Annotated in this window: 181 protein-coding genes, 4 tRNA genes and 3 rRNA genes (2 of these 188 only partly in view); 99 read left to right on the top strand and 89 right to left on the bottom strand. The window is 35.2% G+C overall.

What is annotated here, in order from left to right; translation table 11 throughout:
- The 7 genes from groL to miaB form a co-directional block, all read right to left on the bottom strand.
- A protein-coding gene (gene groL, locus M666_RS02340) for a chaperonin GroEL (RefSeq protein WP_024478974.1) crosses the window boundary here: on the bottom strand, window positions 1-1,623 show its 5' portion. 6 nt of this gene lie to the left of the window's left edge; only the first 1,623 of its 1,629 coding nucleotides appear in the window; its start codon is at window positions 1,621-1,623; the stop codon falls past the left edge of the window.
- A 108-nt stretch (window positions 1,624-1,731) separates the two neighbouring features.
- Window positions 1,732-2,010 carry a co-chaperone GroES gene (locus M666_RS02335; protein WP_024478973.1) on the bottom strand — a complete coding sequence of 93 codons (279 nt, stop codon included), beginning with the start codon at window positions 2,008-2,010 and terminating at the stop codon, window positions 1,732-1,734.
- A 146-nt stretch (window positions 2,011-2,156) separates the two neighbouring features.
- Window positions 2,157-2,492: a preprotein translocase subunit SecG gene (gene secG, locus M666_RS02330; RefSeq protein WP_024478972.1), complete on the bottom strand. Its 336-nt coding sequence runs from the start codon at window positions 2,490-2,492 to the stop codon at window positions 2,157-2,159.
- Entirely contained in the window at window positions 2,489-3,424 is a 936-nt protein-coding gene (locus tag M666_RS02325; RefSeq protein ID WP_024478971.1) for a DUF8458 domain-containing protein, read from the bottom strand. Before M666_RS02325 ends, secG begins: the two co-directional genes overlap by 4 nt.
- 4 nt (window positions 3,425-3,428) lie before the next feature.
- Window positions 3,429-3,947: an LptE family protein gene (locus M666_RS02320; RefSeq protein WP_024478970.1), complete on the bottom strand. Its 519-nt coding sequence runs from the start codon at window positions 3,945-3,947 to the stop codon at window positions 3,429-3,431.
- A 37-nt stretch (window positions 3,948-3,984) separates the two neighbouring features.
- Window positions 3,985-5,256 carry a sigma-54 interaction domain-containing protein gene (locus M666_RS02315; protein WP_025613746.1) on the bottom strand — a complete coding sequence of 424 codons (1,272 nt, stop codon included), beginning with the start codon at window positions 5,254-5,256 and terminating at the stop codon, window positions 3,985-3,987.
- Between the two features lie 9 nt (window positions 5,257-5,265).
- Window positions 5,266-6,708, bottom strand: a complete 1,443-nt coding sequence (miaB, locus tag M666_RS02310) for a tRNA (N6-isopentenyl adenosine(37)-C2)-methylthiotransferase MiaB (RefSeq protein ID WP_024478968.1) — start codon at window positions 6,706-6,708, stop codon at window positions 5,266-5,268.
- A 153-nt stretch (window positions 6,709-6,861) separates the two neighbouring features.
- Here miaB and M666_RS02305 point away from each other — a divergent pair, with 153 nt between their 5' ends.
- The 9 genes from M666_RS02305 (at window position 6,862) to M666_RS02265 (ending at window position 18,762) form a co-directional block, all read left to right on the top strand.
- Window positions 6,862-7,530, top strand: a complete 669-nt coding sequence (locus M666_RS02305) for a class I SAM-dependent methyltransferase (protein WP_029444936.1) — start codon at window positions 6,862-6,864, stop codon at window positions 7,528-7,530.
- 66 nt (window positions 7,531-7,596) lie between these two features.
- Complete coding sequence (locus tag M666_RS02300) at window positions 7,597-8,832, top strand: LVIVD repeat-containing protein (RefSeq protein WP_029444935.1); 1,236 nt, start codon at window positions 7,597-7,599, stop codon at window positions 8,830-8,832.
- A 151-nt stretch (window positions 8,833-8,983) separates the two neighbouring features.
- Window positions 8,984-11,494 carry a type I DNA topoisomerase gene (gene topA, locus M666_RS02295; RefSeq protein WP_029444934.1) on the top strand — a complete coding sequence of 837 codons (2,511 nt, stop codon included), beginning with the start codon at window positions 8,984-8,986 and terminating at the stop codon, window positions 11,492-11,494.
- Between the two features lie 120 nt (window positions 11,495-11,614).
- On the top strand, window positions 11,615-12,772 hold the full coding sequence (locus M666_RS02290; protein WP_029444933.1) for a formimidoylglutamase: 1,158 nt from the start codon (window positions 11,615-11,617) through the stop codon (window positions 12,770-12,772).
- 113 nt (window positions 12,773-12,885) lie between these two features.
- Window positions 12,886-14,253 carry a T9SS ring complex lipoprotein PorK/GldK gene (gene porK / locus M666_RS02285; protein ID WP_024478963.1) on the top strand — a complete coding sequence of 456 codons (1,368 nt, stop codon included), beginning with the start codon at window positions 12,886-12,888 and terminating at the stop codon, window positions 14,251-14,253.
- An 80-nt stretch (window positions 14,254-14,333) separates the two neighbouring features.
- Window positions 14,334-14,987, top strand: coding sequence for a type IX secretion system motor protein PorL/GldL (porL, locus tag M666_RS02280; protein WP_024478962.1), 654 nt, complete (start codon window positions 14,334-14,336; stop codon window positions 14,985-14,987).
- Between the two features lie 55 nt (window positions 14,988-15,042).
- The gene (gene porM / locus M666_RS02275) at window positions 15,043-16,602 is read left to right on the top strand and encodes a type IX secretion system motor protein PorM/GldM (protein ID WP_029444932.1); all 1,560 of its coding nucleotides are present in this window, start codon (window positions 15,043-15,045) and stop codon (window positions 16,600-16,602) included.
- A 103-nt stretch (window positions 16,603-16,705) separates the two neighbouring features.
- Window positions 16,706-17,608 (top strand): type IX secretion system ring subunit PorN/GldN, encoded by a 903-nt coding sequence (porN, locus tag M666_RS02270; protein ID WP_024478960.1) that lies wholly within the window; start codon window positions 16,706-16,708, stop codon window positions 17,606-17,608.
- Window positions 17,609-17,694: 86 nt separating this feature from the next.
- Window positions 17,695-18,762 (top strand): NAD(P)/FAD-dependent oxidoreductase, encoded by a 1,068-nt coding sequence (locus M666_RS02265; protein ID WP_029444931.1) that lies wholly within the window; start codon window positions 17,695-17,697, stop codon window positions 18,760-18,762.
- Here the strand turns inward: M666_RS02265 and M666_RS02260 are convergent.
- Window positions 18,759-19,163 (bottom strand): DUF983 domain-containing protein, encoded by a 405-nt coding sequence (locus tag M666_RS02260; RefSeq protein ID WP_029444930.1) that lies wholly within the window; start codon window positions 19,161-19,163, stop codon window positions 18,759-18,761. The genes M666_RS02265 and M666_RS02260 overlap by 4 nt on opposite strands.
- 90 nt (window positions 19,164-19,253) lie before the next feature.
- Here M666_RS02260 and abc-f point away from each other — a divergent pair, with 90 nt between their 5' ends.
- From abc-f to M666_RS02220, 8 genes are all read left to right on the top strand, one after another.
- Window positions 19,254-21,170, top strand: coding sequence for a ribosomal protection-like ABC-F family protein (gene abc-f / locus M666_RS02255; protein WP_025613738.1), 1,917 nt, complete (start codon window positions 19,254-19,256; stop codon window positions 21,168-21,170).
- 169 nt (window positions 21,171-21,339) lie between these two features.
- The gene (locus tag M666_RS02250) at window positions 21,340-22,239 is read left to right on the top strand and encodes a leucine-rich repeat domain-containing protein (RefSeq protein ID WP_039325024.1); all 900 of its coding nucleotides are present in this window, start codon (window positions 21,340-21,342) and stop codon (window positions 22,237-22,239) included.
- Between the two features lie 20 nt (window positions 22,240-22,259).
- Window positions 22,260-23,147, top strand: coding sequence for a leucine-rich repeat domain-containing protein (locus M666_RS02245; RefSeq protein ID WP_025613736.1), 888 nt, complete (start codon window positions 22,260-22,262; stop codon window positions 23,145-23,147).
- Window positions 23,148-23,317: 170 nt separating this feature from the next.
- Window positions 23,318-24,202, top strand: a complete 885-nt coding sequence (locus M666_RS02240) for a leucine-rich repeat domain-containing protein (RefSeq protein WP_029444928.1) — start codon at window positions 23,318-23,320, stop codon at window positions 24,200-24,202.
- 163 nt (window positions 24,203-24,365) lie between these two features.
- Window positions 24,366-25,496: an efflux RND transporter periplasmic adaptor subunit gene (locus tag M666_RS02235; RefSeq protein ID WP_024478953.1), complete on the top strand. Its 1,131-nt coding sequence runs from the start codon at window positions 24,366-24,368 to the stop codon at window positions 25,494-25,496.
- Window positions 25,496-28,720: an efflux RND transporter permease subunit gene (locus M666_RS02230; protein ID WP_029444927.1), complete on the top strand. Its 3,225-nt coding sequence runs from the start codon at window positions 25,496-25,498 to the stop codon at window positions 28,718-28,720. The genes M666_RS02235 and M666_RS02230 overlap by 1 nt, the downstream gene beginning before the upstream one ends.
- The gene (locus tag M666_RS02225) at window positions 28,720-30,069 is read left to right on the top strand and encodes a TolC family protein (RefSeq protein ID WP_029444926.1); all 1,350 of its coding nucleotides are present in this window, start codon (window positions 28,720-28,722) and stop codon (window positions 30,067-30,069) included. The genes M666_RS02230 and M666_RS02225 overlap by 1 nt, the downstream gene beginning before the upstream one ends.
- A 1-nt stretch (window position 30,070) precedes the next feature.
- Entirely contained in the window at window positions 30,071-30,253 is a 183-nt protein-coding gene (locus M666_RS02220; RefSeq protein ID WP_029444925.1) for a CPXCG motif-containing cysteine-rich protein, read from the top strand.
- A gap of 4 nt (window positions 30,254-30,257) precedes the next feature.
- Here the strand turns inward: M666_RS02220 and M666_RS02215 are convergent, their stop codons facing one another.
- The gene (locus M666_RS02215) at window positions 30,258-30,887 is read right to left on the bottom strand and encodes an SDR family oxidoreductase (RefSeq protein WP_029444924.1); all 630 of its coding nucleotides are present in this window, start codon (window positions 30,885-30,887) and stop codon (window positions 30,258-30,260) included.
- A gap of 99 nt (window positions 30,888-30,986) precedes the next feature.
- Window positions 30,987-31,208 (bottom strand): hypothetical protein, encoded by a 222-nt coding sequence (locus M666_RS02210; protein WP_024478948.1) that lies wholly within the window; start codon window positions 31,206-31,208, stop codon window positions 30,987-30,989.
- A 290-nt stretch (window positions 31,209-31,498) separates the two neighbouring features.
- On the opposite strand from M666_RS02210, the gene M666_RS20455 reads away from it, so the two are divergent.
- Window positions 31,499-31,645: a hypothetical protein gene (locus tag M666_RS20455; protein ID WP_155854683.1), complete on the top strand. Its 147-nt coding sequence runs from the start codon at window positions 31,499-31,501 to the stop codon at window positions 31,643-31,645.
- A 60-nt stretch (window positions 31,646-31,705) separates the two neighbouring features.
- On the opposite strand, the gene M666_RS02205 is transcribed toward M666_RS20455, so the two are convergent.
- On the bottom strand, window positions 31,706-32,095 hold the full coding sequence (locus M666_RS02205; RefSeq protein ID WP_024478947.1) for a DUF983 domain-containing protein: 390 nt from the start codon (window positions 32,093-32,095) through the stop codon (window positions 31,706-31,708).
- 148 nt (window positions 32,096-32,243) lie between these two features.
- Between M666_RS02205 and M666_RS02200 the strand changes: the two genes are divergently transcribed.
- A complete protein-coding gene (locus M666_RS02200) occupies window positions 32,244-33,119 on the top strand; it encodes a helix-turn-helix domain-containing protein (RefSeq protein WP_029444923.1) in 876 nt (291 codons plus the stop codon).
- Between the two features lie 141 nt (window positions 33,120-33,260).
- On the opposite strand, the gene M666_RS02195 is transcribed toward M666_RS02200, so the two are convergent.
- Window positions 33,261-35,381, bottom strand: coding sequence for a thioredoxin domain-containing protein (locus M666_RS02195; protein ID WP_029444922.1), 2,121 nt, complete (start codon window positions 35,379-35,381; stop codon window positions 33,261-33,263).
- A 254-nt stretch (window positions 35,382-35,635) separates the two neighbouring features.
- On the opposite strand from M666_RS02195, the gene M666_RS02190 reads away from it, so the two are divergent.
- The 8 genes from M666_RS02190 (at window position 35,636) to M666_RS02155 (ending at window position 54,408) form a co-directional block, all read left to right on the top strand.
- Window positions 35,636-38,095 carry a DUF5060 domain-containing protein gene (locus M666_RS02190; RefSeq protein ID WP_029444921.1) on the top strand — a complete coding sequence of 820 codons (2,460 nt, stop codon included), beginning with the start codon at window positions 35,636-35,638 and terminating at the stop codon, window positions 38,093-38,095.
- Window positions 38,088-42,254 (top strand): hybrid sensor histidine kinase/response regulator transcription factor, encoded by a 4,167-nt coding sequence (locus M666_RS02185; protein ID WP_029444920.1) that lies wholly within the window; start codon window positions 38,088-38,090, stop codon window positions 42,252-42,254. The genes M666_RS02190 and M666_RS02185 overlap by 8 nt, the downstream gene beginning before the upstream one ends.
- Window positions 42,255-42,587: 333 nt before the next feature.
- Window positions 42,588-45,584: a SusC/RagA family TonB-linked outer membrane protein gene (locus M666_RS02180; protein WP_029444919.1), complete on the top strand. Its 2,997-nt coding sequence runs from the start codon at window positions 42,588-42,590 to the stop codon at window positions 45,582-45,584.
- 14 nt (window positions 45,585-45,598) lie between these two features.
- Complete coding sequence (locus M666_RS02175; protein WP_029444918.1) at window positions 45,599-47,086, top strand: RagB/SusD family nutrient uptake outer membrane protein; 1,488 nt, start codon at window positions 45,599-45,601, stop codon at window positions 47,084-47,086.
- Window positions 47,087-47,184: 98 nt separating this feature from the next.
- Window positions 47,185-50,484: a VCBS repeat-containing protein gene (locus tag M666_RS02170; RefSeq protein ID WP_029444917.1), complete on the top strand. Its 3,300-nt coding sequence runs from the start codon at window positions 47,185-47,187 to the stop codon at window positions 50,482-50,484.
- Between the two features lie 233 nt (window positions 50,485-50,717).
- Complete coding sequence (locus M666_RS02165) at window positions 50,718-51,989, top strand: carbohydrate binding domain-containing protein (protein WP_082007875.1); 1,272 nt, start codon at window positions 50,718-50,720, stop codon at window positions 51,987-51,989.
- 23 nt (window positions 51,990-52,012) lie between these two features.
- On the top strand, window positions 52,013-53,374 hold the full coding sequence (locus M666_RS02160) for an endo-1,4-beta-xylanase (RefSeq protein ID WP_029444915.1): 1,362 nt from the start codon (window positions 52,013-52,015) through the stop codon (window positions 53,372-53,374).
- Between the two features lie 65 nt (window positions 53,375-53,439).
- Window positions 53,440-54,408 carry a glycoside hydrolase family 16 protein gene (locus M666_RS02155; RefSeq protein ID WP_029444914.1) on the top strand — a complete coding sequence of 323 codons (969 nt, stop codon included), beginning with the start codon at window positions 53,440-53,442 and terminating at the stop codon, window positions 54,406-54,408.
- On the opposite strand, the gene M666_RS02150 is transcribed toward M666_RS02155, so the two are convergent.
- Genes M666_RS02150 through M666_RS02140 form a run of 3 tightly spaced genes read right to left on the bottom strand, consistent with a single transcriptional unit; the run spans window position 54,405 to window position 58,052 of the window.
- Window positions 54,405-55,442, bottom strand: coding sequence for a glycoside hydrolase family 43 protein (locus M666_RS02150; RefSeq protein WP_029444913.1), 1,038 nt, complete (start codon window positions 55,440-55,442; stop codon window positions 54,405-54,407). The genes M666_RS02155 and M666_RS02150 overlap by 4 nt on opposite strands.
- Window positions 55,443-55,449: 7 nt before the next feature.
- Entirely contained in the window at window positions 55,450-56,871 is a 1,422-nt protein-coding gene (locus tag M666_RS02145) for an MFS transporter (RefSeq protein ID WP_029444912.1), read from the bottom strand.
- A gap of 41 nt (window positions 56,872-56,912) precedes the next feature.
- Window positions 56,913-58,052, bottom strand: a complete 1,140-nt coding sequence (locus M666_RS02140) for an endo-1,4-beta-xylanase (protein WP_029444911.1) — start codon at window positions 58,050-58,052, stop codon at window positions 56,913-56,915.
- Between the two features lie 634 nt (window positions 58,053-58,686).
- Between M666_RS02140 and fsa the strand changes: the two genes are divergently transcribed.
- Genes fsa through M666_RS02105 form a run of 7 tightly spaced genes read left to right on the top strand, consistent with a single transcriptional unit; the run spans window position 58,687 to window position 66,527 of the window.
- Entirely contained in the window at window positions 58,687-59,340 is a 654-nt protein-coding gene (fsa, locus tag M666_RS02135) for a fructose-6-phosphate aldolase (protein ID WP_029444910.1), read from the top strand.
- A 2-nt stretch (window positions 59,341-59,342) separates the two neighbouring features.
- On the top strand, window positions 59,343-60,185 hold the full coding sequence (locus M666_RS02130; RefSeq protein WP_029444909.1) for a transketolase: 843 nt from the start codon (window positions 59,343-59,345) through the stop codon (window positions 60,183-60,185).
- A gap of 36 nt (window positions 60,186-60,221) precedes the next feature.
- On the top strand, window positions 60,222-61,175 hold the full coding sequence (locus M666_RS02125) for a transketolase family protein (RefSeq protein WP_029444908.1): 954 nt from the start codon (window positions 60,222-60,224) through the stop codon (window positions 61,173-61,175).
- Between the two features lie 60 nt (window positions 61,176-61,235).
- A complete protein-coding gene (locus M666_RS02120; RefSeq protein ID WP_029444907.1) occupies window positions 61,236-62,219 on the top strand; it encodes a Gfo/Idh/MocA family protein in 984 nt (327 codons plus the stop codon).
- Window positions 62,220-62,232: 13 nt separating this feature from the next.
- The gene (locus M666_RS02115; protein WP_029444906.1) at window positions 62,233-63,771 is read left to right on the top strand and encodes an MFS transporter; all 1,539 of its coding nucleotides are present in this window, start codon (window positions 62,233-62,235) and stop codon (window positions 63,769-63,771) included.
- 11 nt (window positions 63,772-63,782) lie between these two features.
- Window positions 63,783-65,375: a glycoside hydrolase family 43 protein gene (locus M666_RS02110; RefSeq protein ID WP_029444905.1), complete on the top strand. Its 1,593-nt coding sequence runs from the start codon at window positions 63,783-63,785 to the stop codon at window positions 65,373-65,375.
- 18 nt (window positions 65,376-65,393) lie between these two features.
- Complete coding sequence (locus M666_RS02105) at window positions 65,394-66,527, top strand: glycoside hydrolase family 26 protein (RefSeq protein ID WP_029444904.1); 1,134 nt, start codon at window positions 65,394-65,396, stop codon at window positions 66,525-66,527.
- Window position 66,528: 1 nt separating this feature from the next.
- Here the strand turns inward: M666_RS02105 and M666_RS02100 are convergent, their stop codons facing one another.
- The 3 genes from M666_RS02100 to M666_RS02090 all read right to left on the bottom strand — a co-directional run bounded on the left by M666_RS02100 (window position 66,529) and on the right by M666_RS02090 (window position 70,262).
- Window positions 66,529-67,557, bottom strand: coding sequence for a LacI family DNA-binding transcriptional regulator (locus tag M666_RS02100; protein WP_029444903.1), 1,029 nt, complete (start codon window positions 67,555-67,557; stop codon window positions 66,529-66,531).
- Window positions 67,558-67,814: 257 nt separating this feature from the next.
- Window positions 67,815-68,483 (bottom strand): DNA-binding response regulator, encoded by a 669-nt coding sequence (locus M666_RS02095; RefSeq protein ID WP_029444902.1) that lies wholly within the window; start codon window positions 68,481-68,483, stop codon window positions 67,815-67,817.
- A 9-nt stretch (window positions 68,484-68,492) separates the two neighbouring features.
- Entirely contained in the window at window positions 68,493-70,262 is a 1,770-nt protein-coding gene (locus M666_RS02090; protein ID WP_029444901.1) for a tetratricopeptide repeat-containing sensor histidine kinase, read from the bottom strand.
- Window positions 70,263-70,572: 310 nt separating this feature from the next.
- Between M666_RS02090 and M666_RS02085 the strand changes: the two genes are divergently transcribed.
- Complete coding sequence (locus M666_RS02085) at window positions 70,573-71,337, top strand: hypothetical protein (RefSeq protein ID WP_029444900.1); 765 nt, start codon at window positions 70,573-70,575, stop codon at window positions 71,335-71,337.
- Between the two features lie 147 nt (window positions 71,338-71,484).
- Here the strand turns inward: M666_RS02085 and M666_RS20450 are convergent, their stop codons facing one another.
- Complete coding sequence (locus M666_RS20450; RefSeq protein ID WP_155854880.1) at window positions 71,485-71,661, bottom strand: hypothetical protein; 177 nt, start codon at window positions 71,659-71,661, stop codon at window positions 71,485-71,487.
- Between the two features lie 356 nt (window positions 71,662-72,017).
- Between M666_RS20450 and M666_RS02080 the strand changes: the two genes are divergently transcribed.
- Window positions 72,018-72,758, top strand: coding sequence for a hypothetical protein (locus tag M666_RS02080; RefSeq protein ID WP_029444899.1), 741 nt, complete (start codon window positions 72,018-72,020; stop codon window positions 72,756-72,758).
- Window positions 72,759-72,784: 26 nt separating this feature from the next.
- Here the strand turns inward: M666_RS02080 and M666_RS02075 are convergent, their stop codons facing one another.
- The 17 genes from M666_RS02075 to M666_RS01995 all read right to left on the bottom strand — a co-directional run bounded on the left by M666_RS02075 (window position 72,785) and on the right by M666_RS01995 (window position 92,009).
- Window positions 72,785-73,180: a DUF3761 domain-containing protein gene (locus M666_RS02075; RefSeq protein WP_029444898.1), complete on the bottom strand. Its 396-nt coding sequence runs from the start codon at window positions 73,178-73,180 to the stop codon at window positions 72,785-72,787.
- Between the two features lie 308 nt (window positions 73,181-73,488).
- Complete coding sequence (locus tag M666_RS02070) at window positions 73,489-73,806, bottom strand: GIY-YIG nuclease family protein (RefSeq protein WP_024478939.1); 318 nt, start codon at window positions 73,804-73,806, stop codon at window positions 73,489-73,491.
- A 130-nt stretch (window positions 73,807-73,936) separates the two neighbouring features.
- Entirely contained in the window at window positions 73,937-74,923 is a 987-nt protein-coding gene (locus tag M666_RS02065) for a type II toxin-antitoxin system HipA family toxin (RefSeq protein ID WP_029444897.1), read from the bottom strand.
- Window positions 74,923-75,249, bottom strand: a complete 327-nt coding sequence (locus tag M666_RS02060; protein ID WP_024478937.1) for a HipA N-terminal domain-containing protein — start codon at window positions 75,247-75,249, stop codon at window positions 74,923-74,925. The genes M666_RS02065 and M666_RS02060 overlap by 1 nt, the downstream gene beginning before the upstream one ends.
- A complete protein-coding gene (locus M666_RS02055; protein ID WP_024478936.1) occupies window positions 75,249-75,458 on the bottom strand; it encodes a type II toxin-antitoxin system RelB family anti-toxin in 210 nt (69 codons plus the stop codon). The genes M666_RS02060 and M666_RS02055 overlap by 1 nt, the downstream gene beginning before the upstream one ends.
- Before the next feature lie 237 nt (window positions 75,459-75,695).
- Window positions 75,696-76,004, bottom strand: coding sequence for a hypothetical protein (locus M666_RS02050; RefSeq protein WP_158400200.1), 309 nt, complete (start codon window positions 76,002-76,004; stop codon window positions 75,696-75,698).
- A gap of 206 nt (window positions 76,005-76,210) precedes the next feature.
- Entirely contained in the window at window positions 76,211-79,114 is a 2,904-nt protein-coding gene (locus tag M666_RS02045) for a type I restriction endonuclease subunit R (protein WP_029444895.1), read from the bottom strand.
- A gap of 4 nt (window positions 79,115-79,118) precedes the next feature.
- Window positions 79,119-80,336 carry a PDDEXK-like family protein gene (locus M666_RS19875; protein ID WP_029444894.1) on the bottom strand — a complete coding sequence of 406 codons (1,218 nt, stop codon included), beginning with the start codon at window positions 80,334-80,336 and terminating at the stop codon, window positions 79,119-79,121.
- 145 nt (window positions 80,337-80,481) lie between these two features.
- Window positions 80,482-81,876, bottom strand: a complete 1,395-nt coding sequence (locus M666_RS02035; RefSeq protein WP_029444893.1) for a restriction endonuclease subunit S — start codon at window positions 81,874-81,876, stop codon at window positions 80,482-80,484.
- Window positions 81,876-83,456: a type I restriction-modification system subunit M gene (locus M666_RS02030; protein ID WP_029444892.1), complete on the bottom strand. Its 1,581-nt coding sequence runs from the start codon at window positions 83,454-83,456 to the stop codon at window positions 81,876-81,878. Before M666_RS02030 ends, M666_RS02035 begins: the two co-directional genes overlap by 1 nt.
- A gap of 93 nt (window positions 83,457-83,549) precedes the next feature.
- Complete coding sequence (locus tag M666_RS02025) at window positions 83,550-84,122, bottom strand: PD-(D/E)XK nuclease family protein (RefSeq protein ID WP_158400198.1); 573 nt, start codon at window positions 84,120-84,122, stop codon at window positions 83,550-83,552.
- 49 nt (window positions 84,123-84,171) lie between these two features.
- Window positions 84,172-84,711 carry a TerB family tellurite resistance protein gene (locus M666_RS02020; RefSeq protein ID WP_029444890.1) on the bottom strand — a complete coding sequence of 180 codons (540 nt, stop codon included), beginning with the start codon at window positions 84,709-84,711 and terminating at the stop codon, window positions 84,172-84,174.
- A 1-nt stretch (window position 84,712) separates the two neighbouring features.
- Complete coding sequence (locus M666_RS02015) at window positions 84,713-86,485, bottom strand: AAA family ATPase (RefSeq protein ID WP_029444889.1); 1,773 nt, start codon at window positions 86,483-86,485, stop codon at window positions 84,713-84,715.
- Window positions 86,486-87,031: an SH3 domain-containing protein gene (locus tag M666_RS02010; RefSeq protein WP_029444888.1), complete on the bottom strand. Its 546-nt coding sequence runs from the start codon at window positions 87,029-87,031 to the stop codon at window positions 86,486-86,488. It lies immediately after the preceding gene.
- Window positions 87,032-87,042: 11 nt separating this feature from the next.
- The gene (locus M666_RS02005; RefSeq protein ID WP_029444887.1) at window positions 87,043-89,568 is read right to left on the bottom strand and encodes an Hsp70 family protein; all 2,526 of its coding nucleotides are present in this window, start codon (window positions 89,566-89,568) and stop codon (window positions 87,043-87,045) included.
- Window positions 89,569-89,578: 10 nt separating this feature from the next.
- A complete protein-coding gene (locus M666_RS02000) occupies window positions 89,579-90,520 on the bottom strand; it encodes a hypothetical protein (RefSeq protein WP_029444886.1) in 942 nt (313 codons plus the stop codon).
- Between the two features lie 7 nt (window positions 90,521-90,527).
- The gene (locus tag M666_RS01995) at window positions 90,528-92,009 is read right to left on the bottom strand and encodes a hypothetical protein (protein ID WP_029444885.1); all 1,482 of its coding nucleotides are present in this window, start codon (window positions 92,007-92,009) and stop codon (window positions 90,528-90,530) included.
- A gap of 164 nt (window positions 92,010-92,173) precedes the next feature.
- Between M666_RS01995 and M666_RS01990 the strand changes: the two genes are divergently transcribed.
- Together M666_RS01990 and M666_RS01985 are read left to right on the top strand one after the other, a co-directional pair.
- Window positions 92,174-92,752, top strand: a complete 579-nt coding sequence (locus M666_RS01990) for a thermonuclease family protein (protein ID WP_052206678.1) — start codon at window positions 92,174-92,176, stop codon at window positions 92,750-92,752.
- Window positions 92,753-92,965: 213 nt separating this feature from the next.
- Complete coding sequence (locus M666_RS01985) at window positions 92,966-94,540, top strand: oleate hydratase (RefSeq protein ID WP_151198016.1); 1,575 nt, start codon at window positions 92,966-92,968, stop codon at window positions 94,538-94,540.
- Between the two features lie 171 nt (window positions 94,541-94,711).
- Here the strand turns inward: M666_RS01985 and M666_RS01980 are convergent.
- A tRNA-Met gene (locus tag M666_RS01980) sits at window positions 94,712-94,784 on the bottom strand.
- Window positions 94,785-95,016: 232 nt separating this feature from the next.
- Between M666_RS01980 and M666_RS01975 the strand changes: the two genes are divergently transcribed.
- From M666_RS01975 to M666_RS01965, 3 genes are all read left to right on the top strand, one after another.
- The gene (locus tag M666_RS01975; protein ID WP_029444882.1) at window positions 95,017-96,498 is read left to right on the top strand and encodes a Na+/H+ antiporter NhaC family protein; all 1,482 of its coding nucleotides are present in this window, start codon (window positions 95,017-95,019) and stop codon (window positions 96,496-96,498) included.
- Window positions 96,499-96,546: 48 nt separating this feature from the next.
- On the top strand, window positions 96,547-97,434 hold the full coding sequence (gene era, locus M666_RS01970) for a GTPase Era (protein WP_029444881.1): 888 nt from the start codon (window positions 96,547-96,549) through the stop codon (window positions 97,432-97,434).
- An 86-nt stretch (window positions 97,435-97,520) separates the two neighbouring features.
- Window positions 97,521-99,041, top strand: a complete 1,521-nt coding sequence (locus tag M666_RS01965) for a choice-of-anchor I family protein (protein ID WP_029444880.1) — start codon at window positions 97,521-97,523, stop codon at window positions 99,039-99,041.
- A gap of 50 nt (window positions 99,042-99,091) precedes the next feature.
- Here M666_RS01965 and M666_RS01960 read toward each other — a convergent pair whose 3' ends face one another.
- Window positions 99,092-99,586, bottom strand: a complete 495-nt coding sequence (locus M666_RS01960) for a hypothetical protein (RefSeq protein WP_029444879.1) — start codon at window positions 99,584-99,586, stop codon at window positions 99,092-99,094.
- Between the two features lie 166 nt (window positions 99,587-99,752).
- On the opposite strand from M666_RS01960, the gene der reads away from it, so the two are divergent.
- On the top strand, window positions 99,753-101,060 hold the full coding sequence (gene der / locus M666_RS01955) for a ribosome biogenesis GTPase Der (RefSeq protein ID WP_024478919.1): 1,308 nt from the start codon (window positions 99,753-99,755) through the stop codon (window positions 101,058-101,060).
- Between the two features lie 83 nt (window positions 101,061-101,143).
- Here the strand turns inward: der and M666_RS01950 are convergent, their stop codons facing one another.
- Genes M666_RS01950 through M666_RS01925 form a run of 6 tightly spaced genes read right to left on the bottom strand, consistent with a single transcriptional unit; the run spans window position 101,144 to window position 104,819 of the window.
- Window positions 101,144-101,611, bottom strand: a complete 468-nt coding sequence (locus tag M666_RS01950) for a hypothetical protein (protein WP_151198015.1) — start codon at window positions 101,609-101,611, stop codon at window positions 101,144-101,146.
- Window positions 101,612-101,667: 56 nt separating this feature from the next.
- Window positions 101,668-102,465 (bottom strand): TPM domain-containing protein, encoded by a 798-nt coding sequence (locus tag M666_RS01945; protein WP_029444877.1) that lies wholly within the window; start codon window positions 102,463-102,465, stop codon window positions 101,668-101,670.
- Window positions 102,446-102,883 (bottom strand): TPM domain-containing protein, encoded by a 438-nt coding sequence (locus tag M666_RS01940; protein WP_029444876.1) that lies wholly within the window; start codon window positions 102,881-102,883, stop codon window positions 102,446-102,448. Before M666_RS01940 ends, M666_RS01945 begins: the two co-directional genes overlap by 20 nt.
- A gap of 8 nt (window positions 102,884-102,891) precedes the next feature.
- Entirely contained in the window at window positions 102,892-103,491 is a 600-nt protein-coding gene (locus tag M666_RS01935) for a LemA family protein (protein ID WP_029444875.1), read from the bottom strand.
- A gap of 21 nt (window positions 103,492-103,512) precedes the next feature.
- Window positions 103,513-103,842: a MerR family transcriptional regulator gene (locus M666_RS01930; protein WP_024478914.1), complete on the bottom strand. Its 330-nt coding sequence runs from the start codon at window positions 103,840-103,842 to the stop codon at window positions 103,513-103,515.
- On the bottom strand, window positions 103,842-104,819 hold the full coding sequence (locus M666_RS01925; RefSeq protein ID WP_024478913.1) for a M23 family metallopeptidase: 978 nt from the start codon (window positions 104,817-104,819) through the stop codon (window positions 103,842-103,844). Before M666_RS01925 ends, M666_RS01930 begins: the two co-directional genes overlap by 1 nt.
- Before the next feature lie 190 nt (window positions 104,820-105,009).
- Between M666_RS01925 and alaS the strand changes: the two genes are divergently transcribed.
- The 3 genes from alaS to M666_RS01910 all read left to right on the top strand — a co-directional run bounded on the left by alaS (window position 105,010) and on the right by M666_RS01910 (window position 109,295).
- A complete protein-coding gene (alaS, locus tag M666_RS01920; RefSeq protein ID WP_029444874.1) occupies window positions 105,010-107,625 on the top strand; it encodes an alanine--tRNA ligase in 2,616 nt (871 codons plus the stop codon).
- A 105-nt stretch (window positions 107,626-107,730) separates the two neighbouring features.
- Window positions 107,731-108,687: a GSCFA domain-containing protein gene (locus M666_RS01915; RefSeq protein WP_029444873.1), complete on the top strand. Its 957-nt coding sequence runs from the start codon at window positions 107,731-107,733 to the stop codon at window positions 108,685-108,687.
- The gene (locus M666_RS01910; protein ID WP_029444872.1) at window positions 108,684-109,295 is read left to right on the top strand and encodes a DUF4230 domain-containing protein; all 612 of its coding nucleotides are present in this window, start codon (window positions 108,684-108,686) and stop codon (window positions 109,293-109,295) included. Before M666_RS01915 ends, M666_RS01910 begins: the two co-directional genes overlap by 4 nt.
- Window position 109,296: 1 nt before the next feature.
- Here M666_RS01910 and M666_RS01905 read toward each other — a convergent pair whose 3' ends face one another.
- The 3 genes from M666_RS01905 to M666_RS20445 form a co-directional block, all read right to left on the bottom strand.
- Entirely contained in the window at window positions 109,297-111,048 is a 1,752-nt protein-coding gene (locus M666_RS01905) for an aromatic amino acid hydroxylase (protein ID WP_029444871.1), read from the bottom strand.
- Window positions 111,049-111,182: 134 nt separating this feature from the next.
- Window positions 111,183-111,737 (bottom strand): DUF4136 domain-containing protein, encoded by a 555-nt coding sequence (locus tag M666_RS01900; RefSeq protein ID WP_029444870.1) that lies wholly within the window; start codon window positions 111,735-111,737, stop codon window positions 111,183-111,185.
- A gap of 75 nt (window positions 111,738-111,812) precedes the next feature.
- On the bottom strand, window positions 111,813-111,974 hold the full coding sequence (locus M666_RS20445) for a C1orf53 family protein (RefSeq protein WP_158399903.1): 162 nt from the start codon (window positions 111,972-111,974) through the stop codon (window positions 111,813-111,815).
- A gap of 179 nt (window positions 111,975-112,153) precedes the next feature.
- Between M666_RS20445 and M666_RS01895 the strand changes: the two genes are divergently transcribed.
- The 6 genes from M666_RS01895 to M666_RS01870 all read left to right on the top strand — a co-directional run bounded on the left by M666_RS01895 (window position 112,154) and on the right by M666_RS01870 (window position 118,142).
- Window positions 112,154-112,477: a hypothetical protein gene (locus M666_RS01895; RefSeq protein WP_024478907.1), complete on the top strand. Its 324-nt coding sequence runs from the start codon at window positions 112,154-112,156 to the stop codon at window positions 112,475-112,477.
- Window positions 112,478-112,558: 81 nt separating this feature from the next.
- Window positions 112,559-113,401, top strand: a complete 843-nt coding sequence (locus M666_RS01890; RefSeq protein WP_220466907.1) for a 1-aminocyclopropane-1-carboxylate deaminase/D-cysteine desulfhydrase — start codon at window positions 112,559-112,561, stop codon at window positions 113,399-113,401.
- Entirely contained in the window at window positions 113,398-114,234 is an 837-nt protein-coding gene (locus M666_RS01885; RefSeq protein WP_029444869.1) for a glucosaminidase domain-containing protein, read from the top strand. Before M666_RS01890 ends, M666_RS01885 begins: the two co-directional genes overlap by 4 nt.
- A gap of 8 nt (window positions 114,235-114,242) precedes the next feature.
- Window positions 114,243-115,532, top strand: a complete 1,290-nt coding sequence (gene hemL, locus M666_RS01880) for a glutamate-1-semialdehyde 2,1-aminomutase (protein WP_024478904.1) — start codon at window positions 114,243-114,245, stop codon at window positions 115,530-115,532.
- Window positions 115,533-115,776: 244 nt separating this feature from the next.
- Window positions 115,777-116,775 (top strand): glycosyltransferase family protein, encoded by a 999-nt coding sequence (locus M666_RS01875; protein ID WP_029444868.1) that lies wholly within the window; start codon window positions 115,777-115,779, stop codon window positions 116,773-116,775.
- Entirely contained in the window at window positions 116,775-118,142 is a 1,368-nt protein-coding gene (locus tag M666_RS01870; protein WP_029444867.1) for a GH1 family beta-glucosidase, read from the top strand. Before M666_RS01875 ends, M666_RS01870 begins: the two co-directional genes overlap by 1 nt.
- A 59-nt stretch (window positions 118,143-118,201) precedes the next feature.
- Here M666_RS01870 and M666_RS01865 read toward each other — a convergent pair whose 3' ends face one another.
- The 5 genes from M666_RS01865 to lysS form a co-directional block, all read right to left on the bottom strand.
- Window positions 118,202-118,660: a DUF4890 domain-containing protein gene (locus tag M666_RS01865; RefSeq protein WP_029444866.1), complete on the bottom strand. Its 459-nt coding sequence runs from the start codon at window positions 118,658-118,660 to the stop codon at window positions 118,202-118,204.
- A 138-nt stretch (window positions 118,661-118,798) separates the two neighbouring features.
- On the bottom strand, window positions 118,799-118,975 hold the full coding sequence (locus M666_RS20440) for a hypothetical protein (RefSeq protein WP_155854678.1): 177 nt from the start codon (window positions 118,973-118,975) through the stop codon (window positions 118,799-118,801).
- A gap of 194 nt (window positions 118,976-119,169) precedes the next feature.
- Window positions 119,170-119,328, bottom strand: coding sequence for a hypothetical protein (locus tag M666_RS20435; protein ID WP_155854876.1), 159 nt, complete (start codon window positions 119,326-119,328; stop codon window positions 119,170-119,172).
- 117 nt (window positions 119,329-119,445) lie between these two features.
- Window positions 119,446-121,944 carry a zinc-dependent metalloprotease gene (locus M666_RS01860; RefSeq protein WP_029444865.1) on the bottom strand — a complete coding sequence of 833 codons (2,499 nt, stop codon included), beginning with the start codon at window positions 121,942-121,944 and terminating at the stop codon, window positions 119,446-119,448.
- A 386-nt stretch (window positions 121,945-122,330) separates the two neighbouring features.
- Complete coding sequence (gene lysS / locus M666_RS01855) at window positions 122,331-124,022, bottom strand: lysine--tRNA ligase (RefSeq protein ID WP_024478899.1); 1,692 nt, start codon at window positions 124,020-124,022, stop codon at window positions 122,331-122,333.
- A gap of 167 nt (window positions 124,023-124,189) precedes the next feature.
- Between lysS and M666_RS20190 the strand changes: the two genes are divergently transcribed.
- Together M666_RS20190 and lipB are read left to right on the top strand one after the other, a co-directional pair.
- The gene (locus M666_RS20190; RefSeq protein WP_074538220.1) at window positions 124,190-124,348 is read left to right on the top strand and encodes a YqaE/Pmp3 family membrane protein; all 159 of its coding nucleotides are present in this window, start codon (window positions 124,190-124,192) and stop codon (window positions 124,346-124,348) included.
- Between the two features lie 35 nt (window positions 124,349-124,383).
- On the top strand, window positions 124,384-125,100 hold the full coding sequence (gene lipB, locus M666_RS01850) for a lipoyl(octanoyl) transferase LipB (protein ID WP_029444864.1): 717 nt from the start codon (window positions 124,384-124,386) through the stop codon (window positions 125,098-125,100).
- 22 nt (window positions 125,101-125,122) lie between these two features.
- Here lipB and M666_RS01845 read toward each other — a convergent pair whose 3' ends face one another.
- The 3 genes from M666_RS01845 to M666_RS01835 all read right to left on the bottom strand — a co-directional run bounded on the left by M666_RS01845 (window position 125,123) and on the right by M666_RS01835 (window position 129,041).
- Window positions 125,123-125,821 carry a TapB family protein gene (locus tag M666_RS01845; protein ID WP_029444863.1) on the bottom strand — a complete coding sequence of 233 codons (699 nt, stop codon included), beginning with the start codon at window positions 125,819-125,821 and terminating at the stop codon, window positions 125,123-125,125.
- A 110-nt stretch (window positions 125,822-125,931) separates the two neighbouring features.
- The gene (locus tag M666_RS01840) at window positions 125,932-128,388 is read right to left on the bottom strand and encodes a hypothetical protein (protein WP_029444862.1); all 2,457 of its coding nucleotides are present in this window, start codon (window positions 128,386-128,388) and stop codon (window positions 125,932-125,934) included.
- A 56-nt stretch (window positions 128,389-128,444) separates the two neighbouring features.
- Window positions 128,445-129,041, bottom strand: a complete 597-nt coding sequence (locus M666_RS01835; protein ID WP_029444861.1) for a ribonuclease HII — start codon at window positions 129,039-129,041, stop codon at window positions 128,445-128,447.
- 368 nt (window positions 129,042-129,409) lie between these two features.
- On the opposite strand from M666_RS01835, the gene M666_RS01830 reads away from it, so the two are divergent.
- From M666_RS01830 to rrf, 11 genes are all read left to right on the top strand, one after another.
- Window positions 129,410-132,535: a SusC/RagA family TonB-linked outer membrane protein gene (locus M666_RS01830; protein ID WP_029444860.1), complete on the top strand. Its 3,126-nt coding sequence runs from the start codon at window positions 129,410-129,412 to the stop codon at window positions 132,533-132,535.
- Between the two features lie 21 nt (window positions 132,536-132,556).
- Window positions 132,557-134,209, top strand: a complete 1,653-nt coding sequence (locus tag M666_RS01825) for a RagB/SusD family nutrient uptake outer membrane protein (RefSeq protein ID WP_029444859.1) — start codon at window positions 132,557-132,559, stop codon at window positions 134,207-134,209.
- 601 nt (window positions 134,210-134,810) lie between these two features.
- Window positions 134,811-138,074 carry a SusC/RagA family TonB-linked outer membrane protein gene (locus M666_RS01820; RefSeq protein ID WP_029444858.1) on the top strand — a complete coding sequence of 1,088 codons (3,264 nt, stop codon included), beginning with the start codon at window positions 134,811-134,813 and terminating at the stop codon, window positions 138,072-138,074.
- 14 nt (window positions 138,075-138,088) lie between these two features.
- Window positions 138,089-139,597: a RagB/SusD family nutrient uptake outer membrane protein gene (locus tag M666_RS01815; RefSeq protein WP_029444857.1), complete on the top strand. Its 1,509-nt coding sequence runs from the start codon at window positions 138,089-138,091 to the stop codon at window positions 139,595-139,597.
- A gap of 128 nt (window positions 139,598-139,725) precedes the next feature.
- Window positions 139,726-142,962 carry a VCBS repeat-containing protein gene (locus M666_RS01810; protein ID WP_029444856.1) on the top strand — a complete coding sequence of 1,079 codons (3,237 nt, stop codon included), beginning with the start codon at window positions 139,726-139,728 and terminating at the stop codon, window positions 142,960-142,962.
- A gap of 228 nt (window positions 142,963-143,190) precedes the next feature.
- On the top strand, window positions 143,191-145,191 hold the full coding sequence (locus M666_RS01805; RefSeq protein ID WP_029444855.1) for a putative porin: 2,001 nt from the start codon (window positions 143,191-143,193) through the stop codon (window positions 145,189-145,191).
- Window positions 145,192-145,581: 390 nt separating this feature from the next.
- A 16S ribosomal RNA gene (locus tag M666_RS01800) occupies window positions 145,582-147,100 on the top strand.
- Between the two features lie 139 nt (window positions 147,101-147,239).
- Window positions 147,240-147,313, top strand: a tRNA-Ile gene (locus M666_RS01795).
- Window positions 147,314-147,486: 173 nt separating this feature from the next.
- Window positions 147,487-147,560, top strand: a tRNA-Ala gene (locus M666_RS01790).
- A gap of 236 nt (window positions 147,561-147,796) precedes the next feature.
- Window positions 147,797-150,629: ribosomal RNA gene (locus M666_RS01785) — 23S ribosomal RNA — on the top strand.
- Between the two features lie 178 nt (window positions 150,630-150,807).
- Window positions 150,808-150,919 (top strand): 5S ribosomal RNA (gene rrf / locus M666_RS01780).
- The 16S, 23S and 5S rRNA genes sit together here with 2 tRNA genes alongside, the layout of an rRNA operon.
- Window positions 150,920-151,441: 522 nt before the next feature.
- Here rrf and M666_RS01775 read toward each other — a convergent pair.
- On the bottom strand, window positions 151,442-151,906 hold the full coding sequence (locus M666_RS01775) for an RNA polymerase sigma-70 factor (protein WP_024479208.1): 465 nt from the start codon (window positions 151,904-151,906) through the stop codon (window positions 151,442-151,444).
- Window positions 151,907-152,094: 188 nt separating this feature from the next.
- Between M666_RS01775 and M666_RS19870 the strand changes: the two genes are divergently transcribed.
- The 5 genes from M666_RS19870 (at window position 152,095) to M666_RS01750 (ending at window position 160,791) form a co-directional block, all read left to right on the top strand.
- Window positions 152,095-153,258, top strand: coding sequence for a FecR family protein (locus tag M666_RS19870; protein ID WP_024479209.1), 1,164 nt, complete (start codon window positions 152,095-152,097; stop codon window positions 153,256-153,258).
- 173 nt (window positions 153,259-153,431) lie between these two features.
- Window positions 153,432-157,046, top strand: a complete 3,615-nt coding sequence (locus M666_RS01765) for a SusC/RagA family TonB-linked outer membrane protein (protein WP_029445240.1) — start codon at window positions 153,432-153,434, stop codon at window positions 157,044-157,046.
- 10 nt (window positions 157,047-157,056) lie between these two features.
- The gene (locus tag M666_RS01760; RefSeq protein WP_029445241.1) at window positions 157,057-158,535 is read left to right on the top strand and encodes a RagB/SusD family nutrient uptake outer membrane protein; all 1,479 of its coding nucleotides are present in this window, start codon (window positions 157,057-157,059) and stop codon (window positions 158,533-158,535) included.
- A 19-nt stretch (window positions 158,536-158,554) separates the two neighbouring features.
- Window positions 158,555-159,439, top strand: a complete 885-nt coding sequence (locus tag M666_RS01755; protein WP_029445242.1) for a substrate import-associated zinc metallohydrolase lipoprotein — start codon at window positions 158,555-158,557, stop codon at window positions 159,437-159,439.
- Window positions 159,440-159,447: 8 nt separating this feature from the next.
- Window positions 159,448-160,791, top strand: a complete 1,344-nt coding sequence (locus tag M666_RS01750; protein WP_029445243.1) for a DUF4302 domain-containing protein — start codon at window positions 159,448-159,450, stop codon at window positions 160,789-160,791.
- A 135-nt stretch (window positions 160,792-160,926) separates the two neighbouring features.
- On the opposite strand, the gene M666_RS01745 is transcribed toward M666_RS01750, so the two are convergent.
- The 3 genes from M666_RS01745 to M666_RS01735 all read right to left on the bottom strand — a co-directional run bounded on the left by M666_RS01745 (window position 160,927) and on the right by M666_RS01735 (window position 168,377).
- Complete coding sequence (locus tag M666_RS01745) at window positions 160,927-162,396, bottom strand: glutamate synthase subunit beta (protein ID WP_029445244.1); 1,470 nt, start codon at window positions 162,394-162,396, stop codon at window positions 160,927-160,929.
- Between the two features lie 9 nt (window positions 162,397-162,405).
- Window positions 162,406-166,914 carry a glutamate synthase large subunit gene (gltB, locus tag M666_RS01740; protein WP_029445245.1) on the bottom strand — a complete coding sequence of 1,503 codons (4,509 nt, stop codon included), beginning with the start codon at window positions 166,912-166,914 and terminating at the stop codon, window positions 162,406-162,408.
- A gap of 320 nt (window positions 166,915-167,234) precedes the next feature.
- Window positions 167,235-168,377 carry an acyl-CoA dehydrogenase family protein gene (locus M666_RS01735; protein WP_029445246.1) on the bottom strand — a complete coding sequence of 381 codons (1,143 nt, stop codon included), beginning with the start codon at window positions 168,375-168,377 and terminating at the stop codon, window positions 167,235-167,237.
- 324 nt (window positions 168,378-168,701) lie between these two features.
- Between M666_RS01735 and M666_RS01730 the strand changes: the two genes are divergently transcribed.
- The 8 genes from M666_RS01730 to M666_RS01695 all read left to right on the top strand — a co-directional run bounded on the left by M666_RS01730 (window position 168,702) and on the right by M666_RS01695 (window position 176,519).
- Window positions 168,702-169,928 (top strand): Glu/Leu/Phe/Val dehydrogenase dimerization domain-containing protein, encoded by a 1,227-nt coding sequence (locus M666_RS01730; protein ID WP_024479217.1) that lies wholly within the window; start codon window positions 168,702-168,704, stop codon window positions 169,926-169,928.
- 13 nt (window positions 169,929-169,941) lie between these two features.
- The gene (gene nhaD / locus M666_RS01725; protein ID WP_024479218.1) at window positions 169,942-171,303 is read left to right on the top strand and encodes a sodium:proton antiporter NhaD; all 1,362 of its coding nucleotides are present in this window, start codon (window positions 169,942-169,944) and stop codon (window positions 171,301-171,303) included.
- A 48-nt stretch (window positions 171,304-171,351) separates the two neighbouring features.
- A complete protein-coding gene (locus tag M666_RS01720) occupies window positions 171,352-172,044 on the top strand; it encodes a MotA/TolQ/ExbB proton channel family protein (RefSeq protein ID WP_024479219.1) in 693 nt (230 codons plus the stop codon).
- A 9-nt stretch (window positions 172,045-172,053) separates the two neighbouring features.
- Window positions 172,054-172,440 carry an ExbD/TolR family protein gene (locus tag M666_RS01715; protein ID WP_024479220.1) on the top strand — a complete coding sequence of 129 codons (387 nt, stop codon included), beginning with the start codon at window positions 172,054-172,056 and terminating at the stop codon, window positions 172,438-172,440.
- A complete protein-coding gene (locus M666_RS01710; protein ID WP_024479221.1) occupies window positions 172,440-173,327 on the top strand; it encodes an energy transducer TonB in 888 nt (295 codons plus the stop codon). The genes M666_RS01715 and M666_RS01710 overlap by 1 nt, the downstream gene beginning before the upstream one ends.
- A gap of 3 nt (window positions 173,328-173,330) precedes the next feature.
- Window positions 173,331-174,542, top strand: coding sequence for a bifunctional folylpolyglutamate synthase/dihydrofolate synthase (locus M666_RS01705; protein ID WP_029445247.1), 1,212 nt, complete (start codon window positions 173,331-173,333; stop codon window positions 174,540-174,542).
- A 79-nt stretch (window positions 174,543-174,621) separates the two neighbouring features.
- Window positions 174,622-174,696: transfer RNA gene (locus M666_RS01700), tRNA-Val, on the top strand.
- Window positions 174,697-174,869: 173 nt separating this feature from the next.
- Entirely contained in the window at window positions 174,870-176,519 is a 1,650-nt protein-coding gene (locus tag M666_RS01695) for a glycerol-3-phosphate dehydrogenase/oxidase (protein ID WP_029445248.1), read from the top strand.
- Between the two features lie 61 nt (window positions 176,520-176,580).
- Here the strand turns inward: M666_RS01695 and M666_RS01690 are convergent, their stop codons facing one another.
- Both M666_RS01690 and gldJ read right to left on the bottom strand, forming a co-directional pair.
- The gene (locus M666_RS01690) at window positions 176,581-177,855 is read right to left on the bottom strand and encodes a UDP-N-acetylmuramoyl-tripeptide--D-alanyl-D-alanine ligase (protein WP_029445249.1); all 1,275 of its coding nucleotides are present in this window, start codon (window positions 177,853-177,855) and stop codon (window positions 176,581-176,583) included.
- A 65-nt stretch (window positions 177,856-177,920) separates the two neighbouring features.
- On the bottom strand, window positions 177,921-179,582 hold the full coding sequence (gene gldJ / locus M666_RS01685) for a gliding motility lipoprotein GldJ (protein WP_029445250.1): 1,662 nt from the start codon (window positions 179,580-179,582) through the stop codon (window positions 177,921-177,923).
- A gap of 427 nt (window positions 179,583-180,009) precedes the next feature.
- Here gldJ and porV point away from each other — a divergent pair, with 427 nt between their 5' ends.
- The 9 genes from porV to M666_RS01640 all read left to right on the top strand — a co-directional run bounded on the left by porV (window position 180,010) and on the right by M666_RS01640 (window position 189,833).
- A complete protein-coding gene (gene porV, locus M666_RS01680) occupies window positions 180,010-181,158 on the top strand; it encodes a type IX secretion system outer membrane channel protein PorV (protein ID WP_029445251.1) in 1,149 nt (382 codons plus the stop codon).
- Between the two features lie 112 nt (window positions 181,159-181,270).
- Complete coding sequence (gene cdd, locus M666_RS01675; RefSeq protein WP_024479227.1) at window positions 181,271-181,750, top strand: cytidine deaminase; 480 nt, start codon at window positions 181,271-181,273, stop codon at window positions 181,748-181,750.
- A 194-nt stretch (window positions 181,751-181,944) separates the two neighbouring features.
- Window positions 181,945-182,943, top strand: coding sequence for a pyruvate dehydrogenase (acetyl-transferring) E1 component subunit alpha (gene pdhA / locus M666_RS01670; RefSeq protein WP_024479228.1), 999 nt, complete (start codon window positions 181,945-181,947; stop codon window positions 182,941-182,943).
- 4 nt (window positions 182,944-182,947) lie between these two features.
- Window positions 182,948-184,579 carry a pyruvate dehydrogenase complex dihydrolipoamide acetyltransferase gene (locus M666_RS01665; RefSeq protein ID WP_029445252.1) on the top strand — a complete coding sequence of 544 codons (1,632 nt, stop codon included), beginning with the start codon at window positions 182,948-182,950 and terminating at the stop codon, window positions 184,577-184,579.
- Window positions 184,580-184,660: 81 nt separating this feature from the next.
- A complete protein-coding gene (locus M666_RS01660) occupies window positions 184,661-185,719 on the top strand; it encodes a M28 family metallopeptidase (RefSeq protein ID WP_029445253.1) in 1,059 nt (352 codons plus the stop codon).
- A gap of 1 nt (window position 185,720) precedes the next feature.
- A complete protein-coding gene (locus M666_RS01655) occupies window positions 185,721-186,401 on the top strand; it encodes an SDR family NAD(P)-dependent oxidoreductase (RefSeq protein ID WP_029445254.1) in 681 nt (226 codons plus the stop codon).
- A 233-nt stretch (window positions 186,402-186,634) separates the two neighbouring features.
- Window positions 186,635-187,237, top strand: coding sequence for a SprT-like domain-containing protein (locus M666_RS01650; protein ID WP_024479232.1), 603 nt, complete (start codon window positions 186,635-186,637; stop codon window positions 187,235-187,237).
- Window positions 187,238-187,241: 4 nt separating this feature from the next.
- Window positions 187,242-188,321 carry a mannose-1-phosphate guanylyltransferase gene (locus M666_RS01645; RefSeq protein WP_029445255.1) on the top strand — a complete coding sequence of 360 codons (1,080 nt, stop codon included), beginning with the start codon at window positions 187,242-187,244 and terminating at the stop codon, window positions 188,319-188,321.
- Between the two features lie 3 nt (window positions 188,322-188,324).
- Window positions 188,325-189,833 (top strand): DUF389 domain-containing protein, encoded by a 1,509-nt coding sequence (locus tag M666_RS01640; RefSeq protein ID WP_029445256.1) that lies wholly within the window; start codon window positions 188,325-188,327, stop codon window positions 189,831-189,833.
- Window positions 189,834-189,835: 2 nt separating this feature from the next.
- Here the strand turns inward: M666_RS01640 and M666_RS01635 are convergent, their stop codons facing one another.
- Both M666_RS01635 and M666_RS01630 read right to left on the bottom strand, forming a co-directional pair.
- Window positions 189,836-190,603, bottom strand: coding sequence for an ABC transporter ATP-binding protein (locus tag M666_RS01635; RefSeq protein ID WP_024479235.1), 768 nt, complete (start codon window positions 190,601-190,603; stop codon window positions 189,836-189,838).
- Window positions 190,603-191,340: an MlaE family ABC transporter permease gene (locus M666_RS01630; RefSeq protein ID WP_024479236.1), complete on the bottom strand. Its 738-nt coding sequence runs from the start codon at window positions 191,338-191,340 to the stop codon at window positions 190,603-190,605. Before M666_RS01630 ends, M666_RS01635 begins: the two co-directional genes overlap by 1 nt.
- Before the next feature lie 199 nt (window positions 191,341-191,539).
- Between M666_RS01630 and pafA the strand changes: the two genes are divergently transcribed.
- Window positions 191,540-193,225 carry an alkaline phosphatase PafA gene (gene pafA, locus M666_RS01625; RefSeq protein ID WP_029445257.1) on the top strand — a complete coding sequence of 562 codons (1,686 nt, stop codon included), beginning with the start codon at window positions 191,540-191,542 and terminating at the stop codon, window positions 193,223-193,225.
- Here pafA and M666_RS01620 read toward each other — a convergent pair.
- The gene (locus M666_RS01620) at window positions 193,217-194,068 is read right to left on the bottom strand and encodes a glycosyltransferase family 2 protein (RefSeq protein ID WP_029445258.1); all 852 of its coding nucleotides are present in this window, start codon (window positions 194,066-194,068) and stop codon (window positions 193,217-193,219) included. The genes pafA and M666_RS01620 overlap by 9 nt on opposite strands.
- A 245-nt stretch (window positions 194,069-194,313) precedes the next feature.
- Here M666_RS01620 and M666_RS01615 point away from each other — a divergent pair, with 245 nt between their 5' ends.
- From M666_RS01615 to M666_RS01605, 3 genes are all read left to right on the top strand, one after another.
- Complete coding sequence (locus tag M666_RS01615) at window positions 194,314-195,549, top strand: TolB family protein (RefSeq protein WP_025613942.1); 1,236 nt, start codon at window positions 194,314-194,316, stop codon at window positions 195,547-195,549.
- 81 nt (window positions 195,550-195,630) lie between these two features.
- Window positions 195,631-197,445, top strand: coding sequence for a PorP/SprF family type IX secretion system membrane protein (locus M666_RS01610; protein WP_024479240.1), 1,815 nt, complete (start codon window positions 195,631-195,633; stop codon window positions 197,443-197,445).
- Between the two features lie 814 nt (window positions 197,446-198,259).
- A complete protein-coding gene (locus M666_RS01605; protein WP_024479241.1) occupies window positions 198,260-198,898 on the top strand; it encodes a response regulator transcription factor in 639 nt (212 codons plus the stop codon).
- A 69-nt stretch (window positions 198,899-198,967) separates the two neighbouring features.
- Here M666_RS01605 and M666_RS01600 read toward each other — a convergent pair whose 3' ends face one another.
- Together M666_RS01600 and M666_RS01595 are read right to left on the bottom strand one after the other, a co-directional pair.
- A complete protein-coding gene (locus M666_RS01600) occupies window positions 198,968-200,665 on the bottom strand; it encodes a GMC oxidoreductase (RefSeq protein WP_029445259.1) in 1,698 nt (565 codons plus the stop codon).
- Window positions 200,666-200,774: 109 nt separating this feature from the next.
- On the bottom strand, window positions 200,775-201,287 hold the full coding sequence (locus M666_RS01595; protein WP_029445260.1) for a VOC family protein: 513 nt from the start codon (window positions 201,285-201,287) through the stop codon (window positions 200,775-200,777).
- A gap of 119 nt (window positions 201,288-201,406) precedes the next feature.
- Between M666_RS01595 and M666_RS01590 the strand changes: the two genes are divergently transcribed.
- Entirely contained in the window at window positions 201,407-201,718 is a 312-nt protein-coding gene (locus M666_RS01590) for a winged helix-turn-helix transcriptional regulator (protein ID WP_024479244.1), read from the top strand.
- 54 nt (window positions 201,719-201,772) lie between these two features.
- Here M666_RS01590 and M666_RS01585 read toward each other — a convergent pair whose 3' ends face one another.
- The 6 genes from M666_RS01585 to gcvP all read right to left on the bottom strand — a co-directional run bounded on the left by M666_RS01585 (window position 201,773) and on the right by gcvP (window position 208,393).
- A complete protein-coding gene (locus M666_RS01585) occupies window positions 201,773-202,660 on the bottom strand; it encodes a PhzF family protein (RefSeq protein ID WP_029445261.1) in 888 nt (295 codons plus the stop codon).
- Between the two features lie 56 nt (window positions 202,661-202,716).
- Window positions 202,717-203,253: a sigma-70 family RNA polymerase sigma factor gene (locus tag M666_RS01580; protein WP_029445262.1), complete on the bottom strand. Its 537-nt coding sequence runs from the start codon at window positions 203,251-203,253 to the stop codon at window positions 202,717-202,719.
- A 27-nt stretch (window positions 203,254-203,280) separates the two neighbouring features.
- A complete protein-coding gene (locus M666_RS01575; RefSeq protein WP_029445263.1) occupies window positions 203,281-203,703 on the bottom strand; it encodes a hypothetical protein in 423 nt (140 codons plus the stop codon).
- A gap of 75 nt (window positions 203,704-203,778) precedes the next feature.
- The gene (locus tag M666_RS01570; RefSeq protein ID WP_029445264.1) at window positions 203,779-204,300 is read right to left on the bottom strand and encodes a methyltransferase; all 522 of its coding nucleotides are present in this window, start codon (window positions 204,298-204,300) and stop codon (window positions 203,779-203,781) included.
- A 14-nt stretch (window positions 204,301-204,314) separates the two neighbouring features.
- Window positions 204,315-205,373, bottom strand: coding sequence for a 3-oxoacyl-ACP synthase III family protein (locus M666_RS01565; RefSeq protein WP_024479249.1), 1,059 nt, complete (start codon window positions 205,371-205,373; stop codon window positions 204,315-204,317).
- A 170-nt stretch (window positions 205,374-205,543) separates the two neighbouring features.
- A complete protein-coding gene (gene gcvP / locus M666_RS01560) occupies window positions 205,544-208,393 on the bottom strand; it encodes an aminomethyl-transferring glycine dehydrogenase (protein ID WP_029445265.1) in 2,850 nt (949 codons plus the stop codon).
- A 138-nt stretch (window positions 208,394-208,531) separates the two neighbouring features.
- Between gcvP and M666_RS01555 the strand changes: the two genes are divergently transcribed.
- Window positions 208,532-209,356, top strand: coding sequence for a UbiA prenyltransferase family protein (locus M666_RS01555; protein WP_025613953.1), 825 nt, complete (start codon window positions 208,532-208,534; stop codon window positions 209,354-209,356).
- Here the strand turns inward: M666_RS01555 and M666_RS01550 are convergent.
- Both M666_RS01550 and M666_RS01545 read right to left on the bottom strand, forming a co-directional pair.
- A complete protein-coding gene (locus M666_RS01550; RefSeq protein ID WP_024479252.1) occupies window positions 209,353-209,583 on the bottom strand; it encodes a hypothetical protein in 231 nt (76 codons plus the stop codon). The two genes, M666_RS01555 and M666_RS01550, sit on opposite strands and share 4 nt — an antisense overlap.
- Entirely contained in the window at window positions 209,580-210,140 is a 561-nt protein-coding gene (locus tag M666_RS01545) for a sigma-70 family RNA polymerase sigma factor (RefSeq protein WP_024479253.1), read from the bottom strand. Before M666_RS01545 ends, M666_RS01550 begins: the two co-directional genes overlap by 4 nt.
- Window positions 210,141-210,217: 77 nt before the next feature.
- Here M666_RS01545 and M666_RS01540 point away from each other — a divergent pair, with 77 nt between their 5' ends.
- Window positions 210,218-210,574: a rhodanese-like domain-containing protein gene (locus M666_RS01540; protein WP_029445266.1), complete on the top strand. Its 357-nt coding sequence runs from the start codon at window positions 210,218-210,220 to the stop codon at window positions 210,572-210,574.
- 1 nt (window position 210,575) lies between these two features.
- Here M666_RS01540 and M666_RS01535 read toward each other — a convergent pair whose 3' ends face one another.
- The 5 genes from M666_RS01535 to M666_RS01515 are packed head-to-tail and all read right to left on the bottom strand — an operon-like array spanning window position 210,576 to window position 213,826.
- Window positions 210,576-211,484, bottom strand: coding sequence for a TIGR01777 family oxidoreductase (locus tag M666_RS01535; protein ID WP_029445267.1), 909 nt, complete (start codon window positions 211,482-211,484; stop codon window positions 210,576-210,578).
- 7 nt (window positions 211,485-211,491) lie between these two features.
- The gene (locus tag M666_RS01530; RefSeq protein ID WP_029445268.1) at window positions 211,492-212,379 is read right to left on the bottom strand and encodes an SAM-dependent methyltransferase; all 888 of its coding nucleotides are present in this window, start codon (window positions 212,377-212,379) and stop codon (window positions 211,492-211,494) included.
- Between the two features lie 10 nt (window positions 212,380-212,389).
- A complete protein-coding gene (locus M666_RS01525; protein ID WP_029445269.1) occupies window positions 212,390-212,830 on the bottom strand; it encodes a hypothetical protein in 441 nt (146 codons plus the stop codon).
- 53 nt (window positions 212,831-212,883) lie between these two features.
- Entirely contained in the window at window positions 212,884-213,270 is a 387-nt protein-coding gene (locus tag M666_RS01520) for a hypothetical protein (RefSeq protein WP_029445270.1), read from the bottom strand.
- Window positions 213,271-213,322: 52 nt separating this feature from the next.
- Window positions 213,323-213,826 carry a GbsR/MarR family transcriptional regulator gene (locus M666_RS01515; RefSeq protein WP_025613959.1) on the bottom strand — a complete coding sequence of 168 codons (504 nt, stop codon included), beginning with the start codon at window positions 213,824-213,826 and terminating at the stop codon, window positions 213,323-213,325.
- Window positions 213,827-214,255: 429 nt separating this feature from the next.
- On the opposite strand from M666_RS01515, the gene M666_RS01505 reads away from it, so the two are divergent.
- Genes M666_RS01505 through M666_RS01485 form a run of 5 tightly spaced genes read left to right on the top strand, consistent with a single transcriptional unit; the run spans window position 214,256 to window position 218,131 of the window.
- The gene (locus M666_RS01505) at window positions 214,256-215,032 is read left to right on the top strand and encodes a hypothetical protein (RefSeq protein ID WP_029445271.1); all 777 of its coding nucleotides are present in this window, start codon (window positions 214,256-214,258) and stop codon (window positions 215,030-215,032) included.
- A gap of 11 nt (window positions 215,033-215,043) precedes the next feature.
- Entirely contained in the window at window positions 215,044-215,607 is a 564-nt protein-coding gene (locus tag M666_RS01500) for a DUF6620 family protein (protein WP_029445272.1), read from the top strand.
- Between the two features lie 20 nt (window positions 215,608-215,627).
- Window positions 215,628-216,614 carry an SPFH domain-containing protein gene (locus tag M666_RS01495; protein ID WP_024479263.1) on the top strand — a complete coding sequence of 329 codons (987 nt, stop codon included), beginning with the start codon at window positions 215,628-215,630 and terminating at the stop codon, window positions 216,612-216,614.
- 4 nt (window positions 216,615-216,618) lie between these two features.
- Window positions 216,619-217,239: a tetratricopeptide repeat protein gene (locus M666_RS01490; RefSeq protein ID WP_151198014.1), complete on the top strand. Its 621-nt coding sequence runs from the start codon at window positions 216,619-216,621 to the stop codon at window positions 217,237-217,239.
- Window positions 217,232-218,131 (top strand): hypothetical protein, encoded by a 900-nt coding sequence (locus M666_RS01485; RefSeq protein WP_029445274.1) that lies wholly within the window; start codon window positions 217,232-217,234, stop codon window positions 218,129-218,131. The genes M666_RS01490 and M666_RS01485 overlap by 8 nt, the downstream gene beginning before the upstream one ends.
- Before the next feature lie 337 nt (window positions 218,132-218,468).
- On the opposite strand, the gene M666_RS01480 is transcribed toward M666_RS01485, so the two are convergent.
- The 5 genes from M666_RS01480 to M666_RS01460 all read right to left on the bottom strand — a co-directional run bounded on the left by M666_RS01480 (window position 218,469) and on the right by M666_RS01460 (window position 222,805).
- Window positions 218,469-218,852 (bottom strand): DUF3037 domain-containing protein, encoded by a 384-nt coding sequence (locus M666_RS01480; protein ID WP_029445275.1) that lies wholly within the window; start codon window positions 218,850-218,852, stop codon window positions 218,469-218,471.
- Window positions 218,842-219,621 (bottom strand): HipA family kinase, encoded by a 780-nt coding sequence (locus M666_RS01475; RefSeq protein ID WP_024479267.1) that lies wholly within the window; start codon window positions 219,619-219,621, stop codon window positions 218,842-218,844. The genes M666_RS01480 and M666_RS01475 overlap by 11 nt, the downstream gene beginning before the upstream one ends.
- Window positions 219,622-219,670: 49 nt before the next feature.
- Window positions 219,671-220,075 carry an OsmC family protein gene (locus M666_RS01470; RefSeq protein WP_025613966.1) on the bottom strand — a complete coding sequence of 135 codons (405 nt, stop codon included), beginning with the start codon at window positions 220,073-220,075 and terminating at the stop codon, window positions 219,671-219,673.
- 179 nt (window positions 220,076-220,254) lie between these two features.
- The gene (locus tag M666_RS01465) at window positions 220,255-221,613 is read right to left on the bottom strand and encodes a S41 family peptidase (RefSeq protein ID WP_029445276.1); all 1,359 of its coding nucleotides are present in this window, start codon (window positions 221,611-221,613) and stop codon (window positions 220,255-220,257) included.
- A gap of 85 nt (window positions 221,614-221,698) precedes the next feature.
- The gene (locus M666_RS01460) at window positions 221,699-222,805 is read right to left on the bottom strand and encodes an AraC family transcriptional regulator (protein ID WP_029445277.1); all 1,107 of its coding nucleotides are present in this window, start codon (window positions 222,803-222,805) and stop codon (window positions 221,699-221,701) included.
- A 346-nt stretch (window positions 222,806-223,151) separates the two neighbouring features.
- Here M666_RS01460 and M666_RS01455 point away from each other — a divergent pair, with 346 nt between their 5' ends.
- Window positions 223,152-224,045 carry a hypothetical protein gene (locus tag M666_RS01455; protein WP_029445278.1) on the top strand — a complete coding sequence of 298 codons (894 nt, stop codon included), beginning with the start codon at window positions 223,152-223,154 and terminating at the stop codon, window positions 224,043-224,045.
- Window positions 224,046-224,187: 142 nt separating this feature from the next.
- Here M666_RS01455 and M666_RS01450 read toward each other — a convergent pair whose 3' ends face one another.
- From M666_RS01450 to M666_RS01430, 5 genes are all read right to left on the bottom strand, one after another.
- Entirely contained in the window at window positions 224,188-225,660 is a 1,473-nt protein-coding gene (locus M666_RS01450) for a fibronectin type III domain-containing protein (RefSeq protein WP_029445279.1), read from the bottom strand.
- 551 nt (window positions 225,661-226,211) lie between these two features.
- Window positions 226,212-227,372: an alpha/beta hydrolase gene (locus tag M666_RS01445; RefSeq protein WP_029445280.1), complete on the bottom strand. Its 1,161-nt coding sequence runs from the start codon at window positions 227,370-227,372 to the stop codon at window positions 226,212-226,214.
- A 168-nt stretch (window positions 227,373-227,540) separates the two neighbouring features.
- Window positions 227,541-228,143, bottom strand: a complete 603-nt coding sequence (locus tag M666_RS01440) for a class I SAM-dependent methyltransferase (RefSeq protein ID WP_029445281.1) — start codon at window positions 228,141-228,143, stop codon at window positions 227,541-227,543.
- 141 nt (window positions 228,144-228,284) lie between these two features.
- Complete coding sequence (locus M666_RS01435; RefSeq protein ID WP_029445282.1) at window positions 228,285-229,016, bottom strand: PA3715 family protein; 732 nt, start codon at window positions 229,014-229,016, stop codon at window positions 228,285-228,287.
- A gap of 175 nt (window positions 229,017-229,191) precedes the next feature.
- Window positions 229,192-230,686, bottom strand: partial view of a S41 family peptidase gene (locus M666_RS01430; protein WP_029445283.1) — the 3' portion only. The gene runs 14 nt beyond the window's last position; the window shows 1,495 of its 1,509 coding nt (coding positions 15-1,509); its start codon lies beyond the right edge, outside the window — the gene reads right to left on this strand; its stop codon occupies window positions 229,192-229,194.

Genomic DNA, 230,686 nt, shown 5'->3' with positions numbered 1-230,686 from the left:
CATTCCTGGCATACCGCCACCCATTGGTGGGCCTGCAGGAGCTTCTTCTTTAATATCGATTAAAGCACACTCGGTAGTTAAGATCATACCAGCAACAGATGCAGCATTTTCTAATGCAACTCTAGTTACTTTCTTAGGATCAATAATACCAGCTTTCATCATATCTGTGTAAACTTCAGCTTTTGCATCGTAACCAAAGTCACCTTTGCCTTCTAATACTTTAGAAACAACAACAGAGCCTTCGCCACCCGCATTTTCAACGATTGTACGTAATGGAGCTTCAATGGCTCTAGCTACAATTTGCATTCCTGTTTCTTCGTCAGCATTTTCAGCTTTTAATTTAGAAAGAACAGCTTTTGCGCGAACAAGAGCAACACCACCACCGGCAACGATACCTTCTTCAACAGCAGCTCTAGTCGCATGCAATGCATCATCAACTCTGTCTTTTTTCTCTTTCATTTCTACTTCAGAAGCAGCACCAACATAAAGAACAGCAACACCACCAGAAAGTTTAGCTAAACGTTCTTGTAATTTTTCTTTGTCGTAATCAGAAGTTGTAGACTCAATTTGAGCTTTAATTTGATTTACTCTTCCTTTAATATCTTTAGCAACACCAGCACCGTTAACGATCGTTGTGTTGTCTTTATCAATAGATATTTTTTCACAAGTACCTAATAAATCTAATGAAGCGTTTTCAAGAGAGAAACCTCTTTCTTCAGAGATTACTGTACCACCAGTTAAGATAGCGATATCTTCAAGCATTGCTTTTCTTCTGTCTCCAAAACCTGGAGCTTTTACAGCAGCAATTTTTAAAGAACCTCTTAATTTGTTAACTACTAAAGTGGCTAATGCTTCTCCATCAACATCTTCTGCAATAATTAAAAGAGGTTTTCCTGATTGAGCAACCGGCTCTAAAACAGGAAGAATATCTTTCATAGAAGAAATTTTCTTGTCAAAAAGTAAAATGTAAGGATTCTCTAATTCAGAAACCATTTTTTCTGAATCGGTAACGAAGTAAGGAGAAAGGTATCCTCTGTCGAACTGCATTCCTTCAACAACATCAACATAAGTATCAGTTCCTTTAGCTTCTTCAACAGTAATAACCCCTTCTTTACCAACTTTTCCAAAAGCTTTAGCGATTAACTCACCAATAGTTTCGTCATTGTTAGCAGAAATTGAAGCTACTTGTTTTATTTTATCAGAAGAATCACCTACTTTTTTTGCTTGCTTAGCTAGGTCTTCTACGATAGCTTCAACAGCCTTGTCAATCCCTCTTTTTAAATCCATTGGATTAGCGCCGGCAGCAACGTTTTTTAATCCTTCTTTTACGATAGCTTGCGCTAAAACTGTAGCGGTAGTAGTACCATCACCAGCTAAATCGTTGGTTTTAGAAGCAACTTCTTTAACCATTTGAGCACCCATGTTTTCAAGTGGATCTGCTAATTCTATTTCTTTAGCTACGGTAACACCATCTTTAGTAACTGCAGGAGCACCAAAAGATTTACTGATAATTACGTTTCTACCTTTAGGTCCTAAAGTTACTTTTACTGCATTTGCAAGTGCATCAACGCCTCTTTTTAGTCCGTCACGTGCATCTATATCAAACTTTATATCTTTTGCCATTTTTGAATTTTGTTTTAAGTCGTTCTCAGCATACGCCGAGAATTTGTTTAATTAATCGTATAATTTAATTTAGTAGATTTCCGGATTAAGGGAAATAAAAAAAGTAATTTATATAATTGCTAAAATGTCGCTTTCACGCATCATTAAAAAGTCAGTACCTTCTAATTTAAGCTCAGTACCTGCATATTTACCATAAAGAACAGTGTCACCAACTTTAACAGTAACAAGCTCGTCTTTAGTTCCAGGACCAACTGCAACAACTTTTCCTTTTTGAGGTTTTTCTTTTGCAGTATCCGGAATATAAAGTCCAGAAGCAGTTTTTGTTTCAGCTGCCATTGGTTCAATAAGCACTCTATCTGCCAATGGTTTAATATTAACTTTAGCCATATGATTAAATTTTATTAAATTAATTTTATTTTATCCATCTATTAATGGCAGAAATTATGCCATTGCTAAATACCTGACATATTGTAAAATAAAAATGCCAGCTTGTCATCCAAGCTGGCATTTTTTAATATGTATTGTCGTATTGTTTATTCTGAATCAGGAGTAGAAATAGGATCTGGTAATGTATCAGGAACCGTATTTTCTATCTCACCACCTTGTAAAAGTTTAGAGTCTGTTGCTGCATAATTCTCTTTCAAAGAAATGTTTGATAAAAGAATTAATACGATAAGTAAAGTTGCAAGAGTCCAAGTACTTTTATCTAAAAAGTCTCCAGTCTTTTTAACTCCACCAACTACTTGGCTACCACCACCTCCTAAAGTAGAAGATAATCCTCCGCCTTTTGGGTTTTGTACCATTATAACCAGCATCAATAAAAGACTCACAATGATTATAAGGATTAAGAATATTGTAAACGTGCTCATTTATTTTCTTTTTGTATTTTTTGTACTAATTTTATTTGGTTTGCAAAGAAACTACTTTTTTCTGGATATTTCAAACTTAAAATTTTGTAAGCTTGAATCGCTTTTTTAAACTTTTTTTGTTCTAGATATACTTTGGCTAAAGTTGCTGTCATTAACTCTGTGGTATCAATCTTTACAGGGTCATTGATAGGCACGGGAATTGCATTTTTTTCTTTAGGTACAATCTTAGGATTCTTTTCAATAAATTGATCTATTAAATCAAATTTCTTCTTTCTAGAAGCTTTTTTAATCCCAGTTTTTGGCTGTTCTTTTAATGATTTTGGTACTTCTTCTTTCTTGGTAAGGATTTTTTGGCTTCTATCAATAGGTTTTTTAGAAGCTAATTGCATCCATTCTGTAAAAGAATACTTTTCTTTCTTTGTAAAAGGGAGTGGCTCACCAATCGTTAGTTCCTCCTCTTTTTTTTTAGCATCCGCAATCGCTATGTCTATTTTAGGATCTTTAGAAGCAAATAATGCAGGGTCTAATATTTGTTCTGCATCTTTCGTGTTTTGAGGAAGTGCTTTGTCTTCTACGGTTTCGTCTAATAAAGGTTTCTTTACGGCCTCAGGAGTAATCGTTTCAAATTCAATTTCTTTTTCTTCGATCGGAGTTTGTCTCCCGGAAATACTATCTGCAATGCCGTTCTGTAAGAACTCTTTAGAAGTGATAAAATCAAATAAAACCTCACGATCTGTAGTATACGCTGCAGTAGTTTTTAGTGCACTATTGTATTTAAAACTATTGAGGTTTTTGAGGCCTTTTAATTGCAATGCGCGCGCAGCTTGAAAATAAGGAAACTCCTCTAGAATATCATCCAACTGATTCGTCTGCACGGGTGAGACCAATTTTTCTGGATGTTGCAAAAGATATGTAAAGTCTGATACATTCATAGGCTTACCAATCTGCTAATGATGCGTTGAAAATATCTTGAGTGATACGCTCAAAAATCTCCTCTAAAGCGGTTGATTTTATAGAGCTATAACTCGTGGTTGCCCCGTAATCATAGAAGAAAGAGAAGCGTTGATCAAAATCTACGTCTTCTTTTTTATTATTGAAAAACCTAACAGTTACGGTCATCGTTAGTCTGTTTTGTGCAGAGGTCTGATTTGCAGTTGCAGTCATTGGAGTAATTCTGTATTCTGTAATCTCTCCTTCATACACCAGGTCACCGCCGGAAGAAACTAAATCTAGACTGGTTTGGTTCAAGATTAAATCTTGTAAATCTCTAGTGAAATCACGATCTAAACCTGGTTCAAAGGTAGACCCTGGACTCTGAGCAGCATAGTTTTGAAATAATCGTACTTCAAAGGTTTTTGCCTCGCCAACATCACCCCCTGTAAAGTTGTAAATACCACATCCATTTAAGCTAAGAGCTGTAAATAGTATTGCAATTAAGTAGCTTATTTTTTTCAATTTATTTTAATTAAGGTTTAATTTTTTATAGGTCCTATTACAGATCATATTGTTTGATCTTACGGTATAAAGTACGCTCAGAAATGCCCAGTTCTGCTGCGGCAGCTTTTCTTTTGCCTTTATTTCGTTCCAGAGATTTGGTAATTAATTCAATCTCTTTTTCCTGTAAAGATAGGGTTTCTTCTACTTCAATTTCTTCCGCAAAGTGGTATTTGTCCTCTACGATAGGTTTAGTATAGTTGCTCTCTGTTTGCGGTTCGGGAAGGTGAAGCATTTCATTCTCTTCTTCTGTTTCATTAGAAAAATCATCATCGTCATGATTTCCATATATTTTACGGATGAGGTTTTCATTATCTTTCTGTACCTCTTCGCTATCATTATTTTTAAGTAGCTCTAAGGTTAATTTTTTAAGATCATTCAGATCGGCCTTCATGTCAAATAATACTTTGTAGAGTATTTCTCGTTCATTACTAAAATCGCCATCTTTTTTCTGTTTGTCTACGATAGCAGGAAGATTAGAGCCTCCAAAATTGGGCAAGTAGCCATTTAAGGTGGCAGCAGAAATACTTCTGTTCTCTTCTAATACAGAGGTTTGTTCTGCAATATTTCGCAATTGACGGATGTTACCTGGCCAGCGGTATTTTAGCAAAAGCTCTACCGCATTATCTTCTAAGCGGATGGTAGGCATTTTATATTTCTGCCCAAAATCTGATGCAAACTTTCTAAAAAGTAAGTGTATGTCTTCTTTGCGTTCTCTAAGTGGCGGCAGTGCAATTTCTACCGTACTTAGGCGGTAATATAAATCTTCACGGAATTTTTCTTTTTTTATGGCATCAAACATATGAACGTTTGTAGCGGCCACAATTCGCACATTTGTTTTTTGAACTTGCGAAGACCCTACTTTTAAAAATTCACCATTTTCTAGCACACGAAGTAAGCGCACTTGGGTAGTTAAAGGAAGTTCTCCAACTTCATCCAGGAAAATTGTTCCGCCATCGGCAACTTCAAAATACCCGCTTCGCGTAGCTGTTGCTCCTGTAAATGCACCTTTTTCATGTCCAAAAAGTTCACTGTCAATAGTTCCTTCTGGGATTGCTCCGCAGTTAACAGCAATATATTTTGCGTGTTTTCTGTGGGAGAGTGAATGTATAATTTTAGGAATAGCTTCTTTACCAACACCACTTTCACCGGTAACTAATACAGAAATATCTGTAGGGGCAACTTGTATTGCTTTTTCTATAGCACGATTAAGTTTTAAATCGTTACCAATGATTTCAAATCGTTGTTTTGTTGCTTGTACTGATTCCATTTTAAAATCTTAATTATCTGCTAGTTCAATAGCCTCGCCAAGTAATGTAGCAGAGGTACAATCGGTTATTTTTACGCGTACTAAATCGCCTATATTATAATTTCCTTTAGCAAAAATTACTACGGCATTTTGAGAATTTCTTCCCATCCAATCTTGGTCCGATTTTTTTGAGGAACCTTCAATTAAAACTTCTTCAATTTTACCTAGATGTTGTCTGGTTTTTATATGTCCGTTTTCTCTTTGAACGGCAATAATTTCTGCAAGACGTCTCTTTTTTACTTCCTCAGGAACATCATCTTCTAATTTACGTGCAGCCATGGTTCCAGGGCGTTCTGAGTAAGAATACATGTATCCAAAATCATATTGTACCCGTTTTAAAACATCAAGGGTGGCTTGGTGGTCTTCTTCTGTCTCCGTAGGGAAGCCAGAAATCATATCTTGTGAGATAGCACAATCGGGTAAAATTCTTCTAATATTATCAATGAGCGCTATATATTCCTCGATGGTATGTAAACGATTCATTTCTTTAAGAATACGATTACTACCACTTTGTACCGGTAAATGAATATGGTTACAAATATTCTTATGTTTTGCTACAGTTTCAATAACATCAAGCGTCATATCTTGAGGATTTGAAGTAGAAAAGCGAATTCGCATTTTTGGAAATTTTTTCGCTACCATATCTAAAAGGGCAGAAAAATTTACAGCCGTTGCTTTTTGCATGTCTGTTGCTTTTTCAAACTCTTTTTTTAAGCCGCCACCATACCATAAGTAGCTATCTACGTTTTGTCCTAAAAGTGTAATCTCTTTAAAGTTTTTATCATGAAGGTCTTGAATCTCTTTTAAGATAGATTGTGGTTCTCTGCTTCGTTCACGTCCGCGAGTAAAAGGTACTACGCAAAAAGTACACATATTATCACATCCTCTCGTGATAGATACAAATGCGCTTACCCCATTACTTTGTAAACGAACAGGGCTAATGTCTCCGTAAGTTTCTTCTTTTGATAAAATTACGTTTACGGCATCTCTACCTTCATCAATCTCTTGGATTAAATTAGGTAGGTCTTTGTAGGCATCTGGACCTACAACCATATCTACGATTTTTTCTTCTTCAAGAAATTTACTCTTTAAACGCTCTGCCATACACCCTAAAACACCCACTTTCATATGGGGTCGTGTTTTTTTTACAGCATTGAATTTTTCCAAACGCTTACGAACGGTAAGCTCTGCTTTTTCTCGAATAGAACAGGTATTCACTAAAACAAGATCTGCTTCTTCTAAAATTTGAGTAGTATCAAATCCTTCTTTAGAAAGAATTGAAGCAACAACCTCGCTGTCAGAAAAATTCATGGCGCACCCGTAACTTTCAATATAAAGTTTGCGGGTATTTCCAGTAATTTTATCAAGAGCAATAGATTGTCCTTGGTTTTCTTCATTAATAATTTTCTCCATGTACTATGATAATCAACAGAATATTTTTCTTAGGATTGCAAAGATAAGATTTTTAAGAGTGTTCTGTCAAATTGGCAGTTAAAAATTAGTGAAATTTGTGATCTGGATTTATTTTATGAAATTTAACCTCTCAATAGAATTGCGCTATTTAAAATGAAAGAAGAAGGAAATCAATCGAATAAAAAAAGATGGCCCACTAAGGCTGTTATGGCTCAGATTTATGAAGAACATTTATGGGGAGGTCAAGAGTTTGATTTTTATTCTGGTGAAGGTTCTCATGATAAAGCGATAATTACACCTTATATAAAGGAGGTGTCTGCGTTTTTAAATTCTTTTGAAAGTCCGCTTATAGTTTGTGATGTAGGTTGTGGCGATTTTAATATTGGAAAGCAGCTATTAGCCTATACCCAAAAATATATTGCAATAGATATTGTTCCTGCTTTGATAGAACGGAATAAGAAAAAATTTAAGGATGACAAACTAAGCTTTTTATGTGTAGATATCTGTAAAGAAGATCTGCCTGTGGCCGATTGTATTTTTGTAAGGCAAGTATTGCAGCATCTTTCAAATGCAGAAATCCAATCTTTTTTATCCAAGCTTAAAAGCTATAAATACGTGGTGCTTACAGAACATGTTCCGCAGGGCAATTTTGTGCCAAATAGAGATATGGTAACCAGTATGGGGAACCGTGTTAAGAAAAATAGCGGTGTAGTAATTTCGGAGCACCCGTTTAACTTTAAGGCTTTGACTTCCTATGAGTTGGTGCAGGTTGTTTTGAAAGATGCTAGTAGCATCCAGACAGTGGTATACCAAAATTTTTAATTTTTTTCGCAACCATTATAGTAATTGAGTATCTATCTGGTAACCAACTCATAAAATGAGAACCTCATGAAAACAACTTTGAAAATAGTACTTTTTATAGTAGCCATTGGATTTATAGCCTGTGATGATAAAGAAGATGATAAATATGCGGATTATCTTGTGGCAAAGCCTTTGACTATTTCTAAAGAAGAATTTAAAACGGGAGTAGCAATTTTGCCGCCGAAGTTTATAGAAGAATCTGGGAAAATCTATACCTATGAAAATTATATTTTTATCAATGATAAATACCAAGGCGTTCATGTAATTGATAATAAAAATCCTGAGGCACCAGAGAAAATTGCTTACATAAAAATTCCTGGTAATGTTGATATTTCTGTTAAGGGTAACTATTTGTTTGCAGATAGTTTAACAGACTTGGTGGTTCTTGATATTTCTAATATCACTGCTATTAAAGAAGTAAATAGATTGGAAGGAGTTTTAGGGAGTTCTATTATTTGGCCTATGGCCGATTTTTATGAATATGATGACGTAGATTCTGAAAATGAGATGGTAATAGGATGGGAAACAGTATCGGAACCTAGACTAATATCAGAATATGAAGCACGTTTTGTGGGTGATATTATGTTAGATGCGGTAACCAATAGTGCTTCGGTAGGTCAAGGAGGCTCTTTAGCACGTTTTAAAATTGTAGAAGACTATTTATATGCCGTAGATAGTCATACTATCAATGTTTTTGATATTGTTAATTTAGAAAGTCCTAAAATGCTAGAAAGTGTTTTCGCAGGTTTTGATATTGAAACAATTTTTAATCGCGGAGACTACTTATTTCTAGGCAGTAGGAGTGGAATGTACATCTACGATATTTCTTCGCCAAGTGTACCGCAATTTGTTTCAGAATTTCAACATGGTACCGCCTGTGATCCTGTGGTGGTAGATGATAAGTACGCCTATGTGACCCTGCGTGGAGGTAATTCTTGTGGAGCAACAGAAAGCGGATTGTTTGTTATCGATATTCAAGATATTGAAAATCCAACACTTTTAAAATCTTATGAGATGGAAGAACCGTATGGTTTGGGTCTAAAAGATAATTTACTATTTGTGTGTGATGGAAAAGCCGGATTAAAGGTATATGATAAAACAGATGTTGAAAATTTAGGAATGCTAAATCATTTTAAAGACATTGTTACTTTTGATGTTATTCCGTTGGAAAATAGCCTTTTAATGGTTGGTGATGATGTATTGTATCAATACCAATATCAAGAAACTTCGGTAACTTTACTAAGTACGTTTTCTTTGCGATAAATTTTAGGAGTAGGTGCTTTACTGTGGTTCTAGATAGACGATTTTTAAGTGGTTTTTTAGTTCCTGAAAAATGCTAATTATCACCTATATACTAAGGATAGCAGATAAAATAAAAAAATTGGTATACTTTTGTAATACCAAAAACTAGTCAATGGCAAAGAATTTAGTAATCGTAGAGTCTCCTGCAAAAGCAAAAACAATAGAGAAATTTTTAGGAAAAGACTTCCAGGTAGAATCCAGTTTTGGTCATATAGCAGATTTACCTTCTAAAGAATTAGGGGTAGATGTCGAAAATGATTTTGAAGCAAAGTATATTGTGAGTAAAGATAAATCTGCGTTAGTAAAAAAGCTAAGAGATTTATCAAAGAAAGCAGAAACTATATGGTTAGCGAGTGATGAGGATCGAGAGGGAGAAGCAATCTCTTGGCACTTAGAACAAGAATTAAAATTAGATAAAAGTAAAACCAAACGAATTGTTTTTAACAGTATTACAAAATCTGCAATACAAAAAGCAATAGAAAACCCAAGAGAGATTAATTATGATCTTGTAAATGCACAACAGGCAAGAAGGGTTTTAGATAGATTAGTAGGGTATGAGTTATCTCCGGTTCTTTGGAAGAAAATAAAACCAGGTCTTTCTGCAGGTAGAGTACAATCTGTTGCCGTACGTTTAATCGTAGAGCGCGAAAGAGATATTGAAGGATTTACTCCAGAGGCAGCATTTAAAATTACAGCGCAGTTTAAAACCAATGAAGGCAGTATTTTTTCGGCCAAACTGAATAAAACATTTGCAACAAAAAAAGAAGCAGAAGCTTTTCTATCAGAAAACATGAATGCTACCTTTGCTGTAGCAAGCTTGGATAAAAAACCTGCAAAAAAATCTCCTGCAGCACCTTTTACTACATCAACCTTACAGCAAGAAGCTTCACGTAAATTATATTTTTCAGTAGGACGAACAATGCAAGTAGCGCAACGTCTGTACGAAGCGGGTTTAATAACCTACATGAGAACAGATAGTGTAAACTTATCTAAAGAGGCTTTAGATGCAGCTAAAGAAGCTATTGTAGAAAATTACGGAAAAGAGTATAGTAATACTCGTAATTATAAAGGAAAAAGTAAAGGAGCACAAGAGGCGCATGAGGCTATTAGGCCTACAGATATGAAACTTCAGAATGTTTCATTAGAGCGCGATCAAGAGAAATTATATGAACTTATCTGGAAACGTACCCTTGCTTCACAAATGAGTGATGCGCAGTTGGAGCGTACCAATGTTAAGATTAGTTGTTCTGGACATAATCAAGAGTTTACAGCAAACGGAGAGGTGATCAAATTTGATGGTTTCCTTAAAGTATATATGGAAGATGTAGATGATGAAGATGTTGCTGAAGATCAAGAAGGAATGCTTCCTGCCATGAAAAAAGGTGAAGCATTGATAAATAATTACATTACGGCTACAGAGCGTTTTAGTAGACCTCCATACCGTTTTACGGAAGCGTCACTAGTAAAGAAATTAGAAGAATTAGGTATTGGTAGACCATCTACATATGCACCTACAATTTCTACAGTTCAGAATAGAGGTTATGTGGAAAAAGGAACTATTGAAGGGGTAGAGCGTAAGTATGTGCAGTTAGTTCTTGAAAACAATGCTGTAGCGACCAACAATCTAACCGAAAACGTAGGATCTGATAAAGGAAAACTAGTGCCCACTGATATTGGGATGATTGTGACCGACTTTTTGGTTAGTCATTTCTCTGGTATTATGGAATATAATTTTACGGCTAAAGTAGAAGAAGATTTTGATGAAATAGCAGAAGGAAAAGAAGATTGGAAAAAAGTGATGAAGAACTTTTATAAAGATTTTCATCCTAAAGTAATAGATGTAGAAGAAAATGCAGATCGGGCTAGTGGAGAACGTATTTTAGGAAAAGATCCAAAATCTGGCAGACAAGTACTGGTACGTTTAGGTCGTTTTGGGCCTATGGTGCAAATAGGTTCTTCGGAAGAGGAAGAGAAACCTGTTTTTGCAAGTTTATTGCCAGAGCAATCTTTGAATACCATAACGTTCGAGGAGGCCATGGAGCTTTTTACTTTACCAAGAGCATTGGGAGAGTATAAAGGAGAAGAAGTTTTAGCAAATGTTGGAAGATTTGGTCCTTACGTTAAATTCGGAGATAAATTTATTTCATTAGAAAAAGGAGAAAGTGCTTTTGATGTGGTCTTTGATAGAGCGGTTGAGCTCATTAAAGCTAAGGAATTGGCAGATGCGCCAATTGCTCATTATGAAGATAAAGAAGTTACAAAAGGAACTGGCCGTTTTGGTCCATTTATTAAATGGGACGGCATGTTTATCAACGTGAATAAGAAATACGATTTTGATAATCTGTCAAATGATGATATTATTGAACTTATCGAAACCAAAAAACAAAAAGAGATTGATAAGGTTATTCACGATTGGAAAGAAGAAGGTATTCGTGTAGAAAAAGCACGTTGGGGTAGACACAATGTAATAAAAGGAAAGATTAAAGTAGAATTGTCAAAAGAAGTTGATGCTACAAAAATTACATTGAAAGAAGCTCAGGCAATGATTGAGAAGAAAACGCCTAAGAAGAAAGCCAAAGCAGCACCAAAGAAAAAAGCTGCGCCTAAGAAAAAGGCAAAATAAAACTACACTACTAATTTTTAGATACACCTTCTTGATGCGTATTTTTTTGCGACAATTCAAGAAGGTGTATTATATTTGAGTCAATAAGTTTATAGTAATCCTCAAAACATTCAATTTTTAATGGCATTTGATTTTTTAGTTCCTGTTGATGATAAATTAATAGCACATTGCGAATTACTTCCGGCGCAAGCATTAGGGAATAAAATTCATAAGCATACACAACGTAAAGGCTTGCCTGTATTGGCTAATGCTTCCTTTGCTGTTATTGGTGTAAATGAATCCAGAAATGCATTTGAGAAGAAAACAGAAACTTTAGACCTGTTTGAGGTACGCCGTCAGCTTTATAAGTTAATGATGGGGAACTGGAGTAATACCATCGTAGATTTAGGAGATATTAATGAAGGAGAAGCGGTTACAGATACTTATTTTGTTGTAAAAGAAATAGTAGCAGAGCTTATTGAAGAGGATGTGGTGGCTATTATTATAGGCGCAACACAGGACATAACTTACCCCTCGTATAGAGCTTTTGATGGCTTGCGTAGTATGGTAAATTTGGTGTCTGTAGATAGTCGATTTGATTTTGGTGATGCAGATGAACTTATTTCTTCGCATTCGTATTTAAGTAAGATTATTACAGACAAGCCTAATAATCTTTTTAATTTTTCTAATGTTGGCTATCAGAGTTATTTCTGTGCTCAAGAAGAAATAGATTTAATGGAGCATCTTTTCTTTGATGCGTATCGTTTGGGAGAAATTTCAGCTAACATTACCTTGGCAGAGCCTATATTACGTAATGCTAATATTGTAAGCATAGATTTACGGTCTATTAAAGCGAGTGAAATTTCTATGTCAGAGAATTTTTCACCTAATGGATTTAATGGAAAAGAAATTTGTGCGATTGCTCGTTACGCGGGAATTAGTGATAAAGTAAATGTTTTCGGGATTTATGAAGGAGAAAATACACCCCAGTCTTTTCAGTTAACAGCGCAAATTATTTGGTATTTTATAGAGGGGCATAATTATAGGGTAAAAGAATCTCCTTTTGTGAAAAGTGAGGACTTTACCAAGTTTATAGTACCTACAGATGATGAGGATTTAATATTTCATAAAAGTAATCTTACCAACAGATGGTGGGTAGAGGTGCCAACTATTTTATCTTCACATAATAAATCAAATATACCTGCGTTATTATCTTGCATGGAACAGGACTATTTTGATGCTTGCAATCAAATTATTCCAGAACGATGGTTTAAAGCTTATAAAAAGGGCTTTAATTAAAATAAAAAAAGTAAAGGATAATACAATTGACACAATATTTTAATCAAAACGTAGTTTTAGAGAATAATAAAAGTGTTTTTAAATTACAGTCTTAATCGAAATTTAACCTAAGTATGAAGAAGCTATTGTTATCATCTATAGCGTTTGTTGTTTTACTCAGCAGTTGCGGATCTAAAACAAAAGGAGAACTAGTTGGAGTCCAAGGAAAAAAATGGTATCCAGAAAAGCCTCATGGTATGGAATTGATCCCCCAGGGATCCTATATTATGGGTAAAAGTGAAGAAGATCAGGCTAAAGTTCTCAACGCGCCAACCAAAACAGTTACTGTACGCTCTTTCTATATGGACGACACAGAAATTACGAACAGTGAATACCGACAATTTGTAGAGTGGGTGCGAGATTCTATCGTAAGAACCAAGCTGGCCATCCTAGCAGATGAATTAGGTTTAGGTCCAGATGATGGAGGAATTGGTGACTATGCATTTAAAGATGCGGATACCACTAAATTATCATCTTATGACAAGTATATGCTTGATAACTACTCAGGAATGGGTGATACCGGATATGAAGGTAGAGGGTTAAACCTTGATCAAGATTTAGTTTGGGATACTTCGGAGTATCCAGATGAATATTATGTTGAAGTAATGGATAAATTATATATTTCTGAAGAAGAAGCTTATAATGGACAACGTACTATAGACGTAACACAATTAAAATACAAGTATTCTTGGATGGATATTGAGGCAGCTGCTCGTGCTAAAGGTAAGGGTAGTAGAAAAGACTTCATTAAACAAGAAGAATTAGAAATATACCCAGATACAACGGTTTGGATTCGAGATTTTGAATACTCTTATAATGAACCAATGCATAATGATTATTTCTGGCATGACGCTTACAGTGAGTATCCTGTAGTTGGTGTGAGTTGGAAACAAGCAAAAGCATTTTGTAACTGGAGAACTAAGCTTAAGAATGATGATCAAAAATCTAAAGGAGCTCAGTTTGTAAATCAATTTAGATTACCAACAGAGGCAGAATGGGAATATGCAGCAAGAGGTGGTATTGAAAGTGGAACATACCCTTGGGGTGGACCATATGTGATAAGTGACACCGGTTGCTTTATGGCAAACTTTAAACCACAACGTGGAGATTATGCCGCAGATACAGCATTATATACTGTAGAAGCAAAATCTTTTGAGCCAAATGATTATAACTTATATAATATGGCTGGTAACGTTTCTGAATGGACAGATTCTAGTTATGATCCTAACTCTTACGAGTATGTTTCAACAATGAACCCGAATGCTGGTTCTGGACAAAATGCAAGAAAAGTTATCCGTGGAGGATCTTGGAAAGATGTTGCTTATTTCCTACAGGTAAGTACAAGAGATTACGAATATCAAGATTCAGCACGTAGTTATATTGGATTTAGAACCGTACAAGATTACATGGGCGTTGAAGAGAATAAGCCTTTAAATAAGTAATACAATAAATTTTACATAAAGTCGAATTAAATTAAACCAAATCGTTATTATTAACATTAACCTGAAATTAAATTAAAATTATGGCACAGTCAAAAGCAACAAAGAAATTATTTAACATGGCCTATGGGCTAGGAGCATCAATCGTAATTATCGGTGCATTATTCAAGATTTTACACTGGGAATTAGGACCATTAAATGGTGGTGTTCTTCTTGCAATTGGTCTTATTACAGAGGCACTTATTTTTGCTATTAGTGCATTTGAACCATTAGAAGACGAATATGATTGGTCTTTAGTATACCCAGAATTAGCTGGTGGTGAAGGTGTTGCAAGAGCTAACAGCGTTGCTGCAGAAGTACAAGAATCAGAAGCTTCATTATCTAAAAAATTAGATGATTTATTAAAAGAAGCTGGTGTAGATGCAAGCTTAATGGAAAGCTTAGGAACTAGCATTAGAAACTTTGAAGGTGCTGCAAAAGGTATCGCTCCTACAGTAGATGCAATGGAATCTACTCGTAAGTATTCTGATGAAATGGTACAAGCTGCTTCTCAAATGGAATCTTTAAACAGTCTATATAAAGTACAATTAGAAAGCGCTAGCAAACAAGCTTCAATTAATGAAGAAGTTGTTCAGAATTCTACAGCTTTAAAAGACCAAATGGCATCGTTATCTACAAACTTATCGTCTCTTAACGGAGTATACGGTGGTATGTTATCTGCAATGACAAGAAACTAATTAGTTTTAGTAATAATCAAACCCCAAAAATTAACTAAAATTTAATTAGAAAAACATGGCAGGAGGAAAACAGTCACCACGTCAGAAAATGGTTAACTTAATGTACTTAGTGTTCATTTGTATGTTAGCCCTGAATATGAGTAAAGAAGTTCTAGCGGCATTCGGTCTTATGAATGAGAAGATGGAAGTTTCTAACCAAAAAACTTCAGATAACAATTTAGCATTCTTAGATGGTCTTGAAACAAAGGCTTCCGAAGATGCAGCTAAATACGCTGAAGATTTCAAAAAAGCACAGACAGTACAAAAATTATCTCAAGAGTATTATGATTATTTAGAAGCTCTTAAGAAAGATATGACTGCTGGTGTTGAAGACCCAAAGGATTATCAAGTAATGGATAAGTCTGACTTTTTAGATCAAAAATTCTTCGCAGGAGATAATTTGGCAGAAGGCGGTAAAGAGTTCATGAAAAAAATCGAAGAGTACCGTTCTAAAGTTTCAGTATTAGTACCGGCTAAATTAAAATCATCTGTTATTGCTAGATTTGAAACTGGTGATGCTAATGGTAAAGTTGAAAAGAAAGATAAGACAAAGCAAGATTGGTTAAACTACCATTATGAAGGCTTTCCTTTAATTGCTTCTTTAACTAAAATTACAGCTTTACAAGCTGATATCAAGTCTACGGAAGAAGATGCTTTAAAATCGATGTTAGAAGGTAACTTAACAGATCAAGTTTCTTTAACAAACTTTAAAACTTCTCTTTTTGGATCTAAATCTGCTTTTTATTCTGGAGAAAAATATGATGGTAAAATTATCATTAGTAAAACAGATAACTCTTCTACACCTGTTAGAGCAGAATTAACTCTTGATGGTAAGAAGTTAACAGCAGATACAGATTACAAGCTTGAAGCTGGTGGTGTTAAAATGTTGATCAGTACTGGTAACCCAGGAGATCACGTAGTAGCAGGTACAATCTTCTTTATGCAAGATGGTACAGAAGTTCCTGTAGAAGTGAATAATTCATTCGCTACAATTTCTAAGCCAGGAGCTGCTTTAATTGCTGCTGACAAAATGAATGTAGTATATCGTGGTGTTGCTAACCCAATGTCTATATCTATACCAGGTATTCCTGATAATAAAGTAAGTGCTAATGCAGCAGGTTTATCTAAGCGTAGCGGTAGTAGTTATGTTATGAATCCTGGAACTGGAAGATCAGTTACTATTAGTGCATCTGGTAAATTACCTGACGGACAGGTAGTATCTTCTAAATCTGAATTCAGAATTAAAGATATTCCAAGACCTAATGGATCTATTAGAGGAGAAACTAACTCAGCTAAAATGCCAAGAACTAACTTAGAAATATCTACGGTTGGTGCATTATTAGAAGATTTCGATTTCGATTTAAATCTTGCTGTAAGTGGATTCAAATTTAAAGTTCCTGGGCAACCAACAGTGGTAGTTAGTGGTAACAAATTAAATGGTGCTGCTAAGTCTGCTTTGAAAAGAGCTGGTCGTGGAGATGCTGTTCAGATATTTGATATTGAAGCTTATATAACAAATAACAAGTCTTACAGGTTGAAAAAAGTATCACCAGTAGTGGTTGAACTTACAAACTAGTAATAAAATTTATTGAAAAGCGTTATAAGTTAATAAGAACGTAAATTCTAAACGACTTATAACGAATTTCAGTAAAGGTGTAAAAACAAATAAATTTTTAAAAATGAATTGGAAAAATGTTTTATTAATTGGTGCGGTAGCTTTATTGCCAATATCTACAATGGCTCAGGCAAACATATTAAATGCCAAAAGACCGGAAGAGATAGGTAAGAAGACTGAATCTCAAATAGAGAAGGATAATGACGCTCCTTTAGAATACGGTTATGTTGATGATAGAGATATTCTATGGTCAAAAACAGTATGGGAAGTTATCGATTTAGATGAAAGAGTTAACTTTCCGCTATACTACCCAATTGATACTGTAGATATAGGTTCTGATAGAAGATCTTTATACGATGTTTTAATTAAAAACATTAAAAACGGTAAAATTAAAGATATCTATGCCGATTCTTATTTTACTGAAAAAAGAGAATTCGCAGACTTACAAGCTACAATGCAAAAAGTTGATACGACCGATTATGGTTATGAACAATATAATGCAGGTGAGCAAGTATCTCCAGAATACATTAACAGAAGAGATTTAGCAGCTGCAGATTTAGAAGAGTACTTAGTTAAAGGTATTTGGTATTTTGATAAGCGTCAAGGCGAATTAAAATATAGACTTCTAGGTATTGCTCCAAGAGCTCCAGATGTTAACTTTATCGATGATGAGTCTATGGATCAAGAAGAAAACAAAGTTGCCTTATTCTGGGTATGGTACCCAAGTGCAAGACAAATTCTTCATGAAGCTAAAGTATTTAATCAAAGAAACTCTGCACAACCTATATCTTTTGATATGTTGTTAAATGCAAGAAGGTTTAATGCAACAATTTATAAAGAAGATAATGTTTATGGTGATCGTGCTATTAAAGATTACATTTCAGATAACTCTTTATTCCAATTGCTAGAATCTAATCGTATTAAAGAAACAATTAGAGATAAGGAACAAGATATGTGGAGTTATTAATTTAAAAATTCCAATTCAACATAAAACAAAAAAGTCTTAGCCAATGGTTAAGACTTTTTTTTATGCCAATTAGCTACCTTTGCAGTATGATAGATTATTTAATTGTAGGCCTTGGGTTGGCAGGGATTTCTTTTTGTGAACAACTGGAAGAAAATCATAAAACATATCGTGTAATTGCAGATAAATCGCAAACATCGTCGGTAGTTGCAGGGGGTTTATATAATCCAGTAATTTTGAAACGTTTCACCTTGGCATGGAATGCAAAAGTGCAATTAGAAACGGCACTACCTTTTTATGAGAAATTAGCTAAAAAGTTACATACGCAGTTAGATTTTAAAGTTCCAGTACTGCGCAGATTCGCCTCTATCGAAGAGCAAAATATGTGGTTTGAAGCTTCAGATAAACCTCAATTAGGGTATTTTTTAGCGACGAATATCAAAAAAAACGAAAATACATGTATTGATGCTCCATTTGGCTATGGAGAAGTAAACTATACCGGAAGGATCGCAACCAAAGTACTTTTGGCTAGTTATGAGAAATACCTTTTGACTAATATGCTCTTGCAACAAGAGACTTTTGATTACGAGGCACTGGAAATAAAAGCAGATCATATAGCATATCAAGGCATAGCGGCAAAAAGAATCATTTTTGCAACAGGATTTGGCCTGCATGAGAATCCATTTTTTAACTACTTACCTTTAAATGGTACTAAGGGAGAATTACTAACGATAAAGGCCCCAGATCTAAAGGAAGAGAATGTTATAAAATCATCTGTGTTTATCATTCCGTTAGGAGATGATTTATACCGAGTAGGGGCCACGTATAAATGGAAAGATAAAACAAACTTACCTACGGCAGAATCTAAACAAGAACTTCTAGAAAAGCTAGAAACGTTTTTGACTTGCAAATACGAGGTTGTAGATCATGTGGCAGGTATTCGCCCAACGGTAGCAGATCGTAGACCTTTAGTAGGGCAGCACCCAGAGGAGGATAAGTTATTTATTTTAAATGGTTTTGGCTCTAGAGGAGTTATGATTGCGCCAACAGCATCCGCCTCCTTATACCAATTTATTGAGCATGCTACTGCAATTCATCCCGAGATGAATAGTGCGCGTTTTACTAAAAAATACTATCAGAAAAAACAAAGAAATTAAGAGGTGGTTTTTTTGTCATGATTTACAATCGCACTAGGATCATAACTGATAAACATATTGATCCATATATTACGAGATAAACGCATGATAAGTGGCATGAAAACAACTAACGTGCTCATGATTGCAAAAAAACTAGTTTTTAATCCAGTACCCATAAATAAAAATGTGATAACAAAAGCGGCTACAGCAAAAGCAATTCCAACACCATAACTAACATACATTGCACCATAAAAAAAAGAAGGTTCTATTTTGTATTTAGTGCCACAATGAGAGCAACGCTCATGCATTTTAAAAATTTTGGTCAAATGAAAAGGGTTTTTGTCCACATACATGCTCTCATTTTGACATTTAGGACAAGTTCCTGTTAAAATACTGTAGAGTTTGTTTCCTTTTTTTAACATTTGCAAAAGTTTTAGCAAAAATAAGATTTTAGGAGGTCTTCTTATGTAACTAAAGTCACAAAAAACTAATAAAGAAAATAAAAATACTACATGCTTAATATTCATAATCTTTCTGTTTCATTCGCTGGCGAATATCTATTTGAAGAAATTTCATTTCGCTTAAATACTGGCGATAGAGTTGGCCTAATTGGTAAAAACGGGGCAGGAAAATCTACCTTATTAAAATTGTTGTCTAAAGAAATGCAACCAGATACGGGTATTATCGCTTCCGATAAAGAAGTGCGTATTGGTTTTTTAAAGCAAGATTTAGATTTTGAGCAAGGAAGAACAGTTTTAGAAGAGGCTTATCAAGCATTTGAAGAAATTATCGCTTTAGAAAAAAAATTAGCCTACACCAATGAGCAACTTGCGGAGCGTACGGATTATGAAAGTGATGGATATTCAAAACTTATAGAAGACTTAAGTGATATCACACACCACTATGAAATTTTAGGGGGGTATAATTACCAAGGGGAAACAGAAAAGATATTACAAGGTTTAGGCTTTAAAAGAGAAGATTTTAATAAACATACAGATACATTTTCTGGTGGATGGCGTATGCGTATTGAGTTGGCAAAATTATTGTTGCAGAATAATGATGTATTGCTTTTAGATGAGCCTACCAACCACTTAGATATAGAATCTATTATTTGGCTAGAGCAATTTTTAAGAGGTAGCTCTAGCGCTGTGGCTATTGTATCGCATGATAAAATGTTCTTAGATAATGTTACCAATAGAACTATTGAAATTTCATTAGGGAGAATTTACGATTATAATAAACCTTACTCTGAGTTTTTAGTGCTTCGTAAGGAGATTCAAGAGCAGCAATTAAGTGCGCAAAGAAATCAGGAAAAACAAATACAGCAAACAGAGAAGTTAATAGAAAAGTTTAGAGCAAAAGCTTCAAAGGCAACGATGGCACAGTCTTTAATTAAAAAATTAGACAAGCTAGACCGCATAGAAGTCGATGAGGATGACAATAGCGTTATGAATCTTAAATTTCCGATATCCGTAACTCCAGGTAGAGTGGTGGTAGAAATTGAAGATCTGTCTAAGCATTATGGGGAAAAAGAGGTTCTTAACAATATAGATTTATTGATAGAACGCGATATTAAGACTGCTTTCGTTGGGCAGAACGGTCAAGGGAAATCTACCTTGGCTAAAATCATTGTTGGAGAATTAGAGTATCAAGGACGTTTAAAGCTAGGGCACAATGTTCAAATAGGATACTTTGCTCAAAACCAAGCAGAATATTTAGATGGGAATAAAACGATACTAAATACGATGATTGATGCGGCCAACGAGACTAATAGAAGTAAGGTTCGGGATATACTTGGTTCTTTTCTCTTTAGAGGCGATGAGGTAGATAAATATGTGAAAGTACTATCAGGAGGAGAACGGAACCGTTTAGCGCTGGCTAAAATGCTTTTACAGCCTTTTAACGTATTAGTAATGGATGAGCCTACCAACCACTTGGATATAAAATCTAAAAATGTTTTGAAGCAAGCACTTCAAAGTTTTGAAGGTACTTTAATCTTAGTTTCTCACGATAGAGATTTTTTACAAGGCTTAACGAGTAATGTTTACGAATTTAAAGACGGTGCAATAAAGGAATATCTTGGAGATATAGATTTCTATTTAGAGCAGCGTAAAGTTGAAGATTTTAGAGAAATAGAGAAAAAGCAGGTCCAGGTTAAACAGAAAGTTAAAAAGGTAGTTGCTACAGAAATAAGTTATGAAGATCAAAAAAAGCTAAAATCTCTTAACAATAAATTAAGCTCGGTTGAAAGTACTATTTCGCAATTAGAAAAAGAAATAAAACAAATAGACAAAGACTTAGTAAACAATTACGAAGCGACCATTGCAAAACCAAACTTTTTTGAATCTTACGAGAAAAAGAAGAAGACTTTGAAGCAACTAATGGAGCAATGGGAGGAAATTACTATAAAATTAGAAGAATTTTCATAAGCAATTTTACCAATCATCTTCTATATACTACAGATTATCGTAGTTTCACAACGTAAATGGATGATTTACATGTAGTTCATCGAATTCTTCTGTATCGTACGACATAATATTCTAAATTTGTAGGAGTATTCCTATAGATGTTTAAAGGAGTATTTTTAAAATTTAGCGTATGACCATTAAAATTTGGAAATCACTATTGGTAATTCTGTTATTCACAACAGGTGTATTTGCTATTCCTAAAGCAGAGAAAAAGGCACTTGTAGATTTATATGAAAGTACAAATGGCGATGGATGGAAAACTTCTTGGAACTTAGTTACGAAAGTTTCTAAATGGGACGGTGTGGTTATAGAAGATAATCATGTTGTTGCTATTACGCTATTTAATAATAACTTGACGGGGGTACTTCCTTCTAGTATTGGAGATTTGAAGTATTTGAAAATTTTAAATCTAGCTTTTAATACTATAGAAGGGCAATTACCAGTTGGCTTGTTTCAATTAACAAACTTAGAGGTTTTAAGGCTAGGTAAAAACAAACTTCAAGGTGCAATTCCAAATGAAATTGGAGCTTTAAAAAAATTAGAGCATTTAGATTTGTATCACAATAATATATCTGGGGCATTGCCAGAGGTTCTTGGTTCATTGTCTCGGTTAAGAGTAATCTCACTTTCAGATAATAGAATTGAAGGGAAACTACCTGAATCAATTAGTAGCTTATCCAATTTAGAGCGCTTAGAGCTTTCTGAAAATAATTTAATGGGTGACCTTCCTAAAAACTTAAGTGCATTACAAGGGCTAAAAATATTAGCCATCGCAAATAATTCATTCTCAAATAAATTTCCGTCAGAGATCTTAAAGATGCAAAATTTAGAAGTTTTGCAGATTCAGAAAAATAACTTTGAAGTAAATTTCTTGGCAGATTTTTCTTCTACGGCTTCTAGTTTGGTTGTGTTTGACTTTGATGGCAAGACCAATGTATCCTACAGTAAAAGAAATTTAAAAGATCTTTATTTAGATTCTAATACGCGTACAGCAAAGGCGAAGTTTGAAGATGAAGAGGAAAAAAATTAATTAAGTTAAGTATCATAGCTATGAAAAACATGATAAAGACATTTTTGATAATTGCAGTATTCGGAAGTTTTAATTCGTATGCTGAAATTTCTAAAGCAGAAAAAGATGCTTTGATAGACCTATACACGCAAACAGATGGTCAAGGTTGGAATACGACCTGGGATTTAAACAGTCCTGTGAGTAATTGGCACGGTGTAACCGTAAAAAATGATCAGGTAATAAAAGTAAATCTGTTTCATAATAACCTTAGCGGTGTATTGCCCGCAAGTATTGGCGCTTTAAAAAACTTAACAGAATTAAATTTAGCGTTTAACCAATTAACAGGGGTATTACCTTCGGAAATTAGCGCCTTAGAAAATTTAATCATTCTAAAATTAGAAATGAATAGATTAAAAGGTTCTTTGCCAGAAAATTTAGGTAAAATGGTTTCCTTACAAGAATTAACTGCTTTTAATAATTTTTTATCAGGAGAAATACCAAACAGCATTGGAGAATTAAAAACACTTAGGACTTTAAATCTATCAAGTAATAATTTTAAAGGAGCTATACCATCTTCTATAGGAAATTTAGAGCACTTAGAATCTTTAGGTTTGTTTGAAAATGGCTTACAAGGCGTAATGCCTTCAGAGCTAGGGAACTTAGGGAAGTTAAAAGAGTTAGTGTTGGCAAATAATAAATTAAACGGGGCTATACCTAAAGAAGTAGGGCAATTGGCGAGTTTAGAAATTTTTCAAATACAGAATAATGGCTTTGATTCTTTTGAAGATATTAGCAGTCTAAAAATAAATAGTCTATTGGTATTTGATTTTGACGAAGAGAAAATTGAAACCTCTCCTAAATTTAAGGATATAAAGAAATATACAACAAGAATGGCCGATACCAAGTTTGAGGATGACACCGATAATTAGGGATTATAAACTAAATTAAAGAAAAAGAGGTACTGTAGAGTACCTCTTTTTTTATACATTTATCATAAATAGATAGATTTTACGTTATAGACTTTACGTAACCTATTTATAAACCATAAATGAAAGGTGTTTCACAACATATCCTTTTGTTTAAATGTATTGACCAAATCATGAAACCAATAAGCAAAAAGTTATTATTTGTTTTTTTGTGTTCGTATTGTTTCATCTCGAAAGCGCAAATTCCTGATGATGAAAAGAACGCATTATTGTCATTATTTACTGCTACTAAAGGTGCTCAGTGGAATATTCAATGGGACTTATCACAACCCGTCACGGAATGGTACGGCGTAAGAATCAAAGAAAATCATGTAGTTGGGATTGAATTAGGACGAAATAACTTAACAGGAATACTTCCTAAGGAAATTTCGAATTTAAAAAAGCTAGAAATTTTAAATTTATCTTTAAATAATTTAAAAGGTAATTTTCCAAAAGAGCTTTTAGGTTTGGTGGAATTAAAAGAGATTAGTCTTGAAATGAATAATTTCAGAAATCAAATTCCCTCTACGATCAATCAATTACAGCAATTAGAGATATTATCTCTATATAACAATGCGTTCACCGGGGTAATTCCGGAAAGTCTTGGCACCATCAAAAGCCTGAAAGTTATAAATCTTTCTGGAAATTATTTAGAAGGCACTATTCCGCTGTCTTTTGGGGGCTTATGTAACTTGGAGGTTTTAGGCTTATTTGGTAACAAATTGAGTGGTGTTATTGGGCTCAATTTTGATAAATTACCAAAATTGTATGAAATTACTTTAGCATATAATAAATTTTATGGGCCTGTACCTGAAGGTATAGATGTGCTAGGAGATTTAAAATATTTACAGCTTCAAGGCAACAATTTTGACTCTTTTGATAGTCTAAAAAATATAAATAAGGAGCGGTTAATTACATTAAATACAGATAGTTTAGCGCTACAGAAAGGTGCTGATTTATTTGAATTAGAGCTGGTTCCTGAAGCAAACACTAAAGGAGAAGAGCTAATCTTAGAATAAAAGTTAAAAATCTAGATCAAAAAAAGGGATGCAAAATTTGCATCCCTTTTTTTGTAGCAGGATATAGTGGTAGTTATCATTTTTTTTAAGAAATGTTTAACTAAACTAGCTTAAACTAATGGATAGTTTTGTAGTCCAATACAATTCCAACCAGAATAAACTCATGAGAAAAATTATAATATCAATTTTAGGAGTGCTTTTAATAGTAGCTTCTGTTTTTATTGCTAGTGCTATCGTAGATAGTAAAACTACTTCTAAACCAAAACCTGAGAAAGTTATTAAGTCGGTTTTTACTGAAAAAGTAAAAAATGGGACGGTTGCAATTGTTGTTCCTGCTAATGGAACTATCATAGCAAAAAGGCGTGTAGAATTGTACGCTGAGGTTCAAGGTGTTTTCAGAGGGAACAATAAATTATTTAAGGCAGGCGAAACTTACAGAAAAGGCGAGGCAATCATTAGAATAGATGCGGCGGAGTATGCAGCAAGTGTTCAGTCTGCAAAAAGTAACTTATATAATTTGATAACGTCTATTATGCCAGATTTACGTTTGGACTACCCAGAGATATTTGATAAATGGCAAGCCTATTTAAGTGGGTTTGATATGGATGCTACTACCCCAGCCTTACCGGAATTGTCTTCAGAGAAAGAAAAATATTTTATCAGTGGTCGTGGTATTTTAACGAGTTTTTATAATGTAAAGAATTTAGAGCAACGATTAAGTAAGTACAGAATTTCTGCGCCGTTTGATGGTGTGCTTACAGAAGCCTTGGTTACAGAGGGAACCTTAATTCGTTCAGGACAAAAATTAGGAGAGTTCATAAATACAGAGGTATATGAATTAGAAGTTTCTATAAGTAAGACCTACAGTGATTTACTTAAAATTGGAGAGAAAGTAAATTTGGTAAACTTAGAAGGTACAGCAGAATATACAGGCGTAGTTACACGAATAAATGGGAGTGTAGATCAAGCTTCACAAACTATAAAGGCATTTATAGAAGTAAAAGATAAGCGTTTAAAAGAAGGCATGTATTTAGAAGCAAAATTAGATGCTAAGAAAGAAGAAAATGCAATAGAAATTAATAGGGGCTTACTGTTAGAAAGTGATCAAATTTTTGTAGTAAGAGATTCTATTTTAGATTTAATAGAAGTAAAACCCGTATACTATTCGGATAAAAAAGTGGTTTTAAAAGAAGTGCCAGACGGAACCGTCATTGTTTCAAAGCCCGTGGTTGGTGCTTATGCAGGTATGTTGGTTAAAGTTTTAGAAAATGAATCTGAAAACCCAACAAAGTAATGAGAAATATAATAGCATATTTCATAAAATATCATGTAGCCGTAACCGTATTTCTTATTGCGATTACGATATTCGGTGCCGTAGGAGCTTTTTCTTTAAAATCATCCTTCTTTCCACTTACAGATTCTAAAAACATTACAATCTCCGTAGTATATCCGGGAGCCTCTCCTCAAGAGGTTGAAGAGGGTATTGTTTTAAAAATCGAGGATAACTTAAAAGGTTTAGAAGGTGTAGATCGTGTAACCTCTACTTCAAGAGAAAATAGCGGTTCTATTAATGTAGAGATAGAGAAAGGAAGAGATGTAGACTTTATGCTGCTTGAAGTTAAAAATGCAGTAGATAGAGTACCTTCTTTCCCAACGGGAATGGAGCCTTTAGTGGTTTCTAAGTTAGAGGCCGTTAGGCAGACAATTAGTTTTGCAATCAGTGGTAAAGACATTCCGTTAGCTACCTTAAAGCAAATAGGTAGGCAGGTTGAAAATGACGTGAGGGCTATAGAAGGTGTTTCTCAAATAGAAATGTCTGGATACCCAAATGAAGAAATAGAAATAGCGGTCAATGAAAATAGCTTGCTTGCGTATAATATTTCATTTGATGATGTAGCGCAAGCTGTGGCAAATGCCAATATATTAGTAACGGGGGGTAATATAAAAACCAGTACGGAAGAATATCTGATTCGCGCTAATAATAGGTCTTATTATGGGGACGAGATTTCTAATTTAATCATAAGGGCAGAAAGTTCAGGTCAAACAGTTCGTTTAAAAGACGTAGCTATCGTCAGAGATCGTTTTGAAGAGAGCCCGAATGCGTCTTATTTCAACGGAAATTTAGCTGTAAATTGTTCTATAACCAGTACAAATACGGAAGATTTGATCTCCTCTGCGGAGAAGGTTAAAGAATATATTGAAGAGTTTAATCATAAGTACAATAATGTACAACTCAATGTAGTGAGTGATCAGTCTAAAACTTTAGTGCAACGTACGGAGTTACTTACGGAGAATGCTATTGTTGGGATGATTTTAGTACTTGTATTTTTATCTTTATTCTTAAATACAAGACTTGCATTTTGGGTAGCTTTTGGATTGCCAATCTCTTTCTTAGGGATGTTTATTTTTGCAGGCTTTTTTGATGTTACCATAAATGTATTATCGCTATTTGGGATGATTATAGTTATCGGTATTTTGGTAGATGATGGTATTGTTATCGCTGAGAATATTTATCAACACTATGAGAAAGGGAAAACACCCATACAAGCAGCCATAGATGGTACAATGGAAGTTATTCCTCCTATTGTCTCTGCAATTATTACCACCCTTCTAGCATTTTCAATCTTCTTATTTTTAGATGGTAGAATTGGCGAATTTTTTGGGGAGGTCTCCGTGGTGGTAATTCTCACCTTGGTGGTGTCTTTGGTAGAAGCATTGATAATTCTTCCGGCTCACCTTGCACATTCTAAGGCATTACAGCCTTTAGACTCCAAGCCTAAATCAAAATTAGCGGAAGCGTTTGCTAAGTTACGTGTCATCAATCAGGCAGGAGATCGCTTTATGAACTGGATGCGGGACAAATTATATGGTCCGGCTTTACGTTTTGCTTTAGAATACAAAATATTGTTCTTTTCATTTTTTGCGATAGGCCTAATTTTAACTTTTGGCGCTATCGGAGGGGGAATCATTAGAACAACATTCTTCCCGAACGTGGCTAGTGACCGTGTGTCTATCTCTTTAGAGATGCCTAATGGTACTAATGAAATTATCACAGATTCTATTATTAGTTTAATAGAAGATAAAGCAGAAATTGTCAACCAAGAATTCACAGAGAAGTACTTGAAAGGTACAGACAAGATTTTATTTGATAATATGATCAGAAGAGTAGGACCCGGTTCTTCTTCTGCATCATTAACTTTAAATTTATTGCCAGGAGAAGAACGGCCAGATGAAATTTCTTCAGAATTGGTTACCAATAGATTACGAGAATTAGTAGGGCCTGTTATTGGCGTAGAAAGCCTTATTTTTGGTTCTGGTGGAAATTTTGGAGGAAGTCCGGTAGCTGTTTCTTTATTAGGAAATAATATAGAGGAATTAAAGGCTGCAAAAAAAGAACTTAAAACCATACTAGAGAATAATGCTACGCTAAAAGATGTTGCGGATAATGATCCGGCAGGGATCAAAGAAATTAAGTTAGAACTTAAAGAAAATGCCTATTTGCTAGGATTAGATTTACGGACAATTATGAATCAGGTTCGTGCAGGATTCTTTGGAACACAAGCCCAACGTTTTCAACGTGGGCAAGATGAGATTAAGGTATGGGTGCGTTATGATAGAGCAAACAGGTCATCTATTAATGATTTAGATGATATGAGGATAACAACACCTACAGGTGATAAGGTTCCTCTAAAGGAAATAGCAACCTACACCATAGAGCGTGGAGATGTCGCAATCAATCACCTTGAAGGACAACGTGAAATACAAATCACAGCCGATTTAAAAAATAGTAAGGAAACAAGTGCAACCGATGTGATGCTAGAAATAGAAAACACCATCATGCCAGATATTCACTCTAAATATCCAACGGTATCTGCTTCTTATGAAGGGCAAAATAGAGAAGCAAACAAGCTGTTGTCTTCGCTTCAATTTGTAGGATTGTCTGTTCTTGCACTAATTTATATCACGATAGCCTTTACGTTTAGAAGTTTTAGCCAACCTTTAATGTTGTTACTTTTAATTCCGTTTAGTTTAACCGCAGTAGCCTGGGGACACTGGGTTCATGATTTTCCTATAAATATCCTTTCTATGCTAGGAATTATAGCCTTGATAGGAATTATGGTGAATGATGGTTTGGTGCTTATTGGGAAATTTAATGTAAACCTACGTGAAGGGATGAAGTTTGACGATGCAATGTATGAAGCTGGGAAATCTAGGTTTAGAGCTATATTTTTAACTTCTATTACCACTATAGCAGGACTAGCACCACTTCTTTTGGAAAAAAGTAGACAGGCGCAATTCTTAAAGCCTATGGCAATTTCTATTGCATACGGTATTGCATTTGCAACCGTGTTAACCTTATTGATGTTACCGCTATTCTTATCCTTTGCCAATAGAATTAAAGTTTCTGGTAAATGGTTAGTTACTGGTAATAAAGTAACCAATGAAGAGGTAGAACGAGCAATTAAAGAGCTTGAAGAAGAAAAACATTTAAGAGGAGAATTGAATCATAAAGAATAATGGGAAAAAAGATCATTATAGCAGTACTTTTTTTAAGTGCTTACACAGCTGTTTTTAGTCAAGAAAAACTTCTGACCAGAGATGAGGCTATGAAGAAGGCTCTTGAGAACAATTTTGGAATAAAAATAGCAGGCAATCAAGTAGCAATTGCAGACAATAATCAAGGGATATTGAATTCTGGATATTTGCCGACCCTTACGGGTACTGCAAATGCTAGTTACAGTCGTGATGATTCTACCATAGAATTCCCAGGGCAACTCAATGATGATAACTCGGTTCGTGCAGATGTTGAAATAGATAAGGCAGAGGCACAGCGCTATAGTTCTGCTTTAAATTTAAACTATACGCTTTTTGATGGCATGGGGCGTTTATATAATTATAAGCGACTCAAAGAACAATATCAATTAAGTGAATTGCAAGCTAGAGAAACTATTGAAAACACGCTTTTACAGTTGTTTAGTGTTTACTTTGACGTGGCTAGATTAACAGAAAATAATAATGTTTTAAAACAAGCATTAGAAATTTCTAAAGATAGATTTAAGCGGGCAGAATATTCTTTTGAATACGGGCAGAATACCAAATTGGATATTTTAAATGCTCAGGTAGATGTGACCAATGATAGTATTGCACTTTTAAATGTGGAACAGCAATTGATTAATGCGAAACGCGATTTAAATGTTGTTTTGAATCAGAAATTAGAAGAGGATTTTCAAGTAGATACTACGCTAACATTTATTCCATCCCTGAAGTTAGAAGAATACTTAGAGCAGTCTATAGAGAACAATGTTGCTTTATTGCAAACCGAACGAAATCTAAAGATTAATGAATATGATATTAAGGTGAGTAAATCGGGCTATTTACCAACGGTAGGTCTTACGGGCTCTTATGGTTGGAATTTAAACCAAAGTGCTGCTTCTGCCTTCTTTCCGGGGACAAATAATACCACATACAATTTAGGACTAGGTGCTAGTTTATCATGGAATTTGTTTGATGGAGGTAAGACTACGGTAGCAGTAAGGAATGCAAAGATTACCTATGAAAATCAAGAGCTGGTAAAGCAACAAGTGGCTTTAGAAGTAGAAAGAGATATACAGAACGCACATACCGTCTATAAAAATTTATTAAATATTTTCAAAATTCAAGGGCAAGCGGTAATTACCAATGAAAATAATTTTGAGCGTTCAAAAGAACAATTTCAATTGGGGAGAATTACTTCCATAGAGTTTAGACAGGCTCAAATTAATTTATTGAATGCTGAGACCAATAAAAATCTAGCAAAATATGATGCTAAGCTAGCAGAGCTGCAGCTTTTGCAATTAACGGGTCAGCTATTAAATATAAATTTCTAAGATGTACGAGCATTTTTTTCAGTGTCCTTATTGCTGGGAGGAGATTTCTATGCTGTTAGATGCTTCGGTACGGCAACAAACGTACATAGAAGATTGTGAAGTTTGTTGTAATCCAATAGAGCTCACGCCTGAATTTCAGGAACATGAGCTCGTAGGGTTTTCTGCAAACGATATTGAACAGTAAATACTTATTCTACTGTATCTAAGGCTTGACCAATTAAAGTTTCGCCCTCTAGTATTTCAAATGTTTTATGGTTCGCTACATCGTCATGTAGGGCACGTACTAGTGTTTGTGCCACATCATCTCTACTGATGTTTCCCTCTTGAGATAAATGTTCTGAAAGTACTATTTTACCTATACCTTTATTGTCTGTAAGGCTTCCTGGGCGTACAATAGCAAAGTTAAGTCCGCTATTTTTTAAATGTACATCGGCATTATGCTTTGCTTGTAAATAGTCTTTTAACTTCTCAGCCTTTTCTGGCTGATCAGCGCCCATAGAGCTTAGCATCACAAACTTCTTTACATTGCTAGCTTTAGAAGCATCTACCAGTTTCTTAGCGCCCTCTTGATCTACCGCTACTACTTTTTTACCACCAGACCCGGCTGCAAATATTACTTTATCAATATTATTGGTGCTATTGCTTATATCTTGTTCTAAATCTCCTAAAATTACTTCAATATTTTTCGCTTTAAATTGTTCCATTTGAGATTCTTTACGAACCATGGCTACAGGATTAAAGTATTGAGATTGTGCTAATAAGTTTACTATTTTTTTTCCAGTGGTACCGTTGGCACCAGCTACTAATATATTTTCCATAACATTATTTTAGAAGGTAAAAGTACAGGATGTATGGAAAGGAGCTTGCCGTAAACAAATACTTGTTTAATGCATTTAAGAGAATGTAATGCTTAGGGATTAAGCTAATTTAGCTTTGCTAGCTTTAGTTACAAAAGAAAGTTCTTTCTTGATCTTATGATTTTTATCTAAATAAATACCTGCAGTTGAAGTTTTGAAGGTATTGAAAGTAACTACAGTTTTAGTGATTGTAGTTGCTTTAACATCTTTTTTGTTGCTCGTGTTAGCTTGTGCGCTAAATCCGATAAATACAAATAATAAAGTTGTTAAAATAGATTTCATTTCATTCGATTTGGGATTACAAGAACGGGATTATCCTTCCTTATGTAGTTATCATTCGGTTAAAGGGTCTTTTTTTCGGTCACTGACAAAATGATAGATAAAGGGTGTAAAATGCTCGTTAACTGACATTTACCCAGAAAACTCTTTATCGAGGGAATACGTCGTTTATCGAAGGTTGTTGCCTTGGGATGCCGCGATAATTTTTTTCTTTTTTTTTAAGAACTAAAAAAGCAACTATTGCGTTAATCTTGTATCTAGTAGAAAACTAAATAATAGTAAGAAGTAGAAAGATGAAGAATTTATTTGATTTATGTTTAGATGTTGTAGATGGTAACCCTACTGTTTTTATAATATTGAGCGCTATAGTAGCATCGGTGTTATTGTATATAGAAATTAAAAATAACTACAAAAAAAGAGTAATCAATAAGAAACAATAACTAAAACGAGTATTTACCATAAGGTATAAGGGTTCTAAACATTTTGTTTGGAACCTTTTTTTATGCGCTTACATTGCTCTGTTTTTGGTAATGCTTAAAGAAGTTAATCCAGATATTTCTAGATAATCGTAATATTATCGGCAGCATAACTAGCATGACAGCGCAAATAATAAAGAAAGTAGGTAATATAGCAATCCCGAATACCATATAAGATAGCACAAATGCTACGGAGGCAAAAGCGATGCCTACAGGGTAACTCACATACATTGCTCCAAAGAAAAACGAAGGCTCCATTTTATACTTTGTACTGCAATGGCTGCAACGTTCATGCATTTTTAGTGTAGACATCACTTTAAATGGATTAGCTTCTTTATACATACTTTCTTCTTGGCATACAGGGCAGCTGCCAGTTAAGATGCTATATATTTTTGATCCCTTTAGAATAGTCATAGTAGTTATAATTTTAATGATAATAAAAAAGACATTTAAGTTAATTTCCGGTTTACAGCCAGTATATCTTTATTGCTCTCCAAAAGTACTATATTTATCTTCCCTTTAAGAGGAGTGAAAACGCATGTATTAGCACAAAGAAGACATTGTGAGGAAAACGTACCCTATTTATGATATTCAGAATTTTAATCGGAATTTAATTCAGGAAGGACTTTATGTCAACACTTTTAGTAAGCATTTAATTAACAATAGTTTTATAGAGCGCTCCCATGGGCATAATTTCTATCTCCTCGTACTTTTTACCAAAGGTTCTGGAATTCATAAAATAGATTTCAATACGTTCACCATTAATCCAGGATGTATTTATCTTATCCAACCTGGTCAAGTACATAGTTGGAACTTGTCTAAGGACATAGAAGGCTATATCTTATTTTACACAAAGGATGTATACAATTTGTATTTTGGAGCCAAGAGGGTAGAAGAGTATCCATTTTATCAAGCTTCAAAAAATATTTCAGAGGTGCGTTTAAACGAACCTGAAGTACGTTCACTTGAAATTTATTTTCAACTTTTAATCAAAGAGAATCTAGCATCGAATACCCGGAAATTAGATAAACTTTTAAATCTAATTGATATCATCCATATTGAAATTTCCCGAAAGCATTTTCAGGAGAACAATATAGACTTACATTCTTACAATCATAAACTAGAACAATTTAATACGCTGTTAGAGCATTATTATAAAACAGAAAAAGCACCTTCTTTTTATGCTTCTAAAATGAATATGAGTCTAAAGCATTTAAATCGGATTTGTAACTATGTTTTAAATAAAACCGTCACTATTCTTATTGCTGAGAAAGTGGTTATAGAAAGCAAGCGCATGTTAACTTTTAGTACAAAGTCTGTTGGAGAGATAGCCCAAGAGCTAGGCTTCGAAAATTATTCTTATTTCTCAAGACTATTTAAAAAATACACCCAAACCGTTCCTTCAAAATTTAGAGCACGCCTTAAGGCAGAAAACTAGTGGAATTATTTTTCTGCTGTTGTTTGCAGCGAATAATGTATCCAGTGGTATGCTGAGTCAAAAGTAGGTATATGAGTTTTAGACTGCGTGTCAATTGTTGCAAGCGTATATGTAATATTAAAAAAGAGGCGGGTATAAGTTTTAAAATGCCAAGTTGAAGTTACTTTTTTCTATGTTATATTCTATTTGTTGTAATGCTTCGGGTACAGAAGTAACTGGCAGTTTGCAGCTATTGTTGAGGCAGACATAGATATAAGTTTTATCATCTTCAAAGCGGTCTTTATAAATAGCAATAGGCGATGCTGTTTCAGAACCAATAACTAAAGTATTTGCTAAAAATTTAGAGTTTAACTCTTGGGTCAAACTAAGCGCATTAGAACCTACCACGGCAATTTCATAATAGGTAGAAGATAGGTGTAGGGCAAGGCAGCCCCATTTCGTATAGCCTTCAAGATTTTCTTGTAAAAGTGGTGCCATGGTTTGTGTCATTTTCTTTGCTCGTGCGCTATATGCATCATGGTATAATATGTGGCCCAATAAAAATAAGTTTTCAGCTACCGTAGCATTTGGAGAATCAAATACGCCATCATGTGTTGGAATTATTTTTGAAATTAAATTATCTTCTTCTTTAAAGCGATAAAACCCACTTTCTACATCATAAAATTTTTGGTCTGTTGTTTTAGTTAACGCTATGGCCGTGTTTAGATATTCAGGATTTAATGTAGCGCTATACAGGTTTATATTGGCATTGGCCAGTGTGGCATAATCTTCTAAAAAGCCAGCCGTTTTTTTACCTCCTTTTTTATAAGAATGAATTAGTGTGTTATTTTCATAGCAATTTTCTAGAATAAAGCGGTTGATAGCTTTAGCTTTTTCTAAGAAGGACTCATCCTTGAATGTTTTGTAGGCTTCTACATAGCCGTTGATTAAAAGCGAATTCCAAGAAGTAATAATCTTATCATCTTTGCTAGGGTATGTTCTTTTGCTACGTGCTTTTTTTAATGTTTTTTTCCAGCCGTTTTTTAACTGCTTCAATTTTTCTGAAGAAAGACTATTAGAGGTGCAAAAAGTAGCATCAGATGCAGTATGTTGCAAAACATACCGGCCATTTTCTAAGGTATTTTTTGGGTCTAATTTATAGTAGGCAGCAAACAAATCATACTCAGCTCCTAAAAGTGTGTGTAATTCATCTTTGCTCCAAGTGTAATATTTTCCCTCTTCTCCATCAGTGTCAGCATCTAAGGCCGCATAGTACCCGCCACCATCATGTAGCATATTCTCGGTCAGAAATGCGTCTATGGCATAAACAATTTCTTTATACCGCGATGTTTTATACCGCTTGTAGGCTTTTGCATAAAGTGCCATAATTTGCGCGTTATCGTATAGCATTTTTTCAAAATGTGGAATACGCCAATCGGGTACCGTACTGTATCTATAGAAGCCACCATCAATATGATCAATTATACCAGAACTAGCAATGGAGTCTAAGGTTTTTTGCGCAAAATTATTTACCGTGAGGTCGTTCTCAATAACGCCATAATTCATTAAAAAATTCAAGCTTGTTGGGAGTACAAATTTCTGGTCGGCAATTGTACCGCCATGCTGCGTATCCCACTTTAGTTTCCAAGTGGTAGTGGCTTTTATCAAACTATCTCTAGAAATTGCGTTTAAATTTTTTGTTGAAGGAGCTAAATTAACTTCTTCGATACCTAGTGCAACCTTATCGGCATAGGCATATAATTTTAGGCTATCGCTCTTATAAAGTTCATTAAATTGTTTTAGTACTCCATTCCATTCTTCTTTGGAGTGGTAAGTACCTCCATAGATAGGTTTGCCATTGGGCAAGGTTATTACATTTAATGGCCAGCCTCCAGAACCATTCATTAATTGTACGGCAGTCATATACACCTTATCCACGTCTGGCCGTTCTTCACGATCTACTTTTACATTTATAAAATTGGTATTCATAAATTCTGCTGTGGGAATATCGGTAAATGTTTCTTCTTCCATTTTATGGCACCAGTGGCACGTAGAGTACCCAATACTTAAAACAACCAATTTATTTTCTTTCTTGGCAGCATTGTATATCGTATCTGTCCACGGCTGCCAATTCACAGGATTATGAGCATGTTGTAATAAATAGGGGCTGGTTTCATGAACAAGATTATTGGTATAAGCAAAATCTTGAGGCACCTTTTTGGAGCTTTCTTTACAAGAAAAAAAAAGTAACGGTAAGCAAAGTAATCCTAAAATACCTTTCATAAATGGTCGTAAAATAAAGTGTTTGATTCTTGGTGCGGTATAGCAAGTTGTTAAAAAGAGATGCTGAAAACCATTGAGAATCATTCACTAAAATAGCAGTATTATTTCGAAATAAACACTCTTGGCGGGTAATTTTCGTAATTTGAGTGCTGATGCAACAAATGTTGCATTCATCGCTACATATATCTTAGTACGTATTATGATTTAAAAATACATTTAAAGACAAACTAAAACCAAAAAAAATACGATACTCCATGAAGCTATTTAATTGCGTGTTTGCTTACTTTGTACTATGCTCCTTTGCCGTGCAAAGTCAAAATACTGAGGTTCAAATTTCTGGAAATTTAGAAAAGTGGAATAAAATTGTACTTAGTTTTACAGGTACAGAGCTTTCAGAATATGATGCTGAAAATCCTTTTTTAAATTACCGCTTAGACGTAACCTTTAGAAATGAAGATCATGTATTGGTTGTTCCTGGCTATTATGCGGCAGATGGCAATGCAAGTGAAACAGGAGCAACAGAAGGGAACGTGTGGAAGGTTATATTCAGGCCTGATAAAATAGGAACTTGGACTTATGAAGTATCTTTCAAGAAAGGTAAAAACATTGCTGTAGCAGCTTCGGGAGCGGGTGGAAAGTCGGTAGATTTTGATGGCATGAGTGGTTCTTTAGAGGTTCTAGAGATAAAAGATAAAACTAGCGAAGCGGCAAAAGGTAGATTATCCTACACAGGAGAACGGTATTTAAGATACGCAGATACAAAGAAGGCATTTTTAAAAGTTGGCGCAGGTAGTCCTGAAAATTTTTTAGGGTATGCAGGATTTGACCAAACACCAGGAACTCATGAATATGCACCACATGCCAACGATTGGAAGAGTGGCGATCCTACATGGCAAAACGGAAAAGGTAAAAACATTATCGGAGCACTGAATTACCTTGCTTCAAAAGGAATGAATAGTGTTTTCTTTTTGACGATGAATGTGCAAGGAGATGGTAAAGATGTGTGGCCCTGGACAGATGAAAATGAGCGTTACCGTTTTGACTGTAGCAAATTGGCACAATGGGAAATAGTTTTTGGCCATATGGATGAGAAAGGGTTAATGCTGCATATGGTGTTGCAAGAAACAGAAAATGAATTACTATTAGATATCGGGCAATTAGGGGTGCAACGTAAGCTCTATTTAAGAGAGATGATTGCGCGTTTTGGGCATCATTTAAAAGTAACGTGGAATTTAGGAGAAGAAAACGGACCAGTACATTGGTCTCCAAAAGGGCAAGATGATGAAGATCGTAGGGCTATGGCAGGTTATGTAGCGGAAATAGACCCGTATGCTAATTTTATTACCCTACATAGCCATTCACTACCTAAAGAACAAGATGAAATATTAAATCCTTTATTAGGTTACTCCTTTTTAGAAGGAAGTTCTGTACAAATCCACGATCCAAAATTAGCGCATGAGACTACCGTGAAATGGTTAGATAAATCTGCGGAACATGGCAAACAATGGGTGGTAAGTATTGATGAAATTGGCCCCGCAGATCACGGTGCATTACCCGATGCTGAAGATCCTGAGCATGACGACATTAGAAATCACGTACTGTGGGGTAACTTAATGGCAGGAGGAGCAGGCGTCGAATGGTATTTTGGATACAAGCATGCGCATATGGATTTAAATTGTGAAGATTGGAGGTCTAGAGAAAATCTATGGAATCAGTCTAAAATTGCAGTAGATTTTTTTAATGAGCACCTACCATTTGAAGATATGAAAGCACAAGATGCGCTAACCTCAAATTCGGAAGATTATGTGTTGGCTAAAGAAAATGAGATATATGCTATATACCTTCCAAAAAGCACAGCGGTACAATTACAGCTGCCAGCATCTGGAGATATCTATAGTGTTTTATGGTTTGATGCAAAAAACGGAGGTGCCTTAAAAAAAGGATCTAAATCAAAAGTAAAAGCAGTAGGAGAAACCGCTATCGGTGCACCTCCAACGGATTCTGGAGATTGGGTTGCTATCGTAAAAAATACAAAGAAAACGAAGAATAATAATTCATTAGCCTCTCTCCCTTCAAAATTTATAAACCTAGATAAGGTAGCAGCATTTGAAGAAATTGATGGTTTTTTAGAAGTAGAAGCAGAACATTTTCACTATACTTCCAATCAAAATACAGTACGAGATTGGAAAGTGATTGCGTATGATCAGAGTAACTTTATAGAAAATAAGGAGGAGCAAAAGGCATTAAAATCGGCATCTAGTAAAGCCTATATTAAAGCTTTTCCTGACACCCGAATTACGCATGATGATGCGTTGGTTGTAGGAGAGAATTTTTTTCCAGAATCGGGTACAGGAGGTATTGTTTCCTATAAAGTGAAAATTAATACCCCTGGAAAATATTATATATGGGCAAGTACATTTTCTACCGGAACAGAAGATAATGGAGTACACGTTGGCATTAATGGAGTATGGCCAGAAAGTGGCGCTAGAATTCAATGGTGTGAAGGTAAAAACCAATGGCAATGGTCGTCGGCTCAAAGACAAGAAGACAATCATTGCGGTAGTCCAAATACTATATTTTTAGAATTTTCAAAAGCAGGGGACTATATTGTTTCCTTCGCTATGCGTGAAGACGGTTTTAAATTAGACCGTTGGATTCTTACGAATAACGCTAATTTTATACCTAAAATAACCCCCGAATTTAAGAATGAATAGAATACTCACCTTTTGCATCGCAATCTTATTGTTTTGTACGTTTCAAAGTAAGGCTCAAGAAAAAAATGGGCCATTAAATTTTGTAAACATCAAACAAGGTCTTTCTAAAGTAGCTGTTTCTGCAATTACGCAAGATAATAATGGGTATATCTGGATTGGTACTAATGGTGCTGGACTGTATAAGTTTGATGGGGTGGATTATACACCATATAAGCATAAGATTAAAGACACCACGACGATCAATAGTAATCTTATACATTGTATGTATATAGATCATAAAAATAGATTGTGGGTAGGTACAGATGATGGTTTAAGTGTCTATGAAAAAGATTTAGATAGGTTCACTAGAATACCATTTCAATCTAAAAAAGATGCAGAATTAAATATTGCTGTCTTTACCTTATCTGGAGATGCACAAGGTAATATTTATATCGGAAGCTTTGAAAATGGTTATTTTGGACTAAAGAACGATGAAAAAAGTATTAGAAGATTAGCCTCGGCAGATCCCATAGCGAAAAATGCGGTCAACATCAATAAATTAACAGTAGATCATAAGAATACTATCTATGCAGGAACTTCTTTAGGTTTAAAAGAATTTGATGTCACTGCACAAAAATTTGTATCCTCCTACTTCAATACAAGTTCAGGTCTTCATACGTTTGATGAACCGGTGCAGACACTGTTAATAGATGCTCATCATCATATTTGGGTAGGAACCGTGTCTAACGGATTGTATAAAATAGTTAAGGGGAATCCTATGACAGGGGTTTTAGATCAGATTTATCATTTTGGTATTACAGAAAGGCGTATTCTCGCCACTTGCCAGATGAAAGATAATTCCATTTTAGTGGGCACAGAGAATGACGGGCTCTTTCAAATAAACCAAGATGGTACGACAAGAGCTCGGTATCTTTCAGACAAAAGCTATACGAATAGTATCAGTTCCAATTCTATCTGGTCCTTATATGTAGATAAGAATGATCGCGTTTGGATGGGGTATTACAATAGCGGTATTGGAATATATGATGAACTCTACGATAAATTTAAGGGTTTAGAAAGTATAGCAAATAATAAAAATTCTTTAGAAGTTGGTTCTGTAACCGGAATTTTAGAAGACAATGCTAAGCGCTTGTGGATTACCATGGATGGTGGCGGTATAGATATTTTTAATCCTAAATCAAATACCTATACCCACCTTATCAAAAATGAAGGCGGATATTCAAATTTAAGCTCTTCGGACATACAAACGGTTTTTAAGGATCGTAAAAATAATCTATGGTTTGGCACTTGGAATCACGGCCTATTTCTTTTACCAAACGGATCTAAAAAGTTTATAAATTATAATGCGGAAAACACCCCAGAAGCATTTGGCTCCAACAGTATTATGTCTTTTGCAGAAGATGCCAAAGGGACAATTTGGATAGGCACGTTCTACAACGGAATTTTATCCTATAACCCAAATACGGAAACATTTGTACATCACGACACGCCAGAATTTACTCAAAAAGATTTGCATACCAGTGCCATTCGTAAAGTAATGGTAGACTCTAAAGATTGTATTTGGGTAGGTACTACTAGAGGATTGTTTCGCATTAAAGAAGAGAGAAATTCGGGCTTTAAAATTGATAATATTTCAGAAAAGGCGCCGGAACTGTACAGGCACAAATCTAGTGCTAACTACATTTTATCTTTATATGAGGATAATGATGGTAGTATTTGGATTGGAACAAGAGGTTCTGGCCTAGGAAATTACAATCCGCAAAAGCAGAGTTTTAATTTTTGCAATGAAACGTTTAATCTAAATGAGGAAAGCGTTGCCAGTATTACATCTAGTGATGCTCAAACATTATGGATAAGTGGAAATACAGGAATTACAAGAATCGATTTAAAAAATAAAAAAGCTACAAATTACTCTGCAAATGATGGTTTGTTATCTAATAATTTCAACTTTAATGCTGTGCTAAAAGCTAATGATGGCATGCTTTATTTTGGAAATTATAAGGGTTTAGATTTCTTTAATCCCAAAAATGTTAGTGTCAACGAAAGCCTAACATCTATGTATCTAACGGGGTTTAAACTTTTTAATAAAGATGTCATCCCGGGAGCGGCTAATTCACCTTTAGATAAAATTATATCAGAAACGGAGACGATAGAGCTTACGCATAATCAATCTGTTTTTACCATAGAATATACTGGTATAAATTATACTAGAGCAGAGAAAAACACTTATGCTTATTACTTAGAGGGGTTTGAAGATACATGGAACTATGTAGGGACTTCTAGAAGTGCAACCTATACCAATTTAGATCCAGGAAAATATACGTTTAAACTAAAGGCTGCCAATAATGATGGCATTTGGAATGAAAATGCCTTAACCTTAAAGGTGCATATTTTACCGCCTTGGTGGAAAACAAATCTAGCTACAGCAATCTATATTCTATTGCTTGCGCTAGGAATTTATTTACTGAATAAAATAACTCAAGAAAGAATAAAAGAGAAGCAGTTTATAAAAAATGAACGCATCAAGCGTATACAAGAGGATCGATTAAATGAAAAGAAGCTTCAATTTTTTACAAATATTTCTCATGAATTTAGGACACCACTAACCTTAATTATCAATCCTTTAGAAGATATTATTCGTGATGAGACCTTGAATTTACCAGAACGGGTAAAAGAGAAGCATCACATTATACATAAAAATACAGATCGGTTATATAGGCTTATTAATGAATTGATGGATTTTAGGAAACTAGAGCTTAATAAACTACGTGTGAAGGCCGGAGAACTAGATGTTGTAGAATTCACGAAAGAGGTCACTAGTTATTTTAAGGAAGAGGCAGCTAACAGAAATATACATTTAGCGGTAGATGCAGACGTTACAGAAATTCCTATTTGGGCAGATGCCAATATGCTTGAAAAAATTATCTTCAATATTCTTTCTAACGCTTTAAAAGTTACGCCAGACGGCGGTGCTATAAATATTGATATTGTTTCTTCCGATAAATTAATAGCGCTACCCTTAGCAGATAGTACGCAACCTATAGAGGCTATAGAAATTATTATCACAGATACGGGCATGGGCTTAGAGAAAGACCAAGTGCAACGTATTTTTGAGCGTTTTTATCAAGTAGAAAACTTAAATAAAACCTACTACGGCGGTACTGGAATAGGTTTAGAAGTAGTTCAAAACTTTGTAGAGTTGCATAAAGGAAAAGTAGAAGTAGAAAGTGAAGTAGGTAAAGGAACTTCTTTTAAATTATTTTTCCCTAAAGGCAAAGCGCATTTTGCAGCAGAAGATATTCTTAAAGAAGTTACTAAATCTATAAGCTACAGAGAGCGAAATCCATTGCCTAAAAAAGCAAAATCTACAGAGGATGGTCTTTCAGAAGACTATAAGAGCAAACAACATACTTTGCTTGTTGTAGAAGATAATTCAGAACTTAGAAACTATTTGAGAGATGAGTTTAAGCAACAATATAAAGTGTTGGTGGCAAAAGACGGACAAGAAGGTTTGCAAATGGCGAAAGAATTCTTGCCAGATGTTATTTTAACCGATGTAATCATGCCAGAAATGGATGGTTTTACCTTTTGTAAAAATATAAAAGAAGATTTAAGAACGAGCCATATTCCACTTTTGATGCTTACGGCCAAAGCTAAAATTGACGATCGTATAGAAGGAATTGGTTTGGGTGCAGATGCATATATGGTTAAGCCTTTTGATATGCGATTATTGAGTCTTCGATTAAAGCAGTTAATTACCAGTAGGCAATTAATCTTTGATAAGTATTTTGGATCTATAAGTGGTGCAGATGAAAATGCAAATGCCTCATCATTGGATAAAGACTTTATACATAAGGTCTTAAATTATATCAATGAGAATATGAGCGATTCAGATTTAAGTGTAGAGGTACTCGCCTCTCAGTTACATTTGAGTAGAAGTCAGCTATACCGAAAAATAAAAACACTTACAGGTCAAACCGTAAATGAGTTTCTGAGAAAAATAAGATTGCAACGCGCTAAGCAGATTATTGAAACAGAAAGCGATGTAAATATTAGCGAGGTTTGTTATAAGGTAGGATTCTCTTCACCTTCTTACTTTACAAAATGTTTTAAAGCCCACTTTGGAGTTCTTCCCACAGAGATAGAGAAAAATAAATAGGCAATATGCCTTTAGTTTAGTAGAAACAAATGGTGCATTTGTAACATTTGATGCGCGCATTGCATCAAATGTTGCGTTTGCCCCCAAGAGAGCATGCCTTGCAACAATCTTAGTACAACATGCTTAATGGCTGATATTTAATGTTGAATTGAGCAGATATATTTGTTACTAGCACAGTTCAAATGAAAATAAGCCCTAGAAATCCGAAAGTTAAAATAATGGTAGAGGTTGCATTAATCGTATGCATTCTAATATTGCTGGTTTTGATCTTCAATTAGGAGTCCTTTGAACTAAACTCAACTCAAAAAATTAAATAACTAAAACTAACTCTTTATGATGAAGAAATTCAAATTTGCGGCATTCGCCTTCTTTTTGATGTGTTCGCAATTTATTCTCGCCCAAAATTCAGTAAGTGGTGTTGTTTCTGATAATACTGGAACGCCATTACCTGGTGTGTCTATTATTGTTCAAGGAACAACACGAGGAACCACGGCTGATTTCGATGGAAAATACAGTATTGATAATGTAGCGCCAACAGACAAGCTTACATTTTCATACATAGGTATGACAACACAAATTATTAGCATTGGTAGCGCGTCTACCTTAAACGTTACTTTATTAGAATCATCAGAAGCCTTAGATGAGGTGGTGGTCGTTGCGTATGGTACGCAAAGTAGAGCAGCAGTAACAGGAGCAGTATCTACTATTAAATCTGAAGATATTGCAGCTTTACCAGTTACAAATGCAGAACAAGCTTTACAAGGGCGTGCATCAGGATTAACGATTGTAAATAGTGGTGCTCCAGGTTCTACGCCTTTAGTTCTTATTAGAGGTTTAGGAACTTTTGGAAATAACACGCCATTATTTGTTATAGATGGTGTTATTGTAGGAAACTTATCAGGGATCAGTCCAAATGATATTGAGTCTATCTCGGTGCTAAAAGATGCTTCTACTACAGCGCTTTATGGTGCTCAAGGTTCTAACGGGGTAGTTTTGGTAACCACTAAAAAAGGAAAAAGTGGCAAAGGTACTTTAGCGTTTAATACGTATACCGGTTTTCAAAACAACACCAAACGCTATGATGTTATGAATTCTGTACAGTACTTACAACACGCTGCAAATTTAGGAGTTTTTCCAGATCGCCCTCTTGAAGTATTTACAAATAATACAGATTGGCAGAATGAAATTTTTCAGTCAGGATTAATTCAAGATTATAACTTGAGTTACTCTGGTGGAAATGAAAATGGAAATTATCTTTTTTCTGGGGAGTATTTAGGTCAAGAAGGTATTATTATCAATACTGGTTTTGAGCGTTATTCTTTTAGAGCAAATAGTTCTGTAAACTTTGGGAGACTTACGGTTGGAGAATCTATGTCTGTATCTTTTGGAAAACAAAGACCAGAGTTAGATGGTGGTGCAAGATCTTTATTGGTACACGCTATAAAGTCTGCTCCTTATTTGCCAGTATACAATCCTAATAATTTAGGAGGGTTCCAAGGTCCTTCTTCTCCAGGTGATGGTCAAGATGCAGAAAACCCAGTAAGAATTCAAACGATACAAACAGCAATCAACAAAACACTCAGTGTTATTGGTAATGTATATGCAGAATTAGAAATTGTAGATGATCTTAAATTCAAATCACAAGTAGGTCTTGATTATTTTACATTTAACGGAAGTAGTTTTACGCCTTCTTTTAATGATGATAATACAGGAAGTAATACCCATCAACAAGATTTTGCTTCATACGGTAGAAACAATCAAGTAGGGAAAACTTTATTGTTTACGAATAGTTTAAACTACAGCAAAACATTTGGAGACAGTCACAATTTTGATTTTCTAGTTTTAGCGGAGAAGTATGAAAGCACATTTACTGAGTTTGGTGGTGGCGCAAGAAACTATATTACGGATGATATCGTACAATTTGGTGCAGATAATTTATCCTTAGGAAGTGGTTCTGGGGAGACTTCAAGAATGGGGTACTTAGGTAGAATTAATTATAACTTTGATAGTAAATACATTGCTTCTGTTTCTTTAAGACGTGACGCTTCGTCTAGATTTGGTACAAACTCTAGGTGGGGTACATTCCCTTCAGCCTCTTTAGGGTGGAATATTTCTAAAGAGAATTTCTTAGTAGATACGCAAATCAGTAATTTAAAATTAAGAGGTAGTTATGGTTTTGTAGGTAATGACAAAATTGGCGATTACCTATACAGTGCTACTTTAACGCAAGGTTTTCAATATCCCATAGGAGATGGTAATGGCGCAGGAGTAACTGCAAACGGTGGAGCAAACCCTGATTTAAAATGGGAAGAGACAGAGATGCTAAACGTAGGTTTAGATTTCGGAATCTACAACGATCGTTTTACCGCTACGGTAGAATATTACCAAAATACAAGTGATGATTTATTGGTTAGTCTTCCTGCACCACTATCTAATGGTATTAATGCGGGTAATATTACAGCAAATGTAGGTTCGGTAGAAACGAAAGGTTTTGAAGTTTCTTTGGGATATAATGATTACGAAGGAGACTTTACATGGTCTGCAAACTTAAATATTGGTACAAGTACCAATGAAGTTTTAAGCTTAGGGAATCTTGAGTTTTTTGAAGGTGGCGCTATGAAAGATGGAAAAGGGAATATTTCTCGTACTTCTGTAGGAGAATCGTTATTTCATTTTTACGGTTTAGAAAGTGATGGGATCTACCAAACACAAGCTGAGGTAGATGCTGTTTTTACAGCAAACCCAGGGCAAACTGTGGTACAGCCAGGAGATGTTAGGTATAAAGACCTTAATGGAGATGGTAATATTACCTCTGATGACAGAGCAATTATTGCAGATCCTTATCCAGACTTTACCTATGGTTTAAACCTTTCTGCCAACTATAAAAACTTTGATCTTGGTTTATTTGTAACAGGAATACAAGGGGTTGATTTATATAACACGAATAAGTACCATTTAGAAGGGGGAGCGAATAGATTGTTTAATGGTAGTCCTGTGTTATTAGATAGCTGGACAGCTACTAATCCTTCTCTTACACAGCCTAGAGTGCCAGGAGCACCTCAAAACCATAATGTATCAGATCGATATGTAGAAGATGGTTCTTTCGCTAGATTAAAAAATGTAAGTGTTGGTTATACAATTCCAGGAGATTATTTAAGCAATTACTTTTCTAAAATAAGATTCTATGTGAGTGGTCAAAATTTAATTACTATATCAGATTACTCTGGCTTAGATCCTGAAATTGCAGGAGGTAACCAAGATTACGGAATTGATAGAGGGAATTACCCACAACCAAAATCAGCGTTATTCGGAGTTCAAGTTTCATTTTAAAAAAAAAATAGAATATGAAAAAATATATAGTAGTACTCATGGTATTGACAGGAGTCATTGGTATCCATTCTTGTTCAGAAAAAGATTTGGAGTTATCTAACCCTAATCAATTATCACCAGAAACATATTTTGCTAATGAAGCGCAAGTACAGGCAGCAGTAAATGCTTCTTATGCTAATTTACAAACAGTAGCTTTGTATGGTAGGCTAATGTGGTACATGTTAGATAACATGTCTCACGAGCAAACTCCAAACGGACAGCAAGAAGCAGATAAAGTCACTTTTTATGATTTTACTTATGACTCCAGTAATGCGCAGATTGCAGATTTTTGGGATAGCTGTTTTAGAGGAATAAACAAGGCAAATTTTGTGATTGGGAATCAAGAAAAAATCAATGAAATTCCTGAAAATTTATTATCAGCCTCTAGAAAAAGAAAATTTATTGGTGAAGCTAGATTTTTAAGAGCTAATTATTATTTTATGTTAGTCAATAGGTTTGGTAATGTGCCTCTTTTAAATGGTGATAATACCCAGCCAGAGGGGAAGCCTATTAGCCCTAAAGCAGCTGTTGTAGCACAAATTATAGATGATTTAACCTATGCAAAAGCTAATTTATTATCAAAGTCTGAAGAGGAAAATGGTAGAGCTACAAAAGGTGCTGCTCAGGCATTATTAGGGAAAGTTTTATTATACGAAAAACAATACGGCCCTGCATTGTCAGCCTTTAGAGAAATGTCTGGATATGCTTTAGAAGCAGATTACTATGATAATTTTAAAGAAGAAACAGAGCATGGTATAGAGTCTGTTTTTGAAGTAGAATATGATTTGGCTTTAGGAACCGGTGCAAAATGGGATAGTAATGTTATTGGCGCAGGACAGAATCATGCTACTTTCAGAGGCCAAGATTACGGGAATTTGGACTGGTTTAATGTATATCCATCAGATGATTTATTAGCAGAATTTGAGGCAGATGATAGTCGCTTTGCAGGTAGCTTTTATGTAGTTGGCGATACCTATTTGGACGGTACCAAGACAATGGAAGAAGGTAATTTTGCAGAAAATGGTGGAAATATTAGACCTGCCGCTTGGAAGAAATATCAAAATTATTACAAGCAACAATCAGAAAATCAAGAATCGGGTATCAATGCAAAAGTGATACGTTATTCCGATATTTTATTGATGATGGCAGAATGTGCAAATGAAGTAGAATCGCAAGCAGTAGCTGTAGGTTTTATTAACAGAGTACGTGCTAGAGCAGGAGTTTCTGCTTTGGCAACTTCACTAAATAAACAACAAGTTTTTGACGCTATTGTTCACGAACGTAAAGTAGAATTAGCTGGAGAACAAGTTCGTTTTGATGATTTATTACGATGGGGTAGAGCAAGTGCATTCCTGGCTGGAACAAATTTTCAATCTGGAAAACATGAATTATGGCCTATACCAGATAGAGAGATTGCATCAAATCCTAATGTAAGCTCTGAAGATCAAAATCCAGGATATTAGTAGAATTAGTTAGTGAGTTAACTTGAGTTTAACGGTGTGGGATTTTTTCTGCACCGTTTTTCTAGTATTTCAATGTTTCATTAAAAATTATACGCCATATGAATAAGAATTCATTTTTATCGCTTTTTGTTTTTAGTATGCTTTTGGTACTTGGTTGCTCTGAAAAAACAATTTCAAAAAAAGGAAAATTATTTAGCTCAAAACTACCTTCGGAGACCGGAATAAATTTTCAGAATACACTCATAGAAAATGATAGTCTTAACTATTTTACCTACACCTATTTATATATGGGAGGCGGTATTTCTGCAGGAGATATTAATAATGATGGTTTAATAGATCTCTATTTTACTGGAAATCAAGTCTCTAATAAATTATACCTAAACAAAGGCAATTTGCAATTCCAAGATATTACGGCTACCGCTGGAGTTTCTGGAGATGAACGTTGGTACACGGGTACTACCATGGCCGATGTTAATGGTGATGGTTTACTTGATATTTACTGTTCGGTAAGTGGAAAATTTACTCCAAAAAACAACCAGCTTTTTATAAATAATGGAGACGGAACTTTTACTGATAAAGCAAAAGAATACGGAGTAGATGATATTGGAAACAGTGTACAAGCTACTTTTTTTGATTATGATAAAGACGGCGATTTAGATTTATATGTGGCCAATTATCCTCCAACCAAATTTGATGCGCCTGTATTTTTATATCAGGAGAATATGAAAAATGTATCAGATCTTAAAACAGATCATCTCTACCGGAATGATGGAGCAATGTTTACCGATGTTACAGACCTAGCAGGATTGCGATCTTTTGGTTTGTCATTGAGTGCTACCGTTGCCGATATTAATAATGATTCGTGGCCAGATGTCTACATTTCTAATGATTTTAGTAGTCCTGATTATATGTACTTGAATAATGGCGATGGTACTTTTAAAGAGGTGGTAAAACAAGCTACTTCGCACACCTCTTTTTATGGAATGGGTGTAGATATTGCCGATGTTAATAATGATGGGCATCTAGATATTTTTCAAGTAGATATGGATGCGAACACCAATAGAAGAAAAAAAGCGAACATGGCAAGTATGAACCCTACTTTATTTTGGAATGTGGTAGATGCTGGGTTTCATTATCAATACATGCAAAATAGCTTTCAACTCAATTCAGGGATATATGAGGAGGGTATTCCATTTTTTTCAGACGTATCTCGTATTACTGGAACTTCTTCAACAGACTGGAGTTGGGGTCCGCTCTTTGCAGATTTTGATAATGATGGAGAAAAAGATTTGTTTGTAACCAATGGTACACGGAGAGAAATAAACAATAATGATTATTTTAATACGCTAGATTCTATACAAGATATCCAAAGTCAATTAGTAGCACTGAGTCAGAACATCCCTTCGGAAAAACTTGATAATTTTATCTTTAAAAATAAAGGAAATCTAGAATTTGAACTTGCTAATCAAGAGTGGGGAGTAGAATTTGAAGGGTTTTCTAATGGTGTAGTTTATGCCGATTTAGATAATGATGGAGATTTAGAAATTGTTACCAATAATATTGACGACCATGCCAGCCTTTTTGAAAATTCAGCTTCAACATCTGGGAATTATTTAAAAATTAAATTTGAGGGAGAAGCTGCAAATAGCTTTGGTTTAGGCAGTAGAGCTAGCATCACTACAAATGGTACTACACAAATGCAAGAACTTACTTTAACAAGAGGATTTCAATCTTCGGTAGCACCAGAATTACATTTCGGATTGGGTTCAGCGACTACAATTGATACTTTGAAAATAGTTTGGCCTAATGGAAAAATACAAGAATTAAAAAACGTTAAAGCAAATCAGACCCTAGTAGTACATCTAGCTGATGCTAAACGGGCTATCGAAAAAGAAGTAGAATTAGAGTTACAATTTTCTAAAGCGCTGTCTGTTTTTCCAACCTATACGCATCTTGAAAATTCCTATGATGATTTTAAAGATCAAATTTTGCTACCTCATAAAATGTCTTCCTTTGGTCCTGCGCTAGCGGTGGGCGATTTAAATAATGATGGCCTAGATGATTATTTTATTGGAGGTGCTAAAGGTACTATTGGAGCCTTGTTTTACCAGAAAAACGGGAGTTTTGAACAGCAAGAAAGTTCTTTTTTAGAAATGGATAAGCAAAGTGAGGATGTGGGAGCCTTAATATTTGATGCTGATAATGATGGTGATAATGATTTGTATGTGGTGAGTGGTGGTTATGAGTTTTCTACCACAGCAAAAGAACTCCAAGACAGAATATACCTCAACGATGGTTATGGCAATTTTACGAAAAGTAAACACGATGCACTTCCTAGCATGTTGGTGAGTGGCTCTAAAGTGTATAGTGGCGATTTTGACCTAGACGGAAAACAAGATATTTTAGTGTTAGGAAGGCAAACTCCAGGAAATTACCCTTTGCCCACCACCACGTATTTGCTTAAAAATGTGAGTGAAGGTAGTACGGTGAAATTTGAGCATTTTACGAGTATGCAACCTAAAGAATTTTTTGAATTAGGGATGGCTACAAGTGCCGTAATTACAGATTATAATAATGATAAACGGGCAGATATTATTATTGTGGGAGAGTGGATGCCTATTCGGGTATTTAAAAATACACCTAACGGATTTGTAGAAACCTCAAAAGAATTGGGTCTTACCAAAGATACTGTCGGATGGTGGTGGACCATAAATCAAGGCGATTTTGATGGCGATGGCGATATGGATTATGTCTTGGGTAATAACGGTAAGAATTATAAGTACAAGGCTACATCTGAGGCAACTTTTGACATTTTTGTGAATGATTTTGATAAAGATAATAGGAAAGATATTGTACTAAGTTATTACAATGAAGGCAAGCAATATCCACTCCGAGGTAGAGAGTGTTCATCACAACAAATTCCAGGAATAAAAAAGAAGTTTCAAAATTATGAAAGTTTTGCAGGGGCCACTTTAGAAGAGGTATATACAGAGGCGTCATTAGAAAATGCCTTGCATTATCAAGTGAAATCTTTTGGGAGTGTGTACTTAGAAAATAAAGGAGATCAGTTTGTAATACATCAATTGCCTGCCGCAGCTCAACATTCAAATACCACACAGTTTCTGGTAAAAGACATCAATAAAGATGGTTTTTTAGATGTGATAGGAGCAGGGAATTTATTCAGTTCAGAAGTAGAAACACCTAGAAATGATGCTGGTATTGGATACTATTTGCAGGGCAATGGCAAAGGAGCATTTACGCCTATTGCAGCCACTACATCAGGTCTTTTTCTGCCGGGAGACGTAAAAGATATGAGCTTTATTACCGCAAATAATCAGTCATATATCTTGGCAGTTAAAAATAATGATGAGATCCAAGCAGTAAAGCTAAAACCCTAACAAGGTAGAAATGTTGCATATACTTCAGAAACGTTGAATTTACGGCTTTTTTTAAGTGCAATGCTTCATTTTTAATAGAGAATGTTTCATTTCTAATATCCATTAATCTCCTTAATAAATACATTTGAAAGACTCCGGTTTCTCTAAAAATTAAATTTTTTAACACCCATTAAAAAACAGAGGTATCGTAAACTAAAACTCAAAATAAAATACTAATAATCAATTACTCAACTATGAAAACAACTAAATTACTACTTACTTTATTTATAAGCATTATGCTATTTTCTTGTGAAGAAGATGATAGTGTAAATGTTGTAGAACTATCAGAGGCACCTTCTTTTACTGCCACTGTTTCTCCAGAAGATTCTGGACTTTATTATTTTGAAAACACCACTCCTAATAAGGGCGACTTTTATAGTTATTTTGAGATTTCAGATGCTAATGTAAAGTATAATGGAAACGAAATTCTAGAATATGCTTTTGGCAGTTCAGGGACAAAAACAATAACCCTTACCGTAATAGGTACCTATGATAATGACGTGGTTACTCAAGAAATTGATGTGGTATTACCACCGCCATCAGATGTTCGTGTAATTACAAATCCTGAAAACTTATTTGCAAACGGGTATTTATTAGAAGGTGAAGGAGATGAATTTACCAATTGGAGTAAAAATAATGGAGCTGCGAATATGACAGCAGAAGCTACAGATGTTTTGGTAGGATTCCGAGCACTGAAAGTTTCAAATTCAGAAGAAGGTCCAGAAGAATGGAAAGTCCAATTTGTAAGCGATCCTACGCCAACAGTGGTAGATGAACAATATACAGTTTCTATGTGGTTAAAAGGTGCTCCAAATGAAGTACGTTTTTCAACCAACCCAGGAGTTGGGGGAGATCAGTACGCAGGCGGGTATACCATTACAGAAGATTGGACCCAATATTCTTGGACATTTACAGCAAATAGTGCTACTACCATTGTAGCCCTAGATATGGGAAAATCATTAGGGACCTTTTTAGTAGATGCTATAGAATTAGTGCCGGGTACAGCTGCTTTGCCATTACCGGCTAATGACAGTGCTTTATTAAATGGAGATTTAGAAGAAGGTGATGGCGCTGATTTTGCAAACTGGAGTCAAAATAATGGTGCAGATAATATGACGGAAGAATTAACCAATGTATTAAGTGGTAGTAGAGCTCTTAAAGTGTCTAATGCAGAAGAAGGTCCAGAAGAGTGGAAAGTGCAATTTGTAAGTGATGCATTTGATACAGAATCTGGTGCAACGTATACTGCTTCCATTTGGATAAAGGGTGCAGGAGCAGAAGTTCGGTATTCCACAAACCCCGGATTAGGAAATGAGCAATATGCGGGAAACTATACTGCTACAGATGAATGGACTAAGTATTCTTGGACCTTCACTGCAAATACAGCTACGACACTTCTATCATTGGATATGGGTAAATCTGCAGCTACTTTTTACGTAGATGCAATCAAAGTAGTTAAAGACTAATATATCAACATAAAAAAAATATAATGATTAAAATATCTAAATTTTTAATAGCTACATTTTCACTCCTTGTGGCAGTATCTTGTAGTAATAATGATCCTGGAGAAGATAGGGAGCCCGTAATTCCAGTGAATAAAATACAGGCTAGTTTTGATTTTGAAGTTTCAGATGCCGATGCAAACCTTCTTTATTTGAATAATACCACTTTGGGTTCAGGAGAATTTACCAGTGTGTGGGACTTTGGAAAAGGCGGTGCAACTGTAAACGACGCTGCCGGTAAAGAGGAAGTTCGTTATGATGAGATAGGAGAATATACAGTGACACTTACGGTAACTAATGCAGCAGGAAGTACGTCTACCAGTAAAAAAATTATTGTAGACGAAGACGGTATTTGTCCTAATGGAGTGTGTAGTTCGGGATCAGGTTCTTTAAAAGATGCAGCAACTACTTTTTCAGTAGGGATGATTACTAGAGCGAGTTACATTAATGGAGGCGGACAACATACCGCGCTATTAAAGCAAGAATTTAATAACCTATCTTCTGAATATGAAATGAAGATGAATATAATGTACCCATCAGAAGATACATATGATTTTTCTGCAGGAGATGTTATCGTTGCTTTTGCTCAAGAAAACAACATGAATGTACACGGTCACTCACTAATCTGGCATAATGCTACTCCTAGTTGGGTAGAAGATTTTACGGGTACAGATGCAGAATTTGAGGCCATGGTAGAGGACTATATTACAACCACCATGAATCACTATAAAGGTAAAGTACGTTCTTGGGATGTGGTAAACGAAGCAATTGCCGATGATAACGGAAATGCTTTAAGAGGTTCTGTCTTTAAAGATAGAATGGGCGATGATTATGTAAGAAAATGTTTCCAATTCGCTAGAAATGCAGATCCAGATGCCTTACTTTTTTATAACGATTACAATTTTGCATCGAGTGCTACAAAAAGGGCTGCAATTTTTAATCTTATAGATGGCTTAGGAGATTTAATTGATGGCGCTGGTGCTCAAATGCACATTTCATATAACGGGCCTGCCGCATCAGATATTCAAGCAGTAGTAGATGGTACGGTATCTAGAAACTTATTAATGCATTTCTCAGAACTTGACATACGTGCTAATCCAGAAGAAGATGAAAGCGTTACGGCATTGTCTAGTACTAGAGCGGCACAACAACAAGCAAAATTCAAAGAAGTGGTACAGATTTATAACGCTATTCCTATTGATAACAAATTTGCCTTAACGGTATGGGGATTAAGAGATAATGAATCGTGGTTATTAGATTTTTGGGGTGTTCCAGATTGGCCATTATTATTTGATGAAAATTACAATAAGAAATTAGGCTATATAGGTTTCTTAGAAGGTTTAAATTAAGAAACAATCACGTATAACAAGCCGTCAAAATATTTTGTTTTTTGACGGCTTTTTTATGTTTAATTATGAAAAAAAGTATTTTAATAGTAAGCGTTATACTCACATTAACAGCTTGCTCTTCGGCAACGGAAAAAGACCAGAACGTACCAATTATTCCAGAAACTGTAGCAACTTGCGGAGACGGCATTAAAAATGGTTCAGAGACGGCAATAGATTGCGGGGGCGCTAGTTGTGTGCCTTGTGTTTCTGGAACAGTACTACTTCCAGAAAGTGGATACAATGCCCCCGAATCTTATGAAGGGTATGTTTTACTATGGAATGACGAATTTGAAACAGCGACCTTAAATAATAAAAATTGGAGCTTTCATAAGGGTAATGGCTGTCCAAATTTATGCGGGTGGGGAAATGATGAACTGCAATATTATACGGAAAAAAATCATGCGCTTAAAGATGGGAATTTAGTTATTACCGCTAAAAAAGAGAATCTAGAAGGTTATGGGTATACTTCTACAAGAATCCATACTGCGGATAAATTTGAATTTAAATATGGACGTGTAGATATTAGAGCCGCTATGCCTAGCGCAACGGGCACCTGGGCGGCATTGTGGTTGCTAAATAAAGAATACACCACTCAAGATCCTTCGGCGTGGTGGCCTAATGGGGGTGAAATAGATCTTATGGAGTATCTAGGAGAAGCGCCATCAGAACTATTAGGAACTGTGCATTATGGCCGTAATCTAGATAACCATCAATATAATTCGGTATATACCAATGCTCCCGAAGAAGATTTTACTACAGTATATCATGTGTTCTCTATCGTCTGGGAAGAAAATAAAATTACCTGGTTGTTAAATAATAAGCCTTACCATACAGTCACCCCCAAAGATACAAATGGGCAACCGTATCCTTTTAATGATACTTTTTATTTGGTAATGAATCTCTCCGTGGGAGGTAATTTGCCGGTACCACCAATTGCTTCGCAGTACCCGGCATTTTTAAGTATAGATTATGTGCGTGTTTTTCAGAAAAACTAATCGCGATAAGGATTTAAAGTTTCTATGCTACCATCTGCGCGATACGTTATTTCGGCCACCTTTACAGATCTTAAATGGGTAACTCCCTTAGATAAACTAGCGTCATGGTAGAATAAATACCATTTGTTCTCTACCTCACAAATAGAATGATGAGATGTCCACCCTACCACAGGGTTCAATATTCTTCCGCCGTAGGTGAAAGGGCCGTATGGTGTATCACCCATTGCATAACATATAAAGTGGGTGTCTCCGGTAGAGTAAGAGAAGTAATATTTCCCATTATATTTATGCAACCAGGCAGCCTCAAAAAAGCGACGATCATTATCGCCTGCTACTAGTAAGGTTCCATTTTCATCTAAAATTTCTATTTCTTTAGGCTTTTCTGAAAACTCCAATAAATCATTAGTCATTTTAGCTACATATGGGAGTAGTGCTGGTTCGTGGTCTTCCGGAAGAAAAGCGGTAGGACTATCGGGTTGTTCTGCATTAAATTGCCCAGTTCTCCAACGCTGTAATTGTCCACCCCACAGACCTCCAAAATACATATAATAGCTGCCGTCGTCATCTTTAAAAACGGCAGGGTCAATAGAAAAACTGCCTTTAATGGCTTCTGGTTGTGCTGTGAAAGGACCAGTAGGAGAATTACTTATGGCTACTCCTATTCTAAAAATACCATCATGTGCTTTTGCTGGAAAAAATAAATAATAGCGGCCGTCTTTTTCATTTGCATCGGGAGCCCACATTTGCTCTTTAGCCCAAGGTACATCATCTACGTGCAAAGCGACCCCATGATCTACCGCTTTACTATCTATAGAATCCATGGAAATTACATGGTAGTCTTCCATAGCAAAATGACTGCCTAGATCATCAAATGCTTCACCTGCATCAATATCATGAGAGGGATAAATATAAATTTTGCCATTGAATACATGTGCAGACGGGTCTGCAGTGTACATATGGTCAACTATAGGTTGAGAAATTGCTTTGGCGTTTAATACATCAAAATTGATGTTTTCAATAGATTCTTCTGGCATGACTTTTTTATTCTGTTGTACTAATTCTTCGTTGTTTTAAATCTTCTTCAATAGTAAGCTCCATCTTTTTATTAATAGGGTAGAACTTCAGGAGGATAATCCCTAAGAAGAATGGGATGGAGGCAAAGACACTCATAGAGATTTTAATTCCGTTTATGGTTACTATGTCTTGTACTTCTAGTGTAGCATCATAATTAAAATAACCTAAAAGTAGGGTTACAAAAGAACCCCCAAAGGTGAGTCCTAATTTTAAGCCTACGAGCATGGCAGAAAATATGATAGCGGTTGCACGTCGGTTATTTTTCCATTCAGAATAATCGGCAACATCGGCAATCATAGCCCATAACAAGGGAATGGTAATACCGTAAAAGAAACCATGTAAGATCTGTGTAGAAAATATAAGAATGATGGCATCAGGAGGATAGAAATAGAACACAACGATAAATAGAGTGGCTAAAAATAAGGCTACACCAAATACATCACGTTTACCATATGTATCGGCTAATTTTTTAGAAAATAGAATTCCGATGATCATGAATATAATTCCCCCGGCATTAAACACACTAAATCCATATCCAGGAGCATCATCCAGGTTAGAAATTCCAATATTTTCAAAGAAACTGATCAGATGAGGTTCACTTACATAGTTCTCAAAATAATAGATATACATTCCGCCTTTTAAAGCCAAAGAGATAAAAACGAGAGTCGTTAAAACAAGCATAATCAACCAAGGCTTGTTTTTAACCAAATCGGCTAAGTCTTCTTTTAAACTAGATTGATTTTCTTCTTTAGGAACAATGCGCTCTTTTGTAGTAAAAAAGGTAATTAATAAAAGTACTGTTCCTATAATGGCAAGGTAGGTCATTACTTTTTCCATCCCTATAGCTTGGTTGCCTTCACCTACATAATTTACCACGGGATATAACAGCACTTGAATCATAAATTGCGCTACCATTACGGCAACAAAGCGGTAAGACGAAATACTGTTACGTTCTGCCATGTTTCCCGTTATTACACCACTTAATGCGGAGTAAGGTAAGTTGTTTGCTGCATAAAACAGTAAGAGTAAGGTGTAGGTAATAAAGGCATATATAACCTTTCCTTGATCACTAAAGTCGGGCGTGCTAAAGGTGAGGATAGAGATAATTCCAAAAGGAACTGCGGTAAATAAAATCCAAGGTCTGAATTTCCCCCATCTAGATTTTGTTCTGTCAGCCAAGGCTCCTATAATCGGATTGAAAATAATAGCCGCAAATAAGCCAACAAAAAATATAATGGCGCTTGCTGTTCCGGTCGGGATTTTATAAATATCCGTATAGAAATAAGCTAGGAACGTCATTAAGGTTTGAAAGATAAGATTGGCAGAAAGGTCGCCTAAAGCATACCCTATTTTTTCTAAGGTGCTAAGTTTTTGTGAGTTTGAACTCATAGGAATCAGAGAATTATAAAATTCTGTAAGAATAGAATTGGTTAGTTGTTTTGTTTTAGCGCAATAATTTCGTGGTAGGCATCCTTAGGTTGGTAGGCTCTATCAAATAAAAGCGGGTAATTCGTTCGCCCATTTATTGGCCAGTTATTTAACCATGTTTCACGATCTGTTACGCCCCAAAAAGTAACTCTACTTATAGCGTCCTTATGTTTTAAAAAGAGGGAGAATAAATCTTTGTATCTAGCAGAGAGTGCCTTGTTAATAGAATCATTCATCCCATCGGTATAGGGATTCATCGTTACATCACCTTCATATATAGAATAGTCTTGTTCTACGGCCGCTCCGTCTAATTCCCAAGGGTTTGGGAGTGCAGTAACATCAAGCTCTGTAAACATTACCTTCACACCTAAAGCAGCAAAAGCTTCAATGCTATCTTCTATATCTTTAAGCGTAGGTCCCGGAATAGAATAATGGCCTTGCATTCCTACACCATCAATCTTAACACCTTTAGCTTGTAATTTTTTCACTAAGCGCACAACCCCTTCTCTTTTTTCTGGTTTCCATAAATTGTAATCATTGTATACCAGAAAAGCTTCCGGATCTGCTTTAGCTGCTTCAGTAAATGCAATTTCTAAGTAACTATCGCCCATCACATTGTATAATAGGGATGTTCTAAAACTACCATCTTCATTTAAAGCTTCATTTACGACATCCCAAGTAGCTATTTTACCCTTGTAACGAGAGACAATAGTATGTACATGATGCTTTATAATAGTTGCCATTTCTGTGCTATCTTTTATGCTATTCATCCAATCTGCAATTTGACTATGCCATACAAGGGTATGACCAACAATATGCATATCGTTTTCTAATCCAAGATTTACGTAAGCATCGGCTTCGTCAAAAAAGAAGGTGTCTTTCGCAGGATGTAGATACATCCATTTCATAATATTCTCAGGGGTAATGCTATTGTATTCTTTCGTGACAAGATTAAGTCCAAGTGTATCGGTCCTATTGATGTGACTACTATTAATGGCCGCTCCCATATAGAAATCATCAGCAAAAGCATTTTTTAAGCTGATGGGTGTTTGTTCTTTCACTTCGTTTTCTACTTCTTTTTTCTCCGTTTTACAACTAAAAAAGGTAAGTAACATTAAAAATAAGGGAGCAATTCTTAGCATGTTCTATTTGGTTTAATTAATTTTTTTAAAGGTATTTTTTTGATACTATAAACGGATACTAAGATTGAAGCAAACAGTAAAACATTTGTTGCACTTAGGGTGTTTAAAGGGGTATTCAGCCTTTTGACGACTGAAGGATATTTATTTTGCAGGTAATTTTTGAAGAAAATAACATGCTAAAAATGGAGGATGAAATTGGTATTTTTTCGCTCATTATTTCATGGAGTTTTACATGTTTGCTTTTTGAAGTTTCTAAATAATTTACGTAAACCTTTACGTAAGTCACCGTTTTAAAATGGTCTTTTAAGGCTGCAAACTTGTTCTTAGGGCGCTTGAGATTGTACGTAAGGCTTTTTTTGAGTAAAAAAAGCGGTGCTAAATTTGGAATCCCTAGCGCTCAAAACTCATTTTTATTTGGATGTTGGCTGGCTATGGCGCTAATTTTAGACGGCTAAGGAGAGGTTGTTATCACCTATCATTTGGCACGATTTGTTGCCTAGAAGGTGCAAAACAAGAAATTGCTTAAACAAGATGAGTCCGTAGACAAGAGTTTGTTTTCTTAAACAGCCTCAACGGCTCACGAACTACAAATTATAGATTCACAAACAATCAACAATCAACTTTAAAAAGGAATATGAAATTTTTTATTGATACAGCAAATTTAGAACAGATTAAGGAAGCACAAGCTTTAGGCGTATTAGATGGTGTAACCACCAACCCTTCTTTAATGGCAAAAGAAGGAATTACAGGGAAAGCAAACATCTTAAAACACTATAAGGATATATGTGCTTTGGTAGAAGGCGATGTTAGTGCAGAAGTAATTGCGACAGATTATGCGACCATGATTTCTGAAGGAGAAGAATTAGCCGCATTGCATCCACAAATTGTGGTGAAATTACCGATGATTAAAGATGGTGTTAAAGCGTGTAAGTATTTTTCAGATAAAGGTATTAGAACCAACGTAACCTTGGTGTTTTCTGCGGGGCAAGCTTTGCTAGCGGCAAAAGCTGGGGCTACCTATGTATCTCCTTTTTTAGGAAGGTTAGATGATATCTCTACAGATGGAATGCATCTTATTTCTGAGATTAGACTTATTTACGACAACTACAATTTTAGTACTCAGATTCTTTCTGCTTCTGTTCGCAATACGATGCATGTCATCAATTGTGCTAAAATAGGATCTGATGTCATGACCGGACCGTTATCCGCAATTTCAGGATTACTAAAACACCCTCTAACCGATAGTGGATTAGCACAGTTTCTAGCAGATTATCAAAAAGGAAATTAAACATGGAAATAGAACAATTAGAACAACAGGTTTCTCAAACTAGGAGAGATATTTTAAGAATGGTACACAAAGTAAGTTCAGGACACCCTGGCGGTTCTCTGGGTTGTACCGAATTTTTAGTTGCATTATATAATGAAGTGATGGACTTAAAAGAGCCTTTTACCATGAATGGTGTAGGGGAAGATCTCTTCTTCTTGTCTAATGGACATATATCTCCTGTTTTTTATAGCGTATTGGCACACAGAGGGTACTTTCCGGTAGCGGAGTTAGCTACGTTTCGCTTATTAAATTCACGCTTGCAAGGCCACCCAACTACGCATGAAGGCTTGCCAGGAGTACGTATTGCTTCAGGGTCTTTAGGTCAAGGCTTGTCTGTAGCACTTGGTGCTGCACAAGCAAAAAAGTTAAATAAGGATCCCCAATTGGTATACACCTTACATGGTGATGGTGAATTGCAAGAAGGTCAGAATTGGGAAGCAATTCTTTATGCTTCTGGGAAGAAAGTTGATAATTTAATTGCTACAATTGATTTAAATGGACAGCAAATAGATGGTGCTACGGAACAAGTAATGCCTATGGGCAGCATTAAAGCAAAGTTTGAAGCCTTTGGTTGGGATGTTTTAGATATTCCAGAAGGCAATGATTTAAAAGCTGTGCTAGAAGGATTAAAAGAAGCAAAATCTAGAACAGGAAAAGGAAAGCCTGTATGCATATTACTTCATACGGTTATGGGGAATGGCGTAGATTTTATGATGCATACCCATGCATGGCATGGCAAAGCACCTAATGATGAACAATTAGCAATGGGCTTAGCGCAGAATGCAGAAACTATAGGCGACTATTAATCCACTAGCTAGACATACAATTACTGAAATTATAGCATGAAAAAATATACATACACAGAAAAAAAAGACACCCGTAGTGGTTTTGGAGCAGGCCTAGCAGAATTAGGAAGAACCAACCCTAATGTGGTTGCACTTTGTGCAGATTTGATAGGTTCTCTAAAAATGGAAAAATTCATAGAAGAGAATCCAGAACGTTTCTTTCAAATAGGAATTGCAGAGGCCAATATGATGGGTATTGCTGCAGGATTAACCATAGGTGGTAAAATTCCGTTTACAGGAACTTTTGCGAACTTTTCTACGGGTAGGGTTTATGATCAGATTAGACAATCTATAGCCTATTCTGGTAAAAATGTAAAAATCTGTGCATCCCATGCAGGGTTAACTTTAGGAGAAGATGGTGCCACGCATCAAATTCTAGAAGATATAGGTTTAATGAAAATGTTACCGGGAATGACGGTAATTAATACCTGTGATTTCAATCAGACAAAAGCTGCAACTATAGCCATAGCGAATTATGATGGTCCCGTTTATTTGAGATTTGGAAGGCCTGTAGTGCCTGTTTTTATGCCTGAAGACACCTTTGAAATAGGAAAAGCTATACAATTAACTGAAGGTACAGATGTAACCATTGTTGCTACAGGCCATTTGGTTTGGGAAGCACTACAAGGAGCGGAAGCCCTAGAAGATCAAGGATATAGTGCTGAGGTAATCAATATCCACACCATAAAACCTTTGGATGATGCCGCAATACTAAAATCGGTAATGAAAACAGGATGTATCGTGACCGCAGAAGAGCATAATATCCTAGGCGGGTTAGGAGAAAGTGTAGCCCGATTATTAACGACACAATTACCAACGCCTCAAGAATTTATAGGGACTAACGATACCTTCGGAGAATCGGGTACACCAGCGCAATTGATGGAAAAATATGGTTTAAATGATAAAGCTATTGTAGCAGCAGTATTAAAAGTATTGAAGCGCAAAGGCTAAGTTTTGATAGGCATTAAGATACATCAGGTTAAAATTATAATAGGTTAAATAGAATTGAAGATGGGGAATGTTAAATGGGGAATTATAGGGTTAGGAAGTATTGCACATCAATTTTGTGAGGACTTAGCGTTGGTGGTAGATGCTGAAATTTATGCGGTTGCTTCACGAGATAGTACAAAAGCAGAAGAATTTCAACGTGCACATAAAGCGGTAAAAGCTTACGGAAATTATAATGCACTCTTGCAGGATCCTGAGGTAGATATCGTATATGTAGCGACACCTCATAACTCGCATGCAGCACTGAGTATGGCGGCTTTAGAACACGGCAAGCATGTATTGTGTGAAAAGCCTATCGCCTTAAACTATAGTCAAGCTTCACAAATGATTCAGGCTTCAAAAAAAGCTCAGAAATTTTTTATGGAAGCTTTTTGGACCCGTTTTAATCCCACGTTTAAAGAAGTACTTTCTAAAGTTCAAAATGGGGCCATCGGTACGGTAAACTATGTGAATGCTGAGTTTGCTTTTCCGATGCAAATTCCTAATGAGAGTAGAATGACCGATTTAGATTTAGGAGGCGGATCATTATTGGATATGGGAGTATACCCACTTTTTTTATCTTATATGATTTTCGGTAAACCGCAAAAAATATTAGCGTCTTCTAGTTTTTTTGAAACAGGAGCAGATCAACAGACCGCCATTATTTTGCAGTATGATCATGCACAAGCTATCCACCATAGTAGTTTTATGTCTGCTACATCCATGACGCCTACCATTAGTGGTACAGAAGGTTATGTTACAATTGATGCTATTTGGCATGAAGCGCAGGGGTACAGCATCACAAAAAATGATCAGGAAGAAAAATTTCAACTACCAACCCTAGGCAAAGGCTTTACCTATGAAATTGAAGAGTGCCATTCGTGTATTCAAAATAATAAAATAGAAAGCAGTATATGGTCTCATGAAAACAGCTTAGAATTAATTGCTATTGTAGATGAAGTACGATTGCAAACAGGATTAAAGTTTCCTGTTGCAGGGGAAATTTAATAGCCAACAATACATGAAGAAATCAATTCTTATCGCAATAGTAGTTTCCCTAGGAGGGTTTTTATATGGTTTTGATGCAGGGATTATTTCTGGAGTAATGAATTATGTGACTCCAGAATTTAATTTAACTAAATTCCAAGAAGGGTGGATTCCTAGTTCACCTCTATTCTCAGCCATGTTTGCCATGTTAATTGCCGGTAAATTAAGTGATATCGTGGGGCGCAAAAGCGTACTTATAGCGGTAGCATTTTTATATGCGTTATCTGCTGTATTATCTGCTTTTTCCATTTCGTATGAAATGTTGTACATCGCTAGAATGATAGGTGGCGTAGCTTTCGGCGCTGCATTGGTTATAGCACCCGTATATATTGCCGAGATTTCTTCTGCGGTTAATAGGGGTAAGTTGGTATCCGTACAGCAATTAAATATAGTTTTAGGGTTTTTTGCGGCCTTTTTAAGCAACTACTATTTTAACGCGACCTTCTCCTCAGGGACAAGTACTTTTCTGACTGAAGAGACCATATGGCGTTGGATGTTAGGGGTAGAGCTTTTACCAGCATTGCTCTATTTTATAGGAATGTTTTTCGTGCCTAAAAGTCCACGGTGGTTATTTGCTAACCATCAAAAAGAAGAAGGATTAAAGGCGCTAGTAAGTTTATACGGAGAAGAAAAAGCAGCGCTAGAGGCTAAAGCTATAACCCTGAGCTTAGCAAATAGCACTTCTAATGAAAAAATTAAGTTCAAAGAAATTTTTAAACCCTCTTTAAAAATAGTATTAACCATAGGAATTATTTTAGGAATCCTTCAACAGATTACTGGAATCAATGCCATCTATTATTATGCTACCGCAATCTTTAAGCAAACAGGTATAGGAACAGATGCTTCTTTTGCCTCTGGAATTTTACTGAGTTTTACCACGGTGGTTTTTACGGTTATTGCTATGTTTTTAATTGATAAAATGGGAAGAAGACCCTTATTACTCATAGGAGTTGGGGGTATTGCAGTAAGCATGCTTCTCTGCGCCTATGGTTTTAAGAATGCAACCTATAAAATAACTGCGGGAGCGTTGACAAAACTTAGCCCTGCAGATATTGCTAAAATAGATGTCTTGGGAGATACCGTATTTACGAGTGATGTTGCTTTTAAAAATGCGATGAAAACTGCGCTAGGCGATCAAGTCTATGCGAAGCATGAAGGCGATATTTTGGAAGCAGCAACAAGTATGAATGCAACACTTGTTTTAATAGGGGTTCTCGGTTTTATCGCTTGTTTTGCTTTTTCTCTTGGACCAGTTATGTGGGTAATGTTATCAGAGCTCTTCCCAACCAAATACCGTGGATTAATGATTGGTTTTGTGGGCTTTTTAAACGGATTAATAAGTTGGTTGGTCACTCAGATTTTTCCTTGGGAATTGGCAACCATCGGGAATGCATTTACCTTTTTAATGTATGGAGTGATTGCCGTAATAGGCTTTTTGATATTACTAAAAAAACTACCGGAAACCAAAGGAAAGACCTTGGAACAAATAGAACTAGACTTAGTCTCTAAATAGTAATACGGAATATGCGCTATATAACCAATCCTATTCTTAAAGGTTTTAATCCAGATCCGTCCATTTGTCGTGTAGGCGATGATTATTTCATCGCTACTTCTACTTTTGAGTGGTTCCCAGGAGTGCAAATTCACCATTCAAAAGATTTAAAAAATTGGGAGGTAATAGCACATCCTTTAGACCGCATTTCACAATTAGAGATGAAGGGGGTGCCTGATTCTTGTGGCGTCTGGGCTCCTTGCTTGTCGTATCATAAAGGGTTATTTTACTTGGTGTATACCAATGTAAAATCTTTTGATGGGGTCTGGAAAGATACCCCCAATTATGTGGTGACCAGTGAAGATATTTTAGGAGAATGGAGTGAACCTGCGTATCTAAATTCTTCGGGTTTTGATGGTTCTTTTTTTCATGATGGTGATAAAACATGGTTTATCACTATGCTGGTAGACCATAGAAAAGGGAAATTTTTTGGTGGCATCGAACTGCAAGAATTTCATCTAGAGCAAAGAAAACTGATCGGTGATGTTTTTTACCTAACTGAGGGCACAGAGATTGGCTTGTCGGAAGGGCCGCATCTTTATAAACGCAATGGGTACTATTACTTGTTGTTAGCGGAAGGAGGCACAGAATATGGTCATGCTGCTACGGTTATGCGTTCTAAAAGTATTACGGGTCCTTATGAGGCTAATACAAATAACCCTATACTTACCACAAGAAATTATCCAGACCATGCGTTACAAAAGGCAGGCCATGCATCTATGGTCGCAACAGCTTATGGCGATTGGTATATTGTTTTTCTCGTGGGGAGGCCTTTAACAAAATTAGGTTCTTGTATATTAGGAAGAGAAACTGCAATAGAAGAATTGGTTTGGAAAGAGGATTGGCCAGTGTTAAAAACAGAAACTAGCCTTCCTAGGCTTTTAATTCCAGCATCAAACCTTCCGGAATTCCTTCTAAAAAAAACGGAGCTAAGAGCTGATTTTGATACGGCAGAATTGAGTATTGATTTTCAGTCCTTGCGGGTACCCAAAACTTCGGATTGGTTTTCCTTAATAGAACGAAAAGGATACATGCGACTAAAAGGAAAAGAATCTTTAAGCTCTACTCATACCCAAGCTTTAATAGCCAGGAGACTTCAACATTTTAATGCAGAAATACAGACAAAAATAGAATTTGAGCCTGAAAATTTTCAACAATTAGCGGGCCTAGTTGTGTATTACAATACAGGACATTACCACTATTTATACCTTTCTATGGAGGAAGGAGAAAAAGTACTATCCGTACTTTCTTCTGATAATTTTGAAATTATAGAACAAAAACAAAGCTTCACTATTCCTAGTGGTATTCCTATAGTACTGAGAGCAATAATAGCTCGTGATACACTTCAATTTAGTTTTAGTAGCAATGAAATAGATTTTCAACCTATAGGAGCGGTATTGGATATGAGTATGTTGTCTGATGATTATGTACGGGAAGGTAGTGAGCGCTACAGACCTGCATTTACAGGGTGTCTTGTAGGGATGTGCTGCCAAGATTTAAAAACAAATAATAAAGAGGCGGACTTTGATTGGTTTGAGTACAAACCTTTAGAAGATCACGAATAGTAGTTAAAAAATAGAGCTATGAAATTTAACTTTTGGGTATGGATTGCGAGTGCAGTGTTACTTTTTTCTTGTAAAAATGGAGCAGAAAAGAAAACTTTAGGATCGGAAGTACCGGTTGCTAAAGTGGAGAGAAAACTAGCCAAATTTGAGCCTAAGGAGGGTGTTTTACTCTTTGTAGGGCAAGAACTTGAAGCGGTAGGCGGTTTAGAGGCGCATAATGATGGGTATCTAGATCATTTTCAAAAACCTGCCGGCTGGACGACCTACACGAATATCAACCCAGGAGAAGAATCATTTGGTAGAATACAAGAGGGTTTAGATGGCCTTTATGAAACTGCAGATTGGGGAGATAATGATTATAATGCAAGTTTACAACTCGCAGCACCAACCTATGAAAATATGGCATTGGCTATAGGCTTGCAGTTTGTAAATCATGAAGAAAAAATAGCCGATGGTACCCATGATCACTACATCTATAAACTAGCAGAATTTTTAAAATCTTTAGGAAAGCGACCTGTGTTTTTAAGGATTGCCTATGAATTTGATGGTGAGCCATGGAATCATTATGATAAAGAACAGACCTTGAAAGCCTACAAGCGTATGGTAGATATTTTGAGAAAAGAGGGCGTAACCAATACAGCATATGTTTGGCAATCTACAGGCTTTATGTCTCAGACTCAAGAAGAATTAGAATCATGGTATCCAGGAGATGCGTATGTAGATTGGTTAGGATTTTCTTTTTTCAATAGATGGGAAGATCAAAAAATGATTGCTTTTGCTCGTGAAAAAGGAAAACCTGTTTTTATAGCGGAAGCATCACCAACCATTTCAGGAAAAGATGCGAAGGCTACAGGAAATACAATAGAAACACAATTAAGTAATCCTGCGCAAGCAGAAGAAGCATGGCAAAAATGGTTTGTACCTTTCTTTAAGACGATAGATGACAACAACGATGTGGTAAAAGCAGTGAATTACATTAATTGTCATTGGGATGCGCATCCTATGTGGATAGACAATGCCACCTTTAAAAATATAGATGCACGACTACATTTAAGTGATACTATCAGCAAAAGGTGGGTCGCTAAAATATCAAAAAAACCATTTATACAATCTTCATCAAATTTGTATGAAGATTTGTATCAGAATAAGTAAGCTACTGCAGTTTTCGAGTAGAATTTCGGTAAATCAAATTGGTTTTAATCACCTTAGTTTCAAATGCGGTTGTTTCAGTTTCCTTTTCTTCAATACGCGCTATTAGTTTTTCGGTAGCTTTTTTACCAATATAATTCGCGTGTTGATTGATGCAGGTTACAGACGGAGTCACATATTTGTAGAGATTGCCATTGGTATAGCCTACAAAAGATAATTCTTCAGGTATTTTATATCCTCTAGATTGGGCAATTACCATGGTTTCTATGGTAGAGAATTCTTCTAAACCAATAATAGCATCAATAGTGGTGTAATCTAATAAGGTTTTTATTTCAGTTTCAAAATCATATTCTTTTTTTATCAACTTAACAAGCTTATCATTACAAGGAATATTATAGTCTTCCAAAGCTTTTTTATAACCGCTTATTCTATCTTTTACAATTCCTAAATCATGAAGCACACTAACAATGGCAATATTTTTGCAGCCTGTTTTAATTAAATGAACAGTAGCATTATACGCGCAATTAAAATCATCAATGATTATTTTATCACAGGTAATGGCATCACTCACCCTATCAAACATAACAATAGGCCCAGCTATATCTATAAAACTTTGCAGATGTTGGGAGTATTGCTGGGATTGGGTTTCTTCGGAAAGCGAAATTAAGAGTCCATCTACAGTGCCATTTTCTAGCATCGCAATAGATTCTACTTCTTTTTTTAACTCCCCATTAGAGATAATCACGATTAATTTATAGCCTTTTTCATTGGCAGTCTCTTCAATTCCGCTGAAGATTTTTACGAAAAAATTATTGTGGAATGTAGGGAGAATTACAGCAATAGTTTTAGTCTGTCTATTCAATAAATTTAGGGCTACCGTATTAGGTCTGTAATTGTGTTCTGTAGCGTATTTTTTTATAATCGCTTTGGTTTCCACACTAATTTCATGACTATCTTTTAATGCTTTAGATACGGTAGCAATCGATACATTAAGTGTTTCGGCAATTTGTTTTAAGGTGATTTTTCTTTTCATTTTATCGTATAAAAAGGAGCGTAGAAGTTGCTTGGCTTAGTGTGGTAAATATAATAAGAAGCAATAGCAGTGCAGATGAGGTATTCTTGAATCTAAGTCAAAGGCATCAAAAATTATATAGAATGACCGATTTTTGCTATTCTACACCTCGCAGCAGTACTTTTTAGAAGTAAGATGCATCTCTTTTCTTAAGAATTGGTAGACTTAATTAGTAAAAAGAGGAACAGAAGCATGTGATAAGAGAGTCATCTAAGTACTTATATAAGCCCTAGACTAGAGGCTACATAAACCAAATGCGTGGTGTTTGTCGCATTAAAATAATCTTTTAATTTACTGATGTTGGCTTCAATAGAGCGCACACTATTTGGAGAAATGTCTTGTTCTTTTAATAGTGCACTTATTTCATGTTGGGTATATCCTTTGGCCAAATATGCTAAGAGTTGCTGCTCATAGCCATCCAAAGCTAAAACATTTTTCTGTTGTAACACGGCAGTAGCTATGGGGCAGGTATATTTTTCATGATTGGTGATGGCTTTAATACTTTTTTGAAGTTCACTAAGACCATTTAATCCTTTACAGACATAGGCATCAATTTGTTGGTCGGAGAATAAGGTAGTGATGGTATGATGATCGTCTTCCACAGAAAAAACAATCACTTTTAAAGTAGGCTGTATGGCTTTTATGGCGGTAACAAGCTCTTGTCCGTTTTGGATGTTTTTCTTCGCCCTAGGATTTTCAAAAGACAAATCGGTAATCAGAAGATCATAAGGGGTCCCATCTTTTAGTGCCTTTTTGAGTTTTAGAAGCGCATCATCGCAATATTGAGAATGGCCAATTTGGGCATAGCCCATATTTTGGAGGGTAGTGGTAACCCCTAAGTTATTACTGTCAATATCTTCAGAAACAAAAATTCTATCCAATTGCATATCCTTTTATTAAATAGCAAACGTCAGGGTTACGGTAACCCCTTCCTTTGGTTTGGATTCGAAATTAATACTTCCTTTTATACTAGCTATGCGGTTTTCCACATTCTTAAGGCCATTTCCTGAAATTTTTTCATTTTTATCAAATCCTACCCCATTATCTACATACTTTATTAATATCTCTTTGGCATTTTTTACACAGGTAATTGCTACAAAAGTAGCTTCACTATGTTTCTTCATATTTACGAGTAGTTCTTGCAATACTCTATAGAGTTCAATTTTTGTTTTAGGGGCTATATCATCCCAAAAACTCAAGGGTAATTCTTTAGTGATTAATTTTGTGCTGGCAGAACTGTAGGAATTCAGAAGTGCAAAAAATTCTTTTCCAAAATTTTTTCCGGTATCAATCGCCGTAAATTCTTTAGAAATATCTCTTACTCTTTGGTAAATACTATCTAGTCCATTTAAAATAAGAGCATTTTTAGTATCGGTAGGAGTAGGTGTGTCTTGTTGCACCTGCGTCATTAAATAGAAAATATCATTTCCTAGTTCATCATGTAATTTTTTAGATAGGCGTAGCTCCGTTTTGTATGATATTTCTAGCTGCTCTTTTTGTTTTTGATGGTTTTTGTAATAGATTACAAAACCAATAACACCTAAAAGAAATACGGCAGCAGCCAGCGCCAAAATTTTTTGTTTTTCTTTGATTGCTACTTGCGTTAGCAACTTAAGATTTTCCTTCTCTAAGGCATCGTTATCATATTTCGTGGCCGCATAGATGGCGCGAATAGTTTGTCTAGATTTTTCTAGTTGATTTTGTAGTTGGGAATAGGTAATTGCTTCGTTAGAAATAGCTTGGCGCAAATCTCTTTTTAAAGGCAGAATTAGATCTAGAGCTTCTAGACTAGCTACCGGATTGTTTAATTTTTCAGCGTACGTATAGGCTTGTTGCGCATACCGCAAAGCTTTAGCTTTTTTAGTATCAAAATAAAATTCGGCTAAATGAATGTAGCTAGAGAACAAGCCGCTAGCGGAATTCAAAGAAGTCCGGATTCTTAAAGATTCTAAAAGCAGGGTTTCACTTTCGGGGTTATTGTCATCTTCTAGCCATTTAAAATGGCCCATATTACAAATAGCTCTAGAAAATTCAAAGAGGTTTTTACCCGCTGTTTCTTGGGCAATGCTATCTAAAATATGAATACTTGCGCTGTATTCTTTTTTTTCGGCTAAGATATTAGCTCTAGTAATAGTAATGATATGAATACTAGAGGGTAAAATTTCGGCCTTTGGGTTATTTTTTAGGATGTTAAAAGCCTTTGTGTTCCAACGGAGGGCCTCTTCGGGGTGTCCCAATTCTTTTTGAGCCACGGCAATGGTTTGGTAAAGTCCAATCGTAGCTTCTAGCTCCTCAGTATTTTCTAAATATTTTAATCCGTCAATGGCTGTGATCATTGCACCCGTATAATCTCCTAAGCTTTTTTGAATGTTTGCCATACCCAGTAGACGTTCTCCTGCAACGACGGTATCTTTTAAGGCTAAATTATGAGTGTAAGACTTATCATAATAAAAATAGGAAGAATCTAACTGGTTTAATTTGTCAAAATAATAAGCTTGGCGCCAATACGCATTGTCAATAGTACTGGTATCAGACCTTGTTTTGGCCGCTTGTAATAATTTCTTTGAATATTGAATAGCATTGGCGTACTCTTTCTTTTTTGTAAAAGCGCCAATTTGTTTTTTGATAATTTTTAAAGAATCGGGAGTTGATTGTTTTTTATTCATAGAAGAATCCGTAGCAAAAACGGAGTGTTGACTCACGAATAGAAGCAGATAAAAAAGGGATACAATAAACTTGTAATTCATCTTTCGAAAATACAAAAAGTGTTTACATAGTAAGGCTCTTTTTAAGGAGGAAATAAATAATTGTACTTCTTACATTTCTCTGTGTTCTTAAATGCACTATTTTTTTAGTAGTAGGTATACTAAGCTGGTTCTGTTTTCGTTTTTTTTCTGAATGGGTTGGCGAGTATTTTCTGTCCATTGTTTTACATAAACCTAGAAACAACCAAAACAAATAATAAGTACATCAATTATGAGAAAAACATATTACATTTTAGGCCTTTTTTGTGCATCAATTTTAGCGGTAAGTTGTTCCGATGATTCGGTCAGCGAAGAGTTTGAGGAAGCCAATGGTGATGTGGTACAAAAGTTAATTAAAACAGTAAACCTAAATTCTAGTGAGAATATGGAAGATGAGGGAATGCTCGAATTTTCTTATACGGCAGACGGCGCTTTAAGTAGTGTATCTAATGGTGAAGGTTCTAGAGACTTTCTTTACGATGGTGATGAATTGGTAAATGTTACTGGCGAAGAAGATGTTAATTTATCTATAGAAAAGCTGTATGAATCTCCTTATGATGCTTTTGAAACTGGGAATGTTCTAGAGTATGACGCCAACGGAAATCCTAAAATCATTGAATTTTTTGAAGAGGATTACGATTGGGAGACCGATTCGTACCTTTCTTATGTATATACTGCTGAGATAACCTATGATGAGGCTCAAAATCCTTTCTTCTATACTTTAGAAGCTGGTGGTATAATTGATGTATTGGATGGTATTCAATTAAACTTTAGTATGAGTCCTCAGTCTTCTGAGATTATAAAAGCAAGAATGCTTTTTCCTGTAAATAATCCGTCTAAGATTGTATATAAAAATGAAGACGGAGAAGTAGAATATACCATAACGGCCAGTTATGTATATGATGTAGACAACTATGCAACTTCAGGAGTTATTTCTTCTTCATCTGATAGAGAGCCTGATGCTTCTTATACTGTTCAGTTTACCTATGTTGAGTAGGTTTAACCAAAAGAAATAGGATAAAAAAAAGAGCTGTATGACCTAGTCATACAGCTCTTTTTTTATGAAAAATATAGAAAGCAGGATGAACTACCATTGCATTCATCCTACTTTCTTAGTTTGTAATGTCCTAATTAGGAATACCGATTAATTATCACCATCCTCTTCTTCTGCATCAGGGTCTTTTACAATAACCCCATCATCACCTTCTGTGGCGTTGAGGTTTTCATAGACCGTATCTTGGTCTGCAGTAGTTGTAGCATCACAAGAAATTAAAGATAGGTTGGCACTTAGTATTACGATTAAAAAAATTATTTTTTTCATTTTATGAGTTTTAAAAATTTGACATAAGGGTGGCTGTTCGGAGTATTCCGAATGTTATTTGCACCACATTGTAAAAGGTGTTGGGAGTACTCCTCTTTTGTTGGTTGGGAAGTGAAAAACACCTGTCGAAACTTTTAGTTACTTCCCAATAAACTATTGGTTTGTTCTAGGTGTTTTCCTAATGATGATAGAGCGGTTATCATGAATAGCCTATCAATCACAAGGCAAAGTAAGGGCTTAGGTTTTCTACGGAATGGAGAGAGGATGGAAAGTGTATGGAAAAGAATTTCCAGCAGGTTTTTTCCATATAATTTCCAAAAATGTAGTAGTTTTAGGGTACAACCAGACCAACCAAAATGTCCAAAAAAATAATAGCATTAGTCTTTGCAAAAGCAGAGAAGGAGATAGGACCTTCTAAGAAAACTCAAAGAGCACAGCATATCTCAGAGGTACTTTTGGAGGATTATAAATTTCCAATTAGTGAAAGAACTCTTCGCGATTACTATACAAGATTTGTAGAAAAAGATGAGGAAAATCTTGAGCCTATCAAACCTCAAGTAATTGAATATTTATGTAACTATTTAGGCTATAAAAATTATCCGGAATTTATTACGGCTCATCCGTCAGAACTTGAAGAGCCAAAGGTTATAGAGGAACCCGTTATAATGAAAGTCTCAGAACCAGAAATACAGGGACGACTAAAAGGTACTTCAGTTGGTTTTTTTAATCAGGGGAGTAGCAAAATTGTTTCGTTGCTATCGGTTGTTGTGATAAGTGCATTAACCTATTTCGGTTTTGTAAAAGAAGAGCAGAATTGTATGGTATGGCAAGAAGATCATTATGAGAAATCGGCATGTACAGGAGTAGCCCATGAGGAGCCTTATCAAGAATTGGTATTTCTTAATTTTAGAAAAATAAATGATCTTCAAGAGGTAAAAAGCAGGCGTGAGAAACACCAAGAACTTTGGTATGTTAAAAAAGGAGGAGAAGTAGAATTCTTTACCTACTATCATGAACATCCTATTTATCATAAAGGATTGCATAAAGTTACAGACTACATGTATAAAACCCATGTCTTAGATAAACTGGAAGAGTAAAAGTAGTTAGGCGTTTCACGAAGATTTCACTCGTAAAGCCAGTAGGCTACGCCGCCATGATGAGAGCAAGCGCCTCTGCCTGTAGCTGTAGAAGAAGTACCATCATTACAAATAGCGCCTACTCTAATCGTTGTAGTCGCTGCCTTTTTATAGGGTTTGGTTGTAACGGGTTGGGAGATTCCTAATTCGGTTTCTATACTTTTACGAGAAGCCTTAGAACGGTAGGTGGCGGGGACTTCAGGAGTTGTATACGTTTTGTTGGAATAAATTTCTGTAGGAGCTGTGCGCTGTTCCGCAACAGGATCTTGCTTTTGACTGTAGATGAGCAAGCCTAATAATGCTAGCGCAATACTAGTCTTAGGATATTTTCTAACAATACCAATCACAATGCCTAGAAATAAAAGTTTAAGAATCCATTCCATGTGCTGGTAGCGGTGTTAGAAAAGCTTGGTGCTTCAAAGTTCCTAACAAACATAGAATCATAAAACAAAATAACCTTGCGGTTTTCCGCAGGGCATAAAAATTAGGTGATTATATAACCTTATTTAGTTAGAATAGCTATTGAAATTTTGTCTTGGTAATTAACAATTCAACGGGAAGTCTACACGCTTTATTATTTTTCTATTACTATTAATAACTCCTGGTGTTTGATCCATTTATCTAGGTTTTTTTAAGAGCGCAAGCAAGCACGTGGCTCTGATTAATGGTTTGCTGCATTGCACTGTGTTCGTCATTGCGAGGCACTTTTGCCGAAGCAATCTGTTGCTTGTTTGATGAGATCTTCCCAATCAGGATTTTCTTTTTCTATCAAGGCTATTTTTTTTGCTCTATTGCCGGCTTTTAATTGTTTCTCTCTGGCAATGGCAGCTCCTATGTCTTGAAAGGCTTCATAATACACCAATTTGTTTGTGTTATATCGCGCTGAAAACGACTTTGGATAAAACTTTGTTTTATGCCGTTCTATACGCTGTAGCAAATTACTGGTTATCCCAACGTACAGTGTGGTATTGTTTTTATTAGCGAGTATGTATACAAAACCTGTTTTCATAAGGTCATTGCGAAGAGGGACGACACGGCAATTTACGGAAGCAATCTGCCTAATTCATATTCTTAAATAACAGCTTGATTTATTCCATTGTATTGCGCTAGCATAAACCTATCTTCTGAATATTCGTTAATCATAGACGTCGTAATTTATTTAACCGGGTTTGGTAGGCTTGTCTGTAATTTCGCTTCGTTTTTTCATCTAAAAAAGAAGCTTCAATTAATTTTAATACCGCATCACTTTTAGCCGTTAAAGACTTAAATACGTTATCTATTTGTTTTTTTGAAATCCCTGCTTGTTCGCCTAAGACATAAAACTGTTCTGTAACTTTACCTTGTTTTAAATTAGGTGGTAATAAATCATCTTCTAAAGCAAAATCTTTATCGTCTATATGTAATCTACTGTTTAGTAAATCGTAAGCCGGACTTAATTTAAAATCGCCTAAAGGTGTTTCTATCAGTGAGAAGTTTTTAAAATGCGCATCGCCATTAGAAAACAAATAATTAAAAAGAATAAGCTTAAATAGTTTAATAGATTCTACAGCATAGGCCGGAACGTACTTTTTTAAAATAGTAAACAGCTCTAAATAATTACCTCTATATTTAAAATCTTCGCCATGTGTTTGTGGTGTTCGTTGTGCTAAAGATGCAAAATCTTCTTGTGCCCATTTACGACCATCTTCTTTTACATCAAACCGTTTTGTAATATATGCAGGGTTACCATTTTTAAAGAAGATGAGTGCATTTTCGGCAGTTTCTATATTAAATACTTGTCTTGCTATTTGCATAGTTAGATGCTCGTTTGCGGGCATTTGATTGGCGTTTTTACCAACGTTTGGTATTGGTTTTAATATGTATTGTCCTTGTTCGTTTTCTTCGACTAAACGTAACTTGTTTTTTTCTAATAGGACCGAAAATTTTTCTTGCACACCAGAAATAGACATGCGTTTTCTGTTTTCTGTAAACAGCGCATCTGTAATGTCGTTGCTTGTTGGGGAATCGTAAGGTAAAAGAGGACTTACTTTTTTACCATTAAATACACGTCTTAAAGCGGTGTTACTATAAGAATCACTCTCTTTAGCAAGTGTACTTGGGCAAACTGTAATTTGTGGTATTGCCATTATTTGTCTAGTTTTTTAATAGTTACTGCACCAATAGTATCTTGTTTTGCTGTCGTTAACAAGATGCCAAAATGATCTTTGGTATCTATACGGTTTTGAAAACAAACCGTTTGCTTGTTAGAGCCTTCTGGTAACATATTATAAAAAAAAGAAAACAAATGTTTAGACGTATATTCTTGTTGTGTTTTAGGTAAGGTTAAACTAATTGCTGGTTTATTAATATCGTTAAACCAACTATCTTGATACGTAAACACAAAACTGGCATCGTCTAACTGTGTCAACATGCCTGCCTTTTCTTTTTTATATAGAACCTCAGCTTGTCTCATTATTTAAGTTCTTTAATCGTAAATGTTAATTCCATACCTAATGCATTACCCAATTTTTGTAACGTTTCTAGGGTTGGATTTCCTTTACCGCTTTCAAATTGTTTAAGCGTACGCAAACCTACACCAGAAAGGTCTGCAAGCATTTCTTGGGTTACATCTAGATTGTCTCTACGTGTTTTTATAGCTTCTATTAAATCTTTTGAGTGCATTATATGGCTCTTTTTATATAAAAATATGCCTTTTTATAATTTAAACCTAGGGTAAGTGCTTTTTAACGCACTATTTGTGGTTTTTTATATTTTCAGAATAATTAATTTGTTAAAAGTGCTTTTTATTGCACTATTATGTGTTTGAATATTTAAGAAATTTTTACTAAATGCTTAACAAACAATTCTATCATTTTTCTTCTATGCTGTTTACAATTACTCCAATTCCATTTATCATTATCAAAAATCTTTCACAAACGCTACCCTGATATCTTTATAAAGTTTAAGAATTTCAGTTAGTACCGCCTCAAGTTCGGCTTCTGCTTTGTATTTTGGAAGATTAAAATTTTCTCGAAAGCCAGGATGTAACTTTTCTGAAATAAAATCAAATCTATGGTAAAGTATCCAATCCTCATTACGGATTACATATAGACTAGGTTCAACAAGACCGTCATTTATAACTAATCCTAGATTTAGTTCAAATGCTTCATATTCATATTTTAAGGTAAAGAATTTGTCTTTTGATACATATGAGAAATTTTCATCCAATTTTTTTAGAATAGCGAGATACCGCTTTGTATTCCTACCACGGAGTCTATTTTCATAATCATTATGATCCAGACAGATTTCTTTATATCTACTAACAAAGTTTATCTTATTTAAGATTAAATTTATATCCAATTTGCAAGACTTTTCATTTAGATGATCTGATACTACTGTTTTCCGGAAGGTTATAGACGATAGCGCTAATTATATTACCCCGTCATACCTTCGATGAAAACTTGTACATACTCTTTCATTTTAGATAAAATGCGTTCACCTATTTCACGTGCTTTTAAAATACTTGGTCTATTGTCTAAGCATTTAAAAACGTCATCTTTTATAGGTTCTTGTCCGCTATAGATATACGTGTCAATTAAGGCTTTAAACTGTGCTTTATCTAAATTCTCTTCGTCACAAAGTTTACCCAGTGCAAGTACTTTTTGCTCTTGCCAATAGGTTTCAAATTCATCTTGAATAGTATCTGTATCATCAATTTTTGGTAGATTTTCATCTATAAATTTTTCGATAAGTTCACGTTTGCTACGCAACATGGTATCGCCCCCCAAAAGATCTAGTATTGCTTTTTTCTGTGCCTTTGCTTCAGACGACTTTGCATTTTTAAGTTTCGCTAATAGCATAAAAATATAAGCTACATTTATAGTATCGCTGTGTATCAACTCTAACTCAAAATCTATATCTGCTAAGATTGATGTTTTTTGTTTTGCGTTAGCCCGCCTTACTTTATCATATAAATCTCTGTATTTTCCTTGGTAACCTGTAAATTCTTGCTCACTTATTGGTAAATCATCCCAATTAAAATCTGAGTAGGACTGTAATACATTCATGTTTCTTAAAAGTCTTCTGAATGTTTGTACAAAAGCAGCTTCATCATTTTCCGTAGCTAAGTCATTAACGCTTTGGTAAGTGGGTGTTATTTCTCGTAGGTTTTTTAGCGCTTCATCAAACTTTTCTGCAATTACCTCATAATCTGGCATAACAACTACTTCAATAGCATCTTTGTTCGAAAATAAGGTAATGGCATCATCAGTAGCCTTTTTTAAATTTCTAAAACACAAAATATTTCCTTGAGATTTTTGGTCGCCTAAAATTCTATTAGTTCTAGAGAAAGCTTGTATTAAGCCATGCTGCTTTAAATTTTTATCAACATACAATGTGTTTACCTTTTTAGCATCAAAACCGGTAAGCATCATGTTCACTACAATAACAATATCTAAACGGTCTTTTTCATCATTAAACGTTATTTTTTCACGTTCTTTTAAACGCTTGCTAATGTTTTTAAAATAGTTTTCAAATTGTTGTTGGTCTTTTGTTGTGTAGCTAGTGCTGTACATGGTATTGTAATCACCAATATATTTTTCTAGCTTATCTCTTGAATGACTTCGTTTGTACGTTTCTTGGGGTTCTGCAGCCATAGAGAGCTCTGCATTATCAGGCAAGTAATCTTGAGCGTCAGTACTATCTTCATTGGTGCCATAGGTAAATATGGTAGCTATGCGCAAATTATGTTCGCCAGCTTCTTTTTTCTGCTGAAAAATATCATAATACTTAATAAGATTATCAATACTACTTACAGCAAACAAAGCAGAATATGCCTTACTGAAAGTTTTTTGATCATGATGTGCTATAATGTAATCTGCAATTTTAGTTAATCGCTTTGGGGAATCTAGCACTTCTTTCTTATCAATATCTTCTACTTCTATATCTATAAAAGTCTGACTCTTGTTTTTGTATTTACCAATATACTCTATACCAAAGCGCAATACATTCTCATCACGGATAGCATCGGTAATTACATATTTATGAAGGCAATTGCCAAATAAATCTTTAGTGGTACGCTTCCCTAAGTCGTTTTTAGAAGCATTATCTGCAAAAATTGGGGTCCCTGTAAAACCAAATAATTGGCTGTTGCTAAAAAATTCTGTAATTCTTGCATGGGTGTCACCAAACTGACTACGGTGACATTCGTCAAAAATAAATACGAAACGCTCGTTTTTTAAAGATGCTAATTTGGTTTTATTATGCCCAGAAATAGCATTGTTTAATTTTTGAATGGTGGTAATGATTAAATCAGAATCTTTGCGTACTCCCTTTTTATCTTTAAATTTGCCTAGAAATTGATGCACCAAACTCGTGGTGTTCTCTGTAGTATCTACACTGCCCTCTTTAAAAGCATTAAACTCTTTCATGGTTTGGTAATCTAGATCTTTACGATCTACCACAAAAACTACTTTGTACACCTCTGGCAAATCCATTAAAATTTGGCTTGCTTTAAATGAGGTTAATGTTTTTCCTGAACCTGTAGTATGCCAAATATAGCCGTTTTCAGTAGTGTTCTTTACTTGATGAATGATAGCCTCAGTAGCGTAGTATTGATACGGGCGCAAGACCATCATGTTTTTGTAGGTTTCGTTAATGACCACGTATTGCGCAATCATTTTACCTAAATGATCAATATTTAAAAATGCATCTGCAAATTCAGGCATCTCCGTAATACGTTTATTGTTTTTGTCTGCCCAAAAGAAGGTCTGTAAAACCGACTGTAACTCATTATTTGCCAAATATTTTGTGTTACCACCATTACTAATTACAAATAATTGAACGTATTGAAACAAGCCATGAGTACTCCAGAAACTATGTAATTGGTACCTATTTATTTGATTAAAAGCTTCTTTAATTTCAATACCTCTACGCTTTAATTCTAATTGCACCAAAGGCAAGCCATTTACTAACAGCGTTACATCATACCTGTTTTTATAAGAACCCTCTAAGCTTATTTGGTTGGTAACTTGAAACAAGTTGTTATTCCAATTTTCTGAATCAAAAAAGCGCACATAACACACCTCGCCATTTTCTCTAATAAAACTAAACCTATCCCGTAAGGTTTTGGCTTTTTCAAACACCTTACCTTTTTCTAAATGATTTAAGATCCCATCAAATTCCTTATTAGAATAGGAGGTTTTATTAAATGCCTCAAGCTGACTTTTTAAATTAGCAACAAGTGCAGTAGCATCTGGTACTTTTACAGCGGTGTAACCCAAGCCAACTAATTGTTGGATTAGGTTGTTTTCTAATTGTAGTTCAGATTGAGCGGCCATTAGTTTATTTTTTTATTTCTGAGACAGGTAATTTGCATATCTTACAAATTTCAATTAATTTTTCCACAGTAGAAGATACAAGGTTATTTCTTTCGTTTTTGTCCATTAATTTAGCTCTTTCATCAGTATTATCAAATGGTAATATTAACTTATAAAAAGGCCATTTTGTGTGACTTCTAAAACCTGTTGCAAGCAATGTGGTATTTTTCAAGTCACTATCTTTAATAGCGTTGCATACTATATTATCATGAGCAACTATCCCGTAACCTGTATGAGACCAAGGTATTTTAGAATTACCTTGTAGCTGAATGTAAGTATTTTCAGGCCAACTTTTATGTGAGATATATAAGCCAGACCAAGCTTGATTTAAATCTTCACTTACTTCAATTTTCCAAGCTTGACCACCTTCGTTAAGCGCTATATCTAATTGTTTTTTAATATCATTTAAAAAAATTAGAGTGCATTCTAATTCCACAATTTCTATATTACTACTTATGGTTCTTGCAGCGCTATAGTTTGCAATAATTAATTCCTTTATTTCTTTTACCATCTTAGTGTCAGATAATTGATTTGTTAGTTTTTTGAGTAAAATAATGTACTGCTTAATACTCTCTCTTATAATTGGTTGGTCAGTAGCTTCTTTAGAGCAAGCCTCTAGCCAGTCTATAATTTCATTTTTATATTTAATGATATAAAAATCTTCATCTAATTTCTTATCACAAAAGCTATATGGTTCAGGACCTATGTCTTTCAATGTAAGGTAATAAACCTTATTACGGCTTTGATTATAATTGCAATATCTAGCGATTTGTGTTTTTTGATCTATAGCGCCAATTTTATTTTCTAAGCATAAAGTATTGCCGTAATCATCTCTAATGAAAATATCAACAAATCCTCCTATTTTCGCACTATCATCTCTAGGTCCTACATAATATTCTAAATATACTTTAGCATTATTGATATCTATATGATCTTCCTGACCAATAGTTTTTAAAAAATGATGTAGAAATATATTACCGAAATTATGAGAACCGTTAGGGTTTAATAGTTCGCCAAGAAATGCAGAATGGGTATCGTTTTCTCTGTTTTCCATTTTTAAAATAGAAAAAATATTGAAATTTTCACCTTTAAGATTCGCTATTTCTGCTTGATGTTGAAGTATTTGAGTTGTACTCGTTATTATTTTTCTGGCTCTATCAATTACTTCTGTTGGTTGGTTCATTTATTTATGTTGGTTAAAAAAACGTGCGCATTATTACATTTTTAAAAAAAAATGTGCACAAAAATTAAAAACGTGCGCTAGACTAAAAAAACGTGCGCAAAACAAAATATAATACAAAAAGCATGCGCAATATTCTTTCCTATTTTTACACAAACAGTTGCTGCAACAGCCCTTTTTTAAAGTTTTGCGTTTTTTCTATTTGTTGGTTTACGGTTTCTATTTTAGTGTCTATTGCCGATAAAAAATTGGCTATTTTTTGTTGTTCTGGCAATGATGGAATTTTTAATTTGAATTTTGATGTCGCTCCAATTCCAAAGAAGTTCATTGCACTTCCACTATCCTGCGAGCTAATTTGTTTTCTTACTGTAAAAGAATTCATTGAATGTAATAAAAACCTACTGCTAATTATTTCGTTATTAACTCGTAGTAAAGTTAATTGGGGGCCAATATTTCCATGAGCAATTGTCTCATCTACATAGGCAATTGCACCTACATTTGCACCACGATTAGTAAACAGTACATCATAAATTTTCAGATGCGCTTTTTTTAATTCATGATGTTTTTCCTTTGAAATAAAATCTATTTTATCAGAAAGAATTGAACCTCCAGAACCTAATGCTTTTGATGTTAAAAAGGGGATTCCTGTTTTTATAAATTCATCAGATTTTGGGTACGAAGCGCCATAATTACCATCTTGAATTTTTTTACATATTTCCCCCAACCGTTTCTCCTCCCAATCCGGATAATTACTTTCTCCAGTTTCCTTCGTCGTTTCTCCTCGCAAAGACGGCGTTGGTTTAAACCTAAGTTTACCCGAAAACAATTGTTGCATGACCCCTTTTTTGTACTGCTCTAAAAGGGCTTTCTTTTGGGTGAGTTGCTGTATTTTTTCATCTACCGCACTTAAAAAAGAAGCTATTTTTTGTTGCTCGGGGAGGGAGGGGATGTTTAGTTTTAATTGTGAAAATCTACCCATAGACAAACCTAGTACTTTTGTTCCTTGGGCTATTGTCATAATTTGTTTTCGCAAATTCCATGACTTCAATAAATGGCTAATAAAACCAATATAAGTTTCTTTAGAAAAAGGTCTAGCTAAAAAGGTATGAAGACCAGCTATTACTTTTTCGTCATTGATGTCAATAATTTCAATTGTTTTTCCAATGTCTGCATAATCTTCTGATGCATCTGCAATTATTAAGTCTCCTATTTGGCAAAAGGCTTCATCTTTTATTTTTGATAAATCTAAGTTATCATTAACAAAAGGTACATATTCATTATTTAAATAAAAATGGGATTGAAATTTGGTGTGAATATCCCCATAATGGATGTTTTTAACTTTTCCACTTTCATAATTTAATTTATCTCTAGAAAATGAATTGGTTGTATAAAATTTATAAAGTTTACCGAAGTGTGACATTCTCCACTCCCCATCAAACTCTTTAAAACGGAGTTTTGGGATGCGTTTGCGTGTTGCTTCAACAGATTGCTTCGTCGTTCCTCCTCGCAATGACGGCGTTGGTTTGTCTGTATGCGATGCCATTAAAACGGAGTGTTTATGCCCAATTCTTTACAGAAATTGGCGATGGTGTCATCCGTGGCTTCGCTTTGCTCTGCAAGTGCTTGCAGTTCTTTGCTTACCGTTTCTAGATTAATAGGTTCTTCTTCTTCAAACGTATCTACATACCTTGGTATATTTAGGTTGTAATCGTTTTCAGCAATTTCAGATAGCTGTGCTACATGGCTGTACTTTTCTATATTAGCAGTATCGAACTCTCCGTTTGTATAGTCTTTATACGTGGTAAGTAATTTCGCTATATCTTCTTCACGCAATACATTTTGTGTTTTTACTTTTTCAAAATGTTGGCTGGCATCAATAAATAAAACTTCTTTTTTATTTGTTCTTTGCTTTTTCAATACCAAAATACAGGTAGGGATACTGGTGCCATAAAATATGTTTGCCGGTAAGCCAATCACCGCATCTAAATAATTACAATCTTTAATTAAGTACTTACGTATATGCCCTTCTGCAGCACCACGGAATAAAACCCCGTGTGGTAATACCAACGCCATAGTACCATTATCTGCCAATTGGTGCACCATGTGTTGTACAAAGGCAAAATCGGCCTTACTACTCGGAGCTAGTTTTCCGTAGTTAGAAAAACGATCGTCTGTCATAAACAGTGGGCTAGCGCTCCACTTTGCAGAAAATGGTGGGTTGGCTACAATAGCCTCAAAACGTAGGTCTAAATGTTGCGGGCGTTCTAAGGTATCTTCGTTTTTAATATCAAACTTTTTGTAATGCACATCATGCATTATCATGTTCATTCTACACAAGTTATAGGTAGTAGGGTTCATTTCTTGCCCGTAAAAAGCACTAACCTCTTTTACTTGTTTGGCAACACGTAATAACAAAGAACCAGAACCGCAGGTAGGGTCATAAACAGATTTAAGTTTGTCTTTACCTACGGTTACCAATTGTGCTAGTATATTTGAGACTTGTTGTGGGGTATAAAACTCGCCTGCTTTTTTCCCTGCACCACTAGCAAATTGCCCAATAAGGTATTCATAGGCATCGCCCAAAACATCGCTCTCCGTGTTTTCTAGGTCAAAATCTATCTCATCTAAATGGGTCAATACTTTTACAATCAGCTCATTTTTATCATTCTCAGATTTCCCCAGTTTAGAGCTTGTTAAATCTAGATCTTCAAAGAGGTTACCAAAATCGTCTTCGCTTTCGGTACCCATAGTACTTTGCTCAATATGGCTCAATACCTTGGCAAGATCACCCAGTATAAACTGACTTTTGCCACCAGCATTACCTCTGCGAGCAAGCTCACTAAACAATTCTGAGGGTTTTAAGAAGTACCCTAATTTATCTAAAGCTGCACTTTTTATTTCTTTGATAAGAATTTCTTCACTTTCATGCCCTTCTATATCATCAAAAGTTAACTGATCTGGTTTTAAAATAATATTGGCATATAACTCCATTTTCTTACTCAGGTATTTGTAGAAAATGAAACCTAATATATAGTCTCTAAAATCATCGGCATCCATCTTGCCACGTAGGGTGTTGGCAATATTCCAGAGTTGCTGTTCTAGCTGTGCTTTTTGTGCTGTCATTAATTTGGTTTGTTGTACTTAAATTAGAGTTTAAAGATAGCAGTTTAGATTAAAAATTTGGGGTAATTGTCAACGGAATACGATACTAATTAGTTATATTTTTTTCTCTCGTTTTTCTTTACTGTCCAGTGTCCAGTTAAACCAGAATTCATCAAACATATCATGTCCTGTTCTTTTTTCTTCTAAACAGTCTGCTAATTGTTCTAGGTTGAAATAAACAAAGTTTGACTTTTTAAGAAGTGGTTCATCTTGTTTTTCAAGCTCATAATCTGGTCGTAAGAAAACGTATTTTCTAATCGGTTTAGATTGATTTAAGTAATACTTCTCGATGAATTTATGGTACCTGTTTAATTGATCGTTTTGAACTTTAGAGTACATTTTATCTTCGATAATCAATACATGGTCCTCGTCGTTTACTTTCAACTCTACCCATAAATCTATGTTATCACACTGTTTTGATACTTTTATGTCTGTAAATTTAAATACATTAATATCTATAGGGTTTAAAAGCTTGATGAGAATTTTTCGGGCAGATTCATGTACGTTAGCATTTACATCTTTATAAATTTCATCGGCACAGCGAATGGTCCATGACATAAAAAAATCTATGGTTTCTTCATATTTCATGGAGTCATAATCATCAATAAAAAAGCTTGGTAGTTTCATAGTCATCTGATTATTTAAATGGTTTGTGCTTAGTACAATACAAAAGAGGTTATTTTTTTGAATTTTTAGATGTAATAATATCTATGGTGTCATCTATTTTATTAAATAATTCAAATTCATTTGAAGTATGAGTGTCAAAAAAATCATCTTGGATTCGTTTCAAATATGAATCACTAATAATGTCTTGTTCTAGGTAATCTTCAAAGTCAGGATGTTTTTCAAGAATTGATTCATTGTCAATTTTTAATTTAGAACGGATAATTTTGAAAAACTTGATTTCGCTATATTCAATTATATCATCTGCTTTAATGGTCGCAATTGCAACTTCAATTAATTTTAATTCATTGGATTCTGATAGCTCAGATGATTTAAGTTCATTGAAGTAATTTTTTAGAAAATGTTGATTATCCTTATTTATAGCAAGTAATAAAGTATCAAATTCAGAGTTAATATCAATCTCACCAAAAATTTTATTTTCTTTATGTAATTGTTGAATCAATTTTACTTCACGCTTGTCAATAACTCCGTCACAGGCCATACATGAAAACGCCGTTTTAAGTAAAAGTTTGTTGAAATTTATTGTTTCCATATTAATTGTTTTTAAAACCAATTGTAGGTCGGTCGTTAGTGTTTTTCGCTAAACCTTCCATTTTAGTTTTAATAGCTACGTAGCTATTTAATTCTTTTAGTGGGATTGAAGGTCTATTGCTATTAATTGTTTCTAGTAGTATTTCTTTTGAAATTCTAGATTTAATTTTTAAAGCTTTTCTTGAAGCTTCATCACAAAGGAACTTTATGTCACTTGAGACATAGTTTTCTGTTGCTTTGGCTAAAACTGAATAATCTAATCCAACCTCTCTAGGTCGTTTTTCTAAATAGAGTTTGAACATTAATTCACGAGCTTCAAAATCTGGTGGTGGTAAATAAATTACTTTATCTAAACGACCTGCTCTTAAAATTGCTGGATCAATCGAATTAGGCCTGTTTGTCGCTCCAATAATAAAGACACCGTCATCACCGCAATTATTCATTTGTGCTAAAAATTCATTTACAGCACTCGTATTCATGTGATTTACGCTTGAATTATCACGATTAGGAACTAAAGCATCTAATTCGTCTATAAAAATGATGCTTGGTGCATTTTCACGAGCTTTATCAAAGAGATTCTTAATATTTTCTTGCGATTGATTTACAAATTTACTTTGTATATCAGAAGGTTTTATTTGATAAAAATTAAAACCAATTTCCTCTGCCATTCGTTCCGCAAAAAATGTTTTTCCACAACCTGGTGGCCCATAAAGTAACATTCCGTTAGGAATAGTTAACCCATATTCTGCATACTTTTCTTTATCATTTAACGCATCAATTACATCTAATTGTATGGTTTCTTTGAGTTCTTGCATTCCTGCAATGGCTTTGAACCCTTGACCGCTCTTTATATTTTTTAATTTTGGCATGATTGGCTCTTCTGAACTAGCAATTTGCTTAATTTCTAATTCTCCATTAATCGCTTGGATAAATTCTTTTATATTTTTAAAGCGATTTTCAGTATTTGGTTGTAATGCCTTACTTATGATATTTTGTATTTGTTCATCTATATTTTTTGCAAACTTTAAAGGTTTCTTACGCTCTTCTAAAACAGCATCTTCTAGTTTTATTTTATCTGATTTGTATTTTGAAATTTCCACAAACCAAGGTGGCAAACCAAAAAGTAAATGATAATATAAAGCACCAACTGAAAACACATCACTTTGCACAGAAAATACTTTGTTGAAATTTTCGTTGGCTTGATAAAATGGGTTTAAACCATCTTTTAAAAAATCTTTGTTTGACTGGCTTAAATATCTCGCATAACCAAAATCAATGATTTTTGGAATTTCCACGTTACCAGATAAATCAGTCATAATATTTAGGTTCGTAATATCATTATGAATTATTGGCTTCTCGAGATTATGCAAATAGTTTAAACCATTTAAAACGCCTGAAACTATATCTTTTGCATCATAAGGATTGAATGTTTGCTCTCGCTTCATTTTATCAGCTAGCGTTTCGCCACTAATAAAATCAAGAATTACAAAAGCATATTTTTGCTTTTCTAAAAGCAATTCGCCTTTATCACAATACTTGACCAAATTAGGATGTTTAATTTGTTTTAAAATCTCAATTTCTAAAATGTCACCATTGTCATTAAATTGTGTTCTGTCTAATTTAGAATAAGCAAACAGTTTTAATAATTTTGTTTTGCCACCTTGGTCTTTTACACGATAGGTTTCTGCGTAATTTCCTTTTTTTAAAAAAAAGGAGACTGTGTATTTATTTGCAATACGTTGCCCTTTGGATAATATGTATTGTTTGTCAATCATCTAGTTGCTAGTTGTTGAAATGTAAAAACTCCATTTATACTCGTGGTTACTTGCTATTAGTTCAGTTCCGTAGTCTGGAATTACACCTGGTGCGGAAGCCCTGTAAGAATATGAACCAGACGATAATGTCAGTGTTTTGCGTTCTTGTGGAGAGAAATAGTGAATTTTATCATTCAATTTTAGTGTTAATGTTTTACTTGTATTATTGTAAATTTTAGCTACTGGTTTTTCGGTACTAGTTGTTCCGGTAGATGTAAAAATACCCTGTTCATTTCTAGGAAGTATTTTGTCTAATTTTATAAAATTAGCACTGACGAATCCTTCTTTATTTGTTTCAATATCTAAGACTTGATAAAAGCCGTTATTTTTATCTTTAGAAATGACAAATAAAGCTGTTCCTTGTTGTAATGTGGCTATTACTGTACAATTTGTGTTCGCCTCAGTTCTAAAATTTACGGTTTTAATTACATATCCTAAATAGCCCTGAGCATTAGAAGTAAATCCAAATAGAAGGATTGTGAATATTGTTAAAATAACTCTTTTCATAAGGTATTAATTTAACCTATTAAAACATTTTTGTCTCCACTTGGCACTTCATTCTCAGGTAATAGGTTAAATATTGAAAGCACTATCAGCCTTAATTCTTCTGCATCAGGATTTTCAGATATTTTACTAAGTCCACTATTTATTAATTGTCTAGCTCTATTTGAATCTTTCCAATGGTAGCTTCCAAAATTATCATTGAAGCTTTGTAATAACCCAATAAGTTGATAAATATATGTGAGATCAAAGAAGAGACTATTAATTTCTTCCAAAAGAACGTTTCCAATTTTTACATCTTTAGCTTTAATAATTTCATCCAATTGCGATCGTAATTGAAGAACCAATTGAGTGGATTTATTATTTCCTAAATCAGTATTGGCTTCTTCTAACTTGTAAAAGTCTTCTTTTAATTGTTCTTCTAATTTTGGCCATTCAGTGGTTTCGTACAATTCATCAATTGTTTTTAGTGTCTTTCTTAAATTGGTTAAAATTTCTTGTTTGCCATCAACATCATTTTTGTTATTTTCAAACGATTTGTCAAGTTGCTCTAATTCAGATTCAATTTTTCCAATTTTTATATCATTAGAATTACCATCTTGTTTTAATTCTGTAACACTTCCTTTAGCTTTTCTTATTTCATTGGCTAACCAAGAAGTTTCAATTGAAGTTTTTGTGCTATCCACCTCTATTTCTGCTGTATAGTCTAAGTAAGGGAAATATGCCGTAACCGTTATTTTTTCAGACCTATCAATATTTACGGTTAAATCAACATCTTGATTTTCTGGTAATAGTGTCGGTAAATCTGCTCCGCTAATCAAAATATCTGTTACGTGTTCATTATAAATAGCCCTTGTGCCTTCTGATGCATACTCACCTTCATAGACTGGGATTTTTATGAAATCGGAGTCCATTCCTGGACGAATTTGATTTTGTGTTTTCAATCCATTTAATGTTCCTACTGCGGGTATGGATTGATTTTTTTCTAAACCTTTAATAGTTTTGAATCTAACTTTTCCCGTTATCTTATCTTTCAATTCTATTCCAAAATTGTAAGGAAGCGTAGCGCTTCCAATTTTAGAGCCTTGTATTACACTAAAAGATGAAGGTTCACTTTCTAAAATATCTCCTTTGTCGTCATATAAAACAACATCAAAAATATTCGTTTTTCCTTCATTTAGTTGAATTTCGACAATTTCGCCAATAGTGTTTATTTCAATTTTTCCACTAGACCAAGCTTTATCTCCTCTAGTAACTTCTGCAAATACTTTTTCAGGGATTTCGCCTTCTGTTTTATCAGCCAAAATTTTGATTGGCACATACTCTTCTGTTTCTACTGTAGAAGATTCATTCGCTATATCTAACTGAATTTTAGTTTTATCTCTTGTTTGTTCTCTTACTTCTTCTGAAACGTCAACTGTTGAAGCATACAATGCTGCACCTTTTGAAACCACTGTCATTGGGTCTGCACTTGTATCAGGTTTACAAATTTGTGTTTCTAACATTTTTCGCAAAACAGGCGAAAAAGTTGGGCCACCAACAAGTATTAGCGAATCTAATGACGAGCCTTTTAAATTATTTCTTTCTAAAAGGTTTTTGCTAACATCAATTGCTTTTTGAAAAACAGGTGAAAGAGCATTTGATATATCAGTTTGTGTAACAGTTATATCTAATTCAAATTCTTCTCCTTCATCATCTTCTCCGGGAATGTCTCCTAAATCTGAAAGTATATTGTGTGTATCATTGAATGAAAGTTTTATTTTGGTTTCTTCTGCATAAAATTTCATTGCATTTCTTAAAATTTGTTTTTTAGAATCATCTCCTAATATGGAATCAATTGCAAAATTTTCTTGTATGTATGGCAATATTATTTCATCAACAATAGCAAAATCTAAATTTTTACCTCCAAGATAATTATCTCCTTCGGTATCAATCACTTTCATAATACCTTCCTCAACTTTTAAAAGTGCTGCATCAAAAGTTCCCCCACCAAAATCAAAAACGAGCCAAAATCCATCCTTTTTATCGGAATCTAATCCATAGGCCATTGATGCTGCAACGGGTTCTTGTAATAACTCTATATGGTCAAAGCCAGCTAATTTAGCAGCTTCTCTTGTTGCTTCTTTTTGATTGTTTTTAAAAGCCGCTGGAACTGTAATGACAATAGAATTAACATTTTCGTCTTTGATAAAAGACTTCAAGGTTTTTAAAACTTCGGCTGACAATTCTTCTGAGGTTAATTCCTTTCCAAGATTTGAACTTGAATAGGATTTATCACTTCCCATTGTTCTTTTAAATTCTATATATGAATTGGAATCAGAATCATTCCAAGTTTTCATAGCTTTTAGCTTATCTCGTTTTAGAGCATTGTAAGCACTATCTCCAACTTGTATCGCTTTCTTTTTGTTTATGTAAACTGAAGAAGGCATGGTGTCTTTTAAGGTGTCAGTTTTTTTTATGGTTGCTTCTCCATTTTCCATTCTTGAAATTGCGGAATTAGTAGTTCCTAAATCAATTCCGTAGTCAATTTTTGTTCTTGCCATTTGATTTTTTTTATTCGCCTATGCTAACTTCTATTTGTGCAGCTTGTATCATTTCGCCTTTGAAGTTTACTTGTGGTTTTATTATTCTTGATATAATTTGTTTCCCTGTTTCTAAATCTTCGTTAGGTGTGAAGTTTGCAGTTACTTTCATCCCTTCATTATATTCTTTACCTAGCATTTCTACTAATTCATAACCGTTTGATGCAAAGTTGTCTTGAATGCGTTGAACAGAAGAACCTAATTGTTTTAATCCTTTTGTGCTCTCGTCCATTCGGCTTAAATTCTTTTGAATCCTTATAACTTCATCTGCTACTTTTAACGCTAGAGAATGGTCTGCTTTTTCGTTTGAAGTTTTAGGTTGTACTTTGGTTGCTTCTAGTTTTAATTTCAATTGTGTTTCTAAGACTTCTACCAATTTGTTGTCCAATTTCACGCTTTCTTCTTCTAAAGCGGTTTTGGTATTCTTTATTTGAGTTTCAACATCTGTTTTACTCGATTGAATACGTTTGCCTAATAACCAATAAACCAAACCACCTAATAAAAGTGTTGTTAAAGTTGCAATTATCCAATACAGTCGGTTCTTGCCTAAACTACTATCTAATTCTGAAATTTTAGAATTTGCGTTTTCGCCTGTTTGTTTAATTTTTGTTCCTAATTCTGTTGAGTTGGTGACAATATTTTGAATGTTGTTTTTTATCAGTTGATTTAAACTGTCAATTATATATTCTTGTTTTTTAGATTTGAGGTTTAATCCTTCCAATCCCTTTTTCTGTTGATTTAAAAGGTATTGTTGACTATTTAGTTTTTTAGTCAAAGAATTTATTTCTTGTCTTTGTTGAAGGACATTGTTTTTTATAGTTGGTATTTCTTTTACCAAAATAGAATCTTGTTGCTGTTGCGCAAAAAGATTAGATACTGCTACAAGAGCAATTATTAGTAGTGTTTTTTTCATAATCAATTTAATTACAAGCTTTAAGTAAAAGGATAAATAATATTATTCCACCAACCCATTTCAACCAATCTGGTATTCCTTCATTTTCTGTTGATTGTGGAGTAGATGCTGTTCTAGTAGCAGTTGTTGCTATTCTTGTAGATTCCCAATATTGTAGATATTTAACTTTGATTTTGTGTGTATAACCCAATTTTCCGAGTATAAAGTCAACTAATTTTTTGTAATCGTTGATTTTAGAAGTATTTTGACTGTTCTTGATTTTTACGATATTCTCTTTTGGTATTACATCGATAATTAATTCTGTTGCTTTATCCCAATCAATAGAATTCATAATCATTTCTGTTACTTTAGACCAATTTATTGATTGACCATACCCCATAGAAGCCTCTTGTTTTTTTACTTGTGCCATTAATTGCACAGCATTGTTTTCATAAGCAGATTTTATAGATTCCAATACATCAATCGCTTGTGAAAGTTCCCTGTCTTTCATTTCTTCAAGTGTAGCTAGACTGTCCTGGGCTCTTTCTTTAGTTAACTTACCAACCGCTATGCTATCTGCAATTTTAGTTAACTTTTGTGCTGATTGGAGATAATTGTTACTTGCATTATCTTCTTTACTTTTATTGAAATAATCAATTCCACATTGCATTATTTCATTTGCTAACTGATCTGCAACTGTTTTATATTTTAAGTCTGTCGTTCCTATTAAAGACTGTAGAAGAATTAATTCAGCTTTACATTTATTAGCTAAATTTAATCCGTATTGATATGCATCACTTTTGTTTTTCTTTCTTTTGTTTTTTGTGCTTTCAATTAGGCTCTCAATATTGTGTATTGGTTCTTCTGTAAATCTTTTTGAAAGATATTTTTGTATTAAACCATTACAATTACTAAATAATTGTAATGTTTCCGTGCTTGAATATTGGTTTTTGAATTGCATTAGTAATTCATCAATCAATATTTTTATTTGTTTTTCACTATCAATTGTAAAAGTTTCATCAGCAACGGTATGGACAAAGTTTTTAAAAAAATCTGATTCAATCAGTTTTACTTTAGCGTCAATACCCTCCTTTATATCATTTTGAGATTCGCTCAATAATTTATAAGTTCCTAAATTACTGAAGGCCGAGAAATTTTTAGAATTCACTTCTTTATTTTGGGTTACTTTTTTCCATATTTCATCTGCTTTTTCGTCATTACCATTCTTAAGATATTCAAATGCCGTATTATCAAAAGGACTTGCATTTAAAAACCAAAACAAGGAGAAGTTTACTTTATCTTGGTTTTGTTCCACATTTGAAAATGCCTTATCAATTAAATCTTCTGTTCTTGTTATATTTCCAAGAACATCAAAATCAAAATCAGATTTAATTTCTTTTCCAACCTTTGAGAATGCTCTAATTTTGGTTTTTTGCTTTTGTAATTCTCTTTCAGAAGCATTTGACAGAATACCAGCAATACGGTATGGGTTATTTTTTATTATTTCCATGTTTTTTAATTGATGCCAGAAAATTAAGATCAAAATTTTAATCTAGACTGCGGTTTTCCACAGTGACCCTCATTTTTTTTATTTAGGGCTATAATTTGATAGACTATCTTTATCTTTTTTTAACGGAAGAATACATGAATATTCGCAATATATTTTTTAAAATAATGAGAAGTAGAGTAGTAAATACGGGTAGCTCGGTACTAAAAAGCATTATTTTAGCTTTAGTGCTTTTGTTGTCCTTAGGGTGTAAAAATAATAACACAAATAAAGACCATCAATTTGCTTCTTTTTTTAATGCAGTTCAAGATTCAACGGTAAAGGACACATTAAATTCCAAATATTTAGAAGCTAAAATCATAAGAATTTTAGATGGTGACACTGTTGAGGTATTATATGGAGAGCTACCCATAAAATTACGATTAGCACATATAGATTGTCCAGAGAAAAGAGGGAAGCAGCCTTTTGGAAATAAAGCTAAAATAGCCTTGTCAGATTTATGCTTTGGACAAATGGTACAAATTGATTCAGATAAAAAATTTGATCGTAATGGCAGGTTAATTGGAGTGATTTTTAATGCAGACGGTTTGAATGTAAATAAAGAAATGGTGCGTTTAGGAATGGCGTGGCACTATAAAAAATACTCCGATGATATGAGTTATGATCTACTAGAAAAAGAAGCCAGAGAGAATAAAGTAGGTTTATGGATAGATCCAAACCCCATCGCTCCATGGGCTTTTCGTTAGAACTACTATCTAAGTATCTATTATTGTAAAATCTAAAAAATTCCACTTCATGAGAAGTGGAATTTTTGTATAAACGCATCACCACTTTTACCTTACTAAACCCCCAATCACAATTTGTTGTTAATGTCTTGTAAACCTGATTTTTATCAGGTTTTAGGCTTGTTAGCCGTGCTACCTTTATGCTATATTTTAGTTGAATTAAAACGTGTAAAAATGTCAAAAGAAACAATTAAAGCGTATTGTTTAGGAGGAGGACTAGGTTCATTGGCTGCTGCAGCTTTTATGATTAGAGATGGTGGAATGTTAGGTTCTCAAATTACAATTTTTGAAAAGCTCCCTTCCTTAGGAGGGTGTTTAGATGGGGCAAGGTTAGAAGATGGGAGTTATTCGCTTCGTGGGGGAAGAATGCTTACCACAGATGCCTACGAATGTTTTTGGGGCTTGTTTCAAGATATCCCTTCTATACATAATAAAGGCATGTCTGTAAAAGAAGAAACTATAGCCTTTAATAAAAAACATATAGCGCATTCTAAAGCGCGTTTGGTAGATAAGAACCGTCATATTGTAGATACAGCTACCATGAATTTTACCATGCATGACAGGTTGGAGTTTCTAACCTTATTAGAAGCATCCGAAGAAAAACTAGGAACATCGAAAATTACGGATTGGTTGTCGCCAGAATTTTTCACCACTAACTTTTGGTATATGTGGCAAACAACCTTTGCTTTTGAACCTTGGCATAGCGCGGTGGAGTTTAAGCGTTATTTGCATCGGTTTATGAATGAGTTTCCAAGAATTAATACTTTGGCTGGCGTAAAAAGAACAGAATACAATCAGTATGATTCTTTGGTGCGCCCATTACAAGCATGGCTACAAGAAAAAGGGGTTAATTTTGAATTAGCGACTACTGTTGATGATATAGCTGTTGAAGAAATAGATGGAAAAGTAACAGTGATATCAGTTAGCGTAATTGGGCCAAAAGGAGCCAAACAGGTAGTTGTTGCTCCAGATGATCTTGTTATTTTTCAAAATGGCTCTATGGTTGATGCTTCTAGTATTGGTTCAATGGAACAGGCTCCAGCGAAAAAAACAAAAGCAGATAGTAAGGGGTGGACGCTTTGGGAGAAATTAGCGAAGGGGAGACCAGATTTTGGAAACCCAGCACCTTTTAATACCAGTATTCCAGAATCTTTCTGGGAATCATTTACTGTTACGTTTAGGACATCGGAGTTTTTTGATAAATTAGAAAAAATGTCTGGCAACAAAGCTGGTACCGGTGGTTTGGTAACTTTCAAAGATTCTAGTTGGTTAATGTCTGTGGTGTTGTATAACCAGCCACATTTTATAGGGCAGCCAGATGATGTCTTTATCTTATGGGGGTATGCGTTATATGGAAACCGAGTAGGAGATTTTGTTCCTAAAACCATGATTGAGTGTAATGGGCAGGAGATCCTAACAGAATTAGCAGGTCATTTTAATTTTGATGATAGTGTCTTTGAAGATGCGGTGTGTGTACCTTGTAGAATGCCTTACATTACGTCTATGTTTATGCCACGTGCAAATAGTGATAGACCAAAACCAGTGCCAGCAAGTTCTAAAAATTTAGCTTTTGTAAGTCAGTTTGTAGAAATTCCGGATGATGTGGTCTTTACGGTAGAGTATTCGGTAAGAGCTGCACAAACGGCCGTATATCAACTATTAAATATTGATCGTGAAATTCCTAAAATCACGAAACATGATAAATCACCTAAAGTACTTTTAGATTCTGTGATCAAATCATTTGCATAGCGCTGTAGTAAATGAAGCGTTTAGGAAAACAAAAAAGCCACTTCTCATGAAGTGGCTTTTTTTAGTATAGTTCTTATGTAATCAATCCATTACTATTTTTTATGAAGTAACCTAGGCTAAATAAACGCCATAAAAAAAGCCTCTCAGTTTCCTGAAAGGCTTTCGTTTTAGTAGCGGGAACTGGACTCGAACCAGTGACCTTCGGGTTATGAGCCCGACGAGCTACCTACTGCTCTATCCCGCGATATACGTTTCTGAAACTATCATCTTAGCTTTTAACTTTCAGCTCATAACTGCTAACTGACGTATTTCAGGCTGCAAATATAGTTACTTTTTACGATTCACCAAACTTTATTTGAAATAAATATTAAAAATTTTAGATAGCCACTTTAAATAGGGTATTTGTGAGCTCCTTACTTAAAATCTTACTATTTTGTACGGGTTTTAAAAACCATCGGATTACAAAACATTTATTTATGGAAAACTACGGCTTGCTCTCAATTTTGCCACCCGTTATTGCAATTATTTTAGCGCTCAAAACAAAACAAGTATATATAGCCTTGCTTTTTGGTATTTGGTTTTCTTGGTTGATCATGAGCGATTGGAATGTGCTAACAGGAACATTGGCAACCATAGAGGGTATGGTAAATGTTTTTAAATCTGAAGGCAATACCAGAACCATAATGTTTAGTGCCCTTGTAGGGGCATTGCTCTTATTTATTCAATACTCCAAAGGGGTAGAAGGTTTTATAAACCAATTGAATAAAGTGATTCATTTCTTTGAAAAAAAGCAAAAAGGGTATAGTAGAGTAGTGGTGCAATTATTAGCGGTGCTTACAGGCTTATTATTATTTGTAGAAACAAGCATTAGCTCATTAACGGTAGGAACACTGTATAGACCCGTTTTCGATAAACTAAAAATACCAAGAGAGAAGTTGGCGTATATTGCCGATTCTAGTTCTGCCCCTTCCTCCATTTTAATTCCTTTTAATGCTTGGGGTGCTTTTATTATGGGTTTACTAGTGACGCAAGGTTTAGACAATCCTTTTGGTTTATTGCTCTCTTCTATAGCCTATAATTTTTATCCAATATTGGCTATTGCCATTGTTTTTGTGGTGATTTTGACCAAAAAGGATATTGGCCCGATGGCTAAGGCCGAGAAAAGAACAAGGGAAACAGGAAAGTTATTGAATGATAATTCTAAACCTATGCTTTCTAGTGAGGTAACTTCATTGGCGCCAAAAAAAGGTATAAAGGCAAGAGCGTATAATATGATTGTGCCCTTGGCAACCATGGTTTTTATGATGCCAATTAATTTAGTCTATACGGGGTGGAGTGCGGTAGAGAATGCTACTTCATTTTCCGATCATGTTTTCCAGGCCATAGGGAAAGGCTCAGGGTCATCGTCTGTGTTATATGCGGTACTTACGGCTATTCTGGTGGCTATGATCATGTATAGATCTCAAAAAATAATGAAGACAAAAGAAATGATTGACTTGGTCTTAAAAGGTATAAGTGAATTAATGCCCTTAGCATTACTAATGTTATTGGCCTTTGCTATTGGCGATGCTTGTAATCAATTAGGGACAGGAGCTTTTGTGGCAGATTGGTCAAAAGATTGGTTGTCGCCAGAGTTTTTACCAGCAATTATTTTTGTAATTAGTTCATTTATAGCATTCTCTACAGGCACTTCATGGGGTACTTTTGCTATCATGATGGCTATTGCAGTGCCTATGGCAGAAGTACATGGTGCGCCATTAACGCTGGTAATAGCAGCAACTTTAGGAGGAGGTATTTTTGGAGACCACTGTTCTCCGATATCAGATACGTCTATTATTTCGTCTATGGCATCGGCCAGTGATCATATAGATCATGTGAATACGCAGTTGCCTTATGCCTTAATTGGTGGTGGAATTACCGTAGTTATGTACTTAATTTTAGGTTTTGTTATGAATTAAAGGCCTACAATAAGCTACCTTTGTACTTTTAAATGTTAAAATAGTAAGATGGCAGATCATAAAGCTGGTTTTGTAAATATTATTGGAAATCCTAATGTGGGGAAATCTACCTTGATGAATGCTTTTGTGGGCGAGAAATTATCCATTATCACCTCCAAAGCACAAACAACGAGACACCGTATTTTAGGGATAGTTAATGGGGATGATTTTCAAATGATTTTATCAGATACTCCAGGGATTATCAAACCTGCTTACGAGTTACAATCTTCTATGATGGATTTTGTAAAGTCGGCTTTCGAAGATGCAGATATTCTAATCTACATGGTAGAAATAGGGGAAAAGGCATTAAAAGATGAGCGTTTCTTTGATAAATTGAAGAATAGCAAAATTCCGGTACTTTTATTATTAAATAAGATTGATGTTTCTGAGCAAGGTATTTTAGAGGAGCAAGTGCAATATTGGCATGAGCAATTACCAACGGCAGAAATACACCCGATAAGTGCGTTACAGAATTTTAATGTCAAAGAAGTATTCCTTCGTATTTTAGAATTGCTACCGGTTTCTCCGGCGTTTTATCCTAAAGATCAATTAACAGATAAGCCAGAACGTTTCTTCGTAAATGAAACTATTAGAGAGAAAATATTACAGAACTACAAAAAAGAAATTCCATATTCAGTAGAAATAGATACCGAGGAGTTTTTTGAGGATGATAAAATTATTAGAATGCGATCTGTGATTATGGTAGAGCGCGAATCTCAAAAAGGAATCATTATTGGTCATAAAGGTGCTGCTTTAAAAAGAGTAGGTGTAGAGTCTAGAAAAGATTTAGAGATTTTCTTTGATAAGCAAGTGCATTTAGAACTGTATGTAAAAGTAAATAAGAACTGGAGAAGCAATGCCAATCAGTTAAAACGTTTTGGTTACAATCAAGGCTAGGTTCTTAACCTTTGTTTGTTCTTTAGTTTACGCCTAAGTTACACAAAAGCTGCATTTTTGGTTGTTATACATAAACAACCACAACAATGAAAAAAATTACCTTAGTTGCTCTTTTTGGAGGGCTTTTACTAACTTCTTGTATTAAAGATCACGTAGGACATGGTGGTGATGCGGATATAGATGTATCTGCTTTACAATTTACAAAAATTGGAGGATTCTCAAATGGCTCTGGAGACGAAGGGTTTTCAGAGATCAGTGCTTTTGATCCTAGCACTAAAAAATTATTTGTTGTAAATCCTGTGCAATCAGAAGTGTCCGTTTGGGATATATCCGTACCTTCCTCTGCGGTTAAATTAACATCAATTATCCTTACAGGAGTTCCAAACAGCGTTGCGGTTCATGATGGCGTGGTTGCGGTAGCGGTAGAAAATACCAATAAGCAATCCAATGGGACCATTCAAACTTATGATACTACTTCTCAAAACTTAATAACTTCATATACCGTTGGCGCATTACCAGATATGGTTGCCTTTTCTCCTGATGGTACCTATTTAATTTCAGCTAATGAAGGAGAGCCTAATGATGATTATACAGTAGACCCAGAAGGTTCTGTCTCTATCATTAATATTGAAAGAAATGAAATTAACACCTTATTTTTTACCTCTTTTAGTGCATCTGCAATAGGAAATGATTTTAGAGTTTTCGGTCCTAATGCGAGTATCGCTCAAGATGTAGAGCCTGAGTATATTGCGGTCTCTGATGATAGCAAATATGCATACATTACCTTACAAGAAAATAACGGAATTGCGGTTGTAAATTTGGCAGCAAAAACAATTACCGATGTATTTGGATTAGGGACAAAAGATTTTTCTCTTCCAGAAAATACTATGGATGCTAGTAATAAAGATGATGTTTTAGGGAATTTTAAAAACTGGCCTGTATTGAGCTTCTATATGCCAGATGCCATTGCATTTGCAACTATTGATGAAATGGAATATATCATTACCGCCAATGAAGGAGATTCTAGAGACTATGATGGCTATTCTGAAGAAGAACGCGTAAAGGATTTGACCTTAGATATATCAGTTTTTCCTAATGCTGCAGAATTACAGTTAGATGAAAATTTAGGGCGATTAAAAATTACTACGGCCAATGGTGATCTTGATGGTGATGGCGATTTTGATAAAATTTATGGGTATGGCGCTAGATCCTTTTCTATTTGGAATACATCAGGAACTTTGGTGTATGATAGTGCAGATGAAATAGGCCGTGCTACATTTGAAATCAACCCATCATTCTTCAATGCAGATGAAGGAGAAGCTGATGGCAGAAGTGATGATAAAGGTGCAGAGCCAGAATCAGTAACTACTTTAAAAATTGGAAACTCAACCTTACTATTTGTAGGTCTTGAAAGAGCAGGTGGCGTTATGGTTTATGATATTTCTAATCCTAGGAGTCCGCAGTTTCTAGAATGGCTATTAGATACAAATGATGTAGCACCGGAAGGCTTGTTGGCTATAGCAGCAAAAGATAGTCCTACGGGTGAGAATCTCTTGGTTGTTACTAATGAGATTTCTAATACCGTAGCTATTTATGAGATTAAATAGAAGAAGATAAAATTAGTTTTACAATCCCTAAGTTTTAAAGAGCTTGGGGATTATTTATTTAGAGTCTCTTTCATTAGGTTGTACAACTCTTGCATTTGTGGTCTTCCTTTTTGTTTGCCAATACGCCCAAAAGCATAAAAAGAAAACCATAGAACAATCATTAGTACCATTAAACCTACTTGAACTCCGTAGGGTTTGTGCAAGGCGAAACTAGAATAAGCCCAAATAGATATGGCTGTAAATAGGAGCGCAATGCCAAAATGTAGGAACATAAAAAAGGTCCATAAGGTTGGGTTGGGTCCAAAAACACCATAGACCGTACAAGAGTTGTCTTCTTCGTTAGCGACAATTTCTAGATGTAGTTGTGGTGACCAGAAATGATGTTCCTTGGCTTTAAACTTCAGAAACAGGTGTTCATCTAAACGTTTGCATTGTATAGCGTGATGTTGTAAAGGACTGAAATTAGAAAGTAGCTGTTCTTTTTCTGAGTTCAATACCAATTGAAAACGAGGTCTTAAGACGATAGTATTTGGAAGCGTTTTCACAGGTATCTTATTAATTTTTAAGCGAGTTTGGGGCTAAATATATCTCAAATTTCCTAAGATCGTTACATTTTTCTTTTCCCTAATTTCACAGTAACAGCTATTTAGGTAGAGAAGATATCATTTTTCTTCAATAAATAATAGTACTTTTGCAGCAAAATTACGAAGTATGAGTGCTATTGTAGCCATTGTAGGAAGACCTAACGTAGGGAAATCAACTTTTTTTAACCGATTAATAAAGCGTAGAGAGGCTATTGTTGATGCGGTTAGTGGAGTTACGCGTGACCGTCATTACGGCAAGAGTGACTGGAATGGAAGAGAATTCTCAGTAATAGATACTGGAGGATATGTAAAAGGAAGTGATGATGTTTTTGAAGCAGAAATTGATAAACAAGTAGAATTGGCTATCGATGAAGCAGATGTAATCATTTTTATGGTAGACGTAGAAACCGGAATTACCGGGATGGATGAAGACGTTGCTAATTTACTTCGTAAAGTTAAAAAGCCGGTTTTATTAGCGGTAAATAAAGTAGATAATAACAAACGTGCAGAAGATGCTGTAGAGTTTTATTCTCTTGGTTTAGGAGATTATTTTACTATTGCAAGTACTAATGGATCAGGAACAGGAGATTTATTAGATGCTTTAGTAGAAGTACTTCCAGAAAAAGAACCAAACAGGGATGAAGATTTACCGAGATTTGCGGTAGTAGGGAGACCTAATGCAGGAAAATCATCTTTCATTAATGCATTGATTGGCGAAGAGCGGTATATTGTTACTGATGTTGCAGGTACGACTAGAGATAGTATTGATACCAAATACAACCGTTTTGGTTTTGAATTTAATCTTGTAGATACAGCAGGTATCCGTAGAAAGTCTAAGGTGCACGAAGACCTGGAGTTTTACTCGGTAATGCGTTCTGTAAGAGCTATTGAGCATTCAGATGTGTGTATTCTAATTTTAGATGCAACACGTGGTTTTGATGGTCAGGTTCAGAATATTTTCTGGTTGGCACAACGTAACAATAAAGGAATTGTAGTTCTTGTGAATAAGTGGGATTTGGTAGAAGAGAAAGAGACCAATACCATGAAGCAATATACGCAAAAGATCAAAGAGGCTATGGAGCCTTTTGTAGATGTGCCTATTATTTTTATGTCGGTATTAACAAAGCAGCGTATTTTTAAAGCGATTGAAACGGCAGTACAAGTCTATGAAAATAGAAGTCGTAAGATTCAAACACGTAAGTTCAATGATATAATGCTACCGTTGATAGAAAACTATCCTCCGCCAGCATACAAAGGTAAATATGTGAAAATTAAGTTCTGTACGCAATTGCCAACACCGTATCCGCAATTTGCATTTTTCTGCAACTTGCCACAATACGTTAGGGATCCGTACAAACGTTTCTTAGAGAATAAGCTTAGAGAAAGTTTTGATTTCTCTGGAGTGCCTATCTCTGTATTTATGCGTAAAAAGTAACGCACACAAAAGGATATAATATAAAAGAGGGCTAAATTCTATCATAGAATTTAGCCCTCTTTTTTAGGATTTAAAGCGTATTGCTATATTATAAAAAGTGTGATCATTTTATTTTCAAGATCTATTTCACTAGTTGCACCACTTACAGAAATACTATCTATTTCGGTGTCTATTCCGCAGCATTCACTGCCCTCTCCGGTTTTTTCTATATCCATATTCATCGTAAAAAAAGCATCTGTCTTTAAATTAACGGTATAACTTTTTTCTTGACTTTCTAAAATATCTAGTGATAAATAGATGCCTGGAGTTTCTTCAGTAGTAGTTACTGAAAAAGCAGCATTCATACTAGCCTCGTCAAAAATGGTAATATTAGAAGCGGTATAGGTCCCGTTGGCAATTAAATTAGCGCCCGAAGCTTCGTCAATGATGATCATCTTAAAGTTGTTAGACAAACAGCTTACGACACTGCAGTCTGTTGTAGTGGTCTCGCTACTGCTTTCACATTGCACAAGAAATAGGGATAAGAAAAGTACTGTTATTGATTTATACATAGTAGGGTTTTTAAAAAGATACAAATTATAAAGAATGGTTGCGTTTGTTATAGAGGTTACCAACCACCAGAAGCGCCGCCTCCGCCAAAGCCTCCGCCACCGAAGCCTCCGCCAAAACCACCTCCGCCTCCAAAGCCACCACCGCCACCGAAACCTCCTCCGGAGCTATGGCCACCGCGACCCATATTACTTAGAATAATGGCATCCCAAATATCAAAACCTCCAGACCTTTTGCCGCCATTTCTGCCGCCGCCGTTTCCTTTGTTTTTGTTAGAAAAGATGATAATGATAATGATGAAAATTAAAAATGGGAATAAACTCTTAAAAGGAAAAGAGTTGGTGCTAAAGGTTCGGTCTTCTTGAAATTCTCCCGTAAGGATGCCAAAAATAGCATCGGCACCTTTGTTTATGCCTCCGTAGTAATCGCCTGTTTTAAATTCAGGGATGATCACTTGTTCTATAATTCGTTTAGACATGGCATCGGTGAGAGAGCCTTCTACACCATAACCGGTATTGATAGCCACCTTTCGGTCGTCTTTAGCGAGAATCAATAAAATTCCGTTATCTGTATCGCCCTGGCCAATACCCCATTTTTGGCCCCATTGCGCGCCTAGGTAATTAATATCTTCGCCCTTAGTACTTCCAATAATTACCACTACAATCTGTGTAGAGGTACTGTCGGCATAACTTTTTAATTTGTGGGTAAGGGTGTTTTTCTGCGAAGCAGATAACAAATTTATATAATCATAAACCCCTTTTTGTTCGCTAGGCTTTTCTGGGATCGTAAACTGACCAAAAGCAAAGGAAGTTAGGAATAGAACTAAAATTAATATATTACCCTTTAGAAACTTCATTGCTAAGTTCATTTGTGTCGTTATGTTGCCATGGAAAATGAGTGTGAAGTTCTTTTCCGGCTTTTAAGATGCCATCAATGATACCTTGTTTGAAGTTTCCTTCTTTAAATTGTTGTTGAATGACATTTTTAGTGGAGTCCCAAAAATCTTTAGGCACTACCTTGTCAATCCCTTTATCTCCACAAATGACAAACTTTTTATCATGCACGGCCACATAGATCAAAACGCCATTAGCGTCTTTCGTATTGTCCATCTTTAAAACGTGAAAGACTTCTTCTGCACGTTTAAAGTGATCTAATGTAGTATGTGCTTCAATATGAACTCTAATCTCACCAGAAGTATTTTTTTCAGCTTCTATAATAGCCTGAACAATCTCTTGCTCTTCTTTTTCGGATAAAAATGCTTCTACTTTAGACATATTAGGTTCTAGTTAAAATCAAAATTTACATCTGGAGCATTTTCTGCACCGCTATTTGCTGAGAATAAGGATAGTTGTTGAAACCCTGCTAAGGAAGCAATAATATTTGTTGGTATTTTTGCAATCTTTATATTGTACTCACCAGCTAAATCATTGAAGCGGTTACGCTCTACATTGATTCTATTTTCAGTACCCTCTATTTGTGATTGTAAGTCTAAGAAATTTTGGTTCGCTTTTAGTTCAGGGTAGCGTTCTACTACTACCATTAATTTACTTAAAGCACCTGTTAAACCACTTTGTGCTTGTTGAAAAGCGGCCATCTTATCAGGAGTCAAATTATTCGCATCAATAGTTGTAGACGTGGCTTTAGATCTTGCTTCTATAACATCTGTTAAGGTTCCTCTCTCAAAATCTGCAGCACCCTGCACCGTTTTAACTAAATTGCCAATTAGGTCACTACGTCTCTGATATGAGCTTTCTACGTTTGCCCATTGCTTGGTAGCTTGTCCTTTCATTTCTACAAGGGTATTGTTAGCGCTAACATACCACATTCCAAAAAGGGCAATTACAGCTACAATAACAATAATCCCGATCAGTCCTTTTTTCATCTTTACTATTTTTGGTAAGTGTTATAATTGATTTTTTATTTTGACTAGTTCAGCTTTTATGCCTTCTAATTTACTAATGATGTCAAACGTTGATAGGGTCTGACTCTTGTTTTCTTTTAAATGAGTTTTGGCGCCCTCTAAAGTAAAACCGCGTTCTTTTACCAAGTGATAAATTAACTGCAGATTTTTTACATCTTGTGGGGTGAATTTTCTGTTACCCTTTGCATTTTTTTTAGGTTGAAGTACATCAAACTCTTTTTCCCAAAACCGAATCAATGATGTGTTGACATCAAAGGCCTTTGCAATTTCGCCAATACCGTAATATCTTTTCTCAGGAAGTTCTATATGCATTAGTCTAATGATTGATTTTCTTGTGATGCTGTTCTTAACATGTTTGCGAATTCTTCCGCAGTTAAACTTCCATAGTAGAAGTTAATGGGGTTAATACGTTGGTCATCTTTAAAAACTTCATAATGAAGGTGAGGCGCTTCTGAACGTCCTGTGCTCCCTACAAAGCCAATAAGATCTCCGCGTTTTACCGTTTTACCAGCAGTAACATTGTATTTACTCATGTGCGCATATAAACTTACATACCCAAAACCATGATCAATACGAATGTGGTTTCCGTATCCGGAAGAATTACTATCGGCACGGATCACTTTACCATCTCCAGTGGCATAGATAGGGGTTCCTTTAGGAGACGTAAAATCCATCCCCCAGTGCATTTTTCTTGCTTTTGTAAACGGATCTGAACGCCAACCGTATCCTGAGGCCATTCTTTTTAAATCTTCATTATTAATGGGTTGTATCGCAGGAATTGCTGCAAGCAGCTTTTCTTTCTCTTCCGCAAGTTTTGTAATCTCATCTAAAGACTTAGATTGGATGACCATTTGCTTTTGAATTATATCCATTCGTTTTGTAGAAGCAATAATCATTTCAGAATTATTAAACCCTTCTAATGATTTATATCGGTTTACCCCACCAAAACCAGCTCTTCGTTGCTCATCAGGGATAGGGTTAGCTTCAAAATAAACGCGGTAAATATTGTTGTCTCTATCTTCTATATTGGCCAACACCTGTTCTACCTGCTCCATTTTCTTATCTAAAAGCTCAAATTGCAAATCATAATTCCGCAACTCGCGCTGTAAAGACAATTCTTTAGGCGTATTTATAAAATTGGTATTCAATAATATGGTAAGGCCTAGCAGACCGAACAAAAAAGAACCTAGTAAAAACAGGCCTATATTCCTGTATCTTCTAGATTTTTTTGCTTCTATTTTGCGATACGATAAAGTATCTGGATCGTAATAATATTTTACTTTAGACATAAATGGATTTTATCCTATTTTTGTGCTTTCAATTTAACGTAACAAACAAATATAAAAATAGTTTTGTAGATTCCCTTAAATTTATCAAAAGCTTAAGTTTTTGTCATCATTTTCTTCTTTTTTAAAGGGAATTTAGGCAACTATGGGGTTAGATTTATAAGAATGTGCTAAAAGCATTAAACAATTACAGATGAAATCTCAAGAGATACGATCAAAATTTTTAGAATTTTTTAAGGACAAAGAACATAAAATAGTTGCTTCTGCTCCTATGGTTATTAAAGATGACCCTACTTTAATGTTTACAAATGCTGGTATGAACCAGTTTAAAGAATTCTTTTTAGGGAATACAGTCCCTAAAGATACCCGTGTTACAGATACTCAAAAATGTTTGCGCGTTAGTGGTAAGCATAATGATTTGGAGGAAGTAGGGAAAGATACCTACCACCATACGATGTTTGAGATGTTGGGGAACTGGAGTTTTGGTGATTATTTTAAAGAAGAAGCCATTACGTGGGCTTGGGAATTTTTGACAGACGTTTGTAAGATTGATAAAACAAGTCTTTATGTAACCGTTTTTGAGGGGAGTAAAGATGCTGATAATTTAGAGGAAGATGCGGAAGCATTAGCGCTTTGGAGAAATATTGTACCAGAATCTCAAATTCTTTTTGGAAATAAAAAGGATAATTTTTGGGAAATGGGAGATCAAGGCCCTTGCGGACCTTGTTCAGAAATTCATGTAGATATTAGATCTGCTAAAGAAAAAGCTAAAGTTTCTGGTGCATCATTAGTAAATAATGACCACCCGCAAGTAGTAGAGATTTGGAATTTGGTATTTATGCAATACAACCGTAGAGCAAATGGCCAATTAGAATCATTACCAGCAAAGCATGTAGATACCGGAATGGGCTTTGAACGTTTGTGTATGGTGATGCAAAACGTGCAATCTAACTATGATACCGATGTTTTTACACCGATCATTAGAGAGATAGAAGCTATTACAACTAATACTTATGGTAAGGATGAGAAGCTAGACATAGCAATACGTGTGATAGCAGATCATATCCGTGCGGTATCTTTTTCAATATCTGACGGGCAATTGCCAAGTAATACAGGAGCGGGGTACGTAATTCGTAGAATTTTACGTAGAGCTATTCGGTATGGCTTTACGTTCTTAGATACTAAAGAACCATTTATGTACCGTTTGGTAAATGTTCTTTGTGATAGTATGGGAGCTGCCTTTCCTGAACTTAAAAGTCAGAAACAACTTATTGAAAATGTTATTAAAGAAGAAGAACATTCTTTCTTGAAAACTTTAGATCAAGGGCTGGTACTTTTAGATTCTATTATTGCAAGCGCCGCAAGCGATACTATTGATGGTAGAAAAGCTTTTGAATTGTATGATACTTTTGGGTTCCCAATAGATTTAACCGCATTAATTTTAAGTGAAAGAGGACTTCATTTAGATGAAAAAGGGTTTGAAGTTGCTATGGGAGAGCAGAAGAAGCGTTCGCGTTCTGCATCAGAAATATCGAAAGAAGATTGGACGGTGCTTTCTTCAGACTTAGAACAAGAGTTTATTGGATATGATGTCTTACAATCTAACGTAAAACTAGTAAAATATAGAAAGGTTACCTCTAAAAAAGATGGGGAGCAATATCAAATTGTATTTAACTTAACTCCTTTCTACGCAGAAGGTGGTGGACAAGTAGGAGATAAAGGATATTTAGAAGCGGCAAACGGTGACGTAATCTATATCCTAGATACAAAGAAAGAGAATAACGAAATTATTCACTTTGCTAAAAACCTTCCGAAAGATGTCAAAGAAACGTTTAAAGCGGTGGTTGATGAAAAGCAAAGAAGAAGAACGGAAGCAAACCATACCGCAACACATTTATTACATCAAGCATTGCGTGAAATTTTAGGAACACATGTAGAGCAAAAAGGTTCTGCGGTACATTCTAAATATTTACGCTTTGATTTTTCGCATTTCTCTAAAGTGACTGCCGAGGAGTTAACGGAAGTAGAGAATTTTGTGAATGCACGTATTGAAGGGAATTTACCATTGGAAGAAAGTAGAAATGTACCTATGCAAACGGCAGTGGAGCAAGGTGCTATGGCCTTGTTCGGAGAAAAATATGGTGATGCAGTAAGAACCATTCGCTTTGGAAAATCTATTGAGCTTTGTGGCGGTACGCATGTAAAAACTACAGCAGATATTTGGCATTTTAAAATTAAATCTGAAGGAGCTGTAGCCTCTGGGATTCGTAGAATTGAAGCGATAACTTCTGATGCGGTTAAAGATTTTTATACGGATAATAACAATACACTTTCTGAGGTTAAAGTTTTACTAAACAATAGTAAGGATCCTGTAAAGGCAGTGACTAGCTTGCAAGAAGAAAATGCCAAACTAAAGAAAGAAGTAGAAGGTTTGTTGCGGGATAAGGCTAAGAATTTGAAAGGCGATTTGCTTACAGAAATTCAGAGCCTTAACGGAATTGATTTTCTGGCGAAGAAAGTAGATTTAGATGCTGCTGGAATCAAAGATTTGTCTTTTGAGCTAGGAAGCAACAAAGACAATTTATTCTTATTGTTAGCTGCTGAAAATGAGGGTAAAGCTTTATTATCTTGCTATATTTCAAAAGAGCTAGTAGAAAAGAAAGACTTAAGTGCGGTAACTGTAGTACGTGAATTAGGGAAACTTATTCAAGGTGGTGGCGGTGGCCAAGCATTTTTTGCAACTGCTGGAGGTAAAAACCCAGGAGGGATCGCAGAAGCATTAGAGCAGGCAAAGAATTACGTAGCGTAATAGCGCATTCCGTTTTAACGTTCACTTAGAAACGAATATTGATAACAATAAAAGGCTTAGTGGTGTACCTTTGGGTAGGTACTAAGCCTTTTTTGATTTTTAAAAATGAAACTCCAAACTCAAATTCCCTTAACGAAAGCCAAGCATCAAATTGATTATAATAGTCAGTTGCTATTGTTAGGGTCTTGTTTTGTTGAAAATATTGGAGAAAAATTAACGTACTTTAAATTTCGATCCGTTCAAAATCCTTTCGGTATCCTATTTCATCCATTAGCTATTGAAAAATTAATTTCTAGGGCGATAACAAATACAGCCTATACAGAAGATGAGGTATTTTATTTAAATGAGCGCTGGCAGTGTTATGATGCACATTCCGAATTATCAGCACCTACCAAAGAGGCCTTATTGGCTAATTTAAATAATTGCTTGGTTATCGTTAGGCAACAACTAGAAAAAGCATCGCACTTGATCATTACTTTAGGTACAGCTTGGGTGTACCGTGAGTTGCGTACAGATCGCGTAGTGGCCAACTGTCATAAAGTTCCTCAGGTATCGTTTCTTAAAGAACTACTCTCGGTAATTGCTATTCAGGAAAGTCTAGAGCGTATTGTAGCGCTTGTAGCCAAAGTAAATAGTAAAGTTCAAGTCGTATTTACGGTATCACCGGTACGTCATTTAAAAGATGGCTTTGTAGCAAATCAGCAAAGTAAAGCGCACTTGATAACGGCTATTCATCAAGTAATACTTACTTCAGGAGAAAAGAACGCTTATTTTCCTAGTTATGAACTCATGATGGATGAGCTTCGGGATTATCGTTTTTATGCAGAAGATATGATACACCCTAATGCTGTGGCAATACGTTATATTTGGGAGAAGTTTAATGAAGTTTGGGTTTCTGATGTAGCAAGCTCTGGGATGAAAGCGGTAGAAGCTATCCAGAGAGGTTTAGTGCATAGACCTTTTAATCCGGAGTCAGAACAACATCAAAAGTTTTTAAAAGCCTTAGAAGGTAAAATTGCGCGTGTTCAGAAACAATATCCATTTATGAAATTTAGTCTATGAAAAACATCATTATAGGAGCTGTGGTTACATTGGCCTTGGTATTTATTTTTCGTTCTTGTTCCGATAGTTCAAAAGAAAAGTCTATTCTAAAAGAAAACTCCATGCTTATCCAGGAGTCTATCAAAAATGTGTCAAAATTAGTGGTGACCGAGGGGCATTTTGCTGAGGTTTATAACTATAAAGATTCGCAACAACTTTTTGGACCCTTAATTACGGCGGAGAAAAAAGCATTGGTAGTGGTAAATGCAGATGTTACGGTTGCTTATGATTTAAGTAAGATAGATTTTGAAGTACAGGAAGAAACAAAAACGCTACTGATAAAAAGTATCCCTGAGCCAGAAATAAAACTAAATCCAGATTTTGAGTATTATGATGTTTCGGCAGATTATTTGAATCAGTTCAATGCCAATGACTATAATAAGATCAAGAAGAATGTACGTGCCTCTTTAATGAAAAAAGTAGAGAATTCTGCTTTAAAATTAAATGCGCAAAACAGGTTGTTAAGCGAACTCTCTAATTTCTATATCCTAACTAATTCGTTAGGGTGGACCTTAGAATACAAAGGAGAAACGGTAAATGGTAATTTACCAGATTTGATAAAAGGATAAGTTATATCACCAAACTTTGATTCACTAATACTAGTCCGTCGTCTATTAAACGACCCACGCTAGGATTGTTTTGTTTCACTTTTTCTAAGTGCGCTAAAATTTCTGAGGCAAATTCCACATCGTTATTAGATTTTGCTAATTCATACAGTTCTACAGAAAGTAACCAGTCCTTAGGGAAGTTATGTTTTACTTCTTGAAAAACTTTATTCCTAGAAATCGTTGTGTTTTTGCCTTCTCTAAATTCTCTAATTTGTTGGTAGTATTGCTCTAGTAAGATGCTTTTGTCATTTTTAGTAGGCTTTATAGTGGTATTGGTCACCTTATGGGTAATCAAATCAAAACTAGCTAAATCTGCGGGGCCATTAAAAGCAGAAGCAATATTTTCTCCTATAGCCATATGATATAAGCCGAAATCAGGAGTGAACAAAATAGTATCACCGTAGGTCACGGTACAATTGTCAAAGGTGATTAGTATAATTTCTCCTCGTAGATTACGTGTCCCTGTAATAATTTCTCCTTGAACCTTTATGCCGCCTTCAAATTCTAGATGGATGGTTTGCCCTTCAAAAATGTTATAGGCTTTTAAATCCCTAGGACTCATATCTTCAATAGCAAGGTTAATACCTTTAAGTTTCCCTATAGGAGAGCCAAAACCTTGAGCATGGTGTTTGGTGCTATGACCCACAAGTTCTTTTTCGCGGTACGACAGTGCTGTTTTGCCTTTGGTTTGAAAATAAACGGGTTTGTTTTCAAACTCAATAACCTGTTCAAAATTACCAGAAACCTGAATCCCAGTACTCAACTCAATAGTCCCTAAATCTTTTGAATTGATTAGTTTTTTGATTCCTGATAAACCTCCTTTTCGCAGCGCCATAGTATTAGCAAATTCTTCTAACACCTGACTTAGAAATGCAAAATCTGGAGTCACAAAAAGTTGAGGTTGTGGTTTTGTGATATCAAAAGAAGTATGTGCTGCCTCTATAGAATAGGGAATTTTTTTAACATCATCAGTCATACACCAAGCACTTTCTCCGATAGAAGAAAGTAAGCCTGCCCCGTAAATTTTAGGATTGTCAACAGTACCAATTAAGCCATACTCAACCGTCCACCAGTGCAAATTACGGATCAACGCAATCTCACTAGGTTCTCCCATGTTTTGCTGTAAGTCTTCAATTAGTTTTTCAGCAGCATCAATCTCATTTTGTGGTGTGCCATGAGCTTCTTTGATAATAGAAAGATGGCGCACAGCTTCATACAATTCATAATCTTTAGCGCTAGAGATTGCTTTACAACCAATCTCTCCAAATCTTCTTAAGTATTCTGCGTATTCAGGATTAGCAATAATAGGCGCATGACCTGCTCCTTCATGGATAATATCTGGTGCAGGAGTGTATTCAATATGTTCTAACTGCCGAATGTCTGAAGCAATGACAAGCACATTATATGCTTGAAACTCCATAAATGCAGAAGGCGGTATGAATCCGTCTACCGCAACGGCAGCCCAACCAATTTCCTGTAGAATACGGTTCATCCCATACATGTTAGGAATGTCATCAATAGAAATCCCTGTTTTATTTAGTCCGTCTAAATAGGATTTATGGGCAACCTTACTTAAATAATCTACATTTTTTCGCATTACATAACGCCATACAGCCTGATTGATAGCGGTGTAGTCACTATAATCCTGTGGCTTTATAAATTGCCTTAAATGCACTGGTAGTTTATCTAAAATAGGGTTACTCTCGTAAGACATAATTCGTATTTATTTCGGATTAAAGATACAAAATATAGTACAGATAAGTAGGTGTGATTTTACTGTGGTTAGGGCATAAAAAAAAGCAGAACATAGGTTCTGCTTTCACGGTAATTTATAAGGATAACTATTTTTTAATTAGAAGCCCTTGGCGGGTAAGCTTTTAATATCTCAGTAACAAACTTCTGAATGCGTTCTTCTTTCTTTTCTATATTTTTGGTTTGGTATAATGCACCAACACCTTTTCCTTGCCATACCAATTGCTTGTCTTTGGCGTCAATAAGATCAATATATAAAGAGCCCTCTGTACGGGTACTTACTTGGTTGCCATACATATTTTGTCCTCCCCAGAAATAAGGATTCCAACCCCATCCAAAGCCACCGCCCCAGTAATTATTGTAAATATCTACTTGTTCTCTTTCTTTAGTAAAAATGCTTACCAATATATCTGGGTTCTCAGATTTAGAAAAACCTCTAGCAGTCATTTCAGCTTCAATAGCATATAGAATTCTTTTTTTATCTAAATCCGAAATCTGAGCTTTATCAACACCCGTTTTATAAAATGCGTATGTTTTATAGGTGCTAAAATCTGCTTTTTTATCATAATCTGCCATTACACGGACAGAACTGCAGGAACTTAGAATAAGAAGCGCAAAAATAGGCAGGGCTAAAATTTTAAATGTTTTCATAACAAATTTTATTATAGGGTTATTATTATATTCTGATTAGCATAAATATCAATAATCATGCCGAAAGAGCCTGATTTAGTTGTACTTATTGGTTTTAGAACTATAGCCATAAGGACAATGTCTGCAACCACTTTCGCAACAGTATCCTCGTTTTAAATGGTACTGGGCGGTAAAAACTTTGTATCCTTGCTCCGAAAGGTAAAAGTCACCTTCTTCTATGGGGATAATTTTTTTCATCATAATACATCCGATTCCTGTAAATTTAATTCTTCTTTGCGGATTATAGAATTTAAAATAATTTTTAACGTTAATTTTAATAATAGCCTAAAAATAAGATTCAGTTCTGCTGCAACACACCTAAAAATAGTTGTGGCACGTTTTTAGCTTTGGTAAGGTATAGATTGTAATATTTAAGAATGATTTTAGTTTCAAGACTTTTTTTTGTGAAGAATTACGTAGGCTTAACACTTTGGCCTTTTATTATTCTAAAGGATGATGCGTTAAAGAAAGATGTAATTCTTATTAACCATGAAAAAATTCACCTAAAGCAGCAAACAGAATTATTGGTGGTATTTTTCTATGTGCTGTATCTCATGGAATGGAGCATCCGGTGTATCTGTTATCTTAACTCGTACAAGGCCTATAAGAATATAAGTTTTGAACGAGAGGCGTATGCCAATGAACGAAATTTAAATTATCCTACAGAACGCAAAGCATTCAGCTTTATTAAATATCTTTGAGTTTCTTAAAAATGAGTGGTGGTAAGTAGAAATCAAAAGGTAGAACTTCCAATTCTAAAGGACAAAAAAGTTACTCTTTACATGAAAAGGGAAGATCAACTCCATCCATTTATCTCGGGGAATAAATTTAGAAAACTTAAGTATAATATAGAAGCGGCTAAGAAGGCCGGATTAAAAACGATACTTACTTATGGGGGCGCCTATAGCAACCATATTGCCGCAACTGCATTTGCAGGGAAAGAATATGGCTTTAATACAATAGGGATTATCAGAGGAGAGGAACTAGCACAGAAATGGCAAGAGAATCCTACCTTAAGATTTGCCCATGCTAACGGTATGCAATTTAAATTTGTCACCAGAGAAGCTTATAGAGTTAAAGAAGAGGCGGGGGCTATTGGCTCTTTAGAAAAAGAGTTTGGACTATTTTATCGCATTCCCGAAGGTGGTACCAACCAATTTGCAGTGCAAGGTTGTGAAGAAATAGTACGTGCTGGCGATTCAGATTTTGATGTGGTCATCACTTGTGTAGGAACTGGAGGTACAATTTCAGGAATTATCAATTCTTCTAAGGATCATCAGGTTATAATAGGTTTTCCTGCCTTAAAAGGCGATTTTCTAAAAAAAGATATTTGTAAATTTACAGCGAAATCTAATTGGGATTTAGAAACAAATTATAATTTTGGAGGATATGGCAAGATTTCAAAAGAGTTAATTGTTTTTATTAATGATTTTAAAAAGAACACAGCCATCCCATTAGATCCTATTTATACAGGAAAAATGATGTTCGGAGTGGTGGATATGATTGCCAAGAACCACTTTAAAGAAGGCACTAAAATATTAGCCATCCATACGGGTGGTCTACAAGGTATTACCGGGATGAATAAAGTATTAAAGAATAAAAATTTACCATTACTAGAATTATGATAAAAAAGATAACACTTATCTTAGTACTCGTTTTTTTTGCAGCCTGTAAGTCACACAAAAGAACAGTCGCTACCACTAAAAAGCAAGGAGCATATACGAGCACAACAGACACGAAGGCGGCAGATGCTGCAGAAGCGGATACGGATATTTACCTTCTTCCAGAAGATTCCGGAAAGTTTATAGACTTCCCTATTAGTTCTGTTCAAGAATATATTAATACATTTTCTGAAATAGCGCAATTTGAAATGAAGGCTTACGGAATTCCGGCTAGTATTACACTTGCTCAGGGTATTCTAGAAAGTGGTTATGGACGTAGTACTTTGGTGAAAAAGACCAATAACCATTTTGGAATTAAATGCCATACGGGCTGGGAAGGCGATTTTGATTATCATGATGATGATGAGAAAGGAGAATGCTTTAGAAAGTACAACCATCCTATGTATTCTTTTAGAGATCACAGTATATTCTTAACTTCTAGAGCGCGTTATTCCTTTCTTTTTGACTTAGATAATGATGATTATAGAGGTTGGGCACATGGATTAAAACAGGCTGGTTATGCTACAGATAGAAAGTATCCTAGTAAACTAATTTCATTTATTGAGCAATATGATTTGCACCAGTATGATAAGTTAGTTAATAATCAAGGATACGCCAGCAAGAAAGAACCAAAGACCTACGACTATAAAACACACGTAGTTCAGAAAGGCGATACCTTATATTCTATTTCTAGAAAGTATTTTGTATCCGTAGAAGAACTAATGAAAATAAATAAAATGAACTCTAGCAATTTAGCTATTGGTCAGCAACTGGTTGTAAAATCAGTAAAAAAATAAAGAACAACATGCTATATAAAAGAAGTAGTGAACTTTTTAATGAAGCCCAAGAATATATTCCTGGCGGTGTAAACTCTCCGGTAAGAGCTTTTAAAGCGGTAGGCGGAACACCAGTTTTTGTAAAAGAAGCTAAAGGAGCTTATTTTACAGATGAAGATGGTAATAAATTTATAGATTACATCGCATCATGGGGTCCGTTAATATTAGGCCACGCCTATGAGCCTGTTATTAATGCAGTCATTGAAAAAGCTAAAAAAGGAACCTCTTTTGGGATGCCAACAGAAATAGAAACGGAATTGGCAAAATTAGCAGTTTCTATGGTGCCTAATATTGATAAAATTAGATTTGTAAATAGCGGTACAGAAGCATGTATGAGTGCGGTACGTTTGGCTAGAGGATATACAGGAAAAGATAAAATCATTAAATTTTCTGGTTGTTACCACGGGCATTCAGACTCTTTCTTAATTCAAGCGGGTAGTGGAGCCGTTACTTTTGGTAGTCCTAATAGTCCAGGGGTAACAGAAGGTACAGCAAAAGATACCTTATTGGCTAATTATAATGATTTAGAGAGTGTCCAAACTTTAGTGGATGCTAATAAACGAGAAATTGCAGCGATAATTATTGAACCAATTGCGGGGAATATGGGATGCATTATTCCTCAAGAAGACTTTATGAAAGGCTTGAGAGAGCTGTGTACAAAAGAAGGTATTCTTTTGATTTTTGATGAGGTCATGACCGGCTTTAGATTGGCGAAAGGTGGTGCTCAAGAAGTGTTGGGGATTAATGCAGATATTGTCACCTTTGGAAAAGTTATTGGAGGTGGGCTTCCTGTAGGAGCTTTTGCTGCACGTAATGAAATTATGGCAAAATTAGCGCCAGACGGACCCGTATATCAAGCAGGAACATTAAGTGGAAATCCTTTAGCAATGAGTGCTGGTTTGGCAATGCTAACAGCTTTAAATACCAACCCTAATATCTTTAGAAGCCTTGCCGATAAAACAGCATACTTACACAAAGGATTAGAAAAGGTATTAAAAGATAACGGTATTAAACATCAGATCAATAGATTTGGTAGTATGATTTCTGTACACTTTACTGCGACTCCTGTAGTAGATTTTGCTTCATCTGCAGAAGGAAATAATGAGACGTTCAAAAAATATTTTCATGGCATGTTACGCAACGGTATCTATTTACCGCCAAGTGCTTTTGAGAGTTATTTTTTAAATGACGCCTTATCTTATGAAGATTTAGATGCAACGATAAAAGCTTTAGAAAGTATCGTAGACGAATTGAAATAGAATACATACTATTTAGAATATAAAAAAAGAGAGGCAATTTGCCTCTCTTTTTTGTTTACAATCAGATAACTTATTCTTAAACTATAGTACCATTCTACTTCAGATTTATTTATAATCTTTGAATGTCTTGATGACGCGCTATTTAAATGCAACTGTAGAAAATAATTGAATAAAAAAGTAACTACAATTTTTTTATCCGTTCACTATAGTTAATTTGGTTGGGATCAATTAAACCCAAAAATGAATGAAAGTATTATATGCAATTCAAGGAACCGGAAATGGCCATTTAAGTAGAGCTCGTGATATTATTCCAATTTTATTAAAGAAAGATATAGAGCTAGATCTTTTGTTAAGTGGTACACAGGCCGATATAGATATTCCGTATCCTGTTAAATACCAATTCCAAGGTTTAAGTTTTATTTTTGGAAAGAAGGGTGGGGTAGACCTATGGAAAACCTACATTAGAGCCAATTCAAGAAGACTTCAAAAAGAAATTAAGAGTTTGCCTATTGAAGACTATGATCTTATTATAAATGATTTTGAACCAGTTTCGGCTTGGGCTTGCAAACTAAAGAATAAACCCTGTATCAGTGTCAGTCATCAGGCTGCAGTTTTAATGAAAGGCAGTCCTAAACCTCACAAGCCAGATCCGTTAGGGCATTTGATATTAAGACGTTATGCACCCACCACAAAACAATACGGGTTTCATTTTAGCAATTTTAATCCGAGTATTTATACGCCTGTCATTCGTCAAGATATTCGTAATGCTAAAGTTGAAGTACGAGATCATTATACGGTGTACTTACCTTCCTACAGCGATGAAAAAATATTAAAAATGCTTTCAAAAGTGACTAATGCTACTTGGGAAGTGTTTTCAAAACATAATAAGGAACTGGTAACTCGTGGGAATGTAACAATTAAGCCTATAACAAACGAGGCATTTATAGCAAGTATGGCTACGAGTTCAGGTGTATTGTGTGGAGCTGGCTTTGAAGCGCCTGCAGAAGCACTATTCTTACATAAGAAGCTTTTGGTAATTCCTATGAAAGGGCAATACGAACAACAGTGTAATGCTGCGGCTCTTAAAAAATTGGGAGTTCCTGTAATACGTTCTTTAAAGACAAAACATTTAAGACGCATAAAAAAATGGATTGCCAATGACACGAGAGTAGTAGTTAACTATCCTGATCTCACAGAAGAAATAATAGATACTGTATTATCAGAGAACTTGAAGCCACGCTAATGAAGACTAAGAATAACACTTCAAAAAAATCTAAGTTCACGAGTAAAAAGTTCGGAGAAGATTTTGTTTGGGGAGTTTCTGTGGCGGCATATCAGATTGAAGGTGCTCATGATAAGCATGATAAGAGTCCTTCTATCTGGGATAGTTTTACAGATCAAATAGGCGTAATTCATAAAGGTGAAAATGGCAATACCGCCTGCGATTTTTATCATAAGTACAAGGAAGATATTTTGCTGATGAAAGCCATGAATATTCCTAATTTCAGATTTTCGCTCTCGTGGTCTAGGTTATTGCCAATGGGTACTGGAGAAGTAAGTGAAAAAGGAATACAGTTTTATAATGAGGTGATAGATTTTTGCTTGGAGCAAAAGATTACTCCTTGGGTAACGCTTTATCATTGGGATCTTCCTCAGGTTTTACAAGACCAAGGTGGTTGGACTAATAGGGCAATAGTGTCATGGTTTGAGAATTTCACGAAGGTCTGTGCTACTCATTTTGGAGACCGTGTAAAACACTGGATGGTGTTGAATGAGCCGATGGTATTTACAGGGGCAGGTCATTTTCTAGGGGTTCATGCGCCCGGGCTTAAAGGCTTAAAGAATTTTTTACCAGCTATTCATCATGCGGTATTATGCCAAGCAGCAGGAGGTAAACTGCTAAGAGCATTGGTGCCAAATGCTGTAATTGGCACTACATTTAGCTGCTCTTATATTACTCCTATTGATAAGAAAAAGAAAAATGTTTTAGCAGCAGAAAAAGCAGATGCTTTACTAAATAGATTATTTATAGAGCCTTCATTAGGTTTAGGATATCCTGCAGCAGCGGCACCTGTTCTAAAAAAGCTGAATAAATACATACAGCCAGGAGATCTTGAGGATGCTGTTTTTGAGTTTGATTTTATCGGAATTCAGAACTACACCAGAGAAGTGGTAAAGCATAGTTATTTTGTACCTTATTTGAGTGCTAAAATAATTGAAGCGAATAAGCGAAACGTACAGACTACCGTAATGAATTGGGAGGTTTATCCTAAAAGTATCTACAAAATGATTAAGAAGTTTAATGGATATGAAGGAGTGAAAAAAATTATTATAACAGAAAATGGGGCCGCCTTTGAAGATAATGTGGCCAATGGTTTTGTAAATGATATAGAACGAAGAAAATTTTTTAAGCAGTATTTGAGGCAAGTATATAAAGCCAAGGAAAAAGGATTAAAGATAGATGGTTATTTTGTGTGGACTTTGATGGATAATTTTGAATGGGCAGAAGGATATAAACCGCGATTTGGACTTGTTTATGTTGATTTCGGTACTCAAAAAAGAATTATAAAATCTTCTGGAAAATGGTTTGCTAAGTTCTTAAAACCTTAAAAAATAAAAAGTCGATATTGCTATCGACTTTTACACTTAACTAAACGTACAAAAACGGCCTAATCATTATTTCTATCTTCATTGTTTTTGTGCCCTTTTTTTTCACCTTTTTGGTGCTTACCTTTTCTACCTTCTCTGTTGCGATGATGAGCCATTTTTTCCCATTTCTCAAATTGCTCTTTGGTTAAAACAGATTTCATTTTCTTTTTTTGCTCAATTCTTTGGTCAAGCATTTTAGATTGCATTTCATACCGCTGATCAGAATTTAGGTTTTTAGTAGTCCCATTTTCTCTAGCTTGTTTACGTGCTTCCATCTTTGCTAGACGCTCCGTAGCATGCTCTAATTCTAATACATACACTTTTGCTTGCTGACTCTCAGTTAAATCTAAAGCTAAGGTCATTTTTTTAGTAGACAATGTAGCCATTTGATCTGGAGTCATCTCACTCTTCATTTCTCTTTTCTGTGCAAAGGCATTTAATCCTATAAATAGCACAAGAACTCCTATTACTTTTTTCATGTTTAAAAATTTAAATTACTTTACCTTTTGACTGATGGGTTGTTAAAAGGTTTAATAATTTACTTTTATTTAACACAAAAGCCAATACATTACGTATTGGCTGTCGTTTTTAATAGCTAATGTTTAGTTGGTTACATTTCAATTATCAGCTTGCTCTAGATCATCTGTATTTTCCATATCAGATAATTGCATAGTAGCGAAGTTATCATCACTAGACAATGAGTTGTTTTTGTTTTGTTCTTCTAGACTATAATATAGAATAGAACATAAGACAAATGCTAAAAAGAAAAGTAGGCTTTTAAGTTTCGGGGTCATAGTATCATTCGTTTATAGAATACAAATGTAAGAAAATACATACATATATTAAAAATATGTTGTGAGAACTGGTGTAATTGTAGGTCTAACTATCAATATTTGTAGACAACTATGCATGGAGGTTAATTTAAGATCAAAAAAAAGGTGTGAATTTTAATTCACACCTTTTGTAATATTATCCATCAGTATTGGTTTTAATACTTATTCAAGGAAACTGTATTTTTTTGAGATATTTCTGTTTTAGAACTAGAGAAATCAGTACTTGTGCTTGATGAGCTGTCTGTTACTGTATAGACCAAACATGCAATGATTAATAGTGCGAAATATACGATGCTTTGAATTCTTTTTGTCATAATCTGGGGGTTTAAAGCGATACTCAAAACTAAGAAATTGTTCCCTTTATCGTTTTATCAATGTTGTCAAATGCAGATTTGTATAGGTCAAATCCGCATTTGAGTAGTTTAACATTTTTATTTAGGGTCTAAAATCTGATCAATACGTACTACAGCATCTTGTAAATGATATTTACTCATACTATCAGACGTTCTACCAATAGCCGCTTTTATTGCACGTTTCAAAATATTTAATTCGGCTCTGGCTACAGAACGTACATCCGATTGGCTTGTATTAAGCGGTGTAGATTTTACATACGGACTAGATCTTCTACTTTTTGTTTGAGATTCAGCAGTCATTAAATACGTTAAACGATCAATATGTGCTTTCTGTAAATTTCTGCGGTACGTATCAATTTTACTCCCTCTTGATAATTCTGACCAGATCCCTGTTCTAAGATCTTTCATCATAGTAGTTAAGGCATAAGCCTCTTTGCCATTTATAGTTTCATTCTCTATGATACGGGCAATTTTTCCAAGACTTAAGATGTTATCTAATGTTCTAACTTGTATAGATCGTAAGCGTTCAATAGAACCAGAGTATTCTATTTTATTAAATATGTCTTGATCCAATAACCATTCTGGGGTGGTAAATAATTCTTTTTGAACAAAAGCTAAACTATTTTTTTGACGCTCTTTAGCAACAGGCGTATATACTGCTCCTTCTTGATCAAAAGTTTTATAATTCTCATAAACACCTCCTATATTATTAGAAACATGTCCCATATAACGGTTATACTGTGAAAGTACTTGCTCATAAAGCGTACCTAAATCGTCATATTTTTTACCGTCTTCGGCAATCCAGGTTGCTAAATTTGGAACGATACGCTTTAAATTTGCAATACCATAGGTGCTCGCTTTAACAGCATCGTCTCCTAAATCTTCTGTTTGAGAACTTGGATCTACCACATCGCCTGCCTGTTGGTGACCAAATCTATATAAAGGATCTCCTGCATGCGCTAAAATCCACTGATCTAGAACAGGCTTTTCTTCTTCAGCATTCTTATCTGAAATTGGTCGGTATCCCCAACTAATTGCATATTTATCATAAATTCCAATCTCTGGCATTAATGCAACACCTTCATCTCCTGGTTGTGCTACATAATTAAAACGTGCATAATCCATAATAGAAGGTGCTGTTCCATATTTTTTAGTAAACGTTGCAGAACGAAGAGAATCTACTGGGTATGCAACACTACTTCCCATATTATGAGGTAAGCCTAAAGTGTGTCCTACTTCATGAGAGGATACAAAACGAATTAATCTACCCATAACGTCATTCTTAAACTTAACGCTTCTAGCGTCTTCGTTAATGGCCGCAGTTTGTACAAAATACCAGTTACGTAATAAAGTCATTACATTATGATACCAATTGATGTCAGATTCTAAGATCTCACCAGTTCTAGGATCACTTACGTGAGGACCGTTAGCATTAGGAATAGGAGAAGCTAAATACCGAACTACAGAATACCGAACATCTTCAGGAGACCATTCAGGGTCTTCTTCTTTACTCGGTGGATCTTTAGCAATAATAGCATTTTTAAAACCTGCAGCTTCAAATGCTACTTGCCAATCTTCAATACCTTGCTTGATAAAAGGCACCCATTCCTTTGGTGTAGCACGGTCTATGTAGTATACAATTTGTTTTTTTGGTTCAACAAGTTCCCCATTTTTAAACTTTTCAAGATCTTCATCTTTTACTTCAAGTCTCCAACGGTCTAAGAAGGTTACTGTTTTACTTTCTTGAGCATCTAAACCATAATCTACTTGACCACGAGCAAACCAACCTACACGTTCGTCATAGTAACGTTTTTTCATAGGCTCTGCAGGTAGTAATATCATGGAGTTATTAATCTCAATAGAAATAGAACCTAAATCGCCATTAGAAGGGGCGGCACTTGCTAAATATGTTTTTACATGTCTAGCTTCAATATTTAAAGGGTAACTCTTAACAGATTCTACATAACTTCTGTCATTATCTAAACGAGAAACTTTAAACCTTTTTCTGTAAAAGTCAGGCATCCCTAAAGCATTTACATCTTTTTCAAATAAATCTCCTACTTCAATTACAGTAGCAGGGTTAATAGAATCTTTTTTAAGTGCTTTTATGTCAAAAGCGTATAATACAGGCTCAAAATTAGAGTTTACAACAGCCTCATGTACCGGTAAAGAATCTGCTGCAATAACATCATAAGAAACGACACGTAGTAATACTTTTTTATCTTTCTTTTCCCAACGTAATACTTGAGTGTTAATTTTTCCACCACCAAAACCAAGTCCGTTAGCTGTTTTGGAGATACGGCTCACCATTAACATTTCTTTGTTAAAAAGAGAATCTGGAATTTCATAAAAGAACTTACTGTTAACTTCATGAACATCAAAAAGTCCTTTGTCGGTTTTAGCTTCTTTTGTGATTACTTTTTCATAAGCTTCAATGCCACCTTTTTTAGGTTTGCCTTGATCGCTTTTTTGCTCTGATTTATTTTTTTTCTTTTTGAAAATTTGAGCTTCGGTTGTAGAGAAACAACCTACGAGAGCGAGAACAAGGAGTGCCCGCTTCATGAGAGTTTTGAACATTTTGTATGATAGTTTAATTAGTCTTTCCCAAATAACGAAAATAAAAATTAAATTTTCGTTAACGATATCTTAATCTGATCAACCTAAATGTTAACAATAAACCATGTTATTATTTGATTTCTAGTCGATTAATTTAACTTGTTGTTGTTATATTGTTAATTATTCATGAAATGTGTAACATTTTAAGAATTAAAGCGTCTCTTTGGTATATTCAATAATATTTGCAAACAGCGTAAAAAGTTAGTTATTGGAATTAGTCGATTCAAAGCCCTTGATTTATCAGGGGCTTTGTTTCGTTTTAAAACCTATGGGAGTGGTTTCAGAGCAAAAAAAAAGGAAAGAGCCTTTTACGGTCTTTCCCTTTAATTATAAATTAAACTGAATTGTTATTCTTTAAGTGCAGCAATTAAATCAGTTTCTGTTTTGGTAACTTTTAATACGCCCATTTTTCCTAAAGCTTTTATGCTTTTATCCCAAGCTTTATTACTTAAATCTGCTTCAGTTTTAAGATCTGCTAGTGGCATTTCTTGCTTCTTTTTTAAGATTTCGAAAATTATTTTTTCATTATCAGAAAGTTCCAAAGCTTTTTTCTCAGGCCTCATTTGTGGGAAGAATAAAACCTCTTGTATTGATGAATTATTAGTCATCAGCATTACCAAGCGGTCAATACCAATACCAATACCAGCAGTAGGAGGCATACCATATTCCAAGGCGCGAATAAAATCTTGATCTATAAACATAGCTTCATCATCTCCTTTAGCAGATAATTTCAATTGCTCTTCAAAACGTTCTCTTTGATCTATAGCATCGTTTAACTCTGAATAGCAATTTGCTAATTCTTTTCCATTTACCATTAACTCAAAACGCTCCGTAAGTGCAGGATTATCTCTATGCTGTTTGGTAAGCGGACTCATTTCCTTAGGGTAATCTGTGATAAATGTTGGTTGAATATATAAGTGCTCACATTTTTCTCCGAAGATTTCATCAATAAGTTTTCCTACCCCCATTGTTTCATCTACTTCCAATCCTAATTTTTTACCAACTTCTCTTAATTCTACTTCATCCATACCGGCAACATCATAGCCTGTATGCTCTTTTATAGCTTCAAGAATGGGTACTCTTGGGTACGGAGCTTTAAATTCTATTTCATTTTTACCCACAGTTACTTTTGAAGTATCATTAGCGTCTATAGCTACTTTCTCTAAAAGTTGCTCTGTCATATCCATCATCCAATTGTAATCTTTGTAAGCAACATAAAGTTCCATTACTGTAAATTCTGGATTATGGGTACGGTCCATACCTTCATTTCTAAAATCTTTAGAAAATTCATAGACCCCATCAAAACCACCAACAATTAGTCTTTTTAAATAAAGCTCATTCGCAATACGCAAGTATAACGGAATGTTTAGCGCATTGTGGTGTGTTAAAAACGGGCGCGCAGATGCACCACCGGGAATGGGTTGTAGGATAGGTGTTTCTACTTCTAAATATTCACGGTCATTAAAAAACTGACGAATACTATTCGTGATTTTGGTTCTTTTAATGAAAGTTTGTTTTACAGACGGATTTACGATTAAATCTACGTAGCGCTGACGGTAACGTAATTCCGGATCATTAAATTCATCATGCACTTTACCATCAGGATCAACTTTAGGTAAAGGTAGCGGGCGTAAAGATTTACAAAGAATAGTAAAGTCTTTTACGAGTACCGTTTTTTCTCCTACTTGAGTGGTAAAAAGCTCTCCTTCGACACCAATGATATCACCTAAATCTGTTAATTTTTTAAAGATATCGTTGTATTTAGAATGATCATCTTCAGGGCAAATTTCATCTCTATTAAAATACAATTGCACGCGCCCTTCACTATCTTGTAAAGCGGCAAAAGAAGCTTTTCCTTGTATTTTTTTACGCATTAAACGACCGGCAACGATAACCTTTTTACCTTCTTTATAGTCAGTTTTAATACTTTTTGAAGTTGTATCTACTGGGTATAAAGCAGCAGGATAAGGATCAATACCTAATTCTCTTAATTTGGTTAATTTCTCTCTTCGGATTACCTCTTGTTCTGTGAGTTGCATTTTTCTACTTATTAAGGCTGCAAATATAGGTACAATGCTCCAATTCATCAATCTGAAAAAAAGTAAATGTTGCTAAATATCATTTTTATTAAAATACTGTAACATATATTTAGCTTTATCGTCTAATAGGTACATTCATCAATCAAAATCAATCAAAATCAATCAAAATGAGTATTTGGAGAGTTCTTTTAGCTATTTTTTTTCCACCCTTAGCTGTAATTGGTAAAGGCTGCGGTTCTATTATTATCGTTTTTTTATTAACCCTTTGTGGTTGGGTGCCAGGCGTTATTGCAGCTTTGGTGATCTTAAATAACCCTGATAATTAGTTTCGTATAATATAGGTCTTTGTATCTTTGTAGGCATGAATAAGCTTGTTATATATAAAGATCTAGGGCTAAAAGATTATAAAGAAACTTGGGACTACCAAGAGATGCTTTTTAAGTCTATTATAGCGACTAAAATTAGAAATAGAAGAGAGGAATTAACACTTGAGACTACAAATTATCTTCTTTTTGTGGAGCATCCTCATGTCTATACTTTAGGGAAAAGTGGTGATATGGGTAATCTTCTTATTGACGAAGCTCAACTAAATGCTAAAGGTGCTACCTTTTACAAGATAAATAGAGGAGGGGATATTACTTATCACGGTCCAGGGCAAATTGTAGGCTATCCGATTTTAGACTTAGATAATTTTTTTACGGACATTCATAAATACCTTCGTTTCTTAGAAGAGGTAGTTATTCTAACCTTGCAGGAGTATGGTCTCAAAGCGGAACGCTCTGAAGGAGAAACAGGGGTTTGGCTCGATGTAGGCACCCCTTTCGCTCGTAAAATATGTGCCATGGGAGTTAGAGCTAGTAGATGGGTAACCATGCATGGTTTTGCACTAAATGTAAATGCAGATTTAGGGTATTTTGATTTAATGATACCTTGTGGAATAAAAGATAAAGCAGTGACTTCTTTAAATGTAGAATTGGGGCAAAAAGATGTAAATATGGAAGAAGTGAAAGAAAAGCTGTTAAAGCATTTTTCTGTTTTATTTGAGGCAGAATTTATAAAAGAAAAAACCGAGGTCTAGACCTCGGTTTTTTACTTGGTAATCATTTGTTAAACTTGGTTAATGTTGTAGTACTTATTAAATCTCCATTGCTCTTATAGCTTTCCTGTTTTACCATTCCTATACCTTCAGTAAGCCATAGTCTAGAGGGGTAGGTTCTTTTTATTCCCATTACTTGTGATTCATTCTCACTATAGATAACAAAGCATTCATAAGAACCAGAAATGGTAGTAATGTTTTCCTTTTTTTCAACTTTCCTGTTTATCGTATTTACTATAGTTTTCATGTTCATTCCGGCCATGCTTATGTTCATAGTAACATTGGCATTGGTCAGTTCTTGACCAATACTCAATTCATTAGGGAGTTCTATGTCTGTACCCGTGAGTGCTACATCGATATCCATTTCGTGATATTGTTTTATCATATCTCCTGCCATTAGAGATTGGAAATCAATTTTAACTCCAGATCCTGTACACGTAATGTTATAGCTAGACTGTATAATTTCTTTACCTTTTTTATCACTTAAATTAATCGTCATTTCTGCTACAGTAGTATTTGCGCTGTTGCTTACTTTTGAAACCATATAATTGGCAGTACTTTCTATTTTACCTTTTTTATTGGTAGAAGTGTATTCAAAGCTAGTACCTTCTTCTAGAGGGTAGTACCTACTACAGTTTATTTGGCTCACTACCTTCGGAATGTATAGAAGGCTAATAATTAGTACGATAAATAGATTTCTCATGATTTTCTATTTTAGTGTTTCTTTGAACAAGATAGAGCATGAAGTACCTAATAATGAGGTGATTTGTGTAGATGGAAGTAGAACTTGTGTAACTAACTTCTTTTAAAAGATTAATTGATGCGATAAACAATTATAGAGTTTTCCTGGTCTTTAGCGACAAATTCTAATTTTTTATCATTATCCATATCTAATAAATCAATGGAAGAATTACCAAATACAGGAAAGTTTTGAATAGACTTTAGGCTGCTATCAAATAAATATATTTTTTGATTTTGCAAATCCGTTACACTCACATATAATTTCTTATTATTAAAAAATAGTTTGGGCTTTGAATATAAACCCAGTTCTAGCTCAATTTTTTTACCTTTTACCATTAATGTATTTTCATTCATTACGGCTAGGGTATTTGTAGAAGCGTCAATAGTATGGTCCTTAGAGAGTTTTAGATCTTTTTTGTCAACATTTCCTTTCTCATCAATTTGGAGAAGTGTGCCTTTATCATCGGTAACTGTAAATTGATTTTCAAAATTATAAACCTCATTATCGGAGAAAGTTATTTTTTCCTTTACCGTAATTCGGTCTGCTCCCACGCGGCTAAGTATTCGTAGGGTCCCATCTTCTTGGGGAAATGTTATATAATCCTTTTTGTTAAATCTGAAATGTTTAGGAGCTTTAGTAATGGTTTTTCCGGTGTCTTTAAAATTGAAGCCATCTACGCGTTTTCCAGAATTGTCAAACATGGCTATGTTGGATTTATTGGTAACGAGAAAGCGATAATTTCTAGTATTATCATAGTCAAAAACAGAAAGACTAGTTAATTGTGCATCTTCAAAAGTCATTGTGAAAGGGGCGACAGCTTCTCCGTTTCTATCTAGAATAAAGAATTGGTTATCTGTAGTAAAGGCAAATTGTAGGCGTCCGTTTTTATATAAATCTACTTGAGAAATTTCCCCTCTAATTTTACCTTCCAATTGTTTTTTCCATAAGACCTTTCCTTCTGTAGAAATCAAGTAAAGAATATTATTAACATCTTGAACTATAATTTCGTGTTTTTTGGTAAGATGGTTTTCTACAAATTGTGGTTCCGATTCGATGTTATGATCTAGTTGAACAGTGAACAATGGTGCTGTTAGGTTACTTTCACTCTGTGTGGTTATTTTTTTTAATAAAATACTGGTATGAAAAAAATCTTTGTCAGAAACTAATTGACCTATGACAACATGATCATTGAAATCTATATTAGAAAGCTGTTCTGAAACATCTTCCTTTATATCATTTTGATGAAAATTAGAGAGTCCTTCGGATGAAGAGATGAATAGGATGTTAGACTCATCTGCAATCGTGTTTTTTACGCTATGGTACACTTCAGATTTATCAAATGTAGCTTCATTCTTATAGTTGCTAATCGTATTTTGTAAGGGCTCTAAGTTTTCTGAAAATATAATAATCTCTTCTAAAATAGTAGCATAGTTAGTTTCAAATTTAGGCAGAATTGCTTTAAAGCTTTCTAGGAACGATGTGTTGGTAAGCTTCAGGATTTCATTCCCTTGATAATTTATAGTGTTGTTAGAGTTTTTGGTGAGAATCTCTACGAGATACTCGGCGTCTAGGGTTTGTAGTAATATTACCTTATCATTTGATAAACCAATGATCCCTAGTTCTTGTACGGCTTGAAATGTAGTATCTTTTTTAGGTAATGCCTCTAAATATTTTTGTTGATTTTTATAGTAGTTGTCAAAATTTTTGAAAGTGTAAGAGGTAATGTATTGTGCATTTATCGGGGCGTAGAATTGCGTGCTGTTTAAGGCGGGACTAACATTAGCAAATAAAGATGCAAATTTAGTGTGGTTGCCATCATTGCAGGTGCTAATTCCTGTTAGTTTTAACTCGTTTTGTTTAAGTATTGCATCTAGAGAAATCCAATCAGAGAAATCAGCTAAATCAAAAGTGCTCGTTTCCTTCAAAGAGGCTGTTAGGTTTTGGCAGTATTTAGTATTCAAAAATAAAACTGCAGCTTTACGATTACTACTAGAATCGTAAAGTTTTTTTAGTTTTGGATCCGTTTCTGGAAATTCTTTGGTCCTTATTAAGTTCTCAATCAATAATTGTGAAGAAGAAATAAAGGTATATTCTTCTACCTTATATATATAGGCAATTTGGTCTTCAAGGGTTGCTTTGGTGAAGGTGTAGTTCTCGTATTTTATTTCTTCTATTGTTTTATTGGGAATACTCTTTAGATCTAATAATGCTGAAGAGGTTTTGGTTTTAAAAAAATAATCTAGTTTTCCTTTTCCAACCTCAATGAAGCTAAGAATGCTTTCATTGCTAGGTTTTAGGTGCGATAGGAGTTTTAGGTAATCAAAACTTTCTGAAAAATGGGTCGTCTGTTGGTACTCCTTTAAAAAGGAGTTATTTTTTAATTCGCTTACAAAAAGATCGTAATCATTGATTTTAATAAGTATAGCTGCATCTTGAGGAATACGCTCCAGAAGAGTAGAAGGGGTGTTTACTTCTTTCTTACAACTAATAAATAGGATGAAAATGAAAATGCAAACTTTAAATTTCATGAAGGCAGCTTTTTTGCAAATTTAAAATTAAAACGATGATATTCTTAAATGTACAGCTATATCTTTAATTCTAGTTGCTCGGGTAGTTGTTTAAAGCTTTTTCTGTGGTATTTTGTAATGCCGTATTTTCTAATAGCGGCTCGGTGTTCTTTGGTAGGGTATCCTTTGTTTTGTTTCCAATTATACATGGGAAATTCCTCGTGAAGTAGGTTCATAACTTCATCGCGATACGTTTTGGCTAATATAGAAGCAGCTGCAATACTCATATATTTACTATCACCTTTAATAATGCAATCATAAGTGTAGTTCTCCATAGGTTTAAACCTATTTCCATCAACGATAATGTGTCTAGCTGCGGTATCTAATTTTAGTACAGATTTTTGCATGGCCAGTATCGATGCATTCAAAATATTAATATCGTCAATAATCAAGGGTTCAATGTGGGTGACAGCGTAACACAGTGCTAAATCTTCTATAATTGGTTTTAGTGTAAATCGATTAATCTCAGATAATTTTTTTGAGTCATTTAACAAACTGTTTTTAAATTTCTCGGGAAGCACCACTGCAGCTGCAGTAACGGGTCCTGCAAGACAGCCACGACCGGCTTCATCAGTGCCTATTTCATTTTTAGAGAGATGGAATTTTTTGAGCATTTCTAAAGGTCAGTTGTTAAGTTAATTATTAAGTAAAATTAAGAATTTAATTAGGGAGTAATTTTAAGTCTATAAATTTTTGGAAGTATTTTTTCTACTTAGGCTACTTAAAAGGAGGAAAAGGATTACGAAAAAATAGCTATCAACTATTGTTGTTATTTTATTTCACAATTATTGGGTTAAAATCATGTTTTTAATTTAATTATTTATGTTAAAAGGTGTGTTTGTGTCAATGTTAATAATTCATGAGGGGTTATCTCGTAAAAAATAATTAAAATTTAACATAATCAATTTGTATTTCGTTAAATTATTTTTTGGTAAGCAAAAAAACAGCAGTTTTGTTTAAGACTAATTCAAAATATATCTAAATGAAACTAAACTTGACAAAAATTTTAACACTGACATTTGTGTTAATTATGAGTTTTTCTTTTGCACAAGAGAAAACAATTACGGGTGTCGTGACGGATCAATCTGGTTTGTCGTTACCTGGTGTTTCTGTTCTAATAGTTGGAACAACTAAAGGGACGCAAACTGATTTTGATGGAAACTATACTATAAGCGCTACTGTTGGATCGCGTTTAAAATTTAGTTATATCGGACAAAAAACTATTGAAAAATTAATTGGAGCTTCTAGTGTAATTTCTGTCACAATGGAAGAAGATGCTGAGGCTTTAGAAGAGGTGATTGTAACTGCTTACGGAACTACTACGAAAGAAGCTTTTACAGGATCAGCCAGTGTTGTAACTTCTGAAGAGTTGGCATTGAGAAGCGTAACGTCTCCTATTGCTGCAATAGAAGGTAGGGCTACTGGTGTTCAGTTCACTTCAGGCGGTGGACCGGGTTCATCTCCTAATATTGTTATTAGAGGTGTCGGAACTCTTAACGGTGTTTCTGATCCATTATATATCGTTGATGGAGTACAGTATGAAGGTGCATTGAATACAATTAATCAAAATGATATAGAGTCGTTTACTGTTTTGAAAGATGCTGCTTCTACGTCACTATACGGATCTAGAGCTGCGAATGGGGTTATTTTAATAACCACTAAGAGCGGTAAAAAAGGAGGTATTAAAGTTAATTTTTCAGCTACGCATGGTTTGGTGTCTAGAGGTATTGCAGCGTATGATGAAGTTACTCCTGGTCAATATTATGAAACTGCTTGGGAGGCTTTGAAAAATTCTAGTGCTGGCGGTGGAGATGCTGCTTTTGCATCTGCAAACATATATAACAGTTTGGGTTACAATCCTTTTGATGTTCCAAACGATCAAATCGTAGGGACGGATGGAAGGTTGAATCCTGACGCAAATTTAATTTATAACAGTTTAAACTGGTATGATGTAATGGAGCGAACGGGAGTTAGAAGTAATTACGATGTAAATATATCAGGTGGTGGAGATGATCATACAGTATTTTTCTCGGCTTCATACTTGGAAGAAGAAGGGTATGTTGTTACTTCTAAATTTGACCGTTTGACAACTCGTTTGAGAGGGGATTTTGATGTTAATGATTGGATAAGTATGGGTGGTAGTGCTAATATTACAATTTCAGAAGCTTCGGGTCCATCTTCAGCAGGAGATGATGGTATTGTAAATCCTTTTAGTTTTGCAAAAAATATAGGTTCTGTCTATCCTGTATACGTAAATGATTTGCAAGGAAATTTAGTTTTAGATGCAGGAGGTAATCCTGTTTTTGATAATGGAGAAGGATTTGCACAATATAATATAGGTACAAGACCTGTTAATCAAGGGAGAAATGCTTTGCAGGAACTTCTGTTAAATGATGAGCGCGATAACGATAATACATACGGTTTTAGAATGTATGCAAATTTTAAATTGTTAGAAGGACTTGATTTTAAATTAAATTACGGTAGAGATATCAACGAGGGTATTGAAAAAGAATATGAAAACAATATAATTGGAGATGCTCAGCCAACAGGAAGGTTTAGTGAAACTAGATTTAGAAGAGAGGTAGAAAACTTCAATCAAATTTTTACTTACAATAAGAGTTTTAATAATACTCACAATTTTGATATTACTGCGGGTCATGAAAGTTTTGAAAGAACTTTTTCTGATGTTGACGGTTTGGCAATTGATCAAACAGCAGAGGGTATTTTTGAGTTAGATAACTTTGCAACTCCAGTGAGCTTGGGAGGGTCTACTACAAATAAAACTCTTGAGAGTTATTTTGCTAGAGCTAATTATAATTATGCTAATAAGTATTATATCAGTGGTTCTGTAAGGAGAGATGGTTCGTCTGTTTTTAGTACTGATGCAAGATGGGGAAGTTTTTATTCAGTAGGTGCTTCATGGAGAATAGATCAGGAGGCTTTTATGGATAATGTTTCATTTATTGATCAATTGAAGGTAAGGGGTTCTTATGGGGAAGTTGGAAATGACAATTTAGGAGACTTCTTTTTGTCTCAAGCAAGATACTCTTTAACATCTAACGCAGGAACACCTGCTATTGTGTGGTCGGAAATAGGGAATAGTAATTTACAATGGGAAACTGTAGAGAGTTTTGATTTGGCTTTAGAGTTTGCGTTATTTAATAATTTGTTTGATGGTACTGTAGAATATTACAAAAGAAATTCTTCTGAACTTTTGTATGATTTGCCAATAGCATTAAGTAATGGTCTAAATGTATTTCCTACGAATATCGGAGATATGTTTAATTCAGGATTTGAGATTGGATTAACTTCACATTTAATTAATAAGAATGATTTTAGATGGGATTTGACATTACAGGCGTCAACTTTCAAAAATGAGATAACTAGCTTGCCAGACCCATTTATTAATGGTTCAAAACGTTGGGAAGAAGGTCGTTCAAGATATGATTTTTATTTACTTCATACCGCAGGAGTTGATCCATCAAATGGAGATCAATTGTTCTTAATGTTTGAACTTGATACGGACGGTAATAGTATTCCGGTGTTAGATGCTCAAGGGGTTCAGGAGACTACAAATGACTGGCAGGAAACAGAGAGAGCTTACACGGGAGATACTTCTATTCCAGATCTTTTAGGGTCTATATCAAATAGTATCAGTTATAAAGGTTTTTCATTAGACGTTCTTGTTAACTATGGTATTGGAGGAACAATCCTAGATAATGCTTATTCCGCTATGATGCATGAAGGTAGTTTTGGGCGTTCTTTTCATCCAGATATTCTTAATGCTTGGCGTCAGGCTGGTGATATTACCAGCGTGCCTAGGTTGGAAAACGGAAATGCAGATTTAGTACAGACACAGTCTACTAGATTTCTAACAGATGCATCATTTTGGACACTTAAAAATGTAAATCTAGGATATACTTTCGATGACGTAATTTCAGAATCAATTGGTGTTGATAATTTAAGAGTTTCTTTATCTGGAGAGAATTTATTTCTAAAAAGTAAGCGAACAGGATTAGATCCTCAATATAATTTAGCAGGAACAGGATCAGGTAACGATTTTAGCCCCGCTAGGATTATATCTATTGGCTTAAATGTAGGATTTTAAATAAAAATAATAACAAGTATTATGTTTAAAAATATAAAATTAGTGTTTCTTGCAATAGCAGCTATTGTGGTGACCTCGTGTGAAGATGATTTTTTAGAAACGACTCCAACGGATGCTATTTCCGCAGCTGATGCCTTTGCGACAACAGAGAATATGGCCTTAGTCTTAAATGGCTTACATCGTGGGCAATATGCTCAATCTCAAACTATTTTTTCTGGAGGAGATAGTAATAGGTCTGGTAATCATTATTGGGTGCCGCTTGGAGATAACTTGGCGGGTGGTATGATTCATTCTGCTGTTGCAAATAATTTAGGATGGCAAAATGAGGCTCAATGGACCTCTCATACTCAAGAAACTTCGTTAACATCAGAACAACTGTGGTATGCGCGTTATAATACAATAGCTAGTGCCAATGCCTTAATTAATAATGCAACTAATGGTACTGTTGTAGAAGATGATAGACTTCGTGAAATTATTGGCCAAGCTTATTCGTATAGAGCCTATGCATACTTATCTTTAATTCAGCATTATGCTAAAGGATATTTAATAGGTAGTCCTTCTACAGATCCAGGAGTGCCTTTGTTGTTTTCTTCGGACTCTCCTTTTTCTAGTGCGCCACGATCTACAGTCGCAGAGATTTATACTCAAATGGAATCGGATATTGATTCAGCAATAAGCTATTTTGAAAATGCGACTTCTAGATCAACGGGTTCTGCAGATGCTAAATCTCAATTAAATATAGATGTTGCTTATGGTTTGAAAGCTCGTATTGCTTTATCTAAAGGTGACTGGGCTACAGCAGCTGCGGCGGCAGTAACGGCACGTCAAAATTATCCTTTAATGGATGAGGAAGATTATAAAAGTGGATTCAATACGACGTTGTTACCTGAGGTTATTTGGGGGAGTAATGTAATAACTACTGAGACCGTATTTTTCCGCTCTTATTTTTATTTAATTTCTAACACATTTAATGGAAGTCAGGTGAGGTCTAACCCAAAAATTGCGGATAAAAGATTAATTGATTTAATTCCAGATACTGATTATAGAAAAGATTTATTTTTAGTAGATGCTCCTAATACTAATGGTTCGGCATCAAATGGGTTAGGAGGGTATGAAAATAATACGAATCCATTGTATCCAACAGAAGATGCTTTTGATGAGGAAGTTCTTAGGTTAAAAAACATTTATGGTTTGACAGAAGCAGCTTTTAATCTTCATCCTTATATGCAAGTTAAGTTGCGTAACGCTAACCCTGGATCTACAGATCCGGATGATATCATTTATATGCGCTCTTCTGAAATGTATTTAATTGAGGCGGAAGCTGAAACTATGTTAGGAAATATTGGCGCGGCGCAAACTGCTCTGCAGCAATTAGGTGGTGCTAGAGATAGCGCTTATGATGCTACAGTTTTTAACACGCAAGATGCATTGATGGATCATATTAAGTTTCAGCGCGGTGTAGAATTATGGGGAGAAGGTTTCTTGTATACAGATAAAATACGTTGGGATGATGGAATCGATCATGCCGCTAATGGAGGTTCAGGAGCCTCTTTTGTACTGTATCAAGATGGATATCAACAAGCTAGACCTTCTGAGAATAATAATTGGATTTTTAAAATTCCACAAGCAGAGATAGATGCTAATCCAAATTTGACCTCTTCTGATCAAAATTAATTTTTTTACTTAAATAACTTAAAGGTCTGAAAATATTATTTTTCAGGCCTTTTTTTGTGTAAAATAAAGAGGTGATATTTTGTGTTTTCTGTTGTTTTAAGATTTTATCTATTTATGTCATCGTTTGAGTGGCTTTGATGTTTAAAAACAATCGTTTACAGGGGGGGGGGCTTGTGGCTTATTAGTTGTAACGTTTTGACATCTTTGTAAACGGCTAGAAAGGAATTAACAATCAGGAAGCAGGAAATAATGTTGAATAGTTTATTTCTTTTGTGAAAAGAAGATTTTTTAGGTGTTTTTGGAAAATTTATACTTAAAATTGGGAGTGTTGAGAACTGTTGTAATTATGAGTATATTTTCTAAATATTCAACTAAAAGTGTATAATACATCATTAATCTCAGGATTACTAGTATTAAATTGAGTCGATTACTGTTTTTTTGTTAATTATCTTAAATAATTCATATTTTTCCTCTTTAGTATTAAAAATATCATAATAAATAACATTATTTTAACAAATTAACACTCAGAAGTGAACCATTCCTTGTTTTATTAACTTTTAATTATCATTTTTGTAATTGACTAATTCAAAAATTTATTTAAATGAAATCGAAATTAACATGGATTTTAACGCCTTTGTTGGCGTTAATGATGAGTTTTTCTTTTGCACAAGAGAAAACGATTACAGGTACGGTTACCGATGAGTCGGGATTACCTTTGCCTGGTGTTTCTGTATTAGTAGTTGGTACTACGAAAGGAACACAAACAGATTTTGACGGTAATTATGCTATAAGCGCAAGTGAAGGACAGCGTTTAAAGTTTAGTTATATAGGGCAAAAGACTGTTGAGAAAGTTGTAGGGGCTTCGGCTTCTGTGAGCGTTCAATTAATGGAAGACGCTCAAGCGTTAGAAGAAGTTGTCGTTGTTGGTTATGGTACTTCTACTAAAGAGGCTTTTGCTGGAACCGCAACGACAGTGAAAGCTGAAGATATTGAATTGAAGAATTATTCTAACGTTTCTAAAGCCTTAGCTGGTGAAGCTTCAGGTGTAACTGTTATCAGTGCTTCTGGGCAACCAGGTAGTTCTGCAACGGTACGTATTCGTGGTTTCGGTTCGGTGAATGGTAACAGGGCACCTCTTTATGTTGTAGATGGTGTTCCTTTAACGACACAATCTTTGGATGCAAATGGAGATTTCGCAGACACGGGTAGTTTAAATGCTATTAATCCTTCAGATATTAAGAGTACTACAATCTTAAAAGATGCAACTGCAACTGCGATTTATGGTTCTAGAGGGGCGAACGGTGTAATTTTGATTACGACGAAATCAGGTTCTTCTAATGAATCTTATATAGAAGTTGATGTGAAAACGGGTATCAACACCCAATTATTGCCAAGGTATGAGGTAATTACTTCTCCAGAGGAGGCAATAGGATTAATGTGGGAAGCTAAAGTTAATAGAGAACTTCTTAATGGAAACACAGATGCTATTAATACAGTAAACAATACGTTGTTTACTTCTATTATTGCTCCTGGTTATAATATGTGGAATGTTGCTGATGGTGCTGAGTTAATAGATCCTGCGACAGGTCAGGTAAGAGCTGGGGTGACACGAAGATATACGCCAGAAAGATATGAAGATCTTGCTTTTAATTCTTCATTTAGAACAGAAGCGAATTTGAGAATGGGTGGCGGAGATGAAAAATCTAAGTACTTCTTTTCAGGGGGATATTTAAAAGATGATGGGTATTCAATTAATTCTAGTTATAAGAGGTTAAATACACGTCTAAATATAAACTCTCAAGTTAAAGAATGGTTAAATATCGGAGCTAACTTGGGGTATACTTATTCTGAAAGTGTTAGTAATGGTCAAACAGATGGTGCAGAAAACCTTTTTGAATTTGCAGATAAGATGAATCCTATCTATCCTGTATTTTTAAGAGATGATAATTTTCAATTAGTAGCTGACCCAATTTTTGGAGGTAATCAATATGATTATGGTTCTCTTTCTGGTTTTAGAGATAGACCAAATTCTAATGGTTTAAATCCAATAGCTTCTGCTCTTTATGATTTTAATGGTAGTGATAAAAATGAAGTAATAGGTAGTTTTAATATTAATATTGACATTGCAAGTGGTTTAAATCTTGAATCAACTTACGGTGTTCAGTACTCTAATAATGTTTTTAAATCTATAGGAAACCAATTTTACGGTGGTTCTGTTTCTAATGAAGGAGATTTATTTCAAAGCACAACAGAGAATATTACTACTAACTTTTTACAGTTGTTAAGATATAAGAAAGACTTCGGTCAACATTCTTTTGAAATTTTAGCAGCACATGAAAGCAATAAATTTGACCAATCTTTTGCTACAGCTTTTAAGGGAAAAGCAATTATACCTCAAGGACAAGAATTAGACAATTATATTGTTAACATTCAACAACCTACAGGTAGCACTCAAGCTAGAACCTTAGAGTCTTACTTTAGCCAGATAAATTATGATTATGATAATAAGTACTATTTAACAGGTACGGTTCGTAGAGATGGTTCTTCAAGATTTGCTAACAATAAATGGGATACTTTTTATTCTGTTGGTGGTGCTTGGGTAGCTTCAAATGAGGACTTTTTGTCTAATAGTAATCTAGTTAAGTTTTTAAAGCTTAAAGCATCTTACGGTAGAACTGGTGATGAAGGTGGTGTTGATTATTATACAGGTTTAAATACATTCAATGTTACAAACGTAGGGGGTGAATTTGCGGTAGCTCCAGAAGTATTTGCTAATCCTGATTTGACGTGGGAAACAGCGAATATGTATCAAGTAGGTGCAGAGGTTAGTTTTGGTAGTTTTCTTGATGCTAATATAGATTACTATATAAAGGATACTGATAATTTAATTTTTGATAGAAGAATATCTCCTTCAACTGGTGTTGCTACAATTACAGTTAATGATGGTGTTCTTAGGAATAATGGTCTTGAATTTGACTTAACGGGTCATGTTTTTAATTCAGATAATTTCAAATTGGATATCTCAGTAAATGGGGCTATGTTGAATAATGAGTTGACAACTATGCCGATAGATCCAGAAACAGGAGCACCTTCAATATTAAATCAAGTTGGATCATATGGTTATACAAATGGAAGTTCTATTTATGACTTCTATATGAGAGAATATGCTGGTGTTGATCCGGAGGATGGTTACCCAATGTGGAATCAATATTATGATGATGTGAATGGAAATGGAACATTCGATGATGGCGATGCTACCATTGCTTCTCTTACTAGATATTTAGATGAAAATCCTTCAGCTAATGTAAACAGTGAAACAACTAAAACATATTCTGATGCAACTGAGAAATTTGTTGGTAAATCTGCGATTCCAGATGTTTCAGGTGCATTTAGATTAAACGCGAAATTGTATGATTTTACGCTTTCTACTCAATTTGCTTATTCTTTAGGGGGTTGGGCTTATGACTCTCAATATTCAGAATTAATACATGACAACAATGGTGGTATTATCGCTCAGAATAGACACGTTGATGTTAGAAATAGATGGCAACAGCCAGGTGACATTACCGATGTTCCTTTGATTGCAGATAGAGTTATTGCAAATGTTAATAGTAGATCTACACGCTTTATTACTTCAACTGACTTCTTATCATTAAATAATGTTGTCTTGGGTTATAATGTTCCTAAGAAGGTTTTAGATAATATTGGAATGGCAGGTCTTAACTTCTATGTCTCTGGAGATAATTTATATTTCAAGGGCGCTAGAAAAGGATTTAATCCAACTACTAGTGAAAGTGGTAATTCAGATAGAGGTCTTTATGCTCCTATCTCTACATTTACTTTAGGAGTTAAAGCTAAATTTTAAAAAAAAAAGAAAATATGAAAAATAATATAAAATCAATTTTAGGGTTAGCGTGCCTAGCAATTTTTGCTATAGGCTGTGAAGATGACTTTTTGGACGAACAGCCGACAGGTGGGGTTATAAACTCTGATCAATTGTCTGATGGAATTTTACTTAACCCATCTTTAGGAGAGGCTACTGTTACGGGTATTTATGCAACAATGTTTACAACAGGAACAGGTGGTACTACATCTCAACAAGATTTTGGTCAAAAAGGGTATGATATTTATGGGGATATGCTATCTAGTGATATGGCATTATCGGTAAGTACTTATGGTTGGTATCGTTCTAGGATTACAGAAATGCAAGCTGGAACAGATTTTACGCAACAAGAAAATTATCAAGTATGGCGTTACTACTATAGAATCGTTAATTTATCTAATTTGGTTATTGAAAGTTTAGGTGGTAATGATGCGATTCCTGAAACTGATGATAATAAATTCACTTTAGGTCAAGCTTTTGCTATGAGAGCACATGCTTACTTTTACTTAACTCAATACATGATTAATGATGTAGAAGCTTCTTGGAATTCTGAAACTTTACCTATCTATATCGAGCCTGGTTTCATAGGGAATCCGAAATCTACAACTCAGGAGGTATATGCTTTGATGGAGGATGATTTAACAAAAGCCATTTCTCTTTTAGATGGTTATGCTAGACCTTCTAAAACCCAAGTTGATAAATCCGTTGCTCAGACAATCTTGGCGTATGTTCTAGCTTCTAGAAGAGATAGATGGGATGATGTAGTAACACTTACGAATAATGCTTTAGCTAATACTACGGCTTCTGCAATGGAGGCTGATGATTCTGTTAATGGTATTCTTGGAGGGTTTAATGATGTTGCATCTCAAGGATGGATGTGGGGTGTAGATCTTAATGAAGATATCGCTCTAGGTTTGGTTTCTTGGTGGGGGCAAATGGATGCTTTCTCTTATAGTTATGCAGCTTTCGGGGATAACAAATCTATAGATGTTGATTTGTATGAAAGTATGCCTGCGGATGATATTCGTAGAGGTCAGTTTGAGAATGATTCAGAATCTGACTTTCTTTTACAGCCTTTAAATAAATTCTATGATTCGGATAGAACTTTATTCGGAGCATCTCAAATAGTAAAAGCAGATTATATTTACATGCGTTATGAAGAGCCTTTATTGTTAAATATCGAAGCACTTGCAAACTCAGGTCAAGAAGGTCTTGCTAGAACGGCTTTATTTAACTTTGTATCTACTAGAGTAGGTGATGCTACTTATATAAATGCATTAAGTGGTCAAGCTTTATTAGATGAGATTTACCTTCAAACTCGTTTGGAGTTATGGGGAGAGGGAAAAAGTTATTTAGCAATGAAGCGTAATAAGGCTACTATTGTTAGAGGTGCTAATCACTTATCTTTCACGGGAACTCCAATTCCTTTTGATGATGAGCGTTTAACTTTTGAAATTCCTCAACAAGAACTTCAGGATAATAATAATATTACGACTCAGAATTAGATAATAGTTGTAATTAAATATTTTAAAACCACCCTACAAGGGTGGTTTTTTTGTTTAACTTCTTTTACAAATAGCTATTTCTTAATATTTTCTTAAATTTGTTAAAATTTCTTAAAACAAACCTATTAATGAAATATTTGATTCCACTTTTTATATGGTCTTTTTTTAACTCTTGTACTTCTCATGGGAATGACGCAACTTATCTTTTAGAAGAATTAAATTCTTCAGATACTGGAGTTAATTTTGTAAATGAGTTAACGGAAACTGAAGATCGGAGTATAATAAATTATTTGTATTTCTATAATGGTGGAGGTGTTTCTGCAGGGGATGTGAATAATGATGGTCTGATAGATCTTTATTTCGTATCAAACATGAATGAAAATAAATTATACATAAATAGGGGTGATTTTAAGTTTGAGGATGTAACCGACACTTCAAAAGTAGGGGGGCATTCTGAATGGAATACAGGAAGTACCATGGTTGATATTAACGGCGATGGCTTTTTGGATATTTATGTGTGTGCTGTTAGCGGTTTGTTGGATTTTAGAGGCAGAAATGAACTTTTTATTAACAATGGAGATGGTACTTTTAGGGAAGATGCTCAGAGTTATGGCCTTGATTTTGAGGGGTATGCTACTCAGGCTTATTTTTTTGATTATGATAAAGATGAGGATTTGGATGTTTATATTGTAAATCATGCTGTACATACAACCTTGTCTCATGGCTTTGCTGACGTTCGAGAGAATCGTGTTCCTTTTGTGGGAGATGTATTATTGCAGAATGAAAACGGTTTTTATAAGGATGTTAGTGATGTTTCTGGAATTTTTGGAGGAGTTAATGGATATGGATTGAGTGCTTCAATCGCTGATTTTAATAATGATGGCTGGGATGATATCTATGTTTGTAATGATTTTCATGAGGATGATTATTATTATGTAAATAATCAGGATGGTACATTTACAGAGCGGTTAGAGAATTCTTTTGCTACCATTAGTCGTTTCTCAATGGGTAGTGATGCAGCTGATTTTAATAATGACGGTTATTTAGATTTAATAACCTTGGATATGCTGCCTAGCAATGAAAAAGTAATTAAGGAAAGTGAAGGAGAGGATGCAATGTTTCATATGACCAAAAGATTGTCAAAACTGGGTTATAAGGATCAATTTGCTAGAAATATGTTGCAGATAAACCAGGCGGGGAAATATTTTAATGAGTCTGCATTATATAATGGTATTGAAGCAACAGATTGGAGTTGGGGGCCATTGGCTGCGGATTTTAATAATGATGGGTTTACAGATTTATTTATAGCAAACGGTATTCTTCGTAGACCAAATGATTTGGACTTTAAATTTTTTGTTTCTAATGCGTTTAAAGGGAGAACTTCTGATCAGGGTTTGAAATGGCTGTATAAATCTATCGATAGTATGCCTACTGGATTGGTTTCTAATGAAATATTTGAAGGTGGCTCTAGTAAATTTGAAAATAGAACAGGAGAATGGTTTAAAGAAAAACCATCATCATCTAATGGGGCTGTATATGTTGATTTAGATAATGATGGTGATTTAGATTTAGTAGTTAATAATTTACAAGAAGAAGCTGGGATATATAGGAATACATCAAATAGTACAAATGATTTTATTTCTTTCAGCTTAAAATATTTATCAAAGAATAAGGCGGGGTTAGGTGCTAAAGTGATTGTTTTTACTAATGAGATGAAGCAGTTTAGACAATTATATAAATCTAGAGGTTTTTTATCATCTGTAGATGATAAAATTCACTTTGGTTTAAAAAAAGGTACCTCAGTTGATTCCGTGCAGATTATATGGCCTAATAATACATATCAAACTTTAATTAGTCCAAAAGTTAATGAATCGCATGTTGTTGATTACTTAAATGTTAATAACCCTTATATTTATTTAAATGATATTCCATATAAAACTTTTAATAAAGAGGAAGATCTAATTTTGCATACGTCTACTGAAGATATGTATGATGACTTTTTGTATGAAAAACTTTTGCCATATAAGGTTTCTATGATTGGACCTGCAGTTGCTCAGGGGGATATTGATAATAATGGTTTCGATGATATTTATATAGGTGGCGCCTCAGGGGAAAAGTCTGTATTGTATATGAACGATGGTCTTTCTTTAAAAAGAAAAATGATCAAGGATATAGAGTTAGATTATTTGTTCGAAGATAATAGTGCTGTTTTTTTTGATGCTGATAGCGATGGTGATTTAGATTTATATGTGGCTTCCGGTATTCATAAAATTGGTATGAGTGCTTTTCAGGGTGATAGATTGTATATTAATGATAATGGTAATTTTAGAAAAACACAAGATCTAATTCCTGATAATATTTTGAATAGTTCTACCGTGGTCGCATCAGATTACGATGGGGATGGCGATCAAGACTTATTTGTGGGTAACTTATCTAAGCAAGGAGATTTTGGAAAATCGGTTGCGTCTTATATTTTGGTGAATGATGGTAGTGGTAAGTTTGCAATAGATGATACTTTCAAATTAGTTTCTCATGTAACTTCGGCTCAATGGATTGATGTTGATAAAAATGGGTTTGAGGACCTTGTAGTTGCTACAGAATGGGATACTCCAAAAATTTATTTGAATAATAAAGGAAGCTTACGTTTATCAGATGTGCCAGATAGGATGAATGGTCTTTGGCAGGGTATAACTGTTTATGATGCAGATAATGATGGAGACTTAGATATTTTATTGGGCAATTGGGGAAAAAACACTAGGCTAAGTGCTTTTTCGGACAAGCCGCTCAGAATGTATTATTCAGATTTTAATTCTGATGGAAAATCAGAAACAGTCTTGGCTTACAATAGAGGAGATAGTTATTATCCTATCAACTCAAAAGATGAGCTGCAAAACCAGATGAACTTTATTCGGAAAAAGTTTCCAACCTATAAAAGTTTTGCGCTTAAAAGTGTAAAAGATATTTTTGGTGCTGTAGCTGTCGACAAAAGTGAAATTTATGAAATTGATAATTTGTACTCGGGATATTTAGAAAATGTAAACAATTCTTTTGATAAGTTTGTCCCTTTCTCAGGAGAACTTCAGTTAGGTCCAATTAATTCTTTTGATGAAATATCAATAAACAATAGGGGTCGTGAAATTATTATATCAGGGAATTTAAAACGCACTAATAATTACAACGGAGGTTATTATTCTTTAAAGGGGTTTATATTTAAAAGTATAAATGAGTACCAGCCCTTGTCTGATTTAGGAGTAGAACCTTTTAGTAATGAGATTCGTGATGTTAAAGTGCTTAAACAGAAAGATAGGTCATTATTAGTTATCTTTCCTAATAATGATAAAGTTGAAGTGTATAGTTATGAATAGAGGGGTAGTTTATTGATGGAGTGGTATTCTCATTTAAATTTTATCGTCTTAGAGTATGCACTTTTTATTCATTCCTAAAAAAATGCTAATTTTTAATCTTTTGCCAAAAGCATGTGTTTTAATAACCTTTGCTTAGGTTTATTTATTTTTTAGTTCTCTTGCATTCGCAAAACTTTCACATTTTATTAAAACTTAAAAAATTACCTTTGCTATTATAAGTGTTTTTCAATGAGATATATTATACTGGTATTTATTATTTTAAGTTCAGCTGCTGTTTTTGGTCAACAGGATTCAATTCCCAATCGTAAAGAGGTTGCTGCGATTCCTAAAACAAGTAAGGAGTTGGAGAAGAAAAAAGATACTGTAGCAGGTGCAGAGGAGTATAAGCCAGTTGTAAGTGATTATAAGATAGTCTCATTTTATAGAGATACTACGTTTGTAGATACTACGCTATCTATCAAGAAAGAGTATCAATATAATTACCTGAGAAAAGATGATTTTGAATTACTTCCCTTTGCTAATATGGGGCAACCTTATAATAAATTAGCATATAATTTTGAGCCTAATTTTTTCTATCCAAAACTTGGTGCCATAGCTAAGAATCATAATTATATGGAAATGGAAGATATTGATTATTACAATGTTCCTACGCCTATGACAGATGTGATGTTTAAAACCGTATTCGAGGAGGGGCAATTTCTAGATATCTTATTAACTTTTAATGTATCCAAGAAATTTAATTATGCTATTGCTTATAAGGGGTTTAGATCTTATGGGAAGTATAACAATAGTCAGGCAGAAGCTGGTAATTTTAGAACCAGCGCTAATTATTTAAGTGAGAATAAAAGATATTCTTTCAGGGGGCATATTGCTGCGCAAGATTTGATAAATGAAGAAAATGGGGGATTGAGTGATTTGGAGGATCAATTTATTTCTGGAGATTCTGACTTTTCAGATAGATCAAGGATAGATGTTAATTTGACCGATGCTGAAAGTAAAATTTTAGGGAAAAGGTATTTTTTTGAAAATCAATACAAGTTGATAAAGAAGGATAATGACTCTAGTGTGGTAGAAAAAACATCGTTGGCGCTAGGTCATTTGTTTAATTATGAAACCAAGTACTATCAGTTCACTCAAGATAGTCAGAATGATTTTTTTGGAGAAGCATTCGTTGCTACAGATCTTTCGGATCAAGCGCGACTAAGAGCTTTTTATAATCAATTTAGTGCAGAGTTTTATAATACCACTTTAGGCAGGCTTAAGGCTAACTTAAATGTATATAATTATAATTACTCTTTCAATAGTGTCCTTATTACAGATACGGAGACTTTAAGGTCGCAGCTCAAAGGTGATGAGATCTCTATTGGGGCTAATTATCAAAAAAGAATTAAAGGTTTTAATGTCAAAGGAGATTTTGCGTATAATCTTACTGGAGATTTAACGGGGTCTATTCTCAATGCAGAAGCTAGTTATGTTTTAGGGGATGTATTGTCTTTAGGGGCGAAGCTACATTCTTCTTCTAGAATGCCCAATTTCAACTATCTATTGTATCAAAGTGATTATAGTAATTACAATTGGGATAATTCAGGCACGTTTGATAAGATAAAGACCAATAGTCTAGAGTTTAATTTGGATGCTAAATTTTTAGGAAGTCTGTCTGCGAAATTTACAACCTTGGATAATTACACTTATTTTGCGGTAGATCCTTCTGTAGCAGTTTTGGATACGGAAAGTGAAAATCAATTTATTAAGCCTTTTCAGGAGACGAGTAGCGTTAACTATATAAAGGTGAAGTATACTAAAGAATTTAAGTTAGGTAATTTTGCTTTGGATAATACCGTCATGTATCAAACCGTATCTCAAAGTAGTGATGTGCTTAATGTTCCGCAATTCACCACTAGAAATTCATTGTATTATTCCAAAGAGGTGTTTAAGAAAGCTATGTACTTGCAAACAGGGATAATCTTTAAATATTTCTCTTCCTGTAATATGAATGCTTATAACCCTTTATTAGGAGAGCTCTATATACAGAACAATCAAAGCTTGGGAGGTTTCCCTTTGTTAGACTTCTTTATTAATGCTAAAGTGCAGCAAACACGTATCTATTTAAAGGCAGAGCATTTTAATTCTTCTTTTAGAGAGAAAGATTATGACTATTTTTCTGCGCCAGACAATCCGTATCGAGATTTTATTGTGCGTTTTGGTGTTGTTTGGAACTTTTTTAGTTAGTAGTGATGTCCTTCTAGGTATTCATTTTTGAATGGTGAAACCATTTTTCGCGTTTATTTCATATTAGCTATTAATTATTTTTCATTATAAAACCTTGTAATAGTGGTTATTGCGAAGTGTGTGTAATTTTTTTTAAAAAAACTTTCCAAAAACGCTTGTGGGTTTTAAAAGAGGGTGTATATTTGCAGCCGCTTAGGGAAACAACGATACGTAATTAAGCGGAGAGTAAAAGAGATAAAAAGTTCATTGACATATTGTAAGACAGCGTTTAATTACTGGAAACGGTAATTAAATAAATTGAATTAACATAATAGCTTAAAGAATATAGAGGGCTAGGATTCGGATGATTTATTAGTTGGTTAATAGATGTTATATAATATTTACAAAACAACGATGAAGAGTTTGATCCTGGCTCAGGATGAACGCTAGCGGCAGGCCTAACACATGCAAGTCGAGGGGTAACAGGGAGCTTGCTCCGCTGACGACCGGCGCACGGGTGCGCAACGCGTATGCAATCTACCTCTTACTAAGGGATAGCCCAGAGAAATTTGGATTAATATCTTATGTGATATTAGACTGGCATCGGTTTAATATTAAAGGTTACGGTAAGAGATGAGCATGCGTCTCATTAGTTAGTTGGTAAGGTAACGGCTTACCAAGACTTCGATGAGTAGGGGTCCTGAGAGGGAGATCCCCCACACTGGTACTGAGACACGGACCAGACTCCTACGGGAGGCAGCAGTGAGGAATATTGGACAATGGACGGAAGTCTGATCCAGCCATGCCGCGTGTAGGAAGACTGCCCTATGGGTTGTAAACTACTTTTATACAGGAAGAATAAGATCTACGTGTAGATTGATGACGGTACTGTAAGAATAAGGACCGGCTAACTCCGTGCCAGCAGCCGCGGTAATACGGAGGGTCCGAGCGTTATCCGGAATTATTGGGTTTAAAGGGTCCGTAGGCGGGCTGTTAAGTCAGAGGTGAAATGCTGCGGCTCAACCGTATGCACTGCCTTTGATACTGGCGGTCTTGAGTTATAGTGAAGTGGCTAGAATAAGTAGTGTAGCGGTGAAATGCATAGATATTACTTAGAATACCGATTGCGAAGGCAGGTCACTAACTATACACTGACGCTGATGGACGAAAGCGTGGGTAGCGAACAGGATTAGATACCCTGGTAGTCCACGCCGTAAACGATGGATACTAGCTGTTCGGTTTTCGGACTGAGCGGCCAAGCGAAAGTGATAAGTATCCCACCTGGGGAGTACGTTCGCAAGAATGAAACTCAAAGGAATTGACGGGGGCCCGCACAAGCGGTGGAGCATGTGGTTTAATTCGATGATACGCGAGGAACCTTACCAGGGCTTAAATGTAGATTGACAGGTTTAGAGATAGACTTTTCTTCGGACAATTTACAAGGTGCTGCATGGTTGTCGTCAGCTCGTGCCGTGAGGTGTCAGGTTAAGTCCTATAACGAGCGCAACCCCTGTCGTTAGTTGCCAGCATGTCATGATGGGGACTCTAACGAGACTGCCGGTGCAAACCGTGAGGAAGGTGGGGATGACGTCAAATCATCACGGCCCTTACGTCCTGGGCCACACACGTGCTACAATGGTCGGTACAGAGAGCAGCCACTTAGCGATAAGGAGCGAATCTATAAAACCGATCACAGTTCGGATCGGAGTCTGCAACTCGACTCCGTGAAGCTGGAATCGCTAGTAATCGGATATCAGCCATGATCCGGTGAATACGTTCCCGGGCCTTGTACACACCGCCCGTCAAGCCATGGAAGCCGGGAGTGCCTGAAGTCCGTCACCGTAAGGAGCGGCCTAGGGCAAGATCGGTAACTAGGGCTAAGTCGTAACAAGGTAGCCGTACCGGAAGGTGCGGCTGGAACACCTCCTTTCTAGAGAAAGACATCTCAATTAATAAAAACGAAAGAGTTCTAGTCCTTATATTTTTTTAGTTATGTTATGTAGTTCAAATTGCTGTCTTATAATTATGTTATTATAATATTGATTGGGTCGCAAGATTCGCAAAGTGAGAGTCTCATAGCTCAGCTGGTTAGAGCGCTACACTGATAATGTAGAGGTCGGCAGTTCGAGTCTGCCTGAGACTACTGCCTAGAGTAGATTTTTAGTTAAGGAATTGATTAAGAGTTTGGTTTAGAAAAACGTTCATTAAAATAAGGATGCTAATTAAATTAGTATCACTTGAAAGGAAATTTTAGAGGTTGAGTATAGCCGTTATAAGTACTGTTAACTAATAACTGTTAACTGATCACTAAAAGACGGGGGATTAGCTCAGCTGGCTAGAGCGCCTGCCTTGCACGCAGGAGGTCATCGGTTCGACTCCGATATTCTCCACTATCCCATCCTAGCCTTCCCTAAGGGAAGGAATAAGCACGAGTAAGTGCTCTCCCCCTTTGGGGGAGTAGGAGGGGGAAAAAGTTCATTGACATATTGGGACAAAGTGAATTACAATTATCTTCAGGGGTATTGTAATCACAGTAAACACAAATTTAAAAATAGAGTAAAGTACGATAGAGGTACTGCTGTATTTATACAGTAGTAATTATATATAATAGAATAAAAAGGACTAGTGACAAGCTAGAAAAGGGCGTATGGGGGATGCCTAGGCTCTCAGAGGCGATGAAGGACGTGATAAGCTGCGAAAAGCTGCGGGGAGGTGCACACAACTTGTGATCCGCGGATATCCGAATGGGGCAACCTGTCTGGTTGAAGGCCAGTCGTGATCGTAAGATCAAGCAAACCCGGTGAACTGAAACATCTAAGTAGCCGGAGGAGGAGAAAACAAAAGTGATTCCGTTAGTAGTGGCGAGCGAACGCGGATTAGCCCAAACCAGTATTGTTTCGGCAATGCTGGGGTTGTAGGACCACGCTATTTGATGCGCGATGAATTAGAACTATTTGGAAAGATAGGCCGAAGACGGTGATAGCCCGGTATAAGTAAAGGACGTTATTGATAGTGGTATCCTGAGTAGTGCGGGGCACGTGAAACCTTGTATGAATTTGCCGGGACCATCCGGTAAGGCTAAATACTCCTGAGAGACCGATAGTGAACCAGTACCGTGAGGGAAAGGTGAAAAGAACCGTGAATAACGGAGTGAAAAAGATCCTGAAACCATACGCTTACAAGCGGTCGGAGCCCTTTGGGGTGACGGCGTGCCTTTTGCATAATGAGCCTACGAGTTACTTTTACTAGCAAGGTTAAGATTTTAAGAATCGGAGCCGTAGCGAAAGCGAGTCTGAATAGGGCGCCATAGTTAGTAGTAGTAGACGCGAAACCGTGTGATCTACCCATGGGCAGGTTGAAGCTTTGTTAACCCAAAGTGGAGGACCGAACCCGTTGACGTTGAAAAGTCTTGGGATGACCTGTGGGTAGGGGTGAAAGGCCAATCAAACTCGGAAATAGCTCGTACTCCCCGAAATGCATTTAGGTGCAGCGTTGCAATAGTTTTATAGAGGTAGAGCTACTGATTGGATGCGGGGGCTTCACCGCCTACCAATTCCTGACAAACTCCGAATGCTATAAAATGTTTTGCAGCAGTGAGGGCATGGGTGCTAAGGTCCATGTCCGAGAGGGAAAGAACCCGGACCATCAGCTAAGGTCCCCAAGTGTATACTAAGTTGATATAACGCGGTGGAATTGCATTGACAGCCAGGATGTTGGCTTGGAAGCAGCCATTCATTTAAAGAGTGCGTAACAGCTCACTGGTCGAGCGATTCCGCATGGATAATAATCGGGCATAAGTATACCACCGAAGCTATGGCTTCTGTACTCGGTACAGAGGGGTAGGGGAGCATTCTATGTGTGTTGAAGGTGATCTGTAAGGGTTGCTGGAACGCATAGAAACGAAAATGTAGGCATAAGTAACGATAATGCGGGCGAGAAACCCGCACGCCGAAAGACCAAGGTTTCCCCAGCTATGCTAATCAGCTGGGGGTCAGTCGGGACCTAACGCGAACCCGAAAGGGGTAGTGGATGGACAAGCAGTTAATATTCTGCTACCTGCTCACGCTAAAAGTGACGGGGATGTGGTGTTGGTGCGTGCTGACGGAATAGCACGTTGAAGGGAGTGGTAACACCCCGATAGTACGACAAAGCTTCGGCTGCGTCGATAATCCAGCGTAACATCCTCCGAGAAAAACAAGTGAAGCAGCCCGTACCGTAAACCGACACAGGTGGTTGGGATGAGTATTCTAAGGCGCTCGAGAGATTCATGGCTAAGGAACTAGGCAAAATAGACCCGTAACTTCGGGAGAAGGGTCGCCCTCCTTTTAGGAGGGCCGCAGTGAAGAGGTCCAGGCGACTGTTTATCAAAAACACAGGGCTCTGCAAAATCGAAAGATGAAGTATAGGGCCTGACACCTGCCCGGTGCTGGAAGGTTAAGAGGAGATGTTAGTTTCGGCGAAGCATTGAATTGAAGCCCCAGTAAACGGCGGCCGTAACTATAACGGTCCTAAGGTAGCGAAATTCCTTGTCGGGTAAGTTCCGACCTGCACGAATGGTGCAACGATCTGGACACTGTCTCGGCCATGAGCTCGGTGAAATTGTAGTATCGGTGAAGATGCCGGTTACCCGCAGTGGGACGAAAAGACCCCGTGCACCTTTACTATAGCTTCGTATTGGTTCTGGGTAAGTAATGTGTAGGATAGCTGGGAGACTTTGAAGCGGCGTCGCCAGGCGTTGTGGAGTCATTGTTGAAATACCAGCCTTTGCTTATCTAGGGCCTAACCCTAACACTAGGGAACAGTGCGTGGTGGGTAGTTTGACTGGGGTGGTCGCCTCCAAAAGAGTAACGGAGGCTTCTAAAGGTACCCTCAGTACGGTTGGTAATCGTACGTAGAGTGCAATGGCACAAGGGTGCTTGACTGAGAGGCATACAGGCCGAACAGGTTGGAAACAAGAGCATAGTGATCCGGTGGTTCCGTATGGAAGGGCCATCGCTCAAAGGATAAAAGGTACGCCGGGGATAACAGGCTGATCTCCCCCAAGAGCTCATATCGACGGGGGGGTTTGGCACCTCGATGTCGGCTCGTCACATCCTGGGGCTGGAGAAGGTCCCAAGGGTTGGGCTGTTCGCCCATTAAAGTGGCACGCGAGCTGGGTTCAGAACGTCGTGAGACAGTTCGGTCTCTATCTACTGCGGGCGTTAGAAATTTGCGTGGATCTGACTCTAGTACGAGAGGACCGAGTTGGACTGACCTCTGGTGCACCAGTTGTTCCGCCAGGAGCATTGCTGGGTAGCTATGTCGGGATTGGATAAGCGCTGAAAGCATATAAGCGCGAAACCAGCCACAAGATGAGATTTCTTTAAAGGGCCGTAGGAGATGACTACGTTGATAGGTCATAGGTAGAAGGGCAGTAATGTCTGTAGCCAAGTGATACTAATAGCCCATAGGCTTGCACAACTTGCCCCCTTTGATTAGGGGGCGGACTTCCTTTTTTTAAAGATATAATAACCAAAAATCGTAGCTTACTTTAGATTTAATCTAAAACTGTGTTTATAGTGCGTGTTTTATACACCATTTTGTCCCTTTAATATGTTAACAATATTAGTTACTATGCATTTGTGTAGTACAACGATTTAAGGTGACCATGGCGATAGGGTCCACCCCTTACCATTCCGAACAGGGAAGTTAAGCCTATCAGCGCCGATGGTACTGCTATACCAAGTGGGAGAGTAGGTCGTCGCCTTTTTTTAATCAAGTCCTCAATAGAAATATTGAGGACTTTTTTTGTTTATATAAGGTTCATATCCTTGATGATTCCTACTCCTAGTAACTGTAGTATCCCAAAACGCATTACTCCTGAGAGTAGATTACCTTAATAGTTGCTTATAACGGTTTAGTAGTTCTTAGTGGCTATTAATAGGCATTGGTGGCATTCAAAAGGTATTCGTATAATCTAAATGCTATAGTTCGTGTGCAATTAAGTCTGAGTATTTCTTAGAGGTGCATGCGTACCACCACCCATTCTTGCTCGTTAGCAGTATATCTAACCATTTCTTTAAAACCTACCGCCTTATGTGCTTGCATAGATCTGGTATTTAGGGCTGCCTTTATTGTTTTCTTATGTTGAATGTAAAAGGGAGTGAGATAAGCTCATTCCGGAATAGCGTATACGAAGTCGGATTATTTTTGGATTTAATACTTAGCTAAAACCAAATCAAGAAAGAAAGTATGTCGTTGGGAATTTTAATTTTGAGGGCGGAGTAGCTTCTTAAATTTGCTCTTTAATTTTTCTCAGTGCCAAAGACATATGGGCCTCAACAGTCTTAATAGATATTTTTAAATTATCAGCTACTTCTTTGTATTTCAAGCCTTCAATTTTTATCATTATAAAAACCTCTTTGCATTTATTAGGTAATGTTTCAATTGCTTTTTTAATGAGTGTTACTTTGTGTTCATTTGTAATCTCAATACTGTCATCAATGAAAAAGTCCATGGCAGAAATCCGTATCTCTGTTAGGTAGTCAATATTTTTTTGTTGTTTCTTATAATTATCAATAAACTCATTATAGCACGCTTTAAATAAATAGGAACTCAAGGAACTACTGATTTCTATTTTCTTTCTATTCTTCCATAAATTAAAAAATACATTTTGCACGATATCTTCAGACAATACTTTGTCTTTCGATAGTCCGAAAGTATAAATACATAATTTTTTGTAATGTTGTTTATACAATACTTTGAATAGATCGTCATCGCCTTTTCTAAGGCTTCTAATATCTAATGTTTGTTCTTTTCTTTTCAGTTGAATTTCTTTAATAGTGTATCCTAATTTTAAATTTAATACTTTTTTTAAAATTTCTTAACATAAAACTAAGGGTATTCTATTTTTTTTAAGTCTTACTATAAAGAATCAACTACTTAATGAAGAATAGTCAGTTAAACAACATTGAAATTTCTAAATTTTTAAATAACACTTTATCGCCTAATGAACTTAATTTGTTTAAGGAAAAATTAGAAGTGTCTGATAATGTAGCGCTATTAAAAAAATTTATTATCGTAAATCATTTATTTGAGGTTGAAAATGTGCACTTTGATTCTGATGCTGCTTTTGAGAAATTTTTGGCGAAGAAAATTGCTTATAATTCCAGTACTGAAAATTCCTTTTTTAAAACAAATAAGTCTTATTTATATGCTGCTGCTATTGCTTTGTTTGTTTTGGGACTATCTATCTTAATCTACACTAATAATGCTATTTATACTACGGAAGTTTCTGATCAGGTGGTTTTAAAACTTGGCTCTGGTGAAACTAAAGCAATAGATGAAACTGAATCTAATAAAATATTCAATAAAAAAGGTGAAGTTGTTGCGGTGCAAAAGGGAAATAGTATTCTGTATAATTATTCAGAGAACAAAGAACTGTTAGCAGTAGAGTTCAATGAGATTTACGTTCCTTATGGAAAGAGAATGGAGGTTGTATTGTCTGATGGAACTAGAGTCTATCTAAATTCAGGTTCTAAGTTAACATATCCGACTTTTTTCAATAAAGACAAGAAACGTATCGTAGAATTAAAAGGGGAGGCTTATTTCAACGTAGCCAAAAAAGATTCTAATAATAGATTTGTGGTAAATACAAAGAATTTTGAGACCACCGTTTTGGGAACGGAATTTAATATTTCCTCTTATGATAATGATGTTTCTAATGATGTTGTTCTTGTAGAAGGCGCAGTTAGTATAAGCTCTAGTGCTGATGGTGATACCGAATTTTTCTTGGCACCCGGCGAACAATTTAACTATACAACTAATGCACCCGGCAGTGTCGTCTCTGTAGATGTTCAAAGTCACATAGCATGGTTAGATGGGGTCTTAGTTTTTGAAAATGAATCTTTTGATGTTATCGTTAAGAAATTAGAACGATTTTATAATGTTTCAATAGAAAACAACTATGATACTCTTTTGAATGAGAAGTTTACGGGTCAGTTTGATTTAGAATCTATTGAAGACGTATTAACGACTTTTAAAAATACAATGCCTTTTAAGTTCGAAATAAATAACCAAAAAGTGGTCATTAACCCTTTAAATTCCTAGTAAACTATATGACATAAAATAACTAAAACCAAAAAAATCGAGAGATGTTCCAGCATCCCTCGATTCACACAAAAATTTTAAAAACGCGAAATCTCTAAAATCATATTAAAAGTATGAAAAAACAATATAATAATTGCCATTATCTAGGCAATCTATTTAAATTCGATTTGAAAATGAAACTTACTGCGATCATGCTTATTCTATCTTTATGTAGAATAAGTGCTAGTATTTATTCTCAGAATACAAAAATCACTTTAAATCTTAACGAAGTAACGTACCAAGAATTGTTTAAAGAGATAAAAAAGAAAACAGAATTTAAATTCTTTTTTAAAAACTCTGAAGTAAATTCAAAGGATATAGTATCTATAGATGTTAATGACAAGTATGTGGAAGATATACTGGACATAATATTCAAAGGAAAAGATATCTCTTATCAAATTCTAGGGAAACAAATAATTTTAAAGCGTGAGAAGCCTAAGATAGTAAAGGACAATTCTGAGCAAGATAAATTTAATCTTGAGGGAAATGTATTAGATGAAGATGGTATTCCCTTGTTAGGCATATCCGTCTTAATCAAAAACACCACGAGAGGAACAATTACCGATTTTGATGGAAATTTTACGATTGAGGCCGCTATAGGTGATATTTTATTATTTAAAGGTCTTGGGTTTAAAAGTACAGAAGTAGTTGTTAAAGATAAAAATGATATAACGGTGCAGTTGCTTGAAGATGTTGCGGCTTTGCAGGAAGTAGTAGTTTCGGGTTATGATAAAACATCCAAAAGAATCTTTACGGGGGCTTCTAGCTCTATTATTGCTCAAGATTTAAAGATTGATGGTTTGGTAGATGTCAGCCAGATGTTGGAGGGTAGAGCTGCAGGAGTAAACATTCAGAACGTTACAGGGACCTTTGGTTCTGGACCTAAAGTCACAATTCGTGGTGCTTCCTCTGTTTTTGGTGATACAAGACCATTATGGGTTATTGATGGGGTTATTCAGGAAGATATTGTCAACACAGATTTTGATGCTTTAATTTCAGGAGATGCTTCTACATTAATAAGTTCTTCTATCTCTGGTCTTAATGCAAATGATATTGAAAAAATAGATATTCTTAAAGATGCTTCTGCAACGTCATTATATGGTGCTCGTGCATTAAACGGAGTTATCGTAATTACAACTAAAGGGGGTAAAAGAAAATCTAAACTAAAAGTAAATTACTCTTTAGAGCAGACGGTTAGAGATATTCCAAGGTATGGGAATTATGATATTCTGAATTCAAAAGAAACGGTGAGTATTTTTAATGAACTTGAAGCTAAAGGTTTTTTAGATTTCCCTAGTGTAGCGCAAAATAGAAATGGTGGTATTTATACAATCCTTGCGCAGCAAATTAATGCATATGATACAAGTAGTGGGCAATTTGGAGTTCAAAATAACATAGAATCAAGAAATCAATTTTTACAGCAATATGAACAAGCTAATACAGATTGGTTTAAACAGTTATTTAGATCTTCATTGACACAAAATCATACCTTGAGTTTTTCGGGAGGTGGTGAGAATAATAGTTTCTATACTTCCTTAAGTTTCTTTAATGATCCGGGATGGACAATTGCAGATAAGGTGAGTAGGCTTACGTATAAAGTTAAAAATACCTACTATTTGTCAGATAAATTTAAATTGACGCTAGGGTCTAACGGGGCTATCAGGGATCAAGATGCCCCTGGAACGTTTAATAGAGAAGAAGATAGTTTTAGAGGTAGTGTTTCTAGGGTTTTTGATATAAACCCATTTAACTATGCATTATCAACAAATAGAACAATAAGACCAAGAGATGCTGATGGAAATTTAGAATATTACAGAGCCAACTGGGCTCCCTTTAATATTTTTAATGAATTAGATAATAATACGATCGAATTAAAAGTAAAAGACATCAGTTTCCAATTAGAAGGTAATTATAAAATAACCAAAAATTTGAATTATGATTTCTTAGGCTCTGTGAGGTATGTTGTTTCAGATAGAGATCATAATATAACAGAGAATTCTAATGTAGCAGCAGCTTATAGATCTCAAGAGACTACAATTGTTCGTAATTCAAATGTTTTCTTATATAGAGACCCTAATAATCCTACGGCTCCTCCTATTTCAGTTTTACCACAAGGCGGAATTTATAGAAATACGAGTAACGAACTGACAAATTTTTATGTTAGAAATAGTATAAATTATGCCAACACCTTTAATCAAAAACATGAGGTTAGTGGTTTGCTTGGTCAGGAAATGCGGTATATAGATAGAGAGGAAGATTTCTTTATTGGTTACGGGTTGCAATATGATCGAGGGTTAACACCTTTTACTATTCCTGAGGTATTTGCAAAAACGCTTGGAGAAAAGAACGATTATTTTGGATTAGAGAGCGAAAAAGAACGCACGCTTGGTGTATTTTCAAAGCTTACCTACGCCTATGACAGTAAATATGTATTGTCTGTAACAGGCCGTTATGATGGGTCAAATAGACAAGGAAGAAGTAAATCTTCTCGTTGGTTGCCAACAGGGACTGTGAGTGGTAAGTGGAATATGAAGCGAGAACACTTTTTAGAGAACGTAGATTTTGTAAATTCTTTAGGTCTTAGAGCTTCATATGGTCTTACGGCAACTGCTGGTCCTGCAACAAACTCACTGGCCATCTTTAGAAATGATATAACCAATAGATTGGATATTAATTCTCGAGAACGTTTTTTGAATATTGATGAATTACAGAATTCAGAATTAACTTGGGAAAAGCAATATGAAACCAATTTAGGACTAGACTTTGGAATGTATGAAAATAAGGTTCTTTTTTCTGCGGATGTATATCAACGAAAAGGGTTTGATCTTATAGATTTTGTACGCTCTTCTGGAGTTGGTGGAGAGTTTATAAAACAAGGTAATAATTCTGATATGGAAACTAAAGGGATAGAACTTTCTATTACGGTTAAACCTATCAATACACCTAATTTTAGCTGGTCTTCTACTTTAAATTTGTCAGCTTTAGATCAAAAAATTACGGCCTTAGAGAATAAGCCTAACGTTTTAGACTTAGTAGATCAAACTGGAGGTAATGTTGTAGGTTTTCCCAGACAATCTTTATTTTCCTTTCAATTTACAGGCTTAGATGATAGAGGTTTGCCTAATTATATTTTACCAGAAGATCCCGGAAATGAAGAGAATAGTGTTACGGGTGCAAATTTTCAAGATGTAGATGATATTACTTCGTATTTAAAATATGAAGGAAGTATTGAGCCTACAAAAACAGCAGGTTTTTCAAATACATTTAGGTATAAAAGTTTTTCTCTTAGTTTCTTAGTATCTGCTTCAGGTGGAAACAAAATTAGGCTAGACCCTAAATTTGCACAATCTTATTCAGATTTGAATGTATTTACTTCGGAGTTTAAGAACAGATGGATTTCTCCAGGAGATGAGGCGCTTACAAATGTACCTGTGATTGCAAGTGGTAGGTTAATTAATGAAATCCCTAATTTATTTAGAGCCTATAATGCGTATAATTTTTCGGATGTTAGAGTAGTCGATGGGGATTTTATTAGAATGAAAAACATTAGTCTTTCGTATAGTTTTCCAAAGTTATTGATAGAGGATCTCGGTTTGAATACGTTTAACCTAAAATTGTCTACTTCAAATCCTTTTATGATTTATTCAGATGCTCGATTAAATGGTCAGGATCCAGAATTTTTTAGATCTGGTGGGGTCTCACAGCCTATAACAAGACAATTTACATTATCACTTAATCTAGGTTTTTAATATTAAAAAGATGAACAAATTATATACAATAAAAATTGGGATATGGATCTTCTTAGCATTTTTAGCTACTTCTTGTGAAGATTATTTATCAGAAATTCCAGATAACAGGACGGAAATTGATAGTCCAGAAAAAATTTCAGAATTATTAGTTATCGCATATCCGGAGGCAAATTATATGGATTTTGCAGAGACGATGTCTGATAATGTTTCTGATAAAGGGAACACATTGCCAACCGAATTAAATTTAGCGAATTACAGGTGGGAAGATATAGATATTGATAATTTGGATTATAGGGTAGGCTATTGGAATGCTTGTTATAAAGCGATAGCGCAAGCCAACCAAGCTTTGGCATCTATAGAAGAATTAGGAGATTTAGAAAGTTTAGCACCTCAGAAGGGGGAGGCTTTATTGGCTAGAGCTTATAGTCATTTTATGTTAGTTAATTTTTGGGCTAAACATTATGACCCTGCAACTGCAGCAACAGATAAGGGTATTCCTTATGTATTACAACCAGAGGAAGTATTTATAGAAACGTACACACGTAATACGGTTCAGGAAGTGTATGATTTTATTGAGGCAGATTTAGTGGCTGGTTTAAAATTAGTCTCCAATAATTATCAAGAGCCAAAATTTCATTTTACTCCCGAAGCAGGAAATGCCTTTGCTTCTAGATTTTATCTGTTTAAAGGGGATTGGGAGAATGTAATTAAACACAGTTCTAATGTAATAACCAACCCTCAGTTGCAATTGCGTGATTATTTGGGGACGTATGCGGAATTAGAATATTCTCAAAGAACAGCATTGTATGCCAGTGATTCAGATAATGCGAATCTTTTAGTGGTATCGGCAAATTCACTGTATTCTAGAATATTTGCAAGTAACAATTTTGGACTTAGTAGTGAGAAAGCCAATGAATTATTTTTTTCTGGAAATATATTAGGAAAAGCATGGGCTTATGATGTATTTGGAGGAGAGGGTTTTAATAATCTACCAAAATTTGCAGAATTCTTTAGGGTTACCAATGTAAGTGCGGGTATAGGAAATCCTTATGTAGGTCTTGTATTGTTTTCCACGGATGAAGTTTTACTAAATAGAGCAGAGGCTTATGCGATGCAAAATAATTATGAAGCTGCATTGGAGGATATCAATGCGTTTTTCTCTGTGAGAACCGAAGCTTATGACTCAAGTACCGATGTTTTGGTGAAACAAGACCTTTTAGATATATACCCGGTAGTGGTAAATGAATATACTCCATTTTATAGCTTAGATAGTGATCAGACTTCTTTTGTGAAAGCAATTGCAGAACTTAAAAGGAGAGAGTTTTACCACGAAGGTTTGCGTTGGTTTGATGTAAGAAGGTTTGATTTAGAGATAGCTCATAATCTTATTGGAGGAACTGACTTATTATTAGAAAAAGGAGACAATAGACGTCAATTGCAGATTCCAAATTTCGCTATTGAAAGAGGCTTAGAAAAGAACCCACGCTAACGATCTAAAAAATAAGAAAATGAATAATATCAATAATAAATATAAAAGATTAGTAAATGCGTGTGCTTATATAGTAGCTGTAATTGCTATTGTAATTTTAGCCTCTTGTTCACAAGAAGATTCTTTTGAAGGAAGTAATCTGGATACAAGTGCGCCTAAGCTTACTGCATTAGATACTTATATTAGAACGAATTATGTTTCTGCATATAATATAGATGTATTGTATAAATGGAATGAGAATGTGGTAGATAATAACCGATTTTTATTTCCGCCAATAGAAGAAAATGTACAACCAGTTTTAGAAGTTGTAGAAAAAATCTGGTTAGACTCGTATACGGAAGTTGGTGGTGCTGATTTTGTTAAACTAGTAGCGCCAAGACAATTACTATTAGTTGGAGGTAGAAACTTTAATAGATCTGGAACTATTTTATTAGGTCTAGCGGAAGGCGGGAAACGAATTACCTTATTCGAAACAGATCTAGTAGATGTTTCCGATAGAGCGAATATTACACGTTTTTTATCTACGATTCAGCATGAATATTGCCATATTTTGAATCAAACAATTCCTTTTGATGAAGAAGGATATGGTAGAATAACACCCTCTGAATATACTGCTCAATGGTTTAACACCAGCATAGCAGAGGCTAGAGAGTTAGGATTTATTTCTGATTATTCAAGGAGTAGTGTTGTAGAAGATTTTGCGGAGATGGTAAATTTCATGTTAATTAATTCTAACGAAGAATACAATGCAATCATTGATGGTATTTCTAATGTAGAAGCGCGTGAAAGTATTAGAAGTAAAGAAGCAATTGTAGCCGATTATTTTGATAAACAATGGGATATAGATATCTATGAATTGCAGGAAGTAACCGCTAGGAATACGCAAGAAGTAATAAATAATTAGAGAGCGACATGAAAAATAATAAATATATAATTAATACTGTTGTAGTAGTACTGTTAAGCATGTTCTTGATTAATTGTGCAGATGATGACAACGCAGAGGTGTTCGATGAAAGTCCGGCGGAAAGAACAAATGCACAAAAGCAAGAATTAAGAACGGCATTACAATCCTCAGATACAGGATGGAAGGCTGTTTACTTTACGAGCCCTGGAGAGTTAGGTGGTTTTACCTTCTTTTTTAATTTTTTAGATGATGAAACGGTAGAAATGACCTCAGATTTTGATGATGATTTTACAGTAACTAAAAGTAAGTATGACGTTGTTTTAGGAAGTACTATTAAGCTGTCGTTTACCACTAAGAATGATATTCATAAATTATCGGACTCGGCAAATCCTCCAGATTCAGGCTTAATTGGAAGAGGATATTTAGGAGATTTTGAGTTTCTATATTACGGTATAGATGAGGCTACAGGAGATTTAATTTTTAGAACCAATAGAACTCAAGAAGAAGTTAGGTTTACAAAAGCTACCACTAATGAAGTGCAGAATATTATTGATAGTAAGGCTATAGCTTTAGAATTAACCGACTCAGAAAAATCAGTGTATCAAAATGTTATTGTTACTATTGATGGAGTTACTGAGGTTTTTGATTTTTCTTTGAATGTAAATAGACGATTTATTGATATTTCAAATGATTCTGATTCTTACTCTTTTGGCATTGCTTATAATGAAGCAGGTTTTACAGTGAGTCCAGCACTTGAAATCAAAGGGCAAGAAATTTCCGAGTTTACTTATAATGTGGAAGCTGATAAGTTTATAGCAGATTTAGGTTCTGGAAATACAGCGGAGATTGCATTCTTGAATGCTCCTTCTAATCCTACGGATGATAATTTAGTGGTGGTGCAGCCGGATAATGCTTATGGATATATAGATGATTTCTTATTTGATGCAACTTCTAGCTCATCTAATTTTAGAGCATTAAGAGATTCAGTTAATGAAGGACTTAGTCCACTTGAACTGAGTATTTCTAGAATCCAGCTTTTTTTTACAATTGAAGGGGATGAGACTTTTAATGTTATTCAATATCGTTTATTGAGTGCTGTAGATGGTTCAACCGTAATCCTTAATCACTTCGTAACTTTTGAGAATGTTGATGGAAAATTAATACTTATAGATGATGGTTGGAGTGATGCTAGTTTAGCGCCTTTTGTTGAAGCAATTGATAACGTTTTAACAAATTCTGAAGGTTTGTATATAAAACAAGAAAATTTTACAGTAAGATTTCCGAATACAGTATTCACTTTTACCAGTGCAGCAGATCCTAGTTTTAGAATGACAACTTACGCCTTTCAATAGGAGATAAGAGTTTATTATTTATTTTGTTAGTTATGTTTAAACTCCAAAAGCTGTAAAGCTTTTGGAGTTTTGTTATATTAAAACACCCTTTAAGAACTGCATCTTAAAGGGTGTTTGTATGAATGTTGTGTATTCTTATATTCTAGGTAAATCTCCTTCCCCTTTCAGTGGTAAAGCAGATGTGGTTCCCATTAAATACGTGTCTATATGATATGCAGCTTGTCTTCCTTCAGAGATGGCCCAAACGATTAAGGATTGTCCTCGTCGCTGATCTCCTGCAACAAATACACCAGGAACATTTGTCATATAATCTTTGGCAGTTGCCTTTATATTGGTTCTTGGATCTGCTTTTAAACCTAGTTGATCTGCAATAGTCATTTCTGAACCTGTAAATCCTAAGGCTAATAAAACTAAATCGCATTTCCACTCTTTTTCTGTGCCTTCAACTTCTTTTAAAAGCGGTCTTTGACCAGGTTGTTTGATCCATTCTACTTCAGAAGTGATCAAGCCTTTAAGGTTGCCGTCTTTATCTCCAACAAATTTCTTGGTAGAAATACTAAAGAATCGTTCTGCACCTTCTTTGTGAGAAGAACTTGTGCGCAAACGCATCGGCCAAAATGGCCAAGGTTGGTTCTCTGGTCTTTCTGGAGTTCCTTTAGACATTATCTCAAAGTTAGATACAGAGTTTGCGCCATGTCTAATAGAAGTTCCTATGCAATCAGAACCCGTATCTCCACCTCCAATAACCACAACATCTTTACCTGTAGCCTTTATCTCTTCTCCTAAGTCTGTAATCCCATCTACACGTCTATTGTTCTGTGCTAAGAAATCCATCGCTTGTACTACTCCTTTTAAATCAGAACCTTCAATAGGAAGGTTTCTTCTAACAGTAGCACCACCACATAAGACTAATGCATCAAAATCTTTTTTAAGATCGTCTGCTTTAATATCTACCCCTATATGAACTCCTGTTTTGAAAATAATACCTTCTTCTTCAAGAACTTTAAGTCTACGGTCTATAATATGCTTTTCCATTTTAAAATCAGGAATACCATAACGTAATAAACCACCTGCTTTTTTATCTCTTTCAAAAACAGTTACTAAATGTCCCGCGCGGTTTAATTGTTGTGCGGCAGCTAGTCCAGAAGGACCAGAGCCAATTACAGCAACAGTTTTTCCAGTTCTTGTTTCTGGAGGATTCGCTGTAATCCAACCTTTCTCAAAAGCAGTCTCAACAATATTTTTTTCAATATTTTCTATCGTTACAGGATCTTCATTTATTCCTAAAACACATGCTTCTTCGCATGGTGCAGGGCATAAACGGCCTGTAAATTCTGGAAAATTATTTGTAGAATGTAAGATGGTTGCTGCTTTCTCCCATTTTCCACGATACACGGCGTCATTAAAATCAGGGATTAAATTCCCTAAAGGACAACCACTATGGCAAAAAGGAATACCACAATCCATGCATCTTGCTCCCTGATCCTTCATTTCTTTAGAATCAAGCGGAATTGTAAATTCTTTATAATTTTTAATACGATCCTCTACTGGAGCGTATTGTTCAACTTTTCTATCGAATTCTAAAAATCCTGTAATCTTACCCATAGTTTCGATTTATATAGTTTCTAATTTTTCGTTCTCTAAACGAATTAATGCTTGTTTGTATTCTTCAGGTAATATTTTAGTGAATAGCGGAAGAGTTTCTTCCCATTTCTCTAATATACGCTGTGCAAGTGGACTAAAAGTTGCGTTGTAGTGATTTTCAATCAATGCTCTTAATTCAGCAATATCTTTATCTTCATCAACAGGCAATAAGTTTAGCGCCTCTTTATTGCAGTTTTTCTCAAAGGTTTTATTCTTATCGTAGATGTAAGCGACACCGCCACTCATACCTGCACCAAAATTACGGCCAACTTCTCCTAAAATAACAGCAATACCTCCTGTCATATATTCACAACCATGATCTCCAATACCTTCTACAACGGCTTTTGCTCCAGAGTTACGCACACAAAAACGTTCTCCTGCTTTACCATTTATATAAGCCTCTCCAGAAGTAGCGCCATAAAGGGTTACATTTCCTGTAATTACATTCTCTTCTGGTTTAAAGGTTGCTTTTCCAGGAACCTTAATAATTAATTTGGCTCCCGATAAGCCTTTTCCAAGGTAATCATTAGTATTACCATTAACGACCATCGTTATTCCTTTGGTGCTAAATGCACCAAAACTTTGACCAGCAGAACCTGTAAAATTTAATTTTAAAGTGTTTTCAGGTAAACCTTCTGCACCGTAAATTTTTGAAATTTCATTACTAATAATAGCTCCAACTGCTCTATCTGTATTCTTGATAGGGTAATCAATGCTCATCTTTTCTTTTCTAAAGAGAGCAGGGTGAGCTTTCGCTATAATATCAAACTCAATAGATTCTTCTATATGATGTTGTTGTTTTTGCGTATTGTAGAATTTCGTTCCAGCAGGAACATCCACTTTATATAAAATAGGAGTTAAGTCAATTCCTGCAGCTTTATAATGATCAATAGCTTTATTTCGGTCTAGCTTCTGTACTTGACCTACCATTTCATTAATAGTTCTAAAACCTAATTGAGCCATAATCTCTCTCAATTCTTGGGCTACAAAATACATGTAGTTTACAACGTGTTCTGGTTTCCCTTTGAATTTTTTTCTTAAATCAGGGTTCTGTGTTGCAATCCCTACAGGGCATGTGTTTAAATGACATACACGCATCATAATACATCCTGAAGCTACTAATGGAGCTGTTGCAAATCCGAATTCTTCGGCGCCTAACAGGCAAGCTACAGCAACATCACGACCTGTTTTTAATTGACCGTCGCATTCAAGAACAATTCTATTTCTAAGATCATTCATGACTAAGGTCTGCTGCGCTTCAGCAACACCAAGCTCCCAAGGTAAGCCACAATGCTTTAAAGATGTTAAAGGAGATGCTCCTGTACCACCATCAAAACCAGAGATTAGAACTACATCTGCTTTTGCTTTAGATACTCCCGCGGCAACCGTTCCAACACCAACTTCAGAAACAAGTTTTACATTAATTCGTGCTTCCCTGTTGGCAGACTTTAAATCAAATATTAATTGTGATAAATCTTCAATAGAATAAATATCATGGTGTGGTGGTGGTGATATCAGCCCAACATAAGGCGTAGAGTTTCTTGTCTTCGCGATGGAAGGGTTAACCTTAGCACCTGGTAATTGGCCACCTTCACCTGGTTTGGCACCTTGTGCCATTTTTATTTGTATTTCTTGAGCATTGGTCAAATAGTTAGAGGTAACTCCAAACCTACCTGATGCTACTTGTTTTATGGCACTGTTTCTCCAATCTCCTGTTGCATTTTTGTAAAAACGATCAGGATCTTCTCCGCCTTCTCCAGAATTACTTTTACCACCAATTCTATTCATGGCAATTGCTAAATTCTCGTGGGCTTCTTTACTAATAGAACCATAAGACATGGCACCTGTTTTGAAACGTTTTACAATTTCTGTCCAAGGCTCAACTTCTTCTAAAGGAATAGGATCGTAATTAGAAAATTCAAATAAACCTCTAATAGTCATTAAACTTTTAGATTGTTCGTTCACCATTTTAGCAAACTCTTTGTAAGATTCTGGTTCGTTATTACGAACGGACTGCTGCAATTTGGCAATAGATAACGGATTGAACATATGTTTTTCTCCGTCTCTTCTCCATCGATATTCACCACCCATTTCTAGGTCTAAATTTGCGGCAACATGTTTATTAGTAAATGCCTTTTGATGACGTTTAGCAATCTCTTTTTCAATTTCATAAAGTCCGATACCTTGAATTCTTGTAGCGGTATTAGGAAAATATTTTTCTACAACTTTAGTATTGATACCAATACATTCAAATAATTGAGAGCCTCTGTAAGAGTTTAGAGTAGAGATTCCTATTTTGTTCATTACTTTCAAGATGCCTTTACCGACCGCTTTATTGTAATTTTTAATAGCTTCTTCTTTAGTAAACTCAGTAATATCATGCTCCTCTATTTGCTCAGCAATAATTTCATTTACTAAGTAAGGGTTAATAGCACTAGCTCCAAAGCCAAATAATAAGGCAAAGTGATGCACTTCTCTTGGTTCTGCAGATTCTATAATAACGCTTAGTTTAGAGCGTTTTTTAAGTTTTTGTAATCCACTATTTACAAAGGAACATGCTAATAGTGCTGGGATAGGTGCTAATTCTTCGCTTACATTTCTATCGGATAAAATAATGATGTTTGTGCCTTCGTCAATAGCCTTGCTAGCTTGGTTCAGCATATCTTGAAGTGCATCTTCAAGGCCATTATTTCCTTTATTTACTTCGTAAAGAATAGGAATAGAGGTTACCTTATAATCAGGACTCGCATCGTAGTTTTTAATCTTGTCTAAATCTTCTTTAGAAATTACAGGGTTTTGAATTTTTAATTTACGACAATGAAGTTCTGTGAAATCAAAAATATTGTGATCACTACCTAGTGTTAAACTTATATCTGTAATTAGTTCTTCACGAATACCATCTAATGGTGGGTTGGTTACTTGTGCAAATAATTGCTTAAAGTAGTTGTATATTAATTGTGGACGTTCAGATAATATGGCAATAGGAGTGTCGCTACCCATAGAACCTAATGGTTCTTTTGCCGTTTTTCCCATTGGAAGTATAATGGTATTGATATCTTCTAAGGTGTATCCAAAAGTTGCTTTTCTTTTTTCTAATGACGCCTCGTTTAAAAATAAAGGACAATCATTGTAAGGTATATCTTTAAGGTGAACAAGATTTTTGTCCAACCATTTTTTATAAGGATGTCTGCTTGCAATCTCTTCTTTTATTTCCTCATCGTTTACAATACGACCTTCTTCCATGTTTACAAGAAACATTTTACCTGGTTCTAGACGTCCATGTAATTCAATGTTTTCAGGGGCTATATCAACCACTCCAGTTTCAGAAGACATAATAACGTTACCATCTTTGGTAACGGTATATCTAGAAGGTCTAAGTCCGTTTCTATCTAATACAGCGCCAATATAGTTTCCATCGGTAAATGGGATTGATGCAGGACCATCCCATGGTTCAGATAAGCAAGAGTTGTATTCGTAGAAAGACCTTTTAGCCTCAGACATATCAGGATTCTTTTCCCACGCTTCTGGAACTAAGATCATCATTACTTCTGGCAAGGAACGTCCTGTCATTAATAATAACTCAACCACCATATCCATTGTAGCAGAATCGGATTTTCCTGGAAGGATTATTGGAATAATACTTTTTATTTCATCTCCGAAGAAATCACTCTTAAGTAATTCCTCACGAGAACGCATGCGTGTAACGTTACCTCTTAAGGTGTTTATTTCTCCGTTATGGCACATGTATCTAAATGGTTGTGCTAAATCCCAGGTTGGAAATGTGTTGGTAGAGAAACGTTGGTGTACTAATGCGAGTCTAGTAACTACTCTAGGATCCATTAAGTCTTTATAGTAAAGACTTATATCTTCCGGCATTAATAAGCCTTTGAATATGATAATTTTTGTTGATAAACTAGGTACATAGAAAAATTTACTTTCCGATAACTTAGAATCAATTATAGTGTGCTCTGTAGTTTTTCTGGCGATGTACAGTTTTAAATTAAAATCAAAGAAAGTTTGCTCCGGATTCTCTTTAGCAACAAATATTTGTCGAACAAAAGGTTCGGTCTCCATAGCAATTCTTCCAGGAACAGATTTGTTCACGGGAACATCTCTCCAGCCTAAAAGTTGTAAGCCTTGTTTTTTAATATTTTTTTCAAAAACTGAAATACAAAATTCTCTTTGGTTATCTTTTTGAGGTAGAAAGATATTTCCAGTTGCGTATTCTCCAGCTTCAGGCAGTTCAAAATCACAAACTTCTTGAAAAAATGCATGAGGAATATCAATTAGAATACCTGCACCATCACCTGTCTTTCCATCAGAACTTACTGCACCACGGTGCTCAAGTTTTTCCAAAATTTCAAGTGCTTTATGGATGATATCATTAGATTTCTTTCCTTTAAGACTGCATATAAATCCTGCACCACAGTTATCATGCTCAAATTCCGGTAGGTATAACCCTTGTTTCTTCAACGCCATAAATTATTGTATTTCCTCAAAAATATCAATTTTGTTGAATTATTCATACCTCTTATAATGATATGTAACAAAAAAAACATCGTTTGGAATAAATCATTAAAATATAGTCATTATCGACTTTAAGTTTATGTTAATTTAAGATTATGATAATTTGAAACAATGCGGAGTGTCTACCCCTGTAATATGGTGGGGTGTTGTGTAATTTTAGTAATTTTAATGATCTTAAATATGTTCTAGGTAGGGGTTGCGGTAAAATTAGTTATATTTAATACAAAAGCACCCCTATAAATGTAGGGGTACTTTTAAATATTGTGTTTTTTTTACTGCTTAATGATGCTTCTGGAGATGACAATTTTTTGTATTTCAGAGGTGCCTTCGTAGATCTGAGTAATTTTAGCATCTCTCATTAATCGTTCTACGTGGTAATCTTTGACGAACCCGTTACCACCGTGAATTTGCACGGCTTCTACAGTTGTGTCCATAGCTACTTTTGAAGCAAATAATTTTGCCATAGCGCTAGATAGATCATAGTTATTACCGTTGTCTTTGTCTAATGCGGCTTTATATACTAATAAGCGGGCGGCTTCAATCTCCGTATGCATATCTGCTAATTTAAAAGCAATTGCCTGATGATTACATATTTCTGTGCCGAAAGATTTACGTTCTTTAGAATATTTCAGCGCTAGCTCATAAGCTCCTGCTGCTATGCCTAATGCTTGTGCAGCAATGCCAATTCTTCCGCCACTTAAAGTTTTCATCGCAAATTTAAACCCGAATCCGTCTTCACCAATTCTATTCTCTTTGGGAACTTTTACATCATTGAACATTAAGGAGTGGGTATCGCTACCTCTAATTCCTAACTTATTCTCTTTAGGTCCTATTTCAAATCCAGGAGTTCCTTTTTCGACGATTAAAGCATTAATACCTTTATGTCCTTTTTCTATATCTGTTTGAGCAATTACTAAATATACGCCAGCTGTACTGCCGTTAGTAATCCAATTTTTTGTTCCATTTAATAGGTAATGGTCTCCTTTATCTATTGCGGTAGTTTTTTGAGAAGTTGCATCACTCCCTGCTTCGGGTTCAGAAAGACAAAAAGCGCCAATCATTTCGCCTGTGGTTAATTTTGTCAAATATTTTTGTTTCTGTTCTTCGCTAGCAAATGTTTCTAGCCCCCAACATACTAAAGAATTATTAACGGAAACAACGACTGAAGAAGAGGCGTCAACTTTAGAAAGTTCTTCCATGGCAATGGCGTAAGATAGCGTGTCAAGTCCGCTTCCTCCATATTTTGGATCTACCATCATTCCTAAAAACCCAAGCTCGCCTAATTTTTTAATCTGTTCTTCTGGGAATTTTTGCGCGTCATCTCTTTCTATAACACCTGGTAGTAATTCAGTTTGAGCAAAATCTCTTGCTGCTTGTTGAATCATTAATTGTTCTTCTGATAAAGTAAAATCCATATAATTATGATATAATTAAAAAACTACTACAAATATAACTGATAATTGTTATTTGATTAAAAAAAACCTTCTTAAACAGGGAATTTCGTAAGCGTCGATTGCGGCTTTAAAGATTCGCAAAAAATCGTGTTTACTTTTTGTTAAAAGCTTTTATTGCGATTCATTATTTTTATATTTGCTACATCTATAGTATTCGTAGATTTTTTAAAATAAAAATTATGAGACAACAGTAACCCCGTTTTGGGGATATTAACTTAGTTTTTCGGAGAATGTTTTACAAGTAACTAAAAAAGTCACATTAATTTTAATTAAAGAATCAGACGCATGAAAGATTTGCTAGCTATATACGAGAATAAACAACCAGAAATTGTGTTCCATTGGAAAGATACGGAGACAGAAGCTGAAGGTTGGACGGTAATTAATTCCTTAAGAGGTGGTGCTGCCGGTGGTGGTACACGAATGAGAGAAGGTCTTGATGTTAATGAAGTTTTGTCATTAGCAAAAACAATGGAAGTTAAGTTTACGGTATCTGGTCCTCCAATAGGTGGTGCTAAATCTGGGATAAACTTTAATCCTAAAGACCCAAGAAAAAAAGGCGTATTAGAACGGTGGTATCATGCTGTGGCTCCATTGTTAAAAAGTTATTACGGTACGGGTGGAGATTTAAATGTAGATGAGATTCATGAAGTTATTCCTATTACTGAAGATGCGGGTGTATGGCATCCTCAAGAAGGGGTTTTTAACGGACATTTTAAGCCTACAGAAGCAGATAAGATTAATAGAATAGGGCAATTAAGACTTGGAGTTATCAAGGTTTTAGAAGGCGATAATTATTCTCCTGATGTTTCTAGAAAATATACTGTCGCAGATATGATTACCGGTTTTGGTGTCGCTGAAGCGGTAAAACATTTTTATGATATTTCTGGAGGATCGGTAACGGGAAAAAGGGCTATTGTTCAAGGTTTTGGTAATGTTGGTGCTGCTGCAGCATTTTACTTAGCAAAAATGGGAGCAAAGGTTGTTGGAATAATAGATAGAGTAGGTGGTGTTATAAAGGAAGAAGGCTTTACATTTGAAGAAATTGTAAATCTGTATAAAAATAAAGACGGTAACACGCTTGTTTCTGAGGATATGATTCCGTTTGAAGAAATTAACGAACGTATTTGGAATTTGAAAACTGAAATTTTTGCACCGTGTGCGGCATCAAGATTAGTAACCAAGGATCAAATAAGTAGGATGATTGACACAGGATTGGAAGTAATTTCTTGCGGCGCTAATGTTCCGTTCGCAGATAAAGAAATTTTCTTTGGTCCAATTATGGAATTTACAGATGAAAGAGTAAGTTTGATACCTGATTTTATTTCTAACTGTGGAATGGCGCGTGTATTTGCCTTTTTTATGGAAGGAAGAGTTTCTATGGATGATGAATTAATTTTTACGGATACATCAACCACTATCAGAAACGCAATTTTAAATATTTTTGATCAAAATTCAACAAAAACGAACTTAAGCAAAACAGCTTTTGAAATCGCATTAAAACAATTAATTTAAACTAACTAATTTTATGGAAACCATTGTAGTAATTGTATTTGTACTAGGTTATTTAGCGATCACTCTAGAACATAATCTTAAAATAGATAAGCTTATTCCTGCCTTAGGAATGATGGCTATTTTGTGGGCTATTATCGCATTAACACACATGGAGGTTTATGATATTATTCCAGGTGTTGGTAAAGAGTCACATCATTTAGAAGGTGTTTTATTGCATCATTTAGGGAAGACTGCAGAGATTTTAGTGTTCTTGTTAGGAGCGATGACTATTGTTGAAATTATAGATTATTTTGATGGTTTCTCTACGATTAAAGGATATATAAAAACAAAAAAGAAGGGCAGCCTTTTATGGATTGTCTCTTCTTTAGCATTTGTTTTATCAGCAATTATAGATAACCTTACGGCTACTATTGTTTTAATTACAATACTTCAGAAATTAATAAAAGAGCGCGATTTAAGATTGTGGTTTGCGGGTCTAATTATTATCGCAGCCAATGCGGGTGGTGCTTGGTCTCCAATTGGAGATGTTACTACTACTATGTTATGGATTGCTAATAAAGTTACAGCAGGCGTATTAGTAGAGCATGTATTGGTGCCGTCAATCTTCTGTTTTGTAATACCTACGTTTATTGCATCTCGTATGAGTGTCTTCAAAGGAAGTGTAGCAGATGATGCAAGTGATGATGATAAGCCTAAGTCTAGATATGCAGCAACAATGTTTTATCTGGGTCTTGGTGCAATTATTTTTGTTCCCATATTTAAGTCCGTGACACATTTACCTCCTTATGTAGGGATGATGTTATCATTGGCATTTGTAGCAGCCTTTGCGGAAATATATAGTAGCTCTAAGTTTAGTATCTCTACAATTGATGGGGAGTCTGAGGCTGCAGGCCATCATAGTCCTGTGCATAGTTCGTTATCTAAAATTGAGTTGCCGAGTATCTTATTCTTTTTAGGTATTTTATTGGCGGTAGCGGCTTTAGAGTCTTTAGGATTATTATTTGATTTCGCAGGAGTTTTAAATGAAACCGTACCAAGATTAGGAACAGAATTACATTCTACGATTATTTCAGATTTAGTGGTTATGTTATTAGGTGTAGGCTCTGCAGTTATTGACAACGTGCCATTAGTAGCGGCAAGTATTGGAATGTTCCAAATAGGATTAGATGAGCCAGCGTGGCACTTTATCGCTTATTCTGCGGGTACCGGTGGTAGTATGTTAATTATTGGTTCTGCTGCAGGAGTAGTTGCAATGGGAATGGAGAAGATAGATTTCTTCTGGTATTTCAAGAAAATATCTTGGTTAGCCTTAGTCGGATTTTTATCTGGAGCTGCTGTTTTTATTTTGATGAGAAATTTTATATTAAACGTATAATTTTATCGGTATAATGCCGTTATAACAGCAACTTAATAGAATATTTATATGTTATTGTTCCAAGACCTTGTTGAAGAGGCTCAAATAGGAGAGGCTTTGCCGGAAGAAAAAACACTTTCGGTTATTGATTTAATTATTAATGGTGGTACCGGGAGTATCATTATTATCTCAGTGTTGTTTGTTATGCTTTTTGTGGCATTATACATTTATTTCGAAAGAATATTTGCGATAAAGGCGGCATCAAAGATTGATAAAAATTTCATGAATCAAATCCGTGATCATGTATCCAACGGAAAATTAGAAGCGGCGAAATTACTTTGTGCTCAAACAGATTCTCCTGTTGCGAGATTAACTGAAAAGGGGATATCTAGAATAGGTAAGCCTTTAGAAGACATCAACAAAGCAATTGAGAACGCAGGTACTTTGGAAGTCTACAAGTTGGAGAAGAATGTTAGTATTCTGGCAACAGTTGCTGGAGCTGCTCCAATGATTGGATTTTTAGGTACGGTAATTGGTATGATATTAGCATTCCATGAAATGGCCTCAAGTGGTGGTCAGGCAGAAATGGGATCGTTAGCATCGGGTATTTATACAGCGATGACAACTACTGTAGCTGGTTTAATTGTAGGTATTATTGCTTACATTGGTTACAATCATTTGGTAAACCGAACAGATAAAGTAGTTCATAGTATGGAAGCGAATGCTGTTGAATTTTTAGACTTATTAAACGAACCTCTTTAATTTCTAGTTATGAAACTAAAAGGTAGAAATAAAGTAAGTCCAGACTTCAGTATGTCCTCCATGACAGATATTGTATTCTTGTTATTGGTATTTTTTATGTTAACCTCTAACTCGCCAAATGCATTAGATTTGTTATTGCCAAAAGCAAAAGGAAAATCTACAAGTACTCAGAATGTTTCTGTAAGTATTAATAAAGATTTAGAATACTTCGTAAATAATGAGAGAATTAACGGAGAATACATTGAAATTGAACTAAAAAAAGCACTAGAAGGACAAGAGAACCCTACAATTATTCTAAGAGCAGAAGAAAGCGTTGCTATCAAAGAGGCAGTTAACGTTATGGATATTGCTAATAAGAATAAGTTCAAGGTGATATTGGCAGTGCGACCAAAATAATGTCATTACTAGACACGAGACATAAGAAAAAATCTTTTACACTAACAACAGTACTTTTAAGTCTACTGTTGTTAGTGCTTTTTTATGTGGGGCTAACTTATTTAGATCCTCCAGAAGAGAATGGTATTTCAGTGAACTTCGGTACTACAGATTATGGGAGCGGAACTGTTCAACCTAAAGAAAAGATTCAATCAGAGCCATTAGATACTCCGGTTGTTCCACCTTCGCAACAAGAGAAAGTTGAAGAAGTGGTTCCGGAAGATGCAGCATCTAGCGAGCAACCAACAGAAAAAGTGGTTACTCAAGATAGTGAAGAATCTTTGGTGATCAAACAGCAAAAAGAAGCAAAGCGTAAGGCAGATGCTGCAGAGAAAGCAGCAAAAGCAGAGGCAGATCGTGTAGCTCGTGAAAAACAAGAGGCAAAAGAAAAAGCTCAAAAAGAGCAAGATGCTAAAAAAAGAAAGCTTGATGAAATGATGGGAGGACTTAATAAGTCCGACGGTTCTGCATCGGGTGGTGAGGGCAATGATAATAAATCGGGAGATAAAGGAAATCCTAATGGAAACCCTTATGCCACGAGTTATTATGGATCTCCAGGTTCTGGAAGCGGCGGTGGTGGTTACGGATTAAACGGTAGATCATTAGCGGGCAGTAGTTCTGTAAAACAAGACTGCAATGAAGAAGGTAGGGTGGTAGTAAAAATTATTGTGGATAGAAATGGTCGTGTGATTAGTGCTACTCCAGGAGTAAAAGGGACGACCAATACAAACCCTTGTTTAATGAAACCTGCAGAGCTGACTGCAAAAGCACATACTTGGAAGCCAGATCCTAATGCGCCAAACCAACAAGTTGGTTTTGTGGTGGTGAATTTCAAATTGTCAGATTAGCGCATGACTTATCAAGAAGTGTTGGATTGGATGTTTGCGCAACTTCCAATGTATCAGCAAAAAGGGGTAAGTGCTCATTCAGGAAAATTAGAGGGTATTAAAAATTTTGCTGCGCATTTACATCATCCAGAAGGTAAATTTAAAAGTATACACGTAGCCGGTACTAACGGTAAAGGTTCAAGTAGTCATATGCTTGCTTCCATATTACAAGAAGCGGGTTATAAAGTTGGATTGTATACTTCTCCTCATCTAAAAGACTTCAGAGAACGAATAAAAATTAATGGAACCTCTATTTCTGAGGAAGAGGTAATTGATTTTATCCAAAACAATTTTGATTATTTAAAAGCGAACAGGCTCTCATTTTTTGAGATGACCGTTGGTATGGCATTTGATTATTTTGTAAATCAGGATGTTGATATTGCGGTAATAGAAGTTGGATTAGGAGGAAGGTTAGATTCTACAAATATTATTCATCCAGAAGTTTCTTTAATTACAAATATTGGTTTAGATCATGTAGATCTCCTTGGTGACACGCTCGCTAAAATTGCGGCAGAGAAAGCTGGGATTATAAAGAATGATGTGCCTGTGGTAGTAAGTGAAACCCAATTAGAAACGCAAGAAGTTTTTAAGGCTATTGCGAAATCTAAGGGTGCTGAAATTACGTTTGCTGATCAAATTGTAGAAGATGTCTATCAGACGTGCTTATTAGGATCTTACCAAGAGAAAAACATGAAAGGTGTCCTTGAGGTTATCCATAAGCTTAAGGCGTTTAAGGTGTCAAAAGAAGCTATTAAAAAAGGCTTGTTGAATGTGGTGGTCAATACAGGTCTTTTAGGAAGGTGGCAAACACTATCAGAACATCCAAGAGTAGTTTGTGATACAGCACATAATACGGATGGTTTAAAAATAGTGATACAACAACTATTAAAACAAGAATATGATCAGTTGCATGTTGTTTTAGGTTTTGTAAAAGATAAAGACTTGGCATTAATTTTACCACTTTTTCCAAAAAATGCTAGGTATTATTTTTGTGCTCCAAAAATAAATAGAGGTTTAGATGAAATTATTTTAAAAAATACTGCGGAAGCGCATAAATTGATAGGAGAATCTTATTCTTCTGTAAATAAGGCACTTGAAAGTGCTTTGTTGGCGGCATCTAAGCGTGATTTTGTGTATGTGGGCGGAAGTACTTTTGTTGTGGCAGAAATTTTATAAAAAAAATCATTTTTTTCTTTTGAGAATTGAAAAACTATTATATATTTGCACTCGATTAACGAAACAAGTTTAGCAAATCGGGCTCTTAGCTCAGTTGGTTTAGAGCACCTGCCTTACAAGCAGGGGGTCGTAGGTTCGAATCCTACAGGGCCCACAGTAATTAAAAGGCTTCCATTTTTATGGAAGCCTTTTTTATTTTACCCTCCTTTCTATTTTTTCCAATCTATTTTCATTTACATCTATAAGTTCTATTTTATTCTATAACTTTAGTTGAATTTATTTTTTAAAGAAATTGAAGTTTCTTTAAAAGCTGACTGATCTTCATAAATGGAAAAAAATCATTTTACATATTTCAAAAGAAACGAGATAATTCAAAAATTAAAAGAAGAAACTTTTGATTTGGTAGTTATTGGTGGGGGGATTACAGGGGCAGGTATTTTACTAGATGCCTCCTCAAGAGGAATGAACGTGGCCTTGGTAGAAAAGGGTGATTTTGCTTCCGGAACCAGTAGTAAGTCATCCAAGCTAATTCATGGCGGACTGCGGTATTTAAAACAGTTTGAGCTTTTGTTGGTCAAAGAAGTGGGTACAGAGCGTGCTATAGTGCATAAATTGGCACCACATTTAGTCATTCCTGAGAAAATGCTATTGCCTTTAATTGAAAATGGCTCCTATGGCGAATGGATGACTTCCTTTGGGTTGAAGGTGTATGATATTCTCGCAGATGTAGAAGGTGATGATAAGCGTAAGATGATGGATAAGGAGAAAACCTTAGCCTTAGAGCCGCTACTTCCTGAAGCTATCTTAAAAGGTTCTGGCTATTATGCAGAATATAGAACAGACGATGCTAGATTAACCTTGGAGAATATTAAAACAGGATTAAATTTTGGTGGGACGGCTTTAAACTATACGAAGGTCAATGACTTTTTGTATACTGATGGTCAAATTTCGGGAGTTAAAGTTGCTGATGTAGTTAGTGGGGAGGAATATCAAATTAAATCTAAGTTTGTCATCAATGCTGCAGGCCCTTGGGTAGATGAGTTGCGAACTATCAATCATTCTAAAGAAGGAAAGCAATTGCATTTGACCAAAGGCGTTCATTTGGTGTTTGAGAAAGAAAAACTACCGCTAAAACAATCAGTGTATTTTGATATTCCTGATGGCAGGATGATGTTTGCTATTCCTAGAGGGAATGTAACCTATGCAGGCACTACAGATACGAATTATGAGCGCTCTAAAGATGAAGTAATCGCGACTACTGAAGATGCAGATTACCTCTTGAATGCAATTAATAATATGTTCCCTAGTGTTTATTTAGAGCGTAAAGATATCGTGTCTTCTTGGGCAGGTTTAAGGCCTTTGATACATGAGGAAGGGAAGTCGCCTTCAGAACTTTCTAGAAAAGATGAAATATTTAGTTCTGATTCAGGACTATTGAGTATGGCGGGAGGTAAGCTTACAGGGTATCGGAAAATGGCAGAACGGGTAGTAGATAAACTTCAGAGGCGATTAGAACGACAAACAAATGTAGCATATAAAGATGTCTTTACAGATGAGATTCCGCTTGTTGGAGGGCCTTGGAAGAACTATAAAGAAGTTAAGAAGTATATAGCCAAGATTCATGAAATTCTTAAAGTTGATAACTTTAAGAAGCATCGGGCTTGGTATCTAGTGACAACATATGGGAAGCAGACGGAAGCTATCTTAGCGCGCTATAATGCTAGTACTAATGAGAAGCCTAAAGAAAAATTAATTTTAGCAGAATTGCAATTTTGCATTCATAATGAAATGGTGGTAACTCCCTTAGATTTTTTTGTAAGAAGAACAGGGAGGCTCTATTTTGATATGAAGAGTGTGAAAAAACATCGGGAAATAGTTTTTTCAGTCTTCAAGGAAACTTTTGATCTTAATGACGCCACTTTGCAAAAGTATAACTCCGAGTTAGATGCGCTCATAAAATCACATTCAGAATTTTAATAGGTAGAAGAGTGGTACTAGTAAGATGAATGCTAATGGAGGCATTCATCTTACTAATTTTTTAAATTAAGTCTAGCATTCTTTCCAAAGCCATACCTCTAGATCCTTTAATCAAAATAGCACTATTTTGAAGTGTATTGCTTTTTAAGAATTCAGAGAGTTCATTAAAAGACTTAAAGGTTTTAAGATGAGAACTTGTTAAGGCAAAATTTTCGCCAATTAAAAAAGCATCATCAAAATTAAGGGACGAAGTTAATTCGGCAATATATTGGTGTTCTTCGGGAGCGGAGCTTCCTAGCTCGAACATGTCTCCTAAGAAAACAATTTTTTTGGAAGCTTTTAGTTTGCTGAAATTCTCCAAAGCAGCTTTCATACTACTAGGGTTGGCATTGTAAGCGTCCAATATTATTTTATGACCATTTTGTTCCAATATTTGAGAGCGATTGTTAGCGGGGATATAGCGTTCTATTCCATTTTTAATTTGCGCTATAGGAACATTGAAGTATTTTCCCATAATAATAGCTGCACAACAATTAATGAAATTATATGCACCTATTAGATTTGAGTTTATTTCTTCTTTCTCAAAGCTGATGGTCACAAAAGGATCTACCTTCTTAAGTGCAATGTTGTAGTATTTAGCATCTGTTTGACTGAAACCAAATTTAGGGATATAAGGTGCTAGTTTTGTAGATTGGATTTCATCATCTGCATTAAAGAAAATTGGTTTATTGCTATTCTGAAGATAGGTGTATAGTTCACTTTTTCCTTTAATGACACCTTCAAATCCGCCAAACCCTTCTAAGTGTGCTTTTCCAAAATTAGTGATATACCCAAAATCTGGTGCTGCAATACTACATAGGAATTCAATTTCTTTTTGATGATTAGCACCCATTTCTATAATGGCAATTTCGGTATCCGCTTTTATGTGAAGTAGGGTTAAGGGTACGCCAATGTGATTGTTTAGATTTCCAACGGTGGCAATTGTTCTGTAGCTGGTGCTTAAAACAGAATTTATAAGTTCTTTGGTCGTGGTTTTACCGTTACTGCCTGTAAGTGCAATTACTTTTGCTGAGCTAAATTTTCTGTGAAAATTGGCTAACTCCTGTAAGCAGGTTAGAACGTCTGTAACTAAAATAAAGGAATCGTTTACAGCAAATTCTTGTTGGTCAATAATCGCATATTTAGCACCGCTTTCTATGGCCTTTTTTGCGTAGGTATTGCCGTCAAAATTATCACCTTTTAATGCGAAAAAAATACAGTCTTTGGTTATTTTTCTAGTATCGGTACTTATGGTAGGGAACTCTAAAAAAAGTTCATGGAGCTTTTCTATTTTCATAAAACTAAAGTATAAAAAAAGTCCCGATGGTTGCATCGGGACTTTTACTATTTTTTATAAAAAGATTATTTCACTTTTTTACTTCTAACAGTTTTGTTCTTTGTTTTAGACTTAGAACCTACTCTAGACATGGCACATCTAAATCCGATGTAGTCAGTAGCCATATATTGAGGTAAGTATCTACGTTGTGCTGGGTCTAACCAATATGCTCTATCTCTCCAAGAACCACCTTTGTAAACTCTAACTTCATCATTAATTAATGTAGTTCTGTAGTTAGATTTGTCATAGTTACGAGTTATAGCTCCTAAAGAATCACGTTGTACTTTATGTTTTGGAGAGTTGTACATTTTCTTCTTTTCATCGCCGTCTTCATCATCACTGAATCTGTCGTAGAATCTTGAAGATCCTGGTTCACCATCTCTATAACCTCTGTTATCACTAGAAGAGAAGTTTGTTCTTAAATAAGTTTCGTTTTCATCTACAGCAACCATTTTTAATTCGCCAGGTAAGTTAACCGCAACTACTTTTCCGTTTGGTAAGGTATCGTAAACAATAGAATCTCTAATTACATTTACTTTTCCGTCTTCACCAATGGCTGTTTTCATATAAATGTTACCACGGTAGTAGTTAAAATCACTTACTTCATCATCTACAATAGGTCTGTAAACATCAGCAACCCATTCTGCAACGTTACCTGCCATCTCATATAATCCAAGATCATTTGGCTTGTATGATTTAACTTGAGCTGTAATATCAGCACCATCATCAGACCATCCTGCAATTCCACCGTAATCACCTTTACCTTGTTTAAAGTTGGCTAATTGATCACCACGACCAAGACGTTGTCCGTTTCTTGTGTAATCACCTTCCCAAGGATATTTTTTTCTACCTCTTTGGTTGTTGTATTCTCTAGAGCCTACTTGAGCAGCAGCAGCATATTCCCACTCTGTTTCCGTTGGCAATCTGTATTCAGGTAAGATGATACCTGTACTTCTTGATGCGAAGTTAGATACAGAATCTTTCTTCATTTTTCCTTGTAAAGAATCTATTTGCCCATTATAAACTGACTCAGGTCTGTTTAGGTAAGCTTCAGTACTAAAAGTACCTTCAATATCTCCGTTTACTACTTTATATTTTGCTTCTTCAGAAAGGTATCCTTCTCTTTCAAGCATAATTTCATTTACTCTATCTGTTCTCCATTCCGCAAATTGTACGGCTTGGATCCAGTTTACACCAACCACAGGATATTCTGCATATGCTGGGTGACGTAAATAGTTGTTGGTCATGGTTTCGTTGAATCCTAAACGATTTCTCCATACTAAAGTATCAGGCAAAGCACCTGTGTAGATATTCGCATATCTTGGATCTTCAGGAGGGTAAACACTCTTTAAGTAATCTAAGTACTCTAAATACATAGAGTTGGTAACTTCTGTTTCATCCATGTAGAAAGACATAACATGCTGCGCTGTTGGAGTGTTATTCCAGTCATGCATAACATCGTCTTGTACCTTACCCTTTGTAAAAGTACCACCTTCAACAAAAACCAAACCTGGAGCAGTTTCTTGCTCTTTATAGTCTGTGTTGTGTTGAAAACCACCTTCCTTTGCATTTATTTTCCAACCTGTAGCTCTTGAAGTGTTTTTTGAAGAAGAAGAATTTTTACAACTACTAACACTACCTGCAATAACAGCACAAGAGAGTACAACTTTGATGAATTGTTTTTTCATAATTAGGACTTGAGTTCAATAAAATAACTACTTTATGTAGTTAGGTAAATCATTATATTTTGGTTTGCAATTACTGCTTTCGGCTTAAAGAACGGTGTTTTCTACAGAATATTTTATGTAAATCTAAAAATATTTATAGTTTTTTAATTCTGTACGCCAAATTGTATTTACAGATTAATAACGCAGTAATGATCGTATTAGTATTTTGTTTTTTCCTTTTTTCTCAAATACCGTTTTTTATTCCAGCTTATCTATAAAATCTTCTGATATACTATATAGGACAGAAAATTATTTTTTGCTTTTTTTTTCTTTTGAATAAGTTTTTTTAAAATCGAACGTTACTGTTATAATATTGATATAACTTTTATGTACCAGCGCTAATCAATAACCTGAAAACCAAATAAATTTTAAGTATAGAAAACGAGAGATGAAAAAATTATTAGTAGTTGCCTTAGTTTTAGGTTATTTTAAAGTGTCCGCTCAAAATGAACGTGTTATTACGACAGCTGTTCCTTTTTTAACAATTTCTGCAGATGCGCGTGCCTCTGGTATGGGTGATATTGGTGTAGCGACGTCCGTTGATGCATATTCGCAACAATGGAACCCTGCAAAGTTTGCTTTTGCGGAACAAAAAATGGGTATAGGAATTAGTTATACGCCTTATTTGGAAAGTATTATTACAGATATAGCATTGTTAAATGCTAGTTTTTATAATAAAATTGATGATCGTAGTGCTTTTGCTGCGAGTATAAGATATTTTACGTTAGGGGAAATAGAGCTTAGACAATTTGCAAATGATCCAGGAACATTAACAAAACCTAATGAATTTGCTATTGATGGTTCTTATTCCTTAAAGCTTAGCGAAACTTTTGCTATGGCTGTTGGAGCACGTTTTATTAGCTCCAATTTAAAATTCCCTGATCAAGCGGGGTCTGCCGATACTCAAGCGGCTAGTGCTTTTGCTGTAGATATAGCAGGTTTTTACCGTTCTAGAGAGATTGCTTATGATAACTTTGATGGACGATGGAGATTAGGTTTTAACCTTTCTAATTTAGGAAATAAGATTTCTTATGATGAAGGCGGACAAGAAAATTTCTTACCAACCAATTTAAAATTTGGAACCGGCTTTGATTTTATTTTTGATGCAGATAATAAGTTAGCACTTTCTACAGAGTTTAATAAATTATTAGTGCCAACGCCTCAGGATTTTGATGAGGACGGTGATATTGATTCGGTAGATAATGCAGAATATCAAGAAATAGGATTTCTAAGCGGTGTCTTTAAATCCTTTAATGATGCCCCTGATGGTTTCTCGGAAGAATTAAAAGAATTTACTTGGGCCTTAGGTGCTGAGTATAGTTATCAAGATGCATTTATGTTGCGTACAGGATATTTTAATGAGAGTGAAGAAAAAGGATCTAGAAAATTCTTCTCTTTGGGTGCTGGTTTTAAATTTAAAGCGGCTCAAGTAGATTTATCTTATCTATTTTCGTCTTCTAAAATTCAAAATCCTTTAGAGAATACCTTGCGTTTTTCACTTACCTTTAATTTAGGAGAAGAGTTTATAAACGATTAAGAAGAATAGCTAAATAGCATAATCCAAATTCGAAATGTTTATTTTGAATTTGGATTTTTTTATTTTAATTCAAATAGTTTCGAAATTTACTACCTTTCAAAAAAAAATAACATTGAAGAAACAAATAACAGTAGAGTACGAAGTTTTCCCATCTTTAGAGCGCTTAGCGCAAGAAGATATGAGTCTAATGGAACAGGCTGTATTGGCCAGAGCTAATGCGTACGCTCCGTATTCTAGTTTTCATGTAGGCGCTGCTGTGCTTTTAGAAAATGGTAAAGTAGTGGTGGGCAATAACCAAGAGAATGCATCGTACCCATCAGGATTATGTGCAGAACGGGTGGCTATTTTTCAAGCGGGTGCCATATACCCAGGTGTAAAGATCAAAGCGGTTGCAATTACAGCAACTTCTAAGAATTATGCGGTAAAAGAACCTGCTGCTCCTTGCGGTAATTGTAGGCAAGCAATGATAGAATACGAGCAGAAACAGAAAGAACCTATTTCTATCCTTTTAATGGGGGAAATTGGTGAAGTAATCAAAATAAGTTCGCTGTCTGATATCTTGCCACTAGCTTTCAATAGTTCTTTTTTATAATAGAAGAATCTCAATGAGTCCTAGTTTTTTTACGAAATTCTCACTTTTGAAGAAGTATTCGTTTAATTTTTGGTAGACGATGCGCTTTTTCTGTAATTTTTTTCCCCTATTGATTTATATGTGTATTTTTGCTTTTCAATTTTTCACTTCTAAAGTTGGATAGAGGTGAACTAGTTCTATAAATTCATATTTAAATGGAAAAAATCACAAAAGAGGTCTACCTTAAATGGTATGAGGACATGTTGTTCTGGAGAAAATTCGAGGATAAATTAGCAGCAGTTTATATTCAACAGAAAGTTAGAGGGTTTTTACACCTTTATAACGGACAAGAAGCTGTTTTAGCAGGAGCTCTTCATGCTATGGATCTTTCAAAGGATAAAATGATTACTGCATATAGAAATCACGTGCAGCCAATTGGTATGGGTGTTGATCCAAAAAGAGTAATGGCCGAATTGTTTGGTAAAGTTACGGGTACCTCAAAAGGTATGGGAGGTTCAATGCATATATTTTCAAAGGAACACCGTTTTTATGGTGGTCACGGTATTGTTGGAGGTCAAATTCCATTAGGTGCTGGTTTAGCTTTTGCAGATAAATATAAAAAGAGTAACGCTGTTACTTTATGTTATATGGGTGATGGTGCAGTAAGACAAGGTTCATTACATGAAACCTTTAATCTTGCCATGCTTTGGCAGTTGCCAGTAGTTTTTGTTTGTGAAAACAACGGCTATGCTATGGGAACTTCCGTAGCTAGAACATCATACTCTACAGATATCTGGAAATTAGGTTTAGGTTATGAAATGCCATGTGGACCTGTAGATGGTATGGATCCTGTGACTGTTGCTAAAGAAATGAGTAAAGCCATTGAAAGAGCAAGATCTGGAGGAGGACCAACTTTCTTAGAAATGAAAACATACAGATATAGAGGTCACTCTATGTCAGATGCACAGCATTATAGAACAAAAGCAGAAGTAGAAGAGTACAAGAAAATAGATCCTATTACACAAGTTTTAGATGTAATTAAGGATAAAAAATACGCTTCTGATGAAGAAATTAAGACGATTGAGAAAAGGGTGAAAAGCTTAGTGGCGGAATGTGAAAAATTCGCTGAAGAGTCAGATTTCCCTCCAGTAAGCCAAATGTATGATATGGTTTACGAGCAAGAAGATTATCCATTTTTACAACATAAATTATAGTTAGATGGCAATAGTAATAAATATGCCGAGACTTAGCGATACCATGGAAGAAGGTACAGTCGCTAAGTGGTTAAAAAACGTAGGCGATAAAGTTGAAGAAGGTGATATTTTAGCAGAAATAGAAACCGACAAAGCAACCATGGAATTTGAATCTTTCAATGAAGGAACATTACTTCATATTGGAATACAAGAAGGAGATGGTGCGCCAGTAGATACTTTACTAGCTATTATAGGTGAAGAAGGAGAAGATATTTCAGCGTTATTAAATGGCGCTTCTGCTCCCGAAGCTAAAGCGGAGGAAAAGCAGGAGGAAACTGCTGCTGAACCAGAACCAGTTGCTAGTGAAGCTTCAGAATCTGTTGAGATCCCAGAAGGGGTAGAAATTATAAAAATGCCTCGCTTAAGTGATACCATGGAAGAAGGTACAGTTGCTTCTTGGTTGAAAAAAGTAGGTGATAAAGTTGAAGAGGGTGATATCCTTGCTGAAATAGAAACAGACAAAGCTACGATGGAGTTTGAGTCTTTCTATTCAGGAACCTTATTATATATAGGAACACAAGAAGGAGAATCTTCTCCGGTTGATGTTATTTTAGCCATTATTGGCCCTGAAGGTACAGACGTTGATGCACTTTTAGCATCAAAGCCATCAACCGCAGCTCCAAAAACAGCTGCCGCTCCTAAAGAAACTGCAACAACTGAAAGCAAAGCAGCGCCAAGTGCTCCTGCTGAAACGAAAGAAGTTGTAGCAAACGACGGGCAAAGAATATTTGTTTCTCCATTAGCTAAGAAAATTGCTTCAGAAAAAGGAGTAAATTTAAGAGACGTTACTGGATCAGGAGACAATGGAAGAATTGTTAAGAAAGATGTAGAAAACTTTGTTCCCGCTCCAAAAGCAGCAGCTCCAGCAGCAAAAGCTTCTGGTACAGGTGCTCCATTAGCATTGCCAGTTGGTGAAGAAAGTGTTGAAGATGTTAAGAATAATCAAATGCGTAAGGTTATTGCTAAGCGTTTGGGAGAATCTAAGTTTACAGCACCACATTACTACCTAAATATAGAGGTAGATATGGATAATGCAAAAGCTTCAAGAGTACAAATTAATAGCTTACCGGATACGAAAGTTTCTTTCAATGATATGGTGGTAAAGGCTTGTGCTATGGCGCTTAGAAAGCATCCACAAGTAAATACCTCATGGAATGGAGATACAACACGTTACAACCACCACATTAGTGTAGGAGTAGCGGTTGCTGTTGAGGATGGTCTGGTAGTTCCTGTATTGAAATTTACAGATCAAATGGGATTATCTCAAATTGGTGCTTCTGTTAGAGATTTAGCCGGAAAAGCTAGAACTAAGAAATTAACACCTGCCGAAATGGAAGGAAGTACATTTACGGTGTCTAACTTAGGAATGTTTGGAGTTGAGAGTTTTACCTCCATCATCAATCAGCCAAATTCAGCAATTCTTTCTGTAGGGGCAATTGTAGAGAAACCAGTAGTTAAAGACGGGCAAATTGTAGTGGGTAATACCATGAAATTAACGCTTGCTTGTGATCATAGAACTGTAGATGGCGCAACAGGTGCTCAATTCCTACAAACGTTACGTGCGTTTATTGAGAATCCAGTGACTATGTTGGCTTAAATAAATAAAGCAGAATATATATGAAAAGCATCCTAAGTAATTAGGATGCTTTTTTTATCTTTAAAATCTAAATCAAACAGTATGAAATCTATAGTTTATCTTTTTTTACTTTTAGTAGTTACAGCCTGCGGGACTGTGAAAATGAAAGAAACGGATCCTGAAAATATAGCGCCTGTTGCGGCAAGCGGTGGTGGCGCAGGTGAACTTATGTTGAGTGAGAAAGAATCGGATGAAGGCGTGCGTTTACAGTCAAGAACAGCTTTGCCTGCTGTGAATTTTAGTAGTGCAAAAGATGTTGGGGATATTATTACCTTTTTATCTTCTGATGATTTAAAGGGAAGAGAAGCAGGGAGTGAAGGAATAGAAAAAGCTGCAAATTATATTGAAACGATATTTACAACGCATGGTGTAAAGCCATTTTTTGATACTTATAAAGATACGATTGCTAACTTTAGCGAACCGGCCTATAATGTTGTAGGAGTTTTGGAAGGTAATGATCCTATTCTTAAAAATGAAGTAGTCATTATTGGAGCTCATTATGATCATATTGGATTAATAGCCCCTACAAATGGTGATAAAATAGCAAATGGGGCCAATGATAATGCCTCTGGTACAACTACGGTGTTAGAGCTAGCACGTTATTTCGCCTCTAATAAACTGAATAAGCGTACGGTAATATTTGCTTTATTTACAGCAGAAGAAAAGGGGCTTCTGGGTTCTAAAGATTTAGCAAAACGATTAAAAGAGAAAAATATAAATTTATATACCATGCTTAATTTTGAGATGGTAGGTGTAGCATTGCAAGACAAAGATTATTTCATGTATGTAACAGGCTATGAGAATTCTAATTTAGCAGCTGTAGCAAATGATTATTCTGGGGAGAACTTAATAGGGTTTTTGCCTTCTGCACAGAAAATGAATTTATTTAAGCGTTCTGATAATTATGCTTTTCATACAGCGTTTAATGTGCCTTCTCAAACTTTCTGTACGTTCGATTTTACGAATTTTGATCATTACCATGGTGTAGATGATGAAGCAGAATTAATGGATTTTGATCATATGGCACGTGTGGTTAATAAATCAATTCCTATGGTAACGGGAATTATTAATGCAGCTACCAAAGAAATAAAGTACAATTAAGATGGCGAATATTATAATTACAGGTTCTAGCAGAGGCATTGGTTTTGAAATGGCAAAATTGTTTGCAAACGAAGGGCACCAAGTATTGGCTTTGTCTAGAAATGATAAGCCTATTTTAGCTTTAAATCATCCTAATATTACCACATTTCCTTTTGATTTGTCATCGGCAAAAGATTTGGAAATTTTGCATGACTTTATTAACGCTACTTGGCAACAGGTAGATGTTCTTATTAATAATGCTGGAATGCTCTTAAATAAACCATTTTTAGAAATCTCTGAAAAGGAATTTGAGGCCGTATACCGGGTAAATGTTTTTGGTGTGGCTAGTATTACTAAAGCCGTTTTGCCAAAAATGCCTAAAACCGGTCATGTGGTTACCATAAGTTCTATGGGAGGCGTACAAGGTAGTTTGAAGTTTCCAGGCTTAGCAGCATATAGCTCTAGCAAAGCAGCAGTAATTACCTTGACAGAATTATGGGCAGAAGAATTTAAAGAATCTGGACCATCGTTTAATGTACTGGCTTTAGGGGCGGTACAGACAGAAATGCTAGAAGAAGCTTTTCCAGGGTATCAAGCGCCAAATACCGCCTTGGAAATGGCCACGTATATTAAAGACTTTTCTTTAACGGGGAATAAATTTTATAACGGAAAACTACTTCAAGTAAGTAGTACTACTCCATAATGGATTTTTTTTCTATTAATACACTATAGTTAAAATATTCTGATCTATAGTTTTACTGCTTTATATAGCGCCACTATTCATTTTCCATTGAGAATTATTGTTAAAAAAGGAATAGTGGCATGGAATTGTTAATTTTTAACTATTTTCTATACCCATAGATTAAGATTATATTATTTCTTCCGTTTATTGGTAGCACAAATAATTGTTTTTGTTTTTTATCTTATTTTTGTTTTATGCGTAAAACACTAGAAAAATACCTTCCTGAGCGTGCTGTTGCTTTATGCATCACCTTAATAAAGGATCATAGTGTTAATTTAAAAATTGTTAATCAACGGGTAACACGTCATGGTGACTATCGCAGATTACCAGACGGTTCTCATAAGATTACCGTAAATGCATCCTTAAATAAGTATCGATTTTTAATCACATTAATACATGAAATAGCACATTTAGTGGCTTTTGAAAAATTTGGGCGTCAAATAAAACCACATGGATTAGAATGGAAACGAACCTTTCAAGGACTTATGTTGCCTTTTATTCATCCAGATGTATTCCCAAATAAAGTAGTACCGCTAGTGGCAAACCATTTTAGAAATCCAAGTGCAAGTAGTGATACAGATGCACGACTGTCATTGGCATTAAAACAATACGACGAACAATTAAAGGAAAATTCTTACGTTTTTGAAATACCCATTGGGAGTATTTTTAGAATACATAATGGGAAAATTTTTAAAAAAGGGAACAGAAAAATAAAACGATACGAGTGCTCAGAATTGGCTACAGGTAAAATGTATTTATTTCAGCCAAATGCAGAAGTAGAACTAATAAAAGACTAAGAAAATGAACAAAAATTATTATGCCGTTTTAATGGCCGGAGGAGTAGGATCAAGATTTTGGCCTATTAGTACATCAGAAAATCCTAAACAATTTCATGATATGTTAGGAACGGGTGATACACTAATTCAAAAAACATTCAAACGTTTAAATAAGTTTGTTCCTAAAGAGAATATTCTAATTTTAACAAATGAAAGGTATAATGATTTAGTTTTAGAACAATTACCGCTAGTAAAGCAAGAGCAAGTTGTTTTGGAGCCAGCAATGCGTAATACCGCACCTTGTATTTTATATGCAGCACTAAAGATTCAGAAACAAAACCCTGATGCTGTTATGATTGTAGCACCTAGTGATCACTGGATAGAAGACGAGGCAGCATTCGCAAAAGATGTTGAAGCTTGTTTTGATAAGTGTGAAAAGGAAGATGTGCTTTGTACGCTTGGTATTAAACCTACATTTCCTAATACTGGTTTTGGATATATTGAGTTTGAAAAAGGTAGTGATGCGGGTTTAAAAAAAGTAAATCAGTTTAGAGAGAAACCAGACTATGAAACCGCTAAAGAGTTTTTAGCACAAGGTAATTTTCTTTGGAATGCTGGGATTTTCATGTGGAGTGTTAAAACCATTGTAGATGCGTTCAAGAATTTCCAGCCTACGCAGTATGCGCTATTTGAAAAAGGAATGAGTGTTTATAATACGCCCACAGAGCAAGAGTTTATAAATGAAAACTATCCTAAGGCAGAAAATATTTCCATTGATTATGCTATTTTAGAACAGTCGAAAAGTATCTATGTGAAACCAGCGACTTTTGATTGGAATGATTTAGGTACTTGGGGATCGCTATATGATAAATTAGATAAAGACAGTGATAACAACGCAGTGGTAAACAGCCAAGTTTTAAGTCAGGATGCTAGCGGAAATATGATACGCTCTCCTAAAGGAAAAGTGGTAGTGGTTGATGGTTTGAATGATTATATCATCGTGGATAAAGAAGAAGTATTATTAATTTATCCAAAGTCTAAAGAACAAGATATTAAGCAGGTACTTACAAAAGTAAAAGATAAGTTTGGTAAACAGTATACCTAATATATGCAAGACGAATTAAATAAAGACCATGTTGCGCCTAATAGTAATGAAGGCGCAAAAGGCGAAGAGGTTAAAAAAGATTTTCAAGGCTTATTAGGGTCAACAAAGCAATTTTTATCTGAGTTACTAGATATCAGAAAAAATACAGACCAAGAAGCTACTAGAGAATCTATCGTGGCTGATATCCCTTTTAAGGGACATACGTCTTGGATTCTAATCTGTTCTATCTTTATAGCGTCAATTGGGTTAAACGCAAACTCCACAGCCGTAGTTATCGGAGCCATGTTAATTTCGCCTTTGATGGGACCTATTTTAGGAATGGGTTTATCATTGGCTATTAATGATGTGGATACGCTACGCAGGTCTTTAAAGAATTTTGGAGTTATGGTGGTCTTGAGTATTCTTACTGCCTTTTTATTCTTTAAATTTTTCCCTTTAAGGGATGAGTCTTCCGAACTTTTAGCACGTACTGCTCCAGATATTCGTGATGTTTTAATTGCTTTTTTTGGTGGTTTAGCATTAGTTATTGCTAGAGCTAAAAAAGGTACTATTGCCAGTGTAATTTTTGGTGTTGCGATTGCTACAGCCTTAATGCCACCACTATGTACGGTTGGTTTTGGTCTTGCTATTGGAAATTGGGATTATGCTACGGGTGCCATGTATTTGTTTACGATTAATACCATTTTCATTGGACTAGCAACATTTTTAGTGATTAAGATTTTAGGCTTTCCAATGGTTCGTTACGCGAATTCTCAGCGTAGAAGAACTATTGCTAGGCTAGCCTCTTTAGTGGCTATTTTAGTTATGATCCCTGCTAGTTTCACATTTTTTCAGGCCTGGAAAGAATCAAAGTTTAAGAGTGAGGCGCAAAGCTTCATCGCAGATAATGTGGCGAAATATCAGTTTTCAGGGAATGGAATGTTCTTACAGAATTTTACCAATATTGAGTATCATGGTAATGACAAGAACTTTTTTGATATGATTTTTGGTAGTAAAACTAAGAATACAAAATCTTCTATAGAACTCATGTTTATGGGAGAAGAACTTGTTCCTGATAATATTATTGCCAGTTGGGAGTCTATAAAAAATGAAGAATATCCAGAATTAGAGGGTACTGATTTAAAGATTATTCAAGGATCAAAAAATGAGGCTGTTGATCAGTTCAAGTACGTAAATGAACTCTACGAATCTAAGAAGGCAGAGTTGTTGTCTAAAGATCAACGTATTAAGATTTTAGAAGAAGATTTAACTAAGCTAAACAAACTGAAAATAGCGCAAATTCCTTTTGAAGATATTAGTGCTGAAGCAAAAGTGAATTACAAACAATTGGCTTCATTAAGCTATTCATATACCATAAAAACAGACTTTAAAAAACTAGATACGATTCCTGTTTTTGAAGTGAACTGGGAAAAAGGGATTAAAAAAGCTCAGGCCGAAGAAGAGACCAAAAAGATCACGGAATGGTTAAAGCTGAGGTTGAAAAATCCTAAAATAGAAGTGAAAGAGCACTGAAATTAATTACGTTCTTCAATATACATTTGACGTACTTTTTTGAATAACTCAGAAGAATATACAAAATCGGTAACGGCAGCGTTATCGGTTTTAAATATTTCTTTATTAGTGCCTTCCCATTCTTTCAATCCATTCTTAAGGAATAATATCTTCTGACCTATTTCCATCACAGAATTCATATCATGGGTGTTAATCACCGTAGTAATATCATACTCCTCGGTAATTTCTTGAATAAGATTATCTATTAAGATTGCGGTCTTTGGATCTAAACCAGAGTTAGGTTCATCACAAAATAAATATTTTGGGTTCATGACAATAGCACGTGCTATTGCTACCCGTTTTTGCATTCCACCAGATATTTCAGAGGGGTATTTGTTATGTGCGTCTATTAAGTTAACGCGCTTTAAAACAATATTTACCCGATCTTGCATTTCAGACTTAGATTGCTTGGTAAACATTTCTAAAGGAAAAGTAACATTCCCTTCTACGGTCATAGAATCAAACAAGGCGCTGCCTTGAAAAACCATACCCATTTCTTGACGTAAATCTCTTTTTTCATCACCAGATAGGCTAGAGTATGTTCTGCCGTCATAACAGATAGATCCTTCTTCAGGTTCAAAAAGGCCTAATAAACATTTTAAAAAAACGGTTTTACCAGAACCACTCTGTCCAATAATTAGATTGGTCTTTCCTTTTTCAAATTGCGTAGTAACACCTTTTAAGATTTCAGATTCTCCGAAAGATTTATGTATATCGTTTACTTCTATCATTAGCCTAGTAATAATTGCGTTAGTACATAATTTACAATAATGATCACAACACTCGTCCACACAAAAGATGTGGTACTGGCTTTACCTACTTCTAGTGCTCCACCTTTCATATAATACCCATGAAAGGAAGGTATCGTTGCTATTATAAAAGCAAAAATGATCGTTTTTATAAAGGAATAAGTCACATGAAAAGGAATAAAATCTAATTGAATACCTTCAACGAAATCAGCACTCGTACTGAATCCGCCAAATACTCCAGCAATCCAACCTCCAAAAATACCTACATACATGGCTATTGCAATAGCGAATGGATATAAGCATAAAGCTATAATTTTAGGGAAAACCAAGTAGTTTAAAGAGTTTACACCCATCACTTCTAAAGCATCTATCTGCTCTGTTACACGCATCGTACCAATACTAGAAGTAATATAAGATCCTACTTTACCAGCCATAATAATAGAGGTGAAGGTAGGGGCAAATTCTAAAATTACCGATTGTCTTGTAGCAAAACCAATAAGGTTTCTCGGGATTAATGGGTTCGTCATATTTAAGGCGGTTTGTATGGCAACAACACCTCCAATAAAGAATGATATAAATATGATGATTCCTAAAGAGCCGTAAATAAGTTCATCGATCTCTTTAAGAATAAGTGATTTCATTATTCTCCACTTTGTAGGTTTTTTAAAAACCTCACGTATCATAATAAAATAACTGCCAATGGATGCTAGGTAGTTCATTAATTAATAGAATCTAGTTGATGTAAAAATAATAATATTAAACCGTTTGTAACTTGTTATTGTAAGAAAAGAAAAAAGAAGTAGGCAAGCCGCTATTTTTAATTGTTTTTATTTAGGTAACTTTCTTAGGTTGGATTTAACTTTTAATTCAATTATAAAATTATTTATTTCTTTACTTTTAGCACTTAAATTATTTCTGATGAATTATAAGAATTCTGCTGTAGGCTTATTTACAGCATTTATGTGTTTCACGAGTGTTGCAGTGCTAGCACAACGAAAATCAAAAAAAGATAAAGAAGAGAAAACGGTCATAACGGCTCCCTTTGTTCGACCAAAATTGGTTGTGGGGATTGTTGTAGATCAAATGCGTTATGATTACTTAACGCGCTTTTATGATCAGTATGGTGATGGTGGTTTTAAGCGTTTAATGAATGAGGGTTTTAATTGCAAAAACAATCATTTTAATTATGCACCCACCTACACGGGGCCAGGTCATGCATCTGTATACACAGGTACCACACCAGCAACACATGGTATAATAGGAAATAACTGGTATGATAAACAAATAGATAAGGAAGTGTATTGTGTGTCTGATGCTACGTATAGTTCTGTAGGAACTACATCGGATGCAGGGCAAGTATCTCCTTTTCAAAATGCAGTAACTACCGTAACTGATGAACTGCGTTTGCATACACAGATGAGAGGTAAAGTAATAGGTATAGCACTTAAAGATAGAGGTGCAGTTTTACCAGCAGGACACACAGCAAATGCTGCATATTGGTTTCATGGTAAAGATGAAGGACGTTGGATTACCAGTAGTTTTTACAGAACCGATTTACCAAAATGGGTATTAGATTTTAATGCATCAGGGAAAGCAACATCTTATAAGAAACCTTGGAATACCTTAAAAAGTATAGATTCCTATGTAGAAAGCGGAACAGATGATAATGACTATGAAGGAAAATTTAAAGGAGAAGTAAACTCTTCTTTCCCTCATGATATTCCTGCGCTTTGGGAAGAAAATGGTCAGTATGACCTTATTAAAGCAACGCCTTATGGGAATAGCCTAACGGCAGATTTTGCTATTGCCGCTTTAGATGGGGAAAATTTAGGATCCGATGCTATTACCGATTTTCTTGCAGTTAGTTTTTCAAGTACAGACTATGTAGGTCATATGTATGGTGTTAACTCTAAAGAGGTAGAAGATACCTACTTGCATTTAGATGCAGATTTAGAACGCTTATTAACGACCCTAGATGATAAGGTTGGAGTAGGAGCCTATACGGTATTTTTAACAGCAGATCATGCCGCAGTAGATGTACCTTCTTATCTTAAAGATCAAAAGATACCAGCAGGTTACACCGATAGTAAAGCGGTAAAAGAGAAGTTTGCTGCGTTCTTAAAGTATACCTATGGTACAGAAGATATTGTAAAGAACATCTCTAATAGTCAAGTCTTCTTAGATTATAAGATTGTAAAGAACCTAGATTTAGAATTAAGAGAAGTAGAAGAGCAGATCGCTAATGAGTTCATGTCATATGGTATCTATGAGCGGGTATTTACGGCGCAGCAAATGTTAGAGAATAACTATACACATGGGGTTCCTTACATTATTCAAAACGGATATAATCCGCAACGTTCTGGAGATGTTATGTTGGTATTAAAACCAAATTATATTCAATATGGGACTACAGGGTCTACGCATGGTTCTCCTTATAAGTATGATACACACGTTCCTTTATTGTTTTTTGGTCAGGGAATAAAAAAGGGGGCTACAGTAGCTCCTACAGAGATTCCCGATATCGCACCAACAATAGCAGCCATGTTAGGTATTGCTTTCCCAAATGGCACTACAGGAAAACCAATTTCAGAAGTTTTAAAATAACTGCTTTTTAATTCCTTGCCATCTTAGGTTACGAATAAATTTACCCTCTTCTGGATGTACCATGAAGGGGGTTTTTTGTTTTTTAGCATGGAAATACCCTTTCATATTATCAAAAAAGGCATGTAGCTTTCGCTGCTTCATAGCCATTTTTAAAGATGCGATAAAGGTAATGGTGAATCCATAATGCATGGTATACATTGCTTTTCCTTGGAGCTGTTTGGCTTTTTTATTGTAAGCATTACCTGTTGGACGTAGATGTTTTACATTTAAACCTTCTAGTGTAATAATTTCAAAACCGTGAAACTGGGCCAACAATTCATCAACAGTATCCCAGCCCATAGCGTTTTTGAGTCCGCCTATAGCCGTATAGCAAGCCTTAGAGTAGGCTTTAAAGGCACCTCGTACGTGTTTTTTGTGCATAGGGTGGTTCAGTTGCCAATCTCCTGTTTTAGTCGCTTCAAATACAAAACCACCAACCACACCTGCGGTATTGTTAGTTTCAAATACGGAGGCTACCTCAGAAAAATAATTAGGCGGAAGTATTAAGTCAGCATCTAGCTTAACAATAAAGTCATACGCATCATCTAAGAGTTGTGTTCCTTTAGTAAAGGCATTAATAACTTTACTTCCGGGCATGTGATCTGTAGAGGAAAGCGTATTTAATTTCGTTATAAATGGGTATTGCGCTGTATATTGATCAATAATCATTTCCGTATGGTCTGTAGAGTTATCATTGACCACAATTACTTTTTCTGGTAAGAGTATTTGTGTTACTAAAGACTGTAAAGTGCCCTCTAAAAAATCTTGTTCATTATGTGCGGGAATAACTACGTAATACTTCATCAATTTTTTTAAGACTTAAGGTGTAAATATCCAATTATTATTTTGCTTTTTATCGAAGCTGAATTACCTAAAAATGATTTTTATGGATAAAAATTTCAGTTTTTTTAGGTCAAATATCGGATTAAAAACCCTTTTTTTCGATGAAATACACCTTTTTTGTAAAAACCTATGATTTTTTATTAGTTATTCTCTAGGAATAAATAGTGAATTTTGTCGAAGATATTAACCCCTTTATCGAAATAGTTATGAAAAATAATTTAACCTACAACGTGTTTTTTGCAACAATGATTGCATTTTCATGCTACACTACTCAAGCACAAGATTCTGATAGAATGTCAAAATCTGAAAAAATAGAAAACACAAAACGAAATGAAAATTTTAAGACCTTAAAGAACTTAGGATATTCAGAAAAAGAAATATATGAAGATTTGGGTAATGCCAATTTTTTAAGTGAAAACTATGAGACGGCATTATACTGGTACACAAAACTTTTTAAGTTGAGTGATGGTGCAGGAATAAAAGATAGTTATGTAGAGCGTTACCAATTTGCCATGAAAAAAAGTGGTCATGGAAAAGCAACAGACTTTTCTAAGGATAAAAATTGGGTTGCTTCTGTAAAATCTGATTACTATGTAGAAAAATCAAGAGAGCAAAAATTCAATGACTTTTATATTAACCCTACGGCAAGTAAAAAGTCTATAGAAGATTTTGTAGCTAGAGAAACAAGAGCAGCCATTACAGCAGAAAACAAAGTTAACAGCAAGCAAGAAGAATTGCAAATTGCAATTACGCCAGATGGTACTGCAGCCTACTTTACAAAAGCAGTGTATGTAAAACCAGAGTATGGAGTTTTTTCAAAGAAAGAATTAGTACATAAAATATTTAAAGCAGAAAAGGTTTCTGGACAATGGAAAACGGTAGAAGAAGTTGCCTTAGGTCCTAAAAATTCATCTGCAATGCATCCAGCAATTTCAGAGGATGGTAAACGATTATTTTTTGCGTCAGACATGCCTGGTACTTTTGGTAAGTTTGATATTTATGTAGCAGATTTAAAATCAAACGGTAAGTTTGGTACTGCTAAAAATTTAGGAAAGAAAGTCAATACAGATGAAAATGATCTGTATCCAAATATTGTGGGAGGGACTTCGCTATTTTTCGCCTCAAACGGGCATAAAGGCTATGGGGGACTAGATGTTTTTATGGTGGAAGTAGCTAATAACAGGGTTGGCGCTTCAGTCAACCTTGGTAGTCCCATTAACAGTTCAAAAGATGAATTCTCATTAGATATTATGAATAAAAACGGAACAGGTTATGTATTAATCAACCGTGGAGAAGATAACGGCGCTGTAGAGCGTGTAGCCTTCAGCTATTCTAAATCAAGAAATAGTTTTACCCCAGAAACTAAAGATGATGGCATATTAGAAGCAATGAATACAGAGTCTAAAATTAATTATGCGACCTCAATATTTGAAGATAAGTAGCCCCAACTGCTTACCAGATAATACATAATACTCCCCAAGGTATTAGCGATTACAAAATAAACCCCACAAAAATCCCCAAAGATGAACAACGTAACTAACATATCGAACAAAATTACACTGGTACTACTATTTTTAGTAATGATGAGTTTCCAGTCTGTAATTGGCCAAGAAGAGGCTACTGCAAATTTTGGTACAAAAACAACGTATCATAATCAATTGTTCTTTAACAGATTCTTAATTAATCCTACTTTTTCGTTGGTAAGAGAAAACAAATCTTACGTAAACATTTTACATAGAAATCAATACAGCACTTTTGAAGATAACAATCAAAATTACTTTATAGGTTTTAGTAATAAGATTAATGATCATACGGCATTAGGTTTAGGGGTATACAGCCAATGGTCAGGAGTAGTTCAAGAATTTGGTTTCAACGCAAATTATGCAACGTCTGTTCAATTAGGAGATAAAAGTAGCTTAACCTTCGGGACGAATGTTACTTATTTTAGTGATGGTTTAGATAGAAATCGTGTAGTAGCAGATGAAAACGATCCGCAATTGGCGCAAGCTCAAAAGGAAAGTAAAATTGCTATTCAACCAGGGGTAACCTTATCAATTGGGAAATTTGATTTTAGTGTATATGCACAAGATTTATTTAAATACAACCAATCTACAAACGAGTTTTTAACCAACTTTAATGATAAAAGTATTAAAGCTGCTTTACAGTACACACATACAATGGGGACAACTCGGGGGTTGTTTGCGAACGGTAGGTTTACACCTATGATTCAAGTGGCACGTAACAGTGATAATAGTTTTACCTATGTAGGTTCAATGGTTTTGGAATTACCAAAATACGGATGGTTGCAAACTACTTTTGATGCAGATTATGGGCTTTCTGCTGGGTTTGGGTTTAATTTAAATGATAAAATGTCTTTGGGGTACTTAATGGAAAAAGACGTGGCAAATACACAAGCAGATTTAGGGTGGAATCATGAGTTATCTGTAGCGTATACTTTTAAGAACAATAAAAAGACCTTAGCAGATTACGTTGATAACTCTCAGGATAGCAAAGTAGATGCTATTATTAGAAACTATGAAGAGCAGATTTTAAAATTGATGTCTGCACAGGAACAACAAACTAAAAAGTCAGAGATAGAAAATGGGGTTGATGACACAGAGCGTGTTGTTCCTGTTAAAGCGAAGAAAGGAATTCCTAAGAAGAGTAGAAAAACAATAGAAAGAGGAGCAGGTTCTAGCGGAATGGCTTTTAATGAGCCAACAGAAGCAATAGAAGATGTAAATTCTTTAGCGTATCAAAATAGTTTAATATTAGATGAGTTAATCTACAGATTAGATTCTTTAGAGTCTACTAGAAACCAAGAGTTCGAAAGAAGATTTGAGGATATTGTTAGAGTTCTTAAAAATGAAATCCAGACAGCGGGTACCACAAAATCAAATACGGCAATTGCACAGAAGGCTTCTTTTAATAATCCTAATGAAGTAATTGCTTCTACAAAAGCAGAAATTAAAAAGGTATACGCCATTAATAATGATCATACGAGTAAGACTTACGAAAAATTACCAATAAAAGTTTTAAATGAAGCTGATATTGTAGGGGTAAAAACAGGGTTTTACGTGATAGCAAATGTGTATAAAACAGAGAAGTATTTAAATGCTTTCATGAAGAATCTTCAGAATAGAGGATTAAGTCCTAAGAAGTTTTATAATAAAGAGAACGGTTTGTTCTATGTGTACTTAGCAGATTACGAAGTGAAGCAAGAAGCAGAAACAGCTTATGTTTCTAACTTAAATGGGAAATACAATGATGAAAAATGGATCATGCAAGTTGATACAATGAATTCTACTGCAACTGCAGTGAACATGTATGAAGACTAGAAAATAAAAATTACATATTTGGGATAGTACGCTTTAATTGGGAAAATAAAAACTATTGAAATTACTAAGATTGGTAAAACAGTCGCTGTAATTTTGATAGTTTTTTGCGTTTAAAACCTCTTTTTCTAGGTGCAAAATAACTTTTCGACCAAATGCATACCTTTTTAAAAACACTTATTTTATTGAAATACATATAGTTATAGATGAAATGCTATGTAGTTCATCGAAACGTACTTAAACGTAGGAAAAAGATTACTAAATTTTACTAGGTTTGTAGAATAATTATATAAATTTAGAAAAGTTAATCTAAATTATCAGGAGTTTTTAAACTTGAGTTGTTATAGTAGTAGCAAGTATAATTTAGTAATGTTTAATCCAAAAATGAAAAGCTTATAAAATAGAATTTTACATTTTCCCAAATCCCCCAAATAAATGAAACCTAACAAAAACCTTCAGTTTCCTCATCGAGGACACGACATTCTTTTTCAGAAAATCAAAGAAAATCTTAGTAACTTCCTAAGAGGAATTAAACCGTTAAAAGCACATAAACTCCAGTTTTATTGGCGCTGATTTTCTATTTCATACAATTTTAATTGCTAGAATTTAAGGCACTTTGCTATAAAATTTTCATCTTAAATTAGTCCCCCTTTATTTTTAAGATTCTAATTATATAGTGGCTATAAGGATAATTCCCCCAAATTATCTCACTAGAATATTGTCTTTTTTTAGCGCTTTATCTAAAACAATTTTTAATTGTTAATGTCTTTTGTTGCCCAAACATGAAGGATGTTAGCACCCCAAAAACCCCCACAATATGCAATCAAATGTTCTAAAAATCATGATCATTGATAACGATACACAATCTCATGAAGGTTATCGTTATTTCTTTGAAACCTACACAGATTATGCACTTGCCGGAATTTATACTTCGGTGAATGATGCCCTAAAAGAATTTAACTCTGTAATGCCTGATATTATTGTATCAGAAGTTGCAATTCCGGACTTAAATGGAATTGATGCTATTCAATATTTCAGAAAATTAAAAGCAGATATAAAAGTTATCATGCTAAGTGCAGATAGCGATTTTGAACAAGTAAAAAAAGCATTTAAAAATCAAGCTAATGGGTATTTAACGAAACCTCTAACTAATGCCAGGCTTCACCACGCTTTAGATTCTATAAAGTTTGAAGGTGCAGCCATGAGTCATGATATAGCCTCAAAGTTAATCTCTATGTTTCAAAGTAAATCCTATGATTCTTTTTCCAAGAGGGAAAATCAGATTATAGAATTTCTTTGTCAAGGTAGTACCTATAAAATGATTGCCGAACGATTATTTATTACAGCAAGTGCTGTTAATTTCCATATACAGAACATCTATGTAAAGCTTAATGTAAATTCTAAATCTGAAGCTTTGGTTAAGCTAAGAGAGATGGAGTTGAAAGAGGCTTGCTAGTTCACACAATTTAATTTCAGTTTGATTACTTTTTCGGGTAGTATGCCAGTACTACCTGGAAAAGTTTTTTTATTTACTCAAATTATCTGCTAAGTGTTGTGCTAAAGCCACCATGGTTAACGTTGGATTCCATGAGGCACCAGTGGGCCATAAGGCGGCACCGGTGACATATACGTTTTCTATGTTTTTTAGTTTGTAATTTACATCTACGACTCCTTCATCTTTTTCATCACTAATCCAAAGTGTGGATGCTTCATGTACTAGTGCAGGAATCCTATAGCTTTTGCTTGTAGGTCTTTGTTCTTCCCAATTTTCAGTTTTAGTATCCCAATACTCCACCATTTTTTTTCCTTTAGGCGATAGGATTTCTTCTAAGGTTTCAAAAGTAGTTTTGTCCATCGAATTCCATACCTTCATATCATTTGTATTAGCAATAACTTGTAAAGTAGCATTAGTTGTTGGGTCTAAATCTGCATTTTTCGAAAACCAATTTTGTTCATTTTTATAATCTAGTTCTCCGAGAGTAGCGCAGACAAATACGACATGATCTTTTGAAGTTAATAGTTGTTCTTTAGTCGCGGAGGCCACTACATCAGGCATATTTATTAATGCAGTTTTGATATTTTTACTCGGATTTTTATCTGATAATGCGGTTAGTTGAATGTGAAACTGGCCTTCATGGTCCCTTTCTGGGTTTACACCTGCAATGTAAAATGCGCCTAATTCTAATTCTGCTACCTCATGAGCAAAATCAAAATGTGCTCTTGGGATTCTGGCAATGATTGCAGAAACAAAATGTGATGTAAATCGTTTGCCTACGTTTTCTAGTTTAGGAAAGGAATTTTGAATTAATGTAGTAGGGGGCAGAGTTCCCATGGCAAGAATTAGTTTAGCATCTCCTATAGAGACAATACCTCTTGAGGTATCCAATGCGGTTGGGCAATTGCCTTGGGCTATAATTTTGTTAACACGGCAATTTGTAACTATATGCACTAAAGCGCCTTCTCCTTTTTTGTATAATTCTTTTTGGTTTTCTGCGATCTCCAAGAGTTTGCCTGGTACGGAGAATTTGGAGAAATCTAAGTCCACTACGTCTGGGGTTTTTACCGCTAATGGTGCAGCGAAAGTTCTTGTAATTTCTTTAATTTTAAAGGAATTTTTAGCTAATTTTTGTTGAATCTCTTTTTGTAGTACACCATATACTGGTTTGTTTTTAATGGGACTATCAATTTGATCTGTTGGTACTACATTTAAAAGTTTTTCGGCTGTAGCAAAGTAATTATGAGCATTGGCTATGACTTCTTTAGGCCAATTAATCATTTCTTCTTTAGTGGGTCTGGGGCACCAAGCACTCCACAACGTAGAACGCCCACCAAAAAATGGCAGCATTCCATGCTGCCATTTGATATATTCTCCTTCTGTGGTTTTTTTGGACAAGGTCCAAGGGTATGTTTCGCTTAAACCTCCAAGTGTTTGTTTGTAGGGTAAAGGTAAATTTTGAAAGTGCTCCGGTAAAAAGAATTCTCCACGCTCCAAAATAAGTATTTTAGCGAATGGATTTTTGGTTAATGTTCTTTCTACAAAAGCAAGACAGCAAAAACTAGAACCTATTACTATAAAATCAAACTGCTCAGTTTCTCGTATGTTTTTCCAATTAGATTGGGTGGTAAAAAACACATGATTCATTACGTCTTGGCCTGTTGGTTGTTGAGGCCCTGGTGTTGGAAATCCATAATTATAATTTGCACTGTGATTGTTTTTCTTCATGTGTATAAAGTTGCAGTTTAAAAATCTACAATAAATATAGGCATGTGATATGAACTACAGGTAGTCTATATTATAATTACAACATAAAGGTTTTTAAGCTTCCGTAGAATTATTTAGCATACGCACCAGATGAATAGGTTAGTTCATAGCTGTGGGTGTAAATCTCAAATACAATACCAAATGGATCTTCTACATAACACATTTTAAAAGGTTTGTCTTTAGGGTAATATTCACGAATAGGCATTCTTTGTTTTCCACCATGCGCTTTTACTTTTTCTACTAAACCTTCTATGTCAGGGTCTTGTATGCAAAAATGAAAAAGGCCTGTATTAAACGGACTAAATTCTGGCGCTTCTTTAATGCCTTGTGGAAATGAAAATAATTCCACGCCGATACCATCAGATGTAGCTAAATGGGCAATCTCAAAAGTTTCCCAATCATCACCAAATACATCAATACACATTTGTCCAATGGCCGTATCTGTCTCTTTAGCAACGGTAGAGGGTTCCATAATTACATACCAGCCCATGACTTCCGTATAAAAGCTAACGGCTTTTTTAATATCAGGAACGGTAATGCCTATATGTGAAAACGATTTTGGATATTCTTTTTTAGTTGTCATAAGATTAATTTTAATGCAAAATAAATCTATATTTGCCTTAAATACAATAACTTACCTAAAAGTTGCTTAGTTACCCAAACGAGTAAATTGCTGATTTATAGTTATTTAATCTATGTTAAATGAATGCTAATTATTGTCCGCTAGATTATACCATGAATTTAATTGGTACCAAATGGAAGCCAATTGTGTTGTTCCATCTGTTAGAAGGAGCAGAGCGGTCTGGAGTTTTGCAGAAGAAAGTTCCTGGAATTTCTAATAAAATGTTTACGCAAACGGTTAGAGAATTGGAAAGAGATGGGTTAATTTCTAGAGAAATATATCCAGTTGTGCCCCCTAAGGTAGAATATGCTTTAACTGCAAGGGGAAAATCACTAGAAGCTATTTTAAAAAGCTTAGATCAATGGGGCTTAGAAGATAAGAAGGGTATCTAATACGTACCTATAATGGTTCAACCCGTTATTAAACCATTATAGATCGTCTAAAATTTAATGGTCTAAGGTAGTTGTACGTTCCTCTTTAACAACTCCTTTTCCGCCAGCCATTAGTTGGGTAATTTTACCTTTTTCAATAGTTAGGTTTACCTTAATTAAACTAGGGGATGGGTGTTTCATAAAATGGCCTTGTAGAATCCTGTAGCGTTCTTGGGGTATTTGCATGACATCATGCATATAACAAGCCAAAGGCCCTGCAGCCATCCCCGTAGCCGCTTCTTCAGGGATGCCATAACTAGGCGCAAACATTCTGGTGGTGGCGTGACTATTACGGTCAGAGGTGTCTACTGTAAAGGCGTAATACCCTATCGCCTCTAGTTCTTCACTCAACCCTTTGATGAGCTCAAAATCTGGTTGTAAATTTTTAAGAAGTTCCGGGTTTTTGATGGGGATAATAACAAAAGAATTTCCAGTATGTACCAGTTGTATGGAGGTATTGGGTAGTAACTCTGATTTTTTGAGCTTTAAAGAATTTAGGATGCGTGCTTCGTAGGTTTCTAAGGAGGTATATTTTGGTGCTAATTGTTCCATGAAGGCATCTTCTCCTATAATTTTTATTTTTCGAGGTCCGTCTATAGTCTCTTTTGAGGAATTTGCGTCTTGTAATAATCCTTTTTGCTTCAAATATGAAAACGCAGCAACCGTTGCATGTCCGCAATGCGCAATCTGTTTGGTGGGTGTATAGAAATCTAATTTAAAGGCCTCTGAGGCAGATTTGGATACAAATGCTGTTTCAGATAATCCTACTTTCTTAGCTATTTCTAATTTGTTTTCAGGGCTGAGGTGGTCCGCATGAAGTACAACGCCCGCAGGGTTGCCTCCTTCGTTATTGGCTGTAAAAGCATTAATGATTTGTACGGTGATCGTTTTTGATGTGTCCATATAGGTATATTTTAAGGATATAGCTAAGAGACGTAGGCTTCCTTAAAAAGACGTAGTTACTCAGTCTTTTTTTCAAAATTTAACAAAGTCCCCTTAGGATCCGTTTCAAGATTGGGGCAATCCAATAATTCTTTCTTTAGGATTTGTTTCGCTTTCTGTACTCGAGACTTTGTGCCAGAATAGGAAATATTTAACTGTTCTGCGACTTCTTTTTGAGAGTAGTCTTGAAAAGCAGTTAAGAGGATTACTTCTTGGTGTACTTTTGAAAGCGATGCTATTTTCTGATTGATACAATTGCTTAAACTGGAATACCCAAAACTATCGACATCGTTTTCCGGAAGCTCTAAATTTGTTAGGCTCAGGTGTGATTTTTTTGATTTTCTAAAATGATCGATGAGGATATTTCTAGCAATTTGATATACCCAACTTGTCAGTTTAGACGTGTGCTTTAGTTGGTGAATTTTTGTTTGCACTTTTAAAAACACCTCTTGATGCAGGTCTTTGGTAAGATCCTCGTCTTTTAATTGAGAAAACATAAAAGCAAATAATTCCTCGTTAAGATCATCCCAAATTATACTTATGTCATCTTTCACGGTGGCTTATTTAACTTAGTTTTTAACCTAAGAAGTTCTGTTTACTTCAGTTAAAGATAAGTAATTGTTCTTCCCTAGGGTCATATAATATACAGGATATAGAAAAGCCATAATCGAAAGTGCCAGTAAAAACTTCAATTCGATATGCAAGAAGGCTTTGGTGGCTAAGAAAATTAATACAGATCCTATAATTAGTGGCATTACGAAACTACCATATTTAAAACCTGATAACTGAAGTGTTTTGGTTTCATCCGCTTTTATGGTAACCGTTAATTTTTGACTGGTACGCGTATTTATTTTAGCAATAACATCATAGCTACCTGGAGTAAGTTCTAGATCTAAGGTTTTACCATTTGCTATTTCCCCTTGCTTTGTGCCATCAATATAGAGTTCTATGAGTCTTGCTTTATTGTTCCATTCAGAAATACGTTGTACGTGTAAATTTGCCATATCTTTTGTAAAATGAGAAATACCTTCTCCGAAGATACTAGAAAAATGAAGAAAGGAAAGGCGACTAAAAAAAAATTATATACGTTCTGCGTATACCATATAATACCTAGGGGTAAATTTTCTAAGTAAAGGCCTAAAGCCTATTTTATTTACAGGATTCGTAAATTTAATACGGTCTACAATTTTCCAACCTGCTTTTTCCAAAAGCCAATCAAACTGCCAATCTTCAAATTCATGATAATGACGGTCCCATGTATCTGTCTTACTTTGGTAGGCCGGTGAAAACCATAAACGCATAGGAATACTAGCCACTAATTTATCGGCTTTTATTTCTCGTAATACATTGAAAGGAGCTATTAAGTGCTCAAAAATCTCGAAAGCAGTTACTACTTCAGCATCAGAGGCAGTTACAGAGGAGAAGTCTAGATCTAAATCTTCTCCTTTTGTATTGGCAATTTTATAGCCATGTTCTATCATGATTTTCGAAAACGGATTCGCTACACCTAGATCAAGAATAGGCTGCGATGTGGAAACATGCTTTTTTAAAAAGTTTAAAGTATGTTCAAATCGCTTGTTCGGAAAGGTGTTTTCGTACATGTAAAAAAAGGCTGTTAGTGTCTGTAAACAATGGCGTTTATATTCATTCCTGCGCCAACGCTTGCAAATATAACAACATCTCCTTTTTCAATCGACTGATTTTCTATTTTTCCGTGTCTTACCATGTCAAATAAAGTAGGGATGGTAGCTACAGAGCTGTTTCCGTTTTCCCTAATATTCATAGGCATAATTCCTTCTGGCATTTGCATCCCATAAGATTTATAAAAGCGTTTTACAATGGCTTCATCCATTTTTTCATTCGCTTGGTGTATGAATATTTTTTTAACATCGGTAATCTCTAGTCCGCTACTATCCAAACAATCTCTCATAGCTTGCGGTACATTAGTTACAGCAAATTCATAAATCTTACGACCATGCATTTTAATGTAATTGGTACCTGTCGTATTTTCTTTGGAATAAGAAGGGCCAAAAAATAAGTAGTTTGCTTCCTCATAAGCGTAAGTGGCAGAAGCATGTGCTAATATTTCGCCATTCTTATCAGAGGCTTCAATAATTGTAGCTCCTGCACCATCGGCATAAATCATAGAATCACGATCATAATCATCTACAATACGTGAAAGGGTTTCAGCGCCAATTACCAAACATTTTTTGGCAATACCACTTTTGATAAATGCGTTGGCTTGTATTACACCCTCTATCCATCCTGGACACCCAAAAAGAAGATCATAGGCGACACATTTTGGATTCTTTATTTTTAAATGATGCTTTACACGGGTGGCCAAACTAGGCAAGGTATCCCCTTGAGATGTACCGTGTTTTACATCACCAAAATTATGAGCGAAGATGATGTAATCTAAAGTTTCTTTATCTATTCCTGCATCAGCAATTGCTTTTTCAGCAGCAAAAAAGGCAATGTCAGAAGTATTTAAATCTTCGGTAACATAGCGCCTCTCTTCAATACCCGTTATTGCTTTGAATTTTTCAATGATTACTTCATTGGAATGTCCAAAAGCGGTTCCGTCCGTATTTAAAAAATTGTGGTTGTTAAAGCTACTATTTGCTGTTAAAACAGGTGGTATATATGATCCTGTTCCTGTAATTCCGATTTTCATTTTTTTGGTATTCATTTAATCTGCACCAAGTTACTAAAATTTCGATTAGTTGCTATGCATGCATAGTAAAAATAATGATGTTCAACAGTAATGTTTGAATACATTGAGTACAGAAAAAAAGCCTCTTCATGATGTTGAAGAGGCTTTAAGTATTGATTTTATTGGTGTTTTTACGCTTCCATATAGGCTTCAATAGGAGCGCAAGTACAAATTAAATTACGATCTCCATATGCATCGTCAACACGTCTAACCGATGGCCAGAACTTATTATCAGAGACAAACTCTAATGGGAACGCAGCTTTCTCTCTGCTGTATGGAAATTTCCATGCATCTGCGGTAACCATTTTTAAAGTATGTGGAGCATTTTTAAGTACGTTATCTACATCATCAGCAGAAGCTTCATTAATTTCTTTTCGAATAGAAATCATCGCATTACAAAAACGATCTAATTCTGCTAAACCTTCGCTTTCAGTAGGCTCTATCATAACTGTTCCTGCTACAGGAAAAGATACGGTAGGCGCATGAAAACCATAATCCATTAGACGTTTAGCAATATCCGTAACTTCAATTCCATTTTGTTTAAATGGTCTGCAGTCTAATATCATTTCATGTGCTGCTCTACCTTTTTCACCAGTATATAAAACTTCGTAATTTCCACTTAAACGATGTTTGATATAGTTAGCGTTTAGAATGGCAATTTCTGTAGAATGTCTTAAGCCTTGTTCTCCAAGCATTTTTATATAGCCGTAAGAAATTAAGCATACCAAAGAGCTACCCCAAGGAGCAGCAGAAATAGCACTAATGGCTTTTTCGCCTCCTGTTTTAATGACAGGGTTGCCTGGTAAAAAGGGTACTAATTGTTCTGCAACGCAGATAGGCCCAACTCCTGGTCCGCCACCACCATGAGGTATAGCAAAGGTTTTGTGTAAATTTAAGTGGCAAACATCGGCACCAATCGTAGCAGGATTTGTTAATCCTACTTGTGCATTCATGTTGGCACCATCCATATATACTTGTCCGCCGTTATCGTGTATAAGTTTTGTAATATGTTTTATAGAAGATTCAAAAACACCATGCGTAGAAGGGTAAGTAACCATTAAAGCTGCAAGATTATCAGCATGTTTAGCTACTTTTTCTTCTAGATCTACAACGTCAATATTTCCTTTTTCATCGGTTTTGGTAACCACGACTTTCATACCGGCCATGACGGCAGAAGCAGGATTTGTACCGTGTGCAGAAGCAGGAATTAAACAAATGTTTCTGTGGGTCTCATTGCGCGATTCATGGTACGCACGGATCACCATTAATCCGGCATATTCTCCTTGTGCACCAGAATTTGGCTGTAAAGAGGTACCTGCAAAACCAGTAATCACATTTAAGTCGGCCTCCAATGCTTTTAACATGGTTTGGTAGCCTTCCGCTTGATCTACTGGAGCAAATGGGTGAATGTTGCCCCACTGTGCAGAACTTAAAGGAAGCATTTCTGAAGCAGCATTTAATTTCATGGTGCAAGATCCTAAAGAAATCATCGAATGATTTAAAGCTAAATCTTTACGCTCCAATTTTTTAATGTATCGCATCATTTCAGTTTCTGAATGGTACGAATTAAACACTGCATTTTCTAGGTAAGGAGATGTTCTTTGAGAAGCATTTGCTATGGCAGAAACCTCTTTTAAAGCGTTAATAGCAATAACATCTTTGCCTAAAGCTTCGGCAAATATTTCAACAACTTTTTGAAGGTCTTCTAGAGAGGTAGCTTCGTTTATAGCAATAGAAATGGTTTGATCATCACTATACAAAAAGTTGACTTCATTTTTCTCCGCAACAGGCTTCACTAAAGTCGCATCTGCTTTAACGGTAATGGTATCAAAATAAGAAGTGTTTATTTGGTATACGCCTAATTGCTCTAGCGCATCGGCTAGTGTCGCTGCTGAGGTATGCACTTGTGTAGCAATATACTTGATCCCTTTTGGACCGTGGTATACCGCATACATCCCTGCCATAACTGCTAGTAAAACTTGAGCCGTACAGATATTAGACGTCGCTTTATCGCGTTTAATATGTTGCTCTCTAGTTTGCAATGCCATACGTAATGCAGGATTGCCATCGGTATCTTTAGTAACGCCTATAATACGTCCAGGAATGCTTCTTTTATAAGCTTCTTTTGTCGCAAAAAAGGCAGCATGTGGCCCACCATATCCTAAAGGAATTCCAAAACGCTGTGTGGTACCGACCACCACATCAGCACCAAATTCTCCTGGAGGTGTTAACAATGCCAAACTTAAAATATCTGCAGCAACTGCAACTTTAATATCTTGTTCTTTTGCTTGGGCTACAAAACTAGAATAATCATTTACTTGTCCATGCTTACCAGGGTATTGTAAAATAGCACCGTAAAAGTCCGTGCCAAATTCAAAAGTTTCATGGTTGCCAATTACTAATTCTATGTCTAAAGGAATAGCTCTTGTTTTTAGCAGCGAAAGTGTTTGAGGTAAGATTTCTTCAGAGACAAAAAACTTAACCACATTGTTTTTCTTTTGGTCCCTACTTCTTACTTCATACAACATGGTCATTGCCTCTGCCGCAGCGGTGCTCTCATCTAAGAGTGATGCATTTGCCAACTCCATTCCTGTTAAATCACAGATCATGGTTTGGAAGTTAAGTAACGCTTCCAATCTACCTTGAGCGATTTCTGCTTGGTACGGCGTGTATGCGGTATACCATCCTGGATTCTCAAGAATATTTCTTTTAATTACAGAAGGCGTTAAACTCTCATGATATCCTAAACCGATATACGTGGTAAATACTTTGTTTTTTTCAGAAAGATTCTGAATGTGTTCTAAAAACTTATGCTCACTCATAGGCGCTTCAAGCGCAAGTGGCGTTTTTAAACGAATATCATTCGGAATGGTTTCGTAAATTAATTGTTCTAGGTTTTCAACACCAACCGTTTTAAACATGTGCTGGAGGTCTTCTTCTCTGATGCCAATATGGCGCGATGCAAACACGTCTGTCTTCATTAATTATGCAGTTTTTCTTAGAATTAGTCACAACAAAAATAACGATTAATTTACTCAAAATAGGGAATTTAGAACGTCCGTTGGCTAAAGTTTTTAACTAAAAAGAGAGGTTATAAACAGTTTGTTTATTTTTGTTCAATGAAGTTTCTTAAGCGACTTTTTGATTTTTATCTAGATGCCAGTATCCACGTTGCATTTGCCGTGTTTGCTTTAATGGAGGTGACCGCTATTTTGTTGAACATTTCCATAGATCGTCACTTGAAGTTTTTTGTGTTTTTTGGAACAATGACTGCCTACAATTTTGTAAAGTATGGTGTCGAAGCAAAGAAATATGTTTTAGTAGCCAATAGATACCATAAGAACATTCAGTTTTTTAGTATCATCGCGTTACTTATTGCGGGGTATAGCGCTTTCTATTTAAATGCAAATGAGTGGTACTTAATGGTGGTATTGTTCTTTTTAACAGGGCTTTATGCCGTGCCCTTGTTGCCACATACTAAAAATTTAAGAAGTTTAGCCGGACTCAAAATATTTATTGTAGCGGTTGTTTGGGCAGGGATTACGGTAGTGTTGCCTAGTTTTGAAAAGCCAAATGTAATTCCTTGGGATGTGGCTATAGAAACCATACAGCGTATTTTACTCGTATTGGTTTTACTTGTACCTTTTGAAATTCGGGATTTAAAATATGACGATGTGGCTTTAAAAACCTTACCACAGCGCTTTGGAGTTCATAAAACCTTAATATTCGGAGGTTTTTCTGCGATAATACTTTATAGCTTAACCTTTTTAAAAGAAGTTTTGACCCCTTTAGATGCCATATCGAAGGGGATTCTTTTTTTAATACTAGGACACATTATGTTGTATACCAAAAAGAATCAAAGCAAATATTACGCATCTTTTTGGATAGAAGCGATTCCGATTTTCTGGTGGATTTCACTACTCTTAATAGCGAAATTACTTTAAGATACCGTTTCCTTTAATTTATTTTTCATCTCTTCTTTTTCCTTCTCAGACAAATTACTAAGCTTCGCTTTATCACATAAAGAGGTAAGCATAGTATTTTTTTTAGAGTGAACAGAACAGGCTTTACAAATAAGAATATGAAATTTAAGCTTTACCTTTTCGTAAAAAGTAGCTTCATCATATTGGGCTTTGTTGCAGATAACTGCAGCTTTATCACAAGAAATCATATATTGAACCAATTTTGATTAAGGCAATCCATCAAGGCCGTTCTTGACCTATGTATCATTACCCAAAGATTTGACGGATTAATTTCCAATTCATTACAAATATCTTCAGTACTTATTCCTTGAATTGTTTTCATTTTAAAAACTTGCCCTTGTTTTTTTGGTAATTTGCTGATGCAATTATGGATAGCAGCACCCAATTCTTCATTTTCAATACCGTCATTTTCTAAAATGCTATACGGATCTGCTACTTGTTCTTCTAGCCAATCACCATCGCTATCTACACTAGAATTGTAGGTCATTCGTACTTCGGCTTTGCCTTTGTTCGAATTAATTTTTCGATAATGATCAATGACTTTTCGTTTAAGGATAGAGATGAGCCAAGTGCGCTCAGCAGCTTCTCCTTTAAAATTTTTAGCAGATTTTAATCCGGCTAAAAAAGTTTCTTGTACAATGTCTTTGGCTATTTCGGCATCACTAACACGAATTACGGCGTAGTTAAACAAGTAATCTGCATATTGATCAACCCATGTGTCTGGATGCAATGAATGTGAAGTCATAAACTTTTTTAGTGATTTCAAATTTACCTAATTTTTTTAACAACAAAATAGTGTACTTTTAACTTTAAACAATATTTATGAAATACACAGTTTTTTTATTCTTTTTAGCGTTCATTAATTATAGTTGTTCGCAAATAAAATCAAAACCTATCACAGAAGTTTCACAAGACGAACTTAAAACTATTGTCTTGGTAGATGTAAGAACTCCAGAAGAGTTTAACGAAGGGCACTTAGAGCATGCGCTAAATATAAATTGGTTAGATGCTAATTTTCAGACACAGATAACAGAGCAGATTGCTAAGGATAAAACGGTTTATGTGTATTGTAAAGTTGGCGGTCGTAGTGCCAAAGCAGCAGACAAGTTAACAGCTTTAGGGTATACGGTGGTAAATTTAGAAGGTGGGTATGATACCTATAAGAAGGCTAAGCACTAGCTTATATTAGATCCTTTAGAGCACTTTCTATCGTGGTATATTTAAATTTGAATCCTGCATCGGATAGTTTTTGAGGAAGTACATTTCTGCTTTTTAAAATTAATTCTGTTTCGGTCTGTATAATTTTTGCTCCTACTTCTAATAGAAATTTAGGTAAGGGAATGCCAAAGGGTATGTTTAGTTGCTTGCGAATGCTTTTCATTAAAATAGCATTGGTAACAGGTTTTGGTGCAACACAGTTCACGGCGCCTGTTAAGTTGTCGTTTTCTATAATAAAGTTGATGCTTTCCAGAAAGTCAGCACAATGTATCCAACTAAATTGTTGATTTCCTTTTCCTTGTGTTCCTCCAAACCCAATTTTTGCAAGTTTTACAATGGGCACTAAAGCCCCGCCATGGGTCGCCAAGACAATAGAAGTGCGTAAGGCTACTTTCCGCGTGTTTGGTGTCGTACTCTCATAAAATGCTTCCTCCCAAGCTTTAGCAACAGCTACAGAGAATCCTGTTCCAATTTCTCCTGTTTCTTCTGTCATTTGTTGGGTAAGAGCGTGCCGGTATATGGTAGCTGTAGAAGAATTGATCCACACTTTTGGAGGGCATGGACTTTGCGCAATTGCGTCTCCTAATATTCTCGTGGCAGCTACTCTAGAGTCTAAAATTAGTTTCTTATTTTTTGGGGTGTAACGGCAATCTACAGAGCGCCCCGCCATATTAATGAGTACCTCGCAAGAAGCAAATTCTTCTTTCCAAGGACCCAGTGTTTTGCCATCCCAAGTTACATAGCGACAGCCATTTTTGGTTTCGGTAGCACCTCGGGTAAGAATAACAATAGCAGTAAATTTTGACGCAAAATAGGTAGCAATCTCTTTTCCTAGAAAACCAGAACCGCCAGCAATAATCAATTTTTTCATGGATAATTTATTTCGTACAGGTGATGATATAATAACCGAAGCTGCGCATATGTAAACCAGATAATAAAGCAAAGAATGATCCTTTTAAATTGTGATAGCTTTCTTTTTTTAAGTGCTTATTTTGAAATAAACTTTGTAAAGCAAAACCAATAATAGCAAAAGGTACATGAAGCACAGAAGGGGCAACTCTAAAGGAAGCATCTTCGACTTCAACCTTAGAAAAACCTTGATCTTTTAATTCTTGAACAATCGTAGTTAGTGTTCCCAGTCTTTCTAAACTCCAGTGGTTGCATAGTTTTTGGTAGGCATATTTACCACCGTGACATAGATCTTCTTCATTAATTTTCAAAAAGGCATCTGCAATCACCAGTTTTCCATGTGGTTTTAAAATACGATACGCTTCTTTAAAAGATTGGCTGCTGTGCCCAGAGTGGCAAAAGCTTTCTATGGCGGTGGCAGCATCAAAAAAATTGGAAGGGAAGGATGTGTGGTTGTAATTTTCTTTAAGGATAACGCCCTTCATTTTTTTTAGCAACTGATTTCCTTTCGCCACCTGAAAATTGGATAAGGTGACTCCAAAGGCTGTTAGTTTGGGATGTTTTTTTAGCGCATATCGCATCGTGCCGCCCATACCGCAGCCTAAATCTGCAAGCGTATGTGATGCATTCGTAAGTGCTAATTTTTTAAGTACCTGATGGTTCATTTCGTTCAGCATGGCATCTCTTTTAAAGGGGTTGGTTTTAAAAGGGATAAAATAGCCAAAATGCATGTTGTAATCTGTACTCCAAAACTTATAATCTGCCGTGGCACCATTATAAAAATGGACCATCTCCATGCTGTTTTGCGTTGTTTCAGGTGTTGTAATATCTGCTATTTGTAGTAGTGTGGTTTCCATAGAGGTGCTTTTAAAGATTAAAAAATTGCATACAGTTTACGATTAATAACCAAGTAAATACGACAGCAAAAAGCGTAAAAAGGCCGTTCATGAAATACCCGCCAATTCTAAAGAGTGCTTTTTTAGGAATTTCATACATAGGGTAGTACGCAACTTGCGTGGCTACTTTTCCGATCCAATAGGCGGCTATTAATCCCGTAATGGCAATAGCTAGTTTACTTCCGTTTTGTAATTCTTGGGTTAATAAAATAGCAATCAACCCAAAAGAAAAATTAAGTCCTTGAATATACCTGCCATAGGTTTTCGCAATTTCTTGGTTTAACGGCTTTAATTGTTTTACGTCCGTATACCAATCAAAAACTTTATGGCGTATGTAAGGGTAAATTAATGCCGTAAATATTTGGCCTAAGCCTCCAATGATAATGAGCCAATTTGGAACGTTATATTTCATAATTTATATATTTAGAACTTTCAGAAAATACTGAAAGTATAGTTTAAATTTTTTTAGAGATGGTTTTCAGTAGCTTCTTTGGTTTCAGAGCTGGCTAAAAGAAGCATTTCATTTTTTAGTGTTTGTGTGATATGCACAAAGTAGCCCGCTAAAGCCATAGGAATTACAGCTAAATAGATCCATACTAAAAGTTCGTTTGGATTTATATTGCTGTTGGAGAAGATAAGAAGTAAGAGGAGGTAAGGAATTACATAAGACCAATACGTTCGAATAGCTTTATGAACTAAACCATTTTTATACATTTTATAGGTTAGATACAGGGCTATAATTACCTGAATTATTCCTAAAATAAATTGAGCTATTAATCCTCCGAAAATGGTAATGTACAGTAGGACTGTTATGATAAAACTCCATCTATTAATGGTATGTAGGATTTTCATAATCTATGTATTTAGAACTTTCAGAAAATAATGAAAGTTTAGATTAAATTTTTTATTTAAAAATTTTGAATATTGATTTTGTTAACCAGTTTTGATTTTGGTTCACTAATTTGTTCAACATCATATCTGCAGTATCTGCCAAATCGTGCAAAGCCTTAGTTTGTTTAATTAGCTCTCTAGTTTTTTCAGTACCGTCATCTTTAATCGTAGAAACTTCTTTAAGTGTTTTTATAACAGGTTGAATTTCTCTGCGGCTACGTTCTTTTGCAATAACACGGGCCAATTCTTGTACATCTTTCTCTGTCGTAAAATATTCTTTACGCTCCCCAGGTACCAATTCTTTCGTGACAATTCCCCAATCTATCAACTGGCGTACATTCATGCTTGTATTGCCTCTAGAAATCTGAAGCTCTTCCATGATCTCTTCTGTAGATAATGGTTTTGTAGAAATAAAAAGCAAGGCTTGTATCTGGGCCATGGCCTTATTAATGCCCCAAAGCGTACCAAGGCTACCCCAAGTACTAATGAATTTATCTTTTGCCTCTTTGTATTCCATGAAGCAAAGATATACATTATTTTTAAACTTTCAATAATTTGTGAAAGTTTATTTATAGAAGGGCTATTTCTAGTATTATGAGGTGGTTATGTACTAATTTCTAAGCTTAGGTCGTTCTATTTTAGAATTTAATAGTGAATATCCCTTAAAACAGGGTATTGTAGTCAAAAACAAGCTGTTAACTTGCATTCCATTAAAAGTAACGAACCAAGCAACATGTCAAATCCTTTTAAGAAAATTACAACAAATGCAGAGACTTCTAAAAGTGCTATGCATACGCGAGGGCAACAAACCGAAACGAGCACAAGTTCCGAGAGTTGTAAAACTTGTGGCGCACCACGGCCAAAAAAAACAAATTTGGTAACCTGTGATTATTGTAGGCAACCTTTTATGGCACATGTTGATTTTTTTAAAGAAGACTCTTAAACTATGGCAAGCAAAGAAGAACTAATACAACGTTGGGATTCCTTTTTACAAAAAATAGAAGTCCGTTTTAATGAATCTTTAGGGCATGCAGAAGAAGCCTGTCATGAGCAGTTAGTAGCGACCGCTTATGAATATGACACTGTGATGCGTTCTTGGAGCGGTATGAAAGCACAAGTGCATGTATTGATAGAGAAAATTGATGAGGTTTGGGCCGGAAAAGTAGCGCCAGAAATGGAAACTTTGGGCGATTTTGCGCATGACGAAGGAAATAAAGCCTATGATTTAAGCCATAAGCTGCTGTATTCTTTGGAAGATTTTCAACGAAAATTGGAAGGAGAACTTTCGCAAAAATTCTATGATCATGCCATACAAGTCGCTAATAAAAAAGCATCCTGTAGCCAGTGCAATGCCGATTTAGAGATTAAAAAAGACATTTTCAGGGCACAATATATTTCTTGTACATTTTGTAATACGGTAAATACAATTGCCCCAGAGACTAAGTTTATAAAAATAGGTTGGGGTATTGTAGATCATATAGCGGCATTGAAAACTACAGATCAATATAAGGCCATGACTGCAGCAGAAGAAGCTATTAGGGCATATAGAGGCAAAGCACCAGCCTCTTTTTGGACAGATTATTACACAGTTTACAACACCTATTGGAGTGCCTATTTTACAGAACGGATGGCTCTGAACACAGATTTGAAAGAAAGATATGATTCAGACATGGCACGGAAACATAAGGAATTTGAAAATTTTAAAGAAATACAAACCAAATAAATACTAAAATTATGGAAGCAATAAACGGAGTAACTTTTGAAGATTGGGGTGCAGCCAGCGGTAATATCGCTATGGGAATGAGCGCCGAAGAGGTCTGTGAAATATTAGGAATAGAACTTCCTGTATGGCAAAAAACAAATGAAGAGTGGGGTGGCAAATTAGGCGATTTAATGGCGCAGGATATGTCTATCGCTACTACCTATGGTGGGTATTTTACAAATCCGAAAGTAGGGAAGTTTGCAGGGGTAAAATCAGACGTACCTTCGTTAGCTTCGCTCTTAGAAAAAGTGCCAGATTTTGACGCCTACCAGAAAATATTCAACCATCAGTCGGCAGCTTCTGAGCATGGCCATGATCCTGTCGCTGCATTAGAGCAATATGGTTTTAATCTGCAAGAATGGTCACAGATAAGCATGCATTATTCTACGTGGTCTAATGAGTATTTAAACCCCAATGGTGCGGAATATGAGCAACGATTCAGAGAAATATCTGGTATTATGGATAAGTGGAGTCAGTACTGGAAAGAAAACTTTAAGGAGGATGCTGTTGATTTAGGTGGCGATATTGATTTTTAAACACGAATAAAACAACAAGTATGGATTTTAAAAAGCAAATGCGTTCAGTTATTCAATGGGAAGATCCTAAAGATTACCAACTGTTTTTCAAATTCACCGATAGGGGTGATGAGTTAAAAAACGCATCTAAATTAATTCTACAACCGGGACAAGGTTGTATTTTTACCTATGAAGGTAAAATTGAAGGATTTTTTGAAACGGAAGGTATTTACGATTTAAAAACATCGAATACTCCTTTTTGGACCACCATTAAAAAGTTTATGAATGCTTTTGAAAGTGAACATAAAACAGGACTTTGGTTTTACAGAAAGGCGGAGCTATTAAATGTGCGTTGGGGAACAAGAATTCCAATCACCTATAATGATCCTGTCTATAGTTTTCCTGTAAAGCTTAGAGCTTATGGCAATTATTCCCTGCGGATTACCAATGCAAAAGAATTTTTTATCAACATTTTAGCGGGCCAGACAGATTATTTTGTAGACCAATTGCAAGAAGTATTTCTATCGCGTATTACACAGCCCATTTCATCTTACTTAGCCAATGCTAAGTTCTCTTACGCAGAAATAGATGGACATATAGAAACCATTGCGCAACAGGCACAACTAAAAACAACTGAAATCTTTGAAAAGCTAGGTTTTCAATTAACAGATTTTAGAATAGAAGGCACTTCGTTTGATCCAGAGACCAACAAACGGATTAGTGAAATTAGTGATGTGCAAGCCGATGTTAATGCGGCAAGCATAGCGGGAATAGATTTTGCAGAACTGCAAAGGTTGCGAGCCATGCGTGATGTTGCCAAGAATGAGGGAATGGCAGGAGCTAGTATGGGAATGCTTACCGGTATGGAAATGGGAAAAGCAATGAGCGGTACTACTGCTGCTCCGCAAGAGGCGCCTAAAAATAATATCAAAATAAAGCTCAAAGAACTCAAGGAACTTTTTGAAGAAGACTTAATTTCAGAAGAAGAGTTTCAAGCCAAGAAGCAACAATTATTAGATCAATTATAAACAGATGAAACAGCTATTCTTATTTCTTTTTATCACACCATTTGCTATGGCGCAAGCTACTTTTGTTCCTATAGAAAAAGAGCGTTTAGATACTTGGCTTACAGAAGCCAAAGAAAATGGCGAGGTAGATATAAAACAGTTGGAAAAATTAGATGCAGAATATGCGGATGTTTTAACAACACCTGCAAGTACCAATCGTATTTTTGATTATGGACGTATTCTTACCATAGCATTACAACCTGGTTTGGCATCGGCGAGTGAAAAAGAACTTTCTGGAGCAGGTCAAAAAATTATTGACGAAGCAGAGAAGGCATACAGAAATGCCATTAGCAATTGCGATTGTCATGGTCGTGCAAATATTATGTTGGGCCTGTTATACAATCAACAGGGTAAATATTATATTTCTGAACCTTATTTAGAAAAAGGGTTGGAATTAGAAGAAGGCGGTGAAGACTGGATGATTGCCGCTAATCAATATCTATTAGCGGGCGCCTATACCTATAATACCGCTGAAGAAAAATATGTAAAGGTGTATGAGCTTTTTAAAAAATATGCTAAAACAGTCACCAAAGATGCCGCCTATTATCAAAAAATGGCGGGTTTATATGTGAGCTATTATGAATAATCAACAACAACCAAGGATGAACTCATTTAAGAAAACACTTTTTGTGTGTGGTATTTTTGCAGCATTAACCTCCTGCAATTTTAATAAATCGGTCCGTAAGGATTTAGTAACAGGAATTACCACCAAAGGAGATGGCCTCTCTGCAGAAAAGGTATATGTTACCATTAATGATGAAAAAGTGAGTGATAACGAGTTCTACTACGGCCAAAATATCTACACCATCTTTAAAAACATGAGTGGTTTCATGGTAGAAAACAATAGGTATCACCCACAAATGGAAGTGGTATTAATCTCTAAAGCAGGAGATACGATTATGCATGAAGCTAATTTATTCCAACAAAATCCGGGTTTTGGTGCTGAGATGAAAACCTTGCAAGGTAATATGCTTTTGGCTAGGCCTATTTATTCTTCAGAAGACTATACGTTACATTATAAGATCTCGGATGAGCATGGTGAGGGTGTATTTAATTCAACCCTTCAGTTTGATCTTCTTCATGATCCGGCTATAAAGGTGGATAAGAAGGGATTAGATTACAAAGAAGGCTATTTATTGTCTTTGACCAAAAATGCGGTTATCACAGATAGTAAAGTAGCTTTCGAGGAACTTATTTTAATGGATTTTCAGGATGTGTCTGGATATACTAGAGTAGATGGCGCTGTAGCATTAGGGTTAAAAATTAAAGTTACCGATGCTAATGATACAATGATTCTAAATATGGAAGATGTATTTGGCGAGAGTACACTTAGTGAAGAACAAATAAAAAGTGGCTTAGGGGCGCAGCTCAAAATTACAAAAGGAGCATTGAAAAACCCCGTTACTTTTAAAGTAACTATTTGGGATAAAAATAGCAATGCTCGTTTAGATGCAGAAACAGAACTGATTGTTGAGTAGGTTGGGGTTTATTTCAACTAACCGCTGAGGTCCTTGTAATAACGCTTGTCATTTCGAGTGAATTATTTTGTAGCGTTAGTGGAAGAATAATTAGTATCGAGAAGTTTTCTGTGCTTTAAAAAGTTCTCGATACAAGGCATGTTTCGTTGCACTGCACAAACGCCACTCGAACTGACATTGGTGTAGTCTATGAAAATAGCTGTCACTTCGAGTGAATTATTTTGTAGCGTTAGTGGAAGAATAATTAGTATCGAGAAGTTTTCTGTGCTTTAAAAAGTTCTCGATACAAGGCTTGTTTCGTTGCACTGCACAAACGCCACTCGAACGGACTGTATCGCTACAGCACACAATCTTTAAAAATGATCTCTAATTCTTGCTCAGGATCTGCGGTTAAACCAGAGTGGGTTATAGAACTTTGGATGATGGTACTACGGGAGGCGGTTAACCAACGGAATCGATCCGTGATATCTAATTTTCCTATAGCGCCACCAGTAGCTTCGCCTTTACAGACCAAATCCCATCCTTTTAAATAGGCGTTCAGAGCCTCAAAATCTTTCTCGCATACAAAGCTGCCTAGTTTGTTCTGGTCTATATGGTATTTCATCTTTAAGAACTTTTTAGGTCTAGAGAATACAATGACGCCCACGTTAAAAAATTCTTCGCGCTCTACTTTGGGTACGATGCGTATTATGGCATACTCATACTTCGCTCTATCTTGCATCTTCAGCTTCTTTAACTAATGAATCTATAAGGGCAAGTTTAGCTTTAAAATAGTCTAAATACGCCGCTCGCATTTGAGTGGGAGTAAGGTCATCACTCTCGCTTTCCAACCATTCTTCAGGGATTAAAGCTATAATCTCCTGCAGCTTTTCATCTGTGAATGCTTTTGTTATAAGTAGTGCCGCTTCTTTTAATTGCGTAGCACGGTCTAGCAGTACGTGGTCTTTTATAAGCGGAAATGTACGCGTAAGATGATTTTTATAGGTATTCCAATTATGGTGAAAATAGAAACTAGCCCCATTATCAATAATCCATAATTCATTATTCCAATCTAAAAGATTAGGGTTTTTTGCGGTACGGTCAATATTACTCATCAGGCTATCTAGCAATACTACTTTAGAAGCCGTTAACCCATCTACTTTAGAAACCAATGGATCAAAGGTAATGGCGCTAGATAAAAAATGAAGTCCTAGATTAAGGCCTACGCTAAATTTTAAGAGGTCTTGAATCTCTTCATCCGGTTCGGTTTTACTAAAGGTATCGTCTAGATGCATAAATACCAATTCGGGCATTTTTAAGCCTAGAGTACGGGCAAGTTCGCCGCCCATGAGTTCTGCAATTAAAGCTTTTTTACCTTGGCCAGCACCTCTAAATTTAAGTACATAGAGGAAACCATCGTCTGCTTTTACAATAGCAGGCATAGAGCCGCCCTCGCGTAGTGGCTTTATGTACTGAACCACATTTACCGTCCGAATATCAATCTTATTCATAGGAGCGAAGATAAAAAAAAGTTCCTGCAGGTTATGAGGTTGTGTTTGTTTATTCTGATACTATTTCAATAACTCCAGTAATGCTGCACACCTCTTTAACCGTATTGTAAATGGTGCCATGCTTTTCAATATTTTTTTTCAGCAAGCTAAGATTCAAGTGTTCCTCGTTGCTGTGAATGGTTAACACATATTGAATCTCATCCATCCGTGGCGGTTTCTCTAAACGGGTAGCCTCAATAGTTATTGCTGCGCTTGTATAGGTAAACCCCATAAGCAATGAAAAACGTTCTACATTTTTTAGCATACAAGCCGATAATGATCCTAAAAATAACTCGGCAGGGTTGGGTAAGGTGGTTGCGGTAGCCGCTGTAATCCCAAAAGCTACTGTAGCTTGTTTAATTTGTATCGTAGCACCTTGTCTAGCAACAGAAGTGGCTGAAGTAGCATAATTCATGATTATTTTTTAGTATGAATTTACGCATTTTCAAGCATGAGTATGGAATAAACTTTAAGTTTAGTCTCGCAATACGATATATGGGATATATCTCTTCTAATGTCTGCTAGTTGGGAAATAATTAATAAAGGCTTCAGGTGCGCTTCCAAAGCCTTTATTGTTCTCAGTTTGATAAATTGTTATTCTAAAATAGTTACCCCTTTTTCTATCCCACTATCCAAACCCGTATTAAAATCTTCAGTACTTAAAAAGGGCACCATATTCTCTTGAGCAGGACCTATTCCAATTCCTTCAAAAACAGTCCCAAAAGTGTCTGTATATACCTGATTTGATAAATTTATATACGTACCGTTTGGTAATCTATGGGTAAGAATGGAAGAAAATATTCCCATAGTATGCTCACCAACAATAGTTACATTAGGCAAATCTTTTAGTGACAAAACAAAAATTTCTGCAGCGCTAGCCGTAAACGGACTCGTAAGTAAAACTATTTCTCCAGAGAACTGATAGTCTCCTTTAGGGTTAAATGTAATGGCTTGCTCCTCTATAAAACCTGTTCTACTTTTAGATTTTATAGTAAAAATAGGACGTGAAATACTTGTAAATCGTGAGGCTATTTCTAAGGCGATACCATCAAAGCCACCACCATTAAATCTTAGATCTATTATGATCTTATCAATGTTAGCTTGCTGAATATCATTCATTACCTGATCCATCACATGGTTTACAGCTGTTATTTCGTCCTCTACGGGTGCATAGCCACCCATATTTGCGATATTGAAGTATCCTATTTCATCCGTGACAAGTCCCCAAAACATATTGCCATTGGGGTCGCTACTAAAGGCATCGTCTAAATATTTTGAATGGATAATTGGCACCCGTGATCTAATCGCTGTGAGTAATTTAGGAAAGGTATTGCTTTGAAGCTCTGCGGTTAAATGTGCATTCATATGTTCAAGAATGCGTGCTTCACCAGAAGTAATATTTACTTCTTGATTAAAGATCCCGATATGAAAATCGTTTAAGGGCTGTACCATTTGTTCTAAGACTGGGTATAAATTTTCGGAAGTTACTGTAGGAAGTAAAGACAAATTAGCTTCCCAGTTTACGCCTCTTAAATCAAAAAAAGCATAATAGTCATTAAATAGATTCCAAAAATGCTCGGCATTAATTTTAGGATCTACTGAGAAGTCAATACTGGTACTATCAAATACCGTAGTGGTATCCGTAAGTTTATAAAAATAGACTTTATCTATAAATAGATCTGAAGTACCAATGAGCTGATCTCCTTCTTCTGTAAACACCAGATTTGCATAATTTTCTGGCAATACATTAGCGTCTATAAGAACATTTCCTGCAGCAGAAACACCATATAATTTGTTCGTACCTTCAACAGACTCTAATACATACCCCTTTGAAGGAGCATGCCAGTAAACAGGTTGGTTTTCGGGTTTTTGTGGTGTATTCTGACTTTTAGAACAACTGGTAAAAACTACCATTAACACTAAAACTTGGAAATAGATTTTTTTGTTTGACATCACTTTAAATTTTAAGTTCAGGTCAAATAAAAAGGATCCTAGTACACGCTTAGTTTTGATTTGTTAGATTATAATAAATCGGTACTCATCCATATTTCTCCTTATAGGTTTTAGGGGTCATATTTGTACTATTCTTAAAAGCTTTGTAGAAGGTCGTTTTTGAAGAATATCCAGCTTCAAGTCCAATCGCCTCAATACTATACTTGTCAAAGGTAGCATCGCACAACATTTTTTTTACCTCCGTAATTCTATATTGATTTATAATACTTGAAAAGTTATCATCACTGTTGGTAGTAATAACCTGTGATAGATACCCTGCGCTAATATCCAATTGTTGTGCAACAGATTCTCTTGTAATATTTGGGTTTCTATAGATATGTTCTTCTTTAAAAAGTGCCTCAAATTTCTCAAAAATGGTCTGCGTCGAAACGGAAGGTTCAGTGTTGGCTACACTAGCTTCTTGATTACGGAGTATCTTATTAATCTCGCTGGCTTGGTGCAGCATTTTATGCTTATATATTATGGTGTAAGAAATCCAAAATAAAGAAAAAGAACCTGCAATAAGAAGAACTAAACCATAATACTTGTTAATCTCATGTGGGAATATGCCACGTATAAAATCTACCATAATCCAAAATATAATGATCAGACTTAAAACAAGGTGTAAGTTCCGGATGGCTTTATTTGCTTGTTTTGAAGGCGAATTTTTTAAGATGAAGAATAACCAAAGCATTAAAAAAGCAATGTATATATAAATTAATTTACTTTCAAACATAAATAGATTATGCCTTAACCTTAAGATAGCGGCACTTTTAAAAGTAAATAATCGAAAATCTCTTTCCAGGCAATCAATGGTATTTAGAAGTAGGGAGAAAATAAATGGAAGGTAGAGCAATTTTAATTCCTTATAAGAAGAAAGTTTGTTGTCTATACTTTTTATACTAAATAGGAACAGAAAAACAGGAGCTAATAGAATCCATTCAATATTGCAAATGATATTTAGTTTTTGATGGGTATGGAAATAATCTAATTCTGGTAGTATTAATTTTACTAGCAGCATACAAATTGTCAGTACCGTAAATCCAAGGTATTTATTGGTATTACTTTTAAAAGAAGGCTTCATCAGTATAGAAAAGCCAAGTAAGAAGCCAATGATGATGATACCACTAAAAACAGTCAGAATAATTTCCATTAAATTTTGTGCTATACAGATGGTAATTAAGTGTGGGATAAACCTTGTTATGAACCTTAAAAGTAAGCAACTTCAGGTTAGCACCAAATTCATATTACATATAGTTAACTGCTATAATCTATATATAAAGGCGATTATTTTATAAACAATGCAATTATGTTCTATATTAGCACTTGTATTTGTCGTTTAAATGCGATATTAGGAAGTGCTTATTGCTCCTTTAAACTTATACTTTCTTAAAGAGAATATGTTGAGGATGCTATATTTTTCACACTTTCTACACTGTTGATAATCAGGGTTATAAAATTATGATGAGAACAAAAAAATAACAATTTTAAAATTAATTATGAGAAACAATTTAAGTATTAAACCATCTACGCTTTTAAAAGGTATTATGCTATCGGTTATAATAACCATTACCTCAAGTTGCGCAAAAGAAGAGGAGCCTAGTGCAGTTTCTACGGCAGATTTATCTATAGCAACACTTGTAGCAAAAGTAAATTCTGAAACGTACAAGGCACATAATTTTAATGACGGACAGTTAGACCCTTTCACCGAAGATCAAGGATTTACAGGCACCGATATTTATGGGGAAGGTATGAGTTTTCAAAAAGATTTTACTGGAGGAAAAAGGCTTAAACTTGTCTGGAAAGAATCTGAATATGATGGTAGCCGCAGAGAGCGTGGCCATGAAATTAAATTAGGGGTAAATAATAATGATGAGATTTACACTGGATTTTATCTTTTTATTCCTTCTGGGCAAAACAATAATTTGCTTAACAAAAACACGATTGTTTGGCAGTTGTATAATTGGAATACGGATGGGTGTAGTAATTGGACAGCGCATCTTGAGCTAAAAGGAAACGCGCTTTACCTTAGCTACCGTAATGCTTGTGTGAGCCCTACAGTAGTTAAAATTCTTGATGCTATAGAAACGGATAAAGAATTGGCATTTCAAATTAGAGCGGTACTTTCAGGGACGAATCACGGAACCCTTGCCGTACTATTGGATGGCGAAATTATAGCAGATCTAAAAAATATTAATCTTGGTTTCGGCAGCTTTGATGCAAATGACAATGCAGAAACTTCTGTAGCTGGCGTAAAAATGGGGATGTATTGTTTTGACACGGCTAATTATTCATCAGATGAAACACGAATTTTATACCTTGATAATGTAAGTTCATCAGCCCGTAGTGGTTCTGTCGCAAACAGTTTAGATAGGGTAGATCCTAGAAAGTAGTAAGTATCAAATAGTTCTAGATCATGATAATGAGCTTATAGCATAGCACTATGCTTTTTAATTTTATAGATCAACTGTAAATAAAAATAGTGCACTATACAGTGCACTATTTTTTATCCTTATAAAATTATTGTAAAAAGAATTAATTTACAGTGTAGGTGAATGTTTTAGAAGAAGATTGCTCATTTTCAGTGAAATTGGCAGTTCCTTCTTTTGTAGTAGCATTGCTTAAAGCATCATATTCTGCATCAGAAATAGAGATGGTTATTCCATCGCTTCCGGCAAAAAAGTAACTAGTATAGGTAGTGCCATTTAGAATTATATCATCTAATAAATCTCTATCTGTAAACCTAATAATCATTGAAGGAGCTGAAGCAAATGTACCTGTTGTTCTAGGGTATAAGGTAGCAGAAGTCACTTCAAAAGTTGTTGGTAAAGAAGCAGTAGTAAATGTAATCTCTTTGTCTAAAGTTGTTCCATATGCTGTGCTTCTTGCTGTTATTTTAACAGTATATGCTGTATTAGGAGTAAGTCCAGTAAATACATAACCTGAAGATGTAATTCCCGTTGCTTCTTCGTTATTATTGATATAAATATCAGCAAGAACGCCTCCTGGGCCGTCTATAGTTAAAGAAGACCAAGAAATGTTTGCACTATTTGTTCCGTTGCTTTCTAATGTTAGCGTAAAATCATTTGGAGCAGGTGCAGCCTGTGTGGTAACCTCAATTAATTGAGTACTAGTTGTTTCAAACGCATTAGATTTTGCTATCACTTTTGCTTCATACGTTGTTTCCGCATTTAGATTTGAAAACGTATAGGTTACTACCTCTAGATCAGATGCTACTAAAGCGTTGTCTAAGTACACATCATATACTACACCGTCATTACCTTCTATAGTAGCCGCAGTCCAATCTATCGTAAAATCAGTAATTGTAATATCTTTAGAAGTAATATCAAAAGCTGAAGGGATTGGCAGCGCTAATGTGGTAACGTCTATTATTTGAGTACTAGTTGTTCCAAACGCATTAGATTTTGCTATCACTTTTGCATCATACGTTGTTTCCGCATTTAGATTTGAAAACGTATAGGTTACTACCTCTAGATCAGACGCTACTAAAGCGTCATCTAAGTACACATCGTATACTACACCGTCAGTACCTTCTATAGTAGCCGCAGTCCAATCTATCGTAAAATCAGTAATTGTAATATCTTTAGAAGTAAGATTAAAACCAGAAGGGATTGGCAGCGCTGATGTGGTAACGTCTATCACTTGCGTAGAAGTTGTTCCAAACTCAATAGATTTTGCTATAACTTTTGCATCATACGTTGTTTCATCATTTAGATTTGAAAACGTATAAGTTAATACCTCTAAATCCGACGCTACTAAAGTATCGTCTAAGTAAATGTCGTATTCGACACCTTCATTACCTGCTATAGTAGCCGCGGTCCAATCTATCGTAAAATCAGTATTTGTGATATCTTTAGATGTAATCGTGAAACTTGAAGGGTTTGGAGGAATAGTTGTTTCTTCATTATCATCATCACTACTACAGCTTGAGAGGACAAAAAATGAGGAAATAAAAAGAGTTAAGGCAAAAACTTTGTTGTTTTTCATAATTTATTAGGGGTTTATAATTAATTCGTAAAGTTTGATAAAAATTTAAGGTTCATAGTGGATTTTTATTGATGGATATTTTCAGACAGTTTTTTTAAAAAATCATGCAGAACTATTGGTATGAAAAACGTAGGGCATACAAAAGCGCTATCGTTTCGGTTTATTACTTAGCTGGTTATAAACATTTTACTTTTATTTTTTTGTTTAAATATCAAGTTTTATATGCAGCGAACTTTATAAATCTGCCTACTGGCAGGCTGGTAAACACCGGGTTTTGGGGTCACACAAAATCGTTTTGTTTTTGTAACGTGTTAGTGGTAGTTTTTATTATATAAAATTTTCGATATTCAAGTCCTTTAATTGTTTCTTTTTTAATTTATTCCTATAGGATAAAAACGGTGTAGAAAAAGTCATTCCTTATTTTGGGTAGAAATGTGTTCGAGAATAAAAAAAGCTCAAAGATCCTGATTTTAGAATCTTTGAGCCTTGAATACTAGTATCTCCGATGAAAGAAGAATGTACTTATTTTTTGCCTCAGTTCTTTGTTGGCATTAGTTTTTTTTCATTCTGTCTTTCCAGTTAATGATTTCAAAGAAATATTCTTGAGATTTAGATGGACTTATAGGTATGTAATATAAATATTCTAAATCAAAATTCTTTAAAACTGCCTCTTTTTCGGCGGAGCCTCTTGTAAATCGAATTTGTGATACTGATTCAAGTTCTAAAGTAATAGTTCTTTCAAATTTGGAAGATTTTTCCATTTTTACTTTATCATCCTCCCAATTCCCAAGAGTATCTTGATTTCCTGAGATAAAAACTTCATCATTTTCATTTGGGACTTTAACTTTAATTTTAGTCTGGTATTTGTTAATTGGTTGGTTTTCTATATACTCAAAGTAAGAAGTCATACCATTGATAAGACTGGGAACAAATGTTGTCCAATGGTTTTTATTGGGTAAACTATCTATTCTAAATTCTATATTATTTGGCTTTTCCGTATTTAGAAAATTGTAAACTAATTCTCTAGCAGGTTTCCAACTTTTCCAAGAGCTAATTCCCTCGTCTGCATTACTTATATATAGAAATTTTTCCTCCTCCAATTCGGTGAATTTAAAGTTGATAAATTCATTAGCTAACCTATCCTTGTCGTAAGTCAGATTTGGTGAAATTGCGATGTATGCGTTAAATGGATTTTCTTTCCTTAATAATGATGAAATTAGAAAAGATGCGCTCAAAGAATGTCCAATTCCAATTTTAGTTGATAGTGTTTTATAATTCGTGTCAATATATGGAATGACTTCTTTCAAGAGGTATTTTAAATAGTTTTCGGAATTCCCTTTGCCAAAAAAATTATTGTCTTTTACATTTATTGGTTTTGGTAACAAATCATCATTTCTTCCGTAATTTAATTTTTCGTCGTAGGTTGATGTTAGTCCTACTACAATATATGGGTTGTCAATTTCTTTACTTACGAAAGGTAATAAAGAACGAGTTAGATCGAAAAATTCTTTTGTTTGTGCATCGAAAACATATATAACATTATAATATTGGAAAATATTTTCTTCGTAATAACTAGGCGTATAAACAAAAATTTCACGTTGTTGGTTTAACTCTTTCGAATTCAATTTTATAGTTTCTGTTTTGCCATAGTCTTGACCAAAAACAAAATTGATAGTTAGGAATAAAACAAAGCTTAAAATTTTTATATTCATTACCGTAGTCGCGTTTGTTTAAATTAATGCCAACGGTCTCGTACAACCGTCAGTTACGGGTTAATATGCGTTAATTTTCGGTTTAGCACAGATGTTAGCAATTTGGAGTGGATTCGGACGTAGTCGAATCTGCCGTTATTGCGGTTATACATTGTGTGCAGTATTTTTTCATTCTTTTTTGCTTTTTATCAAGTACATTGGTTGATTTTCATTCACTTCGCTGATTTCAAAAAGTCCAAAGTCATTAAATTCAGCTTTTACAGATTCTTGGTCGTAATAAAATATTTTGGCTCCTTCGTGAAATTCGTAACGGTCTTTTTCTATTAGTTTTCCCTTTCCAAAATTCGGTGCTTCTTTAGTTATGGCAGTAAAAATCATAAATCCGTTTTCGGTCATTTGATTGTAGCAGTCTTGGATTAGTTTTCTCCTTTCTTCGCTGTCCAATAAATGTATCAGAGCGTAACAAAAAATTCCATCATATTTTTTATCGCTAAAAGGCATTTCAGTCACAGAACCGTGAAAAATTGTCATTCCGTTTCCATAATGCTTTTTAGCAAGTTCAATAGCCGTTTTAGAAATCTCAATTCCGCTTACATTTATTCCGTTTTCAATAAAAGGTTGGGCATTTCGTCCATATCCAATTCCCGGAATTAGAATGTTTTTCACAGATTTTTCTACGAAGAAGTTTTTAGTCAATTCAGCAGATTTTGCAGGGTTCATACCCCACATTTCTTGTTTGTCATTAAATGCTGTTTCCCAAAATTCTGTCATTTGTCTTGGTGTTTGTCATATTGCACACAACATGCGCATATACGCATGTTCACTATTATTTTTTTCTGGGGGGAAAATACTAATTATAAAAATAGCTCAAAGAAACTGTTTGTTTTTACCTCAGTTCTTTGTTCCAAGGCATTATTTATATTCACCGTCTGTGTACTTTAGTACGTTATATTTTAATTCGCTATTTTCTTGATAGGTACATTCATTATTTTCATTAGTGTAATATGTTTCTGTACTAATTTTATTTTTAGCGAGTATGTCAAAGTAACCATTGGTTTTGCTGGTTTTCATAATTAAAATTACGTGTTTGTCTACATAATCTGTTGAACAATTAAACTGTACATCTTCTGGATCCCATTGCCCATCGGTTTCTTCAACCACATAATTGCTTAATACCTTTTTTAAAGTATTAGGGTTTCTAACATATAATGATAATGTAGTTTTATATGGATTAGGTTTACTACTGCCCACATATTCAAGCCTGACACCAAATGCTCTGGTATTTTCGGTCAATAGATAAGGAGCTGTATCAATTTTTATTTTTTGAAGTTCCTCTGAGTCTATATGCCAACCATTCTCTTTATAGTCTTCAAAATATTGTTGAATAATTTTTCCAGTTTTAGTATTTACAATAATTATATAAGAATTTACAGTATAAGAGGATATACTAATTTCTTCTACCCGCTCCGCAATTACTATAATTGTTTCATCTTTATTACTTGGATTTTCTTTAGCTTGGGTTAATTTAATCGAATGGGTATCTATTCCTATCTCTCTGATAGTATTACCTATTAAACTATTATCCTCTTGTGAATAGAAATAATGTGAATTAATTAAAATTATTAAGAATATAATTTTTTTCATAGTAGTATGCTTTGTGCCGGCTTATATAAGAAATGTAGGGTAGAAGATAAGCACTGTCGATCTGGTTTATTCCTGAGCTGACTGTACATATTTTGCTTTTATATTTAGTAGACTTAGTTAGTAAATATAAAAGCCCTATGTTTTTTACCTCAGTTCTTTGTTGTGCCTACTTTTTTTAATTTTCAGTCAGTATTAAGTCTTTTAATTTTTCTAATTGGGTATCTGATTGCCAAAGAATTTGATTAATGTCTCTTTCAATTTTTATGTCGGGTTCTGTTCCGTAACCGTCTAAAATTTGGCCATCTTTTTGAAAGGAAACCATCGTGCTAATTTTTCCAAATAATTTTGAATTAGGTAAATCAACCCACTCGCTGTTTCCACTTGAGCCGTCTGTGGTTACCCCTACAATTTTGATGTTCGGTAATCCCTTAAAAGCAGAAACAAAAACGGATGCTGCACTAAATGTCTTTTCGTTAGCTAAAATATAAACGGGTCTGTTATAGTAAAAAGTTGGTTTGGTGAACTTCTTTCCGTTCAATAATCCAAAATAGTATTCGCTGTATTTTTTTTCATTTAATTCATATACAGGTTCAAAATTCTCCAAAAAGTCAGTTGCTTTTTTCTGTTCTCTGTTATCCAATTTAGAAAAGGGAAATAAAAACCGATTCTTCAAGCTTTTTTTGTAATCGTTTGGTAAAGGAAGTGGACCTCTTTGTCTAGTAGCATTCACAACATAGACAGAATCAGGATGCACCAAATATTTTGCAAACTCATACATTACATCACGAGTTCCACCACTATTACTCCTTACATCAATAATCATGGCTTTACTGCTGTTTTGAATGGATTGCATAAATAGGTTGAGTTTGTCAAAAAGAAAAGGAGCCTCATCGCTATCAGCCATTTCAGGAAGCCTGATATAGGCAATATCGTTTTTTATGCTAAAGAGTTTTTCAATAATTTCTGGTTTATTGAAATCTTCATCTTTTACACGAACATATGCTCTTTCAAATTTTTCGTCCCAAGGACGCAATCTTTTTAATTTATCAATTATCGGCACTACTAAAATAGTATCATTTTGAAGCGTAGAGTCTGAAAGGGTCAGTTTAACTTCTTTGGGCAATGACTTATTAAGAAGTAAGTAATTTTTTTGAATGTCCCTAATATCTCTAACGGCCATTGTGAAATAAGTTTCTTTAGGTGCTTTTATGTCTTCTGGACGTGTTTTTGAAAGGAAATCTTGAATGTCGATTCCGTCTATATTTTTCAGAAAAGGGAATTTTGGGATTAGTATTTCAAATTCTTTATTTTGATCGAAATTTAAAACGACTACTTTTTCATTTTGCGGTGCGTACATAAAAGGTAAAAAAAGAGTCTCCTTTAAGTCAAAACCCCTTATGGTAGCTAAAGAAGAGTGCCTGTCGCCAATTTTAGCCAAAGTTTTGGTAATAAACAGGCCAAAATCTTCAAGCCGTGTAGAATCCTTTATGGTAGTAAGGTAATTTTCAAAATCGCTATTGAAGTTATAGCCATTTAAGTAAACGTAGGAAGATTTTTTATTTAATGTATTGGTCAGAAATTTAATATCCTCAGTCACCTGTTTTTTAGTCAACCAATTATTCTGTGCTTTTAAAATGACCGCATTTAGACTGAATATAATTAAAAGCAGG

Source organism: Cellulophaga baltica 18 (assembly GCF_000468615.2).
In the GTDB taxonomy this organism is placed as follows: Bacteria; Bacteroidota; Bacteroidia; order Flavobacteriales; family Flavobacteriaceae; genus Cellulophaga; species Cellulophaga baltica.
This window is presented reverse-complemented; position numbering and strand designations above follow the sequence as displayed.

What these genes read in the sequence shown, in the direction of transcription:
- M666_RS02335 (WP_024478973.1), bottom strand. Translation starts at nt 2,010, where the DNA reads ATGGCTAAAGTTAATATTAAACCATTGGCAGATAGAGTGCTTATTGAA.
- secG (WP_024478972.1), bottom strand. Translation starts at nt 2,492, where the DNA reads ATGAGCACGTTTACAATATTCTTAATCCTTATAATCATTGTGAGTCTT.
- M666_RS02325 (WP_024478971.1), bottom strand. Translation starts at nt 3,424, where the DNA reads ATGAATGTATCAGACTTTACATATCTTTTGCAACATCCAGAAAAATTG.
- M666_RS02315 (WP_025613746.1), bottom strand. Translation starts at nt 5,256, where the DNA reads ATGGAATCAGTACAAGCAACAAAACAACGATTTGAAATCATTGGTAAC.
- miaB (WP_024478968.1), bottom strand. Translation starts at nt 6,708, where the DNA reads ATGGAGAAAATTATTAATGAAGAAAACCAAGGACAATCTATTGCTCTT.
- M666_RS02305 (WP_029444936.1), top strand. Translation starts at nt 6,862, where the DNA reads ATGAAAGAAGAAGGAAATCAATCGAATAAAAAAAGATGGCCCACTAAG.
- M666_RS02300 (WP_029444935.1), top strand. Translation starts at nt 7,597, where the DNA reads ATGAAAACAACTTTGAAAATAGTACTTTTTATAGTAGCCATTGGATTT.
- topA (WP_029444934.1), top strand. Translation starts at nt 8,984, where the DNA reads ATGGCAAAGAATTTAGTAATCGTAGAGTCTCCTGCAAAAGCAAAAACA.
- M666_RS02290 (WP_029444933.1), top strand. Translation starts at nt 11,615, where the DNA reads ATGGCATTTGATTTTTTAGTTCCTGTTGATGATAAATTAATAGCACAT.
- porK (WP_024478963.1), top strand. Translation starts at nt 12,886, where the DNA reads ATGAAGAAGCTATTGTTATCATCTATAGCGTTTGTTGTTTTACTCAGC.
- porL (WP_024478962.1), top strand. Translation starts at nt 14,334, where the DNA reads ATGGCACAGTCAAAAGCAACAAAGAAATTATTTAACATGGCCTATGGG.
- porM (WP_029444932.1), top strand. Translation starts at nt 15,043, where the DNA reads ATGGCAGGAGGAAAACAGTCACCACGTCAGAAAATGGTTAACTTAATG.
- porN (WP_024478960.1), top strand. Translation starts at nt 16,706, where the DNA reads ATGAATTGGAAAAATGTTTTATTAATTGGTGCGGTAGCTTTATTGCCA.
- M666_RS02265 (WP_029444931.1), top strand. Translation starts at nt 17,695, where the DNA reads ATGATAGATTATTTAATTGTAGGCCTTGGGTTGGCAGGGATTTCTTTT.
- M666_RS02260 (WP_029444930.1), bottom strand. Translation starts at nt 19,163, where the DNA reads ATGTTAAAAAAAGGAAACAAACTCTACAGTATTTTAACAGGAACTTGT.
- abc-f (WP_025613738.1), top strand. Translation starts at nt 19,254, where the DNA reads ATGCTTAATATTCATAATCTTTCTGTTTCATTCGCTGGCGAATATCTA.
- M666_RS02250 (WP_039325024.1), top strand. Translation starts at nt 21,340, where the DNA reads ATGACCATTAAAATTTGGAAATCACTATTGGTAATTCTGTTATTCACA.
- M666_RS02245 (WP_025613736.1), top strand. Translation starts at nt 22,260, where the DNA reads ATGAAAAACATGATAAAGACATTTTTGATAATTGCAGTATTCGGAAGT.
- M666_RS02240 (WP_029444928.1), top strand. Translation starts at nt 23,318, where the DNA reads ATGAAACCAATAAGCAAAAAGTTATTATTTGTTTTTTTGTGTTCGTAT.
- M666_RS02235 (WP_024478953.1), top strand. Translation starts at nt 24,366, where the DNA reads ATGAGAAAAATTATAATATCAATTTTAGGAGTGCTTTTAATAGTAGCT.
- M666_RS02230 (WP_029444927.1), top strand. Translation starts at nt 25,496, where the DNA reads ATGAGAAATATAATAGCATATTTCATAAAATATCATGTAGCCGTAACC.
- M666_RS02225 (WP_029444926.1), top strand. Translation starts at nt 28,720, where the DNA reads ATGGGAAAAAAGATCATTATAGCAGTACTTTTTTTAAGTGCTTACACA.
- M666_RS02220 (WP_029444925.1), top strand. Translation starts at nt 30,071, where the DNA reads ATGTACGAGCATTTTTTTCAGTGTCCTTATTGCTGGGAGGAGATTTCT.
- M666_RS02215 (WP_029444924.1), bottom strand. Translation starts at nt 30,887, where the DNA reads ATGGAAAATATATTAGTAGCTGGTGCCAACGGTACCACTGGAAAAAAA.
- M666_RS02210 (WP_024478948.1), bottom strand. Translation starts at nt 31,208, where the DNA reads ATGAAATCTATTTTAACAACTTTATTATTTGTATTTATCGGATTTAGC.
- M666_RS20455 (WP_155854683.1), top strand. Translation starts at nt 31,499, where the DNA reads ATGAAGAATTTATTTGATTTATGTTTAGATGTTGTAGATGGTAACCCT.
- M666_RS02205 (WP_024478947.1), bottom strand. Translation starts at nt 32,095, where the DNA reads ATGACTATTCTAAAGGGATCAAAAATATATAGCATCTTAACTGGCAGC.
- M666_RS02195 (WP_029444922.1), bottom strand. Translation starts at nt 35,381, where the DNA reads ATGAAAGGTATTTTAGGATTACTTTGCTTACCGTTACTTTTTTTTTCT.
- M666_RS02190 (WP_029444921.1), top strand. Translation starts at nt 35,636, where the DNA reads ATGAAGCTATTTAATTGCGTGTTTGCTTACTTTGTACTATGCTCCTTT.
- M666_RS02185 (WP_029444920.1), top strand. Translation starts at nt 38,088, where the DNA reads ATGAATAGAATACTCACCTTTTGCATCGCAATCTTATTGTTTTGTACG.
- M666_RS02180 (WP_029444919.1), top strand. Translation starts at nt 42,588, where the DNA reads ATGATGAAGAAATTCAAATTTGCGGCATTCGCCTTCTTTTTGATGTGT.
- M666_RS02175 (WP_029444918.1), top strand. Translation starts at nt 45,599, where the DNA reads ATGAAAAAATATATAGTAGTACTCATGGTATTGACAGGAGTCATTGGT.
- M666_RS02170 (WP_029444917.1), top strand. Translation starts at nt 47,185, where the DNA reads ATGAATAAGAATTCATTTTTATCGCTTTTTGTTTTTAGTATGCTTTTG.
- M666_RS02165 (WP_082007875.1), top strand. Translation starts at nt 50,718, where the DNA reads ATGAAAACAACTAAATTACTACTTACTTTATTTATAAGCATTATGCTA.
- M666_RS02160 (WP_029444915.1), top strand. Translation starts at nt 52,013, where the DNA reads ATGATTAAAATATCTAAATTTTTAATAGCTACATTTTCACTCCTTGTG.
- M666_RS02155 (WP_029444914.1), top strand. Translation starts at nt 53,440, where the DNA reads ATGAAAAAAAGTATTTTAATAGTAAGCGTTATACTCACATTAACAGCT.
- M666_RS02150 (WP_029444913.1), bottom strand. Translation starts at nt 55,442, where the DNA reads ATGCCAGAAGAATCTATTGAAAACATCAATTTTGATGTATTAAACGCC.
- M666_RS02145 (WP_029444912.1), bottom strand. Translation starts at nt 56,871, where the DNA reads ATGAGTTCAAACTCACAAAAACTTAGCACCTTAGAAAAAATAGGGTAT.
- M666_RS02140 (WP_029444911.1), bottom strand. Translation starts at nt 58,052, where the DNA reads ATGCTAAGAATTGCTCCCTTATTTTTAATGTTACTTACCTTTTTTAGT.
- fsa (WP_029444910.1), top strand. Translation starts at nt 58,687, where the DNA reads ATGAAATTTTTTATTGATACAGCAAATTTAGAACAGATTAAGGAAGCA.
- M666_RS02130 (WP_029444909.1), top strand. Translation starts at nt 59,343, where the DNA reads ATGGAAATAGAACAATTAGAACAACAGGTTTCTCAAACTAGGAGAGAT.
- M666_RS02125 (WP_029444908.1), top strand. Translation starts at nt 60,222, where the DNA reads ATGAAAAAATATACATACACAGAAAAAAAAGACACCCGTAGTGGTTTT.
- M666_RS02120 (WP_029444907.1), top strand. Translation starts at nt 61,236, where the DNA reads ATGGGGAATGTTAAATGGGGAATTATAGGGTTAGGAAGTATTGCACAT.
- M666_RS02115 (WP_029444906.1), top strand. Translation starts at nt 62,233, where the DNA reads ATGAAGAAATCAATTCTTATCGCAATAGTAGTTTCCCTAGGAGGGTTT.
- M666_RS02110 (WP_029444905.1), top strand. Translation starts at nt 63,783, where the DNA reads ATGCGCTATATAACCAATCCTATTCTTAAAGGTTTTAATCCAGATCCG.
- M666_RS02105 (WP_029444904.1), top strand. Translation starts at nt 65,394, where the DNA reads ATGAAATTTAACTTTTGGGTATGGATTGCGAGTGCAGTGTTACTTTTT.
- M666_RS02100 (WP_029444903.1), bottom strand. Translation starts at nt 67,557, where the DNA reads ATGAAAAGAAAAATCACCTTAAAACAAATTGCCGAAACACTTAATGTA.
- M666_RS02095 (WP_029444902.1), bottom strand. Translation starts at nt 68,483, where the DNA reads ATGCAATTGGATAGAATTTTTGTTTCTGAAGATATTGACAGTAATAAC.
- M666_RS02090 (WP_029444901.1), bottom strand. Translation starts at nt 70,262, where the DNA reads ATGAATAAAAAACAATCAACTCCCGATTCTTTAAAAATTATCAAAAAA.
- M666_RS02085 (WP_029444900.1), top strand. Translation starts at nt 70,573, where the DNA reads ATGAGAAAAACATATTACATTTTAGGCCTTTTTTGTGCATCAATTTTA.
- M666_RS20450 (WP_155854880.1), bottom strand. Translation starts at nt 71,661, where the DNA reads ATGAAAAAAATAATTTTTTTAATCGTAATACTAAGTGCCAACCTATCT.
- M666_RS02080 (WP_029444899.1), top strand. Translation starts at nt 72,018, where the DNA reads ATGTCCAAAAAAATAATAGCATTAGTCTTTGCAAAAGCAGAGAAGGAG.
- M666_RS02075 (WP_029444898.1), bottom strand. Translation starts at nt 73,180, where the DNA reads ATGGAATGGATTCTTAAACTTTTATTTCTAGGCATTGTGATTGGTATT.
- M666_RS02070 (WP_024478939.1), bottom strand. Translation starts at nt 73,806, where the DNA reads ATGAAAACAGGTTTTGTATACATACTCGCTAATAAAAACAATACCACA.
- M666_RS02065 (WP_029444897.1), bottom strand. Translation starts at nt 74,923, where the DNA reads ATGGCAATACCACAAATTACAGTTTGCCCAAGTACACTTGCTAAAGAG.
- M666_RS02060 (WP_024478937.1), bottom strand. Translation starts at nt 75,249, where the DNA reads ATGAGACAAGCTGAGGTTCTATATAAAAAAGAAAAGGCAGGCATGTTG.
- M666_RS02055 (WP_024478936.1), bottom strand. Translation starts at nt 75,458, where the DNA reads ATGCACTCAAAAGATTTAATAGAAGCTATAAAAACACGTAGAGACAAT.
- M666_RS02045 (WP_029444895.1), bottom strand. Translation starts at nt 79,114, where the DNA reads ATGGCCGCTCAATCTGAACTACAATTAGAAAACAACCTAATCCAACAA.
- M666_RS19875 (WP_029444894.1), bottom strand. Translation starts at nt 80,336, where the DNA reads ATGAACCAACCAACAGAAGTAATTGATAGAGCCAGAAAAATAATAACG.
- M666_RS02035 (WP_029444893.1), bottom strand. Translation starts at nt 81,876, where the DNA reads ATGGCATCGCATACAGACAAACCAACGCCGTCATTGCGAGGAGGAACG.
- M666_RS02030 (WP_029444892.1), bottom strand. Translation starts at nt 83,456, where the DNA reads ATGACAGCACAAAAAGCACAGCTAGAACAGCAACTCTGGAATATTGCC.
- M666_RS02025 (WP_158400198.1), bottom strand. Translation starts at nt 84,122, where the DNA reads ATGAAACTACCAAGCTTTTTTATTGATGATTATGACTCCATGAAATAT.
- M666_RS02020 (WP_029444890.1), bottom strand. Translation starts at nt 84,711, where the DNA reads ATGGAAACAATAAATTTCAACAAACTTTTACTTAAAACGGCGTTTTCA.
- M666_RS02015 (WP_029444889.1), bottom strand. Translation starts at nt 86,485, where the DNA reads ATGATTGACAAACAATACATATTATCCAAAGGGCAACGTATTGCAAAT.
- M666_RS02010 (WP_029444888.1), bottom strand. Translation starts at nt 87,031, where the DNA reads ATGAAAAGAGTTATTTTAACAATATTCACAATCCTTCTATTTGGATTT.
- M666_RS02005 (WP_029444887.1), bottom strand. Translation starts at nt 89,568, where the DNA reads ATGGCAAGAACAAAAATTGACTACGGAATTGATTTAGGAACTACTAAT.
- M666_RS02000 (WP_029444886.1), bottom strand. Translation starts at nt 90,520, where the DNA reads ATGAAAAAAACACTACTAATAATTGCTCTTGTAGCAGTATCTAATCTT.
- M666_RS01995 (WP_029444885.1), bottom strand. Translation starts at nt 92,009, where the DNA reads ATGGAAATAATAAAAAATAACCCATACCGTATTGCTGGTATTCTGTCA.
- M666_RS01990 (WP_052206678.1), top strand. Translation starts at nt 92,174, where the DNA reads ATGAGAAGTAGAGTAGTAAATACGGGTAGCTCGGTACTAAAAAGCATT.
- M666_RS01985 (WP_151198016.1), top strand. Translation starts at nt 92,966, where the DNA reads ATGTCAAAAGAAACAATTAAAGCGTATTGTTTAGGAGGAGGACTAGGT.
- M666_RS01975 (WP_029444882.1), top strand. Translation starts at nt 95,017, where the DNA reads ATGGAAAACTACGGCTTGCTCTCAATTTTGCCACCCGTTATTGCAATT.
- era (WP_029444881.1), top strand. Translation starts at nt 96,547, where the DNA reads ATGGCAGATCATAAAGCTGGTTTTGTAAATATTATTGGAAATCCTAAT.
- M666_RS01965 (WP_029444880.1), top strand. Translation starts at nt 97,521, where the DNA reads ATGAAAAAAATTACCTTAGTTGCTCTTTTTGGAGGGCTTTTACTAACT.
- der (WP_024478919.1), top strand. Translation starts at nt 99,753, where the DNA reads ATGAGTGCTATTGTAGCCATTGTAGGAAGACCTAACGTAGGGAAATCA.
- M666_RS01950 (WP_151198015.1), bottom strand. Translation starts at nt 101,611, where the DNA reads ATGTATAAATCAATAACAGTACTTTTCTTATCCCTATTTCTTGTGCAA.
- M666_RS01945 (WP_029444877.1), bottom strand. Translation starts at nt 102,465, where the DNA reads ATGAAGTTTCTAAAGGGTAATATATTAATTTTAGTTCTATTCCTAACT.
- M666_RS01940 (WP_029444876.1), bottom strand. Translation starts at nt 102,883, where the DNA reads ATGTCTAAAGTAGAAGCATTTTTATCCGAAAAAGAAGAGCAAGAGATT.
- M666_RS01935 (WP_029444875.1), bottom strand. Translation starts at nt 103,491, where the DNA reads ATGAAAAAAGGACTGATCGGGATTATTGTTATTGTAGCTGTAATTGCC.
- M666_RS01930 (WP_024478914.1), bottom strand. Translation starts at nt 103,842, where the DNA reads ATGCATATAGAACTTCCTGAGAAAAGATATTACGGTATTGGCGAAATT.
- M666_RS01925 (WP_024478913.1), bottom strand. Translation starts at nt 104,819, where the DNA reads ATGTCTAAAGTAAAATATTATTACGATCCAGATACTTTATCGTATCGC.
- alaS (WP_029444874.1), top strand. Translation starts at nt 105,010, where the DNA reads ATGAAATCTCAAGAGATACGATCAAAATTTTTAGAATTTTTTAAGGAC.
- M666_RS01915 (WP_029444873.1), top strand. Translation starts at nt 107,731, where the DNA reads ATGAAACTCCAAACTCAAATTCCCTTAACGAAAGCCAAGCATCAAATT.
- M666_RS01910 (WP_029444872.1), top strand. Translation starts at nt 108,684, where the DNA reads ATGAAAAACATCATTATAGGAGCTGTGGTTACATTGGCCTTGGTATTT.
- M666_RS01905 (WP_029444871.1), bottom strand. Translation starts at nt 111,048, where the DNA reads ATGTCTTACGAGAGTAACCCTATTTTAGATAAACTACCAGTGCATTTA.
- M666_RS01900 (WP_029444870.1), bottom strand. Translation starts at nt 111,737, where the DNA reads ATGAAAACATTTAAAATTTTAGCCCTGCCTATTTTTGCGCTTCTTATT.
- M666_RS20445 (WP_158399903.1), bottom strand. Translation starts at nt 111,974, where the DNA reads ATGAAAAAAATTATCCCCATAGAAGAAGGTGACTTTTACCTTTCGGAG.
- M666_RS01895 (WP_024478907.1), top strand. Translation starts at nt 112,154, where the DNA reads ATGATTTTAGTTTCAAGACTTTTTTTTGTGAAGAATTACGTAGGCTTA.
- M666_RS01890 (WP_220466907.1), top strand. Translation starts at nt 112,559, where the DNA reads ATGAAAAGGGAAGATCAACTCCATCCATTTATCTCGGGGAATAAATTT.
- M666_RS01885 (WP_029444869.1), top strand. Translation starts at nt 113,398, where the DNA reads ATGATAAAAAAGATAACACTTATCTTAGTACTCGTTTTTTTTGCAGCC.
- hemL (WP_024478904.1), top strand. Translation starts at nt 114,243, where the DNA reads ATGCTATATAAAAGAAGTAGTGAACTTTTTAATGAAGCCCAAGAATAT.
- M666_RS01875 (WP_029444868.1), top strand. Translation starts at nt 115,777, where the DNA reads ATGAAAGTATTATATGCAATTCAAGGAACCGGAAATGGCCATTTAAGT.
- M666_RS01870 (WP_029444867.1), top strand. Translation starts at nt 116,775, where the DNA reads ATGAAGACTAAGAATAACACTTCAAAAAAATCTAAGTTCACGAGTAAA.
- M666_RS01865 (WP_029444866.1), bottom strand. Translation starts at nt 118,660, where the DNA reads ATGAAAAAAGTAATAGGAGTTCTTGTGCTATTTATAGGATTAAATGCC.
- M666_RS20440 (WP_155854678.1), bottom strand. Translation starts at nt 118,975, where the DNA reads ATGACCCCGAAACTTAAAAGCCTACTTTTCTTTTTAGCATTTGTCTTA.
- M666_RS20435 (WP_155854876.1), bottom strand. Translation starts at nt 119,328, where the DNA reads ATGACAAAAAGAATTCAAAGCATCGTATATTTCGCACTATTAATCATT.
- M666_RS01860 (WP_029444865.1), bottom strand. Translation starts at nt 121,944, where the DNA reads ATGTTCAAAACTCTCATGAAGCGGGCACTCCTTGTTCTCGCTCTCGTA.
- lysS (WP_024478899.1), bottom strand. Translation starts at nt 124,022, where the DNA reads ATGCAACTCACAGAACAAGAGGTAATCCGAAGAGAGAAATTAACCAAA.
- M666_RS20190 (WP_074538220.1), top strand. Translation starts at nt 124,190, where the DNA reads ATGAGTATTTGGAGAGTTCTTTTAGCTATTTTTTTTCCACCCTTAGCT.
- lipB (WP_029444864.1), top strand. Translation starts at nt 124,384, where the DNA reads ATGAATAAGCTTGTTATATATAAAGATCTAGGGCTAAAAGATTATAAA.
- M666_RS01845 (WP_029444863.1), bottom strand. Translation starts at nt 125,821, where the DNA reads ATGAGAAATCTATTTATCGTACTAATTATTAGCCTTCTATACATTCCG.
- M666_RS01840 (WP_029444862.1), bottom strand. Translation starts at nt 128,388, where the DNA reads ATGAAATTTAAAGTTTGCATTTTCATTTTCATCCTATTTATTAGTTGT.
- M666_RS01835 (WP_029444861.1), bottom strand. Translation starts at nt 129,041, where the DNA reads ATGCTCAAAAAATTCCATCTCTCTAAAAATGAAATAGGCACTGATGAA.
- M666_RS01830 (WP_029444860.1), top strand. Translation starts at nt 129,410, where the DNA reads ATGAAACTAAACTTGACAAAAATTTTAACACTGACATTTGTGTTAATT.
- M666_RS01825 (WP_029444859.1), top strand. Translation starts at nt 132,557, where the DNA reads ATGTTTAAAAATATAAAATTAGTGTTTCTTGCAATAGCAGCTATTGTG.
- M666_RS01820 (WP_029444858.1), top strand. Translation starts at nt 134,811, where the DNA reads ATGAAATCGAAATTAACATGGATTTTAACGCCTTTGTTGGCGTTAATG.
- M666_RS01815 (WP_029444857.1), top strand. Translation starts at nt 138,089, where the DNA reads ATGAAAAATAATATAAAATCAATTTTAGGGTTAGCGTGCCTAGCAATT.
- M666_RS01810 (WP_029444856.1), top strand. Translation starts at nt 139,726, where the DNA reads ATGAAATATTTGATTCCACTTTTTATATGGTCTTTTTTTAACTCTTGT.
- M666_RS01805 (WP_029444855.1), top strand. Translation starts at nt 143,191, where the DNA reads ATGAGATATATTATACTGGTATTTATTATTTTAAGTTCAGCTGCTGTT.
- M666_RS19870 (WP_024479209.1), top strand. Translation starts at nt 152,095, where the DNA reads ATGAAGAATAGTCAGTTAAACAACATTGAAATTTCTAAATTTTTAAAT.
- M666_RS01765 (WP_029445240.1), top strand. Translation starts at nt 153,432, where the DNA reads ATGAAACTTACTGCGATCATGCTTATTCTATCTTTATGTAGAATAAGT.
- M666_RS01760 (WP_029445241.1), top strand. Translation starts at nt 157,057, where the DNA reads ATGAACAAATTATATACAATAAAAATTGGGATATGGATCTTCTTAGCA.
- M666_RS01755 (WP_029445242.1), top strand. Translation starts at nt 158,555, where the DNA reads ATGAATAATATCAATAATAAATATAAAAGATTAGTAAATGCGTGTGCT.
- M666_RS01750 (WP_029445243.1), top strand. Translation starts at nt 159,448, where the DNA reads ATGAAAAATAATAAATATATAATTAATACTGTTGTAGTAGTACTGTTA.
- M666_RS01745 (WP_029445244.1), bottom strand. Translation starts at nt 162,396, where the DNA reads ATGGGTAAGATTACAGGATTTTTAGAATTCGATAGAAAAGTTGAACAA.
- gltB (WP_029445245.1), bottom strand. Translation starts at nt 166,914, where the DNA reads ATGGCGTTGAAGAAACAAGGGTTATACCTACCGGAATTTGAGCATGAT.
- M666_RS01735 (WP_029445246.1), bottom strand. Translation starts at nt 168,377, where the DNA reads ATGGATTTTACTTTATCAGAAGAACAATTAATGATTCAACAAGCAGCA.
- M666_RS01730 (WP_024479217.1), top strand. Translation starts at nt 168,702, where the DNA reads ATGAAAGATTTGCTAGCTATATACGAGAATAAACAACCAGAAATTGTG.
- nhaD (WP_024479218.1), top strand. Translation starts at nt 169,942, where the DNA reads ATGGAAACCATTGTAGTAATTGTATTTGTACTAGGTTATTTAGCGATC.
- M666_RS01720 (WP_024479219.1), top strand. Translation starts at nt 171,352, where the DNA reads ATGTTATTGTTCCAAGACCTTGTTGAAGAGGCTCAAATAGGAGAGGCT.
- M666_RS01715 (WP_024479220.1), top strand. Translation starts at nt 172,054, where the DNA reads ATGAAACTAAAAGGTAGAAATAAAGTAAGTCCAGACTTCAGTATGTCC.
- M666_RS01710 (WP_024479221.1), top strand. Translation starts at nt 172,440, where the DNA reads ATGTCATTACTAGACACGAGACATAAGAAAAAATCTTTTACACTAACA.
- M666_RS01705 (WP_029445247.1), top strand. Translation starts at nt 173,331, where the DNA reads ATGACTTATCAAGAAGTGTTGGATTGGATGTTTGCGCAACTTCCAATG.
- M666_RS01695 (WP_029445248.1), top strand. Translation starts at nt 174,870, where the DNA reads ATGGAAAAAAATCATTTTACATATTTCAAAAGAAACGAGATAATTCAA.
- M666_RS01690 (WP_029445249.1), bottom strand. Translation starts at nt 177,855, where the DNA reads ATGAAAATAGAAAAGCTCCATGAACTTTTTTTAGAGTTCCCTACCATA.
- gldJ (WP_029445250.1), bottom strand. Translation starts at nt 179,582, where the DNA reads ATGAAAAAACAATTCATCAAAGTTGTACTCTCTTGTGCTGTTATTGCA.
- porV (WP_029445251.1), top strand. Translation starts at nt 180,010, where the DNA reads ATGAAAAAATTATTAGTAGTTGCCTTAGTTTTAGGTTATTTTAAAGTG.
- pdhA (WP_024479228.1), top strand. Translation starts at nt 181,945, where the DNA reads ATGGAAAAAATCACAAAAGAGGTCTACCTTAAATGGTATGAGGACATG.
- M666_RS01665 (WP_029445252.1), top strand. Translation starts at nt 182,948, where the DNA reads ATGGCAATAGTAATAAATATGCCGAGACTTAGCGATACCATGGAAGAA.
- M666_RS01660 (WP_029445253.1), top strand. Translation starts at nt 184,661, where the DNA reads ATGAAATCTATAGTTTATCTTTTTTTACTTTTAGTAGTTACAGCCTGC.
- M666_RS01655 (WP_029445254.1), top strand. Translation starts at nt 185,721, where the DNA reads ATGGCGAATATTATAATTACAGGTTCTAGCAGAGGCATTGGTTTTGAA.
- M666_RS01650 (WP_024479232.1), top strand. Translation starts at nt 186,635, where the DNA reads ATGCGTAAAACACTAGAAAAATACCTTCCTGAGCGTGCTGTTGCTTTA.
- M666_RS01645 (WP_029445255.1), top strand. Translation starts at nt 187,242, where the DNA reads ATGAACAAAAATTATTATGCCGTTTTAATGGCCGGAGGAGTAGGATCA.
- M666_RS01640 (WP_029445256.1), top strand. Translation starts at nt 188,325, where the DNA reads ATGCAAGACGAATTAAATAAAGACCATGTTGCGCCTAATAGTAATGAA.
- M666_RS01635 (WP_024479235.1), bottom strand. Translation starts at nt 190,603, where the DNA reads ATGATAGAAGTAAACGATATACATAAATCTTTCGGAGAATCTGAAATC.
- M666_RS01630 (WP_024479236.1), bottom strand. Translation starts at nt 191,340, where the DNA reads ATGAACTACCTAGCATCCATTGGCAGTTATTTTATTATGATACGTGAG.
- pafA (WP_029445257.1), top strand. Translation starts at nt 191,540, where the DNA reads ATGAATTATAAGAATTCTGCTGTAGGCTTATTTACAGCATTTATGTGT.
- M666_RS01620 (WP_029445258.1), bottom strand. Translation starts at nt 194,068, where the DNA reads ATGAAGTATTACGTAGTTATTCCCGCACATAATGAACAAGATTTTTTA.
- M666_RS01615 (WP_025613942.1), top strand. Translation starts at nt 194,314, where the DNA reads ATGAAAAATAATTTAACCTACAACGTGTTTTTTGCAACAATGATTGCA.
- M666_RS01610 (WP_024479240.1), top strand. Translation starts at nt 195,631, where the DNA reads ATGAACAACGTAACTAACATATCGAACAAAATTACACTGGTACTACTA.
- M666_RS01605 (WP_024479241.1), top strand. Translation starts at nt 198,260, where the DNA reads ATGCAATCAAATGTTCTAAAAATCATGATCATTGATAACGATACACAA.
- M666_RS01600 (WP_029445259.1), bottom strand. Translation starts at nt 200,665, where the DNA reads ATGAAGAAAAACAATCACAGTGCAAATTATAATTATGGATTTCCAACA.
- M666_RS01595 (WP_029445260.1), bottom strand. Translation starts at nt 201,287, where the DNA reads ATGACAACTAAAAAAGAATATCCAAAATCGTTTTCACATATAGGCATT.
- M666_RS01590 (WP_024479244.1), top strand. Translation starts at nt 201,407, where the DNA reads ATGAATGCTAATTATTGTCCGCTAGATTATACCATGAATTTAATTGGT.
- M666_RS01585 (WP_029445261.1), bottom strand. Translation starts at nt 202,660, where the DNA reads ATGGACACATCAAAAACGATCACCGTACAAATCATTAATGCTTTTACA.
- M666_RS01575 (WP_029445263.1), bottom strand. Translation starts at nt 203,703, where the DNA reads ATGGCAAATTTACACGTACAACGTATTTCTGAATGGAACAATAAAGCA.
- M666_RS01570 (WP_029445264.1), bottom strand. Translation starts at nt 204,300, where the DNA reads ATGTACGAAAACACCTTTCCGAACAAGCGATTTGAACATACTTTAAAC.
- M666_RS01565 (WP_024479249.1), bottom strand. Translation starts at nt 205,373, where the DNA reads ATGAAAATCGGAATTACAGGAACAGGATCATATATACCACCTGTTTTA.
- gcvP (WP_029445265.1), bottom strand. Translation starts at nt 208,393, where the DNA reads ATGAAGACAGACGTGTTTGCATCGCGCCATATTGGCATCAGAGAAGAA.
- M666_RS01555 (WP_025613953.1), top strand. Translation starts at nt 208,532, where the DNA reads ATGAAGTTTCTTAAGCGACTTTTTGATTTTTATCTAGATGCCAGTATC.
- M666_RS01550 (WP_024479252.1), bottom strand. Translation starts at nt 209,583, where the DNA reads ATGATTTCTTGTGATAAAGCTGCAGTTATCTGCAACAAAGCCCAATAT.
- M666_RS01545 (WP_024479253.1), bottom strand. Translation starts at nt 210,140, where the DNA reads ATGACTTCACATTCATTGCATCCAGACACATGGGTTGATCAATATGCA.
- M666_RS01540 (WP_029445266.1), top strand. Translation starts at nt 210,218, where the DNA reads ATGAAATACACAGTTTTTTTATTCTTTTTAGCGTTCATTAATTATAGT.
- M666_RS01535 (WP_029445267.1), bottom strand. Translation starts at nt 211,484, where the DNA reads ATGAAAAAATTGATTATTGCTGGCGGTTCTGGTTTTCTAGGAAAAGAG.
- M666_RS01530 (WP_029445268.1), bottom strand. Translation starts at nt 212,379, where the DNA reads ATGGAAACCACACTACTACAAATAGCAGATATTACAACACCTGAAACA.
- M666_RS01525 (WP_029445269.1), bottom strand. Translation starts at nt 212,830, where the DNA reads ATGAAATATAACGTTCCAAATTGGCTCATTATCATTGGAGGCTTAGGC.
- M666_RS01520 (WP_029445270.1), bottom strand. Translation starts at nt 213,270, where the DNA reads ATGAAAATCCTACATACCATTAATAGATGGAGTTTTATCATAACAGTC.
- M666_RS01515 (WP_025613959.1), bottom strand. Translation starts at nt 213,826, where the DNA reads ATGGAATACAAAGAGGCAAAAGATAAATTCATTAGTACTTGGGGTAGC.
- M666_RS01505 (WP_029445271.1), top strand. Translation starts at nt 214,256, where the DNA reads ATGGCAAGCAAAGAAGAACTAATACAACGTTGGGATTCCTTTTTACAA.
- M666_RS01500 (WP_029445272.1), top strand. Translation starts at nt 215,044, where the DNA reads ATGGAAGCAATAAACGGAGTAACTTTTGAAGATTGGGGTGCAGCCAGC.
- M666_RS01495 (WP_024479263.1), top strand. Translation starts at nt 215,628, where the DNA reads ATGGATTTTAAAAAGCAAATGCGTTCAGTTATTCAATGGGAAGATCCT.
- M666_RS01490 (WP_151198014.1), top strand. Translation starts at nt 216,619, where the DNA reads ATGAAACAGCTATTCTTATTTCTTTTTATCACACCATTTGCTATGGCG.
- M666_RS01485 (WP_029445274.1), top strand. Translation starts at nt 217,232, where the DNA reads ATGAATAATCAACAACAACCAAGGATGAACTCATTTAAGAAAACACTT.
- M666_RS01480 (WP_029445275.1), bottom strand. Translation starts at nt 218,852, where the DNA reads ATGCAAGATAGAGCGAAGTATGAGTATGCCATAATACGCATCGTACCC.
- M666_RS01475 (WP_024479267.1), bottom strand. Translation starts at nt 219,621, where the DNA reads ATGAATAAGATTGATATTCGGACGGTAAATGTGGTTCAGTACATAAAG.
- M666_RS01470 (WP_025613966.1), bottom strand. Translation starts at nt 220,075, where the DNA reads ATGAATTATGCTACTTCAGCCACTTCTGTTGCTAGACAAGGTGCTACG.
- M666_RS01465 (WP_029445276.1), bottom strand. Translation starts at nt 221,613, where the DNA reads ATGTCAAACAAAAAAATCTATTTCCAAGTTTTAGTGTTAATGGTAGTT.
- M666_RS01460 (WP_029445277.1), bottom strand. Translation starts at nt 222,805, where the DNA reads ATGGAAATTATTCTGACTGTTTTTAGTGGTATCATCATCATTGGCTTC.
- M666_RS01455 (WP_029445278.1), top strand. Translation starts at nt 223,152, where the DNA reads ATGAGAAACAATTTAAGTATTAAACCATCTACGCTTTTAAAAGGTATT.
- M666_RS01450 (WP_029445279.1), bottom strand. Translation starts at nt 225,660, where the DNA reads ATGAAAAACAACAAAGTTTTTGCCTTAACTCTTTTTATTTCCTCATTT.
- M666_RS01445 (WP_029445280.1), bottom strand. Translation starts at nt 227,372, where the DNA reads ATGAATATAAAAATTTTAAGCTTTGTTTTATTCCTAACTATCAATTTT.
- M666_RS01440 (WP_029445281.1), bottom strand. Translation starts at nt 228,143, where the DNA reads ATGACAGAATTTTGGGAAACAGCATTTAATGACAAACAAGAAATGTGG.
- M666_RS01435 (WP_029445282.1), bottom strand. Translation starts at nt 229,016, where the DNA reads ATGAAAAAAATTATATTCTTAATAATTTTAATTAATTCACATTATTTC.